The 230,686-nt window shown below is 45.4% G+C and carries 177 protein-coding genes and 2 tRNA genes (2 of these 179 running past the window's edge); 83 read left to right on the top strand and 96 right to left on the bottom strand.

The features are described 5' to 3' along the window. Positions 1–2,114, bottom strand: the 5' portion of a protein-coding gene (locus tag V202x_RS06920) for a PSD1 and planctomycete cytochrome C domain-containing protein (protein WP_232098891.1). 997 nt of this gene lie to the left of the window's left edge; the window shows 2,114 of its 3,111 coding nt (coding positions 1–2,114); the start codon lies at positions 2,112–2,114; its stop codon lies off the left edge, out of view. A gap of 699 nt (positions 2,115–2,813) precedes the next feature. Here V202x_RS06920 and V202x_RS06915 point away from each other — a divergent pair. Beyond that, complete coding sequence (locus V202x_RS06915; protein ID WP_145172456.1) at positions 2,814–3,971, top strand: DUF1559 domain-containing protein; 1,158 nt, start codon at positions 2,814–2,816, stop codon at positions 3,969–3,971. 237 nt (positions 3,972–4,208) lie between these two features. Continuing rightward, positions 4,209–4,640: a hypothetical protein gene (locus V202x_RS06910; RefSeq protein ID WP_145172454.1), complete on the top strand. Its 432-nt coding sequence runs from the start codon at positions 4,209–4,211 to the stop codon at positions 4,638–4,640. A gap of 87 nt (positions 4,641–4,727) precedes the next feature. On the opposite strand, the gene V202x_RS06905 is transcribed toward V202x_RS06910, so the two are convergent. The 4 genes from V202x_RS06905 to V202x_RS06890 all read right to left on the bottom strand — a co-directional run bounded on the left by V202x_RS06905 (position 4,728) and on the right by V202x_RS06890 (position 10,738). Then, positions 4,728–6,176: a DUF1501 domain-containing protein gene (locus tag V202x_RS06905; RefSeq protein ID WP_145172452.1), complete on the bottom strand. Its 1,449-nt coding sequence runs from the start codon at positions 6,174–6,176 to the stop codon at positions 4,728–4,730. 17 nt (positions 6,177–6,193) lie between these two features. After that, entirely contained in the window at positions 6,194–9,187 is a 2,994-nt protein-coding gene (locus tag V202x_RS06900) for a PSD1 and planctomycete cytochrome C domain-containing protein (protein ID WP_197993265.1), read from the bottom strand. A 121-nt stretch (positions 9,188–9,308) separates the two neighbouring features. Next, positions 9,309–9,728: a hypothetical protein gene (locus V202x_RS06895; RefSeq protein WP_145172450.1), complete on the bottom strand. Its 420-nt coding sequence runs from the start codon at positions 9,726–9,728 to the stop codon at positions 9,309–9,311. An 80-nt stretch (positions 9,729–9,808) separates the two neighbouring features. Continuing rightward, the gene (locus tag V202x_RS06890; protein ID WP_145172448.1) at positions 9,809–10,738 is read right to left on the bottom strand and encodes a DUF1559 domain-containing protein; all 930 of its coding nucleotides are present in this window, start codon (positions 10,736–10,738) and stop codon (positions 9,809–9,811) included. A 324-nt stretch (positions 10,739–11,062) separates the two neighbouring features. On the opposite strand from V202x_RS06890, the gene V202x_RS06885 reads away from it, so the two are divergent. Both V202x_RS06885 and V202x_RS06880 read left to right on the top strand, forming a co-directional pair. Continuing rightward, entirely contained in the window at positions 11,063–11,599 is a 537-nt protein-coding gene (locus tag V202x_RS06885; protein WP_145172446.1) for a sigma-70 family RNA polymerase sigma factor, read from the top strand. Beyond that, the gene (locus V202x_RS06880) at positions 11,599–13,296 is read left to right on the top strand and encodes a LamG-like jellyroll fold domain-containing protein (RefSeq protein ID WP_145172444.1); all 1,698 of its coding nucleotides are present in this window, start codon (positions 11,599–11,601) and stop codon (positions 13,294–13,296) included. The genes V202x_RS06885 and V202x_RS06880 overlap by 1 nt, the downstream gene beginning before the upstream one ends. A gap of 36 nt (positions 13,297–13,332) precedes the next feature. Here the strand turns inward: V202x_RS06880 and V202x_RS06875 are convergent, their stop codons facing one another. From V202x_RS06875 to V202x_RS06865, 3 genes are all read right to left on the bottom strand, one after another. Further along, complete coding sequence (locus V202x_RS06875) at positions 13,333–14,613, bottom strand: MFS transporter (protein ID WP_145172442.1); 1,281 nt, start codon at positions 14,611–14,613, stop codon at positions 13,333–13,335. Between the two features lie 125 nt (positions 14,614–14,738). Next, entirely contained in the window at positions 14,739–15,917 is a 1,179-nt protein-coding gene (locus V202x_RS06870; protein WP_145172440.1) for a hypothetical protein, read from the bottom strand. A gap of 68 nt (positions 15,918–15,985) precedes the next feature. Next, positions 15,986–17,293: a hypothetical protein gene (locus V202x_RS06865; protein WP_145172438.1), complete on the bottom strand. Its 1,308-nt coding sequence runs from the start codon at positions 17,291–17,293 to the stop codon at positions 15,986–15,988. A gap of 691 nt (positions 17,294–17,984) precedes the next feature. Between V202x_RS06865 and V202x_RS06860 the strand changes: the two genes are divergently transcribed. Then, positions 17,985–18,182, top strand: a complete 198-nt coding sequence (locus V202x_RS06860; protein WP_144982679.1) for a cold-shock protein — start codon at positions 17,985–17,987, stop codon at positions 18,180–18,182. A gap of 86 nt (positions 18,183–18,268) precedes the next feature. Here the strand turns inward: V202x_RS06860 and V202x_RS06855 are convergent, their stop codons facing one another. Both V202x_RS06855 and V202x_RS06850 read right to left on the bottom strand, forming a co-directional pair. Beyond that, positions 18,269–19,504 (bottom strand): aminotransferase class V-fold PLP-dependent enzyme, encoded by a 1,236-nt coding sequence (locus tag V202x_RS06855; protein ID WP_145172436.1) that lies wholly within the window; start codon positions 19,502–19,504, stop codon positions 18,269–18,271. 270 nt (positions 19,505–19,774) lie between these two features. Beyond that, on the bottom strand, positions 19,775–20,236 hold the full coding sequence (locus tag V202x_RS06850) for a hypothetical protein (protein WP_145172433.1): 462 nt from the start codon (positions 20,234–20,236) through the stop codon (positions 19,775–19,777). 123 nt (positions 20,237–20,359) lie between these two features. Between V202x_RS06850 and V202x_RS06845 the strand changes: the two genes are divergently transcribed. Then, a complete protein-coding gene (locus V202x_RS06845) occupies positions 20,360–20,659 on the top strand; it encodes a hypothetical protein (protein ID WP_145172431.1) in 300 nt (99 codons plus the stop codon). Between the two features lie 34 nt (positions 20,660–20,693). Here the strand turns inward: V202x_RS06845 and V202x_RS06840 are convergent, their stop codons facing one another. Further along, positions 20,694–22,040 carry a hypothetical protein gene (locus V202x_RS06840; protein WP_145172429.1) on the bottom strand — a complete coding sequence of 449 codons (1,347 nt, stop codon included), beginning with the start codon at positions 22,038–22,040 and terminating at the stop codon, positions 20,694–20,696. A gap of 366 nt (positions 22,041–22,406) precedes the next feature. Here V202x_RS06840 and V202x_RS06835 point away from each other — a divergent pair, with 366 nt between their 5' ends. Then, a complete protein-coding gene (locus tag V202x_RS06835; protein WP_145172427.1) occupies positions 22,407–23,681 on the top strand; it encodes a YkgJ family cysteine cluster protein in 1,275 nt (424 codons plus the stop codon). 25 nt (positions 23,682–23,706) lie between these two features. Here V202x_RS06835 and V202x_RS06830 read toward each other — a convergent pair whose 3' ends face one another. Then, positions 23,707–23,991 (bottom strand): DUF427 domain-containing protein, encoded by a 285-nt coding sequence (locus tag V202x_RS06830; protein ID WP_145172426.1) that lies wholly within the window; start codon positions 23,989–23,991, stop codon positions 23,707–23,709. Between the two features lie 214 nt (positions 23,992–24,205). Next, complete coding sequence (locus V202x_RS06825) at positions 24,206–24,541, bottom strand: hypothetical protein (protein ID WP_145172425.1); 336 nt, start codon at positions 24,539–24,541, stop codon at positions 24,206–24,208. Positions 24,542–24,929: 388 nt separating this feature from the next. Here V202x_RS06825 and V202x_RS27400 point away from each other — a divergent pair, with 388 nt between their 5' ends. The 4 genes from V202x_RS27400 (at position 24,930) to V202x_RS06805 (ending at position 27,979) form a co-directional block, all read left to right on the top strand. After that, on the top strand, positions 24,930–25,379 hold the full coding sequence (locus V202x_RS27400; RefSeq protein WP_197993264.1) for a hypothetical protein: 450 nt from the start codon (positions 24,930–24,932) through the stop codon (positions 25,377–25,379). Between the two features lie 512 nt (positions 25,380–25,891). Next, the gene (locus tag V202x_RS06815; protein WP_145172423.1) at positions 25,892–26,281 is read left to right on the top strand and encodes a hypothetical protein; all 390 of its coding nucleotides are present in this window, start codon (positions 25,892–25,894) and stop codon (positions 26,279–26,281) included. 169 nt (positions 26,282–26,450) lie between these two features. Next, positions 26,451–27,509, top strand: a complete 1,059-nt coding sequence (locus V202x_RS06810) for an Mrp/NBP35 family ATP-binding protein (RefSeq protein WP_232098890.1) — start codon at positions 26,451–26,453, stop codon at positions 27,507–27,509. Beyond that, complete coding sequence (locus V202x_RS06805; RefSeq protein ID WP_232098889.1) at positions 27,509–27,979, top strand: SufE family protein; 471 nt, start codon at positions 27,509–27,511, stop codon at positions 27,977–27,979. Before V202x_RS06810 ends, V202x_RS06805 begins: the two co-directional genes overlap by 1 nt. Positions 27,980–28,020: 41 nt before the next feature. Here the strand turns inward: V202x_RS06805 and V202x_RS06800 are convergent, their stop codons facing one another. Beyond that, on the bottom strand, positions 28,021–29,382 hold the full coding sequence (locus V202x_RS06800) for a hypothetical protein (RefSeq protein WP_145172419.1): 1,362 nt from the start codon (positions 29,380–29,382) through the stop codon (positions 28,021–28,023). A gap of 273 nt (positions 29,383–29,655) precedes the next feature. Between V202x_RS06800 and V202x_RS06795 the strand changes: the two genes are divergently transcribed. Continuing rightward, positions 29,656–30,840: a DUF1570 domain-containing protein gene (locus V202x_RS06795; protein WP_145172417.1), complete on the top strand. Its 1,185-nt coding sequence runs from the start codon at positions 29,656–29,658 to the stop codon at positions 30,838–30,840. Here V202x_RS06795 and V202x_RS06790 read toward each other — a convergent pair. Continuing rightward, positions 30,837–31,859, bottom strand: coding sequence for a hypothetical protein (locus V202x_RS06790; protein ID WP_145172415.1), 1,023 nt, complete (start codon positions 31,857–31,859; stop codon positions 30,837–30,839). The genes V202x_RS06795 and V202x_RS06790 overlap by 4 nt on opposite strands. Next, positions 31,856–33,649: a hypothetical protein gene (locus V202x_RS06785; RefSeq protein ID WP_145172413.1), complete on the bottom strand. Its 1,794-nt coding sequence runs from the start codon at positions 33,647–33,649 to the stop codon at positions 31,856–31,858. The genes V202x_RS06790 and V202x_RS06785 overlap by 4 nt, the downstream gene beginning before the upstream one ends. A 349-nt stretch (positions 33,650–33,998) precedes the next feature. Here V202x_RS06785 and V202x_RS06780 point away from each other — a divergent pair, with 349 nt between their 5' ends. Continuing rightward, the gene (locus V202x_RS06780; protein ID WP_232098888.1) at positions 33,999–34,676 is read left to right on the top strand and encodes a metal-dependent transcriptional regulator; all 678 of its coding nucleotides are present in this window, start codon (positions 33,999–34,001) and stop codon (positions 34,674–34,676) included. Between the two features lie 62 nt (positions 34,677–34,738). Continuing rightward, complete coding sequence (gene purB, locus V202x_RS06775; protein WP_232098887.1) at positions 34,739–36,190, top strand: adenylosuccinate lyase; 1,452 nt, start codon at positions 34,739–34,741, stop codon at positions 36,188–36,190. Between the two features lie 96 nt (positions 36,191–36,286). On the opposite strand, the gene V202x_RS06770 is transcribed toward purB, so the two are convergent. Continuing rightward, positions 36,287–37,735, bottom strand: a complete 1,449-nt coding sequence (locus V202x_RS06770) for a DUF1501 domain-containing protein (RefSeq protein WP_145172411.1) — start codon at positions 37,733–37,735, stop codon at positions 36,287–36,289. 4 nt (positions 37,736–37,739) lie between these two features. Then, positions 37,740–40,133 carry a PSD1 and planctomycete cytochrome C domain-containing protein gene (locus V202x_RS06765; protein WP_145172409.1) on the bottom strand — a complete coding sequence of 798 codons (2,394 nt, stop codon included), beginning with the start codon at positions 40,131–40,133 and terminating at the stop codon, positions 37,740–37,742. A gap of 380 nt (positions 40,134–40,513) precedes the next feature. Here V202x_RS06765 and V202x_RS06760 point away from each other — a divergent pair, with 380 nt between their 5' ends. From V202x_RS06760 to V202x_RS06740, 5 genes are all read left to right on the top strand, one after another. Next, positions 40,514–41,488 carry a threonine/serine dehydratase gene (locus V202x_RS06760; protein WP_145172407.1) on the top strand — a complete coding sequence of 325 codons (975 nt, stop codon included), beginning with the start codon at positions 40,514–40,516 and terminating at the stop codon, positions 41,486–41,488. 200 nt (positions 41,489–41,688) lie between these two features. Beyond that, positions 41,689–42,456 carry an SDR family oxidoreductase gene (locus tag V202x_RS06755; protein WP_145172405.1) on the top strand — a complete coding sequence of 256 codons (768 nt, stop codon included), beginning with the start codon at positions 41,689–41,691 and terminating at the stop codon, positions 42,454–42,456. A 113-nt stretch (positions 42,457–42,569) separates the two neighbouring features. Then, positions 42,570–43,334, top strand: a complete 765-nt coding sequence (locus V202x_RS06750; RefSeq protein WP_145172403.1) for a DUF1080 domain-containing protein — start codon at positions 42,570–42,572, stop codon at positions 43,332–43,334. 76 nt (positions 43,335–43,410) lie between these two features. Continuing rightward, a complete protein-coding gene (gene xylB / locus V202x_RS06745; RefSeq protein WP_145172401.1) occupies positions 43,411–44,943 on the top strand; it encodes a xylulokinase in 1,533 nt (510 codons plus the stop codon). Positions 44,944–45,418: 475 nt separating this feature from the next. Next, on the top strand, positions 45,419–46,579 hold the full coding sequence (locus V202x_RS06740; RefSeq protein WP_145172399.1) for a sulfotransferase family protein: 1,161 nt from the start codon (positions 45,419–45,421) through the stop codon (positions 46,577–46,579). A 36-nt stretch (positions 46,580–46,615) separates the two neighbouring features. Here V202x_RS06740 and V202x_RS06735 read toward each other — a convergent pair whose 3' ends face one another. From V202x_RS06735 to V202x_RS06710, 6 genes are all read right to left on the bottom strand, one after another. After that, the gene (locus V202x_RS06735) at positions 46,616–47,131 is read right to left on the bottom strand and encodes a sugar porter family MFS transporter (RefSeq protein ID WP_144982766.1); all 516 of its coding nucleotides are present in this window, start codon (positions 47,129–47,131) and stop codon (positions 46,616–46,618) included. A 287-nt stretch (positions 47,132–47,418) separates the two neighbouring features. Then, positions 47,419–48,462: a cytochrome d ubiquinol oxidase subunit II gene (gene cydB / locus V202x_RS06730; protein WP_145172397.1), complete on the bottom strand. Its 1,044-nt coding sequence runs from the start codon at positions 48,460–48,462 to the stop codon at positions 47,419–47,421. Positions 48,463–48,466: 4 nt separating this feature from the next. Further along, the gene (locus tag V202x_RS06725) at positions 48,467–49,825 is read right to left on the bottom strand and encodes a cytochrome ubiquinol oxidase subunit I (protein ID WP_145172395.1); all 1,359 of its coding nucleotides are present in this window, start codon (positions 49,823–49,825) and stop codon (positions 48,467–48,469) included. Between the two features lie 74 nt (positions 49,826–49,899). Then, complete coding sequence (locus V202x_RS06720; protein WP_145172393.1) at positions 49,900–50,850, bottom strand: M28 family peptidase; 951 nt, start codon at positions 50,848–50,850, stop codon at positions 49,900–49,902. Between the two features lie 71 nt (positions 50,851–50,921). Continuing rightward, the gene (locus V202x_RS06715) at positions 50,922–51,725 is read right to left on the bottom strand and encodes a sulfite exporter TauE/SafE family protein (protein WP_145172391.1); all 804 of its coding nucleotides are present in this window, start codon (positions 51,723–51,725) and stop codon (positions 50,922–50,924) included. Between the two features lie 93 nt (positions 51,726–51,818). Next, entirely contained in the window at positions 51,819–52,571 is a 753-nt protein-coding gene (locus tag V202x_RS06710) for a DUF1614 domain-containing protein (RefSeq protein ID WP_145172390.1), read from the bottom strand. Positions 52,572–52,800: 229 nt separating this feature from the next. Between V202x_RS06710 and aroC the strand changes: the two genes are divergently transcribed. Then, on the top strand, positions 52,801–53,949 hold the full coding sequence (gene aroC / locus V202x_RS06705) for a chorismate synthase (protein WP_145172388.1): 1,149 nt from the start codon (positions 52,801–52,803) through the stop codon (positions 53,947–53,949). Positions 53,950–53,964: 15 nt separating this feature from the next. Then, the gene (locus V202x_RS06700) at positions 53,965–54,384 is read left to right on the top strand and encodes a secondary thiamine-phosphate synthase enzyme YjbQ (protein WP_197993263.1); all 420 of its coding nucleotides are present in this window, start codon (positions 53,965–53,967) and stop codon (positions 54,382–54,384) included. Between the two features lie 18 nt (positions 54,385–54,402). Here V202x_RS06700 and V202x_RS06695 read toward each other — a convergent pair whose 3' ends face one another. The 12 genes from V202x_RS06695 to groL (V202x_RS06640) all read right to left on the bottom strand — a co-directional run bounded on the left by V202x_RS06695 (position 54,403) and on the right by groL (V202x_RS06640) (position 66,637). After that, positions 54,403–55,752, bottom strand: a complete 1,350-nt coding sequence (locus V202x_RS06695; protein ID WP_145172384.1) for a PQQ-binding-like beta-propeller repeat protein — start codon at positions 55,750–55,752, stop codon at positions 54,403–54,405. 55 nt (positions 55,753–55,807) lie between these two features. Continuing rightward, positions 55,808–56,578 carry a hypothetical protein gene (locus V202x_RS06690; protein WP_145172382.1) on the bottom strand — a complete coding sequence of 257 codons (771 nt, stop codon included), beginning with the start codon at positions 56,576–56,578 and terminating at the stop codon, positions 55,808–55,810. 399 nt (positions 56,579–56,977) lie between these two features. Next, positions 56,978–58,306 (bottom strand): Gfo/Idh/MocA family protein, encoded by a 1,329-nt coding sequence (locus V202x_RS06685; RefSeq protein WP_145172379.1) that lies wholly within the window; start codon positions 58,304–58,306, stop codon positions 56,978–56,980. Between the two features lie 127 nt (positions 58,307–58,433). Next, complete coding sequence (locus V202x_RS06680) at positions 58,434–59,075, bottom strand: gamma carbonic anhydrase family protein (protein WP_145172377.1); 642 nt, start codon at positions 59,073–59,075, stop codon at positions 58,434–58,436. Continuing rightward, complete coding sequence (locus V202x_RS06675) at positions 59,068–60,159, bottom strand: DMT family transporter (RefSeq protein ID WP_145172375.1); 1,092 nt, start codon at positions 60,157–60,159, stop codon at positions 59,068–59,070. Before V202x_RS06675 ends, V202x_RS06680 begins: the two co-directional genes overlap by 8 nt. Then, the gene (locus V202x_RS06670) at positions 60,146–60,352 is read right to left on the bottom strand and encodes a DNA gyrase inhibitor YacG (RefSeq protein WP_144982807.1); all 207 of its coding nucleotides are present in this window, start codon (positions 60,350–60,352) and stop codon (positions 60,146–60,148) included. Before V202x_RS06670 ends, V202x_RS06675 begins: the two co-directional genes overlap by 14 nt. 79 nt (positions 60,353–60,431) lie before the next feature. Continuing rightward, positions 60,432–60,728, bottom strand: coding sequence for an FmdB family zinc ribbon protein (locus tag V202x_RS06665; protein ID WP_145172373.1), 297 nt, complete (start codon positions 60,726–60,728; stop codon positions 60,432–60,434). A gap of 37 nt (positions 60,729–60,765) precedes the next feature. Further along, on the bottom strand, positions 60,766–61,320 hold the full coding sequence (gene grpE, locus V202x_RS06660; RefSeq protein ID WP_145172371.1) for a nucleotide exchange factor GrpE: 555 nt from the start codon (positions 61,318–61,320) through the stop codon (positions 60,766–60,768). Positions 61,321–61,409: 89 nt separating this feature from the next. Next, positions 61,410–62,540, bottom strand: a complete 1,131-nt coding sequence (gene dnaJ / locus V202x_RS06655; RefSeq protein WP_145172368.1) for a molecular chaperone DnaJ — start codon at positions 62,538–62,540, stop codon at positions 61,410–61,412. A 175-nt stretch (positions 62,541–62,715) separates the two neighbouring features. After that, positions 62,716–64,335 (bottom strand): chaperonin GroEL, encoded by a 1,620-nt coding sequence (groL, locus tag V202x_RS06650; protein ID WP_145172366.1) that lies wholly within the window; start codon positions 64,333–64,335, stop codon positions 62,716–62,718. A gap of 151 nt (positions 64,336–64,486) precedes the next feature. Beyond that, positions 64,487–64,777 (bottom strand): co-chaperone GroES, encoded by a 291-nt coding sequence (groES, locus tag V202x_RS06645; RefSeq protein WP_145172364.1) that lies wholly within the window; start codon positions 64,775–64,777, stop codon positions 64,487–64,489. Between the two features lie 141 nt (positions 64,778–64,918). Further along, entirely contained in the window at positions 64,919–66,637 is a 1,719-nt protein-coding gene (gene groL, locus V202x_RS06640) for a chaperonin GroEL (RefSeq protein WP_145172362.1), read from the bottom strand. Between the two features lie 704 nt (positions 66,638–67,341). On the opposite strand from groL (V202x_RS06640), the gene V202x_RS06635 reads away from it, so the two are divergent. Then, positions 67,342–68,700 (top strand): ammonium transporter, encoded by a 1,359-nt coding sequence (locus V202x_RS06635; protein WP_145172360.1) that lies wholly within the window; start codon positions 67,342–67,344, stop codon positions 68,698–68,700. Positions 68,701–68,944: 244 nt separating this feature from the next. Then, positions 68,945–70,432 carry a glycerol kinase GlpK gene (gene glpK / locus V202x_RS06630; RefSeq protein WP_145172358.1) on the top strand — a complete coding sequence of 496 codons (1,488 nt, stop codon included), beginning with the start codon at positions 68,945–68,947 and terminating at the stop codon, positions 70,430–70,432. A gap of 89 nt (positions 70,433–70,521) precedes the next feature. Here the strand turns inward: glpK and V202x_RS06625 are convergent, their stop codons facing one another. Together V202x_RS06625 and V202x_RS06620 are read right to left on the bottom strand one after the other, a co-directional pair. Next, positions 70,522–71,211, bottom strand: a complete 690-nt coding sequence (locus V202x_RS06625) for a potassium channel family protein (RefSeq protein ID WP_145172356.1) — start codon at positions 71,209–71,211, stop codon at positions 70,522–70,524. A gap of 71 nt (positions 71,212–71,282) precedes the next feature. Beyond that, complete coding sequence (locus V202x_RS06620) at positions 71,283–73,094, bottom strand: TrkH family potassium uptake protein (RefSeq protein WP_145172354.1); 1,812 nt, start codon at positions 73,092–73,094, stop codon at positions 71,283–71,285. A 90-nt stretch (positions 73,095–73,184) separates the two neighbouring features. Here V202x_RS06620 and V202x_RS06615 point away from each other — a divergent pair, with 90 nt between their 5' ends. Together V202x_RS06615 and V202x_RS06610 are read left to right on the top strand one after the other, a co-directional pair. Then, positions 73,185–74,591 (top strand): HD domain-containing protein, encoded by a 1,407-nt coding sequence (locus V202x_RS06615; protein ID WP_145172352.1) that lies wholly within the window; start codon positions 73,185–73,187, stop codon positions 74,589–74,591. Positions 74,592–74,873: 282 nt separating this feature from the next. Next, a complete protein-coding gene (locus tag V202x_RS06610; RefSeq protein ID WP_144982845.1) occupies positions 74,874–75,224 on the top strand; it encodes a hypothetical protein in 351 nt (116 codons plus the stop codon). Positions 75,225–75,364: 140 nt separating this feature from the next. Here V202x_RS06610 and V202x_RS06605 read toward each other — a convergent pair whose 3' ends face one another. Next, positions 75,365–75,799, bottom strand: coding sequence for a hypothetical protein (locus tag V202x_RS06605; protein WP_145172350.1), 435 nt, complete (start codon positions 75,797–75,799; stop codon positions 75,365–75,367). Positions 75,800–76,306: 507 nt separating this feature from the next. Here V202x_RS06605 and folP point away from each other — a divergent pair. Both folP and V202x_RS06595 read left to right on the top strand, forming a co-directional pair. Next, on the top strand, positions 76,307–77,194 hold the full coding sequence (gene folP / locus V202x_RS06600) for a dihydropteroate synthase (protein WP_232098886.1): 888 nt from the start codon (positions 76,307–76,309) through the stop codon (positions 77,192–77,194). Between the two features lie 59 nt (positions 77,195–77,253). After that, positions 77,254–77,937 (top strand): SGNH/GDSL hydrolase family protein, encoded by a 684-nt coding sequence (locus V202x_RS06595; protein ID WP_145172348.1) that lies wholly within the window; start codon positions 77,254–77,256, stop codon positions 77,935–77,937. A 25-nt stretch (positions 77,938–77,962) separates the two neighbouring features. Here the strand turns inward: V202x_RS06595 and V202x_RS06590 are convergent, their stop codons facing one another. Both V202x_RS06590 and V202x_RS06585 read right to left on the bottom strand, forming a co-directional pair. After that, positions 77,963–78,925: a carbohydrate kinase family protein gene (locus tag V202x_RS06590; RefSeq protein ID WP_145172346.1), complete on the bottom strand. Its 963-nt coding sequence runs from the start codon at positions 78,923–78,925 to the stop codon at positions 77,963–77,965. An 80-nt stretch (positions 78,926–79,005) separates the two neighbouring features. Then, entirely contained in the window at positions 79,006–79,596 is a 591-nt protein-coding gene (locus tag V202x_RS06585) for a DUF2062 domain-containing protein (protein ID WP_145172344.1), read from the bottom strand. A 506-nt stretch (positions 79,597–80,102) separates the two neighbouring features. On the opposite strand from V202x_RS06585, the gene V202x_RS06580 reads away from it, so the two are divergent. Genes V202x_RS06580 through V202x_RS06570 form a run of 3 tightly spaced genes read left to right on the top strand, consistent with a single transcriptional unit; the run spans position 80,103 to position 82,335 of the window. Further along, complete coding sequence (locus V202x_RS06580) at positions 80,103–80,474, top strand: STAS domain-containing protein (RefSeq protein ID WP_144982856.1); 372 nt, start codon at positions 80,103–80,105, stop codon at positions 80,472–80,474. Positions 80,475–80,506: 32 nt separating this feature from the next. Then, entirely contained in the window at positions 80,507–81,313 is an 807-nt protein-coding gene (locus tag V202x_RS06575) for a biotin--[acetyl-CoA-carboxylase] ligase (RefSeq protein ID WP_145172342.1), read from the top strand. Between the two features lie 17 nt (positions 81,314–81,330). After that, a complete protein-coding gene (locus tag V202x_RS06570) occupies positions 81,331–82,335 on the top strand; it encodes a D-2-hydroxyacid dehydrogenase (RefSeq protein WP_197993261.1) in 1,005 nt (334 codons plus the stop codon). 1,167 nt (positions 82,336–83,502) lie between these two features. On the opposite strand, the gene V202x_RS06565 is transcribed toward V202x_RS06570, so the two are convergent. Further along, positions 83,503–83,985 (bottom strand): SRPBCC family protein, encoded by a 483-nt coding sequence (locus V202x_RS06565; protein WP_145172339.1) that lies wholly within the window; start codon positions 83,983–83,985, stop codon positions 83,503–83,505. Positions 83,986–84,178: 193 nt separating this feature from the next. On the opposite strand from V202x_RS06565, the gene V202x_RS06560 reads away from it, so the two are divergent. After that, entirely contained in the window at positions 84,179–84,958 is a 780-nt protein-coding gene (locus tag V202x_RS06560) for an SDR family NAD(P)-dependent oxidoreductase (protein WP_145172337.1), read from the top strand. A gap of 75 nt (positions 84,959–85,033) precedes the next feature. Here V202x_RS06560 and V202x_RS27395 read toward each other — a convergent pair whose 3' ends face one another. Together V202x_RS27395 and V202x_RS06555 are read right to left on the bottom strand one after the other, a co-directional pair. Beyond that, on the bottom strand, positions 85,034–85,207 hold the full coding sequence (locus V202x_RS27395) for a hypothetical protein (protein WP_197993260.1): 174 nt from the start codon (positions 85,205–85,207) through the stop codon (positions 85,034–85,036). Between the two features lie 33 nt (positions 85,208–85,240). Further along, positions 85,241–86,449, bottom strand: coding sequence for a DUF3500 domain-containing protein (locus V202x_RS06555; RefSeq protein ID WP_145172335.1), 1,209 nt, complete (start codon positions 86,447–86,449; stop codon positions 85,241–85,243). A gap of 233 nt (positions 86,450–86,682) precedes the next feature. Here V202x_RS06555 and V202x_RS06550 point away from each other — a divergent pair, with 233 nt between their 5' ends. From V202x_RS06550 to V202x_RS06535, 4 genes are all read left to right on the top strand, one after another. Then, the gene (locus V202x_RS06550) at positions 86,683–87,300 is read left to right on the top strand and encodes a TetR/AcrR family transcriptional regulator (protein WP_145172333.1); all 618 of its coding nucleotides are present in this window, start codon (positions 86,683–86,685) and stop codon (positions 87,298–87,300) included. After that, positions 87,297–88,235: an alpha/beta fold hydrolase gene (locus tag V202x_RS06545; protein ID WP_145172331.1), complete on the top strand. Its 939-nt coding sequence runs from the start codon at positions 87,297–87,299 to the stop codon at positions 88,233–88,235. Before V202x_RS06550 ends, V202x_RS06545 begins: the two co-directional genes overlap by 4 nt. 389 nt (positions 88,236–88,624) lie before the next feature. Continuing rightward, positions 88,625–88,696: transfer RNA gene (locus V202x_RS06540), tRNA-Arg, on the top strand. Between the two features lie 20 nt (positions 88,697–88,716). Then, the gene (locus tag V202x_RS06535; protein ID WP_145172329.1) at positions 88,717–91,068 is read left to right on the top strand and encodes a hypothetical protein; all 2,352 of its coding nucleotides are present in this window, start codon (positions 88,717–88,719) and stop codon (positions 91,066–91,068) included. A gap of 77 nt (positions 91,069–91,145) precedes the next feature. Here the strand turns inward: V202x_RS06535 and V202x_RS06530 are convergent, their stop codons facing one another. After that, positions 91,146–92,582: a catalase gene (locus tag V202x_RS06530; protein ID WP_145172327.1), complete on the bottom strand. Its 1,437-nt coding sequence runs from the start codon at positions 92,580–92,582 to the stop codon at positions 91,146–91,148. Positions 92,583–93,307: 725 nt separating this feature from the next. Between V202x_RS06530 and V202x_RS06525 the strand changes: the two genes are divergently transcribed. After that, the gene (locus tag V202x_RS06525; RefSeq protein WP_145172324.1) at positions 93,308–93,595 is read left to right on the top strand and encodes a hypothetical protein; all 288 of its coding nucleotides are present in this window, start codon (positions 93,308–93,310) and stop codon (positions 93,593–93,595) included. A 382-nt stretch (positions 93,596–93,977) separates the two neighbouring features. Further along, complete coding sequence (locus tag V202x_RS06520) at positions 93,978–94,643, top strand: hypothetical protein (RefSeq protein WP_145172322.1); 666 nt, start codon at positions 93,978–93,980, stop codon at positions 94,641–94,643. A gap of 70 nt (positions 94,644–94,713) precedes the next feature. Here V202x_RS06520 and V202x_RS06515 read toward each other — a convergent pair whose 3' ends face one another. Together V202x_RS06515 and V202x_RS06510 are read right to left on the bottom strand one after the other, a co-directional pair. Then, the gene (locus V202x_RS06515) at positions 94,714–95,658 is read right to left on the bottom strand and encodes a sugar phosphate isomerase/epimerase family protein (protein WP_145172320.1); all 945 of its coding nucleotides are present in this window, start codon (positions 95,656–95,658) and stop codon (positions 94,714–94,716) included. Between the two features lie 268 nt (positions 95,659–95,926). Next, positions 95,927–96,241 (bottom strand): hypothetical protein, encoded by a 315-nt coding sequence (locus tag V202x_RS06510; RefSeq protein WP_145172319.1) that lies wholly within the window; start codon positions 96,239–96,241, stop codon positions 95,927–95,929. Between the two features lie 388 nt (positions 96,242–96,629). On the opposite strand from V202x_RS06510, the gene V202x_RS06505 reads away from it, so the two are divergent. After that, positions 96,630–97,970 (top strand): hypothetical protein, encoded by a 1,341-nt coding sequence (locus tag V202x_RS06505; RefSeq protein WP_145172316.1) that lies wholly within the window; start codon positions 96,630–96,632, stop codon positions 97,968–97,970. Positions 97,971–98,080: 110 nt separating this feature from the next. On the opposite strand, the gene V202x_RS06500 is transcribed toward V202x_RS06505, so the two are convergent. Then, a complete protein-coding gene (locus V202x_RS06500) occupies positions 98,081–98,854 on the bottom strand; it encodes an SDR family NAD(P)-dependent oxidoreductase (RefSeq protein WP_145172314.1) in 774 nt (257 codons plus the stop codon). A gap of 337 nt (positions 98,855–99,191) precedes the next feature. Between V202x_RS06500 and V202x_RS06495 the strand changes: the two genes are divergently transcribed. The 3 genes from V202x_RS06495 to V202x_RS06485 are packed head-to-tail and all read left to right on the top strand — an operon-like array spanning position 99,192 to position 103,245. Continuing rightward, positions 99,192–100,871: a DUF1549 domain-containing protein gene (locus V202x_RS06495; RefSeq protein ID WP_145172312.1), complete on the top strand. Its 1,680-nt coding sequence runs from the start codon at positions 99,192–99,194 to the stop codon at positions 100,869–100,871. Positions 100,872–100,915: 44 nt separating this feature from the next. Then, the gene (locus V202x_RS06490) at positions 100,916–102,175 is read left to right on the top strand and encodes a DUF1501 domain-containing protein (protein WP_145172310.1); all 1,260 of its coding nucleotides are present in this window, start codon (positions 100,916–100,918) and stop codon (positions 102,173–102,175) included. Continuing rightward, entirely contained in the window at positions 102,172–103,245 is a 1,074-nt protein-coding gene (locus tag V202x_RS06485) for a WD40 repeat domain-containing protein (RefSeq protein ID WP_145172308.1), read from the top strand. Before V202x_RS06490 ends, V202x_RS06485 begins: the two co-directional genes overlap by 4 nt. Before the next feature lie 20 nt (positions 103,246–103,265). Here the strand turns inward: V202x_RS06485 and V202x_RS06480 are convergent, their stop codons facing one another. The 6 genes from V202x_RS06480 to V202x_RS06455 form a co-directional block, all read right to left on the bottom strand. After that, positions 103,266–104,405, bottom strand: coding sequence for a 4-oxalomesaconate tautomerase (locus V202x_RS06480; RefSeq protein WP_197993259.1), 1,140 nt, complete (start codon positions 104,403–104,405; stop codon positions 103,266–103,268). A gap of 139 nt (positions 104,406–104,544) precedes the next feature. Then, positions 104,545–106,119, bottom strand: coding sequence for a hypothetical protein (locus V202x_RS06475; RefSeq protein WP_145172306.1), 1,575 nt, complete (start codon positions 106,117–106,119; stop codon positions 104,545–104,547). Between the two features lie 28 nt (positions 106,120–106,147). Then, positions 106,148–106,549, bottom strand: a complete 402-nt coding sequence (locus V202x_RS06470) for a thioesterase family protein (RefSeq protein ID WP_144982914.1) — start codon at positions 106,547–106,549, stop codon at positions 106,148–106,150. Positions 106,550–106,563: 14 nt separating this feature from the next. Further along, positions 106,564–106,875: a carboxymuconolactone decarboxylase family protein gene (locus V202x_RS06465; RefSeq protein WP_145172304.1), complete on the bottom strand. Its 312-nt coding sequence runs from the start codon at positions 106,873–106,875 to the stop codon at positions 106,564–106,566. Between the two features lie 24 nt (positions 106,876–106,899). Next, the gene (locus tag V202x_RS06460) at positions 106,900–107,691 is read right to left on the bottom strand and encodes a 2-keto-4-pentenoate hydratase (RefSeq protein ID WP_145172302.1); all 792 of its coding nucleotides are present in this window, start codon (positions 107,689–107,691) and stop codon (positions 106,900–106,902) included. 11 nt (positions 107,692–107,702) lie between these two features. Further along, on the bottom strand, positions 107,703–108,332 hold the full coding sequence (locus tag V202x_RS06455) for a TetR/AcrR family transcriptional regulator (protein WP_145172300.1): 630 nt from the start codon (positions 108,330–108,332) through the stop codon (positions 107,703–107,705). Between the two features lie 157 nt (positions 108,333–108,489). On the opposite strand from V202x_RS06455, the gene V202x_RS06450 reads away from it, so the two are divergent. Beyond that, complete coding sequence (locus V202x_RS06450) at positions 108,490–110,298, top strand: hypothetical protein (protein WP_232098885.1); 1,809 nt, start codon at positions 108,490–108,492, stop codon at positions 110,296–110,298. Between the two features lie 112 nt (positions 110,299–110,410). Here the strand turns inward: V202x_RS06450 and fae are convergent, their stop codons facing one another. The 3 genes from fae to V202x_RS06435 form a co-directional block, all read right to left on the bottom strand. After that, a complete protein-coding gene (fae, locus tag V202x_RS06445) occupies positions 110,411–110,959 on the bottom strand; it encodes a formaldehyde-activating enzyme (protein WP_145172296.1) in 549 nt (182 codons plus the stop codon). Positions 110,960–111,055: 96 nt separating this feature from the next. Then, on the bottom strand, positions 111,056–111,793 hold the full coding sequence (locus V202x_RS06440) for a class I SAM-dependent methyltransferase (RefSeq protein ID WP_145172294.1): 738 nt from the start codon (positions 111,791–111,793) through the stop codon (positions 111,056–111,058). A gap of 555 nt (positions 111,794–112,348) precedes the next feature. After that, positions 112,349–112,419 (bottom strand) — tRNA-Gln (locus tag V202x_RS06435). 229 nt (positions 112,420–112,648) lie between these two features. Here V202x_RS06435 and V202x_RS06430 point away from each other — a divergent pair. The 3 genes from V202x_RS06430 to V202x_RS06420 all read left to right on the top strand — a co-directional run bounded on the left by V202x_RS06430 (position 112,649) and on the right by V202x_RS06420 (position 120,259). After that, positions 112,649–113,431, top strand: coding sequence for a tetratricopeptide repeat protein (locus V202x_RS06430; protein ID WP_145172292.1), 783 nt, complete (start codon positions 112,649–112,651; stop codon positions 113,429–113,431). Positions 113,432–113,497: 66 nt separating this feature from the next. Beyond that, positions 113,498–114,868 (top strand): tetratricopeptide repeat protein, encoded by a 1,371-nt coding sequence (locus V202x_RS06425; protein WP_145172290.1) that lies wholly within the window; start codon positions 113,498–113,500, stop codon positions 114,866–114,868. A gap of 543 nt (positions 114,869–115,411) precedes the next feature. Then, positions 115,412–120,259 (top strand): beta strand repeat-containing protein, encoded by a 4,848-nt coding sequence (locus V202x_RS06420; RefSeq protein ID WP_145172289.1) that lies wholly within the window; start codon positions 115,412–115,414, stop codon positions 120,257–120,259. Positions 120,260–120,359: 100 nt separating this feature from the next. Here the strand turns inward: V202x_RS06420 and V202x_RS06415 are convergent, their stop codons facing one another. Together V202x_RS06415 and V202x_RS06410 are read right to left on the bottom strand one after the other, a co-directional pair. Further along, positions 120,360–121,559, bottom strand: coding sequence for a pyridoxal phosphate-dependent aminotransferase (locus tag V202x_RS06415; RefSeq protein WP_145172287.1), 1,200 nt, complete (start codon positions 121,557–121,559; stop codon positions 120,360–120,362). Positions 121,560–121,867: 308 nt separating this feature from the next. After that, positions 121,868–122,677: a hypothetical protein gene (locus tag V202x_RS06410; protein WP_145172285.1), complete on the bottom strand. Its 810-nt coding sequence runs from the start codon at positions 122,675–122,677 to the stop codon at positions 121,868–121,870. Between the two features lie 327 nt (positions 122,678–123,004). Between V202x_RS06410 and sppA the strand changes: the two genes are divergently transcribed. Together sppA and V202x_RS06400 are read left to right on the top strand one after the other, a co-directional pair. Next, on the top strand, positions 123,005–124,813 hold the full coding sequence (gene sppA / locus V202x_RS06405; protein WP_145172284.1) for a signal peptide peptidase SppA: 1,809 nt from the start codon (positions 123,005–123,007) through the stop codon (positions 124,811–124,813). 86 nt (positions 124,814–124,899) lie between these two features. Further along, entirely contained in the window at positions 124,900–127,251 is a 2,352-nt protein-coding gene (locus V202x_RS06400; RefSeq protein ID WP_145172282.1) for an FG-GAP repeat domain-containing protein, read from the top strand. Positions 127,252–127,263: 12 nt separating this feature from the next. Here the strand turns inward: V202x_RS06400 and V202x_RS06395 are convergent, their stop codons facing one another. Continuing rightward, the gene (locus V202x_RS06395) at positions 127,264–128,283 is read right to left on the bottom strand and encodes a DUF368 domain-containing protein (protein WP_145172280.1); all 1,020 of its coding nucleotides are present in this window, start codon (positions 128,281–128,283) and stop codon (positions 127,264–127,266) included. A gap of 174 nt (positions 128,284–128,457) precedes the next feature. Between V202x_RS06395 and V202x_RS06390 the strand changes: the two genes are divergently transcribed. The 4 genes from V202x_RS06390 (at position 128,458) to V202x_RS06375 (ending at position 137,798) form a co-directional block, all read left to right on the top strand. Then, entirely contained in the window at positions 128,458–128,871 is a 414-nt protein-coding gene (locus V202x_RS06390; protein WP_145172277.1) for a hypothetical protein, read from the top strand. A gap of 85 nt (positions 128,872–128,956) precedes the next feature. Continuing rightward, the gene (uvrA, locus tag V202x_RS06385; protein WP_145172275.1) at positions 128,957–135,922 is read left to right on the top strand and encodes an excinuclease ABC subunit UvrA; all 6,966 of its coding nucleotides are present in this window, start codon (positions 128,957–128,959) and stop codon (positions 135,920–135,922) included. Positions 135,923–136,179: 257 nt separating this feature from the next. Beyond that, positions 136,180–137,097, top strand: coding sequence for a 4-(cytidine 5'-diphospho)-2-C-methyl-D-erythritol kinase (gene ispE / locus V202x_RS06380; protein ID WP_145172273.1), 918 nt, complete (start codon positions 136,180–136,182; stop codon positions 137,095–137,097). Positions 137,098–137,135: 38 nt separating this feature from the next. Beyond that, on the top strand, positions 137,136–137,798 hold the full coding sequence (locus V202x_RS06375) for a SpoVG family protein (RefSeq protein WP_145172271.1): 663 nt from the start codon (positions 137,136–137,138) through the stop codon (positions 137,796–137,798). A 98-nt stretch (positions 137,799–137,896) separates the two neighbouring features. Here V202x_RS06375 and V202x_RS06370 read toward each other — a convergent pair whose 3' ends face one another. Next, positions 137,897–138,178 carry a hypothetical protein gene (locus tag V202x_RS06370; protein ID WP_145172269.1) on the bottom strand — a complete coding sequence of 94 codons (282 nt, stop codon included), beginning with the start codon at positions 138,176–138,178 and terminating at the stop codon, positions 137,897–137,899. A gap of 365 nt (positions 138,179–138,543) precedes the next feature. Between V202x_RS06370 and V202x_RS06365 the strand changes: the two genes are divergently transcribed. The 4 genes from V202x_RS06365 (at position 138,544) to V202x_RS06350 (ending at position 142,520) form a co-directional block, all read left to right on the top strand. Further along, a complete protein-coding gene (locus tag V202x_RS06365) occupies positions 138,544–139,263 on the top strand; it encodes a DUF1080 domain-containing protein (protein ID WP_145172267.1) in 720 nt (239 codons plus the stop codon). Positions 139,264–139,352: 89 nt separating this feature from the next. After that, the gene (locus V202x_RS06360) at positions 139,353–140,210 is read left to right on the top strand and encodes a ThuA domain-containing protein (RefSeq protein WP_145172266.1); all 858 of its coding nucleotides are present in this window, start codon (positions 139,353–139,355) and stop codon (positions 140,208–140,210) included. Between the two features lie 39 nt (positions 140,211–140,249). Further along, positions 140,250–140,933, top strand: a complete 684-nt coding sequence (locus V202x_RS06355; RefSeq protein ID WP_145172264.1) for an SDR family oxidoreductase — start codon at positions 140,250–140,252, stop codon at positions 140,931–140,933. Between the two features lie 141 nt (positions 140,934–141,074). Further along, on the top strand, positions 141,075–142,520 hold the full coding sequence (locus V202x_RS06350) for an NADH:flavin oxidoreductase (protein ID WP_145172262.1): 1,446 nt from the start codon (positions 141,075–141,077) through the stop codon (positions 142,518–142,520). On the opposite strand, the gene V202x_RS06345 is transcribed toward V202x_RS06350, so the two are convergent. From V202x_RS06345 to V202x_RS06325, 5 genes are all read right to left on the bottom strand, one after another. Next, complete coding sequence (locus V202x_RS06345; RefSeq protein ID WP_145172259.1) at positions 142,521–143,345, bottom strand: ParA family protein; 825 nt, start codon at positions 143,343–143,345, stop codon at positions 142,521–142,523. 234 nt (positions 143,346–143,579) lie between these two features. Beyond that, a complete protein-coding gene (locus tag V202x_RS06340) occupies positions 143,580–144,311 on the bottom strand; it encodes an FkbM family methyltransferase (RefSeq protein WP_145172257.1) in 732 nt (243 codons plus the stop codon). 92 nt (positions 144,312–144,403) lie between these two features. Beyond that, complete coding sequence (metW, locus tag V202x_RS06335; RefSeq protein ID WP_232098884.1) at positions 144,404–145,078, bottom strand: methionine biosynthesis protein MetW; 675 nt, start codon at positions 145,076–145,078, stop codon at positions 144,404–144,406. 53 nt (positions 145,079–145,131) lie between these two features. Continuing rightward, positions 145,132–146,334: a homoserine O-acetyltransferase gene (locus V202x_RS06330; RefSeq protein ID WP_145172255.1), complete on the bottom strand. Its 1,203-nt coding sequence runs from the start codon at positions 146,332–146,334 to the stop codon at positions 145,132–145,134. 200 nt (positions 146,335–146,534) lie between these two features. Continuing rightward, the gene (locus V202x_RS06325; RefSeq protein WP_145172253.1) at positions 146,535–148,349 is read right to left on the bottom strand and encodes a M3 family oligoendopeptidase; all 1,815 of its coding nucleotides are present in this window, start codon (positions 148,347–148,349) and stop codon (positions 146,535–146,537) included. A gap of 921 nt (positions 148,350–149,270) precedes the next feature. On the opposite strand from V202x_RS06325, the gene V202x_RS06320 reads away from it, so the two are divergent. The 4 genes from V202x_RS06320 (at position 149,271) to V202x_RS06305 (ending at position 154,306) form a co-directional block, all read left to right on the top strand. Beyond that, positions 149,271–149,663 carry a hypothetical protein gene (locus V202x_RS06320; protein WP_145172251.1) on the top strand — a complete coding sequence of 131 codons (393 nt, stop codon included), beginning with the start codon at positions 149,271–149,273 and terminating at the stop codon, positions 149,661–149,663. A 1,205-nt stretch (positions 149,664–150,868) separates the two neighbouring features. Further along, positions 150,869–151,855 carry a DUF1559 domain-containing protein gene (locus V202x_RS06315; protein WP_145172249.1) on the top strand — a complete coding sequence of 329 codons (987 nt, stop codon included), beginning with the start codon at positions 150,869–150,871 and terminating at the stop codon, positions 151,853–151,855. Between the two features lie 112 nt (positions 151,856–151,967). After that, positions 151,968–152,480 carry a carboxypeptidase-like regulatory domain-containing protein gene (locus V202x_RS06310; RefSeq protein ID WP_145172247.1) on the top strand — a complete coding sequence of 171 codons (513 nt, stop codon included), beginning with the start codon at positions 151,968–151,970 and terminating at the stop codon, positions 152,478–152,480. 356 nt (positions 152,481–152,836) lie between these two features. Then, entirely contained in the window at positions 152,837–154,306 is a 1,470-nt protein-coding gene (locus V202x_RS06305; RefSeq protein WP_145172245.1) for a YeiH family protein, read from the top strand. Between the two features lie 732 nt (positions 154,307–155,038). Here V202x_RS06305 and argF read toward each other — a convergent pair. The 3 genes from argF to hemB form a co-directional block, all read right to left on the bottom strand. Further along, positions 155,039–155,956 carry an ornithine carbamoyltransferase gene (gene argF, locus V202x_RS06300; RefSeq protein ID WP_145172243.1) on the bottom strand — a complete coding sequence of 306 codons (918 nt, stop codon included), beginning with the start codon at positions 155,954–155,956 and terminating at the stop codon, positions 155,039–155,041. 117 nt (positions 155,957–156,073) lie between these two features. After that, positions 156,074–157,279 (bottom strand): aspartate aminotransferase family protein, encoded by a 1,206-nt coding sequence (locus V202x_RS06295; RefSeq protein ID WP_145172241.1) that lies wholly within the window; start codon positions 157,277–157,279, stop codon positions 156,074–156,076. Between the two features lie 251 nt (positions 157,280–157,530). Beyond that, positions 157,531–158,517 (bottom strand): porphobilinogen synthase, encoded by a 987-nt coding sequence (hemB, locus tag V202x_RS06290; protein WP_145172239.1) that lies wholly within the window; start codon positions 158,515–158,517, stop codon positions 157,531–157,533. Positions 158,518–158,803: 286 nt separating this feature from the next. On the opposite strand from hemB, the gene V202x_RS06285 reads away from it, so the two are divergent. The 3 genes from V202x_RS06285 (at position 158,804) to V202x_RS06275 (ending at position 163,924) form a co-directional block, all read left to right on the top strand. After that, positions 158,804–161,041 carry a PQQ-binding-like beta-propeller repeat protein gene (locus V202x_RS06285; RefSeq protein WP_232098883.1) on the top strand — a complete coding sequence of 746 codons (2,238 nt, stop codon included), beginning with the start codon at positions 158,804–158,806 and terminating at the stop codon, positions 161,039–161,041. Further along, positions 161,041–162,867 (top strand): PQQ-binding-like beta-propeller repeat protein, encoded by a 1,827-nt coding sequence (locus V202x_RS06280; RefSeq protein WP_145172237.1) that lies wholly within the window; start codon positions 161,041–161,043, stop codon positions 162,865–162,867. The genes V202x_RS06285 and V202x_RS06280 overlap by 1 nt, the downstream gene beginning before the upstream one ends. A gap of 241 nt (positions 162,868–163,108) precedes the next feature. Beyond that, entirely contained in the window at positions 163,109–163,924 is an 816-nt protein-coding gene (locus V202x_RS06275; protein ID WP_145172235.1) for a dolichyl-phosphate beta-glucosyltransferase, read from the top strand. A 75-nt stretch (positions 163,925–163,999) separates the two neighbouring features. On the opposite strand, the gene V202x_RS06270 is transcribed toward V202x_RS06275, so the two are convergent. The 3 genes from V202x_RS06270 to V202x_RS06260 are packed head-to-tail and all read right to left on the bottom strand — an operon-like array spanning position 164,000 to position 167,274. Beyond that, entirely contained in the window at positions 164,000–164,365 is a 366-nt protein-coding gene (locus tag V202x_RS06270) for a hypothetical protein (protein ID WP_145172233.1), read from the bottom strand. Further along, positions 164,358–164,762: a hypothetical protein gene (locus V202x_RS06265; RefSeq protein ID WP_145172231.1), complete on the bottom strand. Its 405-nt coding sequence runs from the start codon at positions 164,760–164,762 to the stop codon at positions 164,358–164,360. Before V202x_RS06265 ends, V202x_RS06270 begins: the two co-directional genes overlap by 8 nt. A gap of 49 nt (positions 164,763–164,811) precedes the next feature. Further along, positions 164,812–167,274, bottom strand: a complete 2,463-nt coding sequence (locus V202x_RS06260; RefSeq protein ID WP_232098882.1) for a DUF4159 domain-containing protein — start codon at positions 167,272–167,274, stop codon at positions 164,812–164,814. Between the two features lie 351 nt (positions 167,275–167,625). Between V202x_RS06260 and V202x_RS06255 the strand changes: the two genes are divergently transcribed. Continuing rightward, on the top strand, positions 167,626–168,642 hold the full coding sequence (locus V202x_RS06255; RefSeq protein WP_197993258.1) for an AAA family ATPase: 1,017 nt from the start codon (positions 167,626–167,628) through the stop codon (positions 168,640–168,642). A gap of 80 nt (positions 168,643–168,722) precedes the next feature. Here V202x_RS06255 and V202x_RS06250 read toward each other — a convergent pair whose 3' ends face one another. Then, positions 168,723–170,219 (bottom strand): protein kinase domain-containing protein, encoded by a 1,497-nt coding sequence (locus V202x_RS06250; RefSeq protein ID WP_145172229.1) that lies wholly within the window; start codon positions 170,217–170,219, stop codon positions 168,723–168,725. Positions 170,220–170,590: 371 nt separating this feature from the next. Beyond that, a complete protein-coding gene (locus tag V202x_RS06245) occupies positions 170,591–171,757 on the bottom strand; it encodes an N-acetylglucosamine-6-phosphate deacetylase (RefSeq protein WP_145172227.1) in 1,167 nt (388 codons plus the stop codon). Positions 171,758–172,071: 314 nt separating this feature from the next. Here V202x_RS06245 and V202x_RS06240 point away from each other — a divergent pair, with 314 nt between their 5' ends. Next, positions 172,072–173,391 (top strand): radical SAM/SPASM domain-containing protein, encoded by a 1,320-nt coding sequence (locus V202x_RS06240; protein ID WP_145172225.1) that lies wholly within the window; start codon positions 172,072–172,074, stop codon positions 173,389–173,391. Positions 173,392–173,404: 13 nt separating this feature from the next. Here V202x_RS06240 and V202x_RS06235 read toward each other — a convergent pair whose 3' ends face one another. From V202x_RS06235 to xylA, 3 genes are all read right to left on the bottom strand, one after another. Beyond that, positions 173,405–175,510: a serine/threonine protein kinase gene (locus tag V202x_RS06235; protein WP_232098881.1), complete on the bottom strand. Its 2,106-nt coding sequence runs from the start codon at positions 175,508–175,510 to the stop codon at positions 173,405–173,407. Positions 175,511–176,279: 769 nt separating this feature from the next. After that, on the bottom strand, positions 176,280–176,444 hold the full coding sequence (locus tag V202x_RS27390; RefSeq protein WP_197993257.1) for a hypothetical protein: 165 nt from the start codon (positions 176,442–176,444) through the stop codon (positions 176,280–176,282). A gap of 268 nt (positions 176,445–176,712) precedes the next feature. Then, on the bottom strand, positions 176,713–178,023 hold the full coding sequence (gene xylA / locus V202x_RS06230; protein WP_145172221.1) for a xylose isomerase: 1,311 nt from the start codon (positions 178,021–178,023) through the stop codon (positions 176,713–176,715). A gap of 266 nt (positions 178,024–178,289) precedes the next feature. On the opposite strand from xylA, the gene V202x_RS06225 reads away from it, so the two are divergent. Beyond that, positions 178,290–178,883 (top strand): hypothetical protein, encoded by a 594-nt coding sequence (locus V202x_RS06225; protein ID WP_232098880.1) that lies wholly within the window; start codon positions 178,290–178,292, stop codon positions 178,881–178,883. A gap of 69 nt (positions 178,884–178,952) precedes the next feature. Here V202x_RS06225 and hemP read toward each other — a convergent pair whose 3' ends face one another. After that, a complete protein-coding gene (gene hemP / locus V202x_RS06220) occupies positions 178,953–179,192 on the bottom strand; it encodes a hemin uptake protein HemP (protein WP_145180401.1) in 240 nt (79 codons plus the stop codon). Positions 179,193–179,547: 355 nt separating this feature from the next. Here hemP and V202x_RS06215 point away from each other — a divergent pair, with 355 nt between their 5' ends. After that, the gene (locus tag V202x_RS06215; RefSeq protein ID WP_145172219.1) at positions 179,548–180,585 is read left to right on the top strand and encodes a DUF1559 domain-containing protein; all 1,038 of its coding nucleotides are present in this window, start codon (positions 179,548–179,550) and stop codon (positions 180,583–180,585) included. 76 nt (positions 180,586–180,661) lie between these two features. Here the strand turns inward: V202x_RS06215 and murJ are convergent, their stop codons facing one another. The 3 genes from murJ to holA form a co-directional block, all read right to left on the bottom strand. Continuing rightward, positions 180,662–182,347: a murein biosynthesis integral membrane protein MurJ gene (gene murJ, locus V202x_RS06210; RefSeq protein ID WP_145172217.1), complete on the bottom strand. Its 1,686-nt coding sequence runs from the start codon at positions 182,345–182,347 to the stop codon at positions 180,662–180,664. A 15-nt stretch (positions 182,348–182,362) separates the two neighbouring features. Then, positions 182,363–182,788, bottom strand: coding sequence for a hypothetical protein (locus V202x_RS06205; RefSeq protein WP_145172214.1), 426 nt, complete (start codon positions 182,786–182,788; stop codon positions 182,363–182,365). Between the two features lie 233 nt (positions 182,789–183,021). After that, a complete protein-coding gene (holA, locus tag V202x_RS06200) occupies positions 183,022–184,038 on the bottom strand; it encodes a DNA polymerase III subunit delta (RefSeq protein ID WP_145172212.1) in 1,017 nt (338 codons plus the stop codon). A 233-nt stretch (positions 184,039–184,271) separates the two neighbouring features. Between holA and V202x_RS06195 the strand changes: the two genes are divergently transcribed. Together V202x_RS06195 and hemW are read left to right on the top strand one after the other, a co-directional pair. Further along, the gene (locus tag V202x_RS06195) at positions 184,272–185,657 is read left to right on the top strand and encodes a hypothetical protein (protein ID WP_145172210.1); all 1,386 of its coding nucleotides are present in this window, start codon (positions 184,272–184,274) and stop codon (positions 185,655–185,657) included. Positions 185,658–185,695: 38 nt separating this feature from the next. Continuing rightward, a complete protein-coding gene (gene hemW / locus V202x_RS06190; RefSeq protein ID WP_232098878.1) occupies positions 185,696–186,829 on the top strand; it encodes a radical SAM family heme chaperone HemW in 1,134 nt (377 codons plus the stop codon). Between the two features lie 21 nt (positions 186,830–186,850). Here hemW and V202x_RS06185 read toward each other — a convergent pair whose 3' ends face one another. From V202x_RS06185 to priA, 3 genes are all read right to left on the bottom strand, one after another. After that, the gene (locus V202x_RS06185) at positions 186,851–187,882 is read right to left on the bottom strand and encodes a hypothetical protein (RefSeq protein ID WP_145172205.1); all 1,032 of its coding nucleotides are present in this window, start codon (positions 187,880–187,882) and stop codon (positions 186,851–186,853) included. Between the two features lie 182 nt (positions 187,883–188,064). Continuing rightward, a complete protein-coding gene (locus tag V202x_RS06180; RefSeq protein ID WP_145172202.1) occupies positions 188,065–191,052 on the bottom strand; it encodes a PQQ-dependent sugar dehydrogenase in 2,988 nt (995 codons plus the stop codon). A 169-nt stretch (positions 191,053–191,221) separates the two neighbouring features. Continuing rightward, positions 191,222–193,555, bottom strand: coding sequence for a primosomal protein N' (priA, locus tag V202x_RS06175; RefSeq protein WP_145172200.1), 2,334 nt, complete (start codon positions 193,553–193,555; stop codon positions 191,222–191,224). Between the two features lie 175 nt (positions 193,556–193,730). Here priA and nadD point away from each other — a divergent pair, with 175 nt between their 5' ends. From nadD to V202x_RS06145, 6 genes are all read left to right on the top strand, one after another. Next, the gene (gene nadD, locus V202x_RS06170) at positions 193,731–194,333 is read left to right on the top strand and encodes a nicotinate-nucleotide adenylyltransferase (protein ID WP_145172197.1); all 603 of its coding nucleotides are present in this window, start codon (positions 193,731–193,733) and stop codon (positions 194,331–194,333) included. A 362-nt stretch (positions 194,334–194,695) separates the two neighbouring features. Beyond that, entirely contained in the window at positions 194,696–195,895 is a 1,200-nt protein-coding gene (locus tag V202x_RS06165; protein WP_145172195.1) for an iron-containing alcohol dehydrogenase, read from the top strand. Continuing rightward, positions 195,883–197,115 (top strand): PQQ-binding-like beta-propeller repeat protein, encoded by a 1,233-nt coding sequence (locus V202x_RS06160; RefSeq protein WP_232098875.1) that lies wholly within the window; start codon positions 195,883–195,885, stop codon positions 197,113–197,115. Before V202x_RS06165 ends, V202x_RS06160 begins: the two co-directional genes overlap by 13 nt. Before the next feature lie 73 nt (positions 197,116–197,188). After that, complete coding sequence (locus tag V202x_RS06155; protein ID WP_145172194.1) at positions 197,189–198,499, top strand: coproporphyrinogen-III oxidase family protein; 1,311 nt, start codon at positions 197,189–197,191, stop codon at positions 198,497–198,499. 70 nt (positions 198,500–198,569) lie between these two features. Further along, positions 198,570–199,106, top strand: coding sequence for a hypothetical protein (locus tag V202x_RS06150; protein WP_145172191.1), 537 nt, complete (start codon positions 198,570–198,572; stop codon positions 199,104–199,106). 57 nt (positions 199,107–199,163) lie between these two features. Further along, positions 199,164–200,456 (top strand): NAD(P)/FAD-dependent oxidoreductase, encoded by a 1,293-nt coding sequence (locus V202x_RS06145; RefSeq protein WP_145172189.1) that lies wholly within the window; start codon positions 199,164–199,166, stop codon positions 200,454–200,456. Positions 200,457–201,103: 647 nt separating this feature from the next. On the opposite strand, the gene V202x_RS06140 is transcribed toward V202x_RS06145, so the two are convergent. From V202x_RS06140 to V202x_RS06110, 7 genes are all read right to left on the bottom strand, one after another. Then, positions 201,104–201,946, bottom strand: a complete 843-nt coding sequence (locus tag V202x_RS06140) for a DUF1080 domain-containing protein (protein WP_145172187.1) — start codon at positions 201,944–201,946, stop codon at positions 201,104–201,106. Between the two features lie 157 nt (positions 201,947–202,103). Further along, positions 202,104–204,020, bottom strand: a complete 1,917-nt coding sequence (locus V202x_RS06135; RefSeq protein WP_145172185.1) for a metallophosphoesterase N-terminal domain-containing protein — start codon at positions 204,018–204,020, stop codon at positions 202,104–202,106. A gap of 74 nt (positions 204,021–204,094) precedes the next feature. Further along, on the bottom strand, positions 204,095–204,919 hold the full coding sequence (locus V202x_RS06130; protein WP_315851533.1) for a DUF1559 domain-containing protein: 825 nt from the start codon (positions 204,917–204,919) through the stop codon (positions 204,095–204,097). Positions 204,920–205,024: 105 nt separating this feature from the next. Further along, positions 205,025–206,410, bottom strand: coding sequence for a FecR domain-containing protein (locus V202x_RS06125; protein WP_145172183.1), 1,386 nt, complete (start codon positions 206,408–206,410; stop codon positions 205,025–205,027). Beyond that, positions 206,407–206,946 carry a sigma-70 family RNA polymerase sigma factor gene (locus tag V202x_RS06120; RefSeq protein WP_145172181.1) on the bottom strand — a complete coding sequence of 180 codons (540 nt, stop codon included), beginning with the start codon at positions 206,944–206,946 and terminating at the stop codon, positions 206,407–206,409. Before V202x_RS06120 ends, V202x_RS06125 begins: the two co-directional genes overlap by 4 nt. Before the next feature lie 397 nt (positions 206,947–207,343). After that, complete coding sequence (gene folE2, locus V202x_RS06115) at positions 207,344–208,354, bottom strand: GTP cyclohydrolase FolE2 (protein WP_145172179.1); 1,011 nt, start codon at positions 208,352–208,354, stop codon at positions 207,344–207,346. 326 nt (positions 208,355–208,680) lie between these two features. After that, positions 208,681–209,640 carry a tetratricopeptide repeat protein gene (locus V202x_RS06110; protein WP_197993255.1) on the bottom strand — a complete coding sequence of 320 codons (960 nt, stop codon included), beginning with the start codon at positions 209,638–209,640 and terminating at the stop codon, positions 208,681–208,683. A gap of 746 nt (positions 209,641–210,386) precedes the next feature. On the opposite strand from V202x_RS06110, the gene V202x_RS06105 reads away from it, so the two are divergent. The 5 genes from V202x_RS06105 to V202x_RS06085 all read left to right on the top strand — a co-directional run bounded on the left by V202x_RS06105 (position 210,387) and on the right by V202x_RS06085 (position 220,042). Continuing rightward, the gene (locus V202x_RS06105) at positions 210,387–211,499 is read left to right on the top strand and encodes a hypothetical protein (protein WP_145172175.1); all 1,113 of its coding nucleotides are present in this window, start codon (positions 210,387–210,389) and stop codon (positions 211,497–211,499) included. 141 nt (positions 211,500–211,640) lie between these two features. After that, positions 211,641–213,356 carry a DNA polymerase/3'-5' exonuclease PolX gene (gene polX, locus V202x_RS06100; RefSeq protein WP_145172173.1) on the top strand — a complete coding sequence of 572 codons (1,716 nt, stop codon included), beginning with the start codon at positions 211,641–211,643 and terminating at the stop codon, positions 213,354–213,356. 76 nt (positions 213,357–213,432) lie between these two features. Beyond that, positions 213,433–214,920, top strand: coding sequence for an AAA family ATPase (locus tag V202x_RS06095; protein ID WP_145172171.1), 1,488 nt, complete (start codon positions 213,433–213,435; stop codon positions 214,918–214,920). Positions 214,921–215,135: 215 nt separating this feature from the next. Beyond that, the gene (locus tag V202x_RS06090) at positions 215,136–215,732 is read left to right on the top strand and encodes a hypothetical protein (protein ID WP_145172170.1); all 597 of its coding nucleotides are present in this window, start codon (positions 215,136–215,138) and stop codon (positions 215,730–215,732) included. Between the two features lie 80 nt (positions 215,733–215,812). Next, positions 215,813–220,042 (top strand): c-type cytochrome, encoded by a 4,230-nt coding sequence (locus V202x_RS06085; protein WP_145172168.1) that lies wholly within the window; start codon positions 215,813–215,815, stop codon positions 220,040–220,042. Here the strand turns inward: V202x_RS06085 and V202x_RS06080 are convergent. From V202x_RS06080 to V202x_RS06060, 5 genes are all read right to left on the bottom strand, one after another. Further along, positions 220,002–221,486, bottom strand: a complete 1,485-nt coding sequence (locus tag V202x_RS06080) for a hypothetical protein (RefSeq protein WP_145172166.1) — start codon at positions 221,484–221,486, stop codon at positions 220,002–220,004. The two genes, V202x_RS06085 and V202x_RS06080, sit on opposite strands and share 41 nt — an antisense overlap. 50 nt (positions 221,487–221,536) lie before the next feature. Continuing rightward, complete coding sequence (locus V202x_RS06075) at positions 221,537–222,877, bottom strand: hypothetical protein (protein ID WP_145172164.1); 1,341 nt, start codon at positions 222,875–222,877, stop codon at positions 221,537–221,539. Positions 222,878–223,060: 183 nt separating this feature from the next. After that, complete coding sequence (locus V202x_RS06070; RefSeq protein WP_145172162.1) at positions 223,061–224,704, bottom strand: hypothetical protein; 1,644 nt, start codon at positions 224,702–224,704, stop codon at positions 223,061–223,063. Beyond that, positions 224,691–225,023: a PadR family transcriptional regulator gene (locus V202x_RS06065; RefSeq protein WP_144983885.1), complete on the bottom strand. Its 333-nt coding sequence runs from the start codon at positions 225,021–225,023 to the stop codon at positions 224,691–224,693. The genes V202x_RS06070 and V202x_RS06065 overlap by 14 nt, the downstream gene beginning before the upstream one ends. Before the next feature lie 206 nt (positions 225,024–225,229). After that, positions 225,230–226,411: a M20 family metallopeptidase gene (locus V202x_RS06060; RefSeq protein ID WP_145172160.1), complete on the bottom strand. Its 1,182-nt coding sequence runs from the start codon at positions 226,409–226,411 to the stop codon at positions 225,230–225,232. A gap of 214 nt (positions 226,412–226,625) precedes the next feature. On the opposite strand from V202x_RS06060, the gene V202x_RS06055 reads away from it, so the two are divergent. From V202x_RS06055 to V202x_RS06040, 4 genes are all read left to right on the top strand, one after another. Next, on the top strand, positions 226,626–227,570 hold the full coding sequence (locus V202x_RS06055) for an SMP-30/gluconolactonase/LRE family protein (RefSeq protein ID WP_145172158.1): 945 nt from the start codon (positions 226,626–226,628) through the stop codon (positions 227,568–227,570). Positions 227,571–227,893: 323 nt separating this feature from the next. Beyond that, positions 227,894–229,081, top strand: a complete 1,188-nt coding sequence (gene odhB / locus V202x_RS06050; RefSeq protein WP_145172156.1) for a 2-oxoglutarate dehydrogenase complex dihydrolipoyllysine-residue succinyltransferase — start codon at positions 227,894–227,896, stop codon at positions 229,079–229,081. A gap of 61 nt (positions 229,082–229,142) precedes the next feature. After that, on the top strand, positions 229,143–230,525 hold the full coding sequence (gene lpdA, locus V202x_RS06045; protein ID WP_145172154.1) for a dihydrolipoyl dehydrogenase: 1,383 nt from the start codon (positions 229,143–229,145) through the stop codon (positions 230,523–230,525). 1 nt (position 230,526) lies between these two features. After that, positions 230,527–230,686 carry the 5' portion of a biotin/lipoate A/B protein ligase family protein gene (locus V202x_RS06040; protein ID WP_145172152.1) on the top strand. The gene runs 578 nt beyond the window's last position, so the window shows 160 of its 738 coding nt (coding positions 1–160); its start codon is at positions 230,527–230,529; the stop codon falls past the right edge of the window.

The raw sequence follows: 230,686 nt of genomic DNA, 5'->3' as shown, positions 1-230,686 counted from the left end.
TTCTTAAGAAAGTCGCCGCGATCCAGTAAGTGAGTTTTTCGTGTGGCAGGAAGCTCCTGATAAACCAGTTGCGTTGTGCCTCGGGGGTGTTGCTTCCAGAGGGATTCAATCTGAGCAACCTCTGTTTTCCATTCAGGGACTGTTGTGATCCAGTAACTGAAAACCTGATTTTGTTGTTCTGCTGTTCTTTGTGCTGTTGGAATTAGCAGTATCTCTCTGACATGATCGGGAACAGGATCTGCCTTGGCATTTTCAGAAGTCGTGCAGGAAATACGAAAACGCCCGAGGTTCATACTTTGATTGTCATCGCTGTTCCAGCCTCCATGCATTTGCACCAGACTTACTTTGAACCTGGTTCCTTCCGGATAACCAAACGGTTTTTCGGCACGAAACACCGCTTCGCGAGGTTGATTGCATCGTCCCGGACCGGCATCAATGCCCCAGGCGGTAGTGTTGTCTCCATCGATTGCGTAAGAGACTGGTCCGATGAAACCGCGCACTCCCTTTTTATCTCCATATTTCGGTGGCAATTCCTGACGTTCATTACTGAAGTCTGCGGTGACTTCAGAAAATTTCACATTCGTTTTTTGTTTAGGATCTTTTACATTTTCCACCGTGAGTTTGAGATCTGTCAAAGCACAGAGACCTTCGATGGATCGTCCCGGTCCTCCGGCAGGTAGATTGGGGTGATTCAACAGTTCCAGTTTGATCGCTTTGATTTCTGAAGCATCAACTGTCGCTCCAAAATTGGAAGTGAATTTAGAAGGAGCATACCCCTGTGCCAGTAGTGACTGGTCTTCCTGTTCAAAGTAGCGTTGGGAGTTACTGTCCAAGTTGGTGAGTTTTAACACTGTCCATTGAGGTTGGTTTTGTTGGACCAATTGTTCCCAGGCTGCCATTTTTGCCGACCAGTCCGGAGTCTTTGCTTTGAGAGTCTTTTCAATGGCTCTGATTTTCTGAAAAAGCTTTTCCCGCTGTTGTTGTTCTTCGTCCGTGTAGCCACGGATGCTGGCTTCATAAGAATTGTTGATGCAGGCAAAAATCTGATAATAGTTTTCCTGTGTTAAAGGATCGTATTTATGAGTATGGCATTGACCACATTGTAATGTGAGCCCCATCACGCTTTTACCAATGGTATCCATGCGGTCAAACATGGCAGCCATACGAAATTCTTCTGGATCTATGCCACCCTCTTCGTTCAACATCGAATTACGCATGAAACCAGTTGCCACTATTTGATCTTGTGTTGCACTTGGCAGCAGGTCACCGGCGATCTGTTCGATGATAAATTGATTGTAAGGCATGTTCTGATTCAGTGCGTCAATCACCCAGTCACGATAGAGCCACACGTTGCGTGGGGCATCTTTTTCGTAGCCATTTGAATCGGCATAGCGGGCTGCATCAAGCCAGATACGTCCCCAACGCTCACCATAGTGTGGTGAAGCAAGTAGTCGTTGAACCTGTTTTTCATAAGCATCGGGTTGTTTGTCACTCAGAAACTGATCGACTTCTTCAATACTGGGAGGCAACCCAATGAGGTCCAGACTCAGACGCCGCAGCAGCGTCGTACGGTCGGCTTTGGGGGAGAATGAAAGATTCTCCTTTTCCAGTTTTTCCAAAATAAAAGCATCAATAGGATTTTGCACCAGATGTTGTTCACTCACCTGTGGCAGTGTTGCTTTTTCGGGAGGACTAAAAGCCCAATGCGAAGCCCAGGGGGCGCCTGCTTCAATCCATTTTCGCACTTTTTCAATGTCGGACGGAGACAATTTTTTACCCGAGTCAACAGGCGGCATGCGTTCGTCTTCGTCAGTAGAAATGATGCGTTGATAAAGCAAGCTTTCCAATGGTTTGCCGGGAACGATTAAAGCATGACCATCGTGTGAACCAAAGGCGGTTTCTTTTAAGTCTAACCGTAAATCTGCTTCGCGGTGTTCGTCATCGGGACCGTGACAGGAGAAACAACCATCAGAAAGCAGAGGGCGGATGACTGTGGCAAAATCCAATTCAGTCTGTGCTGAATTTTTTGTTTCTGCAAAGCTAAACTGAAACAGTGATACTACGAATATTCCGCAGCAGAGAGACAATAATGCGAGCGTTCGAACGACCATCATGATTCTTTCGGTTAACCGATGAAGTCTGGAAATCAAGGTGATTAGAAGAAAGATGCGGGGCACATTTTGACTGACTGTTAAAACTTGTCAGTAAATTTGCAAACACGGATTTTTCTGTTAATCGGATTGATTTTCAAACTTCAAAACCAAACACGAGTGAATACCGGTCCGCCACTTTACCCAAAAGTGGGGTAGCTCAATAGTTTCTAAAACCAAACGAGCAGGTGACTTAAGGTTAGGCAAGGTGGGCTGATGACCCCAAGTCTATACGTCCTAATTATAGGGGACGACGGGTGGAAAATTCAAGTTTTGTCTCTTGGGGTCTCTTTAAATTGAGACACATAATTATGAAGACACTCGCGAATTCATTGCTGTATTTTCATTAAACGTTAACAAAAGGTCCGATTTGATCAATTTTGCTACGCATTTTTCATTTCTTCTTAACATGCCTTAAGGAAATATCTTCACATTCACTCGATATCGTACTCCCAATTGAGACTTTCAGCCGGCAAGTAAAGTTTCAAGAGAGTTAAGGTTGAATTCAATCTGAAAGTGAGTTGAGGGGGGCAGATCATATTCAAACATCAATTGCCTAACTGATGGGGATGAGCTGTTCTAATTGAGAAAAGTAAATTGTTCTAAGCCTTCTATGTACACGAAATCTAACTGTCAAACTATTTTTGAAAAACAGGAAACAACATGAAAAAATCACGTGCTCTTACTGTCAAACGATCAGGTTTTACTCTGATCGAACTTTTGGTGGTGATTTCGATCATCGCTTTATTAGCTGCTCTGCTGATTCCAGCAGTCTTCGCAGCACGAGAATCTGCACGTTCTTCTCAATGTAAAAGCAATCTCCGTCAGTTTGGTATTTCCATGCACTCTTTCGCTTCTACAGATCCCAGCGGAAGATACTGCACAGGGGCCTACGATTTCCGTCGTGACGGATGTCCTGATACTTGGGGTTGGGTGGCAGATATGGTTAACAGTGGATCCGGTCTTCCACAGAAAATGCTGTGCCCCTCATCTACATTGCTCGGGTCTGAAAAGCTGAACGACATGATTGGTGTTGCAAACACCAGTAATAAAGACTCAGCTCCACTCAGCCGCCTGAGTGAAGGAGTTTGTGCAACCTGGACTTCTGGTACAGAAGGTACGCCTGCTCGAATTCTTCAAGTAGCTAAATTGCTGGAAGATGGATATGGAACGAACTATGCTTCTAGCTGGTTCCTGGTTCGCTCCGGTGCAAAAACCAACGCCGGTGTGACTTCATCTGGTTTGAAAGGATTTGCTGGTAGCTTAGGTCCTCTAACCATTCGTCGTCTGGATTCTTCTCGGATTTCTTCTTCAGCAGTCTCATTCATGGGATGTGGTGCTCCCGGGGATGCCAGTGAAGCGGTATTGACTGACACAATTCCAGGATTTTTGGAAGCTGGTAACCGATTGGCAGAATCATTTAATGATGGTCCTGGTTTTTGGAATCCTGCAGCGGGAACTGGCGGAGCGATCGACTTGATGCCTGCTGGTACCAATGTGGTGGGAGCAATTCCTACTGAACTTCCTGACGCAAACCGTGCTGGAACAGCTGGTCCTGACGGAACGCTCTGGTTACAGGATTCTCGTGACTGGTTTGCATGGCACGGTCGTGGCCGTAACAAAATTTGTAACATCCTGATGGCTGACGGAAGCGTAAAAGCGATCGTGGACCTGAATGGCGACGGGTTCCTGAACCCTGGTTTCACTGGTTCTGCATCAGGTGGATCTGGACACACAGATGCCACAGTTGAATTGTTACCTTCTGAAGTCTTCTCCGGCCCCTGGTTGGATGCTCAGTTGACCAAAGGTAACTTCGAATAATCGAAATCTACTATCTAAAAGTTGATTCCATTGCGAGTGGCTGGTTTTAAACCGGCCACTCGCTTTTCTTTTGAATCTATTTTTTTACCACTCTTAAAAAACGAGGAACTGTTTCTGACTGCTCGTCGTCTTATACACCAAAGAGGTAACAAATTGTCCTTGATGATCCGGTTACCATTTGGCAACTGATCTGATCAAGTCAGGCATCTTTAACGAGCTTATTTCAGGAGTTTAGAAATGGACCGACGGCAAGCAGTTCAGGCAGGATTACTCAGCAGTGGTGCATTGCTGTTTGGGAAAAACCTCTTCGCACAAAGAGGCACACCCCAGTCTACTTCTTTATTAAAGAACGATATCCAGTTAGATTCAGATGAAATCGTTCACAATAGTACGACAGATACGATAAAAGGTGTTGTGACAGGCGTAATGATCGGTACTGAAAACTTGGGGAAGATTGGTAGAGGAGTTCACGCCAGAGAGTTTAGTGTTCCCGAAGGGACGCATTTGATTCTTGGCCAAGTGCAGGAAGCTGGTAATTATGGTAATGCGAAGTACGAAACTCTAGGTATAGCTATCAATACAAGTGTCTGGCGATGCCGTGTGATTTGGAAGATGGAATGGGATGTAGGCAGCGCTCTAACAACTCATTTTCATTGGGTCAAATTTTAATTTCACGATCTGAGCTTTGTGGCTTTTTAAATTGCATTTCACTTCTTAACCTGAGGTGAACTAAGTTCTGAATCAATGGGCAGTTGGTTATGAAATGAGTTCTTTGATGACATGTCCGTGTACGTCGGTTAAACGACGATCAATGCCGTTATGTCGGAAAGTCAGCTTTTCATGATCAATTCCCAATTGATGTAAAATCGTGGCGTGCACGTCATAACACATCGTTGGATTGGCTGGGTCAGCCGGTTTGAATGACCATTGATCCGACTCTCCGTAAGTGGTGCCACCCTTGATACCACCTCCAGCGAGCCAATTGGTAAACACAAATGGATTATGATCGCGGCCTTTGCTTCCCTGGCTACAGGGCATTCTCCCAAATTCGGTGGTCCATAAAATAATCGTATCATCCAGCATGCCGCGCTGTTTGAGGTCTTTAATCAAGGCAGCCGCGCCGATGGACATGCCGCGTCCTAACGGCCAGTGATCGCGTTTGATATCTTCATGCGAATCCCAGTTGCGACGCGGAAAACCGTTGTCAGCACCCGACCAGATTTGCACAAACCGGACCCCCTGCTCTAACATGCGCCTTGCCACCAGACAGTTTCGTCCAAAGTAGGCAATTTCAGCCTGCTCGCTAATCCCCTCTTGTACTTCAAAGTCAACCGAATCGAGCCCGTACATGTTGAGCGTACTTTTGGTTTCGTTCGAGAGGTCAAGTACCTTCGGAGCCTGCAATTGCATCTTAGCAGCCAGCTCATACGATTGAATGCGGGCATTCAATCGAGAATCGCCTGCGCGTTCCTGTTCATGACGTCGGTTCAACTGCTTTAAGGCGGCTTGCACATCACGATCGCTCTGGCGAGTAATAAAATCATTTGACGCGGGGAATAAGTTAGAGATCGGTGTCTGGGAATTCGGACGAATGATTGTTCCCTGGTTACTGGCGGGTAGAAAGCCGGCAGACCAGTTGGCAGCGCCATTAGGGGCAAAACCGCGTGGGTCAGGCAACACGACAAAGGTCGGCAGATTGTCGGTCATGCTGCCTAGCCCATAACTGATCCAGGCACCCATGCCGGGAAATCCAGGCAGAATGAAACCGGTGGCCTGCATAAAGGTGGCTGGTCCATGGACGTTCGACTTGCTGACCATGTTATGAATGAAAGCCATATCATCCACGCATTCCCCCAGTGGAGCAACGCATTCATTGAGCCACTTTCCAGAATCACCGTACTGTTTCCATTTCCAGGGGGCCTGCATTGTATTGCCTGGTGAGGACTGAAACAATTTCACTTCTTCGCCGGGAGTCCAGGGTTTACCATGTTCTTTAATCAGTGCAGGTTTATAGTCAAACGTATCACATTGACTGGCGGCACCCGACATATAAAGTTGGACCACACGTTTGGCGCGCGGCGGATGGTGTAACGTCTGCGTATTTGTTTGTGGTGCTGCTAACAGTTGATCGTTCTGCAACAGTGAAGCCAGGGCGATTCCCCCCAGTCCGCCTCCCGTTGACATCAGAAACTCTCGACGATCCATAAGACCACTTTCTCTATTTAGTCGATGAAGATAAATTCATTACAGTTGAAAATCAGTCGACAGACATTTTCAATGCCATATTGAGCGCCAATGTTTTGCAAGATGCCCAGTTCTTCCTGTCTTGGAGATCTGCCTAAGGCCACTTCAAATGCGAGTTTGATTTGTGACGTCTGGTCTGCTGATGCCGCTTTGATTTTTTGAGCATAAAATGAAGCCATACTGACCATGAAGTGATCATTTAAAAGTGACAGGGCCTGTAGTGCCGTTAAGGTCTCAATGCGTTTCGGAGTGATCTGCGAAGGATCAGCACAATCTAACGATTCCATAAATGGATCAGGTACTGAACGCACAATAAAGCGGTAGATCGAACGTCGGTGGCTTTTCTCCAAAATCGGGTCGTATTTTTGATAGAGATAGTGTGGTGAGTGCTGTGGTTTTTCGAGCGCGAATAAACGGTCTCCCGGGCCATACATGCGTAGATCCAGTTTTCCACTGACTTGTAACACCGAGTCGCGAATTGCTTCGGCTTCCAGTTTGCGGCGATTCATGCGCCATAATAATCGATTATCACCGTCGACTTGAATTCCTCTCTGATGAGTCAGAGAGGATTGTTGATAGGCGGTACTCAATACCAGCATGCGGTGTAGTGCTTTCAACGATTGTCCTTCATCTCGAAAGCGAACGGCCAGGTAATCCAGTAACCTGGGATGCGTGGGCAGCGAACCCATCTTTCCAAAGTCATTTGGCGTATCCACAATTGCCTGCCCAAAATGATATTGCCAGACACGGTTCACAATCGAACGCCAGGTAAGTGGGTTCTTGTGATGTGTGATCCAACGCGCGAGGGCAAGTCGGCGGGACGCTTCGTTCTCAGGTTTTTCAAGTTGAAACGCTCCCTTGAGATCGGAAATAAAATTCAATGCGGCAGGCTGAACTTCTTTGACGGGAGCTTTTTCGCTTCCTCGGCTGAGTAAATAAACGGGACGCGGCTTCCCCTCTGTCGGTGTAAAATTACCCTGTCGTTTGAAATGTGTGGTTGCGGCAAACACTTTTTGCTGTTGAGGCAGTTGACTCAGTTCTTTTCTCAGCCGTGATAATTCCAGCGAAATAGTTTTGAGTGAGGTCTTTTCTTCAGACGTTGTGAGACCTGCAAAAATCTGGTCGCGTTCCGATTTCAGTTTTGCCAGATCGAGATTCGAATCGGCTGATTCATAATGTTTGTCATCGATTAAATTTTTACGAGACCAGCGGGGAGCGTTTTCGATTGAATCGAGAGTTTCTACAACCGCCTGTTTGGCAATATTCTGACCGCGGGGGTCGAGGATTTTGATTTCTCCCAGAGCGAATATGAAATCATTCTCCCGGGGGGCAAGCTGTGTTGCCGTCATTCTCAAATATTGAAAACTAAGTCCCTGTAGATCGAATTCAACAGGTTTAGTGCGGGGATTAGGGAACTCCTGCTGACTGTGATCGGCGATGATTGTCTGCGCTGATGTAAAATCGCCTGTGTCAGAAACTTCCAGTTTGAAGCGTCGCGGAAATCCGAAACCGGCTCCAATATTATTAAAATTATCAAAGGCGGCGAACAGAACAATTTTCTCAGCTGTTACCGGCTGTTTAAATTTAAGTTGAACCCATTTATTAATGTTGTCTGACTTTTCGATGAGGCTGTGAAATCCATAAGCGGCTGTCTGACCCTGTTTTTGGTTCTCAGCTTTGGAGATCCGGGTTTCCAGTTGGGACAGTCTCTCTCCACCGCGGGCGCGAATCCTCGCCTCAATATTCTGTTTTTGTTGGAGGTTACTTTGTTGGGCAGCCATGAGCGTTTTGCGTTTGTTTGCCGTTTGGGGATTCGGCTCATAATCGCGGTCTGCACGATCGATGCCGGCGAAGACCGCCTGTAGTCCGTAGTAATCTTCCTGGGCGATCGGATCAAATTTATGATTATGGCAACGTGCACATTGTACGGTCAGGCTGACGGTTGTATTCATGACTGTCGAAACCATATCGTCCCGGTCCAGATTGCGCGTGATTTTTTTCTCAGGAAGATCCTCTCTGATTTCGATCTGCCCTACCCAATCAAAAGGACCGGCAACCAGAAACCCGGTCGCTGGTATACCGTCCTGCGAATGGGGCTTCAGGAAATCACCAGCCATCTGTTCCAGAATAAAATCCGTATACGGTTTGTCGGCATTCAATGCACGAATCACATAATCGCGATACGGCCATGCATGGTTTCGCAGTTTATCTTTGTCGTACCCGTGTGTGTCAGCATAATGCACAATATCCAGCCAGTGCCGCGCCCAACGTTCTCCATAACGGGGTGATGCCAAAAGTTGGTCGACCAGTTTTACATAGGCATTTGGATCTGGATCATTAATAAACTGCTTGATTTCAGCGGGAGAGGGAGGCAGTCCTGTCAAATCAAAATAAAGTCGGCGAATAAGGGTTCGGCGGTCTGCAACGGGAGAAAAAGAGAGTCCCTGCTTGCGTAGTTTAGCGAGGAGAAAAGCATCAATGGGTGTGCGTACCAGTTTGGTGTCTTCTGCTGAGAGCTGTGGTACCTGTGGAAGCTTCAATGGTTGAAACGACCACCAGTCTGTGTTTGAAAGCTGAGCTTCGCGAATCTGATATCCTGTGGGCCATACCGCCCCTGATTTGATCCACTGTTTCAGAATTTCAATTTCTGCCTTGCTTAATGGAGTTCCTTTTTTGGGCATTTCCGGTTCTGGACCGGTGACATAATCCAGCAGCAGGCTTTCTGTGGGCGAACCTGCGACCAGCACTCGGCCATTCTCACCTCCCTTTCGCAAGCCATCAACGGTTTCCAGTGAAAGGCCTCCATCCCTGGTGCTGGCATTGTGACAGTGGATGCAGTGCTTTTGTAGAATGGGGGCGACTTGTTTTTCAAACGTCGAATCTGCGGCATACGTGGTCGACAGCATCAACAGACAGCAGATCGGCATAAGAAAGTTTATGAGTTTTAAATTCAGCTTGATGAAAAAAGACATATTTGCTTTTCGATTCCTCTCAGAGGGAAGTCTCACTCGGCAGAACATTATTTGTCCCTGGTCTGGGTTTCAGTCGATTATAACCGACAATTTCTATCGTGGTTGGTTTGTTTCATAAAAACTAGTCTGTTTCCAGATCAAACAGATGTTGATTATTGCCTGTTTTCAGTGTGACTTTCAGTTCAGTGAGGCGGTTGAATTTGGGAGGAATGGAATTTTCAAATTCGTCCTCCATCGTTTCTCCATCAGTAGACAGAATCTGTTTTCCCGTCGGGACACTGGAATCAATTTCCACTCGGTAATCGCCGGGGCTGGGTCCCTGTTGTTTGGGGATCATGAATTTACCCGATTCGATCTTCGCACCAGCAGAGGCTCCTTTACCAGCAGGAATGAACGTGATGACTCCCTTCTCGACCGGGTTTCCATTGAGTGTGACCATGCCTTCAACCTGAGTTCGCTCGAAAGTTTTTTCTTTGGTACAACCAACGAAACAGACAACTGAGCAGCAGAATATTAATATGCTCAACTCATGATTCTTCACTTGACTGGCCCTTCCTCTAAAATGACTGAGCTTCTTCCGGAAAGTGCTACAAAAACAATTCGAGTATCGAGAAAACCGTTTTAAAATTCGCCGATGACTTCTTCTCCGGCCATGCTACTCAGAGCCTGCCAGGTAGCGAGGTCAATATTTTCTGACACAAATCGTACAGAGCCATCACACAATAAGGCATGCACGCCTCCTACATGCATGCTTCGCGATGCATTACTGCGGCCGCTTCCAGAAACAGAGCCTGTGCATGGGAGACGCGTACCTTCAGAGACGCAAAGGACTACCAGATCGGGAGAGGAGCTGTTTGGACCGACACGTGTCATGACTACTGTCTCCGGTTCATCGTTCCAGATCCAGGCCCGATAGTCGTTGGCACCAGTTGCCGGTTTTAACATTTCCATCATCGCCAGCGTGTTACTTGATCCATCGGTAATATCTCGGAACTTAGCACCAAAGGAATTGTTAAAGGGTGCAGCTTTTCCCTGCGCGCCAAAGGTGCCTTGTCCCCAGTTGACAGCGTAGTTTCCACGAATGCTTCCGTCAGGATTAGATGTCCAGATGGCTTCACGATCAGAAGGGCATTGCCATACAGGAATCGGTACGAGTCGCACGCCGTTTCCTGCGGGCTGAGGATCATGCACTGTTGCATGCCAGTTTTGATTATGGTCATACATGTTATAAATATTTGCCATATCAATATAAGGTAGCAAAAACACGCAAAATGGAGTCCGTTTCCCATTGGGACCAGGAGATGACGGGGTGGCAACGCGATAAATCATGCCGGGAGGAAAACGGCTATGGGCATCGTGATAGTTATGAAGTGCTAACCCAAGTTGTTTGAAGTTATTTTTGCAGGTACTCCTACGAGCCGCCTCGCGCGCCTGTTGAACTGCGGGCAGTAGAAGTGCTATTAAAATCGCAATGATGGCAATCACCACCAGTAATTCAATCAATGTAAATGCGTAGCGTTTTTGTCTGGCATGGTTTTGAGCGACTAACATGAGGTCTCCTTGGCCTAACATTGAATAAAACAGATGGAAATAAAGAAAAAATTCCCCGGTGATTATGAATGTATAACTCAACTTGATTGCAGAGGAGGGAAATCATGGCTGAACCAAAGTCTGCCCTCTGATTGTATATGGCGCGCCGATTTTCGATTTAGTACAGGAAGTTTTGTTATTTTGTACAAAATTTGGTGAATCGTACTTTTTTTGGTACCAATCAGAACAATTTCGCGCCACATACTATAGCGGGGACGCAGAGTGGTTCCTGCTGCGCACTTTGATTTCCTCCAACGCCTTATTCCTGCTAGACTTATCTTCGACATGAGTGAGCCTCTGAATAATCCGGTCATGAGCGAAGAATTCTTCCGTCTGTTTTCACGGGATGACCGTAAGGTTTATGGCTATATCCTGGCGCTGGTATTGGATGTTACGGCTGCGGAAGACATTTTTCAGGAGACCTGTGTGATTCTGTGGAAAGAGTTTCCTCAGTATGACCACGATCGTAGTTTTTTAAACTGGGCCAATGGGATCGCATTTAACCAGGTCAGGAAGTATCGCCGGAAGTATCAGAACAAGCGATTGGTCTTCAGCGACAGTCTGGTAACCGAGTTGGCGGAAGATGTTTCGTCGATGGTGGAAGATTTAAGCCAGCGTCAATTGGCACTCACTCAGTGTCTACAAAAATTAACCTCCCGTGAACGTGAACTCATTGATGCCTACTACGGAAATCAGGAAACCGCGGCCACGGTGGCAGACCGTTGGAAATGTTCCTCGCATGCCATTTATAAAACGATCAAAAAAATTCGGAAAGCATTATTTGATTGTGTGAATCGTCGTCTTTCCAGCGAGATGTCGTAATGACTGAACCAAAACAAACTCTGTCTGAACAGATATTAGAACTGGCCGATGCGCAATGTTCGGGGACCATTACCGAATCCGAGATGGAAATGTTGGAACGCTTATTGACGGATCACCCGGAGTGTCGCCAGGAATATCTCGATTATGTTTTCCTGCATGTCAGCCTGACAGGCGTTGCGACTTCAGGAGAACTACTTTCTGTTGAGGCGATTGAAAAATCAATTCTTCCCTGCGACACATCCCGTACAACTTCCCCAAAACCGTTACACCTGTGGTTCACACAAACACTCTGTATTTTAGTTTGTTTGTTTTCGATCGGTTTTTTCTTATTTTTTTCAAAGGATGAACAAGCCAATGTTCCACCTCAAGTTGTAGATAAGACTTCCCAATATTACTTCGACGAAAATACGACTCCCCCTGAAGAGGTCGCTACATTGTCAGAGACGGTGCAAGCCACTTGGGAGTTGTTAGGAAAGCATCCCGCAATAACAAAACACTTTCAGCCGGGAACTGTCAAATTAACTTCTGGGAACGTGGCATTTGCGTTTTCAGGAGGGGCTGACATCTCTCTGGTGAGTCCTGCCCTGTTTGGAATAGAACGCAAAAATCATGGAACCTTGTTTTCAGGGACACTTTCCGCGCACCTGACCGACCCTCAATCTCCCTTTACCTTGGAAACGCCAAGTGTCGAGGTCATCGATTTGGGAACCGAATATGAGGTGACCGTCAATGAAGCGTTTGAGACTTTTGTGCATGTGCTGGATGGTCAAGTCAAAGTGAAGCCGCGTCGTCGTCTGCCACGTTTTTACTGGAATTTCGATCAACGGGAGGAGAGCCCACTCACAGATACAATTTCCGGTAATGCGATCCGTATTGGAAAAAATACGAAGCGCATTCCCGGATTGATTGGTGAGGGAGCAGTTCGGTTTAACAATAAACCTGATGCAAGCCTGCTCTTAGGAAACGGTGGTGGAATAGAAGTTGGAACGGGTGATTATTCTGCTTCGACTGGTGTCACGTTAGAAGCGTTAGTGATTTCAGAGTGGCAAACACCCAATGAACCTCAAACTAAATACCCCTTTGACTACGATGAGATATTCCGTAAAGAAGATGGCAACTATCGTATTCTGCTCAGCTTTCAGAATGATGATGGCGCGTCTCAGACACAAATTCCAGATGTGGAACGCGGTCCGTGTCTGTCGTTTGGACTCTTTCTTTCAGGCATGGGTTATAACGAGCTCGATATGCCCCTGGATGGAAAAGAGGGACGTCCGTCTTTAGAGGAAATCCGGGATGGAAAACCACATCACATCGTAGCAACCTACAATGGTTGGACAGGAATCAAAGCTATTTACGTTGATGGAAAACTTTGCATGAGCCATCGTTTTCCTGTAGGGACGATGATTATCAGCGGCGGTCGCACACCGGCCGTGATCGGGAATCTGATTTCAGGAAATTTTGAATCGCTGGTCGGCAGAGAACCCTTCAATGGTGTCATTGATGAAGTTGCCTTTTATGGTTTTGCATTGGACGCGGCGACAGTTGCACAGCATTATGCCCGCGTGCAGCAGGGAAAAGATTATTTTGACGGCCAGTTGAATAATTTCGTCATGCAGGAAAAGGAAGGTGGCAACGTTCTACTCAATAAAGGCGAAAAAATGAAATTCGCCGCGGAGACCGGAGAGCCAATTTTCTGAAACGGGAATTGTCTTCAGTTGATTTATCTTATTTAATCACTCATCCAGTGATGTTCCGTGAGTTTCCCTGATCGTGAGACAGATGAGAAATGATACGACGGCCATAGCAGAAAGATACCATGAAAATGAGACGGGATTACCGGTTTCCTTGACCAGCCAGGCCGCGACTACCGGAGCGGTTCCTCCGAAAATCGCAAAAGTCAAATTATAGCTGACGCTGGCCGCGCTCACTCGCACGCCTCGCTTAAAGAGTTCTGTGAGTGTGGCCGGTAGTGCACCCCCAAAACAGGCGAGCAGCAGGGCAAAACAGATTTGTCCGGTGAGGATCATGGTAAAATTGTGATGGTGCATGAGATTGATCAGGGGATAAGAAAAGAGAGCCACACCCCCTGCTCCGATCAGTAAAAACGGTTTGCGGCCAAATTTATCAGCCAGCATGGCCGCAAAGGGCAGCGCGATCGACAGTACGGCCATACTGATGGTATTGATGTCAAGTGCTTCCCCGCGGGGCTCGCCGACTTCTTCTTCCAACCAGGATGCCAGATAAATGAAGACTGTGTAAAACGTGACGGCGATCATCAGATTGAGTCCGGCAGCCTGGAGTAGTTCTTTCCGATGATAGGTCAATGCCTCCCTGATCGGCGAGATCTTTGCTTTTTCTGTTGGTTCTTTTGTGATCGGTTCTTCTGGAATCCCATGTCGGATGAAGTAACCTACGAAGGCAACCAGCACTCCCGCCAGAAAAGGCAGGCGCCAACCCCAGTTGAGCAATTGTTCGTCGGTTGTCAGGCTGTTGACCAAAGCACCGACTGCAGAACCAAGTAGAATGCCACAGGTGGCTCCGATCATACTCCAGGAGCCAAAAAAAGCGCGACGTTCGGGAGGCGCATGTTCAACGAGAAACACAAACGAACTCGTATATTCACCCCCGACCGAGACGCCCTGCACCATACGTAATAAGACCATGAGGACCGCCGCATAAACGCCAATCTGTGCATGTGTCGGTAAGATACCCACCAGCAATGTTGGTACGGCCATCATGATCACCGAGATGGTGAGGGCTTTTTTGCGTCCGATGCGATCGCCAATATGGCCAAACAGAACCGCTCCCACAGGCCGCATCAGAAAGCCGGCAGCAAAGGCTCCAAAAGAAGCGATCAGCGAAGTGCTGGGATCGTCTGAAGGGAAGAAAAGTTTACCAATCGTAGGGGCAAAAAAACCATAGACGGCAAAATCATACCATTCCAGAATATTGCCAATGAATCCTGCTGCGACAACACGAATATTCTTACCACCGACTTGTGTGGTGCCTGCCATTGATGATGCTTTCTGGATGATGTGATGGATTTATGGGGTTAGTAATGTGAGATAAGTTTAGAGGAAATGCAATTAATTGGGAATGGCGGTGTTATAAAGAACTGGATTTTCTAATTGGGCATCGGTTACTGAAGATATCCGGGTTTGCTCGTCATGACTTCGATACCCGAATCGCGCAATGATTGGATCGTGACGGCGGATAGTTTTGTGCCACTGACATTCACTTTGCTCAGGTTTGGGATTTTTAACAGACTTTCTTTCACCTGATCGGTGATCAGCGTGTTTGATAATTCCAATTTCGCTAAACTTGGAGAGTGAATCAGGTTTTTAATTCCTGCGTCAGTGATGTGAGTATTTGTCAGAAAAAGTTGGTGCAAATTTTTCATGTAGGTGAGTGGGATCAATCCCTGATCGGTGACTTCTGAATCATTCAGCATCAGAAACGTGAGTTGTTTTAAGCTAGCGACCTGACGCACATGTTCATCTTTAGTAGCTTTACCTTTCAAACTTAGATAACGCAGTGACTTCACTTCGATTAGATGGTTGAGAGAATCGGCTTTGATTGCCGAATTATCAATGTTGACACAAACTAGATTTTTTGATTTGGATAAATGACGCAAACCATCACCGTCGATGACTGTATTATTGAGATCCAAATAGTCCAAATTGGGAAGGGAAGCAAGATTCTCCAGACCTGTATCAGTAATACTTAAATCGGAAAAATGCAGGGATTTTAAGTTCTTCAATGTTGGGGCACACTGAAACTGATCTCCCGAGAAATCCAAATCACGGAGCATGAGATACTTCAGAGTCGGTATTTTTTCCAGTACATTGAGTCCTGAATCAGTGAAAGATCCACCGGCAATACTGAGTATCTCAAGAGGGTATTTGGACAGCTTAGCGAGACCAAGATCAGTGATGGTAGTAGGGTGTTTGTCGCTTCCCAAATGTAGATCGCGTAAATGCGATTGATCCCCCAGGGAGTCGATGAACTCGTCGTTGATCGGATAGTCTTCTGAACTCTGGATAGAGATATGATAAATTGTTCCGATTGCATCATTTAACTTTAGAGGTAGTTTCAGACAATATCCATTGGCACACAAGGGATTGGCAAAATAAACTTTCCCCCCATGGCTGCGAATCGTTTTTGCTAAAACCACTGAGCGTCCACGCTGGGATACAAACGGGGTGAAGTAGATCACAACTGCCAGTACAAGTAGGACTAACGCATTGCGGAGGTTAAACCAAGGCCGTGATGGCTTATTCAGATTTCGGAATCCAGCAGATATGCGATGGTTAAACATTGGTACGATTCTTTCGAACAGACCACGATCTTTTCTAAGGCTTCAATACTCACCATTTTATGCTAATATCAAGGCGTCAGTCGGGGGATTCCAATGGATTGTCCATAGGCCTGACTGAGTTGTTCGACTGTGATTCCGTAGGCTCTTAGTAAACTGTCCTGCCAGGTTAAACCGTCTTTGATTCCATTGAAAAATAATTTGAATTGCTCCGGGCTGGCTTTGAGCATGAGTTGAATGAGGGCACTGGCGCATCCATATTGCCAGCTATCCAGTCGGTCCGAATTGAAAAATTGACCGCCGAACGTTTGCATCTGTCTCAGTCGGGCGGCTGCTTCTGTTTGTCGGTACTTTACTTCTTTCGACGAAGGGACCACAGTCATTGCAATCCAGTCAGCAATTCCCTCATTGATCCAGGTGGGAATACTGACAGTGGTGCGATAGCGGTGCATATACCCATGCGCGGTTTCATGGACGAGCACGGCACCAAAGAAATTCGGATCATCGCCGCGATAGCAGGAGACAATCACTTTTCCATTGCTGTGAGAATGACAGAGTCCTATGGCGTTGCCTGTTTCAATGCGATTGTAAAACTTTTTCTCAAATTCCAGAAACGCGGGCTTTCCCATAAAGGCGACGATGACCGCTTTGCCTCGCCAGATATTATAACCGGGTTTGAAACCAAACGACCGTCCCAATAATTCGTTCATCTTGTCGAGTTGAATCAGGTACGGAGCCACCTGTTTGGCAGGCATATCTGTAAAAAACAGAAAATACTTGGTTTCGTAGAATTTCATGTTTAACGCACTGAAATGTTCTCCAACTTTAGTGAGAAACGTTTTGTATTCCTCTACATGTTCGTTTTGCTCTTCTTCCGGGATCTCTTCCCAGAATTGTTCATTGGATAACCGGAGCTTTTCTGTAATCGCGGCTTTTTTCTGATCCAGATTTTCGATCAAGGCGGCTTTGAGAGAGGGGATGTATTGAAACTGGTATTTTTTTTCATCGACTGTCATCTCAACCAGTTTGGTTGCAAAGAAGCGTTTGCCTCTTTTGGCGTTCTCAGCCTTGAATTCAATCGATTTGACGTGCCCTTTATTTCGTCCGGTAAAGAAACGTGTGATTTCGACGTTCTGTTCTAATTTACCTGTCGTTGTCAGTACGTCCGCCTTTTTTCCAACCAGTTCATTCACTTGTTCTGCAGTAAGCGCAAACTCCATGGCGGCCGCTTCCACAGTATTCGCCGGTTTGGCATTGAGCCGGGTAGAACGTTTCTGCGCTGCTGTTTCTGAGGGCTGTAAAATCAGCATCAGAAATAGAATGACTGGAATAGAGGCAACTCGAAAAATGGAATTGGGAATCGTGCGAGAAACCTGCATAACGAGACGCTTTCTGGGATAGAATCGGAGATGTGCCCAAAATCAATGGAAAACAATTATAATCCTCGTATGCTAAGGTACAATAGTCAAGTGGTTGTTTGGCAAATTACCGTATTTCTCACGCCGCTGTAATTCATCGTCGTTGCAAATTCAAATTAAGGTTATTCAATGGCATCATTTCTTTCTTCACTTTTACATGGGATTTGTTGTAGATGGTGAATTGAGAGATCGGACACATGGTTCACAAGTCTGTCCTAAGTGAGGGGCATGATTCGAGGAAATGAAGATTGCTGAAAAAATGCGATCCGAAACATTTAGATCAAAATTGATTTGTAATGACACTATTCTTGTGTGAATTTTAAGATTCTTTACTGTTCAGCAAATTTTTTTCAGAGTCGATCAGTTCTCTGAAAACAGGTCTTCGTCACGAACAAGATTGTGATTATTCCTAAAAGCCAGAGAAAAACAGAATTTTCATCCAAAGTTTTTTGCGGCTGAGTTTGCTCTTAAAATAGGCTAAATGGTGTTTTGAGTATCTTAATGTGTGTGTTCTGTCGTACCAATTTACTGAACCTGCTTGTTTTATTGATGCCGCCCGTTAGAATGATCCTCCTGTGGTTGAGTAGCCTGAAATCAGTTTTATCGGGGGATTCCGCAGAGACACATTTATTTTTTAGGAATCGGAATTAAGATGGCAGAAGGTACGATCAAGAAAGTGACACAAAAAGGCTTCGGATTTATCGACACTGAAGGTAGCGGAGACTTGTTCTTCCACTCTTCAAACCTCGAAGGAATCACATTCGAGCAACTCTATGAAGGTCAACGTGTTTCTTTCACAGAAGGACGTGGAGAAAAAGGTCCAAGAGCAGAGAACGTAAAACCTATCTAAGCTCTCAGCCCGTACAAGAGACAAAAAGCCGACGAAACCTCGTCGGCTTTTTTTATTGGCTTTATCAGTGACTGTTCATAAATCGTTCAAGCAAGTCGAAGCCGTTTTCTGGCAAATTCGAGCGCATCGATCAGCACATCGATTTCTTCGGTCGTATTATAAAATGTCAGACTGGCGCGAACGCTGGCTGTGATGTTCAACCATTGATGCAAGGGCATCGTGCAATGATGGCCATGCCGGACAGCGATCCCTTTGCGGTCTAACAGTGTGGCCAGATCTTCCGGATGAGCACCTTCAATATTGAAACTGAAAATGGCGCCTCTCATTTCCAGTTCCTGAGGACCATAAATTTGCAGGCCAGGTACTTCTTGTAGTTTTTGTAGCGCATACTGACTGAGAAGATACTCCTGCTCCTGGATCGTGTCGAATCCGAGTTGCGAGACATAATCGATGGCAGTTCCTAAAGCGATGGCTTCAGCTATGGGAGGCGTACCCGCTTCAAAACGAGCAGGGATGTTGGCCCAGCTGGAATGATCGCAGTGAACTTCGGAGATCATATTTCCACCGAACAGGAAGGGAGGTAATGTTTCCAGAAGCGCCTTGCGTCCATATAACACACCGATCCCCGAAGGGCCGAACAATTTGTGTCCGGAAAAGGCAAGGAAATCGATTTCACTCTCAATGACATTCACAGGTTGGTGCAGAACACTTTGGGCGCCGTCGACGAAAATCAATGCACCAACTTCATGAGCGCGCTGTGCCATTTCTTCCACCGGATTTATGGTTCCCAACATGTTTGACATACCAGTGACGGCGACCATTTTGGTTTTAGAAGAAAGCAGTGAGTGATAATGTTCCAGGTCAAGCCGTCCGTCTGGTGTGAGTTGAATGAACTTTAAAGTGGCGTTACGTTCTTTGGCTATGGCCTGCCAGGGGACAAAGTTGGCGTGATGTTCCATTTCGTTCAGAATAATTTCATCACCCGCATTTAAGTGATGACGTCCCCAAGTCTGGGCGGCCAGGTTGATGGACATGGTTGTGCCGGAAGTAAAAATAATCTCTTCCGGATAACTCGCGCCGATAAATGTTTGGACGCGAGCGCGAGCGGCCTCCATTTCTGTAGTAACCCGATCTCCCAGTTGATGCACGCCACGGTGCACGTTGGAGTAATAGTGCTCATAAATTTCGGATATTTTATCAATGACAACCTGAGGGCGCTGTGCCGAAGCACCACTATCCAGATAAACGAGATGCTGCCCGTTGGGAAGTTTTGTATTGAGAATCGGAAAATCGTGCCGAATTGAAGTGATATTGGCAACCATGATTTGTTGTTTCAGTCTTTAGAGTACGAAATTAATATTCTATTTGAATTTTAGCACGAAACCTCATAATGAAAAGGGTTCCCCGTAAAAGCAGTCTGCTTCACTAAACTCAGTTTAAAATGAATTCGGTTGGATAAGCTGATGACACGAAACAGCGATACAAAGTTCAGGTCGTCCGATGTTGTTAAAGCTTCAAATTGTACTTGAACTAGGCGAGCTGAGAGTGTTCCTAGATACTGCTCAATTTTCAGCTACAGCAGTCAGATTCTATCATCTAGAATCGGTTGATGCTTCATTGCATAAAAGTTGATACGTTTTTTCGAGTTCTTCATCAGACATCGCTTGTATTTGTGCTGGTGTCAGATCGAGATGAAGTTCTTTTTTGTGCGTTCGTGTGGGACTATCCAGCCCCAGTAATTTATCAATGCGTTCACGGGCGCGAAGACGATCGCGCTGAGTGGAGTTTTCATCAGTCAGAATACCTCGATAAAAATAGTAGGCTTCTGCCACATGGTCTTCGATAGAAATTTTTGTATGTTTAACCATTTCGCGGCGTGCCCGTGTGATATATCGTTGCACCGATCGAGTCGAAAGGCCGTACTTTTGTTGTACTGCTTTTTTAATTTCAGATGTGTATTTTGCCATCCCCAACATTTTCTTGATCAGACGAACGAGTTGAATCTGTTGTTCTTTCGAGATATTCCGCTTTGGCTTTTGAGTAGGTTCAGTCATGAATTCGATTTCCTGTATTTATGGAGGATCTGTTTTTCTAACAGTGCCTATAATGCGAAACGGCGTGAGGGGGTCAAGCAGTGTTTGTTGTGTGAAGCAACGCTGAAGCTGCACGAGCGGATAATGAAGCGACTTCATATGTGGTCGATCGCGTTTGAAGATATCACGAATCGATACGATACATTCGAAACGCATTCGCCGTGTTCAGATTCCGAGCGTCAAAAAACAGTCGATTTTATGATGCTTAAAACAACAGGTACGGAACTGTTCAGCGGGAAAATATCAGTTCCACGCGCGCGACGCAGATTGCGCAGTTTAAGGGGAGGGACGGCCGTGTCAAGCAATAAAAAAATCCCTGTTTTTCAGGGATTAAATACAACGGGATTTCAAGTCGTGAATATTGTCAACGACAGTTGTGTTTAGATTGATAACGACAAATGATGATTGGCATAGTTCTTTATTTTTTGGGAATCAATCTCTGTGCTTTGGAAATTCGATAGCAGGGTTTTCCCATTTTGTCTTGTTGAGAGCCATCAATGTGACCATCCAGAAGCACAACATCTCCATTCGTAAAGCGGTTCAATTTCCCTTGAGCATCGACAATTACAATGTTGCCACCAAATTTATCTGTGCGATCGGGGGTCGCGTTATAAGTGATATTCCAGCTTTTTTCCTGCTCATCATATTCCACAATACCTCGTAACCAGCGATAGTGTTGTTTGTCATAATTGAACGGAGAAGGAGATTTAGCGGCTGAAGTTTGTAAGTGGGAGTTCTTTGCTGGTGACTCAAAAGAAGCCGATTGGAATTTCGCAGGAGTCAGAAAGGGATCTGATTTTACGAGTTGAGGTCCAGATGCGGGAGTTTGGTGATTTGCATGGCTGACTTTGTTTGAAGAGGGTTTCATCAGTGAACTGCTGTTGGGACCAAAGGCAGCATCATTATTGTTTTCTGGAAAACTGTTGATGGGCGCTCCGAAATCGGGACTGCTGTTTTGGGGATTTGCTTCAAAACTATCATTCGGATTCGCATTAAAACTATCGCTGGGGGGACTATTAAAACTGTCGCTGGGATTCTCTTTAAATTCGGCGGGGTTTTCATTAAAAGCATCACTGCTGCTTTCGAAACTTTGCTGTTGCACAGGTTGTGGAACGCTAAACCCCGAGTTGTCATTTTGTTTGAATTGATCATTTTCGCTGGGAGCGAATTGATCCTTCATTTGTGTTGAATCCGTACCAATTGGTTGAGGATTCTGATTACTTTCGAATTGATTATCGGCATTGTTTGGAAATGTATTATTGTTATTTGCGGGGAATTCATTATCGGGAGTGAGTGGGGTGCCAAAATTCTGATTGGGGTCTTCATAGCTGGGAACTGCTCCCTTGCTATTTAATCCTCTACTGGGGTTTGAGTTATTTCCAGACGCTGTTGGATTAGCACCAAAGGGAGGCTGGCTATTGGTTCCTGCGCTCGGAGTACTATTGATTGGTTGTTTCCACTGGGTATCAACACCATCGTAATTTGTGTTGCTGGGGAAAGCGCCTCCATTATTGTCAGAACCTGAAGGTATAGATGAGCCTTGAGGTGGAGGTACTGGCTGACCAAGATCGGGCTGCACAGGATAGTTTCCAGGTGGAATACTACCTGGCGCGACTGTTCCAGGCCCCATCTCATAAGGCCCTGGTGATCCGTAAGGGCCGGGATAGGTACCACCGTAAGGATACTGATGGTAAGAGTAACACCCGGAAATCGTGCAGCCCAACAGAGCGCACCAGCTGATGTTGAATAGAAATCGTACAGACATGATAGGGTCCTTAAAGTTCCAAGTGATTTCCCGGAAGAGATTGGTGATCTACAGAAAGGGAAAAATCCAGGGACAGGTGCTAACTGAAACGTGTGGTTCGAACATTTTTGCTTCACATACAGCGGGGATTGATGTGAATATGTCTCTGCGGGGAGACGAATACAAAAACAGTCTTGTTTCAGTAAGCGTGCGGGATTTTAGAGAATCTTCAATATATGTCTATACCGAAAATGGGATTCTCTCCCCTCCCTGAGAAATCTTGACCAGAAAGTTCGCTAGAACAGTGACTTTGCGTTTCGTTTTTGTAATCTTTACAATAAGTATAAGCCTTATTTCCACAGAAAAGTGTTTTCATTAAGAATTTGTATGCCAGCCCCTCAATTAAAACTCCCTACGATCCAAAACTGGAACTGCCACAGTTGTGCTGGTTGTTGCAGGCAACATGAGATCGAAATCACAACAGAAGAAAAAGAGCGGATTGAAAAACAGCGTTGGGATCAGGATGAATCGATTCCCACAGGCCAGCCTGTCTTTGTGAAGATAGGGCTTTCACCTGTCAGTAATCGCTATCGACTGGCTCATCAGGAGGATGGTTCCTGCATTTTTCTTGACGAAAAGGGCTTATGCCGCATCCACGCCAAGTTTGGCGAGCCGGCGAAACCATTGGCATGTCAGGTGTATCCCTACGCTTTTCATCCGGCAGGTAATGATATCGCCGTTAGTTTACGATTCAGTTGTCCTTCTGTGGTCTCCAATCTTGGTAAGCGAGTTGATCAACAATCTACCGAGATTCGAAAAATCGTAGATCAGGTTCTCCCCAAACGCCGAAAAACACCACCGCCTCCCCGCCTCACCGCGAAAGAATCTCTTGGGTGGCCGGACACATTAAAAGTTGTTGGCTCATTAAGCCAGTTATTCCAGTCATCAGAAACGCGATTTTTAATCAACCTGTTGCGTGCACTTGCCTGGGTGGAGTTAATAGAGCAATCACGGTTTGAGACCATTCGAGGAGAACGCCTGGATGAGTTTCTTTCGTTGATCAGTCAGGCGATCGTGCAGGAGTATCCGGGAGATCTGGAATTAAGCAGAACTCCGATCAGCAGGTTGGGAGGAATTCAATTCCGCTTACTGGCGGCACAATACGCAAGGAAAGATACCTATGCAGAAGCTTCCCGGGGGTTAATAAGACGTTTATCGTTATTTCGCTCAGCCCTGAAATTCACTTTAGGAAAAGGTAATATTCCCTGTTTACAGGATCGATTTGCAGCCGTTCCTTTCTCACAATTAGAGGAATCGTTTGGAGCATTGCCGTCAGAGTCTGAAAAACTATTTGCCCGCTATTACCGCGTGAAAATTCAGGGACTACATTTTTTGGGAGCGGCTTATTACGACATTCCTTTTGTCGAAGGATTTTACCATTTGGCACTGATGTTCCCGGCGATTATGTGGATCGCGCGTTGGATCGCTGTCAGTGAAGGCAGGTCAACTTTACAGGTAGAAGATGTGAATGAAGCCATGGCCATTGCGGACCATCACCACGGTTATTCACCTGTATTCGGTATGCCTCATTTCCGTAGCCGAGTACGGAATCTATCTCGTTCTCAGGATATCAAGAAGTTGATCACCTGGTATGGACTGTAATTAACAGTCTGAATTCGATTGAAGGTTATTGCTGTAGTTCGATGCCTTTCCAGAAGGCAATCCGATTTTTAAGTTGCTCGTACTCTTGCTCAGGCTCTAAATAATACCAGGCGGCATCACGGTTCATCTTGTCGTTCACAATCACGTCATAAAAGAAAGCTTTACCTTTATAAGGACTGGTAGAAGTAGACGAACTCTTCTTGAGAAAATTACTATTTACTGACTCCAGGGGAAAATAGATATCCCCATCTATGGTAATGACGTCATCAGATTCAACTAAGACAGCCTCATTCCAAATCGCTTTGGGCACACTGAACTCCTCATTATTAGATTCAAATAATGATACTAATAAACGACTTGAGAATAGATGTTTAACGAGGTTGCCCAAGACTATACTAGCTAAGTTTGATTTGAATGCTATCGAATTTTTTTAAAAATAAGGTTGCTCTTTAAAAAAAATACGAATTAAATTTTTAAATCAGATAACAGCACTGAGTCGTGAATAGACAATCGTGATCCTCATCTTAAGAATCTTGTTGACTGTCATCAGGAACTTGTCGTGGGCTGAAGGAGATGATGCCTAACTCCCACTGCTTCCTTTTGAACATATTTTGAGAATTTAAAGTGTGGAGAAATGAAGCGTCTTTTCGCTCATAGCAGATCAAACCACCGTCTTCGAGTTCGACGACATGAATCATTTCCTGGGGGTGGGCAGATGGGTACTGCTTGATTTCCACTTCTTCAGAACCGAGAAGTGCTTCGACCGAGAGCAGTGTCTCTTGCTGGCTGAGAGTAAAACGACCATTTGTGTTGGGGATTTGTTCCCATTGAAATCGTTTAAGTAAATCATCAATTTTCATAGAATCATGTTCACAAGGGTGATTTTGTTCGGATGTTACCACCTTCTTTAATCTGTAAAATGAGTCTAAAACGTTTTGATAACAAATGAAAGAGCGCCGCTTTTAAAAGAACGCTATTATTTGACTGCGCATAAAAAAATGATGTTTCTCCAAAAGAGAGACATCATTTTTAATTTTTATAGCTACCAAGTGCAAATTCTCAAAAAAAAAGGAATTCCTGTTGTTCAATTCTAAGCTTCAAAAAAACTTTCGTGTTGAGAAGTCTGTCCGAGGGAAAAATTCCCTCGGACTTGACGTTCACGATACTGGAAGCTGCCTTTCGGACCTGATTGGCCAATCCCATTTAGTGTTGTCTTGGGATTGCAGAAGTTCCTCAAATTCGAATTAGTTGCAGCAAGACTTTGGAGCTGGAGCACAGCAAGTTGGCTTTGGAGCTGGTGCACAGCAAGTAGGAGCTGGAGCACAGCAGCTTCGAGACTTGTGCTTGCAGCAACGAATTTTTACTTTACGGCAACGATCTTTGCAACGATTGAACATCTTTCCGCAACGGTCTTTGCAACGGTTCATGAAGTTTCCTCTGAACAGTTTTTTACGACCACAGCATGAGTTATCACATGTGTTGCAGCAGGTCTTAGGAGCTGGAGCACAGCAAGTCTTAGGTGCAGGAGCACAGCAAGTTTTGGGAGCTGGTGCACAACACTTAGGAGCAGGAGCGCAACAAGTTTTAGGAGCTGGGGCACAGCATGTAGGAGCAGGAGCACAGCATCCTTTACCAAGGAAGCTAGCAGCTTCAGCAGATACGCCAGCACAACAAACAACCGCAACGGCGGCAACATAACTTAACAATTTCATTTAGGCAATCTCCAAGGATTCGCTTCGTGGACGGTCGTGAGGTACTCTGTCATGGTTGATTCAGGTGAGGTTTCCCGATCAACCTGAGAGTCCATAGCCTCACGTAATTAAAAAGGTAAACCTGATTATCTTTTCGGCGATAATTGCCCAATAGTCCTTGAATAAACACAAAATTGTCGTGTCTTCCCCCAAAGTGGGTCCTGAAAGGTCGCTTATATCGATTATGAGGTCACTTTGTTTGTGGCAGTGACCAGGGAGTGCCATCACTTCATTCTTTAGCAGAATTACTTGTGTCTGTTTGTATATTTTAGATCCCTTAGAAATAGCTACTTTCGCCTCAAATCTGGAATTCATAAAAAATCCGACTTAGTAGTCCTTCCTGAGTCCTCGAATGAGTTGTATTCAAGTGAGGCATGTATAGGATTGAGATAAAGTCACACAATGCAAATGAAATAGGCAGGTTTTATGTGGTCATATGTTTAATTTTAATGGTGTTGTATGAGAAAAGTGTTTGTTCTTGAAGAGCGGACACACATTGGGTCTGAGCTTCAATGGCAATTTGAAAAGGAGACCGATTGGAGCATTCGTGGATTTTCCTCTGAGTCCAATTTGTTTCAGCAATGTCTTAAGGAAAACCAGGCAGAACTCGTTGTAGTTATTAACCTGAGTATTAGTAAGCAAATTTGTTTGCAGTTTTTACAAAGGTGCCTGTCAGCTAGAGTCTCGTTCCCTGTCATCATTTTCTCGGAAGAACCTCTCCAAAATCTGGAATGGGCACTCCGAGAGTTGGGAGTCTTTCATTTGCAAACAGGTAGTTTGGAACCGGAGAGAATTGCAAAAATGTGTCGATGGCATTTGGGAGCAACAACATCAAGATCGACATCGTAATCTCGAACGATTCATTTTCACTAATCAATATTCATGCTTCAGATCGTTCAGTTTTTTTATCTTGCATTTTCAGGTTGTATAGAATGAACTGAGATTTCTTGAAACACGGATCAATAATGTCGTTATTGGAAAGTACATCAAACTGATGAGTAATTCTGAAATAAATGAAATGAATTTACAAAGTTGTCTGAACGATCTTATGGATCCGGTATTTGAGAAATCTTTATCGTCTTCAGGATTTTTGAAAGAAACAACGGTCGGCGATTCTGGTCAGGTTCATGTGCAGATTGAATTACCTGTTCCTTCTTACCCATTAGAATCCGAATTATCAGAGCTGATTCAAAATACGATTCAAGAACAGTTCCCCGAATGTCAAGATGTGAATGTGGAATATACCACCGATATCAAAGGCAAACAGTCGGGAGGACGACTGGGACTTAATGTGAAAAATATTATTGCTGTGGGTGCCGGTAAAGGGGGTGTTGGCAAAAGCACGGTGGCGGCGAGTTTGGCTTATAGCCTCAAGCAATTTGGTGCTCGTGTGGGCTTGGTTGATGCTGATGTTTACGGCCCTAGTATCCCGCATTTGGTGGGTACTAGCGAAAAGCCGATGGCACAGGAGTTTCAAGGAAAAGATGGCCAGACCATGACTCGCATCGTTCCAGTTGAGGCGAATGGTTTGAAGGTGATGTCGATGGCATTTTTTGTCGAGCCCGATCAAGCTGTCATCTGGAGGGGACCAATGTTGCACAAAGCGATCACACAGTTCCTGCAGGATACAGAATGGGGAGAACTCGACTATCTGATTATTGATATGCCTCCTGGAACAGGTGATGTCTCGTTAACATTGTCTCAATTGCTTGAATTGGCAGGTGCAGTGATTGTCTGCTCTCCTCAACAAGTGGCTTTGTTAGACGCAGTAAAAGCAGTGCAAATGTTTCGTCAGGTAAAAATTCCAGTCTTAGGAATCATCGAGAATATGTCTGGTGAGGTATTTGGACAGGGAGGTGCCCAAGCGAAAGGCGAAGAATTAGAGATTCCCTTCCTGGGAGAGATCCCCATGAATGCAGAAATCCGCATCAAATCTGATTCGGGAAACATTTCTCAATTAGTAGAAGATGATTCGGAAGCGCAAGCACATTTACTCAAGGTTGCTGAAAACGTGGCTATTGAAATTGCCCGTAATCTGATCACGAATCCCACTCGACCACCTTTGGAAATTCTCTAGTGGCTCTAAAACCAAATTCAACAACACATAATTTGACAACTAAAATGATTAGCATTGAAGAACTATTAGAGGAATTTAAGCATCTCGCCGATTGGGAAGAGCGTTGCGATTTTCTGATCGATCTGGGATTTGAACTTCCTGCCATGCCCGATTCAGAAAAAACGGAGGCGAACCGTGTGCATGGATGTCAGAGTATGGTCTGGCTTACCACAGATCTAAAACAGGTCGGAGACCAAAAGGTCCTGGAGATTAATGCGGACAGCGATGCATTAATTGTCAAAGGATTAATTGCTGTTCTACTTGCAATTTATAATAGTAAAACACCGGAAGAAGTCCTGAACATCGATGTGAAACAGTATTTTTCTGAGTTACAGCTAGATAAATATCTTAGCTCTCAAAGAAAAAATGGTCTGTTTGGGATGGTTGAGCGAGTTCAGCAGGAAGCAAAAATGCTGTCTGGTCAAACTTAATAATCTACTATCTCGTCAGGAATTCAGTACGTGATCTGTGATTAATCATCGACAACGTTCTTTCCTGGAAGTGGGATCGCTTCAAAGTGGAAATCAATAGGAGCTGAAGTAATCAGGGTTGGAGCCAGATAAGTGAATTGGTAACTTGTCTCTGCTTGCGGTAAATCAGTAAATTGATACAGCACGCTAATCTTTCCCGTGCTTTCCAAAGTGGTTTGAGATGATCCGTTCAACCAATACTTTTTACCTTGCGAGTTCTGTAGAAACGCTCGATTGTGGTAAATCCATGTTCGATGTGATTCGAAAGCAGGGCCACTATAGTCATAGCTCAAAGCTATGCGAACATTCAGATTCTGTTTGGAATCATGTTTCATGCTCTTTGCATCAATCAATTCGACGGAAATATTTCCCCGTCGGCGAAGTGCTCCCTTTGACCGTGAAAGATGATCAAAGGTAATTGGCAGAGTTTCAGCCGCCAGTTCCATTTTTAGCCGTCCCTGAATCTCAATGGTCTTTGGAAGTTGATTGCGATCCAAGATCCATTGCATCGAAAATTTTAAATTTTTACCCCCTTCTCCCAGAGGAAGCTCATATTTCGCGTGGGGATTAAAAGGGGGAAGCTTGTGTGTCTTGTTCCCTTTTGCCTCTAATTCACTAGATGAGTAACTCAGAAATAAAGGTCTTAAACGTGGTTCAACCTGAATCAAAAATGTGGCTCGCAACAGTTCTCGGCTTGTGTTGCCTACGAGAGGTCGTCTGAGCACCTTTTCGATCTCAATCCGAAAAGGTCCGCTGTAGTAGACATGAGTTAGTTCTACTGATGGGTTCGGCTGATTCTGGCGAACCTGATTGAATTCCAAATATCCATTCGAACTATTAATTTGGTAAGTCAGGTATCGTTTTCGAGTGAGATCGTCAATGGCTTCCCAGAAAGGGCAGTCGACAAAGTTGACGTCCATCTTTGCGTTTAAAAGAGCATTCGATAATCTAGCCACATCAAGCTGGTTCCCGGTTTGCTCAGTGATTTTCATGAAAATTTTCTTGAGTGAATGTTTGCCTGTTAAATTAACGGTCGAGGCCTGAATGGAATCTTTTGCAACCCGCTTTTCAATCTGCTCGCGCACACGTTGGAGAGTGTCTCGAACAGAATTACTGGAAACAAGTTCTGGTGGGGGCAGTAAAGTCAGAACCGGTTTTCCCAACGAGATTAACTCTATTTCAGATTGTTGCCGGACAACACGCTGATTCGAATCCAGCTTTTTGATGAGCTGAGCAATCTGCTGCTTGATTTGAGCCTTTTTTGTTATTTCTGGTTTCTGGACAAAAGCGTTTGATTCCGCCACCATCCAAAAAAATGTCAGATAAAAAAAGGAAATTCCAAAATGAAGCCAGGTACGCGACACAAGAAGGTTTCCAGCTCAAGTAGATAGATTTGAATTAAGCTCCCTGAAGAAGCACTATTATATTGTAGCCGATTCATATGCCATGGAAACACCAGGAAGATCAGGTAACACAATTAGTGTATTCATTATAATTGATACTACTACTTCAATACTTGCTTCTTAACGCTCTGATTTGATGCAGACATTATTTTCTCGAATCCCCCTCTGAAACGGGTATTACACTTAAATTTAGCGAGAAGTGACAAATCTGTTTCCTGACTAAAGGTGCTCTTGATGTTTACCTGCTTTCGTATCATTCCACTCTGTTTCCTGGGAGCGAGTCTCTTTTCCTTTTCAGGCGTAACTGCGCTGGCTAAGTCCCCTTCTCTCATCGAGATGAAAACCAAAAACGATACATTCATTGGGAAATCAATTGCCCACAATCATGATATCAGTTGGATGGTCGATCAGACCGGCAAGTTGTCTGAGGTTGCTTTAAAGGATGTTACTTCGTTCCGACGAGTCTCTTCTGAATTCCAAAGGCTACCATTAAATAAAATGAAGCTGCAGTTACAAGAAGAATTTGGCCCCTTTTTCGAAGTCATCTCCACTCGTCATTATCTGATTTGTGCACCAAGAGGAAAGGCGAAAGCCTATGGTGGGATATTTGAAGAATTGTATCAATCGTTTTCACATTATTTTGCCTTGCGTGGATATCAGGTAAAAACTCCTGAGTTTTTGATGGTGACGGTAATTTTTCCTGATCAGGATCAGTTTTTCAAATATTGCAAGAAGGACCATGTCAGAACTGGGCAAGGTCTGCTGGGGTATTACCATCCACACACGAATCGGACTGCTCTCTTCGATCGAAGGACTGCATCAAAATCTGCCGGCCTTCAAGAGCATCAAGATGAAAACGAATTAATTTATTCGCGAGTTTCGAATAGTGGTAAAAATATTACGGAAGCGTTACGAGATACAATTATCCACGAAGCTACGCATCAAGTCGCATTTAATACAGGCTTGCACTCACGGGTTGGTGATAATCCCCGCTGGGTTGTGGAAGGTTTAGCGACGACATTTGAGTCAGATGAATTGCGGTCTCATACGGGTGGTCGCGCCAAATCGATCTCGCGCGTGAATCGAGATCGACTTTTGTGGTTTACAAATTATGCACAAAAACGTCGTAAAAAAGATTCACTTCAGTCATTCATTCGAGAAGACGCTTTATTTCATTCAGCGACATTTGACGCTTACGCAGAAGCATGGGCATTGACCTTTTATCTGGTGGAAACACGACCTGCTCGGTATGCACGTTACCTGAAGCAGATCTCACAACGTGATCCACTGAAAAAATACACACCTGAAGCCAGAGAGAAGGATTTCAAAAACGTATTTAAAACGAATCTTCAAGCTCTGGAAGTCGACTATCTGAAATTCATGGATCAGTTAGCTCAAGATCTAATTAAGCAGAATTAAGCAGCCGGTCTTACTAAATCCTGTTCCATCGCAGATACAACCAATGCACCACGGGCGATCGAAAGTTGTTCGTCTTGAACATGAGTTACCTGTTGAGAATCAAATCGAACTTGTCTGTTAGAGAGATTATGCACCAGGAATTCTCCGAACCCTTCAATGTGAGATAACTCACCCAGATAGACGATGGGAAGTTTCTCAAGCGTGGTAAGATAGTGTTGCATTGCTTCCATTTGTAAGACGAAATAGTCTAACAGGCTGTCGAGTAGTGACTCATACCAGCTGGCGATCACGGAGTGATTGGTAAGAAAAGGGCTGATATTAATTCCCGGGTCGCGTCGTTTCAGTTTGGCTTTCTCTGTATCTGGAACCTGCTGACCTTCAGAATTTGTGGTAAACAGTTTTAAGGAATTAGCCAGTTGCTCATCCATCCATTCACTCCCATAAGGAGCAGAATGCTGGATCACCATTCGGCTCTGATGAATTAAGCCAATTTCTGAATGAGAATGCCCGAGGTAGACTGCATACCCTGACAATCGCGAAATGGCAGGAAACGCAGATAAGCCTGCCGCTAATGAAATACTTGTTGCTAACGGAGTATAACCTTGCAATGTAATCAATTGAGAGACCAGCTTATTTAAAGATGAAGTCGCATCAGTCCCTGGTGTCATGAAGGAACAATACTCACCAGTTTTTTTTGATTTGGGAAGGATTGATTGGATCAAGGTTGAGAGTAACTGTCGGTGGACAGGGTCGTTTAAAACCAACTCTCCTTTCGAAAAAAGAGGATATAAAGGCAAATTCGAAAACCGTGCGATTTGGCACGCGTGTTCTCCTGGAATAATCAAACTGTCTTCACAACAAAGAAAAGGGGTTGTGAGTTTTTGAAGAAATAAACGGTTTTCTTTCGTGTCTTCCATGATGGTATATGCGGTATCAATCGATCGGCTCGTTAATTTTTGGTTGGAATCGTTTTGCAACGTTCTGAGGCTGTTTGAGCCAATATGCAATGAAGTGCTCATTTTTGGATCACTCCCTGCATAGCCTGCAATACTCGATCGAGTATCCCGGATGTCTCGTTTGCTTTTTCAGATGGCTGATGATTCGAAGTGACTGGTCGAGAACTTTTTTTAGAATCCCTATTTTCATCAGGAGACTTTGAAGCTTCCGGATGAGGCCTGTCAAATCGAAACGCAGGTGTCTTCAATGTTTTTTCTGCCCGCTCTGAACGCGGTTTTGCCGGGACCGCATTTGGTACTTCAGCGTTCACTGGGATCTTTGATCCACGATCTGTTTGTTTGTTGAAATGAGGACCTTTGAGTGTTTCTCGTTGATCAATACGTGCGGATCTGGTTTGGTGACGTCCATAAATAAAGTTGTCGGTCGGAATCTGAGGCGTTTCTTCAATGATGGGGAGGTTATTTTCCAGGATTTGTTCCAGAAGAGATTTTTCCGGTAATGGAGGTAGTGATTCCCAGTTTGCAACGAGAGTTACTTCTGACTCAGGCGACATTGTTGTTTGTTGCTGACCATCTTTTACTGCATCACGTTTTGCTTTGGTTTTTTTATGGTAGAATCTCCAGCTGATAACACCAACAAATGTCAGTAAGAGATATATGCTCCAATGAGACCAGAACGAAGAGCCAGCCTTCGATTCTGCCTCTTCAAGTTTCATTAAATCATTCTCCGATAGAACCTGGATTGCTTCGGCAGGAGGAGCGGGTGCCGCCTTTAAATGCATTTCAGGAACAGTAGGGGTGGCAGTGAGTTCTTTGTCCTGTTGTTTTGATTGATCTTTTGGCTCTTGGCCCCTGTTTTCAACGTGCGTTTTTTTCGGTTTGGTATCAAAGTCCAGATTCGCAGTTGTTTGTTGTAGTAGAGGACCATTGAGTTGAAGCTGCTTATCTTCTAATTCAAGACGGGGTTCTTCTGTAGCCCCCGGGATATTTTCTGGATGAGCTACTCCTTGAAACGTTTCCTGAATGTCTTTCTTCACGGGGGGCACTTGTTGAAAACGTGATGTCTCCAAAGGCAATGATACAGGGGCATTCATCTTTGCGGGAGATGCGAGAACATTAAATTCTTCTGCGTGTAACTGTATAGGGGCTGGTAGGGATTTGGGTACCAACGAGAGATCCAGGCTCTGTTTGGCATTCAAAACGAGTACCGTGCCTGTATCCAGTTTGGTTGTCAGCTTATTTGTTGTGAAAGCAGCTTTGTGCCTGCCCCGATGAGGTGGAATCACTTTAATGGTTCGCGCGATTTGTGGGTACTTTTCTATCGGTTGATTCAAACAGCGCAAGATACTAGCCAGATCAGCTATTTCTGGTTGCAGGCCAAATACGATCGGACGGTTTAATAAGTTGATTATGGCAACTTGAATCAGTTCTGGTGATCCTTGTTGTTGATTTCTTTGATTGTAGTTCCACTGTTGGTTTGAGACTTCATCAATCACTCTGGCAGATGATTTCATAGCAAGCAGCACATCACCATTCATCAGTGGAAACTCTTGATCTGCTGAGTAAAAGAGATTTTGGCTGATGCGTCCACCGCGAATAATACGAACGATACCCGACGACTTTGCGGTCAATCCGCCTGTTCTGGAGATCACTTTGTTCAATTGCAGGTCTTGGTCAGCAACTTCATATGCAGCACAATGTGCAAATTCACCTAGTAGTCCAATCACCGCGGTCTGCTTCTGTGGTTGTCCGTCGATTTCATGGAATTCAGTTTGCGCATTAATGACACTCAATGATCCAGAACAGAGGATCATGATCGAAAACATAAAACAAAATATGCGCCAGCAGAACATCTAGCCTTCCTTATGGCAATTTGACAAAGGTAGAAGGGCATCTAGGGGAGTCCGTATAATCAGTAAAATCGGCATAATCTGAGTTCAAGCATCACCCAAAGTATCGGAATTCAGGGAAAACCTATGATTCAGAGAGAGCCCACGAAAAAGTGGTAAGTATTTATCTATAAAAGGCTTGAAATTATCATCAGAATAGAGCGGGGATATTTATTCCAAGTGATTTGTGATGTTGATAGGATAAAGACATAAATGAAGCGCATGTGCGTTTTTAAATCGTAATTATGCATTTCATAATCAAATAAGCCCCTATTATAAAAGGGTTTATAGTTTGATGAGGCAGGATGATTTTGTGAATGTCACTAGTTTAACCGTTGAGAATTATTTGAAGGCAATTTTACAGATCAGCCTCCAATCGAACTCAGAATGGATCAGTACCGGTGAGTTAGCCAAATATATGGATGTGGCCCCCGGAACGGTGACTAGTATGCTTAAAACCTTGAAGCATTCTGATCACGTTGAGTATCGTCCTTATGAGGGAGCCTGTTTAACGGAGAGCGGCAAACAGATGGCGATCCGTGTGCTTAGACGACATCGGTTAATCGAACTGTTCCTTGCTCAGACACTTAAACTTTCCTGGGATCAGGTTCATTCTGAAGCAGAGAATATGGAGCATGCCGTCAGTGATTTTCTTGTAGATCGTATTGATGAGTATCTTGAATTTCCCGAGACCGATCCACACGGTGATCCGATTCCATCCATTGATGGGCAGATGCGGCGTGCTTATCCCAACCTGACGAATTTATCTGATTGCCAAATCGGAATCCCGATCAAAATCGTTCAGGTGACTGATCAAGAAACAGAATTTTTGCGGTTTCTATCCCGATCAGGCTTAACCATTGGTTCTCAAGGCAGCGTCACGGAAAAAAATGTGGAAGCTGGAATTGTTGTCTCGGAATGGAATGGTCAAGTCATTTCAATGGGTGTGCATGTTGCCGAGAATGTTCGAGTCGTGCCTGTGAATAACTAATTATGCCTCATATATAAGAGGGATTTTTGATTTACCATAACGGAGTTTGAGGAAACTCCTCCGTGTTGAAGAAAGAGAAGAAATTGAGTCATTTAATTTATGAGAATCCGTTGATTACTCGGTATGCGTCCCAGGAAATGAGTCAGATTTGGTCGGCTCAAAAAAAACATTCCACCTGGCGCAGATTATGGGTCGCACTTGCCGAGTCACAGCATGAAATGGGGCTCGGGGTTTCAGCGGAACAGGTTCAATCGTTAAAAGAAGCCGTCGACGATATTGATTTCAAGCTGGCCGCTAAGTACGAAAAAGAACTGCGACACGATGTGATGGCTCATGTGCATACTTACGGTGACCGTTGTCCTGATTCGATGGCCATCATTCATCTCGGTGCCACCAGTTGTTTTGTAACTGATAACAGCGAGCTGGTTATGATTCGCGAAAGTCTTGAGTGTGTGCGAGCCAGGCTTATTTCGGTGATTGATCATCTGGCTAGTTTTGCTAAAGAGAATCGTGATTTGCCCTGTCTGGGGTTCACTCATTTACAACCGGCTCAACCGACGACGATCGGCAAACGGGCCACACTCTGGTGTTATGATCTGATCCTCGACCTGGAAGAAATCGAACATCGTCTGGAAAAACTCCGATTTCGAGGAGTCAAAGGAACTACGGGAACGCAGGCGACATTCCTTCAACTTTTTGAAGGCGATCATGCAAAAGTGGATGAGCTGGATCGACGCGTGACGGAAAAAATGGGTTTCCGTGATCGCTATGCAGTGACCGGTCAAACCTATTCGCGCAAAGTGGATGCTCAAGTTTTATCTACGTTGAGTGGCATTGGTCAGTCAGCACATAAAGCAGGTAATGACATTCGAATTTTGCAGAACCGGAAAGAACTGGAAGAGCCATTTGAGAAAAAACAAATCGGTTCCTCGGCAATGGCCTATAAGCGAAATCCGATGCGGTCCGAACGCATGTGTTCGCTGGCACGGTTTGCAATCAGCTTGACCGCGAACGCAGAAGATACGGCTGCGACTCAATGGATGGAACGAACTTTGGATGACAGTGCCAATCGGCGACTGTCTCTTCCTCAGTCGTTTCTGGCCATCGATGCTGTATTAATTTTGTATCGGAATATTGTCGATGGGATGGTTGTTTATCCTAAAGTGATTGAGAAACATCTCAATGAAGAGCTCCCATTCATGGCGACCGAAGAATTTCTAATGGCTGGCGTTGCGGCTGGCGGTGATCGTCAGGAATTGCATGAACTCATTCGGGTTCATAGCCAGGCTGCTGGTGCAGAAGTGAAAGTGAATGGCGGACAAAACGATTTGATCGAACGCCTGCAAAAAGATCCTGCTTTCAAAGATTGTGATCTGAAAAGTGCGCTCGACGCTCGAAAATATATCGGGCGTGCACCGGAACAAGTGGATGCGTTCATTGCCGAAATCATCGAACCAATCAGGCAGCGTTATCAAAGCAATCTGAATCAGGGTACAGAGAATCTAAAGGTATAGCATCGATTTGACTTTGGTGGCTCACTCAAAATGAAGACGCCCCGATGATCAAGACCATCGGGGCATCCACTTCAGGGACTGTATAGTGCCATGCTACTACGTCAGAATATTTTTAATGACATGTGCCTCTTCAACACCTGTGAGTTTGGTATCCAATCCTTGAAATTCCACACTGAATTGTTGATGATTAATTCCGAGCAGGTGTAGCATAGTTGCATGTAGATCACGAACGTTGACAATGTTTTCTACGGAATTATACCCAAGTTCATCGGTTGCACCATAAGTAATTCCACCTTTTATCCCTCCTCCGGCCATCCACATGGAAAAACCTTTAATGTGGTGATCGCGGCCTGCACCTCCTTTTCCCTGGAACATGGGAGTTCTGCCAAATTCCCCTCCCCAAATCACCAGTGTTTCCTCTAGCATTCCTCGTTGCTTAAGATCATTGATTAATGCCCAGGTTGGCTTATCAGTTAGACCGCAGCAGGTATTCATGTATTTCACTAGATCACCGTGATGGTCCCAACCGCGATGGTAAAGATGAATAAATCGGGATCCTCGTTCTGCCAGACGTCTCGCCAGCAGGCAATTAGTGGCATAGCTTCCAGAGCCTGGTTCGGCACCATACATTTCCAATGTCTGTTTCGATTCTCCTGAAAGGTCCATGAGTTCGGGAACAGAGGTTTGCATTTTGAATGCCATTTCATAGGCGGCTATACGTGTTTCTATTTCCGGATTAGCGACACGCTGATTTCGGAATCGGTCCAGCTTTTGAACTGTTTCAATCAGTTCTTTTTGTTGCCGTGCATTCACACCTGCAGGGTTGTTTAAATAATTCACCGGATCACCGGTTGAATTGAATTGAACTCCCTGATAACGGCTGGGAAGAAACCCCGTGCCCCATTGCCGTGACGCGATTGGTTGAGGGTTTCGCCCTCCTACACTGGTGAGTACGACAAAACCAGGCAGCTCTTCCGTTTCGCTACCTAATCCATATGTGATCCACGATCCCATTGAAGGTCGCCCACTGATGGCGGTGCCTGTATTCATAAAAGTATGTGCGGGATCATGATTGATCTGCTCGGTGACCATCGAACGGATGATGCAGATGTCGTCAGCGATTTTTGCAGTCCAAGGCAGAAAATCGCTGATTTCCTGCCCGTTCTGACCGTACTTATGGAACTTAGTCAATGGCCCCTGGCATTTGAGGGCTTTGCCCTGCAATTGCGCAATCGGTTGACCTTTGGTGTAACTTTCAGGGAATGGTTTTCCATCCATCTCAGCCAATTTTGGTTTATAGTCAAACGTTTCAAGATGAGTAGGCCCACCTGCCATGCAGAGAAATATGACTCGTTTTGCTTTGGGAGCAAAATGTGGTAAGCCCGGTAACCCTCTCACTATAGATGGTTTTGCTACTGATTGCGCAACAGCACTTTTTTCGTTCGTTAACAAAGAGCCCAGTGCGGCCGCTCCCAGTCCTACTCCCGAATTGGTAAGAAACGTTCGACGATTCAAGCCAGTTTGAATTTGATTCCAATTAATCATCACATTAATTCCTCGTGACCACTTCATTCAGATTTAATAACGCACGAGTGACCTCCGTCCATGATGCCAACTCAACGTTATCAAGACCTTGTTTTGTTTTTGCTAAACCAGATTGTGTCAGTGATACCGCATCTTCAGGTTTTGATAGATATGCCTTGCGATTTAAATTCAACAGCGCCAAAAGAGCTTTAGATTCTATTTCTTCCGGGGAACGAGATGTCGCTTTCGAGAACGCATATTTGACTTTTTCTGTGTCGGATGTTCCTCCGTTTTGTAGAACCTCTTCTGCGAATTTTCGTGCGGCTTCGATGAAAGTCGGGTCGTTCAGAAGCGTGATTGCTGCAATAGGGGTATTCGATCGGGGACGCTGAGCCGTACATTCTTCACGGCTTGGGGCATCAAAGGCCTTTAACATAGGGTGGAGGAACTGTCGTTGCCAGTGCACATATAACCCACGACGCCATTGCCGTTCATCAGAATGTGATACATATTTTCGTTTCGGAAAATTTAAGTGACGATAATAGCCGGCAGGCTGGTACGGTTTCACACTTGGGCCACCAATTTTGGTAATCAACAGGCCGCTGACAGCTAAAGCATTATCTCGCACCATTTCTGCAGGCAGCCGGAAACGTGCCTGACGATTAACCAATTGATTGTATGGATCAAGTTTTCGTTGCTCTGGTGACTCAAGTGAAGATTGGCGATACGCTTTACTCATCACAATAAACTTGACCATTTGTTTGACGTTCCAGTTGTCATTGAAAAATTTCAGTGCCAATTGATCAAGGAGTTGCGGAGAATGCGGTGGTCCTCCCTGCCCCCCAAAATCATCGAGAACGGGTGCAATACCATTCCCAAAGAAGAGATACCAAAAGCGATTCGCAAACACGCGTGCCATTAATAAACCATAACCATCCTTGTCTGATAACCAGTTAGCGAGATCTAGGCGAGTCAGACGTTTGTCTCCATTACCCAGGGCACCTAGAAACTCGGGAATGGCTGGCTGAACAACAGGCCCCGAATCGTCCAGCCAATTACCGCGCGGGAGAATTCGAATGTCCCTTGGCTTAATCGAAACTGTAATCATGGTTTTCAATGCTTTTTTATCAATAGCCGTTCGCATTTTTTGTAATGCGTCTAATCTTTGCTTGAGCTGCGCCTGTTCTTTTGCCTGCTTTGTTGATTTCAAAGTTTTTTTCAGCGTTTTTATTTTCGGTTCGAGTTCAGAAATTTGTTTTTGTTCTTCCTCAGAATAGAGGAAAAGTTCTGGTTCTCTTGCTGTTGGAAGAGCATTTGTCGCTTTTGTGAAATGTTGTGCTTCATCAATGTCAGCAAAAAAAGCGACTTGTGAGTAAAAATCTTTGATGGTGTAAGGATCGTACTTATGATCGTGACATTGGCAACACCCCATGGTTGCTCCCATCCAGACGCCTGAAAAATTTCGGATGCGGTCGGCTGCATAGATAGCCAGGTATTCCTTGGGTTGTACACCCCCTTCATGTGAGGTTTGCAGCACGCGATTATATCCGGTAGCAATTTTTTGCTGCAGTGTTGGATTCGGCAATAAGTCCCCCGCTAATTGCTCTCGCGTAAATTGATCGAAGGGCATATTGTCATTAAACGCGTTGATGACATAATCACGGTAAGGCGAAATGTGATGGTCTTGATCGCCGTGATATCCCACTGTGTCTGCAAAGCGAACTAGGTCTAACCAATATATGGCCATCCGCTCGCCGTAATGTGGTGATGCCAGTAGTCGATCGACCAGTTTTTCATAGGCCTTAGCACTACGGTCATTTACAAACTCTTTGACTTCTTGTGGAGTGGGAGGCAGCCCAGTCAGATCAAAGCTGAGACGGCGGATCAGAGTAATCTTATCTGCTTCAGCCGCTGGTTTCAGGTTCTGTTTTTCTAATCGAGACAGAATAAAATGGTCGATCCAATTCACGGGCCATTTCTGATTTTTTACTTTTGGAGTCGCAATGGGTTGTGGATTAACATAGGCCCAGTGCTTCGACCAGGGGGCACCTTCTTCGATCCATCGTTTGAGCAATTGAATTTCGGCTGGCTTCAACGACTTTCCTGAATCAGCGGGAGGCATAACAAGATCAGGATCATTACTGGAGATGCGTTCGAAGAGCAAACTTTTCTCGGGTTGGCCAGACTCAATGATAAAAGCAGTTCCCGATTTCGCTTTGATGCCACTTTCAATATCCAGACGTAAGTCTGCTTCTCGATGCGTAGCATCAGGTCCATGACAATGAAAGCAGTTTCGCGAAAGTATGGGCCGAATGTCACGGTTGAAGCTGATGTCTTTCGCTTCAGAGTAAACTTGAACGGGAAGCAAAAAAAATACAGTCAGTCCGATCCAGAAAAACCTTATGATTACCCGATGCATGGTAATTCGCCTCAGCCAAAGACGTGGAAGATACACCGAGAGTGGTAAGCGATTACAGCTTGGAAATCCAGGTACATCAAACACGTGGAAAACTGGTTTGGTGATACCGATCCGTAATCAAACGAGCTTACGGTAGCCAGACTCCCAAAGCCCGGCAGGTAGAATCATAATAGTTGACTTTTGAGTATGGTCATTGCCAATCTATAATTTAATAATACCAGTCAATTTGGGATGACGCAATAATGAGTTCCCATGTTTGGTTCCGAATTTCAGCGTTTCATAACTTAACAATTGGCATTTTTCTAACGAACTTCATAAATCGGAATGTGTCATTGAAAATGAGTTGATTTCTAAAATTTAATTTATATAAGCAGGCGTTTATGATGCAGCCACCAACTTTTCAGGATATTCAAGAAGCAGTTCCCCGCGTCCGCCAAGTGTTGTCCCCTACTCCACTTTATGAGTGGCCAGGCTTAAGTCAGTTAACCGAGACCCAACTTTATTTAAAACATGAAAACCATCAGCCTGTGGGTGCGTTTAAAATCAGAGGAGGGATTAATTTAGTAAGTACTCTTTCTAATACCGAGCGTGAAGCAGGAATCATGGGATGTTCGACTGGCAATCATGGTCAGTCGTTAGCATACGCGGCTCGTATCTTTGGAATTAAATGTACTATTGTGGTTCCGAAAAATAATAACCCGGATAAAGTCCGTGCGATCAAATTACTGGGAGCGGACATCATTGAACATGGCGAAGACTTTGATGAAGCAAAACAATATCTGGAACGCGTATTAGTTGATGAAAAACGTCGTTACGTGCATTCAGCGAATGAGCCGAAGCTGATTGCCGGGGTAGGAACTCAGGCGATAGAGATTTTTGAAAAACTGAACGCGCCTGATGTCATTATAGTTCCTGTGGGTATGGGCAGTGGTGTTTGTGGTACTGGGATCGTAGCCAAACACTTGAACCCAAAAACGGAAGTCATTGGTGTAGGAGCTGAGAACGCACCTGCAAATCAGTTATCCTTTCTAGCCGGTTCATTACAAACAACTGAAACCGCTCAAACCTGGGCAGAAGGAGTCGCCACCCGATCTTCGGCTGAGTTGACTCAGGAAATCATGAAGTCGGTCGTAGATGACTTTCTGCTGGTGAGTGAAGACGAAATGCGAATCGCCGCTTATCATACACTCAAAGAGACACACAATCTGGTAGAAGGGGCGGGAGCAGCAGCTTTAGCCGCGATTCTCAAAAACAAAGAACGATTTCAAGGTAAGAAAGTCGTTGCAATACTAAGCGGCGGTAATCTAAATCTGGCTGAACTTCCCGAGATTTTACGTTTGGGATCTCTCCAATAATCTATGATTTATTCGAACTTCGCCTCAGTCTGGCAAAATTAAACTCACTTAATTAATCCCCGTCTCTGAATTCAGTTCAAGGTTTGATTGGAATTCCCTCTCCGTAATTGTTACCGTAAATGCCAAATTGGAATTAGTAAAATAACAGGTTACTGTTAACTCCCAATTTGAACCTGCGAAACATATCGATTGAGGGAAGTATGAGATTCAAAGATCGTGTTGTGATTGTCACTGGCGGCAGTAAAGGTATTGGTGAAGGCTGCTCACGCGTGTTTTGTGAAGAGGGTGGCCTGGTCGCGATTCTGGCCCGAGGTATCGGAGCGGGGCAAGATTTAGCACGCGAATTGAATGAAAAAGGCCCTGGGAAGGCGATCTTCGTTCAATGTGATGTCGGCGAGCATCAACAAATTTTATCTGCCATCGAAATGGTTGTGGAACAATTTGGCCGACTGGATTGTATTATTAATAATGCAGGGTTCCATCCACCAGCGATGTCTCTTGAAGAGACCAGTATCGAGGAAATGGAAGAGTTGATGCGTGTCAACTTTCTCAGTACGTTTGCTGGGGCTAAGTATGCCTTGCCATATTTACGTAAAACAAAAGGGACTATCATCAATATGTCGTCGATGACGGCCTTGTTAGGACAACACCATTCAACCGCCTATTGTTCAACTAAAGGTGCTCAAGTCAGCTTTACCAAATCATTGGCGATTGAACTGGGCGAAGCCGGGGTAAGAGTGAATGCAATTCTTCCCAGTAATATCGATACTCCTCTAATGCGTGATTGGGCTGCGACACTTCCTGATTCAGAAAATGCGTTGAAGCGAGTTGCCGATCTTCAGGTTTTCAAAAGGATGGGAACGATCGAAGAAATGGGCCGCCTGGCTCTGTTTCTAGCGACAGAGGATTCGAGCTTTCTCACAGGCCAGGCAATCGAAGCCGAGGGAGGCGCCAGTCTCGATTATTGAAAGCTTAGACAATACGATGTCAAAGTGGATCTCTTTACAAGTAGATCACTTGAAATTCTAATTCTTAGTTTAATTCAAAACTGAACAGAAAATAGAGAGAGAAGGAACAAGATATGACAGGTATGCGCAGAGTATTTCGTTTTTTGGCTGTTGCTGTTTTCCTTGGGATGGCGTATCAAACTTACGGAAATCTGGTGGAAGAATATAAGAACGGTTTAGTTTGGAAAGAGCCAGCTATTGTGACGACAAGTCCCAATAAACCACCCTCTGACGCGATCGTCTTGTTCGATGGAAAAAACCTGAATCAGTGGAAAAACGGCGATCAATGGATCATCAAGGATGGTTATGCAATTACCACAAATACAGATATTGAAACCAAGCAATCATTTGGTGACTGTCAACTTCATATAGAATGGGCGACCCCAGAAAAAATCGAAGGTAAAGGTCAGGGGCGTGGCAATAGTGGTGTGTTCCTGATGGGTCAATATGAAGTTCAAGTCCTCGATTCCTATCAGAACAAAACCTATTTTGATGGTCAGGCGGGAGCGATTTATAAACAGTGGCCTCCGATGGTTAATGCCTGCCGCAAACCAGGGGAATGGCAAACATATGATATCATCTTTACCGCACCCCGGTTTGATGTATATGGACAACTGGTAAAGCCCGCGTATATTACAGTCATTCAGAATGGCGTCGTTGTGCAAAATCATTCTGAACTGCAAGGTGGTACTTTTTACCATCAACCTCCTTTTTATACTGCTCATGAAGAGAAACTGCCCATCAGACTTCAGTTTCACAAAAATAAGACAAAATTTCGTAATATCTGGATACGTGAAATTTCCGAAGTTCACCCCATCGGTTGTGTTTGTCCCGAGTGAGTTCTATCTTATTCAAGACAACAAATATTGCTGATCTGAGTAATTGATTGACTAACCGAGGGATGAGGATAATCGCATGGCTGTTTTTTTGGGTGTGGATATTGGAACGAGTGGAACAAAAACACTGGCAATGCAGGAAGATGGTAGGATTCTTTCTTCTGCGACCGTAGAGTATCCACTCTATAGTCCTCGCCCCGGTTGGTCGGAACAGAATCCTGAAGATTGGTGGCAGGCCACGATCAAAAGTGTTCGCAAAGTTTTGAAAGCAGGTAAAATCAAGCCTGTCGATGTCAAAGGTATTGGACTAAGCGGACAGATGCATGGAAGTGTTTTTCTCAATAAAAAACATGAAGTGATCAGACCAGCTCTGCTTTGGAACGATCAGAGGACCGCTGCGGAATGTGCTGAAATCGAACAGCTTGCCGGTGGACGGAAAAAACTGATCAACATGGTGGCGAATCCGGCGTTGACAGGTTTTACAGCTCCTAAGATTCTTTGGCTTCGCAATCATGAAAAGAAAAATTTTGATAAAACAGTTCAGGTTCTATTACCAAAAGACTATGTCCGATTTCGATTGACAGGAGAATTCGCGACTGAGGTCAGCGACGCCTCGGGAACGTTACTGTTGAATGTCAAACAGCGGAAATGGAGCCGTCCATTGCTGAGAAAATTGGAATTGGATGAATCGCTGCTGCCTGAAGTTTATGAATCAGAAGATGTCAGTGGACATCTAACGGAGCAGGCCGCTCGATTGTTGGGCCTTTCGAAAGGTGTGGCCGTTGTAGGAGGAGGCGGAGATCAGGCCGCTGGTGCTGTCGGTAATGGAATTGTGAAAAAAGGTGTGATCTCAGCGACCATGGGAACAAGCGGCGTTGTGTTTGCACATAGTGATGAGGTACAGATTGATCCCGCGGGGCGGGTGCATACTTTCTGTCATGCTGTGCGTAATAAGTGGCACGTGATGGGGGTGGTTCTCTCCGCGGGAGGCAGTTTGCAATGGTATCGAAATCAACTCTGTGAACAACAAGTGGCTAGCGCCAAACGAAAAAAGATCGATCCCTATCAACTCATTACCGAGCAGGCAGGTGAAGCTCCCGCCGGAAGTGAAAGCTTGTTTTTCTTACCTTATCTGACGGGTGAACGAACTCCTCATGCTGATCCTGATGCTCGTGCTGCCTGGATTGGATTAAGTTTGCGGCATGGGCGTCCCCATTTGAGCCGTGCCGTGATTGAGGGAGCGACTTATGCCATGCGAGACTCCCTGGAAATTATCCGAGAGCTGAATATCCCTGTGAAAGAGATTCGGCTCTCAGGTGGTGGTGCCAGGAGCAAATTCTGGCGTCAAATACAGGCAGATATTTATGGCCGAAAAGTAGTGACAATCAATGCCGAAGAAGGTCCCGCCTATGGTGTCGCGTTATTAGCGGCCGCAGGGACTGGTGCTTTTAAGGATGTGGTTGAAGCCTGCTCAGCCAGCATTCGTGTCGTTGAGAGCACGAACGTAAACTCTAAAGGGAAAAAAGTATACAACAAAGCTTATCCTCTATTTCGTAAGCTCTACACATCGCTCAAAGGTGATTTTCAGAACATCAAAGAACTGTTGGACTAAAGGAGTGTTCACTTGCTCCTGTCCCTCTCATGTAAAAAGTACAATATTGTTCGGTCTTGTATTTCAGGACTGAAAGAATACGTTTCAAAACAATTTTTGGACGTGTTAATTGTACAAGAGAGAATAAACAGTTAATTTAGGGGGAGTGTAGACACACTTTATAACGTGTCTCGTCTGTTGTATTTGGTCATTCCCGTTGATGGTGAAAGAGTTCTTCGAAGTCTCACACACAGGATGCCGAAATAAACTCATTATGGATCCAATGAACCTGATCAGTTCAAATTTGGATAGAGTGGTGAAAAATAGCAGTTTAGTCCTGAATCTCTTCGATTTGCCTGAAGACAGTCTAAGCAGAATATAGTATAGTCTCTCCATTTCAGCCGATTTGCATTGACTATCAAAATCTGAAGACAGGCAAGATTTTGATTAGCTGGGCTTTGACTTGTGTTGATAAAGAGTAGGACAGTCTCATCAGATGACTAAACCCAAGCAAAATAATAGTGGATCCACTCAAGGCCCTTTTTGTGTCTGGTCGGGGATTGGAATCACTAATTTCATCAAGCTAATGAGGCTGCGTCCCACAATTCGTCCATCGGGCTTGTTTCGTTTGATTTCTTCCGGGTTGTTTAGTATTTCCAACTCCTGTCTGGGCTTATTGGAAAATCTGGTCTTCAGTCGCAAAGTCAATCGGACGGAATTAGAACCCCCCGTATTCATCATCGGTCATTGGCGAAGTGGTACAACACTACTCCATAATCTTATGTCGATGGATCAACAGTTCATTTACCCTAATATGGGAGCAATGCTGTTTCCTTCACATTTTCTGTTAACTGAACCTGTATTTAAACATGTTTTGAAGTATTTGTTACCAAAACAGCGCCCCATGGATAACATGCCGGTGAACTGGGATTTACCTCAGGAAGATGAAACTTCCATTATGCTGCTGCACCTGATGTCACCCTATCTGGCGATTGGTTTTAGTGATCAACCTGAGGTTTATGATCGCTATTATGAGTTGGATCAACTGACGCCAAAAGAAGAAGCAAGTTGGAAAAAGACATTTTTATACTTTATGAAGAAACTGACCTACAAGGAAGGTATAAAAAAACACATTCTCTTGAAGTCACCTACTCACACATTCCGAATACCATTTCTGCTCAAAATGTTTCCCGATGCTCGTTTCATTTATATTTATCGGGATCCCTACAAAGTTTATAACTCAACTTTACATTTACGCCGTACCATGTTTGGCGATAATGGCTTTGCTCCTCTCAATATGCAAAAGTTAGAAGAGGATATGGCCAATATTTATCTAAATCACCTGGATGTTTATGATCGCGATCGGAAAACAGTACCAGAAGGTCAATTACACGAAGTTCGCTTTGAAGAACTCGAGGCCGACCCTGTGGGAGAATTGAGAAAAGTTTACGAGCATCTGAATCTTTCCGGCTTTGATGATCTAGAAACAAATATGCAGCCTTATCTGAAAGATCAAAAGTCGTATAAGAAAAATAAATACGAAATGGATGCAGCTCAGGAAAAGAAAATTTACGAACGTTGGCAAAAAGCATTTGAGATGTTCGGTTATGATCGCCTGCCTTCTGAACAATTAGTGAAAGCACGCGTTGCTTCCTAACACGCGTTGCATCACAAACAGCAATCTTGAGTCAGCTTATTGCTCTGACTCTGGATGAGACTTCTTATCAGTCGTTTGCTGCTTTTTTTCTCTCAGTTCCAGAATCTGTTTTTCCAGTAAGCGCTGCTGGTCCTGAATTCGAGAAATCATTGTGGAAGACCGGATCCGGGATGCGCTCATATCTCCAATAGCAGACAGAATGACCCAGAACGCAATCAAGAGAATGCCTCCCCAGTACGCTGCAAACAAGCCCGGGTAAGATTTCCAGGGCATGTAAGGTGCATCCCCCACTACGATCAGGAAACCAATCAGAATCAGCAGACCTGAAGTTTGCATGCGTCTGCGGTATTGTTTTGAGAAAAAACTGAGATCGTCATCACTGAGGTCTGCATCGAGTTGACGGTGAAACCAGGACGTACGGTGTAGTTGAATTAACCCAGCTCCAAAGAGAACCAAAAGCGTTCCGACGATGATGCCCGGGATCGTATCTGTCACAATATCTGCATCCTTGATTGGTGGTGGAGGAAATCCCTTTGAATGTTGAAATGTCACCAAGTCAATCTTCCAATCTTCTCAATTTAAGTCTAACAAAATCAGGTTGAGATGAAACGTGTCTAATGGGATTATTTTGTAGACAGCTCGAGAGTGGAAACACGGCGAAAGGCCGCTGATTGATCATTTCTTCATAATTACAGCCAGTTTAGAGGGATAAATGGAGATGTTGCATTTTTTGAACATTTTCGATTTCGGTTTTATAGCCGGTTGTTCACGTCAGCAAGTGACAAATTGAAAATCCTCAAAATGTTAAGTGACATAGATTCGACTATAGACAATCTCCGCTAATGGTGTTCCTGATTCGATATTACAGAAATGACTTTCGGTAGAGAACGGAACATAATCGTAAAATAAATACCAACTAATATAATACCGGGAATCCACCAATAAAGTGTTGTCTGTAATTCTTCTGGTGGAGGAGATGTATTAAAGATGGTCAAACTGTATTCAGGGTTTAAGCCAGGAAGGATATAAGGATAAAGGGCGGCCGCGCCACTAAAGAAGAGCAGATACATGAAAAAGGCAGAACTTAAAAACGCGGACATGTTCCAGTTATTGATTCGAAAGAAAAGTGAACCTGCCAAGAAAATAAGAGCTCCCAGGGGGAGAAAGATGAGCCATGGGTGAGTAGCAAAATTTTCTTTGGTGTGCGGTTGAACGACATAGCTGGCAATGAGAGTCACTATGATCAATCCGACAGTCGTCAGCCAAAAGCTGGTTGCACATTTTCGAGCGCGCTGTTGAACGAGACCATCAGTTTTAGCAACGAGCCAAAGTGAACCATGGTGCAAAAAAATCGAAGCAGAGGTGACACCACTGAGGACTGTATACCAGTCTAGAATTCCTGTCTGTTTGCTAATTCGAAAATCCGTCCAGAGAGGCTCAAAGAATGTCCCTTCTGCATTTAACGGAACTCCTCGAAAGATATTGGCTAATGCCGCTCCCAGAATCACAATGAGCAAGCCACTGGAAATAAACAACATGATGTTCCAAAAATGAACCCAGAGGGAATCAGAAAAATAGTGAGGTAACTCGATACTGATTGCTCGAAAGAGTAACAGCCAGACAACCATGGTTAAAGGGAGATAAAACCCACTAAACATGGAACTCAAAAATGCGGGAAATGCCAACATCATTGTTCCGCCAGCGGCAATCAACCAGACTTCATTTCCATCCCAGACAGGTGCAATCGACTGGATAACCTGTTTTTGTTCCTGTCGATTCTTAGCGATAACTAGATGTAACACACCAACGCCCAGGTCAAAACCGTCTAACACAAGGTAGGTCGAGATCATCAACAACAACAGGATATACCAGAGGGTTTCCATACTTCTAAGTTCCTGCCTCAGTTGCTAAATCAGGTTGATCAGTCTCAATTGGTTCTGGTCCCTGATTTATGATACGTGTTGCGAGAAAAAAGTAGAGTACTGATAAAAACAGGTAAAGGCCCATAAAACCCAACAATGTGAAGAGAACGTTACCTTGCGAAACATTTTGGGATGCTCCATCAGCCGTTTTCATCAAACCGTAGATCACCCAGGGCTGGCGACCAACTTCCGTAGTGAACCAACCAGCCGTATTCGCAATAAAAGGGAAGGGGAGTGACAGCATTAAGAGCCAGAGTATTACGCGATTGGTATGTAACCTTCGTTGCCAAAGCAGGAACGCGCTGATTCCCATTAAGGCGATAAACAACGTTCCCAGCCCCGCCATGATATGATACGAAAAATACAAGAGTTCAACATTGTCTGGCCAGAGCTCTCGATCGTATTCTGTAAGGCCTTTCACTTTCGCATCCCAACTGGCGTGCGTCAAAAAAGAAAGCGCTTTAGGAATGATAATAGGATTGTCAATTTTGAGTTCGTCCATATTCGGCTGGCCTATGAGAATTAAGCCAGCGCCATCTTCTGTATGAAAGTGGCCTTCCATCGCTGCGAACTTGATGGGCTGATGTTTCTGTACCTGTTTTGCTTCCCAGTCGCCAGTCGGGACTGCAGCAATAATGCTGGAGAATAGTCCGACGATAACTGAGACCGTAAGGTACCGCCGAGTCAATTTAACATGTTGCCCTTTTAATAAATAATAGGCGGCAATCGCTGACATCGTAAAACTACCTGTGATCACAGAGCCGGTCATCGTGTGCAGATATTGTTTGATTGCCCAGGGATTACTAAGCAATGCTCCAATACTTGTGAGGTGATAAACTCCATCTTCGGAAATTCGATATCCAACAGGGTGTTGCATGAAGGCATTGGTGCAGACAATGAAATAACCGCTTAACCACGTACCGAAAAGTAATAAAAATGAAACACCCCAATGAGCCGTTTTTCCGAGTTTTTTCTCTCCAAAAATTAACAGATAAAGAAACGTCGACTCGAGAAAAAAGGCAAACATTCCCTCCATTGCCAAAGTCTGTCCCAAAATGGATCCTGTCGATTTGACGAGCTGTGACCAGTTTGTACCAAATTGAAATTCAAGTGGGATTCCCGTGACAACTCCCATCAGAAATGTAAGACCGAAGATTTTTAACCAGAAGCGAGCTGCGGTATCTGCCCACGAGTGGCCACACAGCCCTATGCTCTTGAGAATAAAGATCAACAGCGCTAAACCCATCGTTAATTGCGGGAACAAATAGTGATACGAAACGGTAAAAGCAAATTGGACGCGATGCAGAAGAAGTGAATCAATCATCAATTTGATCCCATTTCGTCGATGGTGTGTTGGCTTTCGGAAATCGTGGAGCAGAACATTGTTCACAGTCTAAATCAGGGAATATTCTGCAGCCAGTAAATGATGACTTTCCCGACTTTTGCCATGCTTGTACCAGAGCAATACCGGGGAATGTCTCGCGTTGTGTGCCAGACCGGATAGTCAAAATCGATAATGTCACAGGTTGGTATGTGGGCGATTTCATTTAAAGGTAAATGATCATCCCGAATTTCAAATTTGACTTTCGGAATAAATTGTCTGACACCTGTTTTTTGAGCGGCTTGCCAGATGCTGCGTGTCAACTCGGGAGCGTATTTAATACTGTTCTTTTCCATATAGATCATGAGATTTTTATCAGCAATCATGTCAAACAAGATACCGTAGACATATTCAAAATCTCGTGTCTGAGTTTTGTATTGATTGGCAAAATACTTGGAGCCAAGAAAATAAGGATCATTTTCGCGGTACACAAGCTCTTCACCATCAAAAAAAACAAAATCTATCCCATAACCGTGACTGATTTTGAGTTCATGCATCACGTTTCCCAACTCCATTAAGAAAGCGACTCCACTGGCCCCATCGTTCGCACCAATGAACAGACCACGTGGTTGTGTTCGATCGAGATCGGGATAAGGCCTGGTATCATAATGGCAGGCGAGAAGTATCCGTTTTTTCGTTTCGGGATACCAGCTGATAATCATATTGTTCATCCGCACCGGATTTCCCGTTAAGGGGTGCGGGGCATCAAATGATTGAAAATGAACTTTCGCTTTGAGTTTTCTGAAATGCTCCGAAATGATTTTTTGTTGTTCGGCCATTCCTGGAGAACCACTCATACGAGATCTGAGACGGCAAATTTTTTTCAAATATCCATAAGAGCGTTCTGCACTAAAAACCGGGGTTACTTTTGGCTCTGAGGTATTACCACAGGCAAGTGAAGTTACCGAGATCAGCATCATTAAAATCAGGCATCGGATCATTTGCCTTGAAGGCTTCGAAGTATTCATTCGCTTCATTAATCCCCTGCTAATTGAAGTGATCCGAGTAAAACAATAATGATCAACTTGAATTATGAATTTTACATTAATAATAGTCTGATCGACATACAAACAATTGCCGTGTACAACACAGCGCGTATGAACGAGTCTCCTTTACTGACAGCAAGATGAGATCCAATCCAGCCACCAAGGGACATACCGGCCATGAGGAACAAACCGGTAATCCAGTCAATCTTGCCTTCCCAGGCAAAGATCCCGATCGCAACCACAGTATAGATCGCCACAATAAACACTTTATGCATATTGGTTCGTAATAAGTCTAATTTCATGACATTATTTATGATGGCGATGATAATGAATCCAACACCCGCTTGGATAAATCCACCATAAAAACCTACCAGTACCATCAGAAAATGACCTGCTGTTAGCCTGCGTCTCTGATCAATCGAATCTTTCGCTTCGAGATCATTTTGATCAAGACTTTTTACATCATTTTCTGGATTCAGTTTCGATTTTTTCTTTTTGCGTTCTCCCAGAATCATCGTGACCAGTACACCCAGCATGACCACCGCTAATACGCGATTGAACCAGACACCACTGAGTTTTGTTCCCAGAAAAGCGCCTAGGAAGGTGCCAGGAATGGCGCACAACGCGAGGGAAAAACTGAGCCGAAAGTCTGAGAATCCTTTTTGCCGAAATCCGGCAATTGCGGTCACATTCTGTCCCAATATGGCAACACGAGCCGTCCCGTTTGTAGTTGCCCCTGGCATTCCTAAGAAAATCATTGTGGGCATTAATATCAATGAGCCTCCGCCGGCTAATACATTCAGAATGCCAGCGATAATACCTACACCCGCTAATAATAGATTTTGCCAGAGGTCCAAGTCTGTTGCTTTCTCTCAAGTGATTTGAAATCCAGTAACAGATTTCGCACCAGTATTCTTTTGGATCATCATTTTATCTTCGATTTTACTTGATTAAACAATCAGTGAGGCAATCATTCCGGACAACACGATTCCGTCCCAAGTCCCTGCCCCACCAATGCTGACACACGGTGCTTTCAGTTTTTTAAATTCGTTCCAGTGTAGTAGGTCTGCACCAATCAGTGGGCCAGAGATTCCTATCACGAATGCAATGGGAGAATATAATGAACCAAAGTCAGCTCCTACTGTTCCCGTCATCGGACCGATGATGGCAAATCCAAACCAGGTTGCCAGGACAGCCACAAGCGGAGGGATGAACACAGGCATCGCGATCCCCATACCTGGGACCAGGCGAGACGTGTTATAGCATATGACTGTGTTGAATATGATTCCTGCCAAGGTGACGAATATGGGAGTCGAACCACCTGAAATAATAAATTGCGATAGCCAGATTGCCAGGAAAATAGGAATGACACAACCACCCAGGTTGACCGCAATAATGGCCTCCTGCCTTAATCGTTTCATTTGAGGCATGAAATTCAAGCCTGCCACCGATTCAAAAACGGGGACGTTTACTTCTTGGTCAAGCGGAAACCGGCAGATGGGAATATTGATCAAAGATCCGAAAATCATCCCGATTAAAACCAAAATGGCAGTGGGAGGAGAGAGGTGCAGGTTTGTTAAGGCTGTTTCCGCCAGATCAACAAAGATCAATGGCATCAAACAGCCAAAAAAGACGATTAATGTCAGGATCATGCAGCCGGATAACTGGGTGGCTTGTACATTACTCGGTTGCGGATTAGACACTGTCTATTTTCTTTCTGTGATGCTGGATCAGAGATATCTGGGGTAGTGGTATTAAGTTAAGGCCAAGGTAGAATTTTGTCACTCCTGGTAGTCATTTTAGTCACTTCACGACGATTCCTGCAGGCTATTAGAGGGAATATTCGGAACAATTCCTACCTTCTCGATGAATTCATCTATGGGATCAGCTTGCGAAGGATGAAATTCCTTCAAGGCTGGTTACAATCATAGTATGGCAGGGAATTCTTTTGGACAAGCGTTTCGGATTACGACGGCAGGCGAAAGCCACGGTCCGGGCAATGTGGTGATTATAGATGGTGTTCCTCCGGGAATCCCGATCAGCGTGGAAGATTTACTCGTAGATCTCAACCGTCGGAAACCAGGACAAAGTAAAATTGTGACGCAACGCAAAGAAGCCGACCATCCCGAAATTCTCGCTGGTGTTTTTGAGGGGATTACGACAGGAACCAGCCTCGCGATTCTGATTCGTAACGAAGATCAGCGAAGTAAAGATTACAGCGATATCAAAGACAAATATCGTCCTGGACACGCCGATTATACCTACGATGCGAAATATGGCTTTCGAGATTACAGGGGTGGAGGCCGATCAAGTGCCAGAGAAACGAATGTTCGCGTTGCCGCAGGAGTGGTTGCCAAAAAAATTCTCGAAGCGGCCTTCGGTGGACGTGTTGTCGGGTATGTGACGCAGGTAGGCGATTTTCGGGCACAAATTAAAGATCCTGCCACAGTGACCATCGATCAAGTTGAGAAAATGTCTGATGGTGAATTGAATCCGGTTCGCTGTCCCGATCATAAAGTCGCCAGCCAAATGATCGAGCTGATCGATCAAGTGCGTAAGGAAGGTGATTCCATCGGAGGAGTTGCTGAAGTGGTGGCAACCAATGTTCCTGCGGGGTTGGGAGAACCGGTCTTCGACAAATTAAAAGCAGATATTGCTAAAGCGTTATTCAGCATTCCTGCTGTTTTGGGAGTGGAATATGGCTCAGGCTTTGCATGTGCCACAATGCGAGGAAGTGAGAATAATGACCATTTTATCGCTGGTGAAAATTCGAATGTAGATACTCCTGTGATAACGACTGATTCCAATCGACATGGTGGGAGTCTCGGTGGTATTTCAACAGGGCAACCACTGGTCTTTCGGGCTGCAGTTAAACCCACAAGTAGTTTGCTGATCGAACAACCCACGGTCACAAAACAGGGTGAGCCCACTTCGATCAAAACGAAGGGGCGTCATGACCCGTGTCTGTTGCCTCGATTTGTACCCATTGCGGAAGCCATGATTGCGATCACTCTGGCCGATCATTGGCTCCGTTGGCGTGCTCAGTGTGCGGCAGCCCCTGATCGAACTCAGGATAACTGAAGAGAGTAAATCATCATGGCCTGGATACAAAAACAGATTCGATTGCCTGCCTTAAGACGTGGTTTTCATATTATTACCCATGAAGTCCTCAGCGAAATCCCGGAACTTTCGCAAATTGAGGTGGGATTGATGCATGTATTTATTATGCACACATCGGCTTCTTTATCGATCAATGAAAATGCCGATCCTGATGTTCCGCGTGATCTGGAGATGGCGTTTAATACTATTGCGCCCGAATCACTACCTTATGTGCATACATGCGAAGGCCCTGACGACATGCCCGCTCATGTCAAGGCATCAATGATTGGTAATTCCCTTACAATTCCTATCAGCGGTGGCCGACTCTGCCTGGGTACCTGGCAGGGAATTTACCTTTGTGAACACCGCAATCACGCCAGCGGGCGTCAGCTTGTCGTCACGATTCAAGGTGAGTAGTTAACTCTTCAAGTGGAATTAAGTATCTTTTTTGCCGATACAATATAGATGCTTATCTGAGCGGATAAAGATTTTCCCATCGCTTATCGCAGGAGTCGCACTGAAGTCTTCATTTTCATTTGTCAGTCGATTGACTGAAAGCTGTTCCAGTTTATCTCCGGTTTTGATGACATAGGTTTCTCCTGAGCGAGAGACGAAATAGACCTTGCCATCGGCAATCACCGGCGAGGAATAGTCACTTCCTCGAAAACCGCCTCGACCTCTGCCAGAGCGACTTTCAGATTGTTCCTCTCGATTGTTAGCTATTTCAGCGTCACCCTTGTCTAGACGGCCTCGAAAGATACGTTTGCCTGTCTTGGCATCAATACAATTCGCAATACCCCGAGAGAAGAAATAAATCCGACCCTGGTAAATGATCGGGGTTTCAATACGATTGGCGTCACGTCCAGACCAGAGAACATGTGTTTTCGTTACGTCTCCTTTACCATCGGCTCGTACCGCGATTGATCCACCACCACGTCCTTCAATTCCATAAACGATACAATCATGGGCGATGACACTTGAGCAATACGTTTCAGTGGGCATCGCCTCACAGTACCAGCGGAGCTTCCCGGTATCGGGATTGAGACTCCAGATTTCGTAGGGAACACCAATTACCAGATCGGTTCTGTTCTCATCAATCGGAACCAGTATGGGAGTTCCCCAAGTCGCATTAAACCCCGTTGATTCCTGCCGCCAGACCTCTTTGCCGGTTTCTTTATTCAGAGCGACCAGTGCCTCGCTTTCGGCGGTTGCGGTCACAATCAAAAGGTTCTTATATAGAATAGGACTTGAGGAAGAACCCCACCTGCGTGGGTCCAGTTCATCACCTACAATCGTTTGCCAAAGCTGATTTCCATCGAGATCAAAGGCGACTGCACCTGATTTTCCAAAATAGGCATACACCCGCTTGCCATCAGAAACAGGTGTATGTGATGCATAACCATGTTCGGCGAACATGCCTGTGTATACGTCTTCTGGCAGAACAGGTTCTACAGTCTTGTCCCATAGGATCTTGCCGGACTGACGATTCAGGCAAATCAAATGCCGTCTAAGATCTTTTTGGTTCCCAGGATTATTACGATTTAATCCATAACCTGACCAGCAAGTGACAAATACTTTGTCACCGACGATGATCGGGCTGGATGAACCAGGACCTGGTAACGCCGCTTTCCACATCAGGTTTTTCTGATCGCTCCATTTGGTAGGAGTTGCCTGTTTTTCGTCAGAAACTCCTGAACCGTTGGGTCCCCGAAACCGCATCCAGTCTGCCTGGGTGTTTGAAGAGATCAGTATCAGCAAAGTGAATACAGCAATCTTGAATGGCATAACGACGTACCTCAAGACGAAATGAAGTAAGAAACGGCATGTACGGTACTATGAGTTAATCTTCTAACTCGGGACGTTTAGGGCGTTCTTTACCAGAATCTCGCTTTCCACGTTCTCTACCACCTGATCGGCCACGTGATTGAAACCGTTCCATCATTTTCTTTAACTCGTCTTTATCAATGACCTTGTCTTGATTGGTATCAATCCGATCAAAGATAGGTTGCATCCGTTCTGGAAGCTCATCTTTTGTTAGTTTTCCATCTTCATTTTTATCATTCTTCATAATCCGGTCTATGAAGTCTCCGCCGCGATTTCGATTTCGATCGCCGTCGCCTCCATCATTTCTGCCACGATCACCGTCGCGTAGTCCTCTACGATCTCCATCACGTGGCCCTCTTCCCTCGGGACCGCCAGGACCACGTCGATCACCATCTCGTCTACCAAAATCAGGACGCAGTTCCTCTTCGGTCAACTTTCCGTTTTTATCTTTGTCCAGCTTTTGAAGAGCGGCAGTAGCGTTTTCCATTTCCTCTTTGGAAATTTCTCCATCTTTATTGGCGTCTAAAACAATAATAATGGGCATGATTGTCATGATGTTAGGACGACCTCCTAGACCTCTTCGACCGGGACCTCGGTCACGGTCTCCTCTTTCAGGCCGATCTCCAAAGTCTCTTCGTTCTGGACGATCACCGCGTTCTCTACGCTCTGGTCGGTCTCCCCGATCTGCATCACGTTTTTCCCCTTCAGGAGGTTGGGCAAATACAAGCGTGGTGGCACAGATTGCAAGTAAAGTTGTGTAGACAGAAAAACGATTTGCGATACGCATCAGAGTGTCTCCGGATAGATTGTTAGAAGTGATAAGTGTCTATCTTTGAATACTTTACAGTTTTTTAGATAAGATACGAGGTAGAATACGAAAAACTCATTGGCTCCAAAAAGCACTCATGAATTAGCAAAAATATGATTGATGGCATACCTCTAACGTATTTTCCACTCAGATTTAACACGGTGGACGAGAAAATGTTTCGAAAAACTCATTAATCTGAATGAATTTCTAACAGATGAGTTTTTAAACAACAATTGATGATTTCCCGCTTTTGGCGTGGTATTCAATACGCCTGGCATTTTAAAAGGACTTGGGCTTAAAACAATTGCTACAAAAAAACGCTCGCAGAGAGTACTGCGAGCGAATTCAATAAAAATGAAAAGACCTTAAAAGCTTCCCTTATTTAAAGGCAGTCACTCCAGGCATCGCCACAGGAGGAACAGGCAATGAACTCCATTCATAGCTGTCTGGAGTTAAATCTTCTGTGGAGTTCATCGCCATTTCCCAGGTAACGGTTTTACCGGTATAAGCGGCCATTCGCCCCATAATGGCAAGCATCGTACTCTTCGTCATGTACTCACCATTATTAATTGCTTTTCCTGAGCGAATACTTTCGAAGAATTCATCATGTTCAACCTGGTACATGTTTTTACTTTTTCCTCGGAATTGCCAGGTTTTTTCACCTTTAGGGTTATAGATACGATGTTTAAACACATCGACGCGACCTTTGGTTCCAAAAACGTGATCAGAGACATCAACGGCACAACCATCCTGTTGCCGGCAACGGCTAAATCCTTTTACTCCATTAGGATATTCATAAGCGATGGCAAAGTGATCGTAGATGTGGCCGTAATCTTTCCCAGTCCGGGTCTGACGGCCACCAGTTCCACTACAGGAAATCGGAGTCTGATCTTTCATTGCCCAGGCCATTTTATCCAAACTATGAACGTGCTGTTCATTATTAAAATCTCCTGAGAGCCACGTGAAATACAGCCAGTTTCTCAACTGCCATTCCATGTCACTCCATTCCGGTTCTCGCTTGAACATCCATAAGCCACGCGTGTTATAACTACATTGGATAGCCATTATATCGCCAGCGGCACCGTCATGGATCTGCTTAAATGTTTCACGCATTCCCTGGTGGTAGCGCCAGCAGAGACCCGACACGATAGAGAGATTTTTCTCCTTGGCTAACTTGCAGGTTTCCAAAATGGAACGAACGCCAGGTGCGTCCACAGCTACCGGTTTTTCTGCAAAAACATGTTTACCCGCTTCAATCGCCGCACGCATTTGCATCGGACGGAAATGAGGGGGTGTTGTTAACAGAACAACATCGACACAGTCAATCACTTTTTGATAAGCATCGAAACCAACAAATTTATGGTCTGCATCGACTTGCACCTGTTTCGCCACAGGGTTCTTTTTTAAGTTTTTATGACTCTTGTCAAGATGGTCATAAAACGCGTCGCCCATTGCCACTAGTTTCGCATTGGGGTCGGCTGAAAGTGCTTGTGCTGCCGCACCGGTTCCACGTCCTCCGCATCCAATCAAGCCCACACGAATGACGTCTGTGCCTCCCGCAAACAAACCAGATTGCAGCGCGGCCGTTTGAGGTGTTCTGGCCAGAGCAGCACTCGATAATGTGGATACAGCGGCAACGGCCGCGGAACCATTTTTAATAAACTCACGTCGTGTTGTGTTTGAAGTCTGTGAAGGATTGGGATTCATAAGGTGGTCCTGAGTAAATTAGCTTTGTTATAAAACTGAGCCTTTCAAGATACCATAGCATCCCTACTATTTTCGAGTCAAAAAGGCGATTCAATTCAGGATTTTCAATGGAGATTTGAACATGTTCTCAACGCGATTCATCAGATTGAATGAGAGCGTCGATATGTTGGCGGCCAAAACGTTTCAGGCTGGCAACTCCCAAATTTACGTAATGCTGCCAGGTTGCCTTCAAACGTTCTTGTTGCGGTTCTGTGAGCACCTTAATTTGTCGTGCGGGACAGCCAGCCCAAAGAGTATTGGGTGGAATGTGGATTCCTTCACGTACCAGGGAGCCCGCAGCAATCAGAGCCCCTTTGCCTATGACGCACCGGCTGAGAATAGTGGCGCCGATGGCAATCATGGCATCATCTTCGACGACTGAACCATGCACAATCGCAGAATGTCCCAACGTAACCCGATCTCCTAGAATGCAGGGGTGCTCGTAATCTGTATGCAAAATGGAACCATCTTGCACGTTGGTCTCTTCCCCCACTTCAATGTATTCTAAATCGCCTCTTAATACGCACTGATGCCAAACAGAACTGTGTGCTTTCAAACGAACTCTACCTGTAACTATGGCATCAGGGGCTACCCAGACAGTTGAATCAATCAGTGGCCGGCAATGTAAAGCATTCCAATCGCAGCCGACTTCGGGGTATGGTAATTCGGGATGGGCAGGAATTTCAGAAGCGATTTGAGGCCATTCAGGAGCAGAATGCGAGTTATCCATTTGAATTACCCTCTTGCAAATTTTCATTCGATTGGGATGTTTCACCCACGGGGCTATTGGGAATAGGCGGTCTCTTTTTTTCCATTAAAAAGAGACCACCAATAGTGAGTGCAGTACCAGTTAATAGCCAGACGGTTAATTCTTCACCAAAGAAAATCACACCTGCAAAAGCAGCCATTGCTGTTTGAGAGGCATTCAATAAATTGACGCGCGTCACACTCAGGTATTTCATGGATGCTCCGATGGCGAAGAAGGCAATCGCATTCATAATGCCTGCAATTAACATGACAAAATATTGCCAGGGTGTCGTCTCCCATAGAATTGAAAAACCGAGTCTATAAATGGCAACAGTCGTTAGACAAACTAAACCGGTCGTGCTGATTAAAACCAGTGTTGCCGAAATGGAAAGTTCGCCTCTGACGGAACCACGAATGACAGTACCACCAGCTCCATAAGCACAGCCTGAGAAACAGGCAACAAAAATGGTCAGCGCTACGGTGCTCATTGAATTCGTATGGTGTTCCATATGCTCGTAAACAGAAACTTCTGCTTGATGGGCTCCCAGGCTGAGTAGCACGATGGCTGCAGTTAGTACCAACATAGATACAAGCATGCGGCGTGTAATTGCTTCTTCCAGAAAAATACGTCCTAATAAAGCACCTGTTGTGAGTAGCGTGGCAAAACACAGAGGTACAGAAAGCGCCAACCCACCCAGACTTAGCGACCACTGGAACATAACGTTGCCACCAAATTGCATTACCAGGCCAGTCAGGATTAATGGGATGACGAGCCGACGAGGGGGTAGTGAGGGTAGTCCTTGAAAATCACGATAAGCAACAATGACCCAGCCTGCGATCGCCGCAGGAATGGATTTGAGTGCAGAGATCCAAATTGCCCAATCGGCATTGTTATCGACTGCAGCCTCTCGTAGAGCAATATTGGCTGCTGTGTAAGCAAGTGCTGATATCAGTCCGAACAGGGTCCCACGTACTCCAGGAGAGAGACCGCTCTCATGCTGGCTTTCAGAGTTGTGAGTCGGAGAGAGAACGCGCGTATTCGATGAAGTCCCTTTAATAGTCTTCATCCTCTTGTTCCAGCCGTTGTAACTCAATCAAACGAGGATCCAGGTCTTCTACGATTGCATACTTTCCTTCAGACCAACGGAACAGATCGACATCGCGGCATTTTTTGCTACAAAAAGGGAACGGAGATTGTTCATCACTAGCTTTAACTGTGACGACTTTTCGACATATGGGACATGTTTGAGGTTGAATCATCGAAGCCTCAGACTGAAAGAGAAGCAATAGCAGGGTTTGATTCTCTTATAGATGAATCCGGGCAAAATTTCAAAGGTAATCAGGATTCAGATGAGGAACTCTTGTCAGTTGAACCTGAATCTTTGCCGGTTTTGGATTCGGAACTCGCTGATTGAGCCTTACTATCTGCCTCCGCTGCTTTTTTATAAGAACTGCTGCGGTAATCAGTTTGGTAAAATCCTGATCCTTTGAAAATGATACCGGCACCAGCACCAATGACTCGCTTTGCACGAAGCTTGCCGCAGGCTGGGCATTTTCTCAGTGGTTTTGCAGTAATAGACTGAAACTCTTCCCATTTATGTTCACACTGGGAGCATTCATAGTCGTAGGTTGGCATCGATCAAATACCCTTGAAGTAAGATAATGAAATGAATTTAACTTTCGGTAGGACCAGAGGAAACGATGACTTTGGTTGGGCGAACCACACGGTCATTCAGAATGAAGCCCTGTTCGAGTTCCTGCATCACAGTCATCGGAGGATGTTCATCCGAGGGGAGCTGTTGTAATGCTTCATGCAGGTTGGGATCAAACGGTTTTCCTAATGCATCAATGGCTTTGATGTCATGCTGTGAAAAGATATCCACAATTTGTTTTGCCACCATTTCCACACCCTGTTTGAGTTCATCAACGTGGTCCGCGCTTTCTGCTGCGTCGATAGCTCGTTTGAGATTGTCCAATGCTGGCAATAAGCTCTGAATAAAAGGTGCGGCTGCATATTGGCGTGTTTGTGCCAATTCTTTCTGATAGCGTTTGCGGGTGTTGTCCAACTCGGCTTGCGAACGTAAAAAGCGATCTTGTGCTTCATCTCGTTCCGCTAGTGCTGTTTGTAATTGTTCTTCTATAGTCGGCGTTTCATCAACCGTTTCTTTTTCTGCCTCTTCTATGGGATTTTCTTCGGGTTGATTCTGAATTTCTTCAGGCTGTTCCATTTCTGACATTCTTCCGACCTATTAACGCTCTTTAAATTAGATTTGTAACTGATTAAAAAGGATGATCCTGACACAACATTCGATCTTGTTTAATCTGAGTGTGTAAAGTATTCCTTTAGTTTATCAAAAAACGAATTTCGATTGGGACTACGATGCTGTGAAACTTCTGTATGTTCAATTTCAGCTAAATCACGCAGCAGTTCTTCTTCACGTTCTGAAATTTTCTTGGGTACATCAATTTGGACTACGACATGCAAATCTCCTCGGCGACCGCCATGAGGGTTCGGCATACCAAGGCCTTTCAGGCGAAAGACTTCACCCGGTTGAGTACCGGACGGAATCTTTAAATCGTGTCGTCCTTCCAAAGTGGGAATCTCAATGTTGGCTCCGAGAACCGCTTGGGTATATGTGATAGGAACGTGACAACTCAGTTCTTGTTCTTGTCGTCGGAACAGAGGGTGTTCGTCAACGCCCACTACCACATACAGATCGCCGCGTGGTCCACCATTGGCTCCCGGATTCCCTTCGCCTCTCAGGCAAAGTTGCATTCCATTGTCAATGCCCGCTGGTACTTTGACGTCTAACGTCGTGTCACGAGCAACCCGGCCTTGCCCATGACAATCGGTGCACTTATCTGAAATGACGGTGCCTGCACCACGGCAGCGAGGACACGTTGTTTGAACTCGGAAAAAACCCTGTGATTGGACGACCTGCCCTGCTCCACCGCAGTAATCACAATCGTCTGGTTGTGTGCCTGGTTTGGCGCCAGAACCATGACATGTTTCACAGGTTTCCTGACGGGTGATGTTAATTTCCCGTTCACAGCCCGATGCAGCATCGAGTAAATCAATTTGGATGCTCGTTCGCAGGCTTTCGCCTTGTCGCGGACGATTTCCACCTCTTTGTGACGAACTTTTGAATCCGAACCCTTCAAAGAGGTCTCCAAACGCACTGAAGATATCAGATACGTCATGAAACTGACTCCCTCCAGATCCAAAATCAGCATGGCCATAGCGGTCGTAGTGGGCGCGTTTTTTCTCATCCCCCAGGACCTCGAAGGCCTCTGATGCTTCTTTAAAACGTTTTATAGCCTCTTCGTCACCAGGATTCCGGTCAGGATGGTTCTCTAACGCCAGCTTTTTGTATGCTTTCTTGATCTCAACGGTGGTCACTTCGCGCGATACATTGAGAACTTCATAATAATCGCGTTTCGATGCCATTTCTTACAACTCGTCGTTAAAGGTTTTGAAATTTACCGAACTCATTTAGGTTAAATTTCTGAAGCCAGTTATTCTCTTAGAACTGAAAAAACGGGCCACCATTCTACGGCGGCCCGTCTGATATCACAAAGTCAATACTGAAATCAGTGAGATGATTTTCAGGAAAACATCGAAATTACCGAACACTTCCTTCGACATCAGCCAGTTTGTCGCCTTCAGTGCTGTCACTTCGAGTCACTAGGACTTGTGTGGTCAACATCAGGCCAGCGATCGAAGCAGCGTTCTTCAAGGCGTTTTTCACAACCTTAGCTGGATCGATAATTCCTGCTTTAAACATATCAACGTATTCGCCACTGTTGGCATTATAGCCTTTGGACCCAGTAAGTTGTTTTACTTCGTCAGCGACGACAGCACCATCGGTTCCACAGTTTTCGGCGATTTGGCGAATTGGTCCTTCCAAAGCACGGGCTACGATGGCGATACCAATCTTTTCATCGCCATTTTTGCCTTTGACATTTTCAACGGCTTCGATGGATCGCAGAAGTGCCACCCCACCACCAGGAAGAATTCCTTCTTCGACAGCAGCGCGAGTTGCGTGTAATGCGTCTTCCATGCGGGCTTTGGTTTGCTTCATTTCAGTTTCGGTGGCAGCACCGACAGAAATAATAGCCACGCCACCGGTTAGTTTGGCAAGCCGTTCCTGGAATTTTTCACGATCATATTCGCTATCGGTTTTTTGCAGTTGTCCACGAATTTGAGCAACACGCGCCTGCAGTGCCTCAGTCTCTCCGGCCCCTTCAATCAGTGTGCATGAGTCTTTCGTGATTTCGATCTGCTTGGCTTGGCCCAGCTGACTTAATTCGACAGATTCCAGTTTGATACCAAGGTCTTCGGAAATAACAGTACCACCAGTGAGCACAGCAATATCTGCCAACATTGCTTTACGACGATCACCAAAGCCGGGGGCTTTGACTGCGGCAACATTCAGGACGCCCCGTAACTTATTGACAACTAATGCTGTCAGTGGCTCACCTTCAACATCTTCAGCGATAATTAGAAGAGGTTTGCCCGTTTGAGATACTTTTTCCAGAAGAGGAACTAAATCTCGCAATGCGGAGATTTTTGATTCATGAATCAAAATATAGCAATCCTCAAGGATCGTTTTCATGCCTTCCGTGTCGGTGACAAAGTAAGGAGAAATGTAGCCTTTATCGAACTGCATCCCATCGGCAAAGTTGAGGGCTGTTTCATTCCCTTTGCCTTCTTCGACAGTGATCACACCGTCACGGCCCACTTTCTCTACCGCGTCAGCGATGAGGTCTCCAATGACAGAATCATTATTCGCCGAGATCGCACCGACCTGAGCAATTTCTGACTTTTCCGTCACAGGTTTAGCGAGTTCTTCGATTGCTTGTACCGCAGCAGCGACAGCTTTGTCGATTCCGCGGCGAACGATCATAGGATTCGCTCCGAGGGAGATGCCTCGCAGGCCTTCCTGATAGATGGAACGAGCTAAAACAGTCGCAGTCGTTGTACCGTCCCCAGCAATGTCGCTGGTCTTAGAAGCGACTTCGTTGACCAGTTTGGCTCCCATATTTTCGAAGGGATCTTCGAGTTCGACTTCCTTACTGACTGTAACACCGTCTTTGGTCACCAAGGGATTTCCAAAGCTTTTATCAATGATCACATTGCGTCCCGTAGGACCCATTGTGATGGCTACAGCGTCGCTAATAGTTTGCACGCCCTTTTTAAGCTTAGTACGTGCGCGATCTTCAAACAATAGTTGCTTTGCCACGCTTATAAACTCCTCTGTTTAACAGGAACGAACATGTGATCGGATTACTCCGTTCTCCCCTGCGTGATTTTGTGGTTTGAATTAGATTTCCAGATTAGACAGCAATCAGCATTTTGGATAGCTGTCTGATGTTCCGGGAAATGTACGTTCCTTATTTCATGATTTTGGCAAGAATATCGCTTTCACGTAAAATCTTGACTTCTTTGCCACTCACTTCGATATCAGTTCCACCATACTTGCCGTAGAGTACTTCGTCTCCTACTCCAACGGCAACGGGGCAACGTTCACCACTTTCCAGAAGTCGTCCTGGACCAACGGCGACAACAGTACCGCTTTGTGGTTTTTCCTGAGCGGTATCAGGCAAAACAATTCCACCGGCTGTGGTTTCTTCCGCAACATTTGGTTCAATGACAATACGGTCATCAAGGGGATTCAGTTCCATTATGTTAACTCCCGATTATTCCAATTGATCTAGTTGTATTTATGAATCCAGGATCAGTTCCTGGATAAAAGTCACGTTAAGTATTACAAAGAAAGTTGAGCATAGGCCCTGTGATCATTTCGTAAAGAGTTACGAACGATGCTAGAAGCCTCCCATGCCTGGCATACCACCCATGCCTGGCATTCCGCCACCCATACCACCCATGCCCGGCATGCCGCCCATGCCTCCCATCCCACCCATGTCGTGGTGGTCGTCATGATGATGATCGTCTTCTTCGTCTTTCGGTTCTTCTACTACGATGGAGTCTGTTGTCATGAGCAAGGTGGCAACACTGGCTGCATTCTGTAATGAAGAGCGTACTACTTTTGCTGGATCAACGACACCAAAGTCAAACATATCGCCATAACGATCATTCAAGGCGTCATAACCAAAGGAATTACTTTTGTCTTTTTTCACGCGGTTTGAGACAACGGAGCCATCGAGACCTGCGTTTTCTGCAATTGCCCGTAGCGGCATTTCCAGAACTCTTTGGATTAAAGAAACCCCTAAAGCTTGATCGCCAGACAGCTTTAAATTATTGAGCGATTTGGTAGATCTTAGTAATGCAATTCCACCTCCGGGAACAATACCTTCTTCGATGGCAGCACGGGTTGCAGAGAGTGCATCATCAATCAGGTCTTTTCGTTCTTTCATTTCTGTTTCGGTGGCAGCACCCACGTTAATTTGTGCTACACCGCCGGCAAGCTTTGCCAAACGTTCCTGGAGTTTTTCACGATCATATTCACTGTCAGTGACTTCAATTTCTGCTCGGATTTGGTCAGCACGACCACTCACAGCAGCTTTATTTCCACCACCACTAACGATGGTTGTATTATCGGTGTTGATATGAACCTTTTTGGCTTGGCCAAGATCTTTCAGTTCAACCGCTTCCAGTTTAATGCCAAGATCCTTGAAAATGGCTTTACCACCAGTCAAAACGGCAATGTCTTCAAGCATGGCTTTGCGACGATCACCGTAGCCAGGAGCTTTTACAGCACAGACTTTAAGGATTCCTCGCAGCTTATTCACAACTAAAGTTGCTAATGCTTCACCTTCAATATCTTCTGCGATGATTAAAAGTGGTGAACCATCTTTGGAAACCTGCTCCAGCAATGGCACTAATGCTTGAGCCGAACTGATTTTTTCTTCGTAGATTAAGATACGAACCCGTTCCAGATCGCAGGTTTGATTATCTTCATCAGTCACAAAGTGAGGTGAAAGGAAACCGCGTTCGAACTGCATGCCCTCTACCAGATCTACTTCTGTTGAGACACTGCGCCCTTCTTCTACAGTGATCACACCATCTGCTCCGACTTTTAGTAGAGCGTCGGCCAGGATCTTTCCAATTGCCGGGTCATTGTTGCCCGCAATAGTGGCAACCGTTTCAATTGCCTTTTTATCCTTGCCTTTTACTTCTTTGGAGATTTTTTCAATCTGCTCTACCACGGCATCGACGGCTTTCTGAACACCACGACTCAGTGCCATTGGATCTGCACCAGAAGCAATGTACTTCAGACCTTCCCGGTAAATGGCTTCTGCCAAAACGGTGGCCGTTGTGGTGCCATCGCCGGCGACATCATTTGTTTTTGATGCAGCCTCTTTTACTAATTGGACTCCCATATTTTCAAATGGGTCTTCCAGTTCGATGTCTTCCGCTACAGTGACACCATCTTTGGTCACCTTGGGGGTTCCCCAGCCTTTGTCTAAGACAGCATTACGTCCTCGGGGACCAAGCGTACTGCTTACTGCCCGCGATAATTTGGTGACGCCTGCCAATAAACTCTTTCTGGCCTCTTCGTCAAAGCTTAAAAGTTTTGCCACAGTCTCTCCTCAACCAGCAATAAATGGCCAATAAATTTGCCCATGATCACGATAACTCACACAAGAACGATGAACTTCTATGCTAATCCCATGCAGATTAGCGTGTGAGTACGTTAGGTGTTTCATAACAAAGTTGGCAGGATCATCCTTAGACCCCGACCATGCGAACCCCTAAATGCAATCATCATGCCAATTGAATTTAGGGGGCGTAAGAGTCTGTGATACAAGGGATTGCAGAGAAATGATGATTCAATAGGGTTCAGTGGACTGCCAAGTTGGCAGCATTTCAGCATCAATGCAATTCTGACCTCAGCTGTGTTTGGGCTATCTGCTTTTTGTTGAGTAGCTGGTATCAAAAATTAATCAGAGTGCGGCCATTCCTACCCCTCTGAGTTGCCTGCTTAATAAGCGGGCAACTCAGAGACTTAATGCCTGATCAAAATGCATGACTAGCCCCCCCAAATCAAGTTTTAGAAAATATTAATTTAATATGTAACGCCTTAAGTCTATTCTCATAAAGAAGATAAGACTAGCAGTTCTTACCGGAAAAGGTAATGAGGCACACTGTTTGCTTTTTGGCTTGAAAACCAAAAAGTGCTCAAATCAGTGATTGGTAATTAGGGGCCTAGATCAAATTTATTAATTCTTAAGACAGCAAGCGAAACAGCGATTGATTTAGACTCCGGGAAAGGTTTGCAACAAAAATGAATTGGAAAAATGCGCTCACGGGCTTATTGTCTAGCCTTGTCGTAGTGTTAGCATTCACACAACCGACAATGGCATTTGATGAATCTGAGTCGACTGAAACACCAGCAGTCGAAGTTACTGAAGAGTCAGTAGAGGAAACGGAAGAAGCCCCCGCCCTGTCATTATCTGAGATCTATTACGCTCTCGACAACAGTATGTTGTTCCTGTGTGCGGTTCTGGTGCTCTTCATGCAGTCTGGCTTCGCGATGGTCGAATCCGGATTTAACTCCTCGAAAAATACAATCAATATTCTTTTCAAGAATCTTATGGATGTGTGTGCCGGCGTTCTCATTTATTATGCCATCGGATATGGGTTAATGTATCCGGGTGACAATGGGAATGGATACTTCGGTTTTGGGCAATTTGGTATTGGTGAGGCAGGAGATGCTGGACCTGGCGTCTTGCATCCTCAAGTCGATTTCCTATTCCAGGTCGCCTTTGCAGCAACTGCGGCTACGATCGTTTCGGGGGCTGTCGCTGGTCGTATGAAATTCAGCTCATACCTCATCTATAGTATCGTGCTCACAGGGATTATTTATCCGATTAGTGGATACTGGAAATGGGGCGGTGGATGGTTAGATGCGAAAGGCTTTTATGATTTCGCCGGTTCAATTGTAGTACATGCAGTTGGTGGATTTGCCGGTTTAGCTGGAGCACTTGTGTTGGGACCAAGAATTGGTCGTTTCAAGGAAGGCAAATCCTCTCCTATTCCCGGTCATAATATAGCTCAAGCCACGCTGGGTGTCTTTATTCTCTGGGTCGGTTGGTACGGATTTAACCCTGGTAGCCAATTGGCATTTGCAGGCACTGATAATACCAACGCTGTGATGTTGATCGCAACAAATACGACTCTCGCTGCAGCGACGGGTGGCGTAGCGGCGATGGTCTTGGGCTGGCTCATGTATGGCAAACCCGATATCTCGATGGCTTTGAATGGTGTCTTGGCTGGATTGGTTGGCATTACAGCCAACTGTGATAGTGTGACCAATGTTGAGGCGATTGCCATAGGGGGCATTGCAGGAGTATTAGTGGTTGGCGGTATTCTCGCTCTGGAGAAATTGAGAATCGACGATCCGGTTGGTGCGTTTCCCGTGCATGGTCTGTGTGGCATCTGGGGGGGAGTCGCCACAGGTATCTTTGGTGATTACGACCTGGGTGTACAAATCCTGGGATCAATTGTGATTCCCGTCTATGCATTTATCACAATGTTCGTTCTCTTCTTCATATTGAAAGTCATAGGACAATTACGTGTATCCGAAGAAGACGAATTGAAGGGTCTGGACTTATCAGAGCACGGAATGCAGGCTTACCACTAAGCTATAAATCTGAAAGGACAGCAGAAACACTGGTGCTTTGCAGGAGGTACCATTTAGTGTGACTGACTGATGGCTTGAGAAATGACTTCTCTCGCCATCAGTTTTTTTATGCGCTTTGAGCAGCGCTTCGACAAAGAAATCGGAAGAATTCCTTGAGAACTTTGCTCCGCTTACTTACTGTGAATAGTAACTCTAGTAGTAACGATCATTCAATGAGCCTGCATTCAGCCCAAGGAGCAATCAGATGGCAAAGTACGTTTTGGCCCTCGATCAGGGAACGACATCAAGCCGATCCATATTATTTAACCATCAAGGGCAAATCGAAGCGACTGCACAGCAAGAATTCGAGCAGATTTTTCCCTCTCCCGGATTGGTAGAGCATAATCCGGAAGCGATTTGGGATTCACAATTGGCAACGGCTCAAAAAGTCATTCGACAATCTGGTGCTGATTTGTCTGAAATCGCTGCGATAGGTATTACGAATCAGCGAGAAACAATTGTGCTTTGGGACCGTGACACGGGCAAGCCTGTCTCAAACGCCATTGTCTGGCAGAGCCGTCTGACAGCAGGACGATGCGATCAACTCAAAGCAGAAGGTTACGAAAAATTGTTTCGTGAGAAAACGGGACTTGTTCTCGATGCCTACTTTTCCGGAAGTAAAATCGAATATCTATTGAATGAAATCAGTGGACTGAGAGATCAAGCCAAAGCGGGCAAGATTCTCATGGGAACAATCGATACATTTCTGATATGGCGACTGACCGGGGGAAAGGTTCATGTTACCGATCCAAGCAATGCCAGCCGGACACTGTTATATAATATCCACACTCATGAATGGGATGATGAACTGCTGGATGTCTTTGATATCCCCCGTTACATGTTACCTGAAGTGAAAAGTTCCAGCGAAGTTTATGGAGAGACTACTTCCGAACTGTTTGGGGCTCCGATCAAAATTGCTGGGATCGCCGGTGATCAACAGGCGGCGACATTTGGCCAGGGCTGCTTTGAATCGGGCTCAGCGAAGAACACTTATGGGACTGGCTGTTTCATGTTGATGAATACCGGCGAACAGCCTGTGCTCTCTGATGCAGGCTTATTAACCACCATTGGTTGGAGCATCAACGGAAAAGTCACTTATTGTCTGGAAGGCTCTGTGTTTATTGCCGGAGCGGCCATTCAGTGGTTACGAGACGGGTTACAGATAATTAAGACAGCGCCTGAAGTAGAAGCGTTAGCGTCACAAGTTGAAGATTCCGGCGATGTCTTTTTTATCCCGGCTTTTGTTGGCTTAGGCGCCCCGTATTGGAATCAAGATGCACGTGGAACTCTCATCGGGATAACACGCGGATCGACGAAAGAGCATATTGCCCGTGCTGTGCTGGAATCATTGGCGTATCAAAGCTGTGATGTATTACACGCTATGGAACAAGACTCAGATATTAAACTGAACAGTCTTAAGGTTGATGGAGGGGCTGCTGCCAACAGTTTATTAATGCAGTTTCAGGCAGACATGCTGGACGTGCCTGTTCAACGTCCGGTTGTACACGAAACAACGGCTTTAGGTGCCGCCTACCTGGCGGGACTCGCAGTTGGATTTTGGCAGGATCAAGCAGAGGTCACTAACAACTGGGCACTTGATGCAGAGTATCAGCCATCCATGGAAGCGAGCAGGCGAGATCACTTGTATCAGCGATGGCAAAAAGCGATTGAACGCTCGAAGGATTGGGTATAAATTTTGCACTCGTTGTTACTATTTTGATACTCGAATACGATCTCGTTTTTTCCCGGTAGTTAGAGAAAACAGAAAACGCCAGATCTAACTTAGGTATTGCTCGTAGGGAGTCGAGCCAGATTCTGGTCGGTACCAATGATTAATAAAATATCTGATTCCTGTATTTGATAATCAGGGTGTGGCACACAGTCGGTTGTGTACATCTTGCCCGTTTTTTGTTCGACTTCTTCAGAATTACGTTTCCGGATTGCGACCACATTGACCGAGTATGTGGATCGCATTGAAAGTTCGATCAAGTTTTTACCCACAAATTCATTCGGGGTTAAAAGCTCAATCATGGTATACCCATCACCGACTTGGAGATAATCTTCTAGGTGGGGGTTTGCTAATAACCGAGCGAGGTGAGTTCCCGCTTGTACTTCGGGTTGAATGACTTCTGTCGCGCCGATTTGAGAAAAAATTTCAGCATGAAATTTCGACTGTGCACGACAAATGATCTTGGGAACTCCCATTTTTTTGACTATCACTGTGATGAGTAATGCAGCCTCAAAGTTTTCACCAATCGAAATCACGCAGGCGTCGACCTTATCAATTTCCTGGCTCTTTAAAGCTAATTCATCTGTTGCATTGAGACGGACTGCGATGGCGACATCGTCTTTTACTTCATTGACCAGTTTATCAGAATGGTCAATAGCAATGACTTCCACACCGCTGTTTCCGAGACGTTTTGCCAGTTCGATTCCGAATCGTCCTAATCCGATTACTGCTACTTTTGTCACAGAATTATTTCTCCCACCAAGTATTAGTGTGTGATTGCTTCAACATAAACGCATCTTTGTCTAAGGGTGGATTAACCTAAATTCACACTTTCTTCAGGATAACTATATCGATATGAAGGACCACGATTCGTCAGAGCTATCAATGCTGTCAGGGGACCAACTCTTCCAATAAACATCGTAAAGATGATGACCCAATGTGAGGGCGTCGTCAAATCAGCGGTAATCCCCGTGGAAACACCAACGGTAGCGAAGGCGCTGGTCGTTTCAAACAGGTGGTTCAGAAAAATGTCTTGTCTGTTTTCAAACAAAACGACTAAAAGTGTCGACGACATCAGAACCAGAATGCTCAGTGAGATAATCGTTAAAGATCGGTTAATTAAAGCGCTGGGTATTGTTCGGCCCATGATTTCTACACGATCCCTGCCCTTGAGAAGAGACCAGACTGAGAGAATCGCCAGTGCAAAGACGACGGTTTTGACTCCTCCACCAGTTGATCCGGGAGAGGCACCAATAAACATGAGTAATACTGCAAACAGTTTAGACTGCGGCTGTAATTCTCCTAAGTCTACTGTGTTAAAACCAGCCGTCCTGAAAGAAACAGACTGGAACCATGCTGAATTGAGCAATTCTCCAGAAGAAACTTCTTTTTGCATATGGATTGATTCAAGCAGGTAGATTCCAATTGTCCCACCTGCGAGTAAGAAGATGGTTGTTATGAAAACGAGTCGTGAAGAAATTGTAAGCCTTACTTTTTGAGTGGGGTGATTAAACAGTGGTTTTCGCACTGAAAAATTTGAGAAATGGGTAATTCCATATAGCATAAAGTTATAGTTAACAGCAAAGCCTAAACCACCAATGATGATTAATATTGGCATTACTCCCCAAACTTGCCAGTGATGTCCCATGTTGAGTAGATTGTCATCCATCAAACTGAAACCAGCATTACAATAGCCACTGATCGAATGAAAAAGACTATGGTAAATACGATCTCCCCAGGGAAGTTCAGGCCAAAGACCTGACAGGAAAAATGCGCCTGTCAGTTCCGTAAAAATGGTGATTCCCAAAATTGCCAATACTAATCGTCTGACATCTCCTCTTTGATGCGATTCCAGCATCTCGCTGAACGTGACACTCTCACGAATTTGCATTGTGCGTCCAAAAGCGGCTGCAAAAAAAGCACCGAACGTTAAGATACCTAAACCACCAATTTGAAAGAGAAACATGATAATGGTGTGTCCGGTTCTGCTCCAGTAAGAGCCCGTGGGAACAATAGTGAGTCCTGTGACGCAGCTGGCACTGGTGGATGTAAATAAGGCAACCAGAAAAGGGGCCGTTTCCGAATCTTTGTCAGTAAGGTCCTGAACTCGTGCTGAAGGAAACATCAGGAGGGTGGTTCCAATGGCAATCAGGATGAGAAACGAAGCGGCAACGATTAACGCTGGATTCCAACCTCGAGATGAAACACGACGAATTAAAATGATCGTTTCATAGAGGCTCCTGAGGATGATGCAAAATTCGGAAACATCTAGAATCAATTCTAGTTGGTTAGGGATCAAATTGTGAAAAATGAGAATCGTCAGACTAGTGAGTAACCATATGCCGGAAATCAACAGATAGATCAGATTTCGCTTAATAAACTCTTTTTTTGAGATATACCAGAAATAGCGTAGTGAGAGGCTGAATCCAAAATACAGCATTGCGAGAACAATAGTGCCACCTAGTTCCCAATGTACTATAGTGGTAATCTTCAGTAAGCCATGTAGAATAACAAGGGCGATCACCGCGATGATTAGCGCAAAGATTTCTATTCGTCGCAATACACGGCAGCGCCGCGGATGGTGGGTTTGATATTCAAAGCGGCTTGGAAGATGTGACAATGCCATTAGGATTTTTTAATCTGCAACAAAATTCAAAATTATGAAAACATGTTCAGAGCACTTGTAGCACTATAATGCAATTGAAACTGTGAGAAAATGGTACGCGATTTTATTTCCGAAAGTTTGACTCATGATCCGATTCATGGATACATTCCCTTTACTTCTAAAACAGGAATTCCTGATGATGAAGTCTCTGAACAGGAGGTAATAGATCATCCCTGGGTTCAAAGGCTCAGGCACATTCATCAACTACAAACGGCGTGGTGGGTCTTCCCGTCTGCAGAGCATATGCGGTTTCAGCATGTATTGGGAGCGATGCATCTGGCTTCTGTTACGATAAATGCCTGGTATGATTCTCTGAATAGCGCCTGCAGGAATGTTCCTTCGTTGCCCTATGTCGAAAGTCTGGTTCGACTGGCTGCTTTATTACATGATGTCGGCCATGGCCCCTTCGGACATTTTTTTGACGATCATTACCTGGATCAGTTTGAGCTGACTCATGAAGACATCGGTGCCTATATCATTGAAAACGAATTGGGTGATTTGATTCGAGGAATTCGTAGAAATCCCAATGGGCGCTTAAATCCTCTTGAAGAATTGGATCCTAAACAGATTGGTTGGCTCATTCGGCGACCCGCTGGAGATTCTGAAAGCGAAGATGGAAATCCAGATTGGCTTTGCAAACTGCGGGCAATGTTCAGCGGAATTTATACTGTCGATAATATGGACTTCGTTTTACGCGATGCTTATATGTCGGGGTATAACACGCGGGCAGTCGATGTATCACGATTGGTACACTATAGTTTTTTTACGTCAGAGGGTTTAACTATTCATGGTCGTGGGTTACCTGCGTTAGTCAATTTTATTGAAACCCGAGCCAACCTTTTCAGGACGATTTATTATCATCGCACTGTTCGCGCAGTCGACATCGCTTTGGAAGAGATTTTCCCTGATACAATGGAGCACCTGTTCCATGGAAATCCTCTTGAAAAGTTGGATGAGTATTTGGGTTTTACAGAATCATCTTTTCTTGTCGACGTTGGCAGGTTTCAGAAAAGTTCTGATCCGGATGTTCAAAGTTTAGGAAAACGTTGGCAGGGGATTCTTTCACGAAATGTCGAGTGGAAGATGGCCTGTGAACGATCGATCAATTTTCATTCCGGAACGGCCGTCCATACCTCAATTTATTCTGAGCCTGATCTGGTCGAAAGGCGGGTACGTGCCAAACTGCCTGCGGAGTTAAATCAGATTCCACTAAGAATTGATGTTGCCAAGCATTATCATCGTCCTAGTGGGAGATTACCTGCAGGAGGCCAAAATTTCCTCCTTGATCCGGGCACCGAGGAAACACAGGAGCTTAACGATGATGAATTATTTCGGGCGTTGCCGGTGAGCTTTCTGATATTCCGAGTTTATACTCAGGACCATCAACACGATTTTGAGATTACCAACGCCATGAATGCTGCATTAGGAGAGGTCTCGGATTCCAAAACGAACATGTAATGCCCGCTTTAAATAATCGCTTCATCCGCTACAAATTCACCGAACTGCACAAGACTTTTGCCTCCGTGAGTTGTTCTCCAATGAAAACATTGTGAGCCTTGATAGAACTGAACAAGAATCGAGCTGAGTTCACGAAATGAAATTTCGTTGGAATTGAGAATCTTGAGGGGTTTTTGCTGTTTTTCTCCCTAAGTGTGCCAGACTAAAGTCCTGTTATGTCGATCGTGTCGACAGAGGAAAATCAATGCGACTGATTTTAAGTTAGAGTCGATAGAACAAACTATGATCGACTTAGAATTAGAACAGATGATGGAAAATCCCGAGTGGTGTCTTGTACTCAACCATTACAGCCAGTTACAGCGTCAGGCTAAGGAACAAAACCCTGAGTTTGATGGTTGGATTGGTCGCCAGAATAAAGTAGAAGGAGTTGTTTTGGAGCGGCTACCCCGTATTCATGGTAAGCTGATCGCCTTCGATTTACTAAAATTCCAGCTTTCCGGGCGAGATTCGGGAGTGTATTATCAAGTGACTCGTTTGGGAGAAAAAATGCTTCCCAGGCTGGAGAAACTGATTACTAGTGCAAGTAATCCTGAGAGCCCCGATTCAGATCTTACCTATGCAAAGTCAGCATAACTACTCTATTGAGTCTGTTGGCGTCCCCTGGAAAAATAAAACAGCCTCTATTGCTCGAGACAATAGAGGCTGTTTGAATTTATCATAGCTCTTCCTGACGGCTGTCACACAAAAGCGTTCCCCGTCAAAATCAGCTCAGCTTACGCTTTTTTAGGAGCGGGAGCAGGAGCTTTCTTTGGAGGAGCTGGTGCGTTTTCTGCTTTTGGAGCGGGGCTAACTGGTGCAGTTGAACCTTCGCAGCTTGAGCAAGGTGAAGCATTGCAGCACTTTGGTGCTGGTGCACAGCATGTTGGTGCTGGAGCAGGGCAGCATACGGGAGCTGGCTTGCAGCAACGAACGCGTTGTGGACGGCAGCAACGAACGCGTTCTGGCTTACAGCAACGAACGCGTTGAGGACGGCAGCAACGAACGCGCTCTGGCTTGCAGCAGCGTTCACGTCGTGGCTTACAGCAACGAACGCGTTCTGGCTTACAGCAGCGGTTTAGTAAACCAGCTTCTGTGTTTGATGTGCTGAAAGATGCAGCGAACAAAGTCAATGCAGCAATCATTGAGAGTGTGACAGCTTTTCGAATCATGGTGTACTCCTGAGATTCTTTAATTAAAAGTGGTTCCACTTCGCTGAAAAAAGCCACTTGCTCATTCTTCAGCGATGTCTCTAAGCCTACGTACTTAGAGAAAACAGGTCTGTTTTTCTAGTTTGGTAAGATTTGCCGGTTACAGCAAATACGCTGATTACAATACCAGAACGAATTACGTTGTCAAAGTAAAGACAATACAAAAAGTTAAGTTTCTCTAAAAATCCTCAATTTCCTGAAGTAACTCTATTTTGGCTGTTTCATACCGAAAATAGTGATGATTGAGCGTTTTCATCCAAACAGAATCTGAGCGAGACCTGACGTTTTCAAGCAGAATCATAAAACAATAGACAGGTTTTGATTGCTCAAAAAGTTATAATGTCTGATTAAACCTGATAAGTGCGGTCTCATTTGCTTACGGCTTGCAAGAGTGATGAATGGAAAGTAAAAGTAGGTCTAATGAAGTTTTACCTCATCAACATTGCTATTGATTTGATGGATTACTGAGTGAATTCACACCCTCTCGAAAGCTCAACCGAACAATCAGGTTCTCTGCCAGCCTGGAAATGTGGTTCACAATCAATTCTTTTCGGTCAGTTACCACTTCTGATGGGAATTCTGAATGTCACTCCCGACAGTTTTTCAGATGGAGGAGAAGCTGTCAAACTTGAGACTGCTGTTAAAAAAGGCTTGCAGCTTGTTAAGGAGGGGGCTGATATTTTAGATATTGGTGGAGAGTCTACTCGTCCTGGTGCAGAGCCGGTTTCTTTAGATGAAGAACTAAAAAGAGTGATTCCAGCCATTAAAGCATTATCAGTACAAACTCAGGCTCCCATCTCCATAGACACAACAAAAGCAGAGGTAGCCCGGCAGGCAATCCAGGCGGGAGCCACCATCATAAATGATATTTCGGGTTTTACTTTTGACCAGGATATGATCCCTCTCGCCGCTGAAACCCGGGCTGGCTTGATTTGCATGCATATTCAGGGAACTCCACAAACCATGCAAAAAAATCCTGAATATCAGAATGTAGTTACTGATATCAAAGCATGGTTTGGTGAACGTCTGCAATTATTGTTTCAGGCTGGAATTGAACAGGATCGGATTGTACTCGACCCCGGTCTGGGGTTTGGGAAGACTGCTGAGCATAATTTAGATATTCTGTCACACATTCAAGATTTTAAAGAGTTGGGTTTTCCTATCCTCATTGGTCATTCTCGTAAACGCTTTTTATCGAAATTACTAAATCGATCAGTTGAAGAACGTCTTGCAGGTACAATTGGAGTTTCACTCGCTTTAGCAAATCAATCTGTTGATATCCTGCGTATTCACGATGTAGCCGCCAATCGAGATGCTTTGGCGGCCTGGGATGCAATTTCTCAGCGAGTTTCATGATTTCATTTCAGGAATTCAGAAAACGAAATCTTTCTGGCATTTTAATGATGAGGAACGCAATGAAAACAAGAGTCATTAATCAATGTATGATCATAGTGGTTTTGTTCTTTCTCTTTTCACTAGATAGTTGGGCGGCTGAGAAATCTGAACATGATTTTAAGAGGTGGGAACGCTCAATTTTAGAGTTTGAATTGAAGGATCAAAAACAGGGAGTTCAAAAACAGGGGATTTTATTTGTCGGCAGTTCAAGTATTCGGCTTTGGGACTTAGAAAAATATTTTCCCAATCAAAAGGCCATTAATCGAGGATTTGGCGGATCCGAAATCGTCGATTCAACTCATTTTGCTGATCGCATTATTCTGAATCACGAACCGCGGTTGATTTTTTTATATGCAGGTGACAACGATCTTTCACGTGATCGGACGGCGGAGGAAGTGGCTGGCGATTTCCAGAAATTTACAGAAGTCATCCATAAACGGCTTCCCAAAACGCGAATCGTTTTTATTGCTATCAAACCAAGTCTTCGACGTTGGGAACTGGCTGATACGATTATGAAAGCGAATCAACTGATTTGCCAGCAATGTGCAAATCATAATTTTCTGGATTATGCCGATATCTGGAACCCGATGTTAGGAGCTGATTGTAAACCGCGTCCTGAATTGTTCAAATCAGATGGTTTGCACTTAAATCACGAAGGATACCTGGTCTGGACGAAAGTCGTTAAGCCTTATTTATGTCAATAAAATATCGATAGGAATTTGTTGAAAATCAGACGGTTTCAATTGGTAACTCATGAGAACTGACAAACTGATTCAATTCATTTCGGGTAAAAATACCGGCAGTTGCGCCGGTCGCACGAACACAACTATGCCCTAGTGCAGAGCCAAACTGAAGACATTCTTCCGGACTTCCTTCTTCCAGTAAGCCGTGGATGAACCCTGCGACAAATGCGTCGCCGCTTCCGGTGCCATCTACCAGATTCACAGGATAAATTTCAGATTGAATCGTCTTGTTCTCACTCATCAAGATACTGCCTTCACTCCCGCAGGTAATGATGACTGTGTTTGCTCCTGCTGCCTTAAATTCGCGCGCCTGTTCAATCGGATCTGATTTTCCGGTGATCAGCTCTCCTTCATCATTGTTGGGCAGAAAATAGTCACTGAGAGGCAGAACCGGTTTCAGCATTTTCCAGTAGTCGTCTTGTTTGGGAGTCACAACGTCCAGCACTGTTGTCACTCCGGCTTTTTTGGCAATATGAAACATATTTGTCACATTTTCAGGGGATAATTTTTCTGAAAGGCAATATCCACCCAAATAGAGAATCCGGCTGGATTGTATTTGATCTTCTGTAACTGTTGCTCCTGTAAACAATGAATTGGCGGCAACCGAATGAATGAATCGACGATCTTCCCCTTGAACGTTGATCACAAAAGAACCACTCGTGGGGAGCTGATCTGATTTCAAGAGGTAATCACAGTGGACGCCAGATTGGATCAAGCTTTCTTCGACATAACGCCCAAAAACATCCTGACCGACAATTCCGGCGATAGCGACTTGTCTTTCAAGTCTGGCTAAATCAGCTGCCACATTTGAGGCACAGCCGCCGATAGCCAGCTCCATCTCATCTGTAAGCACTAACTCTCCCGGTTTCGGCATATGATCAATGGCTTTACAGATATGGTCTGCAACAATGATCCCCGCGCATAAGCAGTCATACTTTGTAGATGACATTTACTGTCCCTTAAAATCTCAATAAAATCAAATAAATCGTCGATTGACTATTATGAGAGAGTTAAGGTTGAGTTCAACGCTTAACTGGAATGGATGTGAACAGATTTTGTGGTCTGGTCTGAATCGACAGGCTTATGTGGTATTACAGTTTGAGTCTCAGATTCATCCTGTGTGGCTGTGGGCCTCATTTTTTGAAAGTGCATGACTAACCTGAGCATAATAGGATAGGTTACCAAAGAGCAAAACGTGGCCACGATTAAAGATCCTATGATGAGCGGAGAACCCACTTCCAGAATGAGTTGTTTGACCGTCTCCCACCATCCGCTGAAGCCTTCGAATTCGAAAATTTTGGCGAACTCTTGCTGATTCATCGACCCACCGACGTAGTAAGTACCTACTTTATAATCAAACCAATAGATTGGGATCATTGTCAGCGGATTGGAAATATATACTGTGATCAACGAGGCAATTTGATTAAATCGAAATAAAGGTCGTGTCACAAAAGCAAAGCAAATCACCATCAACATCTGAATGCCAACAGTAGGTGTGAGCGCGATAAACATGCCTATTGCAGTGCCTAAGGCAATAGAATGCGCAGTGTCGTCCAACATTAAAATTGAACGTAAGAGTCTTCGTGGACTACTTTTCCATGATAAATTTGAAGCTGACATACGGCTTTTCAACAGGCTGATTCAGGTAAGTTTAGCTAGAGGCTGTCCAGATGAGTTTATCGATGGTTTCGATAAATTTATCGGCTGGTTCCTAGCAAAATTCTTCAGATTTATGGAATTATCGGTTTGAAGCGATAATTCGAAATCAGAAAACTCTTTTAATACGCCTGATTATAGGTATTACAACCAGATTCAATGGAACAAAATCTAATTTTCTCCAGCAAACTCCCATTCTAGTGAAGATATTTCACATTAGGCAACTGAAATAACACATTTGAAGATGGGGATTGAGAAAGTGTTAGCCGCCTTATATAGCCGTAATAAGGTACAGACTGTACATTTTAGAGTAATCGTTTCGATTTTTTTGAGAGTTTCGAATCCAATGACTGAAATTTGAATAAAGGTTAGTTATGCTCTGTAAAACATTTCGTTTATTCTTCATAGCAAATTAATACATTGGTAACTTCTTGGAGATCCTTGAATTCGTTTCATACTGGGATTGATCGATGATAGAAAAATTGGATATTTTTGAGGTGGAACAGGTTGAACAAAATCTGATCGTAGTCCCTCAAGGTTCGACTCTTCAATTTCAATACAGTAACGTTCAGATTGAATCGAATAAGGTTCTACGCATGCTAGATGCTCCTGAAGTGAGAAATGTCATCATTGATCTGACTTATGTTGAGTATCTGGATTCCATTATTATTGGGGCTATTATTCGTCTATTACAGCGCGCGAAGCAAAGCGGGGGACAAGCCGTTTTCTGTAATGCATGTGAAAATATGCAAAATATCTTGAAGTGTATTAAAATTGGAACACTCTGGCCATTGTATGATTCAAGAGAAGCAGCCATCACTGCTTTGACTGAAAATTCATAATCTTTGATCTCTTCGCTTGAATTGAGCTTGGAATGTTGCCGTTTACTGCTGATGATTTAAAAGCAATCCAGACGGAAACGTTCATTGAGCATCTAGACTATTTTGAAAGTCTATCATCGACTAATACGTGGGCGCTAAATACACTCTGCTCACCTGAAAAGTCAAATTCATCAAGTAAAATGACGTTACCAAGTTTGGTTTTGACTGGTAAGCAAACTGCAGGCCGCGGCCGAGGTAGTAATTCCTGGTGGTCACCTGAAGGGGCGTTGGCCTTTTCTCTGGTTGTCGATGTTGGGCAAATTCAGATTTCAATCGAGCGGCAACCACTGATTGCATTAGCAACAGGCTTAGCGGTTTGCGAAACACTTAAAAAATACCTTTCTGAATTTAAACTGGCATTGAAATGGCCAAATGATGTTTATTTACAGCAGCAAAAAGTATGTGGAATTCTGGTAGAAACCACAGCCGATCAACCAGGGCTGGTTGTCATAGGGGTGGGACTGAATCTGAATAACTCATTTCAGTCAGCCACTGAAGACTTGCAATCAATGGGAACATCGCTTTACGAGGTGACCCACCAGCGATACTCAATGGCGACTACTCTGATTGATCTCATCAATGGTATTGAGAATCGGCTGTATGATGTCGCAAATAGAAATAAGGAATTTATGAGTGAATGGCGTCGCTATTGTTTATTAAGCGGAAGGAAGATTCGTGTGACAACAGGTTCAATTACAAAAGAGGGTAACTGCATTGAAATCGATGACGAGGGTTTTTTGATTCTAAAAACTACTGATGGAATCGAAAGAATTATCAGCGGAACTATAGAACATTTTTGAAACTGCTCCTAATAGACATGACAAAATTATTAATCTATCCCGAAATCGATTCTGAAAGAATCTCAAAAATACAAAAAATTTCTGATGAGTTATCTATTTGTAATGCAAAAGAGATTTCCGAAGCATTACAGGAAATAAAAACAGCCGAGGCATTCTTTGGAAAAATAACTCCACAATTGCTGGCAGTGGCAGAGAATTTAAAGTGGGTGCAGACCCCGACGGCAAGCTTAGAGCATTATGTCTTTCCAGAACTGGTAGAACATCCATGCCAGCTTACCAACATGCGCGGTCTATTTTACGATGTTATTGCCGATCATGTACTCGGTTTTGTAATTTGCTTCGCTCGGAATTTACATCTCTATATCTGGCAACAAACTGAATCTCACTGGCAGCCTATTGGAGGCCAAGCGGGTAAACCCAATTTTGTGACGGGGCCAGGTCAGGAGAGTGAAGTCGATCGAAGTCATTTACATCTGTCAGACTGTTCGCTGGGAGTTATTGGAGCAGGTAGCATCGGTAGTGAAATTTGCAAGCGCGCTGCTGCATTCGGTATGACAGTGTACGCCGTCGATCCTTATACAAAAGAAGTTCCTGGAGTCATCGATGAAGTTTGGGAGGTTAATCGTTTAGAGGATTTATTAGCCGTCAGTGATTTTGTCGTGATCGCTGCCCCACATACTCCTCAGACCGAAAAAATGTTTCGAACAAAACAGTTCCAACAAATGAAATCGACCGGATATCTGATCAATATTGGTCGTGGAGCCATCGTCGATCTGCAGGATTTAACTTCTGCGTTACAAAACAGCGAAATTGCTGGTGCTGGTTTAGACGTATTTGAAATCGAACCTTTACCGAAAGAGCACCCTTTATGGAGCATGGAAAATGTGATGATTACACCCCATATCGCGGCTGCTTCGACTCGCGTACCAGAACGACACCTGGAAACAATGTTAGAAAATCTGCGTTGCTTTCTTGCTGGAAAGCCTTTCGTTACACCAGCTGATAAACGTCAATGGTTCTAACATTTATGTCCGCTTTCAAAGACTCGTTCTCCTGGATCAACTCAGACTTCAATCCTGTCTGTGATGGAACTCCTGCAAAGGAAGCGGGAAGCAAGATATCAATGTTCGAATAATATTTTATCTGATCTCCAGGCAGCCGATCGTATCATTTACATTCATTGAAAAACATGTCAAGAACTTCATTGAGAGGGGTAAGTACATATTTATCCTCGAGATTTTCACTCTCATCTGCCAATTTAGTTTGAATTTGATGAGCCAGATCAATGTCATATATAGGCCCATACGAGCCAATCACCTCGAAGCAGTCTGATGATCTATCTTTTCGCAAATGAGTAACAACCCACATTATTTTATTCCTTTTTAATCTACAGTCGTATCTTGAAGCAAACTGTTAATGTAGTGCCGTTTTTCAGTTGTCTTTCAATACTTAAAAATCAGTTAAAATTGATTACGCTTTCTTATTTCAAAATGGGTTTTCGACAAGCTAAGCTCAACCAGATTCAACTTCAGTTGGGCATATGTAAAATTCATCACAAATAAAGTTGTCGAATAAGTTGGTAGAACAATTTAGTCTCTAAAGAAAATGCTTAGATTTTCTCTTTATTTCGGTGAGAAGCTGATTTTCTTGAGATTTGTATGAACTTTCCTTTTCAAAAATACGTCTTACTTCGGAGAGTTTGCTGAGTTCAAAACGAGGTCTGTTTTTGGGATTGAGAAGTAGCCCACAGTCTTAAATAGGTAAGATATATTTTTAGACGTATATTCAGCGAATTAAGTTCAATGAAAAAACAAATAAATGAGTATCTTTTTGAATACTTATAGGTACTTCTGCTTTGATATGTAGGTGAAATTAATACAATAGTTCATTAATATACATTCGATTAATTACAGTCTACAGAGCTGCACAAATATGTCAATATATTTATGGTCAATTGCAGGAAAAGGAATTTATCACGTTGATACGATGAATCTAGAATTGACTTAAGTGATTATTGAATTGTTACTTAACGTCAGAGTAGACATTAAGGTATGGATCAATCGTTTTGAAGCAGAGTCATTTTCAGGGAAGCGTTGAAAGTCTTAAATTTTGAGCTTTGAAAATTAATCGAATCAACTCAACCCAAACAAATCACATACAAGTGATTTGTTTTTCACATAATGACTGTCTCAGTTCTTAATTCCCTCTGCAGTAAATTCTTTTAGTCGTTCATGTCTGTAACGAAAAATACGTTCTAGGTCTCGTCTGACGAACAGCCAATTTATTAACGGGCCACCATAAACCGAGTAGTCTACTTTATCGATCACGAGCGTTCCCTTCTCTTGCTCTTGAAATGTGTGTTCATGACGCCATAAGCGATATGGCCCTTTGATTTGATTGTCAACAAATCGATGGGGTGGCTCCCAGTCTGTAATTTCCGTTTTCCAGTTCAGGGGAAATCCATGAAGTCGAATCTGGTAATCTATTAACGTCCCCTGATGCATCTCGATCGGTTTGGGTGTCAGAATTTGAAAGTTTAAAAATGGAGGTGTAATGACCTCCAGATTTTCCGCTTTCGCAAAAAAATCAAAAACGACTGAGAGTGGGAAAGGAATTAATATTTCCGATTGCAGTCTATAAACTCCTGAATCTGATTTGCTGAATGTGAGCATATAAATTCTCAGCTTAATAATTGAACAAATATTTGGATTAAGAGCCGAACTTCTACAAATAATGAGAGAAGAACTAGTAAATCAAAAATTCTCTTATTGACAATTCTACGTTTCTAACTATGGAGATTTATAGAAGGCTTTTCTTGTTTAAGAAGGTCTAATCTCCATTTTTAAATTAAGATAAAGCGAGAATATGAATAGCTCCCATTCTGAGATAGAACAACAAAATTTCGTGGTTTTAGGGGCAACGGGTTCCGTTGGTTCGGATTTAAGTCGTAGACTGATTAGTGCTGGTCATCATGTATTACTCGGCGGTCGTGACAAAAATAAACTTCAGGAATTGGGGGCGGAGTTAGACGCACCTTTCGCTAATATTGATGCATCTGAATTCAGTTCCATCGAGGAATGCCTACAGGCAGCACATACTGAATACGGTCGAGTTGACGGGGTTGTGAATTGCATCGGGTCCGTGCTATTAAAACCTGCGCATCTGACTTCAGATGAAGAATGGCAGGAGACTTTGACGACGAATCTTAGTTCTGCATTCGTGACTGTGCGCAGTGCATCTAAAGTCATGCGGCAGACGGGAGGAGCTATTGTATTAGTCTCTTCCGCAGCAGCCCGGATAGGTTTCGCAAACCATGAAGCCATAGCCGCTGCCAAAGCAGGGATCATCGGCTTAACTCTTTCGTCTGCAGCGACGTATGCAAATCGTGGAATACGAGTCAATGCGGTTGCTCCGGGATTGATCAAATCGAATATGACAAAAAAACTATGGGAAACTCCGACTGCTCAATCTACTTCGGCTGCAATGCATGCACTGGACCGAATAGGTGAACCCTCTGACGTTGCTTCGATGATCGCATGGTTATTGCAACCTGCAACTAGTTGGATCACAGGTCAAGTGCTGGGTGTTGACGGTGGTTTGGCCACCATAGCGCCCAGGCACAAACAAAAAGCAACTCATCAATAAATGACAGTGTGTTTCAAGTCTTGGTTCTCCTTTATATTGTTTGAATAAAAACACTCATCGACCTGAATGATGTAGTTACTTTTTGAGTTCTTTAGCTCGCTGTTCGAACACACTCCAACTTTCTCGGGGTGTCCCATCCACTTGATGCAGACCGAGAGTGGTCAGGAATCTGACCAATGGCTCAGTATCGTTTTGAACGCCATAATAAGTGAGTTGATCATTGATAATACTATCCGGGAACTCGTACATGTATCGCATCATGAAAAGGAGTAATTTTATTGGCTATTTACGCGAAGGTGAATTTGAACTTGTCGCATGATGGTGCTTCAGATAATGCTGTCGCAAGAGATCTTTGCCGTAGTCATTTCCGTTGGGAGTACGCACAACGGTGTGAATGTGATTACGCGTCGGAGTGCCTGAACGACCCAGGGCAATTGGTCGTTGGTGATCGAATTCGATCAGGATCACCGGGCTCTGAATACGATAATAGTAGACGCTGTTAGATGTCGTACCACCCATCCAGGCAAAGTAGGTTTCATCCAGATGCTGTTTGACCTCACTCATCTTAACTTGGGCATGTCCTGCGTCCATGTTACCAACGTATTCGGAAATTAATTCAAGCAATAGCTCCCGTTGTTGGGCGTCTAATTGAGAGGCCTTGATGCCAGCATATTCAAGCACAACATTATCACGAAATGCTTCAGTGAGATTATTGGTTGGTCCCTTCGAACTGCGGATCATGGCGTCAGCCCGCTGAGTGGCATTTAAAGACTTGATCAACTCAAGCCCTTTGTTCTGCTCCTTCTGCAGAACCATTGTGCCTTTGAACTTGCCTGATTCTGCTTTGACCGGCTCGGAACCCATGAAGACCGGAGTCATCACCACCTGATCGCCCAAAACGAAATAGTTGATGACGACATGATGACCGTCCAACTGCCAACCCCAGGGTTTGTTTGCCGATGGTTCTCCCATAATCGTGATCCAGTACAGCCACTCGCCATACTCGTCAAATCGTTTGGTCAACTCTGCCAGTGTGCCGTTGAGTTTCATGATGTCCTGAGTCTTCTTGAGCCCCTTTGCACTCAAGCTGGCGCGAAGCATGGCGAACGCCAGCTTTCGTTGCTTTTGCGACATCTCATTGAATCCGACTCCCTGACGTGGGTACCGATGACGATTATCCCATTTCCGCCATTCCAGATCGTCTACCGGGAACTTCGTGCGGCTAACCTGCTCTTTCGAGAGACTTTCCAGGAAAGCCTGTGCCGCGACCCGCACCGGCTCCGTCGAGACACCCGTGGATTTGATTTTGAAGAGCCCTGTTTTGGCTTTGCCAGTAGTCGTCACTCCCTGAAACGGTTCAGCGAGAGACTGTTCGCGTTGTTGCTGTTGTTGTCGCGCACGATGGGGTCTTTGTGAAAACAGAGAGCCAGTGATTCCAACAGCCAAAGCGAATATGCCAACACAAAGTCCAATAACAAGCAGTCTTTTCATTCTGATTTCCAATCTAACGACAAAACACGAGTCAGACGAACTCGTTGCGACATGATATGTTGAAATTCTCTTCTGCCGATGGCGTGAACTCTACATTAAACACGGAGTCGCGCTCAAAGTATCGTAGTAGAATGTTGAGGGCGATTTGTTCTGTACTCACTAAGTTAGAATCAGGTCAAAATTAATTGAACATGTTCATTGAACGTGTTCAATTAATGAGCTAATATTATTTTATGACTGATTTGCGACCAGAGTCAAAACGTGAAAAACAACGGCAGGCGACACACTCTGCGATCCTTTCTGCTGTGCGATCCACTATGCGAAAGCGAGGTTTCAAGAATACAACGATTCGTGAAATCGCCTCGATATCCAAAGTTGCTGTCGGAACGGTCATGGCTCATTTTGGATCGAAAGAAGATTTGTTGTATGAAGTTTTCCATGGCGATATTCAACAGTTTGCTGACGAAGTTTTTACGACTTTAAAACCGGCCAGGCCACTGGATAAACAGCTATTTCACATTGGAGCGTCATTTTTGAATCATTATGCGTCTGAGTCAGAGTTGTATACCGATTTTCTTGAGCATTCGTTGTTTGCACGAGGCGACTGGGGTGAACGATTCACAAACCAGGTGAAAGAGGCGGGCACTCGAATCGCCGCGATTTACATTGCATCAATCCAACGTAAGGAAATTCGCGATGACGTCAATATCGAAGCAGCCGTGTTGGAGTTTTTTGCTCACTACTATTTTGTGTTGATGATCCAAATCAAATCAAAATTCTCAGACGTCGAATCTGGCACAACACAACTTAAGCTGCTGATTGATCAGCATTATCGGGGAATCAAATTATGAAGCCAGTAAAACTTGCTAAGAGTGACGATGGATTCCGAATCTTAAACGAATGGCATGATCGATTCGAATCGAGATTATCATTCGAAACACGTACCGAAAGAGTTAATACTTCATTTGGATTCACAGATGTAATGATCACGGGGCCTGAAGAGTCTCAAGATTCGAGCTCTATAGTAATCCTTCATGGTGCGACGGCGGGAGCACCGTTCGCCCTGGGTGAACTCCAAGACTTACCGGGACGCCAACGGTTTTATACCGTCAACATACCCGGTCAATCAACACGTGCCGAGCAGGTTCGTCTGGATTTTAGAACGGACGAATATAGCTGCTGGCTTTGCGAAGTCTTGGATCAACTTTCAATCGAACGCGCGACTGTCTGTGGTGTCAGTTGGGGCGGAAGTGTGGCTTTACAATTGGCAAAGCACAATCCCGATCGTATCAGTGGATTAATTTTAGTCGTACCTGGTTCAATTGTCCGCGGACCCGTCCTGAAAGGGATCTGGGAAATCGGTTTACCCATGCTGCGATTTAAATTGTTTCCCACGCAGAAAAACAGCGATCGTGCAGTTCGCAAAATATTTACGACGTCCGATGAATATTGGTCTCCTTACATCGCGGATGCCATGCGGTACTGGAATGTCGATTTTTCAGTTCCACCGCTTGTTTCGAAGAACGATATGGCATCTCTTAACGCTCCCGTTTTTGTAATCGCTGCCGACAAAGATCTCTCATTCCCTGGAGAACCTCTGATAGCACGCTCCTATTCTATTTTTCCAAATTTAATTGGTGCTCATTTATTAAAAAACAGCCACCACTGCCCTTCATTTGAATCCGATGACCGCCGGCGATTTACTCAAATCTTCGAGTCGGCCTTAGAGTCAATCCACGCGGCATTGCCTTCAGCACTATGCGTGCAGGCTGAAGAGAAACACTAAATGTACAACCACGATTCAGGTCCTAACTCGTCGACAGCTAGGCCATTATAAACGAGGGTAACTAAGATTGTGTAATTTTTTAATCGTTTTCCAATGATTCTCATACTGAGACCTGAACTTGAACGATCAATGAATTGTCTTTCACCACGATCACAGCTTAGAAAGCAGAATGAGACCTGCAAGTTCTCTCACAGACATGTTTATTGTCTGTAGATGTGATGAAGCTGATTCTACTCAGTCTTTTTTTAATGTAAAAGACTAAGGAATAAAGTAGAGGAAGACTCAAGTAGCCCATATTATTAGATTAGGTGTTTTTATATAATTGCCCTGATCACAGAGTTTCAAAAGTGTTTCAATTTAGTTTAGCTAGTTCAATAGAGCTAAGATATTCCGGGGTAGTTCAATGTTAGAACGCTCGGCTTCGAACCGAGAGGGTGCTGGTGCAAGTCCAGCCCCCGGACTTTTTTTGAGCCAATCTATCATGGAAAAAGAATACTCAACGGAATCCAATAATCTCGGTATAAACCCTGGATTCGTGATTGGTCAATTAACCAAAGCACTGAAAACATATGAAGAACATTCAGATGCGAAAACACGTCAGCGTGCCCAGGCAAAAATTGAGAAATGGTTGCAGGTCTTTGAAGGTATTATGCTGGGAGGCAATGAGGTAGGTTCACGGACCCCCGTGTCCGGAATTCCTCAATGGGCAACACTGGAAGTGGTTACGGGAGGCTTCGCAACTGGTAACCTGTTAGCGGGCGGCGAGATTCGTGAACATGAATTAAAACTGCTTTCAGATTTCTCACTCACCTCCGATGGAAACCCAAGACAAACTTTGAATCAATTTTTTTTGACTGACAATGGGGTATCTCATTTGCAGGAAATTCTTGCTACAGGACGGTTTGAAGTCGAAGTTCCGGAAGAGGGGGCTTTACTTGTAGTTGCATGGCTGCTTGGTCAGGGACACTCGCAAGCAGCTCGAGAACTGCTTGAGGTGATCGGTCCCTACTTCAGTAAACTGCGTTTCTATCCAATTCCAACAGATCAGCCTTGCCGATTTGGTTCTCGTGTTTACTTACAAGACGTTGAGTCGACACTGGAAAATCTCAATAAAATTCGTCCTAATCCTCGAATTCTTGCACAGCTAGAGGCCATTACCATCTGGGCACCTCTGTACGATAAGACGGTGAGCCTTTTTTTGGAAACAGTGGAAGGTGTTCCACCGTTTTTGAATGAGGACCAAGCGTTGTTGGGAGGATGGCCTTGCCAGACTTTTCCAACTGGGTGGGAGGAACGCGCACAGAACCTATTGGACGAATATGTCGAAAAACGTTGTGTGCATCAATTGTGTGGTAAACCAGAACGAAAAAAAGAGAACTTTTCACAGTTAAGATTTTATTTACAACAATATCTGGATGATTCGAACCTAATTGATGAACGAGCAGTGAAGCGAATTCGTTTACTATTGGCACGATATATTAGTCGAAGAGGAACACCAGATTCTTCTATCTGCCAAGAAGCTCGAGAAAGACAAGTTAGTCAAGCCAATGGCGCCAACTATTTTGAGCTATCCAGAGTTGTGATATCTCGACTTGAAAAATATCCACTTAAAAGTGGTATCGAAGATCTTTTTCCGGTGACTGATTTGATCAACGAACAGGAGTCCCAACAGTTTGGACCTCCTGTTTCTACAATGATTCCGGTATTTTTATTACGTAAAATTGAACGTTGTTGTGTCGAATCAATTGAAATTTTGGTACGAAACGGAGTGATTAAATCTGGTGAAACTCTCGCCCAAGTATTGCCGCAGATTACGTCTGATCTACGTGCTGCTGGGATTACCGATCCTCAGTTACAGCAATTGTATGCATCTATTTATAGAGCCTTTCGTCGGCGCCGATCACTGTTACTTTTGAATTTAGAACATCAAGTCCAGATCGAGGAACTTCCTTGGGTATCTGTTGTCGATCAATTTCGCCATGACAATTTACCATCGCAGGAACTTGCAACACAGACCCTGCGTGAAGTGAGTGCTCTGACTTTGCTATCGTTCCCGCATGTAATCATTCCTAATAAGTTACTGCAGGAACTGAAAGCGCTGGCAAAAGTATCTCAATTGAATCTGCCGCTAGTTAATGAAATTGCAGCAGATATCTTTATGGGCGATTTTTCCAATCAATTTAACAAAGCAGCAAAACAGTCCGCAGAAATGCTTTCGGGTACACTTTATGAACTCTATTATGGAATCGATTTTAAGTCAGTCAGCAAAATTTTTGAAAGACAGGAATCAGATTATAAACGGTTTGGAAGAACTCCGAAGATCTCTTTTGCCAAACTCTGTGAAATAAGGGCAGGCGTTGAATATGGCGGTTGGAATGTTGCTGTGAATGGAATGATTATTGAACAACAGCAAATATTGACTACTCAGAATTTAGCGGTATTGTTCCAAAATCTAAACTTGATGAATGAACTAAAAGACCGGCTCTTATCAATGGCGCGTGGTTGTTTTACTTGGATCTCTACACGGCTGCAGCAGAAATCACCTTCATGGCATGCGTCGTTGATTACTTTTAAAAACACGGCTTATGCTTGGAGACAGATGGTTTTTTACCTTTCGTTAGTTTCAGAAAATGACCTTCTGTTTTTTTTGGATTGGGCTCAAGATTATCTCAGTCAGCAACCTAGTGTGTTTCAGTCTCAGTTTCATCCTGCATTGCTAGGGCTTCAACTTGCGGCAAGTGAAAAGTCGATCGAAAGTGATCGGAATGCACGACGTTTTCTGGGATGGACTAATGGTCGTCATTGGCTATTCGGACCAGAAGGTAGTAGATGATATTTCCTCAATAGTAAAAATAAACCAACCACTCTCCATTTATGCGGAGAGTGGTTCTTAATTTTCATTCGATCTTATCAACCTTTCAGAGCCTCTCGCACACCGGCTGCATAAGCAGGATCAACCAGTTCGAAATGCTTGAGCTGTCGTTCCACAATCTCATCGGGAACACCCTGCATGGCTGCGGCGATGTTCGAGAACAAGCGAGCTTTCTGCCCGTCGTCAAACAGGTTGAACAAAGCACGTGGTTGTGCATAATCGTCGTTGCCTTCACGATGATCATAGCGGTCGGCATCACCTGAGATTTTGAGTGGGGGCTCTGCTACATCGGGTTGCTCTACAGGTCCGTTGAAGGAGTTTGGTTCGTAGTACGCATCCGAATTCGTACCGTTCGACTTAAAGCACATCGCACCGTCTTTATGATAGTGGTGCACGGGGCACTTCGGTGCGTTGACCGGTAGCGATTCATAATGCGTGCCCAAACGATGACGGTGTGCGTCCGCGTAGGAGAAGATGCGGGCTTGCAACATTTTATCAGGAGAAAATCCGATGCCCGGCACGATATTGGACGGAGAAAACGAGGCCTGTTCGATCTCCGCGAAGTAATTATCCGGATTGCGATTCAATTCCATGGTACCGACATCGATACAGGGATAATCACTGTGCGGCCAGACTTTGGTCAGGTCGAACGGATTATAAGGCGTCAGGTCGGCATCGGTTTCCGGCATGATCTGTACCTGAAACTTCCATTTAGGAAAGTCACCTTTTTCGATGGCATAGAATAAGTCTTCCTGAGTACTTTCACGCGTCTTGCCGACAACCTGCTCGGCTTCTTCGTTCGTCCAGTGTTTATGCCCCTGCTCTGTTTTGAAATGAAATTTGACCCAGAACCGCTCGTTCTGATCGTTGATCAAACTAAAAGTGTGGCTCCCATAACCATTGATATGACGCACACTGATCGGCAACCCACGATCTGAAAACAGGATCGTGACCTGATGCAATGATTCTGGTGAGAGCGACCAGAAATCCCACATTGCGGTGGGGGAACGTAAATTAGTGCGCGGGTGCCGCTTCTGTGTATGGATAAAATCGGGAAACTTATAAGCGTCTCGCACAAAGAAGACCGGGGTGTTATTGCCGACCAGGTCCCAGTTTCCTTCTTCCGTATAGAACTTCAAGGCGAATCCACGCACATCCCGCTCTGCGTCGGCGGCACCTGCTTCGCCAGCCACTGTCGAGAAGCGCGCGATCATTTCGGTTTGAGCTCCCGGCTGCAGCACTTTCGCTTTGGTATACTTGCTGATGTCATGTTCGATGGTCAATGTCCCAAACGCGCCCCAGCCTTTGGCATGCACAACCCGTTCCGCGATCCGCTCGCGATTTTGATGAGCCAGTTTTTCGATCAACTGGTAATCCTGTAACAGAACCGGACCACGGGGGCCTGCTGTGATTGAATTTTGATTATCGGCGATCGGCGCGCCGCCTGTTGTGGTCAGTTTTGGCTTATTATTCATTCTCTTTGCTCCTCGAAAGGTCCTTAGAATTTGATTCTTAGTGAACTATATTGGCCAGGAGTCAAGATGTCTAATGAATTATCCGGATAGTCGTCATGCATCAAACACATCATAAACAGAGGCTGCTTTGAGCATAGCTCAGTTTGATCACCTGAATGAAAATCTCAAGATACATTCCCCATTTTCAGTACTCATTTTCAACTTGACACCGCCGAGCCCTTCGCGAGAGTTCCCACTTGTGCGTCGCGCGCGCGAGCGAATTTTATTTTGTAGATGAACAGGAAAACGCGTGAGGTTTTCAGCACTATGAAAAACACTGGTATTGTAGGGTTAACGAAATATGTCACGAAAACGAGTGCAACATGAGCACTACGTTTCGAATCGCTCTGAGTACAATTCATGCAAATTTTCGTTCCGATTAAACCACATCTCAGACAATGTTGCGCAAATCTGAAACTCATCAGCTTACCGCCCTTCTCCATCATGACACGCTCATGCCAGAACCTTGTCCAAACGAGTTTCAATACTATCTAAATTTGATTACTTGCATGACGCACGAGGTCATGAAGATTGAAGTAGCAAGCCAATTCTAACCTCTATTCTACTCGATATGCCTTCTGCCGACGAAGTGAAAATCATGAACTCGTTGAACAAGTTGCTGAGACATAGTGGGCTGAAAAACGAAGGGCTCAATCCAAAGATATCAGTTAAGTGCACTCTCCATCTTGCGAGCCATTGCCATCGCTTATGCCAAGTTCTATGAACTCAACCCTGAAGCGATGGAAATCATGATCCAGGAACGAGCCGAGTTTCGAGACTCCGTTTTCCCATCGCACCTCATATACCGTCAAGAACAACGCAAATGCATGGATAATTTCCTGCGGGCTGCCATTAATTGGAGTGAAATTCGTGATGTTGACGTCGGTAAGGCGACATATACATTTACCGATCTGTTGTTCGGCAGCGTTATAAATGGCTTTGTCGAGGGCAGAACATGGAATCCCGTTGCTTGAGTCAAGTCTGCTATCTACCTCTATTTGAACGGTCTTGCACCCTGTTCAAATTAGGGAGTTTTCTGAATGGGGATGGAGAAGACGAATGAATTTTGCTATTCCCTATTTTGGGGTATTCTGGTAACAAAGTATCTCCAATATACAGTCACGTCATTACAGAACTTGCTTGTTTATCTTTCGATTTTCATCTCAGCTGACTTCGACATCTCAGTGATTTACTTCTTGAGTTTCTCAAAAAAAGTCTACACACAGAGTAAAAAAAGTTATCTCAATTTTTTGAGACAGAGATTTCAAAATTCTGATTTCTGGAACGATATCACATAAAGCGGCACGGACTGGTCCGTCTGTTTGGTTGAACCTTAATTTTACCGGGTAAAATGGCATGGATTTACAAGAAACCACTTTCACAAACACTTTTGGAGAGGCTCTTGGCCCATTGCTTGTCTTCGTGCGATCAACCTATTTTTTTGAGCCTTATGTCTTCATGCCATTGATGACGGCAATCTCGATTCCAATCTTCTTGAGCCTTATCCGTTGCGAAGAATTCAAAACATCTGCCAGAAAGTCAAAGCTCTGGTTTGTGATGTATTACAGTCTTTGTTTTCTAGCAACAAACGTGACAGCAGTCGCGTTCAAAACACTCATTGTTGAAGAACTCGACTACACGACACATGTCTGGTATGAGGCATTTGTCGGACCTATGCATTTCTACATTTTGAGTGTGATTCTATCTTACCTTTGGCTGATTTCACAAAACTGTGGCTCATCACTCCGTCTTTATCTGATTGTGTATATTCAAATTGGCTTACTAGGTGGATATGCAACTGGTCTTTATCGTTTGTTAAATGAACCACTCAACATATTGGATCCAACAAGTGGTGTTAGTGGAATACTTTTCTTAATTTGGTTCGGAATTTTTAATTGGGACATACTACGGCGTGTTGATACTTCTCACTTTAAGTTAATGGAAATTGCAGACCAGAAGTCTCTAAACCAGAATTTGAACTCAATAGCAGGGACGTCAAATCAAATTATTGAACTCAACTAAACTGGTGCTCAAAATACAAAATCTTTAGAGAAGTGTAATAGAGCTTGTTCCTTTTATTCATTTTCCAATTTCAACCATCAAAGGCGTTGCGGAGCATCGCCAGTGATTTGGGAATCGCAGTTTCGTAATCTTCTTTGCCTTCGAATTCCAGCGTGATGTAGCCTTGGTAATTCTGTTTTTTCAATATTTGGGCGATGCGACTGTAATCCAGATTCAACGTATACCATTTCCCGCCGCCGTAGTAGGTTTTGGCTTGTACGTAAACGGTCTTCGGGGCAATTTGTTCCAGTTTTTCGTACGGGTCTTCCAGAAAGTTGCCGGTGTCCATGGTGACTTGCAGCCAGGGGGAATCGATGGCATTTACAATGTGCATTAACCCTTCAGGTGTGCGTGCCATTCCCCAGTGGTTTTCCAGCCCGAGTAGAACGCCGCACTCTTCTGCTTTTTTCAAACATTGTTCCAGACTGCCAATCACCCAGCCATAGGCGTCTTCATCGGTGTACCCTTTCAATCGGGGTTCGATGCCACGATTACGCATCAACTCATCAAAATTGGCAGAGGTCCCCCACCCGCCTGTATTGACGCGCATCGTGGGAATCCCCATTTGATAAGCCAATTCAATCTGATGTAAGGTCTTCTCTACATTTTTCTGGCGTCTCGCTTTGTCGGGAGATACAAAGCCCTGGTGAGTTGAAAATCCACACAAATCAATCCCGTGTAGAAACGCACGGCGCTTGATGTTTTGCAGTTTCTTATTCGATTCGCCTTTCATCTGCACGTGCAACACTTCCACGCCATCAAAACCGGATTCCGCCGCCAGATCGATACATTTTTCAATCGACAGCTTGGTACGCGCATTGTAGCGCCAATACGAATACGTAGAGATCCCAATCCTGGCCCGACGTGGTTGCGCTTGAACTGGTTCTTTTTCTCCCGCGGTACCAGATGAGGTCGCACCCAAGACTGTTGCGGCGGCTGCGGAACTGCTGAGAAATTCTCGACGGCTGATAGACATATCCGTTGATCCTTAAATGCATGATGATCGATTCATCAAAGAGCTGATGAGAATGGCGAAGTGATTCGATCTCTAGTGAATGATTCAGCTTGCTTGTTCGCAACGATTATCAGCCGATCGGGTTTGGTGGAAAGAATCTTGAATGAAAATGCTGCTGTTAGTAATCACTGTGCCAGAACATGCGGTGCGCTGAGGGAGTTACGGTAGATTGAGAGACGAGAACGTCAATCTATATCTATTGCGCAGCATGAAACGATCAAAACGACATCTACTTCGCTGAAATTAGTTCCGAACTCAAGACTTCGTCTTTTTCGGGATCGTAAGTAACTACATACTTGATGCCATCACAGTCGACATAATATCGAAACCCGGTTTTGTCTTCTTCGTCTCGTTTAATGCCACATCTTTCGCATTTCAGCTTTGTTTTGATGGTAGCTAATGCGGCAGCGGCGATTTTATCGTCTTCAGGAACGGGAATATTTCGTTCGCCAAGATTTTCGGAAGTGGCATTTGAAGCTGTTCCTGGATCAGTTGTCTCAGAGCAGCCAACGACGAAGATGATGAGTAGTAGTAAATATTTCATTCGCTAAGAGTACATAAAGTTGTGCTTCTGAATCAAGAGTAAAGTGGTGTTTCTGAAAAGGGCCTGATAGAATTTCTTTCATCACACCAGAACCGCAGAGAATTGAACTGTAGAATTACTGATAAAGCTGATTGAAGTGAGTGTCTATGAAACAATTAACCAAAACAAAATCTATTAATCTGAGTTGCATACTAACCTTCAGGGCCGAGACTGGTCACTCAACTTCAGAATGTGGAATCGGCGAAACGTTTAGAATCAAATTTATTAGCAGAGTTGTCAACTATCTCAAAGCGGTAGAACACAGATGCAAATTGAATCAAATACAATTTGAACTGCGAATAATCGAAAATTTAGACTTTCTACAACTGCGACTTTTGGGAGCGATTCAGTGAATCGATTAATTACACTGATACTGTTGATGTTTCCTACTTTTGCGTATGCTGAGCCCCAAGCAGTAATGCAATTTCTAGACTTACCCTATGTCAAAATGGAAGACTTCTCATCCGATCTGGGTAGCCATTCTAATTATCAACTCCCAGTCAGGGAGAGAGTTAAGGAATACATGAAGTTCCTTAAAGAAGTCGAAGCGGTTCAAGATCAACAAAAGATAGTGTTTAGAATGCTGATCAAGAAACACAATCTCAAGGAGATATACGTTCAAAAGCTGACCGAGAAAAATTATAAAGAAACGATGATGTTTATCGAAAAACTTAAAGCGTATGAGAAAAACAAAAATCCTGAAGATTATTTTGCAGTAGCACAAAATAAAATCGATCTTCTTAAACTTGGGGCAGCTGGCCAGCTTGTGGTGTCTGGTGAACTCGAAGCAATACGGCCGGCAGACGATTCAAAGGCATTGGAAGCCACTAACCTGATCGGTCCTGATGGAAAGGTCATCTCTGATAAGAAAGCTAATGAGGCGCGTGAGGATGCTATAGTTAAGAACTTGCTTAATTCTGATAGTCTTACTGCAGTAATCATATTGAATAGTGATCATGATTTGTCTGATAATTTAAAACGACTGGCCAACGTTCGCAGGTATGAACAGTTTGCGGTCCCAAAGTATAAGGAGGCTATTAATAGGAGAAATGCCAAGTCAATTATCCACATCATGAATTTTCACTATATCTCACAAGAGGTGTATACTGCTGACCTGAAGGACCAATCAGACAAACTTACTGATGAGCAGATTGACGAAAAATACATCAATTATCTCAACAATATTGAAGAAATTCAGAAACAGCAGAAGAAGATTCTTAGAGCTTTGATAAAGGAACATAAACTGAAAGCTATTTATGTTGAGGGCTTAACGGAAAAAAATTACAAAAGTGTCCTGAAAAATATTAAATTTATGAAGACTATCAAATCTCAGCTCTCGGAAGAAGAGTATCGACTCAATATGCTATCGTATGGTGCTGCTGCTCAACTTGTCTTGTCTGGTGAACTCGAAACCTTATTACCGGTAGATAACAAAAAATTGATGGATGAGTTTAACCCGATCAAACCCGATGGATCGGTTGGCTATGACAAAAAAGCTAATGAGAAACGCGAGGATGCCATAGTGGAAAAACTATTAGAAGGTGATCGTGTTGTGGTAATAGTTCTTGGTGGTGCGCATGATCTTTCAGACAATATTAAACGGCTGGCAAAAGGCACTAAATACAAGCAAATCTCTGTGCCGAAGTACATTGAGATGGATAAACTCTCGGGGCCAGTCAACTTTCAGTAGTATTTAAGCGCGTTCTTAAATTGTGAGGTATCTGGTTTCTACGTCGAAATTTATTTTGGATCTCTTAATTGTCATGATTTCATTTACACTTAATGCAAATGAAAATATTTCTATGGTAACATACCTCGTCCGCCGCTGAGCACGAGTGTTTGGCCTGTTGTGAAGTCACTCTCGTCGGAGAGTAAGAATGAGACCATTGCCGCAACCTCTTCCGGGGTTCCCATCCGTGGAATTGGAGTGGCCTCAATAATTTTTTCAAGATCGCTTTTGTCGATATTCGAGAGAATTTCGGTTTCGATTAATCCCGGTGCGACCGCATTCACGCGAATATTGTCGCCTGCCCAGGCGGTCGCCGTACTTTGTGTGAACGAGATCATACCTGCTTTACTGACCGCATAAGCGATCGCCATCGGACGTGGCTGCAGACCGGAAAGTGAGCTTAAGTTGACAATGCGACCAAACTGGCGTTTCAGCATTCCTTCTTTCACCCGCCATGTGACAAGAAATGTGCCCGTCAGATTCACATCCAGCATCTGACGCCACGAGTCTTCCGTCAATTCGGTATGCGACTCATAATGGAAGATTCCCGAGTTATTGACCAACAGTTCGACTTCTCCCAGCTGTGCTTCGACTTTGCCAATCATTTGATCGACTTGCTCACTGTCGGAGACATCGCCTTGCACAACCATACCAGTGCCTCCGATTGTTTGAATCTGTCGTAAGGTTTCTTCTGCATCCTTTTGACCACTGCGATAACTTACGGCAACGCGCGCTCCTTCTTTCGCCAGCCGTAAGCAACAGGCCCGCCCAATTCCACGAGATCCTCCGGTGACTAAGGCAACTCGGTTTTGAAATCTCTGTGGATGAATATTTGCTTCTGACATGATCGTTCTGCGTCCCGATGTTTCTTGAATGGAATCGACTCTGATCGTCCGTGCGACCAGTGGATTCGATAATATCTCCTGATGGTTTCCTGTTCTACTATACTCAGCAGAAAGGGATAGGATCGACTCTCCATAACAGTCATGCCATATCGATCAAGACAGAAAAATCAGAGTTCAATTCAGGCGGAATCAAAACCGCTAAAACGAGAGAAAAAGTAAGTTATCCGGGGAAATTATTGATTTGATCGCGGAATTCCGATACAATAATGAACGCTGATATATGATTGATTCTACGTTGGCTCCTACCTGCTGATTCCTTCCTAAATAGAGTAGTAATATGAATTTACGCTCCATTCAACGGGTTGTTTGTTTGGCAACACTGATTGTTGCCGTGACGGACTTGCCGCTCTTTGCCAAGATTCCCCTGCATCAACAGATCGATTCTCTTGTTGGTGTCGGAAATGAACAGTTCGAAAAGAATGCCAGCAAACCAGCCGATGATGCCACATTTTTGCGAAGGGTCACACTCGATTTAACGGGAACCATCCCGTCTGTTGACGAAGTCCGCGCGTTCCTGAACGATCAGTCAACCGACAAACGAACGCAACTGGTCGACCGCTTACTTGCCTCTCCTGAACATGCAAGGCGACTGCAATACTTTTTCGATACGATGATGATGGAACGGCGTCGTGACAAATATATTCCTGCTGCACAATGGCGGAATTATTTACGAACCTCGTTTTCAGAAAACAAACCCTGGGATGTGTTGGTTCACGAGATTTTATCAGCTGATGGAACCGATGAAAAAACACGGCCGGCGGCCAAGTTTTTACTCGATCGTGAATTAAAGGCTGAAGAAGTCACTCGCGATTTAGGACGCGTGTTTTTGGGACGCGACTTACAATGTGCCCAATGTCACGATCATCCCAACGTCAATGATTATCTGCAACGGCACTACCACGGCTTAAACGCGTTTTTGAATCGCAGCTATCTCTTCAAAGATCCGAAAACGAAAAAGGCTTCCATTGGCGAAAAGGCAGAAGGTCTGGTTTCGTTTACATCGGTATTTACTAAGGAAGAAGGTAAGACCGCTCCTCGCATGCTCGATTTGCCTGAGATCGCTGACCCACCGATGCCAAAAGACCCCTATAAAGTCAAGCCAGCCAAAAATGTGCGTTCGGTACCCGTTTATAGTCGCAGATTGCAGTTAGCCAATGCGATGACGAACCCGACAAACGTTGCCTTTCAACAAAACATCGTCAACCGGTTGTGGGCGATGATGATGGGCCGTGGTTTGGTGGAACCACTTGATATGTGGCACGCAGACAACCCTCCTTCGAATCCTAAACTGCTCAATTTGTTAACCGAATCGTTACGCAAAAACAAATACAACATCCGCTTGATGCTTCGCGAAATGGCGCTAACAAAAACCTATCAACGTAGTAGTCATGTTGCCAAAGACGCTAAAATTCCGGAAGAGACCAGTTTTAGTGTTGCGTTGTTGAAGCCTTTGTCTCCTGAGCAACTCGCCTGGTCAATGATGCAGGCAACCGGGCTCACGGAAAAAACGCTTCACAGCCTCAAAGCAAAACAGTCCAAAGCGGATGCCAAAAAAGGGCAGAAAAAAACGGAAGACCCCCAGTGGCAGGAAGAGGCTTTGCACGATGCTTTAAGTAGAAACGTAACTGCCTTTGTGACAACATTTGGCATTGTGGGAGCGCAAACTTCACAGTTTGATGCATCAGCCAATCAGGCACTTTTCTTACGAAACGGTCTGTTACTGCAATCCTGGCTGGTTCCTTCTAAAAACAATCTCACGGCCCGGCTCAAGAAACTGAAAACCTCAGATCAAATTGCAGAGGAACTTTACTTGTCTGTCTTTTCGCGTCATCCCAACAAAATCGAAAAGGCACAAGTTGCGGCATATTTAAATGAGACTCAAGCACAATCAAATCAAAGCTTGCAGCAATTGGTTTGGGCGGCACTTGCTTCTGACGAATTTCGATTTAATCATTAAAGACGATTTCACCTGTTCCTTTTAACCGGAGCGAAGGATAACCGATGCGACGAAATCAAGGCTGTCATCAACTGGATCATCAATTGGCACGACGTCAGTTTTTGGCGGGAGCCGCCAGTGGCGCTGTCGGCTTAGGTTTGCTGGGCTCGCCTGCCAACGCGGAAAAAATCAAAGGTCAGCACAAACGCGTCTTGCAACTCTACCTGCAGGGTGGCGTCAGTCAGTTAGAATCGTGGGACCCCAAACCGGGAACCGAATTTGGAGGACCCTTTCGCGCCATTCCAACTTCAGTTCCAGGCATGCACATTTCCGAACTCTTGCCGTACACTGCGCAACGCATGCATTTACTGTCGATCGTCCGTAGTATCAATTTAAAAACGAACGACCATGGACAAGGTCGCTTGTTCATGGAAAAAGGGAGAAGAGCAGGTGAGTTTCCCTATGTTGGCTCAATTGCTTCGAAATACCTTGCACCCGCCAATAGTGAACTGCCTGGTTATATTCATATTTCGACACGTGGGCTAAACGATAGCACGGCAGCCTTTCTGGGGGCTCAGCATGCCCAATTGAAATTTGAAGGAGTCAAACCTCCCAAGAACTTAGCGATACCAAAAGGTCTTGATCAAACCACCGATGCTCGCAGAGTTCAGCTCAGACAGCAATTCAATAAGCAGTTTGGACGGGGACGTACGAAATCAATGACGGAATCGTTCGATGCTTCGTTTATTCAGGCTGCGAAACTGATGGGCCGTAAGTCATTCTTCGAGAAGCCACCCGCACAAAAAGATCTGGAACGATACGGCACACACGACTTCGGCCGAAACTGTTTACTGGCTCGCGCCTTACTTGAAAACGATGCGACCTGTGTCAAAGTGACGCACCACGGCTACGATTCCCATGCCGAGAATTTTAATTTCCATCTCGAACAACTGGGCGAGTTCGACAAAACCTTTGCGATGTTGCTAGATGATTTACACGAACGGGGTTTGTTGGAAAGCACGTTAGTGATGGTCTATTCCGAATTCGGTCGGACTCCTAAAATTAATGTGCGCTATGGTCGCGACCACTGGGGCACCGCTTGGTCAATAGCTCTAGGTGGTTGTGGTATTCAACCGGGGGCCATCATTGGAAAAACCAATGAGAAAGGCACCGCCGTCGCTGACCGCGAAGTCGATGCCGGTCACCTGTTCCACACCTACCTGCAAGCGCTCGGTATTGATTCGACCGGTGATCACGAAATTGCCGGGCGCTCGATTCCCATTGGCGATCCTACTGCACAACCCATTAAGGAGTTGTTGGCATGAACGCGAAGCAATCTGATACATCCGATGCCATCGTCGCTCAAAAACCTGTCGTCGATTATGATTTGATCGACCCCACAAAAACTCATCGGGTCGCGCAATTTAAACATGAATTTCCACTCACTTCCTGTCGGGTCGATCCGAAAGGTCGCTTTGTTGTCGCCGGTGCGCAAGATTTAGATATCCAGGTTTGGGATTTGAGTACCAAAGCCAAGCGTACGTTGAAAGGGCATACCAGTTGGGTGCGATCTTTCGATTTTTCGTCTGATGGTAATACGCTTTATTCAGCCTGCTGGGGCGGTGAGATCAAAGTCTGGAATATGACAGATACCGAACCAAAACCAACGATGACCATTCCTGCTCACAAAGGTTCGGCGCGCTGGGTTCGTGTTTCTCCCGATCAGACCAAACTTGCCACATGCGGTAACGACTTGTTAGTCAAGGTTTGGAATATCAAGGATGGCAAATTACTCCAGACGTTTAAAGGTCATGAACGTCATGTGTACGCAGTTGACTTTCATCCTGATGGTCAACACCTGGTCTCCCAGGACTTGATGGGGTTCATTAAAATCTGGGACATGAAAACCGGTAAAGAGGCCCGCGGCATTGATGCCACCGTGATGACCGGCTACGACAAAAAATTCGCCGCCGATATGGGAGGTGCCCGCGACTTGCAATTCAGCCCGGATGGCAGTGAACTGGCGAGTGCGGGAATTACAAATGTCGTCAACTCATTTGCCGGCGTGCAAGACCCCATTATCATGCTGTTCGACTGGAAAACCGGCAAAGAAAAAGCACAACTTAAACCTGAAAAAACATTTCAGGGAATCGCGTGGGGTGTGCGTTATCATCCCGATGGGTTCCTCATCGGTGCAGGTGCCAATCGTAGCGGCAAAGGGGAACTTTGGTTCTATAAGCCAGGCGAGAAAGAGTTCTTTCACACGCTCAAACTTTCTTCTGCGGCCCGTGGCCTCGACCTCTTGGCCGATGGGCGACATCTGGTCGTCCCTCACTCCGACGGATCAGTCTACACCTATCGCATGACTGCCGAAGCAAAGAAAACTAAAACATAAACGTTCGTTTTCATTCCATATTATTCGAGTGCTACAGCGGGAACGAATACCTGACCTTCCATGAGCAGACGCGCTGTTCTCAGGACGCTGGCACTGAGCACATGTTGTTGTCCATCAGACTTTGGATCAAGTTTCAGAACAATATCGACATGGCCTGCCGGATGCTCAACAACAACCGTGCATTGATTTCCTGATTCGTGTCCTGTGATCGACTCTGCAACTGTTCCATCAAAGGCTGCAGCGACAGCAATTGAAATCGCTCCCGTAATCGCGTGTGCGGCGTGACAGTGGTCTGGGACAAAATAGCGAGAGCAGACATGTCCCCCTTCGCGCGGTGGTGAGAGAAGAGCCACTTTGGGCGTAACGCGCCCCGTCGCGTCTCCGAGTCCCATCTTAAGCGATGCCGCGCGACGAATCGATTCCAGTCGCACAAGCATTGGATGGTCGGCGTCCAGTTCCTCCGGTCGTTCGTGACCATCCTCACCAAGTGCTTCGGCGTGGAGCAGGATTGTCGGGTTGGCACTGTCGATGCAGGTCACAGGTACGCCTTCGATTTCATCAGTACGAGAACCGGTGGGAAAAACATCCCCCGTACGTGGTCCCAGAACGTCAAGGAACTCAAGTTGAATCGGTGCGGCTGTTCCCGGGACACCATCGATGCGCGCATCACCCGCAAACTCGACCTGACCTTGGGGTGTTTGTACGTTGACGTTGATTCTGGTTTTGGTATTCGTATTAAAAACGCGTACAGTTGTTGTATCGTCTTGAACCGGTACAAGGTCTCGCAAAATTGCGGCGGGACCTACACCAGAGAGGATGTTGCCGCAGTTGGCAGATGTGTCTACTGCGGACTCGGTCACCTTAACCTGGGCAAACAGGTAGTCGATGTCACAGTCTGGTTGTTGAGAAGGTGAGAGGATCGCTACTTTGCTGGTGAGCGAGTCACCACCTCCAATGCCATCAATCTGTCGTGCGTCAGGCGAGCCCATCATTGCCAGTAGTACGCGGTCACGGCTGGTGACATCTGCGGGAAGGTCAGAAGCGAGCAGATAAGGGCCTCGCGAGGTACCACCACGCATGAATAAACAGGGTATAGCAAACTGGGGCATCGATTCCATTCTATCCGGCAACGCAGAACGAATTGATTCGGTATCTTCCATTTGAACTTACCTGAAACCGTTCCAGGTATTGAAGCTTTGATGATTGTAGCAACCAACGCTTGTGTGTCTATTGCATTCAATGGTTTTCGAGGTAAAAGCATTTCGCCATTTATGATCTTGAGATGGAAATCATTGAGATCTATTTTGATGGGGGAGCAAGATGTTCTCGATATGCCTGGAGTGCTTCTTTGCCCCAGACTCCTTCAGTTAGTGAATCCGAAAGCGCTTTACTTGTGGCTCCGGTATTAAACACGATGGCGGTCGCTCCATAATCAAAGTGCCGGGCCAGATAATCTTTCATTGACAGTGAGTGCTTCCCTCCGGAGGGTCCCATCGTCGGACTTGCTTCTGTACTGGCCCAGTGTGGATTTCCGTGGCGAGCAAGTTCCTCATAGAGCAATCCAAAATCGTTTCGAAACGGTCCAACCGGGTAGGTTGTCCAGCCCGGGCGCGAGTGATGATTAAAAGCAATGTCGAGTGGAGCATTGGTAAATTCTACCTGGGGAGAGCCAACGACGCCGGCACCGGCAGCAACGTGGGTATACATTTTTTGAATGGGAATGCCCGCCTCAGCAAGTTTCTGCGACCAGAAGGAAGTATACTCCTGATTGATCTGCGCCAACGCCCGCCCGAAATCTTTCGGTGGCTCGGTTTTGCTATATCCTTTATTGGTCAGAGCGTTAAAACCCAGACGAGCCTTGGGTGATCCATTCTGATCCATCAATTTGGCAATTTGTGGTCTTAGCCGATCAACGTTTTCATAATTTGGCAGCGCCGGTTCCGCACCAACGGTCACGCCGGAGAAGAGATATTCCTTCCCCTCTTTCTTCAATCTGTCAAGTCCTGCTTTTATCGGTGGTGCGACAACCTCGCCGATCATACGGGATACTTCCCGCAAGACATGCGGACTGTTATAGCAGATCACCGGTGCCATGCCCTCGGGGACTCCCCAGTTGCGGTATCGATGTGGATGCGGCGTGCCGTCCCAGTCAATCCATTCAACATTTGCTTTGTTCTTCGGGTCATAGCCTGGTTTCTCTTTGTCTGCATAGTTCCAGAGGTCTGGTCGGTTTTCCCACTCATGACTGTCGATAGTAAAATGTACGGCTACATTATTTCGAATTGCAACATCAAAGGCACCACGCACGGCCCGTGCGATGTCCGCGCGTTTATTGACACTGTGTTTCGGATCGAACCTCCAGGTATGAATGATCAAGTGAAATCCCCAGTTCCTCTGCCTGGGATCTGTTGCCTTACCGATTTTGGCAATGGTTTGTTGAATGCCGTTGTCCAAGCCGTCGGTCTGACCACCGTAGAGCTGCCCCGCTTCGCGTATCGGTAAAATAATGTACTGTGTCTCTTTTGTTTTCCGAAGATATTTTTTCAGATTCCTGGGTTTATAAACAGGCAACCCTTTATTCAACATTTTCAGGGCGCGGTCAGCGACTTTTTCCGCCTCCTGATATTTTCCGGCTTTCATATTTGGAATGAATTCGGCGAGCATGATATCACGAATCTTGAAAGGCGGTATCCCTGCAGATGCCCAGCGTTCCATACCGGCTTCTACCTGTTTCAGTTTTTTCTCACAAATTTTTACCCATTCTTCGCGCGTTCGTTCGTTCTCATCCTTACCTTGGAGTGGAACCAGAAACATGCTAAGTAGAAATACTACAGTGAGCACTGGTAGCAAGTACTTTCTTTCATTAAGCGACATAATTCTTGTTCCTTTTTCTAGGTCAGCGTTAGTCTCGTCGCTGCTTGCTTTCTACTTTTTTGGCAAGGCGCGCGGCCTGAATGACATGCAGTTTGTGTGTGCCACGGGCGATTTGTTCGTGTTCGTCATGAGCCTCAAATTGAAATGAAATCACCGGCCCATCGGTGTAGATCACCCGCGCGCTGCAGACGACCTCTGCTCCCAGAGGTGTCGCCGCGATGTGTTCGACGTTGACGACCATACCGACAGTGCTCTCGCCTGGTTCAAGCAGAGGTAGCATGGCTTTACGAGCCGCGTGCTCCAGAAACCAGATCAACCACGGTGTGCACAAAATCTGAGGCATTCCATCATGAGCAAAATCGATGAGATGTTCTTCGCTTACGACAAACCGTTCCTCACCAACCGTACCGATTTTTACGACATCTTTCATGTTTCAATCTTCCTTCACTCTGGGTTCGGTGAGCAGACGTCGCCACATTCTGCTGTCTGTTCCTGCTCACGCATACCGAGCGCCACGCGCGCTGTGGCTCCGGTGACGCCGCTATTAACGGCAGCTGTCACTGCCACGAGTGCGTTGAGTTCGTCGTCGGAGATTCCGATGTTGTGGGCTTTTTCGATTCGGTTGCGGGTGCAGACCTGACAACCGCGTGTCATTGTCACAGCCAGGCCCACCAGATGTTTCTCTCGTTCACTCAACAGTTCTGTATTGTGCGTCTGTTTGATGTGATCCACAATCAAAGTATCGTCATAAGCCATAGTAAGCTCCTTTTGAGAACGGATTCAGGTAGTAAACTCTACTTCTACACGACCAAAGGGCGGTGCTTCGACGTGGATATGACAGTCTTCTTCAATAGGAATCAGACTCGGGATCGATCCGGTTAATATTATTTGACCTGCACAGAGTCGATCATCGCGAGTCCGCATCATTTCCATCAACCATTTCAGAGATGTGTGAATTGTCTGAATCAGTGAAGGTCCCCTGCACTCCTCAAGTAATTGCGCATTTGCAAAAATTGCCAGTGATGTCTCACCAGAGGCTTCTTCAGGGCTGATACCTGTTGCTCTAACAATTCCGGCGTGAAGTGCGTTGTGCGCAATCAGTTCTCCCGCGGAGGGCTGTTCCCCTTGCATCACCAGGTTGTGCAACTCGACGACAGGAAACAGACACGCCACACATGCGGGTAGTTTCATTTCGGAAAAATCTTCCGGTGTCGGTTCACGCGAAAGCTCTATCGCTAATTCGCCTTCGATTGCAAGGTTTGCGTATTCTTTGCGGGACAGTACTGCCCCTGATTTGTGTAGTTCCGAATCATATAATCTGCCAGAGACACAATGGTCAATTCCCAGTTGTGATCGTATTTTGGGCGATGTACAACCGACTTTGTAACCGATGATTCGCTCACCTCTTTGTTGCCGCAACTCAGCGACCGCTGATTGAAGCTGGTAACCTTCGGCAGTGTTCAACATGACTCCTTCAGCGAATATCGTACCGGGTCGATGACTATCGTAGTCAGCAAGTTGCCGAGTTGCCCGCTCTTGGCACAGAGTCATGGATCGTTCGGTTGGATTCATTGGCTCTTCCCTCAGGCGGTGTGAAACGATCGTTTGAGATCTTCTTTCAGGTACTGCATCTGTCGTTCGATGAGGTTGATATCGCGATGAGTCCGGGTGAGCATAATCGCACCTTCAATGACGCTCACGATATAGCGGGCTACCTCCCAGGTGTCCTGATCGTTTGATAAATTATGTTTCGCGGCTGCTTCATCCAGGCGAACCTGAAATTCGGAAGCCATCTCGTCAAAACACTTTCCCAGCTGTTTGCGAAACGCAGGATGTGTATCACTCAGAGTCGTACTGAGATTCCCGATCAGGCAGCCTCCTTTGCGGTTCCGACGTTGGATGATCATCGCACTCACAGCATCCAGACGTAGAAAGACTTCTTCCAACGGATCGTTGTCATAGGAGGTAGTGAGACGTTTTTCAATTCGGTCCAACGCTTGACGTCGTTGTTCCATATGGCGGTCGATTACGGCGAATCCCAGTTCTTCCTTGCCTTGAAAATGATGAAAGAAGGCACCGCTGGTCACTTCGGCAGCTTTGATGATTTCACCGACTTTAGTGTCATGAAAGCCTTTCAATGCAAACAGTTGCGCTGCTTCATGCAGAATGCGATCACGTGTTTCGATCGCCCGCGGTTGTTTTAGCGTTCGCATGGCATCCTCACAAAAATACCGAATGATTGGTATGTTTTATTGTATCAGTGTGGAATTGGAATTGTAAATGGGCGAACGGAGATTTTTTTTGTATCCTTCGTAGGATATGATAATCTTCCTGATTTTTAGAACAAATCATTGTTTTTGCGAGATCGATATGAGATTAAACCACAGAGTACATGCTATCTTTTGGTCGTTATTGATTGCTTGGGTTTGTTGTGTTCCTGAGGCGAGAGCAAAGGAAAAACCGCAGCGTGAGTTTCGTGAGTTAGAGCGACATGCCGCACAAGAAGCTCATCAGGCGGTAGCCGTTGATGAGACTTCGTTCTTTGCCATTTCCAGTCGTGAAATTGCCCGTTATCGAAAATCGGACGGGACACAACTTCAAAAATGGGTCGGAGCGAAAGACTCTCACATTCGCCATCTGAATAGTGGAGTGGTTGTTGATGGGAAGCTGTATTGCGCCCACTCGAACTGGCCTGACCATCCATTGAAGAATACGGTTGAAGTGTTTGATGCGAAGAATCTGAAACACCTTGAATCTCTGAAATTCAGCAATACGACTGGAGCGATTAACTGGATAGATCGGCGAAACGGAGCATGGTGGATTGCGTTTGCTTTCTATGGCGAGTTGGCAACAGTGCGTAAGACACATCTCGTTCGTTTTGATGATGAGTGGTACGCAGAGGGAACCTGGACGTTTCCCGATTCAGTGCTAAAACGTTTTCTACCAAACAGTAATTCCGGTGGCGCCTGGGGGCCCCATGGTCTGCTTTACACTACGGGCCACGATCGGGGTGAGTTATACGTTTTACAGGTGCCTGAAACATCTGGAGTTCTTCACCATGTAGGAACCTTGACTGCCCCCATTGCCGGACAAGGGATCGCCTGGGACCGAAGCGATATTGGTACGCTTTTTGGAATCCATCGCCGTCAAAAGCAAGTCGTCAAGTTGCGGATCACGCACACAAAAGAATATGCCAGCCTGCGTAATCAGATTCAATGGGTGCGTGATAAAAACAATCCGATCTTACCGCCTCGCCCTGCGGGAAGTTTTGATTCGACGCGTTGTATGAATCCGTGGGTTTTGCGGGAAAGAGATCAGTATCGTCTCTTTTATGCCGGAGGCGATGACCGGTCGGTCCATCGTATTGGTGTCGCAACGGCTTCCATCAAGGATCTCAATAAATGGGACAGAAAAGGTCCTTTGTTGGAGATCGGGACACCAGATTCATTTGATGCGCGATGGTGTGTCTTACCGCATGTCGTTCAGACGTCGCAGGAGAAGTATCATCTTTACTATACCGGTAATAGTGGGAAAGGCTCTGGTTTGAGTGTGTTTCCTGGCATTGGATTGGCAACCAGCGTTGATGGTCAAAACTGGAACCGATACGGTAACACACCGGTCCTCGCTCCCAGCGGGGAACCCGGTAGCCCCGATGCGATTGGTATCGCTGGTGGCTCAGTACTTCAATTGAAACGAGATGATGGTACGACTGAGTGGCGTTTTTATTACACCGGCTGCCCTACGATTGGGAAACCACATTTAGTCAATCAACAAAAAACGATCTGCCTCGCTGTTTCCGATGATGGAATCCACTGGAATAAACGGGGCACGATTATGCAGCGCGATCCAAATCGTGATTATGAAAATGTGGGTGTGGCAGGTCCTGTGGTCTTACAACGAGATGATGGAACGTTTCAGATGTGGTATTCCGCGATTGGGTCACGTTGGGGTTATTACTGTATCTGCTATGCAGAATCAGATGATGGCTATTTATGGACACGTGGCGCACAATACGGTGACAATTTGCAGCTTGAACCCAGTAAGACTGGTTGGGACAGTCAGATGGTGGAGTATCCAACAATCATTCGAGAGAACAATCGCTTACGCATGTTTTACTGTGGCAACGGCTATGGCAGAACCGGCATCGGAACGGCACTCAGTTCAGAAATTAATCCATAGAACAGAATGTGGAGTTCAAGCTAGACCGTTATCGCTTGCTGACCATGTTTCGTAATGTATCGACTTACTATCGTTGAATTGCAAAGTCGATTAAAAAGTACTCACGGCAGCATCACAGCGTTCCGTCCAGGCCTTTCTGATAGTACTTGTGTGTGATTTCGTCCTGGTGTTCAAGCAGCCAATCAATGGATGGTTCGTTGCACATCGCTTTGTGAATCGCCTGCGCGGTTGCTTTGCGATGAATCTCAAACAGGGCTTTGTGGTCCAAATTTTCATCTTTTGCGGCACCTGGATTCAACCAGACAGAGCAGATAATTCCCAGATCATTGGCTTTTTCTTTAGGAATATCACCGGCGCGAACGGCATCCAGTACACCATTGGCAATTGCTGCCTGGACGGTTCCCATTAGAATGTTTGTGTAGGCGTTACTCTTCACAGTCACTTTGCTGACCATCAGCGTGACAGGTCGAACTTGAATATCGGTGTTCAGAATAGCAAAGACTTTGGAGTGACCCGCCGATTGAGAACCGGTCAGAGTTGCTATCGCAGTGCCGACAGGTCCGTCAAGTTCTCCAATGACGACTTCTGGTTCTGCTGCGGTAAAAGGGGGACCACCGGCAACTAGGCTTTCGCCGGTTCGCATGATAATTCGATCGCTCATATCAATATTCCTTATAGGTTAAAAGCAAGATGCTCAACAGCCTATCTGATCTGGAAGAAACCTACAAGCGAGGCAGTGAGATCAGTAAGAATTCGGTTACTTCACACATTCAATGAACGTCATAGGGGGAGACTCCATCAGACTTGACCAGAATTCTTCGTCGTTTTCCTGTAATCCTTCCGGCGCTAATTGGGGAGCGTGCCAAACTACTTCTCTGAAACCTGCCTGACGAAGTGCCTCTTCATGTGTGGTGATACTTAAGTAGTAGTTTTCGACGTCAATATGCCCGTCGCTCAAGTAAAACCGCCATTGAATTGGTGCCCCTTCCTGCCACTCTCCCAGTACAGAGGTCTCAAAGCCATACTTACGATACGAGGGAGCGTTTGGAAATGTTTGCGCAGGGTTGCAGTTCACTGTGACAAACCGACCTCCCTGCTTTAGTGAGCGAGCAAGGCCGTCGCACATGGCTTGCAGCTCATCCCGATTGCGGGCATAGTTGAGTAGCCAGGCTGCCACAGTCAAATCGAACTGATTGGTGTCTGGTAATTCTCGAGCATCACCGACAACATACTCAATTCCCTGCTGATGCTGTACTTCCTGACTACGTGCCAGATCAATCATGCCTTGAGAAAGATCGATTCCGGTAACGTGTGCAGCGCCCTGTTCTCGAATCAAGCGGGTATAAAAACCTTCTCCACAGGCAACATCGAGTACCGACATTTCTGCTGGGTCCCCTACCAGATTCATCAAAGTAAAACATTCAACGAAGGTCCGCCAAGGTTGTTGTTTCGATCGTTTGTACTGCTCAGCAATTGGATCGTAGTTAGTTGTCATCCATAACCTCTTATCAAGTGATGTGATTGACTTCAGAGAGTATTCAAATATCAGAATACTGAGTGTGAGTCAAAAGCGAACAGGTAACACCTAAATTTTTTTAAGATTAAAAATTGATCGTGACCTCTCAATCCAGAGTAGAAAACGAACTAGTTTGTTTTATTGTGGAAAGGGGATCCGCAAGCTTTTATGTAACATCTGAGAATCTCATCTAGAATATCGCTTCTATCTGCTGCCCAAAGCAAAGGAGCATAAATTGCTGATAACGACTCTATATATTCAAGAGGCATACCTTCGGGGGTCTGCAACGTCGCTACAACAGGGCCAATACTCAAGACATAGATCATGAGTAAAAAAAAGATCGTATACCCTACGAAACGGATGAGTTTTGAACGTTTATTATCAGACATTCAACCTATTCGATCTCAAAACAACAGGAGAGCTTCAAAATAAGCTACACCAGAAGTTTTGTATTTTGTAATCCTGATGTGCCCCCAAGTATGCCATCAGACGGTAGAAATGAAAAAACCCTACGATTGTAGGGTAAATTGAAAGTTGCCCGACTAGGATTTGAACCTAGACTAAATGAGTCAGAGTCATTCGTGCTACCGTTACACTATCAGGCAATGAGATCAAATGATTGAAGATGGTACGACAGTGAATCGCAAAACACCCTCTTTTCGTGCATTATACGAAATTTTTTCCGTTCGCCAAGCGGTTTCGAGAGAGAAATTCTACACTTTTCAACCTGATTTACCCTTTCAAGACACTATGCTCTTATGACACTATAAGAGTTAGCAGGTTCTATTTATGATGGCTATTATTGAATCATATCAACCAGGAAGAACTCGACATATGAAATGCTTGACTCGCAGCTCACGATATTTGTTGATTCTGTTTCTTGTATTCTGCATCAGTAGAGTAGGGATCACTGAGGAACCTCTCAAGACAGAACGATCGAAAGAGGATGCTGTCATCAATTCAAAGTTGAAACAGTTAATTGACGAGTTAACTGCTCAGATTAAGCTCACACCTAATGATACCTCTTTATATTCGCGGAGAGGAGACGCATATTTTTTTAGGGGACAATTCAAAAAGGCCGTTGCCGACTATGATAAGATGATTGAGCTGAATCCGAAGATTAAGACCTCACACTGGAGACGAGGCATTGCCTGTTACTACGCCAAACAGTATGCAGATGCAGCGAAGCAATTTGAGAGCTATCATTCGTTTGACAACGTCGATCGTGAAAATGGCATTTGGCGATTTTTCTCCCAATATAAAGCAAAAGGAGCAGATGCAGCGCAACGTGGACTGCTAAAGTATGAAAAAGATGACCGCGAACCATTTCCTGAACTCTATCGTTTATTCGAAGGTAAAGTGACCCCAGAGACCATTCTGAAACGCATTCAAGAAGCAGATATTAATGATCATGAACGGGAGAAACGAAATTTTTACGCATACCTTTATATTGGTCTGAATGAATCATTGCATGGGCGGAAAGAAACCGCTCGGAAATATCTGCAAAAAGCGGTCAATAATAAGTGGGGGCCTGGCGCTGGTTTTGGGCCGAATTACATGTGGCACACTGGTCGAATCGAGCTACAATTACTAACAGCACCCAAAAAACAAAAATGAGTTTACGAACAGCTAAGTTCTCGTCATCAGCGAGATTTTCTGTGTATTCAATTGGATCTTGAAATTATGAATAGGAAACAGGCAGTTTTTGGATCCGCTTTCTTTTTTTGTTTGATCTTGTTCATCTCCGTTACAGAAAACAGTGTTTTCGCACAGGATCAAAAAAAAGAAGCGGTTACTCTTTCAGAGCAGGAAAAAAAAGAAAAAGCTCTAGAGCATGCCAAAAAAGGTCAGCAATTTCTCAAACAGAAATATTGGAAAGATGCTACTTCAGAATTTGAAAAAGCCATTGAATTACAACCAAAAAGCAGTGTTTTACATTATTTGCTCGGCGTGAGTTACCTTGAAAATTCTGAAGCCAGCAAGGGATGGGTCGAATTGCGAAAAGCGGTTTTACTGGACCAGAACAATAAACGCGCTGCCAATGATTTTATGAAGATCTGGAATTTTTTTGACAGTAAAGGTTTATTGAATGTGGGAACTCCCGAAGTAGAAGTTCTCAAATTGTTGGGAAAACCGGATCGACAGCGAAATCAAAATGGCGAGTCACTCTTAATCTACGGGTTTATGTGGATCAAATTTCGTAACGCGAGGCTATTTGCATTAGTTGATATACGAGGTCTTGCTAAAGATCTCACCAGAGCCATTAGTACCATGGAATTTAAGCTGGGGCCTTCATGGAAAGAAGGCTATCGGATGATGAATGCTACCAATGCGTTAACTGAATTTGTTACAGCAGAAGAAACCGTTCAGAATTATCAACAGTTATTCTCGACTCAAAGACTATTCAAACTGGGTGAGCTGATCTCTGCCGAAGAGATGATGAATCGTATGAAGTCCAACGTTGAAAACACACATCAAATTGAGGACTGGAATGTTATCAGACAAGGCGATAACGACATTTTATTTGAATGGCGTGTCGCTAAGAATGAACGCGCTCCTGCGCAATACGAAATTACGAGACTCGTCAGAGGGAAACGGGATATGCATCGCCTGGCGTATGTGACTCGGAAATTACCTCTTAGTGAAAAGACACGTGAGACATGGATCCAGCAATTGGAAGCAGCAAAGTTGGTAGTTGCTCATCAGGAAAAACACAAACTCACGGCTGCAGAAAAGAAGGATCTCGCTGAGCAGCTCAGGAAGAAAACCAGAGAAATCATTGCGCTTCAGTTAGAGTATATCAAAAAGCAGGATGTTGAGGCACTCAAACCTTATTTCACCAAACGCCTGCGCAATCGTATCACTGCCAAAATGTTGGAACAAGCAGCGCGGCAGACAGAGTCAGCGACTCCTGCAGAGTTAGTTCATGCTGTCCAGGTTGATGAAGCGGAGAATCAGATTCAAGCCAGGATCATGATGAAAAATGGTCGAACTCTGACGACTTTGATCCCTGTAAATGGAAAATGGGAAGCAGACACAATTTGGTTCAAATAGCCATCGCTAGATTACCAAGTTGACAAAATTGTCCTATCATCACAAATCGCATTCATTAATCGCGAAGATGAGTGTTTGTTAGATCACTTCTCAGAGTATGCTTTGTGTTCAATTGCAGAGAATATTTTCAAAGAAAATTCAGCTTGTTCCTATCCCAAATTAGCGCCGGTTTTCGCCTTGTGGATCGTTCTTAACTCCTTATTTTAAAATAGCTTACGCTATAAAGTAGTCCATACGGAATTTCGATTCTGCTTAGAGGTTTTCCCCTGACCCCTTCGATTAGCATATTTCGTCTCAACTTATTAACACGATTATTCCGAAAGATCAGAATAACCGCTTGTACCCGGATAATCGGAATATCTTCACACCGAGCCGGGAAAAGGGGGGATGAATGGAATCTGGCTTGCCCAGCCATTCGAGTCAATCAGGTTTTGTTGAGGGACATGAAGTCCACAGATACGGGATTCTGAAAGACAAATACGGAACAGAGTTGATCGTCTGAAATTGTTAGAGACGAGTTACACATCGACGTTGGAGTTTTCGATGATTAAATTACCTGTTAGTCTGGCCTGCTTCTTTTTAGCGACTCAGTGTTTACTGGCGTCTGCCTATGCAGATCCGAAGCAAACTGAGGACTCTCAATCAGAGGGACGCGCTACTGTTGGCGAACAAGAGGGTTCTGCCATCGTAGGGAATGTTTCATCTGGAGCATTCAGACATGATTTTATTCCACAGAATAATGTGCAACCGAATCATGTGCCCGGCTTTACAACAATGAAAGATGCCAGCTACAAGGATACTCCTCAAGGATATATGCCTTATCGATATCCCGATCCACAAACGATGGTCGTTGATGAATACATTGATCGTGGTATGGGGTATCAGCCACTGCAAGAGACCCCGTTTCAACCACTCTTTCGCTTAGATAAAGGGATTGGTGGTGGAATTGGTTATGATGATGGTTATTCGAATTTAGGAGTTTTACTACCATTTACCATCAACCCTGATCAAAGCATGCTGTTTCTCGATATCAGAGCATTAGTAACTGACCGAGGAGCTGGTGGTGTTAACCTGGGAGCTGGTTGGCGTGGCTATAGTGAAACGGTAGATAAGATTTTCACCTTTGCCGGCTGGTACGACTACGATGATGGGCACGTTCAAGATTATCATCAACTCGGTTTAAGTGGTGAAGTCATTGGTCAGTATCTGACCACACGTGTTAACGGTTACTTCCCAATTAATAACGATCAAATCGTCGTTTCTAATAATCTGACGGGGGGAGCGTTCTTTCGGTCAAATCGAATTATGTTATATAGAGATTTTCGTACAGAATCTTCTTATGGTGGTGTTGATGCCGAAATCGGTGGTCCACTTCCGGTTTTAGGAAAGTTCGGAATCGATGCTTTTGTTGGCGGGTATTATTATGACTCAGACCATGACAAAAGTGCGGCTGGTGCTAAGTTTCGTGCAGAAGCAAATATCAACGACTGGTGGCAGATGAGTGTCAGCTATGCCAAAGACTCCGTGTTTGGATCAAATGCATGGATGAATGTGATCTTGACGATGCCTGACGGTAGATCGAATAAGTGGATGCGTCCTAAAACACGCAGACAACGTATGTATCAACCAATGAATCGTAACTACCGTGTTGTAGCGAATGTAAAAAGTACGCTTACAAACGAAGTTGCCATTAACCCTGACGATGGTCAACCTTACACAGTGGCTCACATCAATCCGGACTTTGGTGCTGCTGGGAATGGTACTTTTGAAACACCGTTTGGCTCTGTGGCCGCTTATAATGCCTCACCTCCAACAGCAATGACAGACATCATCTTTGTTCAGGATGGTACAACAACGAACCTGGATGGTGCAATTACCTTACTTGATAATGGTGGAGGTATCGCAGGTCGATTGGGACAACGTCTCTTGAGTGAAGCGGTAACTCATACTTTCAACACACTTCAATCAGATGGAAGTATCGTAACCATGACATTGCCTGGGTTTAATTCCGCGGCCAGTCGCCCTACTTTAAGCAATACGACCGGGGTTGAAGGAGCTGTTGTGATCGGCAACGGTGGTGCCTGGGAAGTCTCTGGTTTCAATATCAGTGGCGAGAGGGCAGCAGGATTACCACATAACGATGGTATCATTTCTACCAGCACTCGTGGATTCAATATCAACCGCAACTCTTTTGTGCTCTATAATCGTGGAGTTGATGTCATAAACAATGCCAATGGTATTGGTATCCTGTCGGAGAATACATTCTCTGGAGATGGTGCGAACTCTTTGCATGGAGCACGGATTACTCAAAATATAGGTACACTTGAACTTGCATTCCATAGTAACACAGCAACAAACAACCTTGGTGTGGTCCCCCCAGGCACAGGAACTGGTTTTGAAATCATTGCCAATGGTGGAAGTATAATCGATGGAGTAGGAACTGCCGCTGACGGTGTTACAACTCTCGGTATTACAGGGAACGCAGCCAATTCCAATGGTACCGGTATGATTATTACCGCCAATGGGGGATCTACAATTCAGACTGACTTCTCCAATAATACATTTAATAATAACATCAATCCCAACACTGGTTTACACGTGAACTCTAACGGCAGTAGCGTCGTTTTCACTACCTTTGATTCGATCACAGCAACTGGTAACACAGGCATTGGTATTGCCTTTGATGCAACCGCCGGCGGTAGCATTTCAGCTCTTTCTGAGGACTTGAATCAAAACGGAACTCTCGATCCCGGTGAAGATAACAATGGAAACGGAGTTCTCGATCTCGGTGTGACAAATATTAATGCGAGCACAAATACTACAGATGGTTTTGTAATCACATCTAATGGTGTGGGTTCACTCATCACTCTGAATATTGGAAATGCGAATTCGACGGCGAATGTCTTTAATGGCAATGGTCAGAATGGACTAAGCCTGAACACCTTAAATTCGGGTGTCATTCGCGCCAATATTATCAATAACACAGCGACCGGGAATACTCAGGACGGTTTGGCATTCGGTCTCACAACGGGAACCATTGATCTTACCACGTTCGGTTCACCTTCAATCGGAAGTAATACGTTCACCGGGAATACCCGACATGGTATGAGTGTTACAAACAATACTGGTGGTATCTTTAGAACAACGTTTATTTCTAATAACGATTTCAGCAACAATACCGAAGCAGGCATGTTCCTCGGAGGAAGTGCGTTAGGTGGTACGACCACAGCTGTAAATGATCTAGGTCAAATCGACTCTAACAACTTCAACCGAAATACTCTTGGAACAGATGGAATCTTGTTTGGTTCCAGTGATGTTCGAACCACAGCGATAATCACACGCAACACCTTTGTAGGGCGTGCTCCCGATTTACCTGGCGATGATGGTGCTGGCCGTGGGGTCGGTGGTACAGTCACAGGCACGACAACAATTGGTGGTACCGGCGGGGTTACGCTGGCATTTGGAAGTCTGGGAGCCATTGACAGTTCACTTGCCAATACGTTTCTCAACAACGGTGATGCTCACATTGGGTTAGAACTCCAGGGTAATACTGAGAATCAGGTTGATATCGATCAACAGCTATTTGATACGACGTTTAATACCACTCTGAGTACTAATTTCAATGGCGAAGGCGTGGGCGTCCTAATGAGAGATACCGCTACTTTTACAGGAACTATTCAACGTAACGTTTTCCAAAACAATGTTGCTTCCGGTTTGCGGCTTGATACGACTGGTAACAATTTGGGAGATTTTGCCACGATCAATGATGTTGTCATCGGTGGTACAACAGCGACCTTTGGAAACATCTTCCAGAACAATGGAGGTAACGGTATTCAAATGGCCCGAACCTCAGATGGTGAAATCAATAATACTCTGATTCGATTCAACACGCTTACCGGTAATACTCTGGACGGTATCAGCTTGACTGCGACGAGTGCAAATAAGGTTGATACTTATAATGTTAATGATAACATTATCACAGCCAACACTCAGAATGGTATTGATTTGCGAGTGGAAGCAGATGCCACACTCTCTGCAAACATGACACGTAACACAATCACAGGAAATACTCAGGACGGTATCCGAACAACCGAGTTAGCTAACTCTGCAGCCGATCTTCGCAATATTACAGGGGCCTGGACAACCAACCTGATTGCCAACAATGGTGCCGATGGTATTAACCTTGCTGCCGCTTCGAATAACCTGGTCATTGGAGATGCTGCAGATTCCTCACTGGGTAACATTATTCAGGATAACGGTCAAGATGGTATTGGTATGACAGGTGCCGGTACAGTGACGATTGCTCGTAACCTGATCGCCAGCAACGATGTGCATGGTATTGATATGGATCTTCCTGGTACAAATACAATCACAATCTCGAATAATGATATTACTTTCAACGAGGGTGATGGTATTGAGTTTACGAATGCATTATCGGGTAGCTTTACTTTGAATATCACAGGTAACGTGATCGATTTCAACAACGGTCGTGGTTTTGACGTGCTGGCACGACCAGGTTCACTTGGTTCTTCAAGTACTGCCATCACGTTTAACAACAACATTGTGAATGCGAACCTGGAAGAAGGGGTCTATGTCGTCTATACCGCATCAAACAACCAGACGCAAACTGGACCTGCAACAGATCCGCTACTTGCGGATGGAAACCTCTTTCATGATGTGTTCTTGAGATTTGATATGGACACTAACCAGATTATTGATAATGGTATCAACAGTGGCTTCAGTTCGACCGGTTTAGTGGTTCGAGTTGGTACTACCGATGCACGGACAGGATCCTTAAATAACTATGACGACGGTGGATTTGCCAGTGACGGTCTTGGAAACTTTGTCCGTTCCGGTGTGATCATGTCAGTTACCAATAGCACCCTCACAGGTAACCTTGGTGATGATGTGTTCTTCCAGTCGTTTGTCTCAACTGTAGATCCGGTTAACACGGCTGGAACTTGGGGTAACACTGTTGACCCGACTGCAATCACAGCCCTGCAGAGTGACGCCTTGGCTCGTTTAGACTTGGATTGGGATAACAACACGATTATTTCAAGCGGTGTGAATAATACCGGTGCGTTCTACAACAACGCAGATACTTTCAAATCGCGACTAAACAACGTTGCTAGCCCGGGTCCTTTCACGTCGACTTCCCGACGTCGAAATGCTCAACGACAGGCTGCTCGCATAGCTAACCTGATCGCTCCCGGGGCAGGTAACTTTCTCTACTCTGGTACAGGTGCTAGTACCTTCCGAGTTGATAGTACTGGGGATCTCGGAATCTTTATTCTTGACACTAATCCCTACACCACAACTGGAGATGCCAACGGTGTCTTCCTACCCGGGTCGATCGTTGGCGAACTGCCCTTCGGTTGGGGACAATTCTAATCTCCCCCACTGGGCATGATTTGAATCTCTGTTAAAATCAAAAGGCCATCCTGAAGCAATTCAGGATGGCCTTATTTTTAATAGATGAACTCACTGCCGGTTAAGCGGGTGACAGAAACTGCTCAATCCGGTTCAAACCTTCTTCCAGAGTTTTGAGGTCAGTCGCAAAAGAGAGTCGAACATATCCCGGCGCGCCAAAGGCATCTCCGGTTACCAGAGCCACATGCGCTTCTTCCAGTAACGCGGTGCAGAATTCGCTGGAGTCTTTCACCACTTTGCCTCCACCAAGTGGTTTGTTGAAATGGGCGCTCACATTGAAAAAGGCATAAAACGCACCCCCCGGTTCCGCAAAGCTGATTTCAGGAAATTTTCGTAAACGTTCAAGGACATACTTGCGACGTTCTGTAAAGGCGGCCAACATTTCAGCCACACTCTCCTGGGGGCCACTCAAAGCGGCAATGGTAGCTGCCTGGCTGATGCTACAGGGATTCGAGGTTTCCTGACTTTGCAGCTTTGTCATGGCAGCCGTTAGTTCAACAGAGGCAATTGCCCAGCCAATACGCCAGCCCGTCATCGCATAAGCTTTACTGACCCCACTGACGATAATCGTTCTGGCTGCCACATCCGGGCCGAACGAAGCGAAGCTACGAAATTCAGAACCTTCGTAAATCAGCTTCTCATAAATCTCATCGGAAAGTACGGCGATATTTTTTTCAACAGCCACTCGCGCCAATGCTTCCAGAGTTTCAACGGGATACGCGGCACCTGTCGGGTTACAGGGGTTGTTGAGCATCATCAGTTTAGTTTTGGGAGTGATTGCCTGTGCGAACTGATCAGCGCTCATGCAGAATCCGCTTTCCTCGGTCGTCTCTACCATAACAGGCGTGGCACCCGTTAATTCAACCAATGCGCTATAGCTCACCCAGTAGGGGGTCGGAATGATGACTTCATCGCCGGGACCACACAAAGCCGTCAACACGTTATGAATCGAGTGTTTGGCTCCATTGGAAATTACAACTTGATTGGGTTGATACGACAAACCGTAATCGCGTTGATAGGCATCGCAGACGGCCTGCTTCACTTCCAGTGTACCGGCGGCAGGTGTGTAATGAGTCTGACCGGCATCCATTGCTTCTTTGGCGGCTTGGCAGATATGAGCTGGGGTCGTGAAGTCTGGTTCCCCTAATGTGAACTCATAAACTTTGACACCAGTACTTTTTAATTCTTTGGCTTTTGCTGCAGCGGCTATTGTGGCAGAGGGCTTTAGTTTCTGAACTGTAGAGGAAAGCTGCATCGACATAATTCTGATCTTTGTAGTTGAAATGAACGAAACTTGGTATGTCTGAAATACGCATTCAGACTGGATTGAGTCCCCTGCTCTGACACTCGGGAATCAATAAATGTTCGAAAACACCCGATTCTTTTCACCTGGGGGGATAGCGTCAAGTCTCCGATAGCATTGTTTGGAAATCGAACAAGATTCCCGCTAAAAAAATGTGTTTGGCGGGAATGCGTTGCCGCTTGACGTATCAGGATTGAACCGGGAAAGCGACAATCCTGAGCTCTGTGATGTTTGAGAACTAGCAACTCGTCGTATCAATGAGTCTCTTAGCGGGAACCGGGTAGCTCACTCTCGGCGTCCTTTCCCACTTCGTGAGCTGACATCGCGACCTGAATCCGTGAAGTCATTTTGAAGTCGGTGCGGGGCTGAGTTCCCCCTTTGGTATCGCGTGTGACAGTGACGGCCCATTTTGCAACTCCAAAGGGAATCTCACTGGTTCGCCAGATGGTCCCTTCATTCTTGGAACGTGTGGTCGTACTCTCACTCACATAGCTGCCTTTATACTCACGGGCGGAGACTGCACCCGTGGGAATGTCAATTGTGGCAGGGCCTCCCTCCGACTCCCATTTGGTGTAATGCTCAAGCATTGTGATCATCGGGTAAAATCGCAGCACGTTTGTTTTCAGAGGCTCCACTGGCCGGTCTCCCACTTTTCGATAGCCACGAATAATGGGGAGAAATGTGACGGGGAGCCCACTTTTGTCTTTAATTTGACCGTTAACCACCTTTTCAGGTATTAACACTTTATAGATGCGCGGGCCAGATACTCCCGGGGCAACTCCCGATTCGGTTTCTTTGCCGGTTATGCACTTGAACTCAAGCCAGCGGCAAGGGGTTTGGGCACCTTCAAATTCCGCCATTTCTGAACCGACAGAACTGATAATCAAGTGTCGTGTCCATTTTAGTTTGACATTGAGGTCATTGGAATCGGGACCGGGCATTTCTTTTTCGTAGGTTCCTTCAAAACGGACCCAGGATCCATCGGGAGGGAGTTCCCAGATAAGCCCTTGTGCAAATATGGGGCTGCAAAGCGAAACCACCCAGAAAACAGAGAGAAGTAATGATCGGACAAACATATTTGAAAACCAGAATTGTAAACAGAAAATGGCCTGAAAAGGTTCATATAGACAGACTTTAGGTTCCAGTGTGACAAAAGAAGCATGCCCTGACAACACTTTTTGGTTTTTCCAGCAGGAATTTTCTAAAGCGAGTTACTTTCACAGCGTATAACGGGAGCATCAGTCAACTCTTTCTTGACCATAGCTGGTCGTGTGGCTTAGACTGCTTATAGGAATAAACTGGGTTTTACCGTTTCTAAACAAGATCTGACACTGGTTGAAATCTCTGTTGAGACGAAAATGATTCTCAACACAATACATACGTCCCTCTACTGGAGTTTCCTTATGTTTTTACCTTTTATGAAATGTCGATGGATTTCATTCGCACTCGTTTTGGGATGTAGTCTTTGCCTGTGTGTGCCCGCCACCTCAGCCGCAGAAGAAGAGTCCAAACCAACACGCGAAAATTGGGGGCACATTATCATCAAAGGGGCTTACCCCGAAGGCCCACAAATGCCTGGTTTATTTGGTGATGTCACCGAGTCCCTTTCAAAGGCAATGACTCGGCTGGATAAGGCGGCAGAAGATAAATCTCTGACGGGCGTCATTTTACATTTAAAGGGAACATCAGTTGGTTGGGCCAAGCTGAATGAGCTTCGCACGGCAATCATGAAAGTGCGTAAAAACAACAAAAAAGTATATGCCTGGATCGAATCCGGGATGACCAAGGATTATTTAATTGCCAGCGCCTGCGACAAAATTGTGATGCCGGAGTCTGCAACATTGATCTTGCTCGGTTTGCGAGCCGAAGTCAGCTTCTATAAAAATCTGTTCGATATGTTGGATGTCAAACCAGATATTTTAAGAGTCGGAGAATACAAGTCGGCTGCGGAACCCTATACACGCACAGAAATGAGTGAGCCATTCCGCAAAGAAATGAGTGCAATCCTGGATGATTATTTCCGACAGATTATTGAAATGATTTCCAAATCACGAGGCTTGTCTGCTCAACAAGTCGAGTCTGCCATCAATGGCGGTCCATATATGGCCGTCGATGCCAAAAAACTGGGTTTAATTGATGACACTGCTTATGAAGACCAACTTCCCAAACTGATTACTGGAGCCAATTCCAAAACGGAAGTCAGAATCATTAAACGTTATGCCAAAAAAAGACTCGATAACGATTTCTCAGGGATCGCCGGCTTGATCAAATTGATGGACCTTTTTGCTGGCATTGATTCCACACAACGAGTCGGCTCAGGACCCCGGATTGCAGTTATCTATGCCACGGGGGCAATCATGTCTGGTTCCAGTTCACAGGGAAGTCTGTTTGGTGCGAACGTCCTGGGATCTGATACGTTTATTAAAGCGGTACACAAAGCCGCAAAAGACGAGAAAGTCAAAGCCATCGTTTTGCGTGTTGATAGTCCCGGTGGCAGTGCGCTGGCCAGCGATCTGATGTGGCGTGCCTTGGAAAAATCGGGTAAGCCGGTTGTCGTCAGTATGGGAGATGTTGCCGCCAGTGGAGGATATTATATCTCAATGGGAGCAGACCGCATTTTTGCCGAGCCAGGAACTCTCACCGGTTCCATTGGTGTTGTCGGAGGGAAACTTGCGATTGAAGGGCTCTTTAAAAAAATTGGAATTACCACCAGTGTGATTTCGCGAGGCAACAACAGTGGAACATTCAGCCCGATGACTGGTTTTTCTGAAAGTGAACGTGTTGCCGTGACAAACTTACTCAAATCAGTCTATAAGCAATTTACAGAGAAAGCAGCCGAGGGACGCAAAATGGATTATGCTGCCTTGGAAAAATTAGCCCGTGGTCGTGTTTATACCGGATCAATGGCTTTGAAAATTGGTCTGGTCGATCAATTGGGAACTCTTGAAGAGGCCATCGAATATGCGCGTGAACTCGGTAAAATTCCCAAGGATCAGAAGTTTGAAAAATTAATTCTCCCTCGGCCTACCAGTCCTTTTGAACAACTATTTGGTACCGCTGATGCACAGTCGCGACAGACTCAGGATCTTTCTAAAATGTTGAATCTGCTTTCTCCTGAGCTATCGGAGCAACTGAAAAAACTGGATCTGGTTAATCTGCTTTCACGAGAAAAAACATTGACGTTAATGCCCTTTGAGGTTCGTGTGAAGTAGAAATCGTCTTGGAAAAGTGTGTCTTGCATTGTGCCTCAGGCTGATACGGGAAACCAAAACAAACAATTTGTGGTTAGGAAGACAGGATGTTTAACAACTTTTTAAAAGCATGTCAGAATTTTTGCTTCATTGCTCTGGCTGTTGTAATCATTTATGGGACCTCAGTTCCGGTTTTCTCTGCTGAAGCGAATCGAATCAATGACCTTGCCCAATATTATGGGTTCAAACCACTTGAGATTTTCAAGTTGTCTGCTCGTTCATCAAACATGCTGGCTGAAGACTTGAACGGTGATGGGAAAACAGACCTTGTACTGATTGATAATAGCAATAGCCGTATTGATATCTTGCAGCAAAGGAACGGAAAGCAAAAAAGTACAACGGAATCAAAGAATGAAGAAATCAACTTCATTCCCAATGATAAACGACTGGAGCACATTAAAGTTCCGGTTGATGTATCGATTTCAGCTTTGACAGTTGGCGATTTCAATGGCGATGGTCTTAACGATCTGGCTTACCTTGCGCCCCCGGATCGATTGATCATCCGCTATCAGTCGAAATCAGGAGACTGGACCAAACGCAAACGAATCCGTCTTGCCGAGCTGCAATCAACTCAGTGGACAATCGCCGCCGGTGATCTGAATTACGACCAGAAGACCGATTTAATCGTGTTGGGAAAAAATCATACTTATGTCGTATTACAGGATCAAAATGGAGATTTGAATGCTCCGCGATCCATCTTGAGTACCTCTCCTAAGTTAGGACTTGCCACAATTGCTGATCTGAACGGTGATGGCCGAAATGATTTTACCTATGTGACCCGCGATGGAAAAAATCAGATTTTATGCAGCAGAATTCAAAAGCAAGATGGAAATCTGGGACCAGAAATCAGATTTGAACTATCAAATCCGCGTTCTGTAACGTTGGCTAACGTTGATGGGAAACCAGGGCATGAAATCCTGACTATTGATTCTCAAACCAGTCGTCTCAAAGTTCAACAATTGGAAAATGCACATAATGGAAATGGTCAACTTTCCAAACGACTCACGATGTATGGGTTTGGTGAAGAAGGCGCGGGACGCAATCGAGGATTTGATCTTGGTGATATCAACGGTGATGGTCTGACTGATGTGGTGGTTTCTGATCCCGAAACAGCACAAATGCTGGTTTATCGGCAGGCAAAGGGGCGCGGGCTCGATCTGGGACAGACTTACCCGGGATTGCTAGGTGTTCAGCAGTTGCGTGTGGAAGATGTTGACGGTAACGGATTGGACGAAGTCTTCGTACTCAGTGAACGGGAAAAAATTATTGGTGTCAGCTCCTATGCCAAGCAACGCTTATCATTCCCCAAAATTCTTCCCATCAAAGGAGAGCCGCTGGCTTTCGAACTGGTAGACCTGGATGGGAATCAGTCGCTGGAATTAATTTATGTAGCGAAAGTAGGGAGCAAACGCCAATACAGTTATAAGTTGCAGGCGCTGATTCTTAATCAACAGGGAGTCTGGAGCGAATACCAATTTCCGAGTCCCCCCCCTTCTCTCGACTCCGCTCCTAAAAGATTACTCAAATTGGATGCCAATTCAGATGGGCTCTTTGAATTAATGGCCTTTTATGGCCTCTCACGTGCGCCAAAAATATTTACATTAGTTCCAAGACAGACACCCAAAGTGATTACTCCTTCGGGCGGAATTAATTTAGATGAAATTAAACCGGAGTCGACTTTCGTTGGAGGTCCAAAGCGAGACTGGTTTTTGACAGCTCAGAACAATTTCGCACGTAGACTGACCTTAAACTCAGCCAACCAATGGCAGGTCGTTGATCAATTCAATGCTCCTGAAACAAAAGCACGCGTGGTGGGAGCTGTGAATATTAACCTCGATGGTGAACCGGGAGACGAAATTGTTTTGGTCGATTTGGGTGTCAAGAAGCTTCGTATTCTCCGCAAGGAATCCAATGTATATCGTCCCTGGAAAGAAGTAGAAATTGGCGAGTTTCCTTACCTCTCAGCACATGTTGCCGACTTGAATGGTGATCAACAATCAGACCTGTTGCTCTTTGGTCGTGGTCAGTTTGGAATCCTATACTCAGGTCAAACACCACCAACTTTGAAAGAAGTTGCATCGTTTGAATCAAAACTACCTCAGGCCTACTTTACCGATTCCGTTGCGGGAGATCTGAATGGCGATGGACAAGCTGACATTGTAATCCTCGATACGCGGACGCATCATCTGGAGATCTTGAACTTCAATGCGAAACAGGGTTTGAGGCATGCTTTAAATTTTAAAGTCTTCGAGGATAAAACCTTTTCCCGGTCCAACCGAGCCGGAATAAACCCTCGGGAAGCGGTGATCGCAGATGTGACAGGCGATGGTCTCAAGGATCTGATCCTGCTATGCCATGATCGTGTTTTGCTCTATCCACAAGATGATGGTAAGAATTGAGGTCCGAATCAATCAAACTTCTGATGTATCATGCAGTGCATATTTCTGCGAAAGCTTGTCGAGCCCCCATACCAGAAAAGCAGCTCCGATAATCAAAGCAATTGAGGTCCAGAATGTACTTCCAAAGTCAGTTGGCCAGATATTTTCATAGATACGATGTTTGAACGGAACCATTTCGGGGGTCTGACCGTCTGAATAAGGTGTTACATCGATTTTGAATGGCCAGATCCGGCGTAGTGAGCCGACCATCAATCCACAGAGCACAGCCATAATCAAAGAATGGAAATTGTGTAGTAACCAACGTAATAGTTTGCTGAACAGGATCAGCCCTACGGCACAGCCTGTTACAAAGACCAGGACGGTTAATAAACCACTCCAATCGATGTTCCCTTGTAATAGCTGCTTGGGAATGCTTTTGAGTAAGCCGGTGATGTCATGATATTTTCCTAACAAAACCAGTATGAGCGCTCCGCTGATTCCGGGTAAAATCATTGCACAGATGGCAACCATTCCACAGAGAAACACATACAGATCCCCTTCGGGTGGACGAATAGAATGTTCCCCGACGAGCCAGTAGATCCCCATCAGTGAGACGAGAAAGCCAACAATGTTGGACGCATTCCAGCGTTCCACCATTTGCGCAACTAAAAAACTGGATGCGAGGATCAAGCCAAAAAAGAGGGACATGGTCAATTGAAGATGGTGGTCTAGTAGGTAATGCATCAGACTCGCCAGACTGATGACACCTGTCAGAATTCCAATGCCCAAGGGAATCACAAAACGCAAGTCCAGATGGGCAGCAGCCTCTCCCCATTTTCGGCTCGCCAGGAGTTTGAATAGCCGAATGTCAACATGGCTGATCGCAGTAATTAATCGTTGATAGATTCCCAGAATCAAAGCCACAGTTCCCCCTGAGACACCGGGAATAATGTCTGCCCCACCCATTAAAAGGCCCCGTCCTGCTTGCAGCAGGTCTTGTTTGGATGGAAATTTTGACTTTGGCTGGGCAGCGGATTCTTGGGAATCTGACATCAATCAACCTTGATTTAATGAACAAAAGGACTTTCGATTCAATTATTTCTACGCCAGCAATTGAACAACAGATACGGGATCAGGTATGTTTCATAGAGAGCAAGAGTGTAATGTAGTGAAGCGTTTCTGAAAAGCGTTGATTTCAGGTCCTCCAGGAGTAAAGAGAAAAGCATTATGAAAGGCCCCGGATTAAAGCTGGACCTCGACGTCAGAAGGCTCTGGAAGTGTCCTAAAACCGGTGAAACGATTCGTTTGAGTGGTAATGTTGTTTCTAAAACCATTCAAGTAGAAGGCGAAGAGATTTTCATGAAGCTGGTTGAAGAAAAACGAAGTCTTTACCGCGATCCTTTTCATTTTGATTATTTCGAAATGCCCACAGCCGATCAGTCTTCTTCAGAACGCGCTGCCGCGGCTGCACGTTCGATTGATGAACCTGAACTAACGCAGAACGAAGCCGTTCCAGCTCCAGAGCAGGAAATGCCTGAAACTTCAGTGAGCCTTTCTGAAGAGTCTGAGCCTGAAGTTCCTCAGAATCTTGAACAGGCTGACGATGAAGATGAGGACAGTTTTGGAGGCGGACTTCTTTAAACTCATTAACTCAATGCGTTCAACATTATCATGAATTAGTTAGACATTCTTATCTCGGCATCAGCCGATTGGTATAACGCGGTCCATGTCACAAACAGATATCATTATCACCGGTGCTCGCGAGCACAATCTGCAAAACGTCAGTGTCCAACTTCCCCGAAACCAGTTAATTGTTATGACGGGAGTCAGTGGTTCCGGTAAAAGTTCACTCGCTTTTGATACATTGTATGCGGAAGGTCAAAGACGCTACGTGGAGTCGCTTTCCAGTTATGCGCGTCAATTTCTGGGACAAATGCCCAAACCAGAAGTAGACTCGATCTCTGGTCTCGCTCCTTCGATTTCGATCCAACAGAAAATGAGCGGACGAAATCCACGCAGCACGGTAGGAACGATTACAGAAATCTATGATTACTTGCGTGTGCTATTTGCCCGGGTGGGGCAGGGGGTTTGCGAAAAATGTGGCAAGCCGATCACTTCACAAAGTAGCGAGCGGATTATTGACTCCATTTCCTTGCTTCCCGCTAAAACCCGCTTTTCGGTTTTAGCGCCCTTAATTCAACAGCAGAAAGGAGAATATAAAGATCTCTTTGAGGACCTGTTAAAACAAGGTTTCCTCAGGGCACGCGTTGATGGTCAAATTGTGCAACTCTCTGACCAACTTCAACTTGACCGGCAAATGAGACACACGATTGAAGTGGTCGTTGATCGTCTTGTTGCGGGAAAGACCAGTCGCTCCCGGTTGGCAGAATCCGTTGAGTTGGCTTTGAAACTTTCGAATGGAACTTTGATTGTTGCGGAAGAAGTTTCATCCCAGCATCCAGACAAAATTAAAGCGGATGCGCTTCAGGATAAAATTTATAGCTCCCGATATGCCTGTGCCGATTGCGGTATCAGTTATGAGCCACCAACTCCTCAGCTTTTCAGTTTTAATAGTCCCCTGGGGATGTGTACTGAATGTAATGGGCTGGGAATGCGATACGACTTCCCATTAGAGGCACTCATCACGAAAGAACATCTTTCGATGCAAAAAGGTGCCTTTGAACTGATGGGGCCGATGAGCAAAGTTGGAAAGTGGCGACGACATATTTACGCCGGTGTTGCCCGCTCGATCGAAAAAGATTTAAACCTGAAGGAAGACAGCTTCCTGAAAACCCCCTGGAATGAATTACCCGAGGCTGCGCAACATCAGTTTCTCTATGGAACCGGTGATCGAAATATTACCTATAGCTGGCGGCATTCAGGAGGAGTCTGGAAACACGGCGGCACCTGGAATGGATATGTCGAAGAATTGCTGGAGAATTATCGTAAAACCAGTAACCCGATGCTGCGGAAGTACCTCGAAAAATATATGGAATTTGTGCATTGTTCCAGTTGCGATGGAACGCGTTTGAATTCACAGGCTCGCCATGTTCGCATCGCTTCTAATAGCTTTTCCTCTAATGGGAGCCGAAAGGCAATAGAAAAAACGCTACCAGAAGTTTGTGCCTTCAGTATCGAAGAGGCGGCCGCGTTTTTTGAATCACTGGACCTGGATGAAACTGGTTCTCTGATCGCAGATGAAGTGTTAAAAGAAATTCGGGGGCGGCTTGGCTTTCTGTTACGCTGTGGTCTGAATTACCTGACGATTGACCGGACGGCACCCACACTTTCCGGAGGCGAAAGCCAACGTATCCGGTTGGCAGGGCAGATTGGCTGCGGTCTGGTGGGCGTGGTTTATATTTTAGATGAGCCTTCGATTGGCCTGCATCCCCGCGATAACACGATGCTACTGGAAAGCCTGTGTGACCTGCGCGATCAAGGTAATACTGTGATCGTAGTTGAGCATGACGAAGAGACCATGCGTGCCGCCGATCATATTGTTGACTTTGGACCCGGTCCGGGTATACGCGGAGGCCATATTGTTGCGGAAGGTTCATTTCAGAATGTTCTGAAAGCGAAAGAAAGTGTAACGGCTCAATTTCTTTCCGGGAAAGAAAAAATTGAAATTCCGGAAACACGACGTCGACTGATCAAAAAAGAATCCATTACCATCAAGGGGGCCAAACACCATAACCTGAAAAATATTAATGTCGCAATTCCGACGAAGGGGTTTATCTGTGTCACCGGTGTCAGTGGTTCCGGAAAGAGTTCTCTCGTCAATGATATTCTCTGGCCTGTCTTGAATCAAAAGATCAACAAGGGAAAGGGAAGTCCGGGCGAACATCAAAAAGTCACCGGGTTGGAGTTCATCGACAAAGCCATTGATATCGATCAGTCTCCCATTGGTCGAACTCCACGTTCTAATCCGGCGACGTATGTCAAAGTCTTTGATCTGATTCGTGATCTCTATGCCAAACTGCCTGATTCTCGGATGCGAGGTTATAAATCCGGAAGATTCAGTTTCAATGTGAGTGGTGGACGCTGTGAAGCCTGTGAAGGGCACGGAGCTAATAAACTGGAGATGGACTTTCTCGCGGATGTCTGGGTTCCCTGTCCGGTCTGTGAAGGGCGGCGCTTTCATCACGAAACGCTGGAAATCCGTTACAAGGGAGCCAATATTGCGGAAGTCCTGGATATGGATATCCAGCAGGCGATTGAACATTTTCAGAATGTTCCCAAAATTCTGAAACTGCTTGAATCACTGCATGCGGTCGGCCTGGACTATCTCAAGCTGGGACAACCTTCTCCTACGCTTTCTGGTGGCGAAGCACAACGGGTTAAGCTGGCTCGCGAGTTAGGAAAGCGTTCAACGGGGAGTACATTCTATCTGTTAGATGAGCCCACAACGGGGCTGCATTTCGCTGATGTCAAGTTACTGCTTGATGTACTACATCACCTGGTTGATGCCGGCAACACGGTGCTCGTTGTGGAACACCATCTGGATGTCATTAAAACGGCGGATTGGGTCATTGACTTGGGGCCAGAGGGAGGGGAAGGGGGAGGCACCATTCTGGTGGAAGGCACACCCGAGGAAGTTGCTGCTTGTCCGTATTCATACACTGGTCTAGCTCTGAAAGAACAGACAGATCTTGTACCCACAAAAGGAGTCAAGCAGAAGAAAAAAACAAAGCCATTGCAACTCAATAATCCGCATCTGCGTTGGCAGTCAGCGACAACCAAACAAAATGGAAAGGCCAAAAGTGACAGCTCTCGCATTACCATTCGGGGGGCAGGACAGCATAATTTACAGAAATTAGATGTACAAATTCCCCGTAATCAGATGAATGTGTTCTGCGGTCCGAGTGGCAGCGGTAAAAGTTCGCTGGCGATGGACACGCTGTATGCGGAAGGACAACGGCGTTACGTCGAATCGTTGTCTGCCTACGCGCGACAGTTTTTAGGGCAAATGCCCAAGCCAAAATTTGAACACATTCATGGACTCTCCCCGGCGATTGCCATCGAGCAAAAAACAACAGGCCACTCCCCACGTTCGACAGTCGGAACCGTGACGGAAATTTACGATTACCTGCGTGTGTTATATGCCCGCTTGGGATCCATGTATTGCCCGGACTGTGATGTCCCCGTTGAAACGCAGACGACAGATGAAGTCATCCAGAGAATCCTGGCCATGGAAACAGGCACAAAACTACTCATTTTGGCTCCCGTAGAAATCAACGTGGGCCAGTCCTATGACACTCTCTGGGAAAAGTTACAGACACAAGGTTTTCTGCGAGTTCGCATCGATGGCATCACTTATCGCTTGGAAGAGGTTCCCGATATCGACCGTCGTCGTCGCCATGAAGTAGAAGTTGTCATCGATCGAATTACGGTTGCTGCCAAGAGCCGTTCGCGAATCGCCGATTCCGTCGAGTCGGCATTGGCACTCGGAGAAGGTCTGATGTATGCCTGCTATTGTGATGATGAGATCCCGGAAGATGAGTGGGATTTTGAAACATTCAGCCTTTATTATTTCTGCGAACAGTGTGGACAAAGTTTTGAAGAACTCACGCCTCATAATTATTCTTTCAACAGCCCTTTGGGATGGTGTGAATACTGTGAAGGCCTGGGAACCGAGCTGGGTACGAACTTATCCGAGTTAATTCCCGATCCGAATCGCAGTTTGCAAGATGCTGCCGTGGCAGCCTGGCCCGATCCGCGATCGAATCCGCAATTCAAAAAAATGCTGGCAGCGATTGCCAAACAATTTCGCATTCCATTGGATGTGCCTTTCAATCAACTCAGTGTGAAACAACAACGGTTAGTGCTCTATGGTGATGAGGAACGTTGGGTTTCACTGGATCGCTCCGGGAAAATTCAATTCCAATACAAGGGGCTCTATCCAGCCATTGAAGAATCCTCGCGACTGTCCTTTGCCTATCGCAGTCGTCTACATGAGATGACAGGCGAAGTGCCCTGTTCAGTTTGTAATGGGAGTAAATTACGTACCGATGCCGCCGCAGTGCGATTTCAGGGAAAAACGATCAATCAGTTCTGCGAGCTTCCTTTGAAAGACGCTTTAGTCTTTATGAAAAAAGTAAAGCTTAACAAACGAGAAAAGCAAATCGCGGGTGACTTGATTAAAGAAGCAACCAGCCGACTGCAGTTTCTGGTGGATGTTGGTCTTGACTATTTAACGCTCGGCCGTCCTTTGCCTACGCTCTCCGGTGGGGAAAGTCAAAGAATCCGTCTGGCGGGACAAGTCGGACGATCATTGACTGGAGTATTGTATGTCCTGGACGAACCGACCATCGGTTTGCATCCACGTGATAACACTCGCTTGATCAACACGCTCAAAAAGCTCCGAGACATCGGTAATACAATTGTGATGGTCGAACACGATCGTGAAGTGCTGGAAGCATCAGACCGTCTATACGACTTCGGACCCGGTGCAGGGCGTTTTGGTGGAACCATTGTTGGTGAAGGTTCTCCCAAACAATTACAACGAAGAAAGAAATCCCTCACGGGGCAATATCTGTCAGATCACTTAACAATCACGCTTCCTGAAGAACGTCGGGTGATTTATCAAAAACAGGGGAAGCGAGAAAATCCCGTTTCCCCAACAGGGCACTGGCTGGAACTAAAGGGCGCCCGACAAAATAATTTACAGTCGGTCGATCTTTCGATTCCTCTGGGAGCGTTTGTTTGCATTACCGGAGTTTCCGGTTCAGGGAAAAGTTCTCTGATCGAAGAGACTTTGGCTCGCGCCGTTACCAAAAAACTGCATCGTTCTAAAGAAGCACCCGGCCCTCACGATGAACTACTGGGACTCGATCAGATCAATAAAGCCATTATTGTTGATCAGAAGCCGCTGGGAAATACTCCTGCCTCGAACCCCGCTACTTATACCGGCGTGTTTGATCAAATCAGAGAACTCTTTTCACGACTGCCTGATTCAAAAGTCCGCGGGTATCAACCAGGTCGATTCAGCTTTAACCGATCCGGTGGTCGCTGTGAAGACTGTGATGGGAACGGCCAACGCTGTATCGAAATGCATTTTCTCCCTGATGTGTGGGTCACCTGTGAAACTTGTAACGGCAAGCGATATAACCAGGAAACACTGGCCGTTCAATATAAGGGTAAGTCAATCGCTGATGTACTGGAGATGTCGATTGGCGAAGTGGCTGATTTGTTCAAAAACATTCCGGCCATTCGTCGTACAATGGAGACGCTCTGTGCTATTGGTTTGGATTATTTGACTTTAGGGCAGTCTGCACCCACCTTATCTGGAGGTGAATCACAGCGCGTCAAACTGGCGGCAGAGTTGGCCCGGCCCAATACCGGGAAAACGTTGTATCTGCTGGATGAACCGACGACAGGCTTGCACTTCGATGATATTGCCAAGCTCTTGAAAGTACTCAACAGTTTGGTTGAGTTAGGAAATACAGTGATCGTCATCGAGCATAATCTGGATGTGATCAAAACCGCCGACTGGTTAGTCGACATCGGACCGGAGGCTGGTAGTGCAGGAGGTCAGATTATTGCTTCCGGAACTCCGGAAAAACTGGTCGAACATGCAGAGCAATATCAGAAGCAGCCGACCTCAACTAAATCGCGAAGATCAAAACGAGCGCCTCTCTTAAGATCATATACAGGAGAAATACTGAAACCGATTCTCTCATCTGGCAAACGGCAGGAACGGGAGGTCTTTGATGCGCAAAGTCTGAGCGAAAAGCAGGCGGGAGATATTGACCTGAAACAGATTGGCCGCGATGCCCAGATGCCCTGGCAGAAAGATGGTCAAGCCTGGCACACACAGGATCACATGGCACTATCGGGGGCTTCTTGCAAGTGGGAAGGGAAAGCTCTGGAATCCGTCATTGCGTTCATTGAAAGCAAAGAAGGATTTGGTGAGATCAACTGGAATCATCGCAGCATTGTCGAAGTAGGTGGTCCGGTCAAAAAACAGGGTTGGTTTTTGCATGCCAATACCGGGGACCAGTGGTTACTTAGGCTCAGCTTCCGGGTAAAACGAAATACATTTAAGCAGGATGAATTACGCGGACAGTTGGCGTTGAAGTCGCTCGATGACCTGGATGAATTGCCCATTTACGGACGTTCGAATCGTGTACGCGTCAAAAACCTGAAAGGACCCTGGCAGGAGGTGAGTCTGACAATTCACTGGTACGAAGAAATTGACACGTCCGAATTTTGGGCGTTTCTGGAGTCGGCCTGTGAGTCTTATCTGGGATTAATTCACCGAGATCAAATTAAACCCGATGAAATCATGCCCTGGAAAGTACTGAAAAAGAAATGGCATCTTTCTCGAAAAGGGTTTCCCAATAACAAACGCATCGCCTGGGATGCAGATCTATTAGAGTCACTCTTTGAATTGGTCGAAAAAACACATCCCGATTCGACTATTCAATGGGACAATAAATCATTAGTTAATTTTGTGAGTTCCGGCAAGAAGAAACCGTTTCTGATCATTCATACTAAACGACGTGAAGGCGTGGATGTCACGCTGCAATCAGCGAACGGAGAAATCACGCTGGGTAAAATTGCGGAACTCGGAATGGAACGTGAAATCAAAACCGATTCTAAAGGCAAAGAGCAGGCGCGCATTCGTTTCGCCAATAAAAAACAGGTTCAATCAAAAGCCTTCCAACAACTTCTCAAAGAAATGGTGAAGTGAGCATGACCTTGGGGAATCCATCAACATATCCCCATAGAATGGGGGGTTAATACCCCTAACCTGGAAAAGATATTGACGTTTTTGGCATAACCAGATACCATGCCCATTGTGGGAGTAGAATTAGTGCTCTCATGTCGTATAGGAATCGAATCTTAATCAGGTCAAAGCTGCTCTTATCACCCATCAGTCAAGAAATGGGGACCTGTTCAGTAAATGACTATGAAATCACTTTAGTAGGAACTTTGGAAATGTGACGGATGCTCTTTTCTTACTCCAACTCGCGCTCCCTTACAGTTCAGACTCCTGCAAAGTTAAATTTATTCTTAAGTATCGATCATAAAAGGCCCGACGGCTTTCACGATATTACTTCGTTGATGCTTTCGGTAGGAATATACGACACTTTAGTTTTCACGGAGGAACCTTCATCAGAAGTTGAGTTGCATGTTGCTGATGCAAAACCTCTTCTTTCCCCAAAAGCTAAGCTCCAGCAGTGTATCCCGTCTGGAGAAGATAATCTGGTTGTGCGTGCTCTCAGGTTGCTTCAAGAGAAGACAGGAACACACAAAGGGATTCGAATTCAGTTGCTGAAGCGAATTCCCTCTGAAGCGGGTTTGGGGGGCGGATCAAGCGATGCAGCGGCAACATTATTTGCTGCCAATAAACTTTGGCAATTGGGACTGACGCTAAATGACTTAGGTGATCTGGCGTCTGAACTGGGTAGTGATATTCCTTTCTTTCTCACAGAAAGCAGCAGTGCCATCTGTCGAGGGAGGGGCGAAATTATTGAGTCTGTTTCAATTCCCCATTGTCTCTACTTTGTTATTGTGCGTCCCAGTTCGGGGTTATCAACGGCAGACGTTTATCGGCACTGTCGAGTAAGAACGCACTCAGAAAATCAAGTTGATCAACTTGTAAGCCACTTAGCTTCTGGTCAATTTCATTCATTATCCAGCCTGATTTTAAATGATCTGCAGATTCCGGCCGAAAAACTGAACTCTGAAATTTTAATTTTGAAGGATTTTTTTGCAAAACAATCTGTTTTGGGGCATATGATGAGTGGTAGTGGGACTGCCTATTTCGGGATCTGCCATAACAGAGCCCAGGCATGTCAAATTGCCGCCCGATTACGATCCACAGTGAAAGGGCACATATTTGTTGTCCAGAACCGACTATAGATGAGCAATTCTAATTTTGGCACAAATGGAGTGAGGCCATGGAGATCAGTGAAGTTCGCATCAAGTTGATGAATGATCCACACGAAAGGTTACTTGCCTTTTGCTCGATTACTTTCGATGTTTCTTTTGTCATCCGGGATTTGAAGATTATTCAAGGTTCCAAAGGCGCCTTTGTCGCGATGCCCAGTCGCAAATTAATGGACCGTTGTCCAAAGTGCCACAATAAGAACCACCTGCGGGCATCGTTCTGCAATCAGTGTGGTGTGCGGCTCGATGAAAATCGAGCAGATAAAGATGATGCCGGACGGGCGCGACTTTATGCCGATATTGCGCATCCCATTAATTCCGAGTGTCGAGAACTCATTCAGGAAGAAGTGCTCAAAGCCTACCAGGACGAAAAAGTCTCTGCCCAACAGGATGGTTATGTCTGCCGCTACGATGATTTTGGCGAAGAGGACTATGCCAGACTCAGTCCTCAAGAAGCAGAGTTTGAAGAGACCATTCCAATTGAGGCTTCAGGTTCAGAATCGACTCATATTCGTAAGAATAATCAAATTCTCAGAATTGATTCTGCCGAGCGCGCTGAGGAAACGAATCAGCCCCATCACAGTTCATCAGATGTGCCCGAACCAGACAAGGTTTCATCGAATGAGAATGAACCTCGTTCCAAAGGTGATACTTTTGGCTCGGGGATTGTCTAAAATCATTTGAGATGATTCTGCTATGAATCTGAAACGCATCTTCATAGCAGAATCTTTCATTTTGCCACTACCTCTTGTGGCTAATCAGTCTATTAGCTTTACATCAAAAACAGCGCGGTCATCATGATGGTGATACCGGTTGCTTTTGAAGTCAGCAGACTCTGCAAACGATCCAGCATATTATCGTTTGTCTCAAGTGCGACTATTTCCTGCTTTTCCACCTCTTTACGTAATTCCGCGTTCAACCATTCCAGGACTGAGATGCTCAAATTCTGAGTAGCCTCTTGTTTCTCCAAAATTTTTTGCTCAATCATAGGAGAATTGGATGGTGCTATCGTTTTCGGTAAAGAGTATTCGGGTGGGATCATTAATTGCTGCATGCTGCCCATTTCTTTCTCGGTTGATAACCGAAATCATTGGCCGATGATTTTGAACGCGGGGAAGGAAATTTCCGGCAATGAAGATTAAAAATGAAACTGTTTTCCCTTTGAGGCGAATCAGTAAAAGGGGAGTACATGTTATGTATCGGTAATCTTCGAGGGATCTACCGCATCTATTGGAAATATAATGCAGTAAATATGACTCATGAGAGAAAGATGTACCGATTATATGCGTCCTGAGTAGAAGACAGGAAGGCAGACTTTAGTGTGTCGTACGAATATTGTAGGATACGGGTCAGACCAGAAATTGTGTCGCGCGCCAAGTACAGAAATTTCGATCAACATGCCTTGAAAGATAATTTACCATGAAATATCTGCCCACGTTTTTGATTTTGAGTTCCGTAGCATTCCTTATCAATGGCTGTAGTGGTGACTCGCCCACTGAGAAACAAAAAGAAGAAGCCGCCAAGGATGTTTCCGCAATTGACTTACCCGAAAAAACGTTAGAATCGTTATTTGAAGTTGAAAAAGGTTATACGCTTCTGACACTGAAGGACTTTAAAGAGTTTCAAGGGAAAGCAGTAAAATCTGTCGAGGAGCCTACTTGGACAGAAAAAGGGGGAGTGATTTCATGCACGGGCAATCCCAAAGGTTATCTCTATTCAATAAAGAGCTATAGTAATTTCTCAGTACGTCTTGAATATCGTTTTCCGGAAACCGGCCAGAAAAATGACAATCCAAATACAGGATTCTTATTTTATATCACCGGCGAAAATCGGATCTGGCCTCAATGTCTGGAAGTGCAAGGGAAATTTGCAGAGATGGCTCATATCAAGTCCAATAGTAAAGAGATCACTCTGGAAGTGACTGACAACCAGGAAGCAAGAGAAATGGTCAGAAGACCTGTGGGAGAATGGAATAGCATTGAAGTCATATCCAAAGATGGTGCACTGACTTCGGTTTTGAACGGGACGCCGATTGCCTCATGTAAGCCGAGTGAGCTAAAGGCAGGCTACTTTGGTATTCAATCAGAGGGTGATGCAGTCGAGTTTCGAAATATCCGCATTCAGAAACTGACTGATTAGGCGTTTGGTTTGCATTGGCTTGACTGCTCATTTTAAAATAAACGGACAAATTCTGGCTTTCCTCAATACCCAACCGCGGAGTGAATATCATGCGTTTTGCCTTAATACTTACAACCTACCTGCTGGCGTTCTCCTGGCTCGTGACACCTTGTAATGCGAAAGCTGAATCAGGAAAGACCCGGATTCTGATGCTCACTCAGAGTAAAGGTTATACCCATGGTTCTGTCAAACGAAATAAAACAGAGTTAGCGCCTGCGGAAATCGCGATGGTGCAATTAGGAAAGCAGTCAGGTTTGTTTACCGTCGATTGTACGCAGGATGCGGCTGCCGATTTCACTAAAGAAAACCTGAAGAATTATGATATTGTCATTTTTTATACCACGGGCATGTTACCCATTAAAGAAGCAGACATGCAGTATTTTTTGAATGACTGGCTGAAACAAAAAGGGCACGGATTCATCGGCTTTCATTCCGCCACCGACACATATAAAACCTACCAGCCTTATTGGGACATGGTGGGTGGTTCCTTTAACGGGCATCCCTGGAATGCGAATAACACGGTAATGATTACCGTACATAATCCTGATCACCCGGCCATGAAGCCTTTTGGGAAAGAGTTTCAGTTTAAAGATGAAATCTATCAATACAAAAACTGGCAGCCCGAAAAAGTGCATGTGTTGATGAGCTTGAATATGGAGAAAAGCAATCCTAAACGTCCTTATCAAGTTCCCGTCGCCTGGGCGAAAGAGTGGGGGCAGGGCAAAGTCTTTGTTAATAATTTAGGACACAATCCACAAACATGGACGAATCCAGCATTTCAAAAATCAGTGATCGGAGCCATCAAATGGATTAGAGGCGACGCTCCCGCGGCTGTTCCCGTGAATCCTGAGCTTTCCAAAAAGGAAGATGCAAAAGCGGCTGCCGCAACGAAAGCGGCTACGAAATAATCGCATCATTCAAAGCAGGTAGAAGTTTAGGAAAAATTCATGGCGAAAGTGATTGTGGTAACCGGAGTGACTCAGGGGCTGGGTCGCGCCATGGTTGATGGTTTGATTGAAGCGGGGCACACTGTCATAGGATGTGGACGTTCTAGGGAACGGATCGATGAATTGTCAAAGCAGTATGGTTCACCTCATCAATTTTCGGTCGTTAATATTGCAGATAACAATGCCGTAGGCTCTTGGGCTAAAAGCACACTTGATCAATTTGGCCCTCCCGATCTACTCATTAATAATGCCGCTCTGATCAACGAAAATGCACCGCTCTGGGAAGTTCCCACAGAAGACTTTGATGCTGTAATCGATGTGAATATTAAAGGCCCTACCAACACAATTCGCCATTTTTTACCTGCGATGATCGAACGTCAAACAGGAGTGATCGTGAATTTCAGCTCTGGTTGGGGACGTTCCGCTTCTGCAGAAGTCGCCGCCTATTGTGCGACAAAATGGGCTGTGGAAGGTTTAACGCTTTCACTCGCGCAGGAATTACCCCGTGGCATGGCAGCGATTCCTCTCAACCCGGGGGTTATCAATACATCCATGTTACAAAGCTGCTTCGGTTCTCAGGCCGCACATTATCCTACGGCCGGAGAGTGGGCAGAAACTGCGGTTCCCTTTCTACTGAGTCTTTCTGCAAAACATAACGGACAACAGTTGACAGTTCCCGTTTAGAAAGATTCATTCTGGCCACTTCCAATTTACGAGTTTATTTTCGCTGGTTGGAAATTCGCTTCTATTTAGATTAAAATCAAGGCAGATTTCATTTTCACCTAAGATCGACAACCAAATTCCCTCCCCGTAAAGTAATCAAATATGGCCAAATATTTTAAGTATAAAACTCCCAATGACGTTGTTGCAGATTCTGAACGCCTGGGTTGCCCGATTCAGATGTCGGATCACTTTGATGTGTTGTACCAACCGATACAGATTGGTCACCTGGAAGCTAAGAGCCGTTTGGGAATTCAGCCGATGGAAGGCTGCGATGGAACAACTGACGGCTTTCCTGATGAGTTAACATACCGTCGGTACCGAAGATTTGGAGCAGGAGGGGCATCATTGATCTGGGGAGAAGCGACGGCAATCGGTCCCGAAGCACGAATGAACCCCCGCCAGTTAATGATCAATGATCGGACGGCTTCTGCATTAGAGCGGATGCTGGCCGGATGTCGCGAATCACATCAGGAAGTTTTTGGCTCAGACGCAGGGCTCGTGATCGGACTGCAACTGACGCATTCGGGTCGGTTCAGTTTTGAAAAACCGCTAGTGGCCACCCGCGACGCTGTGCTTGACCCGCGTACGATTGATAAAGCGACCGGGTGCCCTATCGACGAGAGTTATCCGATTCTCACCGACGATGATCTGAAGCGAATTGAAGACCAGTATGTTGCTGCTGCCAAACTGGCGGAATCAATTGGAGTCGCGTTTGTCGATATCAAGCAATGCCATCGTTATCTCTTATCAGAATTATTGGCATCCAAAAATCGTCCTGGAGAATATGGCGGTTCTTTGGAAAACCGGACCCGGTTGGTGCGGAATGTCGTTCAGCGCATCAAAGAAGAGTGCCCTCAATTGGTCATCGCGACTCGCATGAATGGCTACGATGGTATTCCCTATCAGGGGGCCGGTGACGATTTTATTGGAGAACCTTACCCTCACGAACTACCCTTACAGACGGCCTTTGGTACGGATCCGCATGACCATTTAAAAGAAGATCTTTCAGAACCCATCGAAGTGGCGAAGCGACTACGTGAGTGGGGCGTGAGCATGATCAATATTTCCAATGGCAATCCGTATGCGAATCCGCACATTGTTCGTCCCGCCGAATTCCCTCCGACGGATGGCTATCATGCGCCAGAACATCCACTCATCGGTGTTGCCAGACATTTTCGGATTGCCTCGCAAATTCAAGCAGCAGTTCCCGATATTCCTGTAGTGGGGAGTGGCTACAGTTGGTTGCAGGACTTTGCAATGCATGCCGCCGCTGCCAACGTGGAGCAGGGAAAGATTTCTATTGTCGGCATGGGACGTGCGACGCTTTCTCAACCCGAGTTTGCCAAAGTCTTACGGGATGAAGGCAAGCTCAATCGGAAAACCGTCTGCCGGACATTCTCTTATTGTACGAACCTCATGCGGACGAAAGACCATCCCTTGGGGCAGTATGCCACTGGATGTCCTCCGTTTGATAAAGAGGTTTATGATCCACTTTGGAAAGAAGCAAAAGTCAAGTTGGAAGAAAAAAAGAAAGCGTCGTCCGAGTAATCAGGCGGCTTGTTGCAGAGGAACTTCCTCGCTCTGTTCATCCGAGATGACTTCTTCTACGAGACCGGCATAATCTTTTGCGCCCGGACAATTTTTGGAATAATCAAATACCGATTGTCCAAAGCTGGGAGCTTCCGCCAGCTTGATGTTTCGACGAATGCGACTCTGGAATACTTTGGCTGAAGCCCATGGTGCCTCGGGATCACTTTCGCTTAAAAAAGCGGATAAGTCATCTGTAACGTCGGCTGCCAGTCGCGTTCCTGTTTCATACAGACATAAGACAACACCCGAGACTCTTAGTTCGCGGTTCAGACGACGGCGGACCAATGCAGTTGTTTCCAACAGTTTGGACAAACCCTGCAGCGCGAAAAAGTGAGGCTGCAGAGGGATGATGACTTCCGTAGCCGCCGTTAATGAATTGATTGTCAACACACCCAGGGATGGGGGACAGTCCATAATCAGATAATCAAACGGTTCGGTTTCCGCCATCTTATGAATGGCATCGCGTAACACAATTTCCCGATTCTCGGCATCAACCAACTCCAGTTCCGTCGCTGCGAGATCCAGCGTCGCGGGAACGACCCATAAATTTTTCGCAACCAGCTGCCGGGTTTCGGCCAGTGTTTTAAAACCGGAAAAAACATCGTAAGCTGTCGGGACATTTCCCATGGGTTCGATTCCCAGGTGCAAAGAGGCATGTCCCTGTGGGTCCAGGTCGACCAGACAAACTTTTTTGCCTTGCATCGCCAGTCCGGCAGCCATGTTCACGCTTGTCGTTGTTTTGCCAACGCCCCCTTTTTGGTTCATAATCGCAATGATACGCATCGGGAGTCCCTTCCCTCTTTCTCTTATGTAAATTGGATCATATTTTTAGTCCAAACGTTTTTATAGAAACACCTTACGTCATTCGTGATTCAGGTGGAAAACGTTGGATTTGAGTTTAGTTTCGCCTTAAGGTGGGGAAGTATATCGGGAAATGGCTTTTAAGGAAACACGAATCGCAGGGCTCAAATCTTGGATCGTTCTGGTACATTTCAAATGTTTTTACCTCCTTTGTTTCTATGACTTTCGCCGCATGACACAATCCATTTCAATCAGAAACAGCGAATCATGATCTCGTGAGACAGGAAAGAGCCCCGTCAATTCAAAGCCTTTCTCTCGAAACGCAGTCATCGATTCAATGTAGTCCGGCATCTCCTCATACAAAGGGAGAATGGCTATTTCTGATTGGAGTGCCGCAATCTGCTCGATAGATTTTTCTGCTCCCTTAAAAACTTCCTGATCAAAACCCTGTGTATCCATTTTCAAATAAATCTGGTGATTGGTTCCGGAACATTTGGAAATCACTTCTTCAAAAACGTCGTCCAGTTTTTTGACTTCGACGGTTTCTTTTTGATCAATCTGAACCTGTTCGCTCCGCACCTCCTTGGCATATTCATTGGGATTCAGAAACGACGCAAACACAGACGAACTCGTAAAATTTATTTCCGTCGTTTCAGACACAGAACCCAGGGCACAATTGTAAGTGTGCCACTTCACATCTCCCGCGCTACTTTGCAATAATTCCTGGTACGCTTCTTTCAAGGGTTCGAACGAAATGATATCGCCTGTAAACCCCATCTCGCGGAGCAGACATCCATATTGCCCGCGGTTGGCACCCACATCCAAAACGATGTTGATGTTCAATTTCTCAAATAAAAACTTTAAGTGTGACTCAAGCGTGGGGTGGTTTCTTTGGATATGAATCAAGTCATATCCGAATAGTTGCGGAATCCTGCGATGTAGTCTCATGATTAATCCTTAATCATTTTCGGTTACTGATGAACCTGATCTCTTCTTAAGATCAAATCGTATTGTGATCGCAAACTCAATTTAGATGATTACTATGAGCTATGCAATAAATGTTCGCTCTCTGTTTTTGTTGAACTCTCCTCTAAACGCTGCAAGATGTAGAGCACATGTTGGGCTCTTAAGTTGGCGAGCCATGCTTTTTCAACCGCACGATGATTGATGATTGGAATTTCCTGCAAGATCTCGATTCCCAATAATCGCATCAGATCCTGAAAGTCATGCATCGACATTAAATGCAGGTTGGGTGTGTTATACCATTCGTATGGTAAAACTTCAGTCACCGGCGCACGCCCCTGCTTGAGAACCTGAAGACGTATCCGCCAGTTTCCAAAATTGGGAACCACCACTAAAGCCTGTTTCGCGACACGGACCATTTCTTCCAATAACTGTTTCGGATGCAGCACCTGTTGGAGCGTCTGACTCAGCACAACATAATCAAAAGCGCCATCAGGAATATCCTGCAAGCCTTCGTCCAGGTCTGCCTGAAGCACGGGGACACCGCGGGCAATGGAAGCGTGGTGTTGTGTGATATCAATTTCAATTCCCAGCACAGAAGCATCTCGTTCATCACGTAACCGCGCCAGCAGACGACCATCGCCGCAGCCCAGGTCTAATACGCGACTTCCCGGTTGAATTTGTTCAAGTAGCAGTTTATCCGTCACTTCCAGCGACGGGTCCTGCATACAATATCGATGTTGTGCACACATAGTCAATTTTCCGCGTCAATCATTGGTAGCGAAGTGCCTTCAGCTACCTTTGCTCATGATTTTTTGGCACTCTCCGCTAAACGAGTTTGATAAGCTTGTTCCAGAAAAGGCGTAATCATTTTTTGTAACTGTTTAATTTCAATCAAAAAAGAATCGTGTCCGAACGGGCTTTTTAATTCAATGAATGAAACATGTTTGCCACATTCAATTAACGCTCTCACCAACTCTTTACTTTGGGTCGTAGTAAACAGCCAGTCCGAATCGTAGGAAGCGATCAAAAACCGGGCATCCGTTTTTCCGAGTGCCTTGGTCAATGAACCATATTGAGAAGCGAGATCAAAATAGTCCATTGCTTTCGTAAGATAAAGATAGCTGTTGGCGTCAAAACGTTCAACAAATCGTTTTCCCTGATAATGCAAATAGCTTTCGACCTGAAATTCGACTTCTGGCAGCATCTCGTACTGAAAGGTATCCTGATCCTGTAAACGTCTGCCGAACTTCATTTCAATCGATTGATCAGAAAGGTAAGTAATGTGCGCAATCATGCGTGCGAGTGCCAATCCATAACGGGGGCCGGCTCCTTTTTCATACTTACCCTCCTTGTACTCAGGGTCTGTTTTGATGGCCCGCCTGCCCACCGCATTAAAGGCAATTCCCTGTGCCGAAAGTTGAGCGGCGGTCGCCAGACAGATCGCCCCTCGAATTTGGTCTGGAAATCGAGCCGCCCAGTCCAATACCTGCATCCCTCCCAGGCTGCCTCCAATCACAGCCAGTAACTGGTCAATCCCCAGATGTTTTGTAAGTGCCGAATGAACTTCCACAATATCACCGACCGTAATAAATGGAAAATCGAGTCGATAGGAATGATCGGTTTCCGGATTTTTGCTTTCGGGACCGGTCGTCCCCTGACAGCCTCCCAGCACATTCGCACAAATCACAAAGTATTTATTAGTATCAAGAGCCCTTCCCGGGCCAATTAAATCGTCCCACCAACCGGGCTTCGCTTTTTCGTCGTCCTGTTCGTAGTAACCGGCGGCGTGCGCATCGCCCGTGAGTGCATGGCAAATAAAGATGGCATTATCTTTCGCGGGCGTCAATTCGCCATACGTTTCATAGGCCACCTGAATCGGTCCCAGTTCTCCTCCTCCTGCCAGTTTTAAACTATGAGGTGGTTCAAATAGAGTTGCCAATTGGGTCTGAACAAAACCAACACCCGAGTGTTGGCGAATTTCAGAAATTTCCTGTTGTGTAGCCATAGAAAAATTACGTTTCCGGTTTCCTGCAAAATAGACAATAGTCGCTTCGTTGTTAAATCAGTATACCGAACCTCCTTCTGAATTTCGATACGTGGCCGCTGCGTTACCTGCTGACCTTGCTATTTTAGAACAGAAGTCACCTCAAATTCATTCATTGGCACGGATTATTACAGGCTCAATGTTCCCTTTCGTCATCGAGTTTACTGGGTCAATTCCAGAAAACGGTCCACCCGGCGGTCAATGATATCGATGCTCTTGTTCCAGAACTCAGCTTCTCCCAGGTGATAACCAAATGTATTGGCGACTGCCTCCTCAGTGAGCTGACAGCCGGTTGCAATCAGGAGTTCGCGGTATTTGTCAGCAAATTCGGTCTGATCAGAAAAGGTATCTGACAGGGCATAAACTCCCAGCGACAACAGGTAACCAAAGGTGTAAGGGAAATTGTAAAACGGTAATTCGCTGATATAGAAATGCAGTTTGGAAACCCAGAATAGAGGATTCCAGCCTTTGTCATCCAATGAATTCAGGTAGGCTTCCTTTTGCGCCTCTAACATCAATTCGGAAAAACGCTCTGATGTCAATTCGCCATCCAGACGTTCCTTGTGAAGTCGATCTTCAAACAGAAACCGCGTATGAATATTCAGCATGAAAGCAACGGAGTCTCCCAGCATTCCATCCAGAATCTGCAATTCTTCTTCTCTGGTCTGAGCAGCACTCAAGCGTTGCTCGCCCAGAACGGCTTCGGCAAACGTCGAAGCGGTCTCCGCCAGATTCATGGGATAGTCACTAAGTACGAATGGCTCATCCTTTAAGACATACGAATGGTAAGCATGCCCCAATTCATGAGCGAGCGTTGACATGCTGTCGGCAGAGTTGGTGTAGGTCATAAAAATACGTGATTGTTTTTGAACCGGGAATCCCGTGCAAAATCCGCCTTGACGTTTTCCGGGGCGATTCTCGACTTCAATCCAACGTTCGCGAAGCGCCTTTTCTGAAAACTGACTCAGATCGGGGCTGAATTTTTCAAAGGAGTTCACAACCAACTCGCAGGCACGGTCATATGGGAGTTCCGCAGATTCCCCCCCGCTAAGAGGTAGTGGCGCATTCACATCGTACCAGCAGAGTTTGGAAAGGCCGAGAAGCTCTGCTTTCTTATCCAGGTAACTCACCAGTTTTTGTTTACGTTCTGTGATTACCGACCACATGGTATCGAGGGTGGCACGTTCCATTCGATTGTAAATCAAAGGAGCATCCAGATGGTCGTTCACCGGCAGGTGTTTGTAAGTCGTCAGTCGAGTTCCCGCGAGATGATTCAAAGCATCGGCACAGGAGTCAGCGATGGTGGCCCAGGCTTTGTTCGCTGCATAAAAATTATTCTCACGAATTGCTCTTTGTGGCGAATCGAATTGAATCTGACCGGGTGAGCGGTCTACCAGTTCTCCTTTTTCCATCACACGGATCTTGAGTTCTCCCGACAGCCGATCATAGAGCCGTCCCCAGGCATGCAATCCATCGACAGCTAGTTCAGAAGCGAGAATTTCCTGATCTTTAGGTAATCGTAATTTGGCATTTCGTTTGGAATCTTCCAGAAAGAAATGAATCTCTTGCAGACGACTGTCGGCATGAGCAAATTGCTGTAAGACCTCATCGGTAACATCGCGCAATGTCAGTTGTAGTTGTGTTTCAATGTTCTCCCGCAAGGGACGAATGCTGGCCAGCCGAGCCATCAACACTTGAAAATGTTTGTTGTAGGCGTCTTCGGCACAATGGCATTCCAGGAACGCAAAGAGTCCCGATAAGTCTGCGGTCGCCGCTTGATAGTCTGTCAGAAAATCCCCCCAGACGGCCGCACTCGCTTCGGAAGCGGTCACCTCAGGTAATGCTTCGACCCGTTCGATCAGACTTTCCAGGGAAACCTTCATCTGATCCAGACAGTTTTCAAAGTCTGAGTGATCCGGATGAGGATACAGGGAATCGAGTTCCCAGGTCAGAGGATAAGCGGCTACTTCAGTCATCGTCGTCGATCCCGTTTAGAAAATATGGGGTAATGATTCACAAGTTTAAAATTAAGAGCACCTTGAATTAAGGGCGTTTCGAATGTGAAGAAATGTGTGTTAAGCCTCACATTATCGCAGAACGACACTAAACTGTCGAGCGGCCGGAAAAAACACATTCCAATTTTAAAGCGATACTCCACACCACTCCGTGAGCGGTACGGCGCTAGCCGCCGGTACCATGTTTTTTGTATTTGACAGAGACACATCTCTTCACTGATCAGCGCGCATAACCGATGATAATTCAGATCTTGACACGGTCGCGTCGTTGTTGAAACTCCCTGTTCTGCGTCGCGCGCGCGAGGGACATTTTTTCGATGGTTGAACACCGCGCACCACTTCAATTTATGCATGCGAAAATTGATCGTTTTTTCCACATTTTCACCTGAAGTACCAGAACCAGTTCCCAATGTCTCGTAGAGAGCCACTCCTTTTGAACACGTTTTCCACACCCACAAGGGAAACCAAACCATAATTTCTTACCACTTCCGAGACATTAAGGCGCATAAGTTTCTCTTGATCCTCCCACGCCCTTCCACATGATAGAAGACAGCCAGAACAACCAAGGCAATGCAAACACAGAGAAACAGAATCTGAGAAAACAAAGGCATTACAACCCTCAAAAAAACAGAGCACAAACAGAAGCAACCCGACACCAGAACCGCTCCAGAATTCGCCTGCGAATTAGCAATGGGGCAAACCAGGAATCTTTCGTTCTATCTAAGGCCGAACAATTTTACCGGATGCAACCGCAGCACCGTAGATGAAAAGAGAGCACTTCTGCACAAGGGGAGTTGCGCTGTAGAATGGTTATCTGATTCGAATCACGACTCTGCCAAAATGGCTTGGAAAGAAAAGATAAGTCTTACAAGGAGATTTTAAATGGTTTTTTTGAAGATATTTAAAAATAAAGAGGTATTTTTTCTTGTCCCTTTTATAAAAAGCCCTCACGGAGCGAGTATGGCCAGAGGAAAGATGGAGATCTATTCATATGAGTCACTTAAAAAAAATGGAGGAAACAGAATTGTTGAAATCGTTAAAGAATTCGATACGAGTGAAAACACTGAGCCCTCAGAGTTGTATAACACTATGGATGTAAAGGCCAGAAATAAGTTCTTACGAGAATCCACTATGTTAACTATTGTGGGAAAGAAAGGTAGCGACTCTATTAAGTTTGCTACAGAGGATAACGAAAGGTCAGAACCGTTACCGCTTGATGAGCCTGAAAAAATCGTTTTGAATGTTTTGGAATATTTCAATAATGAGGGACATTAAAGAGTTCAGGTTCAATGCTGTTCGGCCCGGTAGTTGCTCTGGCTGACCCCTTTTTTATAGCCGATCCATTACGTACGTCCGATCCGCTCCGATAGCCCGATCCATGACTACCCGTTCGTCGTATTCTCCCCCCCGGCGGGTGTGACGTCTATTCGTGTGGGAACGTGACGGTCGACTTCAAAGTGCGTGTGCAGCGTCCAGTTCATCAGGTTGGAATGACTAGACTGGGTCTCAAGAAACGAAGCCAGGGGGATGCGGGGTAATGCGGCAATCACGGTTCCGTCAACCAGTTTCAGCGTATGCTTGATATCTTGTAGTCGTCTGCCTTACTTCACGCTGCGCCGATTTATCTGAGAGCGATTGTTCGCATTACCACTCCGCAGATTTTATAATCATTAAAACCCCCGATCTAAAAATCAGACGCCGAGAGCAACTGCCGAACCGAACAGTATTGAACCAGACCCTTATATTCTTTTCGTGTGATCCTGGTGATCTCTGGTGCGAAATTAATTGGCAATCTTCAAAAAGTTATGGCACTTGCGAAGCCATCGTCTGATGTCTCAAAGTCAGAAATTTCTGAGACGACGAAATACTGTTTCCCATAAATAAAGAGTAGTAAACAGGTTGTGTTTCGATATCCGGTGAGCTGGGGATTTTGATCGACCCTTTTATACTCCTGGCGGCACGTTCTTTGCATTACTGTGTGCTGGAACATGGTGCTCTGTCCCTCTCCAGTGGAAGACCTCTAGACGAGCCTTTACGTTGAACGTCCTCTTACTTGATATCATCCAATACTACATTAACTCAGCACAAGAACTGAGTTACTTATTGAAAACCAATTCCTTGTGCTATACCAAAGGGCTCCTTTTACTTTCCTGGAAACGGCGATTCAGAAAGTGGGGCACGAGCCAGATCCTTTTTGTTGGCTACTCCCTTTTATTTCAGGAGCTTATGGTCATTTGAGAATATCGTGTCGAATAAGTGGCTTAATCATTATTTAATAAATATTTAAAAATAGTATACTATTTCCTACTAATACGTTAGAACTGAAATATAATATTAATCAGTGTTTATGAGTATCCTTCCCATTATCATCACTACAAAATCATCACTACAAAACAATTGCATCATACTTATCAGCTTTCACATTTTCAGATCCTGTGAATTTATTTCTAATCCTATTAATTTAAAGAGGGAGTTATTTGATGTCGAGGAACATATACAGCAAGAAGGGTTTTACTCTGATAGAACTGCTCGTTGTGATTGCGATTATAGCCATTTTAATCGCGTTGCTGCTTCCTGCCGTGCAGCAGGCGCGCGAAGCGGCTCGCCGTTCTACCTGTAAGAATAACATGAAGCAGCTTGGTCTGGCTCTGCACAATTATCACGACGCGCACACCAAGTTTCCCTACTCAAGTGCCAACAATGCCATGGTCTGGACGCAGGCCGGAGATCCGATCCTGAATACATCCGGCTGGACACTACTTCTGCCTTATCTGGAACAGTCTGCGCTCTACAATCAGTTCAACTTCACCGCCGCCCAACGCGATAGTACGTTCAGTGGGTGGTCTTCGACCAGTGCGGGAACAGTGATGGGAGCGTCTGCGGACATTACCGCTAATATGGAACTGACGAAAAAGGTCATCGCCGTTTTCAATTGTCCGAGCGATGATAACAATCAGACCTACAATTCCGCGACTTCCTACTACGGCTGTGGTATCTCGGGAAGTGCCATGACCAACTATGGGTTCAGTGTCAGCTCCGGCACAGGGCCCTGGAGGTTGTGGAGTAATGAAGGAATTACCACGAGAGCTCTCTTTGGGGAGAATTCCAATTCCGATATTTCGAAGATCAAGGATGGCACCAGTAATACCGTCATGGTGTGCGAAACGACTCGTCAGGTGCGAGATGGAACCGGTAACTACTGGGGATGTAGCGTCTACGCGGGAAATGGCGTCAACCTGGCCCACGGCCGGGGAATCAATTACTGGCTCTGTTGTTCCTGGACTCCTCCGATGACGGAACGGCCCGGCGTACTGGGATCTTACAGTATGCCCGGAAGTGCCCATGTCGGAGGTTGTATGATCCTGCTCGCGGATGGTGCTGTGCGATTTATCAGCGAGAACATCGATTCCACTATCCGCACCAATCTCTCCAGAATCAAAGACGGTCAGGTAATTGGCGAGTTCTGATCTGGGAAATTGTTTGTCGGGAAGTTTCAACGCTCACGGATAAGGAAACCCGTGAGCGGAGGACTCTTCTTCTCTTAATCAATCCTGCTTCTTCAATCTCTGGTGGATATACATGAGTGCTGGCTTAGATACGACTCGTAAATTGACTCGACGATTTGCAATACCTTTCGCGGTTATGCTTGCTTCTCTTTCCGGTTGTGGGGGTTCGAATTCCGGTCCCGACATTGAAATGATTCCTGTTTCGGGATTCGTGGCGATGGATGGTCAACCACTCGTCGGCGCGATGGTGGAATTTCATCCCACAGGCAACACGAAAGGGAACGGCGGATTTGGCCTGACCGATGAAGCAGGCAAGTTTACTTTGTCTGACTATCATTCGAATCCGGGGTGCCCTCCAGGGGAGTACGGTGTGACCTTCTCGAAGATCACGCAACCGGACGGGTCTCCGGTGCCTCCGAATACCCAGCGAGGTCAGGTCGAGATGAAAGAGCAGATTCCCCCTGCCTATAACCTGTTCAAGCCTCATGCGATCATCCAGGGAGCCACAGTCAAGGCGCCGGATTCGAAATTCGAGTTTGAGCTCGACTCAAAATTCAAGCCCCCGCGTTCGTTTTTTCAAAACTGATCATCGATTCTCAAGGTGTGTTTGATCATAAAAGAATAGATAAAGGGGGCATGTCCCACTAGTAAAAGAGGCATGCCCCCTTTTTATCGCTACCCACTTGGTAAAGATGGGCCCCTATTTTCTGCGCTCTGGATATCCATGCGATTATCCGCCTCACGCTTTTCGATTGTTCTCATTTTTTGTAAGGTATGATTCTTAACTTCAAAGTGAACTCACCAGTTCAGTTGATATGCAATTATATTTTACAATCTGCCTCTCACAACTAAAGTGAGCGGCACTAGCCGTCGGTATTGTGTTTACCGGTGGCTAGCGCCATTCCGCTCAGAAAAAATCAACCCACTTGTTTGAGATGAATCATGTCAGAAAACGCGCCTGCTCCTGACCCTGAACAGGGTGATATCGTCGCTCCTACTCCACGGCGTTCGACCTGGTCCGAAATGAAGACCAGCGAAGACTGGTGGGCCATCTGGATTGGCGGGCTCTTACTGCTGATCTGTTTTCTGGCGTTTTATCTTAACCTGCCGAACAATTTTTCCGAGCAACTCGCAGAAGCAAAGACTGCTGGCGAAAAGCCGAGCGTACATAGTCCACTCAAGCCCTGGTTAGCAAAACCAGGTTCATGGACTCAAAACCCGATCAGTTCGATATTTCCACCTGAAAAGAGAAACCTGCTCATTCCGTTATGCGCTGTTTTTTTCATAAGCCTGTGTGCTTTCTCATTGGGTATTAAAGCAATGGGGCACTCTGTTACAAAGTTCGCTGTCGGATTCGTCGGCGTGTTTTTGTTGGCAACGCTGGCATATATCCTCACAGGGCAAGTTGTAGCCAAAAGGTACAATCTGGAGTATGCACTTTGGGCACTGATGATCGGTTTGGTGATCAGCAATACGATTGGTACTCCCGAGTGGATGAAGCCCGCACTGAAAACAGAATTTTATATTAAAACAGGTCTTGTCATTATGGGGGCCAGTGTGCTCTTCAGTCGGCTGTTAATCCTGGGACTGCCGGGAATTTGTATCGCCTGGATTGTAACCCCTGTCGTGCTCATCAGTACTTATGCTTTTGGACAGAAGATTCTCAAACTGGAATCGAAATCGCTGAACATGGTTATTTCGGCTGATATGTCCGTGTGTGGTGTCTCCGCCGCGATTGCCACAGCCGCATCTTGTAAAGCGAAAAAGGAAGAGCTGTCGTTTGCGATTGGCCTCTCGTTAAGTTTCACTGTCATCATGATGATTGTGATGCCCGCTCTGATTAAAGTGTTGGGGATTGGTCCCATCCTGGGAGGCGCCTGGATGGGAGGCACAATCGATTCCACCGGCGCGGTGGCTGCCTCAGGAGCTATATTGGGGGAACAAGCCGAACAGGTGGCAATTACGATCAAAATGATTCAAAATATTCTCATTGGTGTCACCGCGTTCGGAGTCGCCGTGTACTGGGTCACTCGTGTGGAAGGTAAGGAATCAAAAATCAAGCCCGATGCCTGGGAAATCTGGTATCGATTCCCCAAATTCGTACTTGGATTTGTGCTTGCCTCTTCTGTCTTCTCGCTTATGTATGTTTACATGCAGGGCGGCGACATCATTGTTCCCACAATGGTGAAAGAATCATCGAAGGTTTTCCGAGGCTGGTTCTTCTGTCTGGCGTTTATCAGTATCGGTCTCGAAACCAACTTCCGAGAACTGACGAAATTCCTGAAAGGAGGCAAGCCGTTGATCCTCTATGTTTGCGGTCAATCTCTCAACCTGATCCTGACACTGCTGATGGCATGGCTGATGTTCTCGGTCTTCTACAAAGACGCCATTAATGAGCTGTTTAATAAGTAGCGAGCTCCACCACTGGTACTTTAAAGCTGACTACTGCCGGATTTTCATGTCATACAGTACGAGTCGTATCAGATAGAATACTGAGTTGTCAAATTGCAAGGTTTCTTTCAGGTACGCGTCCGAAAATAGTATCTGAGGATTTAATATCTTTTAGTCAGCGTACATGCAATGTTTTTATTGCATTCTATTTGTGCGGAGTTCCAGATGAATCTCTCAATACTAGATAGCGGTAACCCCTATTGCATAAACCCGTTTGCAGCATTGGCTGACCTTCGAAACCAGCTTGATCCACTTTTGCGCATTATTGTCTCGACTATGGTCAATTTTGGAAAGTTGAGAGTTCAGATCTCAAGTCAATCGGACCAAACAGGGCTCATTTGGGGAAACCAAATAGTGCTCATTCAGAACTGGATTTTAGTCTTTTCTAAAAAACATCGCCAAACAAGAGGGTTTTGTAGTGATAGAATCAACAGGAAGAAATTGATGCACCAGCATGAATTTTTTCGCTCGCGCGCGCGACGCAGATCACAGAGTTTCGCGAAGGTCGCGATGACGTCAAGCTAAACTTTCAGCACCTATAAAAGAACGAGATCATTGGTGAAACAATTCCCAAAAATGTCAAGTGAACTTGAGGGCCTGATAACTTTTTGTGTCGCAATGAACAATGTGCATCACTAACAAAAAAACCTCGGCGATATTCACCGAGGTTTTGAACTATGACTTTTTTAAGGATCATGCCTGTTGCATTAACCAGACCAACAACCCTTTCGCCAGATGCTTTCGATTTTCGGCTTGCTGGAAGACAATACTTTGTCGACTATCGAGGACCTCATCGGTGACTTCGAGTCCCCGCTTCGCAGGCAGGCAATGCATAAATTTACAATTAGATCCCGCGGCTGTCATGAGCTTGGAATTGACCTGATAATCAGCAAAAATTTTCTTGCGTTTTTCCGTTTCTGCTTCCTGTCCCATGCTGGCCCAGACATCGGTGTAAATCACGTTTGCTTCTGCAACCGCTTTTTGCGGATCGGGCTCCAGTTCCAGCTTGGCGTCTGGGATGTTTGCTTTCAAGGAAGCCACGAAATCTGAAGATAACTCAAAGCCTTCCGGCGAAGAGACCACAAACGGAACTCCTAACTTGGCACAACAGTTGGCGAGTGAATAGGCCACGTTATTACCATCACCCACATACGCCAGTTTCTGCTGTGATACATCGCCGGCGATTTCCTGCATCGTAAACAGATCGGTCAATGCCTGACAGGGATGACTTAGATCGGAGAGTGCGTTGATTACTGAAGCGTTCGAGTTTTTAGCGAACTGTTCTATGAGTTCGTGCGAGAAGGTTCTCAGTGTGATCACATCAGAATAGCCGCCAATCACCCGGGCGACATCTTCAATCGATTCACGTCCATCCAGGCCCGCCTCTTTGCAGGTAAAGAAGCTCGCGCCCCCTCCCAGTTCCCACATGGCTGATTCAAAACTGAGCCTTGTTCTCAGCGAGGGTTTTTCGAATACCTGAGTCATTGTATGGCCCTGTAATAACTGTGGGCGTTCTCCTGATTTTTGTTTCTCTTTTAATTCCTGAACGAGGGCAAATATTTCGAGGATTTCAGACGATTCCAAGTCGTGCAAGGTAATTAAATGTCTCATTGGATATCTCAATCAATGATATGTTAAAAACAGGAATTCCTGTTCGCTTCTTGAAATAAGATTCGAACAGGAATATGTGAATAGCTCAAATTGTCTTGATGAAACGCCCCGTCAGCCTTATGCTTCTTCAGCCATTTCCCGCAACACGGTCGCGATGATCTCACAGCCTTCTTCGACCTGTTCCAAAGTCACATTCAAAGGCGGCAATAAACGGACAACGGTATCATGCGTCGAATTGATCAGTAATCCACGGTCCATACATTTTCCAACAGCAGGACCAGAAGGAATGTTCAAATCGATACCCACCATCATACCGCGGACTCGTACTTCACGAATAATCGGCAGCTCATTCTGGAGTTGGCCGAAGAATTGCTGAAATTGCTGTGACATACTTTGACAATTGTCCAACAGGTTTTGCTCTTCGATCATTTGGCCGGTGGCCAAGCCTGCTGCCATCGCCAGCGGATTCCCGCCAAACGTGCTGGCATGCATTCCGGGGCGTAAGCTGGGGGCAACTTCTTCATTCGCGATTACGGCTCCCGCTGCGACTCCCGCTGCGATGCCTTTAGCCATGGTCATGATGTCGGGCTGAACACCCCACTGCTGATATCCGAACCAGGTTCCGGTGCGTCCCATGCTGGTTTGTACTTCATCAAAGATCAGCAGACAGTTGGCTTCATCTGCCACCTTTCGAAGACCGGCCAGATAACCTTCATCTGGAATGTTAACGCCGCCCTCACCCTGTATCGGTTCTACCATGATGGCACATGTTTCATCGTCCACCAGACTGGCAATCGCTTCCAGATCATTAAACGGTGCATATCGAAAGCCGGCAACTAAGGGGCCCAATCCATCATGATATTTGGGCTGGGCTGTGGCCGTGACTGCGGCAAACGTTCGACCGTGAAACCCATTTTCGCAGGTAATGATTTTGGGACGTTTGCCATCGAAATGTAATCGAGCCAGTTTAATAGCGCCTTCGACGGCTTCCGCACCACTGTTACAGAAGAAGGCTTTACCGAAACTTCGCGTGCAGAGAAATTCGGCGAATCTTCCTTGTGCTTCGGTGTACCAGGTATTGGGTACGTGAATCAAACGAGAAACCTGATCTTGAATGGCAGAGACCACCGGCTCGGGAGAATAGCCCAGTATATTACACCCCCATCCGGGAAACAGATCGAGATAGCGTTTCCCCTCGGCGTCCCAAACGTAGCTGCCTTCGCCGCGCACCAGGCTGATCGGATAACGACCATAATTGGGAATGACATATTTCTCGAATAGGGCAATCGTGTCCTGACTGCTGGCATTTCCCGTTAATTGCACTGATACACCTCGTCTAGTTAAAACAACCGTAAAACTACATTATCGGATTCTTGGAAAGGAATTGTGACACTATTTCTCAAACGGATGTTCGAAAAAATAGCAAACTTTTTCGTAAATCGCGAAGACCGCACTCGTTTAGATCTTAAGAGACGATCTGAAACCCATCAAAAAGAAGTCGAAGATTATAGCAAAAAGCGATGTTTTCCACATCAATTTCAACAAAAGAATCCGGTTCCTCACCAAATTTTCATCTAATTAGATTGCATCAACTGAGCCACTTCTTTTGCAAAATAGGTCAAAATGCCATCTGCGCCAGCTCTTTTGAAGCAGAGCAGGCTTTCGAGCATACAGTGTTCACGATCCAGCCAACCGTTTTGAGCTGCTGCGGAAATCATGGCATATTCGCCACTTACCTGATAAGCAAACGTGGGGACTTCAAACTCAGCTTTGACGCGACGAACAATATCTAAATAAGGCATTCCCGGTTTGACCATCACCATATCGGCTCCCTCACTGATATCCAGACCGACTTCACGCATTGCTTCTTCGCTATTGGCGGGATTCATCTGATAGGTTCGTTTGTCGCCTGTTCCCAGGTTTGCTCCCGAACCCACGGCATCGCGGAATGGACCATAAAAGGCAGATGCATATTTGGCTGCGTATGCCATAATTTGTACATTTTGAAAACCAGCTTCATCCAAGGCTTCACGGATCACACCAACACGGCCATCCATCATGTCCGAGGGGGCGATAATATCACAACCTGCTTCTGCTTGAACGACCGACTGCCGACATAAGACATCCAGTGTCTCATCGTTGACAACATATCCTTCTTTGACCAGACCATCCTGACCATGACTGGTATAAGGATCCAGGGCAACATCGCAGAGAATTCCCAGATTCAAGTTCTCTGCCTTTAATGCACGTACAGCACGACAAACCAGATTTTCTGAATTATAGGCTTCTTCACCACCCTCGGTCTTCTTAGCAGGATCAGTCGCTGGAAAAAGTGCTAACGCAGGTATTTTCAACTCAGCAGCTTCCCTGGCAGCTTCGAGCAGGTGATCGATGGTCAATCGCTGCACACCGGGCATGGAAGGAATCTCTGTTTTCTGATTCGTGCCTTCCTGTATAAATACAGGCCAGATCAGGTCATTTACAGAGAGTTGATTTTCAGAAACCAACCGTCTAGACCAGTCTGTGCGGCGATTTCGCCGCATTCTTACTTGAGGAAACATAAAAAATTAAACCCTTGTCAATCAAAATGCACCAGATCACGTATAAATAATAGCGCTGAAACCTTGATTATGGCCTAAATAATCTTAATTATAAAGGAATATGCTCTTATTAAATCTGGTTGAGAGTTCAGATTAGACCATTGCATTAGCCGCACAACTTCAATACTGTATTATATGTAGGGGATGAACCCTCCCACCTTAAGATCTGAGATAGCAAGCCTGAACAATGGTTTGTAATCCTTCATCAGTGATACCACATTCTATAAACGAACAGTGAGGATCTTCTATGCGAAGAATGAACATGGTGCTTGTCGGCTCCGCTATGCTGTTTTTCACCGCCTCTCTTGCAACGGCAGGCGACTGGGCACACTGGCGTGGCCCGGAGCATAATGGAATTTCCCGTGAAACCAACCTGGTTGATGCCTGGTCTCTTGACGGTAAAAATGTGATCTGGAAATCAGACATTGGCGGTCGTTCTGCCCCGATTATTTTAGATGGTCGTGTCTATCTAAATTGTCGAACACACCATGATGTCAATGATCCGGAAGATAAAATCCATTCCAGAGAGCAAGTTGTCTGCTGGGATGCTAAGACGGGCAAAGAACTCTGGAAAGATGAGTTTAATGTCTTTCAAACCGACATCCCTTCACCTCGCGTGGGCTGGGCCAGTATGGCCGGCGATCCGGAAACCGGAAACGTTTTCGTTCACTCAGTCAGTGGTCTGTTTCGATGCTACTCTCCTGAAGGTAAAGTGCTCTGGGAAACCTCGCTGGCCGAAGACTATGGAAAAATCTCTGGTTATGGTGGACGAACACAAACACCCGTCGTTGATGAAAATCGGGTGATTGTCAGTTTTCTGCAACTTAACTGGGGTAAGACTGCCGTTCCTCCTCCAAAACAGACTTACTATGCCTTTGATAAGAAAACTGGAAAACTGCTTTGGACAGCCGCCCCCGGTGGTAAGCCTTACGACACTAACTATTCTGTCCCCATTGTGACCGTCATCGACGGCACACGGATGTTGATTGCCGGGAACTCAGACGGTGGTTGTTATGCCTTGAATGCCCGCACGGGAGAAAAGCTCTGGGGCTTCAAAATGTCCAAACGTGGGTTGAATTGCTCGCCCGTTACCGATGGCAACCTGGTTTATATCGCGCATGGCGAAGACAACATCGACAATGTGGAATTTGGTCGTATCCAGTGCATTGATGGATCAAAACGTGGCGACATTACAGAAACTGGCAGCGTTTGGCGCGTCGACGGTGTCAAAGCCGGTTATGCCAGTGTACTCGTGAAAGACGGAATCCTGTATGTCGTAGCTGACACAGGCCGCATGTATGCCTATGACAGCAAAACGGGTAAAGAGCTTTGGACCTATAATCTTGGTACCGTAGGAAAAGGTTCTCCTGTCTGGGCAGATGGAAAGCTGTACGTGATGGAAGTGAATGGAAACATTCACATTCTCAAGCCCAGCCGCGAAAAATGCGAAGAACTTTCGCACGTTCAACTTTTAGCTCGGGTGGATAAAGGACTAGATGAAATCTATGCCTCACCGGCGATTGCCGACGGTCGAATTTATTTCGTGACTCGTGACCGCACGATTTGTATTGGTGATGAAAGTAAAAATCCAAGCAGTGGTTCTGTTCCTCCATTAGGAGCAGAAAAAGCCAAGCAGGACAAAATTGCTTCGATTCAGTTAACTCCATTTGAAATCGCCGCCACTCAAGGCGAAAAAATCGATTATGAAGTTCTGGCTTATGATGCAAACGGGCATTTTATTAAGAAGGTCGATGCCAAGATTACTCCCGGCAAGGGACTGGAAGGTTCGAAAGTAGATGGTTTGAGCTTGACGACTCCCGCTGATTTAAAAGCTCCCGCTGCCGGGACCGTATCAGTGAAAGTCGGAGATGCGACTGCGGAATCTCGAATCCGCGTGTTTCCACCACTTCCCTGGAAGTTTGACCTGGAAGGCTATAAAGGTAAGCAGGTTCCTCCAGCCTGGGTCAATGCATTCCTGAAACTGCAACCCAATGAGGTGGATGGAACAACGGCGCTCAAAGCCAGCCCCGGCAAAGGTCGTCCAAGTGCCACTATCTGGCTGGGACCTTCTGATATGAGTCAGTTAGCTCCAAATGGCTATACAGTTCAAGCGGATGTCTTTCTGAAAGAACAAAAGCGAAAATTGGCCAGTATGGGAGTCACTGTGAATCGTTATAATTTGATTCTCAAAGGGAATTCCAGCAAACTGGCGATTCAAAGCTGGGCACCACATAAGAGAATGACTAAGGAAGTTCGGTTTCGATCAGACCCGGATGTCTGGTATACTCTGAAACTCAAAGTCGATATCAAGGATGGTCAGGCAACTGTGAAAGGTAAGGTATGGCCTCGCAAGAAACCTGAACCCAAAGAGTGGACTATTGAAGCCTCAGACCCACACGCGAATATGAAGGGTAGTCCAGGGCTTTATCTTTACCGTCTCGCAGATGCTTACTTCGATAACATCATTGTCTCTGAGGATAAATAATGAAAAAGTTTCTATTTCGATTCGCTCTGTTAAATTTGCTTGCATGCTTTGCATTCGTTTCAACAGGGTGTGAATCCCGTGAATCAACGACGAAACCTGCACCCGGAACAGAAACCGATCTGGGAGGCGCCGCTCCAATCGACGAAGCTGGTTCTACAACAGGCGGAGCTGGCGTAGATATTCCTGCACCGGATTCTGAACCAAAAGAATCCGGCCCAGAATTGGATCCTGATGGGAATCCTGTGGAATCAAAGGTAGAAGAAAAACCCAAAGAAACGACATTGGCAAAAGCCTCTCCTAAAAAAGGGGAAAGTAAAACGGCATCAACCGGCAAAAAATCTAACATTACTGGTGACTGGACAATGTGGGGCGGTTCTCCCTCTCGCAACATGGTCAACAAAACCACTGGAGTTTCAATCGACTTCAAACCTGGTGAAGGTGACGAACCAGGAGAGAACATTCTCTGGGTTTCGAAGCTAGGCTCACAAACTTATGGTAATCCTGTTGTTGCCGATGGTCAGGTTTATGTAGGAACCAACAATGGCGGGAAGTATCGTCCTCAGTATGAAGATGACCTGGGTGTCGTACTTTGCTTTGACGAAAAAACGGGAGACTTTAAATGGCAGCTCTCTCGTGAAAAGCTTCCACAAGGCCGTGTGAACGATTGGCCCGAGCAGGGAATCTGTGCTGCACCTTGCGTTGAAGGAGATCGCCTGTGGGTTGTCACAAACCGTTGCGAACTCATGTGCCTTGATGCAAACGGGTTTTATGACAACGAAAATGATGGCCCTGTCACAGATGAAAAAGATACCGATAAGAAAGATGCTGACATCATCTGGTCACTCGACATGATTGAAGACCTGGGAGTATTTCCTCACAACCTGGCAACCAGTTCGCCTGTTGTTCACGGCGATTACGTCTTCCTGTTGACCTCAAATGGAGTTGACGAAGCCCACTTGGAAGTACCTGCTCCTCGTGCCCCTTGTTTTCTGGCAGTCAATAAGAAAACAGGGAAGGTCGTTTGGGAAGACAATACTCCCTTTGATCAAATTCTGCATGGTCAATGGTCTTCTCCTGCAATTGGCGAAGTGAACGGTCAAGTTCAGGTTTATTTCCCCGGTGGTGATGGCTGGCTCTATGCATTCACTCCTGAAGGTGACGGCGATGGAAATGCCAAACTGATCTGGAAATTCGACCTGAATCCTAAAGATTCAAAATGGGAACTCGGTGGTCGAGGTACTCGTAATGCTATCATTAGTACTCCTGTTTTTTATGATAACAGTGTGATCCTGGGTGTCGGTCAAGACCCTGAACATGGTGAAGGCGTTGGCCACATTTACCGCATCGATGCCACAAAAACAGGTGACATCAGCCCTCAGATTTCTGATGGTAAGAAGGGGTGGAAAGATAACCCCAACTCCGGGCAGATCTGGCACTATGGCGGGGAAGATGTGGATGGCAAGCTGACCGGTAAAAAAGGTGAGCTGTTATTCCGGCGAACCATGTCGACTGTTGCTGTCGCTGATGGTCTGGTTTACGCTCCTGACCTGAGTGGTTTCGTCCATTGCCTCGATTTGGCAACCGGAAAACGCTATTGGGAATATGATATGTTTGCCGCCTGCTGGGGCTCTCCCATGGTAGTCGATGGTAAAGTATTTATTGGAAATGAAGACGGAATGTTAGTCATTCTTGAAGCTGGCAAGGAAAAGAAACTGCTGGATGAGAAGACGTTCAATTCTTCAATCTACAGTACACCAACCATCGCGAATGGCAAAATGTACATTTCTGATCGATCTCAATTATACTCGATCAAAGTGACTGATTAATAAGAGGTTACGACCTTTTATATCACATAAAAAACAGAAGTCTGAGTTTCTCGGGCTTCTGTTTTTTAATGCGCGATGGAATTCGGTTTTGACATAAAAACGCTTTTTTGATACACCGCGGTCTCAAAACACATCAAATCGTACCTGCCCCAAGCACAAAAAAATCCCAATCTGGTCAAACCAGATGAGCAGGATCAAATCCTAATCTGCTGACTGATCGAATCGGAAGACCAAATCACTTATGTCATCTGCCATCATCGTCATTCCCTGTTTCAATGAAGAAAAACGATTAGAGATTCTGCAGTTTCGCAAATACGGAATCACTCATCGCAATCATCATTTTTTATTTGTCAATGATGGGAGTAGCGACCGGACTGGCATCATTCTGGATGAACTGAAAGAGTTCGATCCCGACGCGTTTGATGTGCTTCATCTTCCTCGCAATCAAGGCAAAGCCGAAGCCGTTCGCCAGGGAATATTGCAGGCAATGCACGCGGATGTTGACTATGCCGGATTCTGGGATGCGGATCTTGCCACGCCCCTCGAGATGATTTCCGAATTCACAGCGCAACTTGACCAGACTCCAGAGCTGTCAATGGTCATTGGCTCACGTGTCAAACTTTTGGGAAGACAGATTGAACGACAACAACTCAGGCACTATCTCGGTCGTGTTTTTGCGACTGCGGCCTCCATTGTATTAAAGCTTCCCATTTATGATTCTCAGTGTGGTGCCAAAATGTTTCGTGTGACCCCAGAAACGAAAACGCTATTTACCACACGATTTTTGACAAACTGGATTTTTGATGTCGAGCTTCTTGCTCGAGCTCGCCAGTTGGAAAAGTTTTTTCAGTGTTCTTCACTTGAAGAGACCGTTTATGAACTACCGCTGACAAAATGGATGGATGTTGCCGGTTCAAAAGTCAAACCGCACGATTTTCTTAAAGCGTTCTTTGAGCTGTGTTCCATTTACTGGAACTATCTAAGGCCTTCAATCAAAGAACCTTTCACTCAATTGTCTGAAACTCCAGTGACGGAAGAAATTCGCAGAGCAGCCTAAATCATTCTGTTTCAGTGTGCTGCAGGACCACTACACATACAGGCATTCTTTTGCCTTTCTTTCATCCAGATTCCGCTATGCTCGATAAAGTGCATAGGCTAACATGGAATTTAATGCAGACAGGATAAAAACAAGTGGTGCAATCACTCCAAAGAGCCACCTGCGTAAAGAAGCCAAATAAATCATCAGTGAAACTAACACCAGGCTTATGAGTAGCATCCCCGAAAAAGCCAGCCCATCAGAAACGTGATGAAAAAACAGGGCGCGCGGTGCTAGTGCTGGTAAGCCAGGCCACATTTTAATCCAGGCCCAGCGATAATCAGTCCAGGATCCATCGTTCAATATCAACCAGGAATACGGGTAATACGTGCAGAACAATATGACCGGAATGACAACTTTTAAAGAGGGACGCTTCGCCCGAGAAGTCGCTCGTTTAAGCATGATGAATATTGAACCAGCTATTACAATATCCGCATTTCACATCGCCGTGTGGCGAAACTTCAATGTTATCTGACAAAGGCGCATTGCATTTGGGGCAGGTATAAGTACCTCGTTTTGTATTAGTCGAAGTGGTTTCCATGACATTTGATTTGGGTAAGATCCCCTTAGATGTGATAGCTTTGTAGGCAGTAAAACTACCAATGGCAACAAAGGGAATCGCAACGAAAGATCCGAAAATTCGAAAAAACAAGGGGGGAGAATGAAATCCACCAAAGGGTTGTGACCATAGAAAACCTAAAACGGTCAGTCCAACCCCAGCAAATACACAGCCTACGATTGCTCCGATGAACCTGGCCCCCGTTGTGATCGTTTTCTGCAGTTCTTCTTGTTCGTTCATTGGTTTCACAAATTCTCGGTTCTGAATGATAAAGAGATTTGTTGCAAAATTAATCGACTTTCAGGTGTTCTACCTTTTCTTTAAAGTTGATATCCTGAAGCAGAGCGTAGCGCACGATATTCAAAGCCAGATTGGCTGCATCCTGTGGAATATATCCAGAACAAGCAACCGAAGCCTGCTGTTCCAAGGCACAACTGATATCGTATTTACTATAGATGACCGCCAGATGCCCGTCAATTTCGATGCCTTCCAGCAACGGTTCAACAACCACTGTTTTCGCTTTGAGAGGTTGGTTGACGTCGTTTACTTCCATTTGACGACGTCTGACTTTGCGAACATCATGACCCGTTTGTTCTGTAAAGAGTGAGTGATTAATGGGGATGCGCTTCAATTTTTTTGTGGGAAACATCTCATGAATCATTTGCCGAAAGCTTTGATCAAAAGGTTGAGAGCCACAACAGGCATCGGCAAATAAGACCGCTCCATTTTCGAGAGCCTGCTTCAGTGTTGCCTGCTCTGTTTTCGAAAGGCTGAACTGAGTTCGCCCATGCATATAAAGCAGCGGATATTTCAGAAGACTCGGATCGCTGGCAGGCAAGTTCAAGGGTTTTGTGGAGGCAATCATGCCTGCTTTTTGATTGAGTGCCTTTAATAAATTACGTAATGCACGGGGAGCCGCATCCCAGGTACCAGAATGACGAAGCTTGGCGATTTGCAAAAATCCACGTTCAATCTGATCTTGTGCCCCTCCCTGGTTGGCTAATTCTTCCTGATCGAGTTTATTTGGTGGTTCGCGACCGGTGGCATAAGCAATCACATTCGTACCAATTCTAATGGAACGTGTAATCATTGATGTGGCTTGGGCCGAACGCTTCTTCGAGGGAAATCGCATCCACTTATCCCACAAACAAGCAAGATCATCGGGGCAGTAAATGATTGAAGTTCGACAGCCAACATCCACTCCGTAAAGCTCGACACTTTCGGCATCGAGTAAATACTCACAACGAAACACGGGATGTTCCGCAGTCAATCGTTTCAGTTGGGCTTCTCCCTGTGGATACATACGTTGAATCAATTGACGAAATCCCCGATCAAATCCGGCTCCATTACAGTTATCAACTGCAAAAATAAAACCACCTTGTTCCACATATTGCTTCAACGTCGTTGTTTCTTTTTCACCAAATTCCGGATCGTCCAGCCCACTGATGAAGAGAACAGGCGCCTGCCTGAGAACCTGCACACTTCCACTTTGAATTGCCAGCTCCAGGTTAACGGTCTGCCAGGTGAGAAGTTTGGGCCAATCGGGACGCCCTGATAAAGCGTCTGTCAGATTCAAAATATCGTTTTGATGGTGGTTCCAATTAGGAATGGCATCCTTATTTTGAGCGACTTTCTGCTTTGTGTTGTATTCCAGCTTATTGATCAAGACGGGGGCCAGCCCCTTAGAGAGAAACAACAAAACAAAACTGGTCCCTAAGACAGGATTACCTTCTATTTGCCCTGAACCCTTCCAGGAACCATCACGCACTGACTGTCTTTTCACAAGGAAATCAGCGCCTTCTCGGTACCAGTCGTGTTTTCCAAAAAAACGTGTCCCACTGAGTCGCCCTGCCCGTTCGAGGCCATAAAGATAATAGAGCAACCAGGAATTCACCCCCGGATTGCTCCCCACAGAAAAATGGTTTGTCATCCAACGGACTGCTCGTTGTATTGACTCATCTACTTCTTTTTTATCACAGCAAATGGGTGTTCCATCGGGATTGACTTTCAAATCATCCCCCAGCATGGAATTCACAATCACCATCGTGGCGATACCAGCCACTGTCATACTGCCTCTGCTTTTTCCGCCTCGGGACTGATATCCCCAACCTCCATCCGCACTTTGCTGAGTACTCCAATACTGTTTGATCAATCGCCACGTACTCAGGCTGACAGGCACACCCGCATGAACCGCATCTCGTAAAGCCAATACAGCGTACTGGCTGTTACTTCTGTCTGCGGTTCCCACTCCACCAATGGCCATACCAGGACCATAGCTCCAGCCTCCTGCATCGGGACCATTTTTTACCTGGCTTGACTCCAGACGACTGACGAGAGACTGAATTAACGTTAAATCCCGTTTTCCATCCTTCGCAGCGGCCAGAGCCATGATCATCAAACTGACCTGATAAGTCCCCTTTGGACCGGGAGGACGAATTGACCTTAAATATTTTAAACCTCTTTGGACCGGTTCGTCTTTGGCTGTCATTCCACAATTGATAATTGCCATCAAAGCCAGACAGCTGACTCCGACACTATAGCTGGAACCGATGGGAGCTGGCCACGAACCACTCTCGTTTTGATTTTTCAGCAGAAAATCTCGTCCCCGCTCAATCGAGTCGGCAACCGACTTCGCAGTGAGTTCCTGGGCAGAAGCAGTGAAGAACGGCTGCATACAAAAAGTAAAGCAAACAACAAACGTCAGTATCCATCGCAACGTTAAACACAGCTTTTGATTATCGGAACCTTCCATAGCATCTCACTTTCTCTCATGTGACAAAACATTAGACAAAAACCTGCCGCTCTTATTATCTAGAACTGTCATGAGAGTCATTATAGTTCAACAATTGTCTATACTTACCTGATTTTTAGCTATTTTTTACGATGTCAGTACTTTTCTGACTGATTTGAACATTGTATCAGTTTTGCCTCTTCTACTCAGGAGTCTCGGTTTCTCTGGACATTTGAGATGACTATAATTGCGGTTCCTGCAAAAGTATTTTCACATAAGTCAAAACACTTAGCTACATAAACTGGTACCCTGTATCAGAATGACTAATCTCACTCAAACAGACTTAATCATTTATGAGAGAATGGAAAAACCTTGGCTAACGAAAAACGCGACTTCGACGATTTTCTCGAAAAGTTAAAACGTCATCATGATGTGATGGTAGACGAGCTTCATAAAGTCATCATTGGGCAAGATGATGTTATAGAACAAATTATGGCAGCCATTTTTACCGGTGGACATTGCCTCCTGGTAGGTGTTCCCGGATTAGCAAAGACGTTATTGGTTAGCACGATTGCCCAGATACTTGACTGCGATTTCAAACGCATTCAGTTTACCCCTGACCTGATGCCCTCTGATATTACGGGAACCAATGTCTTAGAAGAAGAGGATTCTGGACGGCGTTCATTTCGGTTCGTGCAAGGCCCCGTGTTTACGAATATTCTGCTGGCAGATGAAATCAACCGAACCCCCCCCAAAACACAGGCTGCACTGTTGCAATCCATGCAGGAACGAGAAGTCACCGTAGGTCAGGAGACCTACGATTTACCAGACCCTTTCTTTGTCATTGCCACGCAGAACCCCATTGAGCAAGAGGGAACTTATCCGCTACCCGAAGCACAACTGGACCGTTTTATGTTCAATATCAAGGTCGAGTACCCAAATCTGGAAGAAGAAGAAAAGATCCTGGCTTCAACCAGCATCAGTGAGAAACCGGAGATCCGCAAAGTATTAACGGCCAAATCGATTATCTACCTCCAAAGACAGATCAACATGATCGAAGTGGGTCCGATGACAATTAACTATGTGACGCGACTGGTACGTGCGACACGCCCCTCTGATGGCTCAGCGCCCCAATTTATTAAACAAATGGTCGATTGGGGAGCCGGTCCAAGAGCAGGACAATATTTGATTTCCGGTGGTAAAGCAATCGCTGCTATGGCGGGTCGCGCCAGTGTTTCGCTCAATGACATCAGACGTGTTGCGATTCCTGTGCTCAGACATCGCATTTCAACCAACTTCCAGGCACAAGCTGAAGGATTGGTAACAGAAGATATCATTGCACGTCTACTGGAAGAAATCCCGGAGCCGAATATCCCCAAATATGAGTGAACTCAGCGAACTTGTATCACTCATATCTAAAAGGTAAAAACTGCGCAGTGAAATCAAATATTCGTTGAGAGCGTCAACTTTTAATAAGCAGTGAGTTCTGCAGAGTCATTGAGTTGGTGCTGCAGGACTTTCTGAATCTTAGCCCGTAAATTACGAATTTTGATAGGCTGAACAAGAATACGAGAACGATCTGTCTTTCTTAATTTCTTCTTGGTTTTGGCATTTTTCTCCGAAAGAATGAGAATGGCAGCCAGATCGAGATCCAGTTCCATCGCTTTATGAAATGCTTCCACGGCCCCTGAGCCAATGGCATCCTCCATAAAGACGACACAGTCAGGAGCATTTTCTTTAATACGGTTCAAAGCACGATCTACGTCACTTAAAATCAAAACACGATAGCCATGTTTCGTAAGGTAATCCCGCAAGACGTCTTGATTCTTGGATCGATTCTCAACACACAAAATTGTGGGAGGTGCGATCGAAATTTTTAATGATTGCTCTGCAGTCACTTTCGCTTCCGAAGTCACTTTCGCATTGTTTTTCTCTTCAGGATCATCTAGCTGGGTACGCACTTCAAGCAGCTCTTGAATTGCCTCAGTGGCAGACTGGAAACGTTCTTGCGGTTGATAGGCCATCAACTTTTCTAATACATTCACTACCGAAGTTGGCAAGTCTGGATCCAGGGATGTAATGGAAGGAACTTGGGAATACCGTGATGGTTTTTTCCGTTCTTCGACATCCTTAGTACGTGGAAATGGGGGTTTACCACAAAGAAGTTCATAAAAAATGGTTCCCACAAAATAGAGATCGCTTCGCGGATCATTTCGTGGGGCACCGGTTGATTTTTCTAATGTCCCATATTCAACAGCACGCTGATGGGCTTCATTGGCAGCACCACTGGCATCCTCTTCCCCTGCCAGTCCAAAGTCAATCAGTTTGGCGACTCCCTGAATCGACATCAACACATTTGTGGGTTTCATGTCACGGTGTGTATATCCGAGACGATTCGCATATTCCAAACCTTCACAAATATCAATCGTATAATTGATTGCCTCTTGCGGTGATAGTTTTTTTCGGATCGTGATGAAATCACGTAGATTTCCTCCCTCCACAAATTCCATTGTGAAGTAATGGATATTGTCCTGCACTCCGACGTCGTATATTGGTACGATGTTTTTATGCTGAAACTGCTTGCAGACTTCTGCTTCCCGACGAAACATTTTGACGGTTTCGGGATCCTGAGCCCAGCGCTGTCTCAGAACTTTGACTCCCACCATACTACCATCGGTCAGGGATGCAGCGCGATACACGCGTGCGAAACTTCCAGAGGCATTCTGGTACATTAATTTGTTATCGCCAAGTACCAGACCCTCGAGTTCATTGTTTTTCAAACGACCTGCTTGAAACGACGTAATCAGATTTTTCCGTTCCAATAATCGAATCAGCTTGTCATCATCAGTCGAATTATCCTGGAGTTCCTGAAGACAGGAATCGATATCCTGTTGCGAAACAAGCCGTAGATCGACTAGCTCTGTGCTCAGCTTTTTCTTTGGTGACTTCTTATTAAAAAAAATCATTCGCGGTCCATGATCTGCAGATGCACATCGGGCAATGTAATAGATTCACTGCAAATTAGACTAAAAACAGGAAAAAGAACTTTAGCCTGTTCTGCTTATCCAGAATGAGGGATAAGAAAATAAGCGACTCAAATACAGAAAAATCTAATAAGCCTTGTACGATCTCAATAGATAGTAAGAGCCAAAAAAATAATAAAACAACGGCCCTGTATAGATAAATAGTTAATCAATAAAACCTCTCATGAGGAACCTAAGAATACACAATTATAACACCAGATTTAGCAGAATGGAATCAGTGAACACGCGAGCATAAAAGAATTTCGCATTTTTTCAGCAAGGTGGGACGTGTATTCGTTTTAATCGGAATGGACTCAGGAATTAACTAATAAGGTTCCGTATTTAACAACACCACATGCCAACGTGGTTTGGATATTCATACGGGAACTGGTGCCTTCATAATGAAACAAGATCAGATCAGCTCTGGAGCCGACTTCGAGATTGACCTCATCAAATCCCAATAATCGTGCGGGATTCCTGCCTGCCATATCTAAGGCTTGCTGTAAGGTGATCCCGGCCATATCGATGGCTGTCGTCACACAGGTGTCGGTTTCTACTCCTGAACCAGCAAGCAATTGTCGCTGCCCTGCAATAACGATAGGTCCATCTTCGAGGACCTCCATCTTGACTGAGCCCTCTTCATAGATACCAGGAGGAGAACCAGCTAAGCCTGAGGCATCGCAAGTGATGACCGTATTTTCTACTCCTTTGGTTTTGATAACCGTTCTCACGACACTGGCTGGCAGATGATGGCCGTCAGTGATAATACTAGCCATTAACCGTGATTCCCCTAACTGTTCCCAGATATAGTTGGGATGTCTACGTAGTGTGCCATGAGCTCCATTGCCTAAATGTGTACTTAAACGGGCACCTGCATCGACTGCTGCGGTAATCTGTTCTGGTTCGGCGGCGGTGTGACCAATCGACACGACAACCCCTGAAGCGACCGCTTTTTTGATAAATGGAATTGCATTCTCGACTTCCGGTGCTAATGTGATCAATCGAATCCGGTCCCCCGAAATCTCCTGCAAGCGGGAAAATTCGTCCCAGTCAGCAGCACGCACATGGTCCAGAGGGTGAGCGCCTCGAGGTCCTTGAATTTGTGAAATGTACGGACCTTCTAAATGACAGCCCGGTACCATTTGATCAACCCATTCATACTGTTCGCAAGCTTCTCGAATCGCTGAAAAACCACCGACATAGTCTTCATACGAACTTGTGATCAAGGTCGGGCATAATCTGGTAATACCATACTGGTAATGTTTTTCTAAAACAGAGCAAACATCTTCTACAGTGAGACCTTGCTGATTGAACCAAATTCCACCATGCCCATTGATCTGTAGATCAAACAATGACGGAGCGATAAAGGGAAGATCTGCTGCTTCAGAATTGGGCAGCAAATCTATTGAAGATATTTTTTCTCCTTTGATCTTGATGCTGACAGCTTCATAGGTATCGTATCTTCTTCCAACTAACTCCATCAATTGCCTCGAGCTTTTAAACAATTTGAACCAGAATAGTGTCTCTTAAGTTTGAGCGGCTTTTCTGTGTTTATTTAAACTTAGAAAGTATACTGAATATCAATCAAAGTCAAAAAAACAAATTTTCGAACAATGCCTTATACCATGAAATTCATGCAATTTACAGTGAGAGCTTAAATGTTTGTGTACTATGCCATAATTCTGAGTATTTTTTAGTAGAAACAGGTGTTTCCAAGCTCCCTAGTGAGTAGAATTGTTAGAGAGAAATACTTTTTGTTCACTATTTTAATTCTCAAACAGAACTGAGCCCCTTTATGTATTTCAAAATGGCCAAACGCGTCTTGATGGAGACAGACAAAAGGCTCGTCTGGAAATTGGCTTACAATTTTGGATTCAAAGGCGCTCTCTCGGTCCACAAACACAAAAAACGACTTAAACGAGGAGAGTTCTTCCCCCCCTTTCTCTACATCTCTGTAATCAACAGTTGTAATCTTCGCTGCCAGGGATGTTGGGTGGACGTCGCAGCCAAACAGGAAAAAATCGATGTAGAAGCGATGTCGCGTCTGATTAAAGAAGCAAAGGAAATGGGGAATTCCTTTTTCGGAATACTGGGGGGTGAACCTTTCATGCACCCACAGTTACTGGAAATTCTGGAACGTCATCCAGATTGTTATTTTCAGATTTTTACAAACGGCCAATTCATCACTGATGAAATCGCAAAAAAGCTCCGCAAATTGGGAAACGCAACCCCGCTCATTAGTGTGGAAGGGAATGAAATCATCAGCAACCTCCGCAGAGGTCGCAATGATGTGTATGAAAAGACAATGCAGGGGATACAAAATTGTCTGAATAATAAATTGCTTACCGGAGTATGCACCAGCTTGTGCAAATCGAATATCGATGATTTACTCACTGAAGAATGGGTTGATAAACTGATCGATATGGGTGTGATGTATTGCTGGTATCACATCTATCGTGTTGCAGGCCCGGAGCCCAACCCTGAATTGGCCCTCTCACCAGAAGAGCAATTACGCGCCCGAAAGTTCGTTGTTGATATACGCGCAAGAAAACCAATTGGTGTAATTGATGCTTATTTCGATCACGAAGGTACTGCACTCTGCCCGGCTGCGACTGGTCTGAGCCACCATATTAATCCCTGGGGAGATATCGAACCATGTCCTGTGATCCAGTTTGCCACTGATTCTATTCATGATGAATCGAAAACACTAAAAGAGAAGTTCGTACAATCGGAGTTTCTTAAAGACTTCAGAGAAGTCGTACAGCAAAATACACGCGGTTGCATTATTCTTGAACGTCCGGACCTACTGGAAGATCTAGTTAAAAAACATGGTGCTAAAGATTCCACTGCGCGGAAACAAGCGATGCAGGAATTGCAAAATTTGGAAACACGTACTTCTCAGTATGCTCCCGGTAACGAGATTCCGGAAAAGAGCTTTGTCTATCGTGTTGCTAAAAGATTTTTCTTCAACGACTTTGGTGTCTATGAAGGAACCGATCATAGCCAAACAGCAGCCCCGGGAATTCTAGCGAGCCGTGATGCGGCCACATCTGATTCAAAAACTGATCCTGCAAATTTCGTCCCACTGGAAACGATCAAAAGTGACATTCAGTAAGAGTCGCTGAACGTCATTCTTCATTGGAAAGATTGACGATCAAAGTGGCATCTGCTGCTGATTGGGATTGCGGTTTGATCTCAGGAGATGACTGAATCAATGTGGTTCCTAATTCCGTTTGATGTTTCCACCAGTTTTCAGCGTCTAACATAGTCCACTTACCGTCCATATGACATCTTGAAAGTTCCTGAACGACTTCAGCTGCAGTCTGTGGTCGATTTGTGGGATCTTTCTCCAAACACCTCATAATAATTTGCTCCAGATCCTCAGAGACTGGCTTGCCTAATCGCTTTGAAGGGGGTTCCGGTGCTTGCTGTGTGTGTTTCATACAGATTTCGATAATAGACTCACCATCAAAGACCGTAGTACCTGTCAACAGGTAATAAGCAACGGCACCGAGTGCATAAAGGTCGCTTCGCGCATCGACTTTGTCTGGATTCTTGATGCCTTCCGGTGATAGGTACATAGGAGTTCCCGCCATTGAATTGGCCGAAGTCAACGAAGCTTGTTCTCTCCCATCGATGGCTTTTACCAAACCAAAATCAAGCAGTTTGATAAAGTCATAGACGCCTCCCCGGTGTGTCAAAAAAATATTGGCTGGTTTGACATCGCGGTGAACGACCCCCAGGGCATGTGCTTCGGACAACGAACCGGCAATCTGTTTCAACAGATAGATCACCCGATGCTCTGGCAAAGCGCCGTTCTGCTTCACTAATTCATCCAAATCGATGCCCTCTAACAGCTCCATCGCATAATAAAACACACCTTCCGGTGTACGTCCATAATCATAGATGGCAATCGTATTCGGATGATTCAACTGACTGGTTAACTGCACTTCTCGTTCAAATCGAGCAACGGCTTCATCAGTGGTTTTCTCAATATCCAGTAGCTTAATTGCCGTGGGTCGCCTGAGCATGGCATGATGCCCGCGATAGACAACTCCCATCCCTCCCTCGCCCAGCTTTTCATCGAGCGCGTATTGTCCCAGTTGCTTTGCTTGAATGACTGCACGCCGCGTTTCCTGATCCTTCTTCGCAACAATCACTGTAAATATAAAGATCGCAATAGAGCCAACAACGAGCAAGGCAAACAAACCCCAGAAGCTGTAACGCAACAAATAAAGGGGGCGATAGGCCTCAGCGACATCCATCTCTGTCGCCACTCCCATTTCATACTCTGGCAACCACGTCCACGCGCCTACCACTGGGACTCCCCGATAGTCACGATATCCATTGACATCTATACCACTCTGATTCTGAACCGCCATTGCTGCCATCTGAGTGAGTGGCCGCTCAGCCAGTCTTAACGTAGGGCGGTTACCCTCAGCCATATTCACCTGCGGATCACGAATCTGAATATTCAAAATCGAGCGAGCATCGTCTCGGTCCGGAATGAGACCAATCATTTTCAACTCATCATCAAATCGGCTTTGAGATAACAGCAGCCCGTCTTTATCAAAAGCGTATGTTTCCCCAGACTTGCCTGCTCGGGCAATAGATAAAATGCGAGTGAAATTAATATCAGGTCGAATCATGAGGACTAATGCTGCAAGCACTGTGCCTGACTCATCCTTCACTGGGGCCATTGCAAGCATGGTTGGCAGCCCCGCTTTTAACTCCCCTGAATCAGTTTTGCGAGTAAACAGGCTTTCAAAAGGTCGTGTGACCGTCGCTTTTCCCTGCTGAATTTTTTCCAGAGCTGATTTCTGAAGCGGCAGATCCGCTCTCCCAATCGGTTCGTCACGAGTGGCGGCTAATACTTTACCATCCACGCTTAGCAGGCCAACATCCAGGTATCCCAGATGTTCTATTTCAGACTTGAATTCAGTTCGGAGTGCTTCCAATGACTTTGATTGCAAAAGCGCATCACGATTATCTGGATTATCTTGATCAACCTGATTCAGATCTTTTGCCAGCTCTCGAATGCGCGGCTCATTAGCCAAGACAACTGCTAATGACTCCTCACGCTCCAGCCAGATATTGAGAGCCGCAACGTCCGCGTTAAGAATCGCTTGCAAATTGTCGGCAACCGTTTGCTTACTTGATTGCTCAACAACTGATCTCACGATGAAAGCAAGTACTAATAACAAGAGGGTCCCTGCAATTGGCCAAATCCACATGTTCCCCTTCAAAAACAGTTTTGAACGGGAAAAGGAATTTAGAAATGATTGGGAAAAAGATCTGCCAAGAGAAGACTTAGATGCATTCATGAAGATGATCGATAACAGAGAAATCAATGTTGAGCGCTATAACACTGATTGTCTCAGTTTCAAACACAGGGTTCAAGAACCGAATAGAATTTTCTTTGCGAACGACTTCAATCTCAAACGGTGCATCTAATGCAAATCTGTTACTAGTGAATAAAAAAAGCCGTGCCTCGATGAGATCACGACTTTCATAGTATCACTGTCATAACATTGCGACGGTGGGGTCGCTGCAAGAAGGACGGTGAATCGGGTAGTGCAAAGCACTCACCACTATTGATTCCGGTCCATGCTAAGGTTTAGGATCCTCCGACGGAATTTGAAATGACAGAATACTGGTTCTATTGTATGCATCGTTAACACTATCGTCGACGGGTGATTCAAATCAATATTTAAAAATTCACCGTGACTCAGATATTTTTAACAAAAGTAATTTCTGTTTTCCCAAGGTTTAAAATTCATCGGCATTCAGAACTCTGACTGATTGCATCGTTTTCCAAAAAAAGCCAAAAAGAGTCAGTTCTATTTGGGATCTTTGAATTACAGACTAAGGGAAGGAACGGAATCTTAGTCATTTTCGTGAAGCGAGCAAGAGTAATCCAGGGAGGGGAATCATCGGGCAATACAAGGAGCAAATCAGATTGCTTATCACTGAATGATTTACGAAGACCACTTGAAGATTTGATCAGGTTTTGCGGGCACCATTTCGCATCAGCAACCAACCAATGAAAGCGATTACAATCAAAACGGTCCCATATTCCATCGGTGAAATATTATCCCACCTCTTATTCAAGTAATTGATATAAAAGTTGGAATATTCTCGGCACGTATCCAAAATTGTCTCAATCATCACTTATCCTCAACCATGTGATGCGAACAGGGAATCCGACGACGACAGCTCGGATTCACACTTTTAAACCGAATCAGAACAAACCTGAAAATCGGCAATATCGATAGAATCACATCTGCTATACAGCATTTGTTTAAGTCCTGATTAAAGCATACTTCCTGAAATTGAGGTAAGCGGTAAAAAATTTGTCTTCCGTCTCGTCAAAAAAATAACCCTCTGCAGTCATCAAACACAGAGGGTTGATTTTAAGCTCTAAGTTAAGCTTCTATTAAAGGTAGTCGTTGATTACGTTTTCGATCCATTCCTGACGACCACTTAGATTGGGAGCAGAGTCTCCTTTCTCCAGCATGTAAGCTTCCAGATCAGTAAAAGAGACACTGCCCGATTCAATTTGTTGCCCGATGCCTTCATCATAGCTCGCGTAACGTTTGGCAACAAAATCAGAAAGGATACCATCTTTCCGAATCTGTGCCGCAATTTTCGCACCACGGGCAAAAGCGTCCATACCACCGATGTGAGCATAAAATAAATCGATCGGCTCGAAGCTTTCTCGTCTTACTTTCGCATCAAAATTGACACCACCGGGAGCCAGTCCCCCCTGATCAAGAATTGCAAGCATACACTGTGTTGTCAAATAAATGTCGGTCGGAAATTGATCGGTGTCCCAACCAAGTAACAGGTCACCCGTATTGGCATCAATACTTCCAAGAGCCCCCTGTATCGAAGAGTAAACCAACTCGTGCATCATAGTATGACCTGCCAGTGTTGCATGGTTCGTTTCGATATTCAATTTCACATGATCTAACAGATCATTGGCTCGCAAGAAATTCAAACAGGCGGCAGCATCAAAGTCATATTGATGCTTTGTGGGTTCTTTAGGTTTGGGTTCAAAGAGAAACTGTCCCTTGAAGCCGATCTTCTGAGCATGTTCGACAGCTAAATGCATGAACCGCGCTAAATGGTCCAGTTCACGTTTCATATCGGTATTAAACAGATTCATATAGCCTTCACGGCCACCCCAAAACACATAGTTTTCGCCCCCCAAGCGATGAGTGACTTCCATCGCTTTTTTCACTTGAGCTGCTGCATAAGCGAAAACATCCGCATTCGGACTGGTAGCAGCACCATGCATAAAACGGGGATGAGAGAACATATTCGCAGTTCCCCATAACAGCTTGATACCAGTACGTTCCTGGGCTTCCAGGAGCTTGTCCGCGATCCGATCTAAGTTCTCGTTTGCCTCTTTTAAAGTTTCACCATCCGGAGAAACATCTTTATCATGAAAACAGTAATAAGGGGCTTGCAGTTTTTCAAAGAATTCGAATGCGACATCGACGCGCTTCAGCGCATTTTCGACAGAATCTGAACCATCGTCCCAGGGACGCTGCAGCGTCCCCGCTCCAAATGGGTCACTCCCGGTACCTCGAAATGTATGCCAGTAACAGATGCTGAACCGAAAAAGATCTCGCATTGATTGGCCTTCGATGATCTCTTCTGGATTGTAGTGCTTGAATGCAAGTGAATTTTTGCTCTGTGGGCCTTCATACTGAATGGGGGGGATATCTGCAAAGTATTCCATGATGCTTACCTGTAAAGTGTTTAAGACGTTTTATGACAGTCACTTCAAACAATATTCTAAACAGAAGATGATTCCGAGAGTAGGCTTGGGAAGTTATTGAACAAACATAACAAAGGGATTTTTAAAGTGATCTTGCTTCAGAATTATCAATCTGGGAAACTTCTCAAGCATTTAAAAGAAATTGAGACCATCCCCATTCACTTGCCCTTCGAAAGTAACCACAACGTCACTGCTCTGATTTGAGTCTGTTACAGACTCCGCATTTCATGAAGCAGTCCGACTATCGGCATCTGGAAATGCTATGTAACTTCCTGAAAATAATCGTCTTATGTATTCTGTGCACCGGCTGTGCATCAGGCTGGAATCAGGCTGCGCCCCTTCCTGCTTCAAATCCAATTCAAGTTTCGGGGACAAATCAAGATGTAGTTTGGGAACGGGTCGTCGACATTATTCATAACTATAAGTTTCAGATCGCGCGTGAAAATAAACTGGATGGCATGATTCAGACTGAATACAAAGTCGGCTCGAATTTTCTTGAACCCTGGCATGCTGATTCAGTTGGTTTCGATAACAAGTTGGAGAGCAGTCTGCAGTCGATCAGACGCCGAGTTTTCGTGAGCGTCACTCCTATAGAAGGGGGTTATTTGCTTGGAGTTGAAGCCTTCAAAGAGATCGAAGATGTCCATACCCAAACGTCAAGTGCCCCAGGTGGAGCGACGTTTGAGCAAGATCTCAGCCTCAGACGCGACTTGAACCTTGTACAAGAGCAAGCACAACCGTCTGGCTGGATTCCCCGGGGACGCGACCCTGCTCTGGAACAGGACATGCTCGAAAGCCTGCAGGCCGCCTTTTCGAATTAGAGACCAGCCATTTCGAAATTGCGGACCGATATCTGATAAATTACCTGCTTTGCATGTAATCAGGGCCTCTTATTTACAAAGGATCAGTTTCCCATTCTGCGTAATTCGCAAGCGGTAAACGATTTCACCATGTTGAATCAATACTTCCTGATTACCTTTGAGAATCGTTTCTGAACTGATTACGTCTGCATCTGAAGGAAAGTCTTCATTAGGAGCGGGCGCGTCGTGATTGAGATTATTTTGTTCACTCATTAGTCTTAAAAATAACGAAAAAGAGTCTTTTCTTGCACTCCAATGCGCCCCAAGCATTCCTCTTGAACAAATCAGAATGCCACTCATTGCAGTATTTTCCAAACCTGTCTGCTTAGCTCATTTACACATCAAAAAATGTGAAAAATAAACTTTAATACTACTTGCAGACATGATCACAGGTGGCTAACATAATGAACTTGAGACTCAATGTCAACAAAGATTGGCTTTCAAGTCTCGATGAATCATTTGAATTAACGACAAGACGGCTACCCAAGCAGATACAACCCGTATCAAATGCACATTAATTGGTAATGAACACGTTGTCTGAACAATATCGATTGTCAGCACGTTGTTTGCCCAATATAGAGTATCAGCACGTTGTCATCATCTTTTTTTTAGAGGAAGAAAAGAAATGGGACAACGTACCCAAAAATATCGGGCTATTGGTGTAAACAAACATGGCTTTACGTTGATTGAGCTTCTGGTAGTCATCGCCATTATTGCGATCCTGATCGCACTTCTCTTACCCGCCGTTCAACAGGCACGTGAGGCTGCTCGTCGTAGCCAATGTAAAAATAATTTGAAGCAAATCGGTTTGGCTTTGCATAACTATCTGAGTGCTTTCACAGCATTCCCCCCTGCCTTCTGTGTTGGCCCAGATGGAGCCGGTGGATACACGGATGGCGGGCAATGGTCAATTCATGCTCGCATTCTTCCGTATGCTGACGGAGCAAACCTTTACAACAACATTGATTTCACAGTCGGCTATCAAGCACCCGTTAACGCCAATATTGCAATTACACGCACCCCCTTCTTCCTCTGTCCCAGCGAGATCAATGATAAATCTCGCACTGACTCGACGACTGGTGCCCCCATACACTATCCGATCAGCTATGGATACAACGGAGGAACCTGGCGTGTCTTTACCAATTCCAGTCTCAGTGGTGGTGATGGAGCCTTTTATCCCAATAGTAAAACCAAGCCACGTGACTTCACAGATGGGATGACGAATACGATTGGCTTTGCTGAAGTGAAAGCATTTACTGCATACAATCGAGATGGTAACGCAGGTTCATCTACAATTCCAGATACTGCCAGTGGTGTTGAAGCTTTAATGAGCGGTGACAATAAAGGGAACACTGGTCATACTGAGTGGGTCGATGGCCGGGTACATCAAACTGGATTTACCAGTACACTTCCTCCAAATACCAAAGTGGCCGTTACGGGAGCCACCGGTGCTCTTGATGCGGGCGACTTTACCGCTTGCCGGGAAGCAAAAAGTTGCACCAGCCCCACCTATGCCGCTATAACGGCTCGTAGCTATCACATTGGAATAGTGCATGCCATGCTAATGGATGGTTCAGTTCGATCACTCAGTGAAAATATCGATCTGAATACATACCGCGCACTGAGTACCCGCAGTGGTGGGGAAGTCATCGGTGAGTTTTAATATTAAAATTTGATCGGATTAAAATAAATTAAGCCCTCTCGGTAACGCGAGTGGGCTTTTCTTTTTTCGCTATCCTTCAAGATTTGGGATGATGTTCAACAGAGTTTTTGCCAGCCCCCAGAAGGGTCAGAATTTCCTGTATTCCCAACAGACGAACCAACAGGAGGTAAACTACCACAGCTGAACTGACGGGAATGAATACCCGTAACAAGCGATAAAAAAACTGAGTTGCCGGTGAGATGATCTGCAACTCAGCAATGATCACAATCGCCATGATAATGGTTGCCAGGCCAGCTCTTAAACAGGTTCGCATAATTTTCGAAAAATCGAGGGAGCCTATTTTTTCCCTGATCAGCCAGATGCTGAGCCCTGATTGAATCATTGCTGCCAGAGAAGTCGCCAGCGCAAGCCCTTTTCCTTTCAGCCACCAAATGAATAACAAATTTAAAAGCAGATTAACAACAACAATCAAAACACCAATGCGAACCGGAGTCCGCGTATCGCCAATGGCATAGAATCCACGATTCAAAATCAAAACCGCCATAAATGCAAAGACTCCCACACCATAATAACGAATCATTTCAGCCGTTTGAAATGCGTCATGTACATCGAAATCACCATATTGAAACAAGAGCAAAGACAAGGGTTCCGCCATTAAATATAGTCCCAGACTGGCGGGTAGTCCGACGCCCAGAACTAATTGCAGTCCCAATGTCAAATCCTGGCGTAATAAGTCTTCGTTTTTTCGTTCTGCATGACGAGAAAGTCGGGGATAAAGCACTGTCCCCAAAGCAACCCCGAAGACTCCTAGCGGAAACTGGTACATTCTTTGACCGAAATATAAAGCAGAAGCCGTCCCCGATTCAAAAATTTGCCAGAATGGAAGGGACGTATCTGAACTGGCCGCAGATATTCCTTCCGGCTTAGCCATACCCCAGGCCAAAAGGCTATCAATTAAAGTATTGAGTTGGGTAATTGAAAGCCCAACAACAATCGGAGCCATGATAACTGCGATGGTTTGAACTTGCTCGAAACCGCTCTGCCATTGCATGCGAGGGCGATACCCCAACTGTAACAACTTCAAAAATGGCAACAATAATTGAACGACACCTCCCATCAATATTGAAAGACAGATCACAGTGATTTTGGTTTGCGCATCTGAAAAAAATGGGGCGATCAGCCAAATTCCAACCATCCAGAACAGATTCAAAACTGTGGGCAGTAGTGCCGGTATCGAAAAATGGTTTAACGCATGCAGTGTGGCATTGATCTGAGCTGCCAAACAAATCAAAATTAAATACGGTAATAGTAATCCAGCCAACCAGAACAAAAGCTGCGATTCGGAATTTGGAGCTGCCACTCCGCTCATCAAAACCAGAAATCCTTCGCCGAAAGCTACCACCAAAAAGCAGAAGATCATCAACCAGAATAGAACAGCCGTCACCAGCTTCCACGAATCATCGCGACCATTCTGCTCCAGTTCACGAATGTAGGTCGGCAAAAAAGCCGTTGAAAGCGCCCCTTCTCCTAACAGACGTCGGGCGAGATTTGGCAATTTAAAAGCGACCGAAAAAGAATCCATGATCGGCCCGTTGCCGAACAAAGTTGCCATACCGATATCACGGATCATTCCCAATACTCGGCTCAATAATGTCAATAGACTGACAGTTCGGAGGCCGGTGAATAATCCGCGCGGATGGTCATCGTCAACCACCTGAGATTGTTCTTCTTCAGAGAGCGAAGGTGGTTTCGAATCATCCATTATTTACAAATTGATTCAGGACAACGCTGGTTCTTCAAGGCGTGCAGAATTGATATCGATTAGCTCGAGTATCTCCATAACACGCTCAAGTGGTAAATTCCACTCTCTGGCCCAGATTATGATGTCCAGGTTTTCCATTCGTAACCAGAAGATTCTGTCCAGGATTAAGTCTGCTAACAGGTCATCTTCCAGATTAAGCGACTTTAGAAACCCAAAACGGGTATCGCTGAACTCCTGCCAGCATCGATTTCCTAACAAATGCTCTATTTTCTTGACCATGCAAAAGTAGTACCAATGATTTGCATACCAGTCAGAAATAGCAAACTTGCCCAGATCAAAGCCCGTCTTTTGGCTTTCGATCCATTTATGACGATCAGCTTCCAGAGGAGCTTCCTCGTAGATGCTAGATGCATCATCTGGATCATTGAATTCGGACGACATGCTTCACCTCAATGTGCGTCTGAGATCCCAATAGAAGTACGAAACGTTATCAATCACTGCAAGGTTCTGACAGTATCAGTGAGTTTCGCAAAAACCTTATGAACGATGCTTTATACCCCCGTAGCCGATTCATGACAAGATTCATTCTGGGCAGATTCCAGGAATTCTGAAAGGAAGTTTTCAAAGTAACAAGACAATGACAAACTTCTTGTGGCACTTTGTTTACGTCCCAATCAGAGCTTACCACTTAACAAAAAGAGCAGTTGTTCCAATTCGAGTCTCGGTGCCAGACGGCTATTTCCTTTGAGATTGAGATCGGTATTAAGTAACCATTGGCTGATTTTTTCCGCCCGCTGTCGACTCAATCGCCGCAGGTATCTGTCAGAAGAATCAATGTCTCGGGGAAAGACTCCAGCCTCTTTTAATGCCTGTTTTAAAGGGGTTCCCTGTACCGCCAGCTGAGCCGCTTTAAAGTACTTTCTCCAGACGAACGTCAGTCCTCCCAGTATTTTCTGTGGTGCTTCGCCTGCGATTAATAAATGGTCTAGATATCGGAGTGCATCGCTGATATTTCCATCACGCAGCGCTCCCGTCATGGCCCAGGTTGTTTCAGCTTTCCATCCTCCAACGACCGCGCGAATATCATCAGGGCCAATCCGCGGCTGGTCTCCTACAAAAGTGGCTAATTTTTCTAATTCTTGATGAATTTGTCCACAATGAGTTCCCACCATTTCAATCAACAACAAAGCAGCATCACGTGAAATCTGTTTTTGGTGTATCTTGCCCGCAGTATCGGAAATCCATTTTGCTAATGGCCCCCCTTTTAACTCTTTGCATTCGAGATCTAAACCAATTTTGGCAACAAGTTTTGCCAGCCGTGTTGACTTACTCCAGGATTTCACATCCAGAACCAGGATTGAGCTCTTAGAGGGTGATTCAAGATATTTTTCCAGCTTGCTACGGAATGCAGACACATATTTTTCGGCTTCGTCAATAATCACCAGCCGCTTGTCTCCCCACATGGAAACGGTTTTCAATTCATCAAACAAAGCAGAAGGCGGCAACTCATTTTGGAGTCGTTTCCCTTCAAAACGCGTGAGGCTCGTGTCTTCTTCATCCCCCAGCACGATTGGTTCAATGGCTTTAATCGCCTCCTGTTTCATATACCGATCATCACCAAACAGGATGATAACTGGCCCAAGCTCGTGTTGAGTGGGATTTAACAGAAATTCGGTAACGTGAAGGCTCATAAATAACTCTTATTGACCCCAAACAGCGGGATGACATAAATTAACGCTTAAAATAGACCCATTCAACGAAAATGACTCTTAGGAATCTTCCTCTGATATTACACTCCATTTCGCAGTTGATTTCGAGTAACTCTACCAACTGTTCCATCAAATTGAAGAAACAAATTCGCATGGAGTAGAATACTATCACACCAATATCAGAATCACACTCCGAAAACTCTCAAGAGATCAAGATGGTTGGTCCTCATCAACCCGCTCCTCTACTGCCAATCTTAAAACAGACAGCAGAAATTTACTTCCAATGTCCGGGAGAAGATTACCCGGTTTCGAAAGCCGTTCACCTGTCCCGATTGGCAGCCTTTTATCCTAAGTGTCGTGAGTGTCCTCACCGTGAGGAAACAGGAAATCTGTCGCAACAAACCATCAAACGGTTAGGACAGATTCAAAAACAAAGAGTGAGTCAGCAAAGTCTATTTATGGAAGAAGGTGTGCGAGGCGTTTACCTGAATGAAATCAACCGTACTCAGGCAGCACATATCGCAGGCGCATTTTCAAACATACTTTGGGAGTCGCTACCATTGAAGGGTTTAGCTCCACAAAAGCCTGCTGACCACTTGGTCAAAACTAAAAGTCGGCCTGAACACAATTCCTATTCTGAAAAAAGTCGAGGTCCCAATGTTGTCATTGGCTTTGATGAACGCTCTTCATCTCCTGATATCGTTACCGGTGTGGCGAGCGTGCTTCGTAGAAATGGCTGCCGGGTAATCGACCTGGGACTCACTGTACCCGCCGTAATGTCGTACGCAATGACTCATCTGCAAGCACAGGGAGCCATTATGGTAACAGGCTCTCAATGCGGTCCCTCTTATACAGGACTTGAGTTTCTTCAGGAACATTCACTTCCCGTTTCTGCCAACCATGGGCTCGAACAGATTGAAGAGAGAGCCAGGACCGGATTTGGAAGAGCGTCCCGACAGCCTGGCTCACAGAGGACATTTCATCCGCTTGAATCCTACCGTGCACAGTTCGGCAAGCATTTTCACGCGTTACGTCCTCTGAAAATTTCGATTGCCTGCTCGTTGAGACTGGTACGAGAAACGCTCAATACGCTCTTTGAAAAACTCCCCTGCCAACTCTCATGGATAGAGATTCCAAACCAGAAAAGGGATTTACTCAATCCTCTGGATATTGATGTTCTTAAAATGAATCAAAGTCTACAGGCTGGGGATTTTGACTTGGGAATCATCATCGATGATGATAGTCGCCGTTGTGCCTTCTTTGATGAAACCGGTGCTCTTCTGTCTCAGCATTTGATTTCATGGTTCTTAATGAAAGCACTGGCCGCTGAGCATACGAATCAGATATTCCTCCTGGATCAAGAGTCTCAAGAGTTGTTGCCAGAAATCCCCCCTGGATGGGACGTTTCCCAGCACGATGGAACGCTCGCGGACAGCTATATGCAAATGCAGAACAAACAGGCCGTTTACGCCGGCAGCCATACCGGGTACCATTGGTTCCGGGAAACGGTTCCCACCTGCGATGCGATTTTGACTCTGGCTCATGTTCTGGCTGCATTGAGTTTCAGTGATGCCCCCTTTAGTGAAGCCCTCTCGCAATAAACTTCAATGAGACTAACACAGCCAGCGGATTCACGCTTGTGTTCAACCAGGAATTACCCAGTTCTGCTTATATTCACGTTCCTTTCTGCCAACATCGTTGCGGATATTGTGACTTTACTCTTGTAGCGCAAAAAGACCACCTCATCGATGACTATCTCGCAGCGATGGAACAGCAACTATCAGGCGTTGGAGAGGATGTAGAATTAAAAACCTTGTTTCTGGGTGGGGGTACGCCAACTCATCTGAGCATCAATCAATTGCAAAGACTGTTTAATGCGATTTTCTCCCACTTCCAATTGGCAACAGATTATGAATTCAGCATTGAAGCCAATCCACTGAACTTAACTGAGGAAAAAATCGACTTTCTGAAGCAAGCGGGAGTAAACCGCGTCAGCCTGGGCGTTCAATCCTTTGATTCAAACATTCTTACTTTTCTGGAACGCGACCATCAACCACAACAAGTATTTGAAATTGTACAAAGGCTGCAATCCCGTATTGAAAATACCAGCCTTGATCTCATCTTTGCCGTCCCCGGTCAAAACCTGGAGAATTGGAAAACCACGCTCAACCATGCGATTCAACTCAACATCCCGCATGTCTCAACCTACGGATTGACGATTGAAAAAGGAACGTCATTCTGGAGCCGCCAAAAAGCAGGAATTTTTGATTTACCAGAAGAGGAATTAGCGGGAGAAATGTATGAATTTTCGTTAAAGTTTCTGAGTTCAGCAGGCTTGAAACATTATGAGATTTCTAACTTCGCCCGTCCCGGATATGAGTGTCGGCATAATGAGGTCTACTGGACCGGCTATCCCTATTTCGGATTTGGCCCTGGTGCAGCCAGTTATTTGAATGGAAAACGCGAACAAAACCACCGCAGTGTGATAACCTGGTTGAGACGTATCGCGGCAGGAGAATCTCCCATCTCAGATCAGGAAGAGCTATCACCTGAAGACAGGGCACGCGAAGCGATCATTTTCGGGTTAAGACGACGTATAGGAATTAATGTAGAAAAATTTGCCGAACGCTACGGATATGATCTCTACGATTTATCGCAATCAGCAATCAAAAAACATGTTGAAGCAGGTTTTCTGGAGGAAACCAAGACGCATGTTCGACTAACACAAGCAGGCTGCTTACTTGCTGATACTGTAGTGATTGACTTTCTATAATTCGATGTGAATCAAAAGCCTCTAAGGCGCACTGGGATATTCCTGCGTTACTTGAACCTGGTATTTCCCCGGAAATGGTGTTCTCCCACTTTTCAACTCACGCCCGATCATTTCAAACTGTAATGTCCCTTTGGGAACAAGGAAATAAAGCCCTCCCTGAAAATCATCATGCACGCAAGGATAAATTTTATTATTCACACGGGCTTCCATGTGATATCCCAGCCCCCCCATCAGCGAATTAAGTCCAACAGTATTTCGATAATTGATCAGATTATGTACGCCTTCCCCCGTTTCGAGCGAGTGTTGCCAGTCGGTATAAAATTGCTTGAGTTCACTTTGATACTCAGCAAGCCGCGGTTGGTCTAACTGCACACCATTCTTACTAATGTAATCCATTAATGCAGGGTCACCTGTTAGTTCAACTCGAACCAGTTCCGTTTGATCTCCTGGCTTCAACCGTACGTGAAGTCCTCCCTTTTCAGATCCATAAAACAACAGATCCATTAAGTCGCTCTTTACACGTCTGGGAGTTTCGTTCAGATGCTGATTGACTAATTGAATCACCTCATCAGATAATCCTAATCCATCAGGTTTTAACTGTTGTTCCAGTTTAGCACTCTGAGAATTCAACCGGGCTGCGACTAAACTGCCTTCGAGTCGCGGTCCGTAAATCCAATAGAAATAAAAGGCGACTCCCAACATCAAGCTGAAGAAAAAGAGGAACGATAGAATTCCCCCCCAATTCGATCTCTTACGTTTGCGTAAATAGCGTGAAGTGGCACTTGTCATTGGCGCTGGTTGAGGAGATTCAGGTGGAGAATCATTCGTCTGATCAACGGTTTGTTCTGTGTTGCTGGTCTGCTCAACAGGTTGCTGTTGAGGCGCTGACTGAGTAGGTTCTGTCTGAGTGGGAGGCTGACCTTCAGCCGTAGTAAAGGGATTGGGAATAACCAGTTTTGTGCCACAGCGCGGGCAATCTCCTTGTTTACCAGCGGTTTCATCTGGTACTTTCAATGTGGACGTACAATAGGGACAATCAAATTGTATTGCCATTTTTCAACTCAAATAGTAATAGGATTTTTTATTGTATCAGATTTCACAGCGAAAGCTCGTGTGTGCCATGTAACGGGAACGCTGCTAATTTTGGAGGGAATTCAAATCGAACTATACTCAATTATAGAGATTTGAGAATTGAAAACCAGACCATTTGATCTGTTTTATTCTCCCAGTGAAATTCATTTCAGAGACTCAAGATAAGCCAGAAGATGAGCAGCCTGCTCTGCGGTTAAATCTCGCAATAACTGATCGGGCATGATTGATTTTTTTTGCTTCACAACGCTTTCGATTTCCTGTTGTGCGATCTGTAATTGTTTATTTTTCGGATCTTTCAAAGTCAAACCAGAGGCATCTTTTTTCATCAGCAAACCGCTGAGTACCTTTCCCGATCGCGTACCCACAACATAAGTGAAATACTTCTCATCAATCTTTTTTGAAGGTTGTATAATGTTTTCCAACAATTCCTGACGTGAAAGTTTTTTCCCAATCTGAGTCAGATCAGGGCCGACTTCTTTTCCATACTGATGAACGCGGTGGCAATTCCGACACTGAAGTCCCGACATGCCAAAGAACAGTTTTTTCCCTTCACGTGAATCCCCCTGGATTGATAACAACGCCGCTGAATCAATCTTTACCCCCAAACGTTTAGTTCTTTGCTCTTCCGGCAGGAACCGTTCAAATAAGTCACGTATGAGAGGATTATTTCCTTGAGTCGCCAGTTGAATAATTTGTTTTTTCATACTGTCAGGCATCGCCATACGATCCAAGGCATCTAACAACAGGAGCGCACCACTGGTCGTTCCCAGAATTTCTTGAAGTTTCTCACTGACAAAATCCTGATCTTCGATCTGAACTGCATCACTCAACAAATTTCTCTGGCGATTTCGTAATGTTATGACATATCCATTACTACGGTCGCTGCTTGAAGGTAAACTCTCAATCCATTCACGAATTAACTGCGTCCCCCTCTGATCAACGTGTGAAGAACCAGAATACGGCATCCGCCCTTTCCCCAACTTACTCATTCGATACAACAACACAGAGCGGAAAGGATCTTTGGGTGAAATGATCTCTGCTCCCTGAATCCCGAACGTTCCCTGCGTGGGAGTCACACCAACCGCTTTCATTTTCGAAAGATCAAGAGAAGCGTCCAGTAGAATCGTTGAACCTCCCCCACCATTATTTCGATGACAATGCTGGCAATTCGTATGCAGATAAGATCGAGCTCGTAAATTCAAAGCAGCAGATGTTTTGTGAGGGTCAACCAGATAACGAGCCTTGGCTCCTTTCGAATCGGTCCAGACGGACTCCGGCAGTATTTTGATATGCGACAATGTTCGTAACTGATTGTCGACAACATCGCCGTACTTTTGATCGCGATTCAGCTGTGCTTCTGAAAATGACAAAACGGAAAGATAATTTTGATAAGGCGTATGGCAAACGGAACATTCAGCACGACTGGGAATATGCCATTCGTAATTGCTTTTCTGTTTCGGATCTTCCTCGGTGCTGATATTCAGCTTGAGACTCTCTCCCTCTGTGGCAACCAGATGGGCATCGGTCTGTTCTGCATTCCATCGATATGAATACCCCACCCAACGGTCTCCGTTAAAGTGGAGTATTTGCGTTTCCAACCGATGAGACGATTCAGGATTTCCACGCTGAAGTTCTATTGAAATCGTCTTCATCAAAACACTGTCTTTGGGAAAATTCCACCATCGCTTTTGGATTAACTCAACACTGGTCTCAGCAGGTAATGCAACAAAGCGTTCCGCGGTCGTATAATCTGCCCACGCCGGTGCATTAATCGAATAGGGAATCACCCCCGGTGCAAGTTGATGATCGGCGGTGGATTGAAATAATCCTGTCTGACTTAATTGGGTCGGGAATTTCGGATTGTGGTCTGACTTCTTAATCGGAACAAGACGATGAAAAGCACCGCCTTGAATGTCAACAATATAAACTTCGCCGGTGTGATCGATGGCAAATGCCGTTACTTTCAATGGGGAGTTGGCCAGTTCTTGATGCCAGTTAACTCGCTTGTTCTCATAACGAAGCCCCCAAAGTTTTCCCGTCGTATAGTCTCCGTAGACATAGGTATTCTTTAATTCTTTTAAACGAGGACTTTGATAAAAATACCCACCGGTAATGGAACGCGCTTCACGATGTGAATGCGCTATGGTAGGGGGCAATATCGGAGTGGGACCTGCTTTCTGACTCGGCTTAACCGGCTGACGTCCTTCACGAATACTCCAACCATAATTCCCTGCCTTTTCAACCCGATATAAAAGTTCCCATAATTCCCAGCCAACATCTCCTACCCACAAATCGCCATTTTCGGGATGAAAACACATCTTCCAGGGATTACGAAAACCAAAGGCCCAGATTTCGGGACGGACGGCACGTTGTTTGACAAAAGGATTATCAGAGGGAATCGAGTAAGGCTGCTCTCCTGACTCATGATCGACATCAATGCGTAAGATGCAAGATAAAAGGTTGCTGACATCCTGCCCGGCATTATGAATATCTGGAGGGGAAGCGGGGCCGCCATCTCCGGTAGAAATGTAAAGAAACCCATCCGGACCGAATCGCAGACAACCACCATTGTGTCCGCCGGACAACCACTCGATCAAAATCGTTTCGGAATTCGGATCACAACGCAGTGGCTTCGTATCCGGAACCTTGAACCGGGAAACACGTGTTCCTTCCGGTAAACCGGGCTTTAATACATAACAAATATAAACATAACGATTCTTCTCAAACTGAGGATGAAAAGTAATGCCATATATTTCATTGAGTTTTGGCTCGTATTCTTTCAGATCAAAGAATAAATCGACCTGCGAGTTATCTTGATCTTCATAATCAAACGAAAAGATTTTTCCCTTTCTCTCCGCCACAAAAAAACGTTTCTCACCAGGAGCGGTGGCAACGGCAAGGGGTTGCTTAAATTTCAGATTGGGAAAAACACGCTCCGTTTCGTAGGGAAGGGAAGGTTCAGGAGTCCCTTTGATACGCGAACTATTCCAGGGAACGCGCTTTGTGATGCCATAAGAAGCATCACTCGATTCTTCAGCCTGCAATTGAATAGGGTGTATTATCAAGACCAAATAAATCATAGAAAGAGCAAACCATGATCGGAAACAAATCTCTTTATCAAGGTCGATCATTTAAGTGATTCCTTTTCATGGTAACTGGCATTCTTTTTTGGAACTCTCTGATGATAGATTCAATGGCATCTGTCTTTCAATATTACTATTCAAACCGCTACCCGAACCGATTGCAATCTGGAAAAGCCAATCCAAATGCTGGAAAATGCTCTCTCTTTAAAAGCACTGGTTATCGCATGTTAACCGGATCAACATCGATAATATATTCAATCGCTTTTTCTCGCGGTAGTTTATCCGTGATTTCGTTCCAGAGCTGAAGAATTGCTTCTACATTCGCTGCGGCCAACTGAAAATGATAGCGAAAATACTTCTTGAGTCGAATAATCGGAGCCGGAGCCGGTCCTAGAATTTGCACATCCAATTGTTTTTCAGAGGCAGCATCACTTAAGATTTGTGCCAACTGACGTGCAAAATCCTGCACACGTTCTTCTTGTGGTCCACGCAAGATAACACGTGCAAAATGAGAATACGGTGGCGCGTTCATCTCTTTGCGATGTCCCAACTCCAGTTGAGAAAAACCGAGAAAATCATGTTCTGCCGCTTTTACAATTGCTGGTTCAGCAGGCGAAGCCGTTTGTACAAAAACACGTCCTCCCTGCATGCCTCGGCCAGTACGACCTGCGACCTGCGCAATCAATTGAAATGTTCTTTCCGAGGCAAATAAATCGGGCTGATGCAGCATCGTATCTGCATCGACCACACCCACAAGAGTTACATTCGGAAAGTCGAGCCCTTTTGCGATCATCTGTGTTCCCAGTAGAATATCAACATCTCCGGCAGCAAACGCATTCAGGACTTTGGCATGGCTCCCTACGCCGCGCATCGTGTCACTGTCCATTCTTTTGCAAGAATAACCGGGGAACTTTGCTCTGACCTCTTCTTCCAGCCTTTGTGTTCCCGCTCCCACGAAACGCAGGCCCGGCGCTCCACAGCGGGGGCATTGTTTAGGAGGTTGGCTGGAAAATTCACAGCTATGACAAACCGCAAGATTTTTGTCGCGATGCCAGGTTAAAGAGATTTCACAATGTGGACAAGTAACCGAGTTCCCACAACCCTTACACCACAGTGCTGGTGAATAGCCTCTGAGATTCAAAAACAGAATGACCTGTCCGCCCGCTTCCAGTGCATGTTGCATCCCGGTATGAAGAACGCGCCCAATCGACTCATTTCTTCTGATTCGTGCATCATTTCGCACATCAATGATATTTACTCCCGGCATTGCCAGGTTATTGACTCGATTTGGCATCGAAATCAAAGTATCTTTTTTCTCGATGACACGTAACCACGAATTCAAAGTCGGTGTGGCAGAACCCAGAATCAGCGGAACTCCCTCTAATTCCGAACGTTTCCGGGCCACTTCTCGAGCATGGTAGCGGGGCGCCGTCTCCTGCTTGAATGAGGTTTCGTGTTCTTCATCGATGATGATCAGCCCCAGATGAGGAGCCGGTGCGAATACTGCGCTACGTGCTCCCACAATGACCTGCACCTTACCGGCAGCAATATTCTGCCAGTGATAGTGCCGATCGCTGTCACTCAAATGACTGTGCAGAACGGCAACCGAATCAAAACGGGAACGAAAACGCTGAATCGCCTGAGGTGTAAGACTGATTTCAGGAACAAGCACAATTGCCTGCTGGCCATAGCTGACCACCTCCCGAATCGCCTGAATATACACTTCAGTCTTGCCGCTTCCCGTCACGCCATGCAGTACAAAAGTGCTACCTTCTTTCCCTCTGATTGCAGAAAGGAGTTGATCCAGAGCCCGCCGTTGGTCAATGTTGAGTTGTAAATCATCTTCTTTTTTAATGCCGGCATATGCCGCTTCATCACCATTGCTGAATTGAGAGACACGTTTTTGAAGGCTTCTGATGAGTGACTTCTTTTTGAGTGATTGAACTGGCCCCGAACCACAGTTTGCCGCCTGAGTCAACTCGTCCAGTGTCAAAGGTTTATTGGCCGACTTCAGAACATCAAAGACAGCACGTTGTTTGGCAGGAAGTTTGCTGATTACTTCGGCAACCTCATTTTCTGCGCGTGGTACAGCCGTGATCAACTCAAAAACAGTCACCAAACGGGTTCCTGCCTGATTCTTGACTCCAGCAGGCACGACGCACTCTAAAACCTGCCCCCAACTGCATAGATAGCGATCTGCAATCCAGCGCGTAAGCTTCAGCATTTTGGCATTAAACAACGGACGGTTGTCCAAAATGGCTTCAACCGCCTTCAAGCGGATACTGGGTTGATTTTCATCTGCAGGCCCCACACCAACACAATAGGCGGCCACGAACTGGTTCCCTCGACCAAAGGGAACCCGCACCCGATACCCCGCACGTAGAACTGATCGCATACTTTCAGGAACAAGATAATGAAAGACACGGTCCACAGGCCGGTTCAATACAATTTGTGCGAGATAGAGACCCTGCGCAGATTCCCGTTCCCAGGGCATGGGATTTTCCGGAAGCTCATCTTCTTCGAATAGACTTCGTTGCTTTGGTTTACTCATAGAGTCAGCAGGATATACTAAGGAAAATGATTATCTCGATTTGTAACTCTTTGGAGTGGTTAACTCAACAATCAAACTCGACTATCGAGAATTCGATAAAAAGATTCTTTCACCACTGACTTTTTTGGGAAACTTATCAAAAACGGCAGTGATGATTGATAGAAGCGATTGACACATGCGAATAGGAATTTTTGGTGGTACTTTCGATCCTGTACACATTGCCCACCTCTTGCTTGCCGAACAATGCAGAGAACAATGTGACTTGGATGAAATCTGGTTTGTTCCAGCGGGAAGCCCGCCTCATAAAGAGAGCACAGGAATATCCACCGGAAAACAAAGACGGGAAATGCTCGATTTCGCGATCGCAGGACATGCGAATTTCGTTGTCAAAGATCTGGAGCTTCATCGAGAAGGCCCCAGTTACACTATTGAAACGCTACGCCAACTGAAAACCACTCACCCGGATGATGAATTCTTTTTGATCATAGGCGCTGACTCTGTTCGAGATCTACATACATGGCGTGAACCTGAGTCGATTCTGGAGTTAGCAACTCTGATTGGGGTCAATCGCCCCAACATTAGTCTACCAGATTTATCTGAACTCACTCAAAAATTTGGTGAGATTGTGCAGTCAAAAATACTCTGGACGACAATGCCGGGATTCGAAATTTCCTCGACTGACATCAGGAATCGCATTCGGCAAAACAAAAGTGTCCGATATATGACCCCCCGTGCGGTGGAAGTTTATATCTACAATAACAGGCTGTATTTAGACTAAGATTTCCCTAAATTCAGATTTATCCTTCTCTTAAGACAGTCGAACCTCTTATAAATCTATGCTGACTACTGGAAATTCCTGTTCATTTCGATCAGAATTGTACAATAGAAGTTGGTCACTTGTTTTTTAGCAGTGCCTGAAGGACTTCTGCGGTGTTAAGTGAAAATAGTAAAGGAATGGACTGCCAGCGTAAGATTGTTGCGGACACCGGCTATAACCTGCCTTAAAAGCCTCACCAGATAAAAGAAATAACTTTGATCCTTATTAACAAGCAAGGAAACGAGTTAAGACATTGAGAATTTCAATCAGCGCTGATTCACATTCGGACTGATAAGCATAATCGTAAGGAAAACACTGTTGTCATGGATTCGAAATCTCCTACCAAACTACACACACAGCAGGCAGAGGGGAATCAACTTTCTGCCTTTGATTATGCCCCCCGAACACGGATTCTCTTTGGTGGTGGATCGTTAAACCAGTTAGGAGAACTCTCATCTGAATTGGGGGCTCAACGAGTTCTACTCGTCACTGATAAAGGGCTTGCTGAAGCGGGGCATGAAGCGCGTGCTGTCGCCTCTCTGGAGAACGCGAATCTGCAAATTACAATCTTTGATGATGTGCATGCCAATCCGACTACAGAAGATGTGGAACGCGGATTACAGGTAGCCCGCAACCACCAAATCGATCTGATCATCGGCCTGGGTGGTGGTAGCAGTATGGATTGTGCCAAAGGAATTAATTTCCTGCTGACGAACGGCGGGAAAATGGAAGATTACTGGGGAGTTGGAAAGGCCACTAAACCAATGCTTCCACTGATCGCCGTCCCAACAACTGCCGGCACGGGCAGCGAAGCACAATCGTTTGCTGTCATCGCCCACCCTGAAACGCATATGAAGATGGCGTGTGGAGACAAGAAAGCGGCATGCAGGATCGCAATTCTCGATCCTGAACTCACCCTGACCATGCCCCGTTCTGTCACGTGTGCTACAGGAATCGATGCATTAAGTCATGCGTTAGAAACATTCGTCACGAAACCACGTAATGAAATATCCCAACTATTCAGCCGCCGTGCCTGGTCACTTTTGGCAAATAGTTTTCCTCAAGTTCTCGATACTCCAGATGATCTGACGGCACGGGGAAATATGCAATTGGGAGCACACTTCGCCGGCGCTGCCATTGAAAACTCCATGCTTGGTGCCACGCATGCACTGGCTAATCCACTATCGGCACATTTTGATTTAATTCATGGTGTTGCAATAGGCATCATGTTACCGCACGTGATTCGTTTTAACGCAGAATTGATGGGGGAACAGTACTCGCTGCTCGCAGCAGACATTGGCCTCTGCGAACCGCAGGATCCTACCGGCGCAGGGTTATTGGCCGAGCATATTCAAGCATTAATCGCGAAAGCAGGAGCACCGACTTCACTCTCAGAATGCGAAGTCGATCATAACTTGTTTGACCAGCTTGCTGAAGAAGCATCCAGACAGTGGACCGGTAATTTTAACCCGCGACCTGTTGATCAGTCCTCTTTAAGGGAATTGTACGAATGCGCATATTAACCAATTCAAGAAATGCCGCTTTTTGCTTCGGGATCATGACAGGATTGATTGCCAGTGTCATCACTTCAATTCAGACTAATGCTGCAGAGAAACCAGTCAATAAAACAAGCAGCGTCTTAACTGAATCAGAATCTGAGAACACAAAAGGAAACTGGCCTTCCTTCCGAAACGGTAATTTACAACAGGGAGTTGCCAGGACACCCCTGCCTGCAGAATTGGAACTTCTCTGGCAACACCCTTCATCAGATGGAATCGCCTCCACAGCAGCGATTGTGGATGATCGTGTTTATATGGCAGGGTTGAATGGCTATGTGGAATGCCTCGAATTAAAAACCGGAAAACCAATCTGGAAATACCGCTCGATCGATGACCCGAACCCCGATGAATTTGCTCCTGGATTTAAAGCATCCCCACTTGTCACCGACAAAGGTGTTTATCTGGGTGATGAGGATGGCATCTTCCACGCCATTGATCGCCTAACGGGAAAAAGACTCTGGAAATTCAAAACAGATGCGGAAATTATCAGTAGCGCTAATATAACAAAAGACGGGAAAATTCTATTCGGTGGCTACGACAATTTTCTTTACTGTTTAAATAGGGCAGATGGATCTCTCGCCTGGAAATTTGAAACCGATGGTTACGTGAATTGTTCTCCGGCTATTGTGGATAATTTCACTTTTGTTACCGGGTGTGACGAGCAGTTACGAGTGATCGATATCAAAACTGGAAAACAGCACAGCCAGATGCCACTCGAAACATATCTAATCGCTTCACCTGCTCTGGTTGGGGAGAGCTTATATGTGGGAACTTATGCCAGCGAAATCATCTCAGTCAACTGGAAAGAGTTAAAAGTCGAATGGCGCTATCAAGATAAAACGAAGGAGTTCCCTTACCACTCTTCCGCCGCAGTGACTGACGCGTATGTCGTTGCCGGAGGTCGGGACAAACAGGTCCATTGTGTCGAACGCAAAACAGGAAAATCAGTCTGGAAATTCGGAACGCGAGGTCGCGTCGACAGCTCACCTGTCATTTTAGGGAATCGGGTGTTTATTGGATCGTCTGATGGCAATCTTTATGAGTTGGATCTGAAAACAGGAAAGTCAAATTGGAAAAAAAACTTAGGCAAAGATATCACCGCATCACCGGCAATCGGATCAGGACATCTCGTCATCGGAACAGAATCCCGAAATGGTGCCTTGTATTGCTTCGGAAAGAAGTGACAATAAGATAAGTACTATAGGACAGTACGTTGCTGAATTGATGGCTAACAAACTATAAGACGTTGAGAGCATTATGGATCTGGAAACGACAGGCACCACAGAAATTGGTAGTTACTTTGTTTCGAACTACCCGCCTTTTTCTCTCTGGAAGCAGGAATACACCACCAGAATTCATGAAGTCATGCACCAGAGCCCCGATGCCAGCATTCCGATGGGGCTTTATATTCACATTCCTTTTTGCCGCAAACGCTGCAAATTCTGTTATTTCCGTGTCTACGAAAAACAAAATGCAAAAACAATCGAGCGTTACGTACAGGCACTACAACGTGAGTTCGAAATGCTCAGTCAAGTCGAAATCGTCCAGAATCGCACGCTCGATTTCACTTACTTTGGTGGTGGCACCCCTTCCTATTTAAGCTCAAAACAACTGCTTTCATTGCGGGACCGCCTTTCCAGTCTCCTGTCCTGGGAAACAGCAAAGGAAGTCACCTTTGAATGTGAGCCGGGAACACTCAATCTTGAAAAAGTAAAAACGCTGAAAGAGATTGGTATCACTCGTATTTCACTTGGCGTAGAAAGTTTTAATGACACCTTACTGGAAGCCAATGGCCGCGCTCATTTGTCTCCAGAAGTTTTCAAAGCATACGATTGGATTCAAGAGGTTGGTTTCCCGCAGGTAAATATTGACCTGATTGCTGGAATGATGGGTGAGACAGACGAAAACTGGACTCAAGCCGTCGAAAAAGCATCAGAAATGGATGCAGACAATATCACCATCTACCAGATGGAACTGCCACATAACACAATCATTTCCAAAGAAATCAAAGAGATGGGCATCACTTCGCCCATTGCAGACTGGGCTACCAAACGTCGCTGGATGAATGAAGCCATCGAGACCTTACAGTCGAAAGGCTATCACCTGGCGAGTGGAAATGAACTTGTGAAAAACCCGGAAACAGATCGCTTTGTGTACCGTGATAATTTATTTCGAGGTAACGATATCATTGCCACTGGAGTTTCTTCATTTGGTCATCTGCAAGGTGTGCATTATCAAAACCTGGATCGTCTGGAAGACTATCTGGAAACCGTCGAGAATGGTGAACTACCCATCAATCGCGCTTTAGAACCCACAGAGCATCAGCGTTTGATCCGTGAATTTGTACTGCAACTCAAAGAAGGCCATGTTTTAACTCAGCCATTTAATGATAAGTTTGGCGTTAAACTCACTGAAGAGTTTTCCGAGGCATTAGAAAATCAGCAAAAAGCAGGTTATCTCACCTTTGATGACACCCAGGTACAACTCACTCGTAAAGGGCTACTCCAGGTAGATAGCTTGCTGACCGAATATTTCGAACCAGAACATCGCATGGTAAGATACACATGATTGATTTAGCATAGTTATTTAAAGATTAAAAACTCTCCCACTCCTCCCCTGAAAAAGAGACCATTTTCAAGTGAACCCTCAAGACGAACTCGATGCACTTGTTAGATTATTTCCGAATGAACAACCATTATTCGAGCAGGCTGAGCACGTTTCTTCTGCTTCACTGCCTGATCCTTATAAATCGCTACTGGCTCACAACCACCATATGACAGTCACGATGGAGGAATACCACAAGTCTGCTGTAGATGTGAGGGTGCTGGACCAACGGCTCGATGAAAATGTTTACAGCAGAGCAATCTTATTATTAAAAACGGGAACCGAGGAAGTCGTCCAATTTGGGATTGTGCGGTTTAATTTTGATTATGTGACACAAGCAGTTAAAGAAGAAATACTCGCAGGGAAGATCCCATTGGGACGCGTACTCATCAACCATAATGTATTACGACATGTGGATTTAGGAGCTGTATTGCGTATTACGGCTGGACCTGGATTGGCCAAGGTGATGAAAATAGAACCAGGTGGAATTACTTATGGACGGCTGGCCACAATATTTTGTAACCAGCAACCGGCAATTGACCTCTTGGAAGTTTCCGCTCCGCTGCTATAAATGCCATTAGAATGTATCGCTTTAATCGATTTTAACTTGTAATACCGAAGGCTCTCAATGATTGATCAAAAACGTAAAGATCAGCCGGACCTCGATGCAGAATATGATGTCATTGTCATTGGCGCCGGTCCTGCCGGTTCCGCTGTCGGTGCACTTTTAGCAGAGCAGGGACGAAAAACTTTAATCGTTGACCGAGCCGTTTTCCCCCGGTTCCATGTTGGTGAATCTCTGATTCCGGAAACCTATTGGCAACTAAAACGCCTGGGATTGATCGATCAACTGAAACAATCGGCTTTCCCTAAAAAATTCAGTGTGCAATTTGTGACGGAAGAAGGCACAGAAACGATGCCTTTCTACTTCAACAAATACAAAGACCATGAAAGTTCGCAAACCTGGCAAGTCGTACGTGCTGAGTTCGATCAAATACTGGTTGACAACGCGCGAAATCAAGGAGCCGTCGTCCACACAGGAGCACAAGTTCTAGACCTCATATGTGAGGGAGAACAAGTCGTAGGCGTCAAACTGAAATTGAACTCTGAAGAAACACGCGACATTCGCTGCAAACTGGTCGTTGATTCCAGTGGACAGACTGGATTCATTGCCAATCGTTTGAAGCTGAAAGTAGCAGATCCGGTCCTGAAAAAGGGAACAGTCTGGGCTCATTTCAAAAATGCACATCGCGATGAAGGCATCGATGAAGGAGCCACTCTCATTCTACAAACTGAAGGAAAACGTTCCTGGTTCTGGTATATTCCACTTCCTGATAACACCGTCAGCATTGGTTGTACAGGCGACATGGCATACATGTTTTCCAAAGAACGAGGCACTAGCGAAGAAATCTTTAATCAGGAAGTAGAACGTTGTGTCGGTATTAAAAAGCGTTTGGCAGATGCGCATCCTGTTACGGAATTCATGACGACGAAAGATTTCTCTTATCATTCAACTCAGCCAGCAGGCCCCGGTTGGATGCTCGCCGGCGATGCATTAGGGTTTATCGACCCCGTTTATTCCAGCGGCGTTTTTCTGGCTTTGAAGTCGGGAGAACTAGTCGCTGATACCATCAACGATGCTTTTGACTCTCAAGACTTCTCAGTAAAACGTCTGAGTGAATGGTATACTGACTATCGAAACGGTGTCGAAAATTTCCGTAAGCTGGTTTATGCATTCTACGCTCCCGGCTTCAGCTTCGGAACGTTTCTTCGCCAATATCCCCAATTCAAAATGAATCTGGTCGATATTCTGATCGGTGATGTTTTCAAACCCGAAGTCTCCGAAATGTTCACAGTTATGCAGGAAGAAATCCCCGAACTCGCGATGTCCGACGATCCACACGTCGCTCTCAAAGAATGACCCTCATCTGCTCAAGGTTCACTAGTTACCGCGATTCACCATAGGGAGATGGTCTCCTTAAAAATTAAATCCGCTTAATGACAAGTCGCTGAAAAAAACTATTTTAATTTTCTTTTCAGGTGAATACTCACAACTTGACGCCTACGCGCCAGTAAGGAAACTGCGCATTCTGCGTCGCGCGCGTGAGAATTTTTTCAATATACTGAATAGACACATCCCTGATGATTTCCGTACTATGAGAACCAAGCGTTTTTTTCTGTTTTGAGTATGAACCTTTTGCATCTGTTCCTCGTGGTCAGCTCTTTTTCGTCTTTATCAAACGTTATCGCGCCGGTTTCAAAGCATGCCAGCGAACATCGTCACGGTACCAAGTGGTATCAAACTGAATTGACCGCTTGACTCACGCCCGCACTTTATGATGATATTCATAATTGTTGAGCGACATTTGAAGATCAAACACAATTCGCTAGATCAACCAAAACCACATACATTCAGGAAAGGACTCTTAGAGTTCTATTCTACTCGATCGCTTGCTTTGGAGCAGAGATGAAAATTCGGTAGTATCTGGTAGATCACTGCGATGCGCATTAAAAAATCCTCTGTTATGGCTAAATCCACAACAGAGGATTGATTACTTCAATCGAAGTTTACTTTTTATATTTGGGTGCTTTACCCAGGGGGTACAGATCCCATTTCCTGACCCACATTTCTGCCATTTCAGTCTGGACCAGTAATTTACCATGATCCGGTTTGGCATTCGAGCCGGCATTCACAACCACACCGTTAACCAGGTATTCAATATCGCCCCCCTTACAAATCACATCCATACGTGTCCACTCGCCGAAGGGGCTCTCGACATCATCCTTCCCACGAAATCCTTTTTTGTCGGCCCAGTCAGGATCACGGCCCCACCAGTTGATACGGCCTGCACTGATTGTGATTTCTTCACCATCTTTTTTCCAGACTTTCTCACCATCCCGGTCTTTGGTAATGGTGGAAGTTAACGAAGTCGGAATCGGGGCGCCTGTCTTGGGATCTTTTCCCGTTAAGACCAGAATATCGCCTACGCCCCCTTCGATGATCTGGGCTTCAATGGAAGCCATCCAGGTATTGCCATATCCGCCATCAGGACCATGACAGTGGAAGAGAACTCCTGAGTCACGAGCACGGTCCTTCCGATTTCCCCACGTCTTCTCTCCCCATTTGAATTCAATGACCATGTGGTAATCACGATAGTCTTTTTTAGTAATCAGTCCGCCATAGCCATCACCTGAGATGTGCAGCATGCCATCTTTCACAGTAAAGATCTTACGAGGATCTTCATAGGCAGTCCCGCGATTCCAGACATACAATCCATCCAGATTTTTACCATTAAATAGTTTAATGACACCATCTTTGGGAGTGACGACTTTGTCTCCCGCTTCTGCCAATGAAGTACAAACCCCAACCAGACAGAGACAAGCAATTGTGAGCGAATTCTTAAGATGCATTTGAGCGTTCCTGAACTAAAACGAAAGTTAAATTCTTTAATAAAATTAAGTTATTGTATGGAACGACTCTCCGCAAGAACGAAGACAAAAAAACTTACGACTCTTGTCAAAATAGGTAAATGGTCGTTTTCTCAGGTAGATTTCACCGAAACAAGCTTTATTCAGTATCATTCAGAACAAAACAAAAGCGATTTTGTTGGCGCTGAAATGGGGTTTCGTCGAGTGAATCGGGATTCCCTGTAAGAAACCCGCCCCAGTCGGCCGCCGAGGCACCCCAATGTCCGGTTCTCACTCGTCTGATCGCTTCGTCTCGCGGATCTCGAAACACTTTTCCCTGAAATTTAAGGACAGGGCTTCCAAGACTCATTGCGTCTCCTGTTTCTAAGAAACGAAACGATAGTGTGTTGGCAACTCCGAGGTTCGATGCCTTAATGGGAAATGAATAATCTTCGACCAAATTGGGTGTGAGCTCACCAACTATCTTATTGTTGAATAATACTTCCACTTTGCCAGAGTTGACTTTGCGGTTTTTTGCATTGGAATTAGCTTTACCAACAGAAAACTCAAGCAAAGCGTCATCTTGAAATTCCAATGGGCCTGAATTGTTGGCAACGACAAACTTTCTAGAATGGACTTCTCTGGTGGCAGTGCTTCTGACATCGAACTGGAGATGACCTTCAGGAAGTGAAGTGGAATCGATATTCGCGGTAAACAGTGCGCGATAGAACGGTTGACCGATTTTATGCATCGGTTTCCAGTCAGTACCATTGACAGAATATTCCAGTGTTTCATTGGGTTGAGGCTGAACCAGATGCGCCTGGATTTCCACGCGTGCTGTCCAAGGGGCACCCATACGATGCGAAACAATCGCGATTCGTTGCCCCAGTCCTTTATAGAAGTAATCCATCTGCTCCCCCTTGACGCGATAGATAAGGTATCCTTGTGGGGAAAGATCAGGACAAAGTTGGTGCGCTTTCGGGTTCCACCAGCAGCCAGCTAAAGCGCCTCCTGTTCGATAGGGAACGGGTCGCCTTTTGTTAGCAACAACATGATCATCGCCAACAAGCTGCAGTCGGACATCATTCTGCTGTGCCATCTCAAGAAAACCGGGACAGTGCTTAGCTAAATCGGCTTCGGATGTAGTGACAACAAACGTCCCTGGAGACCGATGAGACATGTCTTGCTTCATCCATTCTGCATGGACTGGCTGTACTTCAAGAGTAGGATATTCTAATTTTTGACCGTTTACCAGATTCTGTATCTGACCGAGGTGATAACCATAATCCACTGACATAAAATGGATTTTGCCATATTCAAACGAAAAGAAATGCGGTCCGAGATACTCCCAATACATCGGCTTGGCACAGCGGTGGTCCCCGCGTGGAAACTCTTTGAGTCGATAAGATGAATCTGTATGGTCTCCTGCCACATTGTAATAAGGCATGGTCAAATGGTTCATGATGCCGACATAATTCCGAAAACTGGCATGCCCGGAGGCAGGGGAACTCACAAGCGCTTTGTGGAGGTTCAGGAGGTCGCCACTGTTCACGACGAAACGGGGTTTCGGAGACAAAGCGTTCACTTCTTGTACGAATTCGCTCAAACCTTCCACTGATCTGGAACTCGTGGAGACGTGTGTGTCGGTTACATGCACGAAGATATAATCATTCTCGTCGTCGGTTGTCTGTTTGAGTTCGAAGTCGACTTGAGGAGCGAGAGGCTTGTACCAATCCCCTTGAATTTCATACCCCGAAGGGCGAGTGATATTGATAAACACGGCACTCTGGTGTGGGGTGAGTTCGTAAGCACCATTCACATCCGTTTTGACGACGGAATATCCGTCCGAGATGGAAACCCCCTTCACTCCCGTAGTTGTTTGATCTGACTGTAATACGACACGTCCTGTAATCAGTTTGGGAACCGGGGCTCCATAGTTTGGTTTCGGAGTTTTCTTAAGAAGGAGTTTAAGAATCTTCGAGTGCGGCTCTTTGGCAGTTTCCGCTTTTGTCTTATCGGGTAGCAGGGCAATGAAAAAACAACTGACAACATAACCAAGGCACAAAGCCAATCGCATTTTACTACTCCCAGGGGGTTCATCAAAAGATGGTCTCGAATATACTATGATTCAGCGAATGATAAAAAGACGCTTTAAAACTCGCCAAGAACCTCACCACCATTATAGGTTCCGAGAGCCGTATATGTATCTTGATTCATATTCTCGGAGAGAAACCGAACACGTCCATCCGCAAACACGAAGTGGCATCCACCAACGTGAACGCTACTAAAAAGATCATCTACATCGGTGCCATTAATCGGAAATGTGGCATTTGCATTGGAAAGGACATTCCTTGAATTAGTAGATTTTCCGACCCAAATTGATCCATTATGGTCTTTAGTGTCTGATTCTCCGACAATAAAGGTGTTACTTGTTCCGTCCGTGAAGTCTCGCATTCTGCGTGCACTGGTAGGATAAGTGAGAACGGATCGTACGGCTTTATAGTTTGATTTCCCATAGGAATCAATTTTTGTGTTCACTCCACCCATCGGATCAGAAGGGCACATGAAAGCAGGCAGAATTACCCTTGCATAGGCAGTCGCGCCTGTTGTCATAGCAGGAATGGTAGTCCAATCAACGTCCATCGCACCAGAGCCACTGATGTTATTATAAAGTGGTGCTTGATCCATGAAAGGCAGAATGAAGGTACCCCATCCAAGATCGTTGTTCATAAATGGAGTACCAGCAGGATGATTATCAACATAGGACGGTGGGAAGGTACGGTGTGTATCGTGGTAATTATGTAATGCCAGGCCGATTTGTTTCATGTTATTTTTGCAAGAGCTACGTCGCGCTGCTTCACGAGCTTGTTGTACTGCGGGCAATAGGAGTGCTATGAGAATGGCAATGATGGCAATCACAACCAGCAATTCTATTAGTGTGAACCCTTTTCGATTTTGTATAAGACTTCTCATCATTCATCTTTCTCTTTGATCAATTAAAATCATATTTGTTTCAGAAACATACTTCATTGACAGAATACGCACACTGCTTAACTTAACGACCACACTTCAATCGATTGGTTATTTATCTTCAGCGGTAACAATCACGCGCATGGCATTCATACTCTTGAGTCCCTCTGCCCTTGACAGAATCCAATTTAGGTAAAGTGAGGAACGGCCGGGCAAGAGTTTGATCTCGTCTTCAGCAACACGGACATGAGATTTTTCATACCGTACATCGGAATTGCCTAAAGATTGATCCGTTTGTAGAAGCAGGGGATCTGTTTGCAGGATGCCCAGAACTTGCCCCTTGAATTTAAGTTCCCCCTTCATGGTCAATGTTGTTTTTTGATCAGAAAACTCAGGATGTCCTGGGTGGTGGGCATCATGATGGAGATAGTACACGTCTACTTTGGTTCCCTTTTGAATCACATCTTCCTGGAATTGTCCCTTATTATTTTGGATGGGAACAAAACAGCGGATCTCTTCCGGTAAGCTGAAATTTTGCCGTTCCAGGAAGACATGAATGTATTCATTGCTGGTAAACTCACCAGATTTCAGACTGACGGGCAATTTTGACAGAAGCTTTAAGTCTCCTGAAAGTTGATGAATACGAGACTCTTGCATGAGGCATTTTGCAAAAAGAAGATCGCTGTCCGTGTCGCTTAAAACAATTTCTTTACCCGGTGATCGTTTGATAGATTGTCCCGCAGATAATCGTTGAGGCAGACCTTGAGGGCTTCCTTGCTTCAAACTGAAACCATTGACTGCCCCTTGAAAAACGTGTGTTTCAGAAACTCCTTCTTTATTCACATGCACGCCGAACCGGGTTCCTAAATCAATAATCTCAAGCGTGGGAGTTTGCACTTCAAAGCCGATTGCACTCTGAGAAACGTGAGCCGTCATAGTCCCCTGTAACAGACGTAGCGCATTTGAATTCAGAAACTGGAACGTAGTGGGACCGGCTATCACAACATCCACGCCCGAATCCATCTGAAGCTGAAGCACACCTTGATCAAGATGATACTGTCGTCCCGTTTGTAAATGATCGTTCACCACGCACAGAATATTTTGAGTCCTTAGCTCGCCATCAGAGAGTGCATCGACAATTGCGACGTTTTCTGGTTGATTAGAGTCAGAGACAATCAGCGGATCTGCCCACTGATACACGCCAAACCAGGATGTGAGTGTAATTGCGAGAATTAACATCGCCACCAAAAAAGATCTGGAGAGATAAAAAGTTGAATGAGAGGCGGTCGTCTCGTTAACCAACTTGCTGTACCATAGCTGAGACCGTTGTAATTCAGTCCATTCACGAATCACGGTCTCTTCACTGGAGACCTCGATCATTAAACGAGCAAGGTCTTCTTCAGTACAAAGTCGGAGTTCGAGTGACTTTATTTCATCACAATCAAGTTCATTAGCGAGATAGGCTTCGAGCAGGTCTCTATCTTTGGGCTGAATCATTGTGTTGCCTCCGAAGCAAGTTGCCTGGAAACACAATCACGAAGCATCGTTTTAATTCTCTTGAGTCGAGAGTAGATTGAGTGCACACTTTTTCCGGATTCTGAAGCGATGCCAGCAATTCCCATTTCAGATTCTTCGTACCGCATCACGATTAACTCTCGACTATGTGCGGGAAGCTTGTCGAGACACTTCATCATGGCATCACGAAAATTCAAACGAGACTGCTTTTGCTCCACCTGATTGACCGCATCTGCGAGCGCCGCAACTACGTGCGGATTGAAAGGTGTCTCTTTTTTCTTCTTTTTCAGGTGAGACAGTACTTGATGGAAGGCAATCTCGCGCACCCAGGGAAAAAATGAATTCTTCTCTTTAAGTTGCCCGAACGATTCAATCGCAATGACACAAACATCATGCAGAATATCTTCAGCATCCGTATGATCTCTCACACAGGAAAAAATATAGCTGTAGAGGGCAGTCCGATGTTGCATTACCAGACGTGTCTCCTCAGAACGATCTTTTATAAAACCTAAAGACATTTGTCTACTTTAAGAGAGTGCTTGTAAATCTCCGCGCTTACTAAGAGAAAGAAGCAGCTCCGTTTAGGCAGGAAAAATCACAAAATTCTAAAAAATAAAGAATTTCTGCTGTGAGAAAGCATGAATCCTAAGAGCACGGAGCGATGCCCTTTAAAATTCGTTTTCGTTTTGCATCTCTCATTTGACGAATACAAAACAGAATGTGATCGGTAATGTGTTTAGCCTAACTCGAATGAGTTAGAAAGAGAACCTCATCGTTTCAATTCTGATAAAAATGAAAACAACACGCATGCAAACACAATTCGTCGCTTCCAAAACCTAAAGAGGTGATAAAGAAAAGGACTTTGATCTCTGCAGGATTTGAGCGATTCCTGATAAAGGCTTAAAAAACAGCCGTTTATGTCTGATCGCTGGTAGCAACCGCAGCGGCATCATGCGGATGCAGGCTTTCGAGATGATTGATTTCGACTCGAAAATTGTTAATGCCTTCGTACTCCTCTAGAGCGGCCTTCAATTTTCGGGCTGCGTCTTCACAGAACATCAGGTTGGCTCCGTTCAACCGCGCGAATTCTTGCTCATCTTCGCGCTTGACTGCTGTTTGCACAGGGGTCGCGATGGCACGTTCGAGATAATCTATCAGTGATTCAATCGGAAAATCTTCCAATCCACTGTCTAAATCCACCGTGACATCAGCGTGGCTTCTCTGGCTGTGTGGGACTGCCAGAATTGCTTCCTGTGTTCCCAGCCATTGATAGATTTCATCATGAGAGAGTTCACTTCGGTCACCGAACGCATCTTCAAAAGCCTGCTGAATCAACTGCCGCGACAAGGCGGCTGAACAGGGACAGGCACTGGAATAAGTCAGTTGAACATGCAATTGGTGTTGAAACGTATTCTGCTTGAACGAACTGTGTATTGTAATGGGATAGGCGCGCCAGCCGGCATGATCAGAAAGTAACGCAGGTCGTTTCAGCGAATGTTCGTAGGTCAGAGTCAAAAAACTGTTGGAACTCATTCCCTCATGTGTCTGTACGAAATCTTTCAGAATTTCATTGACCAGAGGTAAAGAAAGTTCCTGGTCAGCCAGCCGACTATTCAAACTGAGAAATAGTCGAGACATATGGATCCCTTTGGTCTTCTCATCATCGAGGCTCACAGCCGCATCAGCACGAGCTGGCGTACGAAATATCTCACCCGAAGCATCACGAAGCCTGAGTACCAATTCTACCCCTGACATCCCGACACGCTCAAGAGTCCCCCCAATGAGTGGAACTGTTTCATTTGCCACATCAGGTAGGTTTATCGATGGTGAACTAATCCCTGCTACGGAAGATGGTCTCTGATTGTTACTCTGCTCCGCAGATTCCATTTGTTTGAGATTTAGTACATCGGAAACGAATTCAAACATTCAATCATTCTTTCGTCGGTTTGGCCCAGGTGAAACTCAGATTTCACAAAAGATTATCCCGTTTTTTATCAAATTGACATACAAGAACATACTGTAACAAAAAAACGCCACTATATCATTTAGTCGAGGAGATTCTTTTTTCAAGTATCAAAATTCCAGAATTACCATATTTTGATCGTAATAACCTTAAATTATGTATGGAATTACGAATAAATTCCATCAGCGCGAGTTCGTGGAGCTTTCGAGTTAGATCGGGCAAGACATTTGAGCCATTTATCAGCAAATAATAAATGCGTTACATTGAGTGAATCATTAACCGCCAGCATTCACTCTCGACTATTGATTTTTGCGGAAGAAATCGACAGCGTTCCGACCTTCTCCCAGCCTTGGGGAGGTTGTAATGTTTCGACGGGGATCGGCGGAGGTGCTTGCCCGATGAAACCTGGCCTTTGGAGGGGAGTGTACATGGAAGCCTGTTGAACATTCATCATGTTTGATTGTTGAGTTAAATAACTGGATAGCCGATTCGTTTCGGTATGCAGCGGATTCAAAGATAGTGCCTTTGTCACGGCAGGATAAACTTTCTCCATATCGTTCGCCTGTAAACTGGCATAAGCGAGGCGATACCAGTCGTCTGCGGTTGCATCGGAGCGATTTTTCATTGCCCGTTCAAGTGATGCTACTGAATCATTCCAACGCTGTTCCGCACCGTAGGCCACTCCCAGCAACCATTGAGCCTCTGATCTCTGATGGATTGTGGCTGCTGTATTATGGCAAATAGGACGCAATATCGGAGTAGCGCGGTTGGATTCCCCTTGTTTGATCTCAAGTGCAGCCAATTTTAATCGGGAAACAATATTGTAAGGCTCTGCCTGCAAAATCCTGTGATAGGTTTCTTCAGCAGCCGCATTCAAACCCGCTAATTCTTCCAATTCCCCCTTGAGCAATAAAGCACGAATATTCGTGGGATCAAGGTTCAAACCGAATTCCAGGTTTTTGAGCGCATCAGTATATTGTTTCTTTTGATGCAGTAAATAAGCCAAATCAATATAAGGTCTCGGATCGTCGGGAGAGAGAATGGTCGTTTTTTCTAACTGTTGGATTGCTTCTTCCGAAAAGCCATTCGTAATTAAGAATTCCGAAAGTTGGCGACGTACTCCTGCGTGATTGGGGTTTGAAGCCACTGCCTGTTTGAGTAGTTCAGCAGCCTGTTCCTGTTGTCCGCTTTCTGTTGCCTCACGAACCTGTTCAACGAGATCCTGTGATTCAGAATCTCTGACAGCCATTTTCTGAGTCCAACTTGCACACCCACTACAAATCCCACAAATCAGCCCCAGCGCACAAAAAGTCCGTATCAGACTCGTCGAGCTGAATATGTTGCATGCGAGCATGTTTTCAGGACGATCTCTCATCGGACGTGGTTATCATCCTCCATGAAGATAAAAATCGCAGAGAAATTTTGAATCAGTTAAGATCGAATTCAGTGAACACTCTGCGGGCTTCAGACCGGGTAACTTAGCATTTTATTGAATTTCAGGGTAGAGGAACTCACCCGATCTCCTTCAAACTGATCTGGGGAGCAATTTGGGGGCTGTCAGCGAAAATTTCCGTTTGAACTCAAATGGAATTTGATAAATTAAGTCTTGATATTAAATCAACTTATATCAATTTATTGATGCCTGATATTTGCCTGAATCGAAGGAAAAATGCGTATCTCCTTCAAATCACGAGCCATCAACAAACTTCGGACTTTAGAGAAATTAGAAACAATCGAGAATGATTATGAATTGTCTCTCAAAAACTTAGTTTATCCGACCCAACCAATAATCCCAATCATTGACATTGGTAGGACCGTCAGGGTACAAAATGGATACTAATGGATTAGTCGCTTTATGTTTCGACATGATTGGAAATATGGTGAAATTGGCGTGATGGACTACGTCTTCTTTCGGCATGGCTTACTGCCCCTGGTCGTGCAATTGTATAGCTCGATTTTAATAAGGTCGAATGAATGATGAGTCTACTGAAAAACATGAATCTGAAGAAAGTTTGCCTCACGGTCGGATGTATTCTGACAATGGGCTTGGTCTCGCTGGCTGAATCTGACGCGGGGGTAATTCCCTGGACTTACAATGCCCTCTTTGGACCAAGTCGAAATGGTCCCATGCACTATGGCACCGGTTATGCTCCTCGGACCTATTCAGCCAACTACGGTGGTTACGGAATGATGAGTCCTGGAAACTGCTGTGGGACTCCCGGTTATGTGTCGTATTATGGCACTCGCGGACAAGCCAGACGCCAGTCACGTGCCGCTTATCGCTGGTATCTGATTAACAATCCTCAAGTTGTCGGTGTCAGCTACAGAAATTTTGGCGGTGGCAATTCCTATGGATTTGCGGGCGCCGCTTATGGTCCTGGTTGTTGTTCTCCCTGTGGGATAGGAGGCTGTGCAACCGGAGCTTGTGGATCCAACTGTAGTACTGGCCAATGTGGCGTCTCTTATAATCCTGCTGGAGCCAACACACCCACACCAGATCCTGCATCCGGTAAAAAGGTTCCGGAACCGCGTGAAATTGAAAGCACGACTCCCAAAACATTTGCCGATGATCCCATGCCTCCCGGCGAATCAAAGTCAAACGTAGAAGACTCCGGGTTTGGGGCACGTCGCTATGAACGAAGTCCCATGGATACTCCGATGCCCAAAAGCGAATCAAAGGATGTATTTGAAGTGCCTTTAAAGCGGGGGGGATCTGAGACTCCGATGCCAGGCGGAGGCACTAAATTGCCCGAATTCGGAACAGAAAAAAAACAGGATGACTTCTTCGGGAATGAGTCTGATAAGACAAAAGCATTCAAACCCACTCCGGATGGAAAGATTCCAAAGACGACTATTCCTAAAAAGAAAGCAGCTCCCACAAAGGAACCTGCTGAAAAAGCTCCCAAGGCAGAGCAGGAAACCAAGTTTCCTCAGTTGAGAGTACGACCTTTGAATCTGGACCAGAAGATCACGTGGAAATCAGTTCCCAGAGCGGAACGATTGACAATTCGTGCTCATTTTTCTGCTCCTCAAATCACCAAACAGAGTATTCCGACAAATTCTGGTTGGTTTGCTATCACCGATTCCACAAAAATTGCTAGTAAATAACCACTGAGGGAATAGAGAATCAACAAAGTGCAAGTGCATCCCTGCCTTGCACTTTTTTTATGCGCCGATCGCGTTATTGTTAATAACTGAAGACAAATCATTTTATTTCAGTTGATAAGACTAATAACGCGGACAGAAAATATGCAAAACTCAGAAATTGCACGCCAATTTGAGGAACTGGCCGATTTGCTGGAGATTCAAGGGGCGAATCCCTTTCGCCTGCGCGCGTATCGTAATGCGGCCCGCACGATCTCAGGACTCCCGGAATCCATCGAAGACATCGCTAAAAACACTCCGAAGGAATTGCAGTCCTTACCGGGAATTGGCAAAGACCTCGCAGAAAAAATTGAAACAATTGTAGAATCGGGAACGTTGCCTCAATTAGAAACATTGAAGGAAGAAATTCCCGCAGATGTAGTTCGTATGTTAAATATTCCCGGCATCGGACCTAAGAAAGTCGCTTTTCTCTTTTCTGAGCTCTCAATTCACTCGCTTGATGATCTCAAAGCGGCTGCAGAACAGGGAGTTATTGCTGAGCAAAAAGGATTCGGAAAAAAAACAGCACAAATTATCCTCGAAGGACTCGAACATCTGAGCCAGGCAGGAAATCGAGTCCGACTCGCAGATGCCAAAGCACAGTCAGATGAAATCATACACGATCTGCAAACACTGGATTCCGTCCAGCAAATTTCAGAAGCAGGAAGTTGTCGGCGGCGTAAAGAAACGGTCGGCGATCTGGATATTTTAATTACGTCTAACGCCCCAGGCGCTGTCATGGATGCGCTGGCAAACCATCCGTTAGTCAACACCGTCCTGGCGCGTGGAGAAACCAAACAACGAGTCCGATTAAATTCCGGTTTGGAGATGGATTTGCGCGTTGTATCCGAAGAGTCGTATGGGGCAGCACTCCTCTATTTCACCGGCTCCAAAGAACATAATATCGTGCTCAGACGCCGCTCCCAGGAACGAGGGCTCAAACTCAACGAATACGGTCTGTTTCGCAAGGACAAGCTCGTTTCCGGTAAAACAGAAGAAGACGTTTACCAAACACTCGATCTCCCCTGGATTCCTCCCGAAATTCGCGAAAATCGAATGGAATTTACAGCCGTCGAAGAAAACAAACTACCAGAGTTGATAGAGTTAAAACAGATTCGTGGCGACTTACACATGCATACAACAGCCACAGATGGCACCGCTTCGATTCTCGAAATGGCAGAGGGTGCCAAGGCTAAAGGCTATCAGTACATCGCCATCACAGATCACTCAAAGCGCGTGACCATGGCGAACGGATTGGATGCAAAACGCTTACGCGCTCACTGGAAAGCCATTGAGAAAGTGCAATCAAAAATATCTGGTATTCAAATTCTGAAAGGAATCGAATGTGACATTCTGGAAGATGGCAGTATGGATTTACCCGATGACGTTTTGAGTGAAGCAGACTGGGTTATTGCCGTTTTACACTACGGTCTGAAACAATCGCAGGAGCAAATCAATCAACGGCTGTTGAATGCCATTCAAAATCCTCACGTCTCCATTCTCGGACATTTATCAGGCCGATTAATCGGGAAACGCCCTAGTGCTGACCTCAATTATAGTGAAATCCTCAAAGCGTGTGCCGACCATGGTACAATGCTGGAGATCAACGCACATCCCATGCGTCTGGATATTGATGATATTCACGCCGCCAAAGCCAAAGAGCTGGGTATTCCGATCGTCATTAACACAGATGCTCATAGTGTGAAAGGCTTAGATGTGATGCAATACGGCGTGTATCAGGCGCGACGTGCAGGTTTATCCAAAAAAGATGTCGCCAACACCAAAACCTGGAAACAATTTCAAAAGTTGTTAAAAAAATAGAGGTAATCTTTAATCTTCACGCTTCAGATTCCCGTTATCGTTTGCAAATATTCCTACTTCACAGGAAGTAAAATAGATGTCAAATTCATTAGAACTCATGATTCGTTCGGGAAATCCATTTATTTCTATTGAAACACTGGATGAACAGCGGGCGTTGAAAGCGATTCAAAATGTCGCGACGGATTTAAAAAAGCCACTTTATGAATGGTCTGCAACAAATGGCCTGTGCCAAGTTGAAGATTCTCTTTTAAAATCAGCATCGGTTCCTCCCGGCAAACCGGAGCAGACGCTCGCTTATATCCAAATGAATGCTGAGAATCAGATTTTCGTTTTTAAAGATCTCGGTGCCTATTGTCGAGACAATATCGTGAATCGCATGCTGCGCGATCTTATGGAAACCTGCCAGAATAGCAAAACCACATTGATCCTTGTAGATGCATTCCCGCTGCCTGATGAAATCAAACGGTTTACGGTTCGCTATGAATTGGGTTGGCCAACCACGGACGAATTGTCTGCTGTCATCAAACAGACCTACAATAAAATCAGAAAAGAAAGTCAGACAGAAATCACCGCCAAACTCACTCGACGAGATATGGAGCAACTCGTTCAGACAATGCGGGGACTGAGTTGCAATGAAGTCGAACGCGTTATCAGCTCTGCCATTTTGCAGGACAACGATTTAAATGCCAACGATCTACCGCACGTCATTGAAGCAAAACGAACTCTTTTAGGTTCGACAGGCTGTCTGGAATCTATCGCCGTCGATGTGAAATCTGAACAAGTCGGCGGGCTTAATAAATTGAAAGACTGGTTAAAACTACGTCGGGGAGGATATTCCAGAAAAGCACAAGAATATGGAATCGAACCTCCACGAGGAGTGCTCATGCTGGGGGTTCCCGGTTCCGGAAAAAGTTTGTGTGCTAAAATGGTTGCCTCTGACTGGAGTATGCCCTTGCTTCGATTAGATCCCGGAATGCTGTACCAAAAATTTATTGGTGAAAGTGAAAGCCAATTGCGGCAAGCCTTATCGCAGGCAGAATCGATGGCACCCGTAATTTTATGGATCGACGAAATCGAAAAAGCGTTTGCCTCGGCGGCATCCTCTTCAGCAGATGGCGGATTATCCAAGCGCATGTTTGGAACCCTGCTTGCCTGGATGCAAGACCATCGCCATCCGATTTTTATCATCGCTACTGCAAATGATATTTCTGCTTTACCTCCAGAACTGATGCGCAAAGGACGCTTTGATGAAGTCTTTTTTGTGGATCTACCCAACTCTGCATCCCGTGAACAGATTCTGAGTATTCATCTCAAACGCCGCAATCGGGATCCGGATCAATTCGACATACGCTCTCTGGCAGCGATGGCAAATGAATTTACTGGCTCCGAACTTGAACAGGCAGTCATGTCTGGCTTATTTGCTGCATTCTCTGACAATGCGGAGCTCGAAGATCGACATATCGCTACCGAAATTCAGAAAACGAAACCATTAGCCATTTTGATGAAAGAACGCATAGCAGAACTGCGCAATTGGGCTAAAAACCGTTGTGTTTCTGCCGATTAAAGTTCTTCTCTCACAAAATCCTGCCTCGAAATACCTTCAAAATCATTCTTCTTTGTGTTGCCTTTTATCAACATGCATGTACAACATATTTAACTTTTTCAATATTTGATACCAAATTCCATTTCTTGAACCAACGAGTTGAAAAACCGTGTGAAATGCGGGACAATTACCTATAGTCAAACGCTCAAACTCCTTATTTCAATCCGAGGATATTTATGATCTCGCCTAGTACATTCAGAAGAGTGCTATTTTCCGTCTTGGGGCTTTCTCTGGCAATTTATGCCTGCACAGCGCGTGCTGAAGAGAAGTCTGAAAAAGCCAATGATGTCAAAATCAAAGACATCACGCTCAAAATTCCCTCCAACTGGAAAAGTGCTCCCCCTTCCAATAAGCTTCGCTTGGCACAATTTACAATTCCAGCAGTCAAAGGCGAGAAAGAACCAGCAGAGTTGGTCGTTTCCTCTTTTGGTGGCACGGGTGGCGGAATGGCTGCAAATGTCAATCGCTGGGTAGGACAGTTCGCTGCAAACGAAGATCGCAAAGTCAAAGTGACTCAGGGCGAATCGAAACTCGGTAAATATGTATTCGCCGATCTTTCGGGTACCTATAACAAATCAATCGGTCCTCCGTTTTTAAGAAAAACAACACCAGTTCCCGACTCACGTATGCTCGGTGTGATTCTGGCTGTCGAAGGGAAAGCATATTACTTTCTCAAGTTGACGGGACCAAACAAAACAGTCGCATCAGTGGCAAACGAACTCCGTGCTGCTTTTGGCGCCAACGCCAAAGACGAAAAGCCATTCGAACAATAACGAATGGCTGATTTTTTTTCGCGATGGAATAATTTCGGATTGTTAACAAACCTCCTTTCAACACTAAATCCTGCCTCACTATGATCGACTACCCCAACCATGCCTCCAGGCTGAGTGTTCCTCTACACCTGACCGGATTTCTGCTTCTTTGTCTCTGTCTCATGGTTACGGGGAAGAATCTGGCAGGAGAAGAAATCGATCCCGAAGAAGACGATTATCCACCGGGGCTTTTGGCAACCTATCAGGTGGGAGAGAAACGTATTCAACGGATCGACCCCGATATCGCGTTTAACTGGGGCAAGCAAGCACCTTTGCCTCAACTATCTGCAGACAAGTTTTCTGCAGAATGGACCAGTCTGATTCTGGTGAAGCAGCCAGGTAAGTATCAAATTTCCGCTTACATTGAAGGCGAAATCAAAGTTGAAATTGACGGCGAAACAGTTCTGGAAGGCAAACGTGACACTCCCGGCTGGATCGTCAGCCCTAAATATGATCAGAACTTTGGTGAGTTTGAGCTACAAGTCACTTATCAAAAGATTTCTTCTCAGGCGCGTGTCCAATTATTCTGGTCTTCAAACCTGTTTGGACTGGAACCGATCCAGGCAAATCTCCTCTATCGGGAAGAGGGAAATCCAGAGGTCGCGCAAATTTCCCGTGGTCGCACTCATTTCGATGCCCATCGCTGTAATCGCTGCCATCAACGGGACCACCAGTTAACCAGCCCCGCTGCACCCGACCTGACATCTGTCACAACGGCACTGAATCCAGAATGGTTGATTCGAAAAATCCAGAATGACGATTCTGTTTCCGCACATGCGAAAATGCCATTCTTTGGATTTAACCAACAGGAAGCAGAAGCAGTTGCCGCCTATCTTTCCGCCCATTCAAAAACGGCAAAGCTTCAAAAAATCCCCGGTCCCAAAAAAGACAAAAAGACAAAAAAAGTTCCGACCCGCGATGAGGAACGGCGTTCCGGAGAAATTCTGATGCGTTCGGTCGGTTGTCTGGCCTGCCATACGATTGATGGAAAAGGCAACCAACAACCCTTTAGCGGTGGTGACCTGAGTAGCGTTGGTGAGAAGCGCAACACAAGATGGTTCTATACCTGGCTGTCGGATCCTCAGAAATTAAATAAAGATCATCGCATGCCGGTAATCAAGCTCAGTTCAACAGAACGACGCCAACTGGCATACGCGCTTTCTGAACTGAAACAGACAAAAATTCCCGTCGGCAAAAAACAAACTACCAAAAAGAAACTGATTGCCGATGGAAAAAAACTGATCGCTCAAGCTCGCTGTACTGCCTGCCATACGATCCCTGGCATCGATAAACCTACACAAACCGTTGTGGATCTCTCAAAACCAGTTCAGAACTGGGATAACTCCTGTCTCGCTGAAACGCCAGATCTGGCCATAGGACGCCCCGCCTATCGTACAATAGACCGCGAAGCAGTCGAAGCTTATCTCAAATCCAGCTACGGAAAACTGGCCGCGGAAAATGAATTCGACCGCGGTCGTTATGTTCTGGAACAACGGAATTGTATTTACTGTCACGAACGCGACAAACATGAAGGCATTACCCAAATTGCGGGACAAATGGCAAAATTCGATCCCGCACTTGCCGGACAGAGTGAAGCAATGATCCCCCCTGCTCTGACAGCGGTAGGAGACAAACTCAAACGAGAGGCACTTTCGGAGGCCGTCAGTGGCGAACAGAAAACGATCCGCATGCCCTGGCTGCACGTACGCATGCCGCGTTTTCAACACACAAAAGCAGACAAAGAAGCACTCCTGGATTATCTCGTGTCGCATGATCGTGTCCCTGATGACGGACCACGACAACCTGATTTTATGATTGACTCTTCTGACCAGAATCGGGCACAACTACTCATCGCCGGCCAGACCATTACCGGCGCCAAAGGTTTCAGTTGTATCTCCTGTCATGTACTCGGCGATTACAAACCACGCAACGTTGCGTTAGGCACGCGTGGATCCGACTTGCTGATGCTGGGAAAACGGATGCGGAAAGAATACTTCCTGCGTTGGGTACATAATCCCCTGCGAATTGTTCCCGGCATGGAAATGCCAGCCTTGAAAAAGAGCGTTCCCAAAGTACTGGGGGGCGATATCAATCGTCAGTTGGACGCCATTTGGCTGGGTCTGAATGATCCCCAATTCAAGGTTCCTACCAACCCCTCCGTTGTCGAACAGTTCCTCACTGTAGCGGCAGGCGAACCGGCGCGCATCGTACGAGACGTCTTTACTAATCCCAAAGAAACCGGCGGCGGGTATGTGGCCCGCGCGTTTGCCATCGGTTTTGATAATGGTCATAACCTGTTGATCGATCTGGACCGTTTTTCGCTGGTTCAATGGACACTAGGAGATTTAGCGCGTCAACGCACCGAAGGCAAAAGCTGGTATTGGGACATGGCGGGTTCCCCCATTGTCTCCGGCTATGAACGAGGCAACGACTTTGCCTTAGTGAAATCAGGCAAAGAACCGATGTCGGTCATTTACCCGTATCTGCAAAATGGCCTGGCAGGGGCATTACGCAGCTATCACTCTGATGGAAACCAGATAACTCTCAATTATGAGCTCACCTTCAAAGTAAACGATCAAAAAATAACTGTTGAAATTTCAGATACCTACAAAACACTTCCTGAACAACAAAATCAATCGGGTTGGCAACGAACCATCAAAGTCAGTCATCTTCCTGAGGGATACGAACTCTATGTGGGACGTATCCGATTTTCAAAAAGCATTGGCAATCCACAAATTTCGGTAGTGAAAAACCCACAAGCCAAGTGGATGCACATCAGCGATAATAATTCACACGAATATGTTAAAATGAATCGCGACTCTGCGGGACACGAATCATTGACACTAGAATACCTTTGCAATCTCAAGGCAGACGCGCTGCAAGTCAAAACAAAACCCAAGCCTAAACTTGCACTCGAAAAAGTCACCAGTGCCCCCGGCTTTGATGGCGTTCGTCTCCCCTTGGACCGATCCATCATGCCGACTGCATTCGCCTGGCTCGATGATGGCACACTTGCTTTCACATCCCTGAAAGGTGACGTCTTTCTCGCAAAAGATACCGACGGTGATGGCGTGGAAGATCAAATGATACTGTTTGAAGAAGGACTCTCTGCTCCTTTCGGGATTGTTACCGATGGAACCGATTTAATTGTCTCGCACAAACCCGAGGTGTTACGGCTTTCTGATACCAATGGAGATGGTCGCGCTGACAGACGTTCGGTCATCGCCACCGGTTGGGGACTGAATGATAATTATCATGATTGGGCTACGGGATGCATTCGTGATAGTGAAGGCAATCTGTATATAGGACTCGGTAGCGATTATTCACAAATGCAACGCCCCGATGACCAGATTCGTTGGCGAGGTAAAATTCTCAAGATCAGTTATAATGGTGATATTGAGCCATTAGGACACGCCTTCCGCTATCCCATAGGGCTCGGCATTAATTCCAAAGACGAAATCTTCGTTTCCGATCAACAGGGTGTTCAAAATACCTTTAATGAAATTAATTTTCTAATCCCCGGCAAAGCCTATGGTGTTCCAAGTCAATCTGATTTACGCGCAAAACAGAATTTGAAAGAGACGAGAGCTGCGATCCAAGTTCCTCACCCCTGGACGCGCAGCGTTAACGGCTTGACGTGTATTCCAAAACAGTTCCCCAACCCGGCTCTATTCGATCAGGGTCTGGGCTGTGAATACAATCACCGATTACTGATTCGCTTCACCACACAAAAAGTAGGCGACTCGCTACAGGGCGCCACGTATTACTTCACGCGGGCCGACGTACCTCCCGATGAGAAAAATTTCACGGGGCCCATGTCAGTCGCCGTCAGCCCCAAAGGAGATATCTATGTCGGCAGTATCCACGACAGCGGCTGGCTCGGCGGCCAGAATACTGGTTCGATTACAAAACTGACGCCCAACGGTAAATTCCCGAACGGCATCAAGGAGTTACGAGCCACTTCCGATGGTTTTGAACTCGAATTTTTCAAACCCATTGATGCAAAGAAAGCCTCTAATAAAGACGCCTACACCATTGCCGGTTACACCCGCGTCTGGAGCGGCAGCTACGCCAGCCCCGACAGCGGCCGCTATAAAGTCAAAGTGGAAGAGGTGACTGTTTCCGATGATCAGAAAACGGTTCGCCTGAAAGTCAACGAACTCAAAGAAAAATTCGTCTACGAAGTTAGCTGCAAGCAAATCGGTCAACAGGGAACCAAACTCTTCCCGGTTACAGGACACTATTCGATGAACCGAATTCCTGAAAGATAAGTTTGAAATCAGGAATTTTAATTTCCCAGAGATTGGCTTGATCTTTCTTCGCAATATATTTTGAAGAGAATCTGTTCTCTCGGAATCCATGAATCTGCTTTAATGTCGTGCTGTACTTATTTGATGGTGATGTAAAATTACTTCTTCTATATTTTAATGTTTTAAGAAGCTGTGGTTCAATTTTCATTTCTTCAAAGGGAGATATGAACAACCCGTAATAAGGTTTGTTATAGTAAGTCCAGTAGATTCCTGATTCGGATATTTCGATCGTTGGAATTTGATTGACCGAATTCAACTCATTCAGCTTCATCAATTCGCTCTTCCGAAGTAAATAGATATTAGGTGCGAAATAATCTCCCTGAAAGATTTCAATGTTCTGTTGCCAAACTAGTTTTTGAAGATCAAGATCTTCAAATTTTCCATCTACCTCCAAGGGACAGGGAGTCACCTGATTATTTTTCACATCAATCAAATAAACACCTTTCACCGGCTGCTTACTCAGATCACGCCTGTAGGTCCACCAATAGTGTTGCTGAAAACTTCGTTCTGAGTTCAGGTAGAACTGATTAACCGAAGGGGATGATTGGGATGGCTCCATACGGCGAAAATCACATAGCAGATAATAGTCTTCGTTTTCAGGTTGCGTAGGCCAGTTAACTTCAAATTGAACAGGAACTTCCTCCGGAACTCCCGCAGGGCAGACAATTGTCTCTTCATACTTTCTTCCCGGAATCGCTGAAATATTATTAAACCTGTAGAGATCTTCGTTCCATGGGGAATGCAATTTCAAGTGATATGTTCCCCAGGGAAGCTTGCCAAAATCCAGTTGTCCCATTGCATCGCTAGTAGCATTTACTTTGAAAATTTCATTGTTATCTTCAATTTTAGCCAATGTACCAGAAAAACCCGCTGCCGGTTTCCCGTCTCTCTTTTCCTGCACCAGTTGAAACAAAATTTGATTCATTTCTTCCGAACTGGAATCTATCTGCGTAGCTTGCCCTCGCTTCAGTTCGTCCAACTGTTTTAATATTTGCTGATCCATATTGGCAACCACGACTGGCTGTGGCCGATCTACGATGGCAGCCAATTGTGCCGCCAAATTTTGGTTAATCGCCTGACTTTCTTTCATCAAAGACCAGGCAATTCCAACGACCGCAATACAACAAACGGCCATCACAACAGAAACTCCGGTCATAATTCGTTGAGACATAATTTTCTCCTTCATAGCATCGAACCAAAGTTGATGCGCGATTTTAACTGGATCACCAAACTGTTTTATTACACGCTCCTGCGCTAACCGTTCATCAGAATTTTTCAATAGTTCTCGGTTTAACGCACAGCTAAAGTGATCGGTCAATTCATCGAGTATATCCTGCCTGAGTGACGAGGGCTCATCGTCGCGCTTGGGAGGAAAATCTTCGAGACTAATTTCAGGCCAAGCCACTTTGTGCTCCTTAAATTCATCCAATGATGAAAAGACGCCACTCTTCCCGGTTACAGGGCACTATTCAATGAACCAGATTCCGCAAGAGTAAATTCCATTGAGGGAACCTTAATCTCCCAAACATTGGGTTGATCTTTCAATGCCGTATAGGTCCATACTTCTGTTAATAGAATGCCATCTATCGTTTTCGTATGTAATGCCGATCGATTTAAAATTGAATCGTCAATAATAGATATAAAATCGATACTTTTGAATGGCACAATAATTGAGGTAAAAGGGATATAAGCCTCTTCTTCAAGAATGACATCGTCTGCAGTGGTACCAAAAGTGCTACTAATTCTCGTGGATGGATCAAATGGGATGGTTCTTACGCTCTTATTCACAGAAACAATACAGGATCTTGGTAAATTTAAAGAGGATAGTTTCTTCAAATCATGTTTCTGGATTAAGTAAATGATAGCTAATGTATAATTCTCTCCTTCAATTATGTTGATGGATTGCTTCTCTACCAAGGTATTCTGGTCAAGATCTTTATATTCTCCCTGTTGATCTAAAGGGCAAATACTCACTTGATTTTCTTTGTCAATCAGATAAACCAATGGTTGATCCTCGCCAGTAAAAAATTGCCCATTACTCGTCCAACGGACATGACCTATTCTCCGAGTAAGGAGCTGTGCGCTTCCTGAACTCTCTGGGGAACGAAAATCACATAACAAAACCCAATCTTCTGACTTGAGCTTGTCTGACCAATCGACTTGAAACTGAACTGGCACACGTTTGGGAGCAGCAGTGGGGCAGACAATCGTCTGGGAATAGCTGTGCCCAGGAATCGTTGTAAATTTTGACATCGTCGCGTATTCATTCCAATGCGAATGTATCTGCAAGGAATATCTTCCGCAGGGTAGTTTTCCAAAATCGAGTTTCCCGGACTTATCGACAACGGCACTTAGCGTAAATGAATCAGATTTACCCCCTGATTTTGTTAACTGCCCCAAAAAACCAATAGCTGGTTTTCCAATGTTGGTTTCTTGAACTAATTGAAAAGAAATCTGGCTCGTTTGCTCAGTAACAGGAATTGCCTGATCACGCTGTACCTGCTTCAGTACATCCAAGGGTTTCAATATCTCCTGATCCCTATTCTCCACCGCGACAGGTTGCAGTCGATCAGTGATGGTAGCCAACAGAGCCATTATATTTTGATTAATCGTCTGACTTTCTTTAATCAAAGACCAGGCGATTCCAACAACCGCAACACAACAAACCACCATCACAATAGAGACACCAATCATAATTCGTTGAGGCATACTTCTCTCCTGCACTGCATCAAACCAGAGTTGGTGGGCAATTTTGACAGGCTCACCAAACTGCTTAATCACTTGCTTGTCTTTCACTCGGCTTCTTTAATAACACACGATTCAATGCACAGCTAAAGTGATCAGTCAGTCCAACAAGCATATCCTTTAAACTACGCGAGCCCATTATCGTGCTGAGGAGGACTGATCTCAGACCAACCCACTTTGTATTCCACACTATTGATTCATCGCAAAAGAACAATCCGTTTTAATCATTGAGTATTATTTCGATGAATCGAATGATGAAGTAAGAAAGTCTAATTTAGGTAAATCAATCTTCCAGACATTGGGTTGATCGTTTGAAGTAGTAAAAGTGAGTAGCTGTTGTAATTGGATACCATCTGGTTCCACATCGCCTCCGAAGTCCGTTCCTGGACCAGGCTTCGCGTTTATAAAGGGAATCAAAACACATGTCACTGGAAAGCCACCTCCAACACGTGTCACTGGAAGGCCACCTCCAAAAGACGAGTTCATTCGATATGCAGAATCAAAAGGATTATATCGTTTTATACCACCTTGCAGCTGATTGACGACATGATATGGCTTCGACTTGTCGAGCTCTGAAAGTTTCGTCAAGTCCTGCTTGGGGACGAGATAGATCAACGACAATGGATATTGTCCCTCTCTCAAGTGAATAGATGGTTGTACTGCCAACGTTTCCGGCTTCAGATCTTCATATTTTCCATTCACACCAAGCGGACACGGCATTATATTGTTCTCCCGGTCGACCAGATAGACGCCCTTCTCACTCGGTTGCAGATCACTTTGATCAAAAAACCATGTATGATCCTGTATAATTCGATGAGTATTGAGTTCAAGTCGACGGGGACTTGTCATGCGACGAAAATCACAGATCAAGTACCAGTCTTCTGATTTGAGTTTCTCTGGCCAATTGACTTCAAACCGAACAGTAATCTTATTTGGCTCACTCGTAGGGCAGACAACCCACTGGGAATAGTCTCGTCCCGGGATCATCGAAATGTTCGACAGAGAACACCATTCATTCCAGGGACTATAGAGCGACAAGTAATATTTTCCCCAGGGAAGTTTTCCAAAATCCAGTTGTCCCTTTGCATCACTAACCGCATCTACACTAAACGTTTCTGTTTGCTTTCCTGACTTTGTCAGTTTCCCCTTAAAACCCACCGCTGGTTTTGTGGCTTTGGTATCTTGAACCAGTTTAAAAGAAATGTTGTGCATTTCACTAATTGAACTTTTGCCCTGCGTTTTTTGTTTTTGATTTAACTGCTCCAATTGTTTCAAAATTTGCTGGTTAATATTGGAGGGTTCAGCCGGCTTTGATTCCACACCAAAACCACCTGCCATCATTTCACCTTCGCCCATTCCCATCGCTCCCATCATTCCAGACATACCCATGTCGTTTGCTGATCGTGATGGTCGTTGCGAATCCGCCAGGACCTTTAATTCGCGTACGATGGCTTCATTGGTACTCTGCAAACTTTTGACAACTGTGGAATCAGCCTGAGGTCTGTCGGCTATCACCGCCAGTTGGTCCAGCATCTGACGATTTACCAACTGACTGTCTCGCATTAAAATCCAGGCAATACCAACCACAGCGATACTGCAAACGGCCATCACGGCTGAAATTCCGGTCATAATTCGTTGAGACATAATTCTCTCCTTCATTGCATCAAACCAGAGTTGGCGGGCGATTTTAACAGGGTCACCAAAATTTTTGATTACACGTTCTTGAGCCAAACCCTCGTCTGGATTCTTCAATAACTCGCGATTCAAAGCACAAACAAAGTGATCGGTCAGCTCATCAAGTATATCCTGCCTTAACGACGCGGGTTCATCGTCGCGTCTAGGAGGAAAATCTTCGATACTGACTTCAGGCCAAACCACTTTGTGCTCCTAAAATTCGATCAACGGCGGAAGAAAACTGCTTCCATTCCTGGCGTTTCTCATTAAGGACTTTTTGCCCTTGTACGGTCAACTCATAATATTTACGCCGTCGACCATCGACCTCTTTCCAAAAGGATTTCAGGAGCTTTTTACGTTGCATTTTATGCAATGCGGGATAAAGACTCCCCTCTTTCAGCTCGAATTCATTCGACGATCGATTGGTTACCTGCTGCGTAATTTCATAACCATACGTGGGCCCTTCGGAAACCAATTCCAGAATGAGCATCTCCAACGTGCCTGCAAATAATTGAGGATTCATCGTATTTACTCCAATACATAGGATAACTACATATCTAATATATAGCCGCTCTAGGTATTGACTGTCAAGATAATTTTTTGAGATTACAAAAAAGAGTGGGCTTGCTGCAATCCGTTCCAACCGCAACAAGCGGGAAGAGTAGGGTGCAGGCTCACACCCTATACAGGCTTGATATATAGAAAAACAGCCTCGACTTGCTCATCTTATTATTTAATACGGCCTGCGTTCGCACAGAATTGATAATAGACTTCTTCGGCCTTCAATAGCTGGTCGATCTCAACCCACTCATCGACGGTGTGTGCCTGCGCAATAGAACCGGGGCCGAACACCATTGCGGGTACCCCTCCCTGATTGACGCGCGCGGCATGTGTGCCATAGGGAACGCCTACTTTCTTATGACCGGATTCTACCGAATCGATGACAGAGAGTAACTGGTCGCTCCATTCGCCATTATTATGATCAGAAAGAGAAACACCGGTAATCCAGGGAGGCTGCATTTCAAATTCGAACGGCAGTTTCTGTTTGAGAAATGATTCTACCTGATTCATTACATCAATACCATCTTCACCCGGAATCACACGGCGATCAATTTCTATCGTGCAACTGTCAGGCACAATATTGACACTCTCCCCGCCTTCAATTACGCCAACACTCAATGTCGGCGGACCGCATAAAGGGTGGGCGTCTCTTTGCAATAATTCTTCGGCATGTTCCTGTAGCGCTTGCAAAACATCAGCCATCCGGTAGATGGCATTGATCCCATCCTTAGGCTGAGAACTGTGACAAGCTTTCCCTGTCGTTTTGATTTTCCAGCGCGTCGCACCCCGATGAGCCACTACAATATCCAACATTGTCGGCTCAGCGACTAATCCTAAATCGGGTGGCTCTGTCAATATCTGACTGAGACCAGAAGGTTTCTCCCAAAGTTTTACAAGATGATTGATTCCCTGCACTGTTGCCTCTTCATCACAAGTGCAGGTTAGAATCACATTAGCTGCATCAGGTGGATTCTCTTTTACCAGACGCGTAAATGCCATCAACATCGCTGCCATACCACCTTTGACGTCACAGGCACCCCGTCCATAGATACGTCCCTCTTTCTCGGTACCCTCAAAAGCGGGAACAATCATCGCCTCTGCGGGAACGGTATCCTGATGTACGTCCATTAGAATCGTTGGTCGCCCCGGCTTCAGACTGGTACGTGCAATGACATTATTTCGACCGGGAACGACTTCAATCGATTCATATTCCACTCCCAATTCAGTAAAATAGTCGCATAAAAACTGAGTCAGTTTACCTTCGAAATAGATATCACCCTTTACCGCGCGCCCCATGGGATTCACGCTGGGGATGGAAATGAGTTGTTTGAGCAGCCGGACGGCATCCATCTAGATTAGCTTTCTTCTGTCACTTATTTATTCATTTGTAGAGGCAATTCGTGTCTTTATCTCTTATCAGCCAGTTTCCTGCATGCGAGACCTGATTTCTACTGATAACGCATTCCGATTCTTTAGATGGTTGAATTTTATAGGGTAGGCAGGCTTTAATAGAGGATAATTGTATTCCCATTTCAGACTGGCCTCGTGATCCAAGGAGCCTTTGATGCGAAACTTATTTAACTGGACTATCGTTTCAGTAACTCTGTTACTGATGTCAATTCATGTCTTAGCAGAACAAGACTCAGAGATTCCAGGCATCGGCCCTGTAGGTAAACCGGTGAAACTATTTACCGATTTTAAATTTACAGAGGGACCCGCATTTGATTTGAAAGGAAATCTCTATTTCACTGATATTCCCGATAACAAAATCTATAAGGTCAATTCAAAAGGAAAGCTTTCCGTTTTTCTGGAACCTTCAAATCATTGCAATGGTCTGATGCTGGATGGTGCCAATAATCTGCTGGCGTGTGAAATGGATGGGCGTCTTGTAAGTATTAATCTGAAAAACAAAAAGGTGACACCTCTGGCTACGGAATACCAAGACAATCGATTTAACGCCCCAAACGACCTCGTGGTTGACCGTACAGGTGGGGTTTATTTTACTGATCCGCACTATCGGGCCCCGGAGCCTCTTCCTCAGGGAAAAACCGCAGTTTATTATCGAGCCGCTGATGGAAAAGTGACACGCCTCGTCGACAATCTCAAGGCTCCCAACGGCGTGATTCTGTCACCTGACGAAAAAACCCTCTATGTCATTCCCAGTATGCAGAAGGAAATGTGGGCCTATCCTGTCACTGCGCCTGGAAAGATCGGCAAAGGGCGCGTTTTCTGCACTTTGCAGCAGCAGGAAGGATACAAAGAACCGGGTAGAGGGGGAGATGGCCTTACAATTGATACGAAGGGAAACCTCTATATTACTTCAGGCCTGGGCCTGCAGGTTTTCTCACCAGAAGGAAAACTGCTGGGAATCATTGAAGTTCCTGAAAAACCCGCAAATGTCACATTCGGAGGGAAAGATAACTCAAGCCTGTTCATTACCGCACGCACTTCGCTTTACCGCATCGATACGAAGGCCAAAGGGCATCGTTTTCCAGGCAAATCTTCCTGATTCAAGCAATACAACTGATAAGACTTGTTACGTCTGTTTCGGTTAATACCGCAGGTAAAATTATCTGAGCGCTGGTCTGGCTGAAAAGCCGATAAATAGGCCAGCGTTCTTTTTATTAAGCGAGCTGTCCAGGCCGAATTTTGTCTGTCTTCAGTTTCAAAATCAAAATATTTTTTCTGTTTATCATCTTCGATACACACGGGAATTGTGCTGACATTACCTAGAAGTCATAATCCCTTTTGCTGCTCGAAAAGTAGAAAAACGTCTAGCGAAAGTCTAGAATAATACGTTTTCCCGATGACTCGGTTGGAGAATTGTGTCCGATGTCTATTGAAATTAAAGTACCCTCCGTAGGTGAGTCCATCACCGAAGTTCAGATAGGCGCCTGGCATGCCGAAGAGGGAAAATGGGTCGCGCAGGACAGTGAAATTGTCGAGCTAGAGACCGATAAAGCGACCTTCGATGTTCCAGCTCCTCTAGATGGTAACATTGTCGAAATTCTGAAAAAACCAGGGGAAACTGCGTCCGTTGGTGAAGTCATCGGTTATCTCGAAGAAGCCGAACGCCCAGCAGGAATCGACGAGCCCGAACCTGCTAAAACTCCCCCAAAGTCGGAAGCGGCTTCTGCTCCTTCAAAAGCCAAAGAAGCCACATCGAACTCTGAAGAACGCGTCATGCCGGCTGCGGCCCGAGTCATGGCAGAAAAAGGAATAAAATCGTCTGACATTGCAGGTACCGGCCCCGGTGGTCGTATCCTTAAGGAAGACGTACTCAATCACCAAGGTTCTGCTGCATCTGATAATGGTACCTTCCGCGAAGAAGAGATTGTTCCCATGAGTCCTATCCGTAAAAAAATTGCGGAACGGCTTGTGGAAGCGCAATCGAATGCTGCTTTATTAACCACCTTCAATGAAGTGGATATGTCAGCTGTGATGGATCTGCGGTCACAGTACAAAGAGATGTTTTTGAAAAAATACGATGTCAAACTCGGCTTCATGTCATTCTTTGTCAAAGCCGTTGTGGATGCTTTGAATTTATTTCCTCAAGTCAACGCGGAAATCCGAGGAACAGACCTCGTCTTCCGAAATTATTATGACATCGGAATTGCTGTCGGTGGTGGAAAAGGATTGGTAGTCCCAATTCTGCGGAATGCGGAACGGCTCAGCTTTGCTGAGATCGAACTCAAGATCAGTGACTTCGGCCAACGTGCACGCAACAATAAAATCAGCCTCGATGAACTCCAAGGTGGTACATTTACCATCACCAATGGAGGCGTCTACGGTTCCTTGCTTTCAACACCCATTGTCAACCCACCCCAGAGTGGTGTTTTAGGAATGCATGGCATTCAGGAGCGTCCGGTTGCAATCGATGGCCAGGTCGTGATTCGCCCGATGATGTACATCGCACTGACTTACGATCACCGCGTCGTTGATGGCAGAGAAGCAGTTGTTTTTCTTAAGCGAATCAAAGAAGCTTTGGAAGAGCCAACACGAATGTTGATGGAAGTCTAAAAATCACTCGCTCATTTCAAAGGTATTGAAAGGTTTCCTGCGACACCAGGAAAATATGAACATGAACCACGATCTGGTTGTAATCGGTACTGGTCCCGGTGGTTATATTGCTGCAATTCGTGCTGCCCAGCTTGGTTTGAATGTTGCTTGTATCGAAAAGGAAAGTATGCTGGGAGGCACCTGCTTGCGTGTCGGCTGTATTCCCAGTAAAGCGCTTTTGGAATCCAGCGAACTTTACAAAGAAGCCGAACACAGTTTGAAAGACCGTGGTATCAACGTGGGTTCGTTAGAACTCGACCTCGCAAAAATGCTGGGACAAAAAGACCGCGTTGTTAAAACAATGGCAGGAGGCATTGGCTCTCTCTTCAAGAAAAACAAAATCACGCGTTATACAGGTCATGCTACTCTCATCGCTCCCGGAAAAGTGAAAGTAGATGATGGCAAAACAGTGAACGAACTCGAGTCAAAGTACATCCTGATCGCCACAGGTAGCCAACCTTCCACACTACCTGGTATCACATTAGACGGCGATCGTGTAGGAACAAGCACTGAAGCTCTGAAATACGAGCAAGTTCCCAAGCATCTCGTCGTCATCGGAGGTGGGGTGATCGGATTGGAACTCGGTGCAGTCTGGAGTCGATTGGGAGCCAAAGTCACGATTCTGGAATATCTGGATCGAATTCTACCAACAACCGACAGCGAAATTGCTGACGAAGCACAAAAAATCTTTGAGAAACAGGGACTGGAATTCCAACTAGGCTGCCGTGTGACTGGTGTAAAAACAAATCGAAAGACCTGCGATGTAGAAATTGCTGATAGTAAACCGGTTCGCTGTGATCGCGTTCTGGTCGCTGTGGGTAGACGTCCCAATACAGATCAACTGGGTCTGGAAAATGTCGGCATTGAAGTAGACAAACGCGGATTCATTCCCGTTTATGAACACTATGAAACTTCTGTCAAAGGGATCTTTGCCATTGGTGATGTGATTGGCGGCGCGATGCTGGCACATAAAGCCGAAGATGAAGGTGTCGCCTTTGCCGAACATCTGGTGACGGGCTTTGGGCACGTCAACTACAACACAATCCCGAGCGTCGCGTATACGAATCCAGAAATTGCCGCAGTGGGAAAAACAGAAGATCAACTCAAGGAAGAGGGAGTTGAATACCGAAAAGGTTCCTTCCCGTTTATCGCCAACGGTCGCGCACGAGCAATGGGGCAAACAGAAGGTCGTGTCAAGATGCTGGCCGACAAACAAACGGATCGTGTTCTCGGAGTCCACATCATCGGCCCCCGCGCCGGAGATTTAATCGCAGAATGTGCAGTGGCAATGGAGTTTGGAGCCAGCAGTGAAGACATCGCACGTTGCTGCCATGCCCACCCCACACTAGCAGAAGCAGTGAAAGAAGCTGCATTGGCCGTTGATGGACGTACCTTAAACTTCTGATATGCTTCCATCAAACTGCCACTATACCGAGACGATCTTACCAACTCCTGCAGAAAATCTGGCGTTGGATGAAAGTCTACTCTATCAAATCAACGAACAGGACTCCGCTGGCTGTCTCAGAATCTGGGAGGTTGATCAATACACGGTTATATTGGGTAGTT

This window comes from Gimesia aquarii (assembly GCF_007748175.1).
In the GTDB taxonomy this organism is placed as follows: Bacteria; Planctomycetota; Planctomycetia; order Planctomycetales; family Planctomycetaceae; genus Gimesia; species Gimesia aquarii_A.
Note: the sequence above shows the minus strand (reverse complement) of the source record. Positions and strands in the feature narration are given on the sequence as shown.

What these genes read in the sequence shown, in the direction of transcription:
- V202x_RS06915 (WP_145172456.1), top strand. Translation starts at nt 2,814, where the DNA reads ATGAAAAAATCACGTGCTCTTACTGTCAAACGATCAGGTTTTACTCTG.
- V202x_RS06910 (WP_145172454.1), top strand. Translation starts at nt 4,209, where the DNA reads ATGGACCGACGGCAAGCAGTTCAGGCAGGATTACTCAGCAGTGGTGCA.
- V202x_RS06905 (WP_145172452.1), bottom strand. Translation starts at nt 6,176, where the DNA reads ATGGATCGTCGAGAGTTTCTGATGTCAACGGGAGGCGGACTGGGGGGA.
- V202x_RS06900 (WP_197993265.1), bottom strand. Translation starts at nt 9,187, where the DNA reads ATGTCTTTTTTCATCAAGCTGAATTTAAAACTCATAAACTTTCTTATG.
- V202x_RS06890 (WP_145172448.1), bottom strand. Translation starts at nt 10,738, where the DNA reads ATGTTAGTCGCTCAAAACCATGCCAGACAAAAACGCTACGCATTTACA.
- V202x_RS06885 (WP_145172446.1), top strand. Translation starts at nt 11,063, where the DNA reads ATGAGTGAGCCTCTGAATAATCCGGTCATGAGCGAAGAATTCTTCCGT.
- V202x_RS06880 (WP_145172444.1), top strand. Translation starts at nt 11,599, where the DNA reads ATGACTGAACCAAAACAAACTCTGTCTGAACAGATATTAGAACTGGCC.
- V202x_RS06875 (WP_145172442.1), bottom strand. Translation starts at nt 14,613, where the DNA reads ATGGCAGGCACCACACAAGTCGGTGGTAAGAATATTCGTGTTGTCGCA.
- V202x_RS06870 (WP_145172440.1), bottom strand. Translation starts at nt 15,917, where the DNA reads ATGTTTAACCATCGCATATCTGCTGGATTCCGAAATCTGAATAAGCCA.
- V202x_RS06865 (WP_145172438.1), bottom strand. Translation starts at nt 17,293, where the DNA reads ATGCAGGTTTCTCGCACGATTCCCAATTCCATTTTTCGAGTTGCCTCT.
- V202x_RS06860 (WP_144982679.1), top strand. Translation starts at nt 17,985, where the DNA reads ATGGCAGAAGGTACGATCAAGAAAGTGACACAAAAAGGCTTCGGATTT.
- V202x_RS06855 (WP_145172436.1), bottom strand. Translation starts at nt 19,504, where the DNA reads ATGGTTGCCAATATCACTTCAATTCGGCACGATTTTCCGATTCTCAAT.
- V202x_RS06850 (WP_145172433.1), bottom strand. Translation starts at nt 20,236, where the DNA reads ATGACTGAACCTACTCAAAAGCCAAAGCGGAATATCTCGAAAGAACAA.
- V202x_RS06845 (WP_145172431.1), top strand. Translation starts at nt 20,360, where the DNA reads ATGAAGCGACTTCATATGTGGTCGATCGCGTTTGAAGATATCACGAAT.
- V202x_RS06840 (WP_145172429.1), bottom strand. Translation starts at nt 22,040, where the DNA reads ATGTCTGTACGATTTCTATTCAACATCAGCTGGTGCGCTCTGTTGGGC.
- V202x_RS06835 (WP_145172427.1), top strand. Translation starts at nt 22,407, where the DNA reads ATGCCAGCCCCTCAATTAAAACTCCCTACGATCCAAAACTGGAACTGC.
- V202x_RS06825 (WP_145172425.1), bottom strand. Translation starts at nt 24,541, where the DNA reads ATGAAAATTGATGATTTACTTAAACGATTTCAATGGGAACAAATCCCC.
- V202x_RS06815 (WP_145172423.1), top strand. Translation starts at nt 25,892, where the DNA reads ATGAGAAAAGTGTTTGTTCTTGAAGAGCGGACACACATTGGGTCTGAG.
- V202x_RS06810 (WP_232098890.1), top strand. Translation starts at nt 26,451, where the DNA reads ATGAATTTACAAAGTTGTCTGAACGATCTTATGGATCCGGTATTTGAG.
- V202x_RS06795 (WP_145172417.1), top strand. Translation starts at nt 29,656, where the DNA reads ATGTTTACCTGCTTTCGTATCATTCCACTCTGTTTCCTGGGAGCGAGT.
- V202x_RS06790 (WP_145172415.1), bottom strand. Translation starts at nt 31,859, where the DNA reads ATGAGCACTTCATTGCATATTGGCTCAAACAGCCTCAGAACGTTGCAA.
- V202x_RS06785 (WP_145172413.1), bottom strand. Translation starts at nt 33,649, where the DNA reads ATGTTCTGCTGGCGCATATTTTGTTTTATGTTTTCGATCATGATCCTC.
- V202x_RS06770 (WP_145172411.1), bottom strand. Translation starts at nt 37,735, where the DNA reads ATGATTAATTGGAATCAAATTCAAACTGGCTTGAATCGTCGAACGTTT.
- V202x_RS06765 (WP_145172409.1), bottom strand. Translation starts at nt 40,133, where the DNA reads ATGCATCGGGTAATCATAAGGTTTTTCTGGATCGGACTGACTGTATTT.
- V202x_RS06760 (WP_145172407.1), top strand. Translation starts at nt 40,514, where the DNA reads ATGATGCAGCCACCAACTTTTCAGGATATTCAAGAAGCAGTTCCCCGC.
- V202x_RS06755 (WP_145172405.1), top strand. Translation starts at nt 41,689, where the DNA reads ATGAGATTCAAAGATCGTGTTGTGATTGTCACTGGCGGCAGTAAAGGT.
- V202x_RS06750 (WP_145172403.1), top strand. Translation starts at nt 42,570, where the DNA reads ATGACAGGTATGCGCAGAGTATTTCGTTTTTTGGCTGTTGCTGTTTTC.
- xylB (WP_145172401.1), top strand. Translation starts at nt 43,411, where the DNA reads ATGGCTGTTTTTTTGGGTGTGGATATTGGAACGAGTGGAACAAAAACA.
- V202x_RS06740 (WP_145172399.1), top strand. Translation starts at nt 45,419, where the DNA reads ATGACTAAACCCAAGCAAAATAATAGTGGATCCACTCAAGGCCCTTTT.
- cydB (WP_145172397.1), bottom strand. Translation starts at nt 48,462, where the DNA reads ATGGAAACCCTCTGGTATATCCTGTTGTTGTTGATGATCTCGACCTAC.
- V202x_RS06725 (WP_145172395.1), bottom strand. Translation starts at nt 49,825, where the DNA reads ATGATTGATTCACTTCTTCTGCATCGCGTCCAATTTGCTTTTACCGTT.
- V202x_RS06720 (WP_145172393.1), bottom strand. Translation starts at nt 50,850, where the DNA reads ATGAATACTTCGAAGCCTTCAAGGCAAATGATCCGATGCCTGATTTTA.
- aroC (WP_145172388.1), top strand. Translation starts at nt 52,801, where the DNA reads ATGGCAGGGAATTCTTTTGGACAAGCGTTTCGGATTACGACGGCAGGC.
- V202x_RS06700 (WP_197993263.1), top strand. Translation starts at nt 53,965, where the DNA reads ATGGCCTGGATACAAAAACAGATTCGATTGCCTGCCTTAAGACGTGGT.
- V202x_RS06695 (WP_145172384.1), bottom strand. Translation starts at nt 55,752, where the DNA reads ATGCCATTCAAGATTGCTGTATTCACTTTGCTGATACTGATCTCTTCA.
- V202x_RS06690 (WP_145172382.1), bottom strand. Translation starts at nt 56,578, where the DNA reads ATGCGTATCGCAAATCGTTTTTCTGTCTACACAACTTTACTTGCAATC.
- V202x_RS06685 (WP_145172379.1), bottom strand. Translation starts at nt 58,306, where the DNA reads ATGAATCCCAATCCTTCACAGACTTCAAACACAACACGACGTGAGTTT.
- V202x_RS06680 (WP_145172377.1), bottom strand. Translation starts at nt 59,075, where the DNA reads ATGGATAACTCGCATTCTGCTCCTGAATGGCCTCAAATCGCTTCTGAA.
- V202x_RS06675 (WP_145172375.1), bottom strand. Translation starts at nt 60,159, where the DNA reads ATGAAGACTATTAAAGGGACTTCATCGAATACGCGCGTTCTCTCTCCG.
- V202x_RS06670 (WP_144982807.1), bottom strand. Translation starts at nt 60,352, where the DNA reads ATGATTCAACCTCAAACATGTCCCATATGTCGAAAAGTCGTCACAGTT.
- V202x_RS06665 (WP_145172373.1), bottom strand. Translation starts at nt 60,728, where the DNA reads ATGCCAACCTACGACTATGAATGCTCCCAGTGTGAACATAAATGGGAA.
- grpE (WP_145172371.1), bottom strand. Translation starts at nt 61,320, where the DNA reads ATGGAACAGCCTGAAGAAATTCAGAATCAACCCGAAGAAAATCCCATA.
- dnaJ (WP_145172368.1), bottom strand. Translation starts at nt 62,540, where the DNA reads ATGGCATCGAAACGCGATTATTATGAAGTTCTCAATGTATCGCGCGAA.
- groES (WP_145172364.1), bottom strand. Translation starts at nt 64,777, where the DNA reads ATGGAACTGAATCCCCTTGATGACCGTATTGTCATTGAACCAAATGTT.
- V202x_RS06635 (WP_145172360.1), top strand. Translation starts at nt 67,342, where the DNA reads ATGAATTGGAAAAATGCGCTCACGGGCTTATTGTCTAGCCTTGTCGTA.
- glpK (WP_145172358.1), top strand. Translation starts at nt 68,945, where the DNA reads ATGGCAAAGTACGTTTTGGCCCTCGATCAGGGAACGACATCAAGCCGA.
- V202x_RS06620 (WP_145172354.1), bottom strand. Translation starts at nt 73,094, where the DNA reads ATGGCATTGTCACATCTTCCAAGCCGCTTTGAATATCAAACCCACCAT.
- V202x_RS06615 (WP_145172352.1), top strand. Translation starts at nt 73,185, where the DNA reads ATGGTACGCGATTTTATTTCCGAAAGTTTGACTCATGATCCGATTCAT.
- V202x_RS06610 (WP_144982845.1), top strand. Translation starts at nt 74,874, where the DNA reads ATGATCGACTTAGAATTAGAACAGATGATGGAAAATCCCGAGTGGTGT.
- V202x_RS06605 (WP_145172350.1), bottom strand. Translation starts at nt 75,799, where the DNA reads ATGATTCGAAAAGCTGTCACACTCTCAATGATTGCTGCATTGACTTTG.
- V202x_RS06595 (WP_145172348.1), top strand. Translation starts at nt 77,254, where the DNA reads ATGAAAACAAGAGTCATTAATCAATGTATGATCATAGTGGTTTTGTTC.
- V202x_RS06590 (WP_145172346.1), bottom strand. Translation starts at nt 78,925, where the DNA reads ATGTCATCTACAAAGTATGACTGCTTATGCGCGGGGATCATTGTTGCA.
- V202x_RS06585 (WP_145172344.1), bottom strand. Translation starts at nt 79,596, where the DNA reads ATGTCAGCTTCAAATTTATCATGGAAAAGTAGTCCACGAAGACTCTTA.
- V202x_RS06580 (WP_144982856.1), top strand. Translation starts at nt 80,103, where the DNA reads ATGATAGAAAAATTGGATATTTTTGAGGTGGAACAGGTTGAACAAAAT.
- V202x_RS06575 (WP_145172342.1), top strand. Translation starts at nt 80,507, where the DNA reads ATGTTGCCGTTTACTGCTGATGATTTAAAAGCAATCCAGACGGAAACG.
- V202x_RS06570 (WP_197993261.1), top strand. Translation starts at nt 81,331, where the DNA reads ATGACAAAATTATTAATCTATCCCGAAATCGATTCTGAAAGAATCTCA.
- V202x_RS06565 (WP_145172339.1), bottom strand. Translation starts at nt 83,985, where the DNA reads ATGCTCACATTCAGCAAATCAGATTCAGGAGTTTATAGACTGCAATCG.
- V202x_RS06560 (WP_145172337.1), top strand. Translation starts at nt 84,179, where the DNA reads ATGAATAGCTCCCATTCTGAGATAGAACAACAAAATTTCGTGGTTTTA.
- V202x_RS27395 (WP_197993260.1), bottom strand. Translation starts at nt 85,207, where the DNA reads ATGTACGAGTTCCCGGATAGTATTATCAATGATCAACTCACTTATTAT.
- V202x_RS06555 (WP_145172335.1), bottom strand. Translation starts at nt 86,449, where the DNA reads ATGAAAAGACTGCTTGTTATTGGACTTTGTGTTGGCATATTCGCTTTG.
- V202x_RS06550 (WP_145172333.1), top strand. Translation starts at nt 86,683, where the DNA reads ATGACTGATTTGCGACCAGAGTCAAAACGTGAAAAACAACGGCAGGCG.
- V202x_RS06545 (WP_145172331.1), top strand. Translation starts at nt 87,297, where the DNA reads ATGAAGCCAGTAAAACTTGCTAAGAGTGACGATGGATTCCGAATCTTA.
- V202x_RS06535 (WP_145172329.1), top strand. Translation starts at nt 88,717, where the DNA reads ATGGAAAAAGAATACTCAACGGAATCCAATAATCTCGGTATAAACCCT.
- V202x_RS06530 (WP_145172327.1), bottom strand. Translation starts at nt 92,582, where the DNA reads ATGAATAATAAGCCAAAACTGACCACAACAGGCGGCGCGCCGATCGCC.
- V202x_RS06520 (WP_145172322.1), top strand. Translation starts at nt 93,978, where the DNA reads ATGGATTTACAAGAAACCACTTTCACAAACACTTTTGGAGAGGCTCTT.
- V202x_RS06515 (WP_145172320.1), bottom strand. Translation starts at nt 95,658, where the DNA reads ATGTCTATCAGCCGTCGAGAATTTCTCAGCAGTTCCGCAGCCGCCGCA.
- V202x_RS06510 (WP_145172319.1), bottom strand. Translation starts at nt 96,241, where the DNA reads ATGAAATATTTACTACTACTCATCATCTTCGTCGTTGGCTGCTCTGAG.
- V202x_RS06500 (WP_145172314.1), bottom strand. Translation starts at nt 98,854, where the DNA reads ATGTCAGAAGCAAATATTCATCCACAGAGATTTCAAAACCGAGTTGCC.
- V202x_RS06495 (WP_145172312.1), top strand. Translation starts at nt 99,192, where the DNA reads ATGAATTTACGCTCCATTCAACGGGTTGTTTGTTTGGCAACACTGATT.
- V202x_RS06490 (WP_145172310.1), top strand. Translation starts at nt 100,916, where the DNA reads ATGCGACGAAATCAAGGCTGTCATCAACTGGATCATCAATTGGCACGA.
- V202x_RS06485 (WP_145172308.1), top strand. Translation starts at nt 102,172, where the DNA reads ATGAACGCGAAGCAATCTGATACATCCGATGCCATCGTCGCTCAAAAA.
- V202x_RS06480 (WP_197993259.1), bottom strand. Translation starts at nt 104,405, where the DNA reads ATGGAAGATACCGAATCAATTCGTTCTGCGTTGCCGGATAGAATGGAA.
- V202x_RS06475 (WP_145172306.1), bottom strand. Translation starts at nt 106,119, where the DNA reads ATGTCGCTTAATGAAAGAAAGTACTTGCTACCAGTGCTCACTGTAGTA.
- V202x_RS06470 (WP_144982914.1), bottom strand. Translation starts at nt 106,549, where the DNA reads ATGAAAGATGTCGTAAAAATCGGTACGGTTGGTGAGGAACGGTTTGTC.
- V202x_RS06465 (WP_145172304.1), bottom strand. Translation starts at nt 106,875, where the DNA reads ATGGCTTATGACGATACTTTGATTGTGGATCACATCAAACAGACGCAC.
- V202x_RS06460 (WP_145172302.1), bottom strand. Translation starts at nt 107,691, where the DNA reads ATGAATCCAACCGAACGATCCATGACTCTGTGCCAAGAGCGGGCAACT.
- V202x_RS06455 (WP_145172300.1), bottom strand. Translation starts at nt 108,332, where the DNA reads ATGCGAACGCTAAAACAACCGCGGGCGATCGAAACACGTGATCGCATT.
- V202x_RS06450 (WP_232098885.1), top strand. Translation starts at nt 108,490, where the DNA reads ATGAGATTAAACCACAGAGTACATGCTATCTTTTGGTCGTTATTGATT.
- fae (WP_145172296.1), bottom strand. Translation starts at nt 110,959, where the DNA reads ATGAGCGATCGAATTATCATGCGAACCGGCGAAAGCCTAGTTGCCGGT.
- V202x_RS06440 (WP_145172294.1), bottom strand. Translation starts at nt 111,793, where the DNA reads ATGACAACTAACTACGATCCAATTGCTGAGCAGTACAAACGATCGAAA.
- V202x_RS06430 (WP_145172292.1), top strand. Translation starts at nt 112,649, where the DNA reads ATGAAATGCTTGACTCGCAGCTCACGATATTTGTTGATTCTGTTTCTT.
- V202x_RS06425 (WP_145172290.1), top strand. Translation starts at nt 113,498, where the DNA reads ATGAATAGGAAACAGGCAGTTTTTGGATCCGCTTTCTTTTTTTGTTTG.
- V202x_RS06420 (WP_145172289.1), top strand. Translation starts at nt 115,412, where the DNA reads ATGATTAAATTACCTGTTAGTCTGGCCTGCTTCTTTTTAGCGACTCAG.
- V202x_RS06415 (WP_145172287.1), bottom strand. Translation starts at nt 121,559, where the DNA reads ATGTCGATGCAGCTTTCCTCTACAGTTCAGAAACTAAAGCCCTCTGCC.
- V202x_RS06410 (WP_145172285.1), bottom strand. Translation starts at nt 122,677, where the DNA reads ATGTTTGTCCGATCATTACTTCTCTCTGTTTTCTGGGTGGTTTCGCTT.
- sppA (WP_145172284.1), top strand. Translation starts at nt 123,005, where the DNA reads ATGTTTTTACCTTTTATGAAATGTCGATGGATTTCATTCGCACTCGTT.
- V202x_RS06400 (WP_145172282.1), top strand. Translation starts at nt 124,900, where the DNA reads ATGTTTAACAACTTTTTAAAAGCATGTCAGAATTTTTGCTTCATTGCT.
- V202x_RS06395 (WP_145172280.1), bottom strand. Translation starts at nt 128,283, where the DNA reads ATGTCAGATTCCCAAGAATCCGCTGCCCAGCCAAAGTCAAAATTTCCA.
- V202x_RS06390 (WP_145172277.1), top strand. Translation starts at nt 128,458, where the DNA reads ATGAAAGGCCCCGGATTAAAGCTGGACCTCGACGTCAGAAGGCTCTGG.
- uvrA (WP_145172275.1), top strand. Translation starts at nt 128,957, where the DNA reads ATGTCACAAACAGATATCATTATCACCGGTGCTCGCGAGCACAATCTG.
- ispE (WP_145172273.1), top strand. Translation starts at nt 136,180, where the DNA reads ATGCTCTTTTCTTACTCCAACTCGCGCTCCCTTACAGTTCAGACTCCT.
- V202x_RS06375 (WP_145172271.1), top strand. Translation starts at nt 137,136, where the DNA reads ATGGAGATCAGTGAAGTTCGCATCAAGTTGATGAATGATCCACACGAA.
- V202x_RS06370 (WP_145172269.1), bottom strand. Translation starts at nt 138,178, where the DNA reads ATGCAGCAATTAATGATCCCACCCGAATACTCTTTACCGAAAACGATA.
- V202x_RS06365 (WP_145172267.1), top strand. Translation starts at nt 138,544, where the DNA reads ATGAAATATCTGCCCACGTTTTTGATTTTGAGTTCCGTAGCATTCCTT.
- V202x_RS06360 (WP_145172266.1), top strand. Translation starts at nt 139,353, where the DNA reads ATGCGTTTTGCCTTAATACTTACAACCTACCTGCTGGCGTTCTCCTGG.
- V202x_RS06355 (WP_145172264.1), top strand. Translation starts at nt 140,250, where the DNA reads ATGGCGAAAGTGATTGTGGTAACCGGAGTGACTCAGGGGCTGGGTCGC.
- V202x_RS06350 (WP_145172262.1), top strand. Translation starts at nt 141,075, where the DNA reads ATGGCCAAATATTTTAAGTATAAAACTCCCAATGACGTTGTTGCAGAT.
- V202x_RS06345 (WP_145172259.1), bottom strand. Translation starts at nt 143,345, where the DNA reads ATGCGTATCATTGCGATTATGAACCAAAAAGGGGGCGTTGGCAAAACA.
- V202x_RS06340 (WP_145172257.1), bottom strand. Translation starts at nt 144,311, where the DNA reads ATGAGACTACATCGCAGGATTCCGCAACTATTCGGATATGACTTGATT.
- metW (WP_232098884.1), bottom strand. Translation starts at nt 145,078, where the DNA reads ATGTGTGCACAACATCGATATTGTATGCAGGACCCGTCGCTGGAAGTG.
- V202x_RS06330 (WP_145172255.1), bottom strand. Translation starts at nt 146,334, where the DNA reads ATGGCTACACAACAGGAAATTTCTGAAATTCGCCAACACTCGGGTGTT.
- V202x_RS06325 (WP_145172253.1), bottom strand. Translation starts at nt 148,349, where the DNA reads ATGACTGAAGTAGCCGCTTATCCTCTGACCTGGGAACTCGATTCCCTG.
- V202x_RS06320 (WP_145172251.1), top strand. Translation starts at nt 149,271, where the DNA reads ATGGTTTTTTTGAAGATATTTAAAAATAAAGAGGTATTTTTTCTTGTC.
- V202x_RS06315 (WP_145172249.1), top strand. Translation starts at nt 150,869, where the DNA reads ATGTCGAGGAACATATACAGCAAGAAGGGTTTTACTCTGATAGAACTG.
- V202x_RS06310 (WP_145172247.1), top strand. Translation starts at nt 151,968, where the DNA reads ATGAGTGCTGGCTTAGATACGACTCGTAAATTGACTCGACGATTTGCA.
- V202x_RS06305 (WP_145172245.1), top strand. Translation starts at nt 152,837, where the DNA reads ATGTCAGAAAACGCGCCTGCTCCTGACCCTGAACAGGGTGATATCGTC.
- argF (WP_145172243.1), bottom strand. Translation starts at nt 155,956, where the DNA reads ATGAGACATTTAATTACCTTGCACGACTTGGAATCGTCTGAAATCCTC.
- hemB (WP_145172239.1), bottom strand. Translation starts at nt 158,517, where the DNA reads ATGTTTCCTCAAGTAAGAATGCGGCGAAATCGCCGCACAGACTGGTCT.
- V202x_RS06285 (WP_232098883.1), top strand. Translation starts at nt 158,804, where the DNA reads ATGCGAAGAATGAACATGGTGCTTGTCGGCTCCGCTATGCTGTTTTTC.
- V202x_RS06280 (WP_145172237.1), top strand. Translation starts at nt 161,041, where the DNA reads ATGAAAAAGTTTCTATTTCGATTCGCTCTGTTAAATTTGCTTGCATGC.
- V202x_RS06275 (WP_145172235.1), top strand. Translation starts at nt 163,109, where the DNA reads ATGTCATCTGCCATCATCGTCATTCCCTGTTTCAATGAAGAAAAACGA.
- V202x_RS06270 (WP_145172233.1), bottom strand. Translation starts at nt 164,365, where the DNA reads ATGCTTAAACGAGCGACTTCTCGGGCGAAGCGTCCCTCTTTAAAAGTT.
- V202x_RS06265 (WP_145172231.1), bottom strand. Translation starts at nt 164,762, where the DNA reads ATGAACGAACAAGAAGAACTGCAGAAAACGATCACAACGGGGGCCAGG.
- V202x_RS06260 (WP_232098882.1), bottom strand. Translation starts at nt 167,274, where the DNA reads ATGGAAGGTTCCGATAATCAAAAGCTGTGTTTAACGTTGCGATGGATA.
- V202x_RS06250 (WP_145172229.1), bottom strand. Translation starts at nt 170,219, where the DNA reads ATGATTTTTTTTAATAAGAAGTCACCAAAGAAAAAGCTGAGCACAGAG.
- V202x_RS06245 (WP_145172227.1), bottom strand. Translation starts at nt 171,757, where the DNA reads ATGGAGTTAGTTGGAAGAAGATACGATACCTATGAAGCTGTCAGCATC.
- V202x_RS06240 (WP_145172225.1), top strand. Translation starts at nt 172,072, where the DNA reads ATGTATTTCAAAATGGCCAAACGCGTCTTGATGGAGACAGACAAAAGG.
- V202x_RS06235 (WP_232098881.1), bottom strand. Translation starts at nt 175,510, where the DNA reads ATGTGGATTTGGCCAATTGCAGGGACCCTCTTGTTATTAGTACTTGCT.
- V202x_RS27390 (WP_197993257.1), bottom strand. Translation starts at nt 176,444, where the DNA reads ATGATTGAGACAATTTTGGATACGTGCCGAGAATATTCCAACTTTTAT.
- xylA (WP_145172221.1), bottom strand. Translation starts at nt 178,023, where the DNA reads ATGGAATACTTTGCAGATATCCCCCCCATTCAGTATGAAGGCCCACAG.
- V202x_RS06225 (WP_232098880.1), top strand. Translation starts at nt 178,290, where the DNA reads ATGAAGCAGTCCGACTATCGGCATCTGGAAATGCTATGTAACTTCCTG.
- hemP (WP_145180401.1), bottom strand. Translation starts at nt 179,192, where the DNA reads ATGCTTGGGGCGCATTGGAGTGCAAGAAAAGACTCTTTTTCGTTATTT.
- V202x_RS06215 (WP_145172219.1), top strand. Translation starts at nt 179,548, where the DNA reads ATGGGACAACGTACCCAAAAATATCGGGCTATTGGTGTAAACAAACAT.
- murJ (WP_145172217.1), bottom strand. Translation starts at nt 182,347, where the DNA reads ATGGATGATTCGAAACCACCTTCGCTCTCTGAAGAAGAACAATCTCAG.
- V202x_RS06205 (WP_145172214.1), bottom strand. Translation starts at nt 182,788, where the DNA reads ATGTCGTCCGAATTCAATGATCCAGATGATGCATCTAGCATCTACGAG.
- holA (WP_145172212.1), bottom strand. Translation starts at nt 184,038, where the DNA reads ATGAGCCTTCACGTTACCGAATTTCTGTTAAATCCCACTCAACACGAG.
- V202x_RS06195 (WP_145172210.1), top strand. Translation starts at nt 184,272, where the DNA reads ATGGTTGGTCCTCATCAACCCGCTCCTCTACTGCCAATCTTAAAACAG.
- V202x_RS06185 (WP_145172205.1), bottom strand. Translation starts at nt 187,882, where the DNA reads ATGGCAATACAATTTGATTGTCCCTATTGTACGTCCACATTGAAAGTA.
- V202x_RS06180 (WP_145172202.1), bottom strand. Translation starts at nt 191,052, where the DNA reads ATGATCGACCTTGATAAAGAGATTTGTTTCCGATCATGGTTTGCTCTT.
- priA (WP_145172200.1), bottom strand. Translation starts at nt 193,555, where the DNA reads ATGAGTAAACCAAAGCAACGAAGTCTATTCGAAGAAGATGAGCTTCCG.
- nadD (WP_145172197.1), top strand. Translation starts at nt 193,731, where the DNA reads ATGCGAATAGGAATTTTTGGTGGTACTTTCGATCCTGTACACATTGCC.
- V202x_RS06165 (WP_145172195.1), top strand. Translation starts at nt 194,696, where the DNA reads ATGGATTCGAAATCTCCTACCAAACTACACACACAGCAGGCAGAGGGG.
- V202x_RS06160 (WP_232098875.1), top strand. Translation starts at nt 195,883, where the DNA reads ATGCGCATATTAACCAATTCAAGAAATGCCGCTTTTTGCTTCGGGATC.
- V202x_RS06155 (WP_145172194.1), top strand. Translation starts at nt 197,189, where the DNA reads ATGGATCTGGAAACGACAGGCACCACAGAAATTGGTAGTTACTTTGTT.
- V202x_RS06145 (WP_145172189.1), top strand. Translation starts at nt 199,164, where the DNA reads ATGATTGATCAAAAACGTAAAGATCAGCCGGACCTCGATGCAGAATAT.
- V202x_RS06140 (WP_145172187.1), bottom strand. Translation starts at nt 201,946, where the DNA reads ATGCATCTTAAGAATTCGCTCACAATTGCTTGTCTCTGTCTGGTTGGG.
- V202x_RS06135 (WP_145172185.1), bottom strand. Translation starts at nt 204,020, where the DNA reads ATGCGATTGGCTTTGTGCCTTGGTTATGTTGTCAGTTGTTTTTTCATT.
- V202x_RS06130 (WP_315851533.1), bottom strand. Translation starts at nt 204,919, where the DNA reads ATGATGAGAAGTCTTATACAAAATCGAAAAGGGTTCACACTAATAGAA.
- V202x_RS06125 (WP_145172183.1), bottom strand. Translation starts at nt 206,410, where the DNA reads ATGATTCAGCCCAAAGATAGAGACCTGCTCGAAGCCTATCTCGCTAAT.
- V202x_RS06120 (WP_145172181.1), bottom strand. Translation starts at nt 206,946, where the DNA reads ATGTCTTTAGGTTTTATAAAAGATCGTTCTGAGGAGACACGTCTGGTA.
- folE2 (WP_145172179.1), bottom strand. Translation starts at nt 208,354, where the DNA reads ATGTTTGAATTCGTTTCCGATGTACTAAATCTCAAACAAATGGAATCT.
- V202x_RS06110 (WP_197993255.1), bottom strand. Translation starts at nt 209,640, where the DNA reads ATGGCTGTCAGAGATTCTGAATCACAGGATCTCGTTGAACAGGTTCGT.
- V202x_RS06105 (WP_145172175.1), top strand. Translation starts at nt 210,387, where the DNA reads ATGAATCTGAAGAAAGTTTGCCTCACGGTCGGATGTATTCTGACAATG.
- polX (WP_145172173.1), top strand. Translation starts at nt 211,641, where the DNA reads ATGCAAAACTCAGAAATTGCACGCCAATTTGAGGAACTGGCCGATTTG.
- V202x_RS06095 (WP_145172171.1), top strand. Translation starts at nt 213,433, where the DNA reads ATGTCAAATTCATTAGAACTCATGATTCGTTCGGGAAATCCATTTATT.
- V202x_RS06090 (WP_145172170.1), top strand. Translation starts at nt 215,136, where the DNA reads ATGATCTCGCCTAGTACATTCAGAAGAGTGCTATTTTCCGTCTTGGGG.
- V202x_RS06085 (WP_145172168.1), top strand. Translation starts at nt 215,813, where the DNA reads ATGATCGACTACCCCAACCATGCCTCCAGGCTGAGTGTTCCTCTACAC.
- V202x_RS06065 (WP_144983885.1), bottom strand. Translation starts at nt 225,023, where the DNA reads ATGAATCCTCAATTATTTGCAGGCACGTTGGAGATGCTCATTCTGGAA.
- V202x_RS06060 (WP_145172160.1), bottom strand. Translation starts at nt 226,411, where the DNA reads ATGGATGCCGTCCGGCTGCTCAAACAACTCATTTCCATCCCCAGCGTG.
- V202x_RS06055 (WP_145172158.1), top strand. Translation starts at nt 226,626, where the DNA reads ATGCGAAACTTATTTAACTGGACTATCGTTTCAGTAACTCTGTTACTG.
- odhB (WP_145172156.1), top strand. Translation starts at nt 227,894, where the DNA reads ATGTCTATTGAAATTAAAGTACCCTCCGTAGGTGAGTCCATCACCGAA.
- lpdA (WP_145172154.1), top strand. Translation starts at nt 229,143, where the DNA reads ATGAACCACGATCTGGTTGTAATCGGTACTGGTCCCGGTGGTTATATT.